This is a genomic window from Geomonas sp. Red32, assembly GCF_023652955.1.
Taxonomy (GTDB): Bacteria; Desulfobacterota; Desulfuromonadia; order Geobacterales; family Geobacteraceae; genus Geomonas.
On sequence record NZ_JAKLOY010000005.1, the window covers coordinates 170,695 to 401,380 of the forward strand.

General features: G+C 63.0%; 171 protein-coding genes, 1 tRNA gene and 2 pseudogenes (2 of these 174 running past the window's edge). 67 read left to right on the forward strand and 107 right to left on the reverse strand.

Features of this window, described 5'->3' with window-relative positions; all coding sequences use genetic code 11:
• From bioC to L4X63_RS14655, 5 genes are all read right to left on the reverse strand, one after another.
• Window positions 1–122, reverse strand: the start of a protein-coding gene (gene bioC / locus L4X63_RS14635; protein WP_250679387.1) for a malonyl-ACP O-methyltransferase BioC. It extends 688 nt beyond the left edge of the window; the window shows 122 of its 810 coding nt (coding positions 1–122); the start codon lies at window positions 120–122; the stop codon falls past the left edge of the window.
• Window positions 123–941 carry an alpha/beta fold hydrolase gene (locus L4X63_RS14640; RefSeq protein WP_250679388.1) on the reverse strand — a complete coding sequence of 273 codons (819 nt, stop codon included), beginning with the start codon at window positions 939–941 and terminating at the stop codon, window positions 123–125. It lies immediately after the preceding gene.
• 49 nt (window positions 942–990) lie between these two features.
• On the reverse strand, window positions 991–2,163 hold the full coding sequence (bioF, locus tag L4X63_RS14645; RefSeq protein WP_250679389.1) for an 8-amino-7-oxononanoate synthase: 1,173 nt from the start codon (window positions 2,161–2,163) through the stop codon (window positions 991–993).
• A gap of 89 nt (window positions 2,164–2,252) precedes the next feature.
• On the reverse strand, window positions 2,253–3,377 hold the full coding sequence (locus tag L4X63_RS14650; RefSeq protein ID WP_250679390.1) for a metallophosphoesterase: 1,125 nt from the start codon (window positions 3,375–3,377) through the stop codon (window positions 2,253–2,255).
• 139 nt (window positions 3,378–3,516) lie between these two features.
• Complete coding sequence (locus L4X63_RS14655) at window positions 3,517–4,386, reverse strand: sterol desaturase family protein (RefSeq protein WP_250679391.1); 870 nt, start codon at window positions 4,384–4,386, stop codon at window positions 3,517–3,519.
• A gap of 302 nt (window positions 4,387–4,688) precedes the next feature.
• Here L4X63_RS14655 and L4X63_RS14660 point away from each other — a divergent pair, with 302 nt between their 5' ends.
• Together L4X63_RS14660 and L4X63_RS14665 are read left to right on the forward strand one after the other, a co-directional pair.
• Complete coding sequence (locus L4X63_RS14660; protein WP_250679392.1) at window positions 4,689–5,144, forward strand: SRPBCC family protein; 456 nt, start codon at window positions 4,689–4,691, stop codon at window positions 5,142–5,144.
• A 23-nt stretch (window positions 5,145–5,167) separates the two neighbouring features.
• Window positions 5,168–5,602 (forward strand): surface-adhesin E family protein, encoded by a 435-nt coding sequence (locus L4X63_RS14665; protein WP_250679393.1) that lies wholly within the window; start codon window positions 5,168–5,170, stop codon window positions 5,600–5,602.
• A 6-nt stretch (window positions 5,603–5,608) separates the two neighbouring features.
• Here L4X63_RS14665 and aroC read toward each other — a convergent pair whose 3' ends face one another.
• From aroC to pal, 7 genes are all read right to left on the reverse strand, one after another.
• On the reverse strand, window positions 5,609–6,694 hold the full coding sequence (aroC, locus tag L4X63_RS14670; RefSeq protein ID WP_250679394.1) for a chorismate synthase: 1,086 nt from the start codon (window positions 6,692–6,694) through the stop codon (window positions 5,609–5,611).
• Between the two features lie 30 nt (window positions 6,695–6,724).
• A complete protein-coding gene (gene glgX, locus L4X63_RS14675) occupies window positions 6,725–8,818 on the reverse strand; it encodes a glycogen debranching protein GlgX (RefSeq protein WP_250679395.1) in 2,094 nt (697 codons plus the stop codon).
• A 195-nt stretch (window positions 8,819–9,013) separates the two neighbouring features.
• The gene (gene lnt, locus L4X63_RS14680) at window positions 9,014–10,573 is read right to left on the reverse strand and encodes an apolipoprotein N-acyltransferase (protein ID WP_250679396.1); all 1,560 of its coding nucleotides are present in this window, start codon (window positions 10,571–10,573) and stop codon (window positions 9,014–9,016) included.
• Between the two features lie 137 nt (window positions 10,574–10,710).
• A complete protein-coding gene (locus L4X63_RS14685) occupies window positions 10,711–11,214 on the reverse strand; it encodes a glycine zipper family protein (RefSeq protein ID WP_250679397.1) in 504 nt (167 codons plus the stop codon).
• A gap of 13 nt (window positions 11,215–11,227) precedes the next feature.
• A complete protein-coding gene (locus L4X63_RS14690) occupies window positions 11,228–11,698 on the reverse strand; it encodes a hypothetical protein (RefSeq protein WP_250679398.1) in 471 nt (156 codons plus the stop codon).
• 128 nt (window positions 11,699–11,826) lie between these two features.
• Window positions 11,827–13,095 (reverse strand): chloride channel protein, encoded by a 1,269-nt coding sequence (locus L4X63_RS14695; protein ID WP_250679399.1) that lies wholly within the window; start codon window positions 13,093–13,095, stop codon window positions 11,827–11,829.
• A gap of 73 nt (window positions 13,096–13,168) precedes the next feature.
• On the reverse strand, window positions 13,169–13,789 hold the full coding sequence (pal, locus tag L4X63_RS14700) for a peptidoglycan-associated lipoprotein Pal (RefSeq protein ID WP_250679400.1): 621 nt from the start codon (window positions 13,787–13,789) through the stop codon (window positions 13,169–13,171).
• A gap of 139 nt (window positions 13,790–13,928) precedes the next feature.
• On the opposite strand from pal, the gene L4X63_RS14705 reads away from it, so the two are divergent.
• On the forward strand, window positions 13,929–14,399 hold the full coding sequence (locus L4X63_RS14705) for a MarR family winged helix-turn-helix transcriptional regulator (protein ID WP_250679401.1): 471 nt from the start codon (window positions 13,929–13,931) through the stop codon (window positions 14,397–14,399).
• Window positions 14,400–14,680: 281 nt separating this feature from the next.
• Window positions 14,681–14,776: pseudogene (locus L4X63_RS24025) on the forward strand (4-alpha-glucanotransferase); the annotation flags it as partial.
• Window positions 14,777–14,928: 152 nt separating this feature from the next.
• Here the strand turns inward: L4X63_RS24025 and L4X63_RS14710 are convergent.
• The gene (locus L4X63_RS14710) at window positions 14,929–15,453 is read right to left on the reverse strand and encodes a DUF4142 domain-containing protein (RefSeq protein WP_250679402.1); all 525 of its coding nucleotides are present in this window, start codon (window positions 15,451–15,453) and stop codon (window positions 14,929–14,931) included.
• A gap of 222 nt (window positions 15,454–15,675) precedes the next feature.
• Window positions 15,676–16,458, reverse strand: coding sequence for a DNA-formamidopyrimidine glycosylase family protein (locus L4X63_RS14715; protein WP_250679403.1), 783 nt, complete (start codon window positions 16,456–16,458; stop codon window positions 15,676–15,678).
• A gap of 209 nt (window positions 16,459–16,667) precedes the next feature.
• Here L4X63_RS14715 and L4X63_RS23680 point away from each other — a divergent pair, with 209 nt between their 5' ends.
• Both L4X63_RS23680 and L4X63_RS23920 read left to right on the forward strand, forming a co-directional pair.
• Window positions 16,668–16,799 (forward strand): hypothetical protein, encoded by a 132-nt coding sequence (locus tag L4X63_RS23680; RefSeq protein WP_502799918.1) that lies wholly within the window; start codon window positions 16,668–16,670, stop codon window positions 16,797–16,799.
• Window positions 16,781–16,972, forward strand: a pseudogene (locus L4X63_RS23920) (PDZ domain-containing protein); the annotation flags it as partial. The gene L4X63_RS23680 and the pseudogene L4X63_RS23920, both read left to right, overlap by 19 nt.
• Before the next feature lie 42 nt (window positions 16,973–17,014).
• Here L4X63_RS23920 and L4X63_RS14725 read toward each other — a convergent pair.
• On the reverse strand, window positions 17,015–20,038 hold the full coding sequence (locus tag L4X63_RS14725; protein ID WP_250679404.1) for a hybrid sensor histidine kinase/response regulator: 3,024 nt from the start codon (window positions 20,036–20,038) through the stop codon (window positions 17,015–17,017).
• Between the two features lie 305 nt (window positions 20,039–20,343).
• On the opposite strand from L4X63_RS14725, the gene L4X63_RS14730 reads away from it, so the two are divergent.
• Complete coding sequence (locus L4X63_RS14730; RefSeq protein ID WP_250679405.1) at window positions 20,344–21,414, forward strand: pyridoxal-phosphate-dependent aminotransferase family protein; 1,071 nt, start codon at window positions 20,344–20,346, stop codon at window positions 21,412–21,414.
• Between the two features lie 32 nt (window positions 21,415–21,446).
• On the opposite strand, the gene rd is transcribed toward L4X63_RS14730, so the two are convergent.
• Entirely contained in the window at window positions 21,447–21,605 is a 159-nt protein-coding gene (gene rd / locus L4X63_RS14735; RefSeq protein WP_250679406.1) for a rubredoxin, read from the reverse strand.
• A gap of 688 nt (window positions 21,606–22,293) precedes the next feature.
• On the opposite strand from rd, the gene L4X63_RS14740 reads away from it, so the two are divergent.
• The 8 genes from L4X63_RS14740 (at window position 22,294) to L4X63_RS14775 (ending at window position 31,018) form a co-directional block, all read left to right on the forward strand.
• Window positions 22,294–24,156, forward strand: a complete 1,863-nt coding sequence (locus L4X63_RS14740) for a phosphoenolpyruvate carboxykinase (GTP) (RefSeq protein WP_350339193.1) — start codon at window positions 22,294–22,296, stop codon at window positions 24,154–24,156.
• 234 nt (window positions 24,157–24,390) lie between these two features.
• Window positions 24,391–24,582, forward strand: a complete 192-nt coding sequence (locus L4X63_RS14745; RefSeq protein WP_250679408.1) for a hypothetical protein — start codon at window positions 24,391–24,393, stop codon at window positions 24,580–24,582.
• A gap of 237 nt (window positions 24,583–24,819) precedes the next feature.
• On the forward strand, window positions 24,820–25,038 hold the full coding sequence (locus L4X63_RS14750) for a hypothetical protein (protein WP_250679409.1): 219 nt from the start codon (window positions 24,820–24,822) through the stop codon (window positions 25,036–25,038).
• A 116-nt stretch (window positions 25,039–25,154) separates the two neighbouring features.
• Window positions 25,155–27,137, forward strand: coding sequence for an APC family permease (locus L4X63_RS14755; RefSeq protein ID WP_250679410.1), 1,983 nt, complete (start codon window positions 25,155–25,157; stop codon window positions 27,135–27,137).
• Between the two features lie 231 nt (window positions 27,138–27,368).
• On the forward strand, window positions 27,369–28,904 hold the full coding sequence (locus L4X63_RS14760) for a DUF4118 domain-containing protein (RefSeq protein WP_250679411.1): 1,536 nt from the start codon (window positions 27,369–27,371) through the stop codon (window positions 28,902–28,904).
• Window positions 28,901–29,608 (forward strand): response regulator, encoded by a 708-nt coding sequence (locus tag L4X63_RS14765; RefSeq protein WP_250679412.1) that lies wholly within the window; start codon window positions 28,901–28,903, stop codon window positions 29,606–29,608. Before L4X63_RS14760 ends, L4X63_RS14765 begins: the two co-directional genes overlap by 4 nt.
• Window positions 29,609–29,752: 144 nt before the next feature.
• A complete protein-coding gene (locus L4X63_RS14770; RefSeq protein WP_250679413.1) occupies window positions 29,753–30,178 on the forward strand; it encodes an acyl-CoA thioesterase in 426 nt (141 codons plus the stop codon).
• Window positions 30,179–30,346: 168 nt separating this feature from the next.
• Entirely contained in the window at window positions 30,347–31,018 is a 672-nt protein-coding gene (locus L4X63_RS14775) for a hypothetical protein (RefSeq protein WP_250679414.1), read from the forward strand.
• Between the two features lie 682 nt (window positions 31,019–31,700).
• On the opposite strand, the gene hisG is transcribed toward L4X63_RS14775, so the two are convergent.
• From hisG to L4X63_RS14870, 19 genes are all read right to left on the reverse strand, one after another.
• Window positions 31,701–32,576 (reverse strand): ATP phosphoribosyltransferase, encoded by an 876-nt coding sequence (gene hisG, locus L4X63_RS14780; protein WP_250679415.1) that lies wholly within the window; start codon window positions 32,574–32,576, stop codon window positions 31,701–31,703.
• Window positions 32,577–32,716: 140 nt separating this feature from the next.
• On the reverse strand, window positions 32,717–33,094 hold the full coding sequence (gene hisI / locus L4X63_RS14785) for a phosphoribosyl-AMP cyclohydrolase (RefSeq protein WP_250679416.1): 378 nt from the start codon (window positions 33,092–33,094) through the stop codon (window positions 32,717–32,719).
• A 262-nt stretch (window positions 33,095–33,356) separates the two neighbouring features.
• Window positions 33,357–34,865 (reverse strand): O-antigen translocase, encoded by a 1,509-nt coding sequence (locus L4X63_RS14790; protein ID WP_250679417.1) that lies wholly within the window; start codon window positions 34,863–34,865, stop codon window positions 33,357–33,359.
• 55 nt (window positions 34,866–34,920) lie between these two features.
• On the reverse strand, window positions 34,921–36,330 hold the full coding sequence (locus L4X63_RS14795) for an O-antigen ligase family protein (protein WP_250679418.1): 1,410 nt from the start codon (window positions 36,328–36,330) through the stop codon (window positions 34,921–34,923).
• A 121-nt stretch (window positions 36,331–36,451) separates the two neighbouring features.
• A complete protein-coding gene (locus tag L4X63_RS14800; RefSeq protein ID WP_250679419.1) occupies window positions 36,452–37,357 on the reverse strand; it encodes a glycosyltransferase family 2 protein in 906 nt (301 codons plus the stop codon).
• Window positions 37,358–37,365: 8 nt separating this feature from the next.
• Complete coding sequence (locus L4X63_RS14805; protein ID WP_250679420.1) at window positions 37,366–38,298, reverse strand: GNAT family N-acetyltransferase; 933 nt, start codon at window positions 38,296–38,298, stop codon at window positions 37,366–37,368.
• A 51-nt stretch (window positions 38,299–38,349) separates the two neighbouring features.
• Entirely contained in the window at window positions 38,350–39,378 is a 1,029-nt protein-coding gene (locus L4X63_RS14810) for a glycosyltransferase family A protein (RefSeq protein WP_250679421.1), read from the reverse strand.
• 34 nt (window positions 39,379–39,412) lie between these two features.
• Complete coding sequence (gene asnB, locus L4X63_RS14815; protein ID WP_250679422.1) at window positions 39,413–41,278, reverse strand: asparagine synthase (glutamine-hydrolyzing); 1,866 nt, start codon at window positions 41,276–41,278, stop codon at window positions 39,413–39,415.
• Between the two features lie 10 nt (window positions 41,279–41,288).
• Window positions 41,289–42,164, reverse strand: a complete 876-nt coding sequence (locus tag L4X63_RS14820; protein WP_250679423.1) for a glycosyltransferase family 2 protein — start codon at window positions 42,162–42,164, stop codon at window positions 41,289–41,291.
• Window positions 42,165–42,181: 17 nt separating this feature from the next.
• Window positions 42,182–43,342 (reverse strand): glycosyltransferase family 4 protein, encoded by a 1,161-nt coding sequence (locus L4X63_RS14825; protein ID WP_250679424.1) that lies wholly within the window; start codon window positions 43,340–43,342, stop codon window positions 42,182–42,184.
• 14 nt (window positions 43,343–43,356) lie between these two features.
• On the reverse strand, window positions 43,357–44,085 hold the full coding sequence (locus L4X63_RS14830; RefSeq protein ID WP_250679425.1) for a cellulose synthase operon protein YhjQ/BcsQ: 729 nt from the start codon (window positions 44,083–44,085) through the stop codon (window positions 43,357–43,359).
• A 45-nt stretch (window positions 44,086–44,130) separates the two neighbouring features.
• On the reverse strand, window positions 44,131–45,330 hold the full coding sequence (locus L4X63_RS14835; RefSeq protein ID WP_250679426.1) for an AAA family ATPase: 1,200 nt from the start codon (window positions 45,328–45,330) through the stop codon (window positions 44,131–44,133).
• 4 nt (window positions 45,331–45,334) lie between these two features.
• Complete coding sequence (locus L4X63_RS14840; protein WP_250679427.1) at window positions 45,335–46,762, reverse strand: GumC family protein; 1,428 nt, start codon at window positions 46,760–46,762, stop codon at window positions 45,335–45,337.
• A gap of 24 nt (window positions 46,763–46,786) precedes the next feature.
• Complete coding sequence (locus L4X63_RS14845; RefSeq protein WP_250679428.1) at window positions 46,787–47,473, reverse strand: polysaccharide biosynthesis/export family protein; 687 nt, start codon at window positions 47,471–47,473, stop codon at window positions 46,787–46,789.
• Between the two features lie 54 nt (window positions 47,474–47,527).
• Window positions 47,528–48,634, reverse strand: coding sequence for a DegT/DnrJ/EryC1/StrS family aminotransferase (locus L4X63_RS14850; protein ID WP_250679429.1), 1,107 nt, complete (start codon window positions 48,632–48,634; stop codon window positions 47,528–47,530).
• A complete protein-coding gene (locus L4X63_RS14855) occupies window positions 48,597–49,121 on the reverse strand; it encodes an acyltransferase (RefSeq protein WP_250679430.1) in 525 nt (174 codons plus the stop codon). Before L4X63_RS14855 ends, L4X63_RS14850 begins: the two co-directional genes overlap by 38 nt.
• Before the next feature lie 23 nt (window positions 49,122–49,144).
• Window positions 49,145–50,167, reverse strand: a complete 1,023-nt coding sequence (locus L4X63_RS14860; RefSeq protein WP_250679431.1) for a Gfo/Idh/MocA family protein — start codon at window positions 50,165–50,167, stop codon at window positions 49,145–49,147.
• A 26-nt stretch (window positions 50,168–50,193) separates the two neighbouring features.
• Window positions 50,194–51,243, reverse strand: a complete 1,050-nt coding sequence (locus L4X63_RS14865) for a sugar transferase (protein ID WP_250679432.1) — start codon at window positions 51,241–51,243, stop codon at window positions 50,194–50,196.
• Between the two features lie 356 nt (window positions 51,244–51,599).
• A complete protein-coding gene (locus tag L4X63_RS14870; RefSeq protein WP_250679433.1) occupies window positions 51,600–52,322 on the reverse strand; it encodes a Crp/Fnr family transcriptional regulator in 723 nt (240 codons plus the stop codon).
• Window positions 52,323–52,549: 227 nt separating this feature from the next.
• On the opposite strand from L4X63_RS14870, the gene L4X63_RS14875 reads away from it, so the two are divergent.
• The 3 genes from L4X63_RS14875 (at window position 52,550) to L4X63_RS14885 (ending at window position 56,959) form a co-directional block, all read left to right on the forward strand.
• Window positions 52,550–54,778, forward strand: a complete 2,229-nt coding sequence (locus tag L4X63_RS14875) for a thioredoxin domain-containing protein (protein WP_250679434.1) — start codon at window positions 52,550–52,552, stop codon at window positions 54,776–54,778.
• A 124-nt stretch (window positions 54,779–54,902) separates the two neighbouring features.
• A complete protein-coding gene (locus tag L4X63_RS14880; RefSeq protein ID WP_250679435.1) occupies window positions 54,903–55,730 on the forward strand; it encodes a putative glycosyltransferase family protein in 828 nt (275 codons plus the stop codon).
• On the forward strand, window positions 55,727–56,959 hold the full coding sequence (locus L4X63_RS14885) for a hypothetical protein (RefSeq protein ID WP_250679436.1): 1,233 nt from the start codon (window positions 55,727–55,729) through the stop codon (window positions 56,957–56,959). The genes L4X63_RS14880 and L4X63_RS14885 overlap by 4 nt, the downstream gene beginning before the upstream one ends.
• On the opposite strand, the gene L4X63_RS14890 is transcribed toward L4X63_RS14885, so the two are convergent.
• The 3 genes from L4X63_RS14890 to L4X63_RS14900 are packed head-to-tail and all read right to left on the reverse strand — an operon-like array spanning window position 56,859 to window position 59,681.
• Entirely contained in the window at window positions 56,859–57,959 is a 1,101-nt protein-coding gene (locus L4X63_RS14890; protein WP_250679437.1) for a Tad domain-containing protein, read from the reverse strand. The genes L4X63_RS14885 and L4X63_RS14890 overlap by 101 nt on opposite strands.
• Window positions 57,960–57,985: 26 nt before the next feature.
• A complete protein-coding gene (locus L4X63_RS14895) occupies window positions 57,986–58,408 on the reverse strand; it encodes a TadE family protein (protein WP_250679438.1) in 423 nt (140 codons plus the stop codon).
• 25 nt (window positions 58,409–58,433) lie between these two features.
• Entirely contained in the window at window positions 58,434–59,681 is a 1,248-nt protein-coding gene (locus tag L4X63_RS14900; protein WP_250679439.1) for a DUF8689 domain-containing protein, read from the reverse strand.
• 631 nt (window positions 59,682–60,312) lie between these two features.
• On the opposite strand from L4X63_RS14900, the gene L4X63_RS14905 reads away from it, so the two are divergent.
• The 22 genes from L4X63_RS14905 (at window position 60,313) to L4X63_RS15010 (ending at window position 84,679) form a co-directional block, all read left to right on the forward strand.
• Window positions 60,313–60,489: a Flp family type IVb pilin gene (locus tag L4X63_RS14905; protein ID WP_250679440.1), complete on the forward strand. Its 177-nt coding sequence runs from the start codon at window positions 60,313–60,315 to the stop codon at window positions 60,487–60,489.
• Window positions 60,490–60,804: 315 nt separating this feature from the next.
• Window positions 60,805–61,680, forward strand: a complete 876-nt coding sequence (gene cpaB / locus L4X63_RS14910; protein WP_250679441.1) for a Flp pilus assembly protein CpaB — start codon at window positions 60,805–60,807, stop codon at window positions 61,678–61,680.
• Between the two features lie 33 nt (window positions 61,681–61,713).
• Window positions 61,714–63,078 carry a type II and III secretion system protein family protein gene (locus L4X63_RS14915; RefSeq protein WP_250679442.1) on the forward strand — a complete coding sequence of 455 codons (1,365 nt, stop codon included), beginning with the start codon at window positions 61,714–61,716 and terminating at the stop codon, window positions 63,076–63,078.
• Between the two features lie 124 nt (window positions 63,079–63,202).
• On the forward strand, window positions 63,203–64,327 hold the full coding sequence (locus L4X63_RS14920) for a CpaE/TadZ family protein (protein ID WP_250679443.1): 1,125 nt from the start codon (window positions 63,203–63,205) through the stop codon (window positions 64,325–64,327).
• Between the two features lie 74 nt (window positions 64,328–64,401).
• Window positions 64,402–65,715 carry a TadA family conjugal transfer-associated ATPase gene (locus L4X63_RS14925; RefSeq protein WP_250679444.1) on the forward strand — a complete coding sequence of 438 codons (1,314 nt, stop codon included), beginning with the start codon at window positions 64,402–64,404 and terminating at the stop codon, window positions 65,713–65,715.
• 9 nt (window positions 65,716–65,724) lie between these two features.
• A complete protein-coding gene (locus L4X63_RS23925; RefSeq protein ID WP_250679445.1) occupies window positions 65,725–66,687 on the forward strand; it encodes a type II secretion system F family protein in 963 nt (320 codons plus the stop codon).
• A gap of 10 nt (window positions 66,688–66,697) precedes the next feature.
• On the forward strand, window positions 66,698–67,600 hold the full coding sequence (locus L4X63_RS14935; protein WP_250679446.1) for a type II secretion system F family protein: 903 nt from the start codon (window positions 66,698–66,700) through the stop codon (window positions 67,598–67,600).
• Window positions 67,601–67,863: 263 nt separating this feature from the next.
• Window positions 67,864–68,481: an outer membrane beta-barrel protein gene (locus tag L4X63_RS14940; RefSeq protein ID WP_250679447.1), complete on the forward strand. Its 618-nt coding sequence runs from the start codon at window positions 67,864–67,866 to the stop codon at window positions 68,479–68,481.
• Window positions 68,482–68,823 carry a DUF192 domain-containing protein gene (locus tag L4X63_RS14945; RefSeq protein ID WP_250679448.1) on the forward strand — a complete coding sequence of 114 codons (342 nt, stop codon included), beginning with the start codon at window positions 68,482–68,484 and terminating at the stop codon, window positions 68,821–68,823.
• A 76-nt stretch (window positions 68,824–68,899) separates the two neighbouring features.
• Window positions 68,900–70,471: a hypothetical protein gene (locus L4X63_RS14950; RefSeq protein WP_250679449.1), complete on the forward strand. Its 1,572-nt coding sequence runs from the start codon at window positions 68,900–68,902 to the stop codon at window positions 70,469–70,471.
• Window positions 70,472–70,485: 14 nt separating this feature from the next.
• Window positions 70,486–71,970, forward strand: coding sequence for a hypothetical protein (locus L4X63_RS23690; RefSeq protein WP_284694644.1), 1,485 nt, complete (start codon window positions 70,486–70,488; stop codon window positions 71,968–71,970).
• Between the two features lie 27 nt (window positions 71,971–71,997).
• Complete coding sequence (locus L4X63_RS14960) at window positions 71,998–72,765, forward strand: dolichyl-phosphate beta-glucosyltransferase (protein WP_250679450.1); 768 nt, start codon at window positions 71,998–72,000, stop codon at window positions 72,763–72,765.
• Between the two features lie 248 nt (window positions 72,766–73,013).
• The gene (locus tag L4X63_RS14965; RefSeq protein ID WP_250679451.1) at window positions 73,014–73,340 is read left to right on the forward strand and encodes an STAS domain-containing protein; all 327 of its coding nucleotides are present in this window, start codon (window positions 73,014–73,016) and stop codon (window positions 73,338–73,340) included.
• Complete coding sequence (locus tag L4X63_RS14970) at window positions 73,337–75,388, forward strand: chemotaxis protein CheW (protein WP_250679452.1); 2,052 nt, start codon at window positions 73,337–73,339, stop codon at window positions 75,386–75,388. The genes L4X63_RS14965 and L4X63_RS14970 overlap by 4 nt, the downstream gene beginning before the upstream one ends.
• Window positions 75,389–75,401: 13 nt before the next feature.
• Window positions 75,402–75,893, forward strand: a complete 492-nt coding sequence (locus L4X63_RS14975) for a chemotaxis protein CheW (RefSeq protein ID WP_250679453.1) — start codon at window positions 75,402–75,404, stop codon at window positions 75,891–75,893.
• Window positions 75,894–75,912: 19 nt separating this feature from the next.
• Window positions 75,913–77,637: a methyl-accepting chemotaxis protein gene (locus L4X63_RS14980; RefSeq protein ID WP_250679454.1), complete on the forward strand. Its 1,725-nt coding sequence runs from the start codon at window positions 75,913–75,915 to the stop codon at window positions 77,635–77,637.
• A 46-nt stretch (window positions 77,638–77,683) separates the two neighbouring features.
• Window positions 77,684–79,036, forward strand: coding sequence for a cache domain-containing protein (locus L4X63_RS14985; protein ID WP_250679455.1), 1,353 nt, complete (start codon window positions 77,684–77,686; stop codon window positions 79,034–79,036).
• Window positions 79,033–82,071 (forward strand): ATP-binding protein, encoded by a 3,039-nt coding sequence (locus L4X63_RS14990; RefSeq protein WP_250679456.1) that lies wholly within the window; start codon window positions 79,033–79,035, stop codon window positions 82,069–82,071. The genes L4X63_RS14985 and L4X63_RS14990 overlap by 4 nt, the downstream gene beginning before the upstream one ends.
• On the forward strand, window positions 82,068–83,270 hold the full coding sequence (locus L4X63_RS14995) for an Hpt domain-containing protein (RefSeq protein ID WP_250679457.1): 1,203 nt from the start codon (window positions 82,068–82,070) through the stop codon (window positions 83,268–83,270). The genes L4X63_RS14990 and L4X63_RS14995 overlap by 4 nt, the downstream gene beginning before the upstream one ends.
• Window positions 83,267–83,692: a response regulator gene (locus L4X63_RS15000; RefSeq protein WP_250679458.1), complete on the forward strand. Its 426-nt coding sequence runs from the start codon at window positions 83,267–83,269 to the stop codon at window positions 83,690–83,692. Before L4X63_RS14995 ends, L4X63_RS15000 begins: the two co-directional genes overlap by 4 nt.
• Window positions 83,693–83,722: 30 nt before the next feature.
• Window positions 83,723–84,106: a response regulator gene (locus L4X63_RS15005; protein WP_250679459.1), complete on the forward strand. Its 384-nt coding sequence runs from the start codon at window positions 83,723–83,725 to the stop codon at window positions 84,104–84,106.
• Window positions 84,107–84,679 (forward strand): CheB methylesterase domain-containing protein, encoded by a 573-nt coding sequence (locus L4X63_RS15010; protein ID WP_250679460.1) that lies wholly within the window; start codon window positions 84,107–84,109, stop codon window positions 84,677–84,679.
• Between the two features lie 126 nt (window positions 84,680–84,805).
• Here the strand turns inward: L4X63_RS15010 and L4X63_RS15015 are convergent, their stop codons facing one another.
• Window positions 84,806–85,711 carry a LysR family transcriptional regulator gene (locus tag L4X63_RS15015; protein WP_250679461.1) on the reverse strand — a complete coding sequence of 302 codons (906 nt, stop codon included), beginning with the start codon at window positions 85,709–85,711 and terminating at the stop codon, window positions 84,806–84,808.
• Between the two features lie 143 nt (window positions 85,712–85,854).
• On the opposite strand from L4X63_RS15015, the gene L4X63_RS15020 reads away from it, so the two are divergent.
• On the forward strand, window positions 85,855–87,084 hold the full coding sequence (locus L4X63_RS15020; RefSeq protein ID WP_250679462.1) for an MFS transporter: 1,230 nt from the start codon (window positions 85,855–85,857) through the stop codon (window positions 87,082–87,084).
• Between the two features lie 73 nt (window positions 87,085–87,157).
• Window positions 87,158–87,430, forward strand: coding sequence for a hypothetical protein (locus tag L4X63_RS15025; protein ID WP_250679463.1), 273 nt, complete (start codon window positions 87,158–87,160; stop codon window positions 87,428–87,430).
• 10 nt (window positions 87,431–87,440) lie between these two features.
• Here L4X63_RS15025 and L4X63_RS15030 read toward each other — a convergent pair whose 3' ends face one another.
• On the reverse strand, window positions 87,441–88,808 hold the full coding sequence (locus L4X63_RS15030) for a TAXI family TRAP transporter solute-binding subunit (RefSeq protein WP_250679464.1): 1,368 nt from the start codon (window positions 88,806–88,808) through the stop codon (window positions 87,441–87,443).
• 435 nt (window positions 88,809–89,243) lie between these two features.
• Between L4X63_RS15030 and hcp the strand changes: the two genes are divergently transcribed.
• Complete coding sequence (hcp, locus tag L4X63_RS15035) at window positions 89,244–90,947, forward strand: hydroxylamine reductase (protein WP_284694645.1); 1,704 nt, start codon at window positions 89,244–89,246, stop codon at window positions 90,945–90,947.
• 322 nt (window positions 90,948–91,269) lie between these two features.
• On the opposite strand, the gene L4X63_RS15040 is transcribed toward hcp, so the two are convergent.
• Window positions 91,270–91,956 (reverse strand): hypothetical protein, encoded by a 687-nt coding sequence (locus L4X63_RS15040; protein WP_250679465.1) that lies wholly within the window; start codon window positions 91,954–91,956, stop codon window positions 91,270–91,272.
• A gap of 840 nt (window positions 91,957–92,796) precedes the next feature.
• Here L4X63_RS15040 and L4X63_RS15045 point away from each other — a divergent pair.
• Window positions 92,797–94,266, forward strand: a complete 1,470-nt coding sequence (locus tag L4X63_RS15045; protein ID WP_250679466.1) for a hypothetical protein — start codon at window positions 92,797–92,799, stop codon at window positions 94,264–94,266.
• Window positions 94,267–94,303: 37 nt separating this feature from the next.
• On the opposite strand, the gene L4X63_RS15050 is transcribed toward L4X63_RS15045, so the two are convergent.
• From L4X63_RS15050 to L4X63_RS15190, 29 genes are all read right to left on the reverse strand, one after another.
• Entirely contained in the window at window positions 94,304–95,629 is a 1,326-nt protein-coding gene (locus tag L4X63_RS15050; RefSeq protein ID WP_250679467.1) for an anaerobic C4-dicarboxylate transporter, read from the reverse strand.
• Window positions 95,630–95,909: 280 nt separating this feature from the next.
• Window positions 95,910–97,337, reverse strand: a complete 1,428-nt coding sequence (locus L4X63_RS15055) for a sigma-54-dependent transcriptional regulator (RefSeq protein WP_250679468.1) — start codon at window positions 97,335–97,337, stop codon at window positions 95,910–95,912.
• Window positions 97,334–99,130: a transporter substrate-binding domain-containing protein gene (locus tag L4X63_RS15060; RefSeq protein WP_502799916.1), complete on the reverse strand. Its 1,797-nt coding sequence runs from the start codon at window positions 99,128–99,130 to the stop codon at window positions 97,334–97,336. Before L4X63_RS15060 ends, L4X63_RS15055 begins: the two co-directional genes overlap by 4 nt.
• 83 nt (window positions 99,131–99,213) lie before the next feature.
• Window positions 99,214–99,486, reverse strand: coding sequence for a hypothetical protein (locus tag L4X63_RS15065; protein WP_250679469.1), 273 nt, complete (start codon window positions 99,484–99,486; stop codon window positions 99,214–99,216).
• Between the two features lie 250 nt (window positions 99,487–99,736).
• Window positions 99,737–102,022 (reverse strand): polyphosphate kinase 1, encoded by a 2,286-nt coding sequence (gene ppk1 / locus L4X63_RS15070; RefSeq protein WP_250679582.1) that lies wholly within the window; start codon window positions 102,020–102,022, stop codon window positions 99,737–99,739.
• 537 nt (window positions 102,023–102,559) lie between these two features.
• Entirely contained in the window at window positions 102,560–102,721 is a 162-nt protein-coding gene (locus tag L4X63_RS15075) for a hypothetical protein (protein ID WP_250679470.1), read from the reverse strand.
• A 108-nt stretch (window positions 102,722–102,829) separates the two neighbouring features.
• Window positions 102,830–104,242, reverse strand: coding sequence for an efflux transporter outer membrane subunit (locus L4X63_RS15080; protein ID WP_250679471.1), 1,413 nt, complete (start codon window positions 104,240–104,242; stop codon window positions 102,830–102,832).
• A 1-nt stretch (window position 104,243) separates the two neighbouring features.
• The gene (locus tag L4X63_RS15085; protein WP_250679472.1) at window positions 104,244–107,438 is read right to left on the reverse strand and encodes an efflux RND transporter permease subunit; all 3,195 of its coding nucleotides are present in this window, start codon (window positions 107,436–107,438) and stop codon (window positions 104,244–104,246) included.
• Window positions 107,439–107,458: 20 nt separating this feature from the next.
• The gene (locus tag L4X63_RS15090; RefSeq protein ID WP_250679473.1) at window positions 107,459–108,694 is read right to left on the reverse strand and encodes an efflux RND transporter periplasmic adaptor subunit; all 1,236 of its coding nucleotides are present in this window, start codon (window positions 108,692–108,694) and stop codon (window positions 107,459–107,461) included.
• 169 nt (window positions 108,695–108,863) lie between these two features.
• Window positions 108,864–109,433 (reverse strand): TetR/AcrR family transcriptional regulator, encoded by a 570-nt coding sequence (locus L4X63_RS15095; protein ID WP_250679474.1) that lies wholly within the window; start codon window positions 109,431–109,433, stop codon window positions 108,864–108,866.
• Window positions 109,434–109,670: 237 nt separating this feature from the next.
• The gene (locus L4X63_RS15100) at window positions 109,671–111,773 is read right to left on the reverse strand and encodes a hybrid sensor histidine kinase/response regulator (RefSeq protein ID WP_250679475.1); all 2,103 of its coding nucleotides are present in this window, start codon (window positions 111,771–111,773) and stop codon (window positions 109,671–109,673) included.
• Between the two features lie 244 nt (window positions 111,774–112,017).
• Entirely contained in the window at window positions 112,018–112,626 is a 609-nt protein-coding gene (locus L4X63_RS15105; RefSeq protein ID WP_250679476.1) for a nucleotidyltransferase family protein, read from the reverse strand.
• On the reverse strand, window positions 112,623–113,387 hold the full coding sequence (locus L4X63_RS15110; RefSeq protein ID WP_250679477.1) for an XdhC family protein: 765 nt from the start codon (window positions 113,385–113,387) through the stop codon (window positions 112,623–112,625). Before L4X63_RS15110 ends, L4X63_RS15105 begins: the two co-directional genes overlap by 4 nt.
• Window positions 113,388–113,557: 170 nt before the next feature.
• Window positions 113,558–116,848, reverse strand: coding sequence for an MASE3 domain-containing protein (locus L4X63_RS15115; RefSeq protein WP_250679478.1), 3,291 nt, complete (start codon window positions 116,846–116,848; stop codon window positions 113,558–113,560).
• Window positions 116,849–117,122: 274 nt separating this feature from the next.
• Complete coding sequence (locus tag L4X63_RS15120) at window positions 117,123–118,265, reverse strand: ABC transporter permease (RefSeq protein WP_250679479.1); 1,143 nt, start codon at window positions 118,263–118,265, stop codon at window positions 117,123–117,125.
• Window positions 118,266–119,399 carry an ABC transporter permease gene (locus tag L4X63_RS15125; RefSeq protein ID WP_250679480.1) on the reverse strand — a complete coding sequence of 378 codons (1,134 nt, stop codon included), beginning with the start codon at window positions 119,397–119,399 and terminating at the stop codon, window positions 118,266–118,268. It lies immediately after the preceding gene.
• Window positions 119,396–120,322, reverse strand: coding sequence for an ABC transporter ATP-binding protein (locus L4X63_RS15130; RefSeq protein WP_250679481.1), 927 nt, complete (start codon window positions 120,320–120,322; stop codon window positions 119,396–119,398). Before L4X63_RS15130 ends, L4X63_RS15125 begins: the two co-directional genes overlap by 4 nt.
• 83 nt (window positions 120,323–120,405) lie before the next feature.
• On the reverse strand, window positions 120,406–121,335 hold the full coding sequence (locus L4X63_RS15135; RefSeq protein ID WP_250679482.1) for an ABC transporter ATP-binding protein: 930 nt from the start codon (window positions 121,333–121,335) through the stop codon (window positions 120,406–120,408).
• Window positions 121,332–122,327 carry an HlyD family secretion protein gene (locus tag L4X63_RS15140; RefSeq protein ID WP_250679483.1) on the reverse strand — a complete coding sequence of 332 codons (996 nt, stop codon included), beginning with the start codon at window positions 122,325–122,327 and terminating at the stop codon, window positions 121,332–121,334. The genes L4X63_RS15135 and L4X63_RS15140 overlap by 4 nt, the downstream gene beginning before the upstream one ends.
• Entirely contained in the window at window positions 122,324–123,670 is a 1,347-nt protein-coding gene (locus L4X63_RS15145; RefSeq protein ID WP_250679484.1) for a TolC family protein, read from the reverse strand. Before L4X63_RS15145 ends, L4X63_RS15140 begins: the two co-directional genes overlap by 4 nt.
• Window positions 123,667–124,314: a TetR/AcrR family transcriptional regulator gene (locus L4X63_RS23930; RefSeq protein ID WP_250679485.1), complete on the reverse strand. Its 648-nt coding sequence runs from the start codon at window positions 124,312–124,314 to the stop codon at window positions 123,667–123,669. Before L4X63_RS23930 ends, L4X63_RS15145 begins: the two co-directional genes overlap by 4 nt.
• Window positions 124,315–124,978: 664 nt before the next feature.
• The gene (locus L4X63_RS15155; RefSeq protein ID WP_250679486.1) at window positions 124,979–127,966 is read right to left on the reverse strand and encodes a hybrid sensor histidine kinase/response regulator; all 2,988 of its coding nucleotides are present in this window, start codon (window positions 127,964–127,966) and stop codon (window positions 124,979–124,981) included.
• A gap of 252 nt (window positions 127,967–128,218) precedes the next feature.
• Complete coding sequence (locus L4X63_RS15160; protein ID WP_250679487.1) at window positions 128,219–128,854, reverse strand: response regulator transcription factor; 636 nt, start codon at window positions 128,852–128,854, stop codon at window positions 128,219–128,221.
• A gap of 12 nt (window positions 128,855–128,866) precedes the next feature.
• On the reverse strand, window positions 128,867–130,957 hold the full coding sequence (locus L4X63_RS15165; protein WP_250679488.1) for a sensor histidine kinase: 2,091 nt from the start codon (window positions 130,955–130,957) through the stop codon (window positions 128,867–128,869).
• Between the two features lie 301 nt (window positions 130,958–131,258).
• Window positions 131,259–133,454 carry an ATP-binding protein gene (locus tag L4X63_RS23935; protein ID WP_250679489.1) on the reverse strand — a complete coding sequence of 732 codons (2,196 nt, stop codon included), beginning with the start codon at window positions 133,452–133,454 and terminating at the stop codon, window positions 131,259–131,261.
• Window positions 133,455–133,545: 91 nt separating this feature from the next.
• Window positions 133,546–134,409 carry a polyphosphate kinase 2 family protein gene (locus tag L4X63_RS15175; protein ID WP_250679490.1) on the reverse strand — a complete coding sequence of 288 codons (864 nt, stop codon included), beginning with the start codon at window positions 134,407–134,409 and terminating at the stop codon, window positions 133,546–133,548.
• A gap of 313 nt (window positions 134,410–134,722) precedes the next feature.
• Window positions 134,723–136,378 carry a tetratricopeptide repeat protein gene (locus L4X63_RS15180; protein ID WP_250679491.1) on the reverse strand — a complete coding sequence of 552 codons (1,656 nt, stop codon included), beginning with the start codon at window positions 136,376–136,378 and terminating at the stop codon, window positions 134,723–134,725.
• On the reverse strand, window positions 136,378–137,484 hold the full coding sequence (locus tag L4X63_RS15185; protein WP_250679492.1) for a DUF3617 domain-containing protein: 1,107 nt from the start codon (window positions 137,482–137,484) through the stop codon (window positions 136,378–136,380). The genes L4X63_RS15180 and L4X63_RS15185 overlap by 1 nt, the downstream gene beginning before the upstream one ends.
• 51 nt (window positions 137,485–137,535) lie before the next feature.
• Window positions 137,536–141,567, reverse strand: coding sequence for a PAS domain S-box protein (locus L4X63_RS15190; protein ID WP_250679493.1), 4,032 nt, complete (start codon window positions 141,565–141,567; stop codon window positions 137,536–137,538).
• Between the two features lie 347 nt (window positions 141,568–141,914).
• Here L4X63_RS15190 and L4X63_RS15195 point away from each other — a divergent pair, with 347 nt between their 5' ends.
• From L4X63_RS15195 to L4X63_RS15210, 4 genes are all read left to right on the forward strand, one after another.
• Window positions 141,915–142,100, forward strand: coding sequence for a MerR family transcriptional regulator (locus tag L4X63_RS15195; RefSeq protein ID WP_250679494.1), 186 nt, complete (start codon window positions 141,915–141,917; stop codon window positions 142,098–142,100).
• Window positions 142,101–142,157: 57 nt separating this feature from the next.
• Entirely contained in the window at window positions 142,158–142,691 is a 534-nt protein-coding gene (locus L4X63_RS15200) for a MerR family transcriptional regulator (protein ID WP_250679495.1), read from the forward strand.
• A gap of 107 nt (window positions 142,692–142,798) precedes the next feature.
• Entirely contained in the window at window positions 142,799–143,116 is a 318-nt protein-coding gene (locus tag L4X63_RS15205; RefSeq protein WP_250679496.1) for a hypothetical protein, read from the forward strand.
• A gap of 79 nt (window positions 143,117–143,195) precedes the next feature.
• On the forward strand, window positions 143,196–144,041 hold the full coding sequence (locus tag L4X63_RS15210) for a ChaN family lipoprotein (protein WP_250679497.1): 846 nt from the start codon (window positions 143,196–143,198) through the stop codon (window positions 144,039–144,041).
• Between the two features lie 26 nt (window positions 144,042–144,067).
• Here L4X63_RS15210 and L4X63_RS15215 read toward each other — a convergent pair whose 3' ends face one another.
• From L4X63_RS15215 to L4X63_RS15230, 4 genes are all read right to left on the reverse strand, one after another.
• Window positions 144,068–146,551, reverse strand: coding sequence for an ATP-binding protein (locus L4X63_RS15215; RefSeq protein WP_250679498.1), 2,484 nt, complete (start codon window positions 146,549–146,551; stop codon window positions 144,068–144,070).
• Between the two features lie 225 nt (window positions 146,552–146,776).
• Window positions 146,777–147,778 (reverse strand): zinc-dependent alcohol dehydrogenase family protein, encoded by a 1,002-nt coding sequence (locus L4X63_RS15220; protein WP_250679499.1) that lies wholly within the window; start codon window positions 147,776–147,778, stop codon window positions 146,777–146,779.
• A gap of 62 nt (window positions 147,779–147,840) precedes the next feature.
• Entirely contained in the window at window positions 147,841–150,294 is a 2,454-nt protein-coding gene (locus L4X63_RS15225; protein WP_250679500.1) for a bifunctional diguanylate cyclase/phosphodiesterase, read from the reverse strand.
• A gap of 243 nt (window positions 150,295–150,537) precedes the next feature.
• Window positions 150,538–152,655, reverse strand: coding sequence for a PAS domain-containing hybrid sensor histidine kinase/response regulator (locus L4X63_RS15230; RefSeq protein ID WP_250679501.1), 2,118 nt, complete (start codon window positions 152,653–152,655; stop codon window positions 150,538–150,540).
• Window positions 152,656–152,899: 244 nt separating this feature from the next.
• Between L4X63_RS15230 and L4X63_RS15235 the strand changes: the two genes are divergently transcribed.
• Window positions 152,900–153,355 (forward strand): hypothetical protein, encoded by a 456-nt coding sequence (locus tag L4X63_RS15235; protein ID WP_250679502.1) that lies wholly within the window; start codon window positions 152,900–152,902, stop codon window positions 153,353–153,355.
• Between the two features lie 33 nt (window positions 153,356–153,388).
• Window positions 153,389–153,637 (forward strand): YMGG-like glycine zipper-containing protein, encoded by a 249-nt coding sequence (locus L4X63_RS15240; RefSeq protein ID WP_250679503.1) that lies wholly within the window; start codon window positions 153,389–153,391, stop codon window positions 153,635–153,637.
• Window positions 153,638–153,685: 48 nt separating this feature from the next.
• On the opposite strand, the gene L4X63_RS15245 is transcribed toward L4X63_RS15240, so the two are convergent.
• The 4 genes from L4X63_RS15245 to L4X63_RS15260 form a co-directional block, all read right to left on the reverse strand.
• Complete coding sequence (locus L4X63_RS15245) at window positions 153,686–155,908, reverse strand: ATP-binding protein (protein WP_250679504.1); 2,223 nt, start codon at window positions 155,906–155,908, stop codon at window positions 153,686–153,688.
• A gap of 293 nt (window positions 155,909–156,201) precedes the next feature.
• Window positions 156,202–160,554: a S8 family serine peptidase gene (locus L4X63_RS15250; RefSeq protein WP_250679505.1), complete on the reverse strand. Its 4,353-nt coding sequence runs from the start codon at window positions 160,552–160,554 to the stop codon at window positions 156,202–156,204.
• Between the two features lie 472 nt (window positions 160,555–161,026).
• Window positions 161,027–161,656 (reverse strand): helix-turn-helix transcriptional regulator, encoded by a 630-nt coding sequence (locus L4X63_RS15255; RefSeq protein ID WP_250679506.1) that lies wholly within the window; start codon window positions 161,654–161,656, stop codon window positions 161,027–161,029.
• A gap of 514 nt (window positions 161,657–162,170) precedes the next feature.
• Window positions 162,171–162,848 (reverse strand): PEP-CTERM sorting domain-containing protein, encoded by a 678-nt coding sequence (locus L4X63_RS15260; protein WP_250679507.1) that lies wholly within the window; start codon window positions 162,846–162,848, stop codon window positions 162,171–162,173.
• A gap of 627 nt (window positions 162,849–163,475) precedes the next feature.
• On the opposite strand from L4X63_RS15260, the gene L4X63_RS15265 reads away from it, so the two are divergent.
• From L4X63_RS15265 to L4X63_RS15290, 6 genes are all read left to right on the forward strand, one after another.
• Window positions 163,476–164,294, forward strand: coding sequence for a c-type cytochrome (locus L4X63_RS15265; RefSeq protein WP_250679508.1), 819 nt, complete (start codon window positions 163,476–163,478; stop codon window positions 164,292–164,294).
• On the forward strand, window positions 164,294–167,875 hold the full coding sequence (locus L4X63_RS15270) for a nitrate reductase subunit alpha (RefSeq protein ID WP_250679509.1): 3,582 nt from the start codon (window positions 164,294–164,296) through the stop codon (window positions 167,873–167,875). The genes L4X63_RS15265 and L4X63_RS15270 overlap by 1 nt, the downstream gene beginning before the upstream one ends.
• A 34-nt stretch (window positions 167,876–167,909) precedes the next feature.
• The gene (gene narH, locus L4X63_RS15275) at window positions 167,910–169,361 is read left to right on the forward strand and encodes a nitrate reductase subunit beta (RefSeq protein ID WP_284694646.1); all 1,452 of its coding nucleotides are present in this window, start codon (window positions 167,910–167,912) and stop codon (window positions 169,359–169,361) included.
• A complete protein-coding gene (gene narJ, locus L4X63_RS15280; RefSeq protein ID WP_250679510.1) occupies window positions 169,358–169,903 on the forward strand; it encodes a nitrate reductase molybdenum cofactor assembly chaperone in 546 nt (181 codons plus the stop codon). Before narH ends, narJ begins: the two co-directional genes overlap by 4 nt.
• Entirely contained in the window at window positions 169,897–170,562 is a 666-nt protein-coding gene (locus L4X63_RS15285; RefSeq protein WP_250679511.1) for a respiratory nitrate reductase subunit gamma, read from the forward strand. Before narJ ends, L4X63_RS15285 begins: the two co-directional genes overlap by 7 nt.
• Before the next feature lie 189 nt (window positions 170,563–170,751).
• Window positions 170,752–172,137 (forward strand): NarK family nitrate/nitrite MFS transporter, encoded by a 1,386-nt coding sequence (locus tag L4X63_RS15290; protein WP_250679512.1) that lies wholly within the window; start codon window positions 170,752–170,754, stop codon window positions 172,135–172,137.
• Between the two features lie 171 nt (window positions 172,138–172,308).
• On the opposite strand, the gene L4X63_RS15295 is transcribed toward L4X63_RS15290, so the two are convergent.
• The 4 genes from L4X63_RS15295 to L4X63_RS15310 all read right to left on the reverse strand — a co-directional run bounded on the left by L4X63_RS15295 (window position 172,309) and on the right by L4X63_RS15310 (window position 184,772).
• Window positions 172,309–173,775 (reverse strand): DUF438 domain-containing protein, encoded by a 1,467-nt coding sequence (locus L4X63_RS15295; RefSeq protein WP_250679513.1) that lies wholly within the window; start codon window positions 173,773–173,775, stop codon window positions 172,309–172,311.
• 251 nt (window positions 173,776–174,026) lie between these two features.
• Window positions 174,027–174,830 carry a DJ-1/PfpI family protein gene (locus L4X63_RS15300; RefSeq protein WP_250679514.1) on the reverse strand — a complete coding sequence of 268 codons (804 nt, stop codon included), beginning with the start codon at window positions 174,828–174,830 and terminating at the stop codon, window positions 174,027–174,029.
• A 20-nt stretch (window positions 174,831–174,850) separates the two neighbouring features.
• Window positions 174,851–175,861, reverse strand: coding sequence for a GlxA family transcriptional regulator (locus tag L4X63_RS15305; protein ID WP_250679515.1), 1,011 nt, complete (start codon window positions 175,859–175,861; stop codon window positions 174,851–174,853).
• A gap of 229 nt (window positions 175,862–176,090) precedes the next feature.
• Window positions 176,091–184,772 carry a 6-bladed beta-propeller gene (locus tag L4X63_RS15310; protein WP_250679516.1) on the reverse strand — a complete coding sequence of 2,894 codons (8,682 nt, stop codon included), beginning with the start codon at window positions 184,770–184,772 and terminating at the stop codon, window positions 176,091–176,093.
• A 596-nt stretch (window positions 184,773–185,368) separates the two neighbouring features.
• On the opposite strand from L4X63_RS15310, the gene L4X63_RS15315 reads away from it, so the two are divergent.
• Window positions 185,369–187,489, forward strand: coding sequence for a PAS domain S-box protein (locus L4X63_RS15315; protein ID WP_250679517.1), 2,121 nt, complete (start codon window positions 185,369–185,371; stop codon window positions 187,487–187,489).
• Between the two features lie 80 nt (window positions 187,490–187,569).
• Here L4X63_RS15315 and L4X63_RS15320 read toward each other — a convergent pair whose 3' ends face one another.
• The 9 genes from L4X63_RS15320 to L4X63_RS15355 form a co-directional block, all read right to left on the reverse strand.
• A complete protein-coding gene (locus L4X63_RS15320) occupies window positions 187,570–187,974 on the reverse strand; it encodes a hypothetical protein (RefSeq protein ID WP_250679518.1) in 405 nt (134 codons plus the stop codon).
• 303 nt (window positions 187,975–188,277) lie between these two features.
• A complete protein-coding gene (locus L4X63_RS15325) occupies window positions 188,278–188,565 on the reverse strand; it encodes a putative quinol monooxygenase (protein ID WP_250679519.1) in 288 nt (95 codons plus the stop codon).
• Window positions 188,566–188,895: 330 nt separating this feature from the next.
• Window positions 188,896–192,759 carry a DUF3427 domain-containing protein gene (locus L4X63_RS15330; RefSeq protein ID WP_250679520.1) on the reverse strand — a complete coding sequence of 1,288 codons (3,864 nt, stop codon included), beginning with the start codon at window positions 192,757–192,759 and terminating at the stop codon, window positions 188,896–188,898.
• A gap of 272 nt (window positions 192,760–193,031) precedes the next feature.
• Window positions 193,032–193,163: a DUF2442 domain-containing protein gene (locus L4X63_RS23710; protein ID WP_284694647.1), complete on the reverse strand. Its 132-nt coding sequence runs from the start codon at window positions 193,161–193,163 to the stop codon at window positions 193,032–193,034.
• A 194-nt stretch (window positions 193,164–193,357) separates the two neighbouring features.
• Complete coding sequence (locus L4X63_RS15335) at window positions 193,358–194,443, reverse strand: restriction endonuclease (protein ID WP_250679521.1); 1,086 nt, start codon at window positions 194,441–194,443, stop codon at window positions 193,358–193,360.
• 417 nt (window positions 194,444–194,860) lie between these two features.
• Window positions 194,861–195,115, reverse strand: coding sequence for an Abi family protein (locus tag L4X63_RS15340; RefSeq protein ID WP_250679522.1), 255 nt, complete (start codon window positions 195,113–195,115; stop codon window positions 194,861–194,863).
• Window positions 195,116–195,979: 864 nt separating this feature from the next.
• Window positions 195,980–196,633 (reverse strand): fibronectin type III domain-containing protein, encoded by a 654-nt coding sequence (locus L4X63_RS15345; RefSeq protein ID WP_250679523.1) that lies wholly within the window; start codon window positions 196,631–196,633, stop codon window positions 195,980–195,982.
• Window positions 196,634–196,850: 217 nt separating this feature from the next.
• Window positions 196,851–198,104, reverse strand: coding sequence for a diguanylate cyclase (locus L4X63_RS15350; RefSeq protein WP_250679524.1), 1,254 nt, complete (start codon window positions 198,102–198,104; stop codon window positions 196,851–196,853).
• Between the two features lie 678 nt (window positions 198,105–198,782).
• Window positions 198,783–201,635 carry a metallophosphoesterase family protein gene (locus L4X63_RS15355; RefSeq protein WP_250679525.1) on the reverse strand — a complete coding sequence of 951 codons (2,853 nt, stop codon included), beginning with the start codon at window positions 201,633–201,635 and terminating at the stop codon, window positions 198,783–198,785.
• A 2,788-nt stretch (window positions 201,636–204,423) separates the two neighbouring features.
• Between L4X63_RS15355 and L4X63_RS15360 the strand changes: the two genes are divergently transcribed.
• The 5 genes from L4X63_RS15360 (at window position 204,424) to L4X63_RS15380 (ending at window position 208,011) form a co-directional block, all read left to right on the forward strand.
• On the forward strand, window positions 204,424–204,648 hold the full coding sequence (locus tag L4X63_RS15360; protein ID WP_250679526.1) for a hypothetical protein: 225 nt from the start codon (window positions 204,424–204,426) through the stop codon (window positions 204,646–204,648).
• The gene (locus tag L4X63_RS15365; RefSeq protein ID WP_250679527.1) at window positions 204,648–205,715 is read left to right on the forward strand and encodes a hypothetical protein; all 1,068 of its coding nucleotides are present in this window, start codon (window positions 204,648–204,650) and stop codon (window positions 205,713–205,715) included. Before L4X63_RS15360 ends, L4X63_RS15365 begins: the two co-directional genes overlap by 1 nt.
• A 2-nt stretch (window positions 205,716–205,717) precedes the next feature.
• Window positions 205,718–206,173: a hypothetical protein gene (locus L4X63_RS15370; protein WP_250679528.1), complete on the forward strand. Its 456-nt coding sequence runs from the start codon at window positions 205,718–205,720 to the stop codon at window positions 206,171–206,173.
• 8 nt (window positions 206,174–206,181) lie between these two features.
• Window positions 206,182–206,553 (forward strand): MerR family transcriptional regulator, encoded by a 372-nt coding sequence (locus L4X63_RS15375; protein ID WP_250679529.1) that lies wholly within the window; start codon window positions 206,182–206,184, stop codon window positions 206,551–206,553.
• Between the two features lie 126 nt (window positions 206,554–206,679).
• Window positions 206,680–208,011, forward strand: a complete 1,332-nt coding sequence (locus L4X63_RS15380; protein WP_250679530.1) for a tyrosine-type recombinase/integrase — start codon at window positions 206,680–206,682, stop codon at window positions 208,009–208,011.
• Here the strand turns inward: L4X63_RS15380 and L4X63_RS15385 are convergent.
• The 8 genes from L4X63_RS15385 to miaB all read right to left on the reverse strand — a co-directional run bounded on the left by L4X63_RS15385 (window position 208,012) and on the right by miaB (window position 216,271).
• A tRNA-Gly gene (locus L4X63_RS15385) sits at window positions 208,012–208,086 on the reverse strand.
• Window positions 208,087–208,173: 87 nt separating this feature from the next.
• A complete protein-coding gene (gene flgM / locus L4X63_RS15390; protein ID WP_250679531.1) occupies window positions 208,174–208,476 on the reverse strand; it encodes a flagellar biosynthesis anti-sigma factor FlgM in 303 nt (100 codons plus the stop codon).
• A 100-nt stretch (window positions 208,477–208,576) separates the two neighbouring features.
• Window positions 208,577–209,227: an HAD family hydrolase gene (locus tag L4X63_RS15395; RefSeq protein ID WP_250679532.1), complete on the reverse strand. Its 651-nt coding sequence runs from the start codon at window positions 209,225–209,227 to the stop codon at window positions 208,577–208,579.
• Between the two features lie 199 nt (window positions 209,228–209,426).
• Complete coding sequence (gene guaA / locus L4X63_RS15400; protein WP_250679533.1) at window positions 209,427–210,977, reverse strand: glutamine-hydrolyzing GMP synthase; 1,551 nt, start codon at window positions 210,975–210,977, stop codon at window positions 209,427–209,429.
• A gap of 284 nt (window positions 210,978–211,261) precedes the next feature.
• The gene (guaB, locus tag L4X63_RS15405; protein ID WP_250679534.1) at window positions 211,262–212,731 is read right to left on the reverse strand and encodes an IMP dehydrogenase; all 1,470 of its coding nucleotides are present in this window, start codon (window positions 212,729–212,731) and stop codon (window positions 211,262–211,264) included.
• Between the two features lie 190 nt (window positions 212,732–212,921).
• Complete coding sequence (locus tag L4X63_RS15410; RefSeq protein ID WP_250679535.1) at window positions 212,922–213,992, reverse strand: M42 family metallopeptidase; 1,071 nt, start codon at window positions 213,990–213,992, stop codon at window positions 212,922–212,924.
• A 434-nt stretch (window positions 213,993–214,426) separates the two neighbouring features.
• A complete protein-coding gene (locus tag L4X63_RS15415; RefSeq protein ID WP_250679536.1) occupies window positions 214,427–214,930 on the reverse strand; it encodes a bifunctional nuclease domain-containing protein in 504 nt (167 codons plus the stop codon).
• A 3-nt stretch (window positions 214,931–214,933) separates the two neighbouring features.
• Complete coding sequence (gene miaB / locus L4X63_RS15420) at window positions 214,934–216,271, reverse strand: tRNA (N6-isopentenyl adenosine(37)-C2)-methylthiotransferase MiaB (RefSeq protein WP_250679537.1); 1,338 nt, start codon at window positions 216,269–216,271, stop codon at window positions 214,934–214,936.
• A gap of 234 nt (window positions 216,272–216,505) precedes the next feature.
• Between miaB and tatA the strand changes: the two genes are divergently transcribed.
• Window positions 216,506–216,685, forward strand: coding sequence for a twin-arginine translocase TatA/TatE family subunit (tatA, locus tag L4X63_RS15425; RefSeq protein ID WP_250679538.1), 180 nt, complete (start codon window positions 216,506–216,508; stop codon window positions 216,683–216,685).
• A 136-nt stretch (window positions 216,686–216,821) separates the two neighbouring features.
• On the opposite strand, the gene L4X63_RS15430 is transcribed toward tatA, so the two are convergent.
• From L4X63_RS15430 to fdnG, 5 genes are all read right to left on the reverse strand, one after another.
• The gene (locus L4X63_RS15430; protein ID WP_250679539.1) at window positions 216,822–217,454 is read right to left on the reverse strand and encodes a class I SAM-dependent DNA methyltransferase; all 633 of its coding nucleotides are present in this window, start codon (window positions 217,452–217,454) and stop codon (window positions 216,822–216,824) included.
• Between the two features lie 521 nt (window positions 217,455–217,975).
• On the reverse strand, window positions 217,976–218,638 hold the full coding sequence (gene mobA / locus L4X63_RS15435; RefSeq protein WP_250679540.1) for a molybdenum cofactor guanylyltransferase: 663 nt from the start codon (window positions 218,636–218,638) through the stop codon (window positions 217,976–217,978).
• Between the two features lie 188 nt (window positions 218,639–218,826).
• Complete coding sequence (gene nrfD / locus L4X63_RS15440; RefSeq protein WP_250679541.1) at window positions 218,827–220,041, reverse strand: NrfD/PsrC family molybdoenzyme membrane anchor subunit; 1,215 nt, start codon at window positions 220,039–220,041, stop codon at window positions 218,827–218,829.
• Entirely contained in the window at window positions 220,038–220,898 is an 861-nt protein-coding gene (locus L4X63_RS15445; RefSeq protein WP_250679542.1) for a 4Fe-4S dicluster domain-containing protein, read from the reverse strand. The genes nrfD and L4X63_RS15445 overlap by 4 nt, the downstream gene beginning before the upstream one ends.
• Window positions 220,895–223,927, reverse strand: coding sequence for a formate dehydrogenase-N subunit alpha (gene fdnG, locus L4X63_RS15450; RefSeq protein WP_250679543.1), 3,033 nt, complete (start codon window positions 223,925–223,927; stop codon window positions 220,895–220,897). The genes L4X63_RS15445 and fdnG overlap by 4 nt, the downstream gene beginning before the upstream one ends.
• A gap of 234 nt (window positions 223,928–224,161) precedes the next feature.
• Between fdnG and L4X63_RS15455 the strand changes: the two genes are divergently transcribed.
• The 4 genes from L4X63_RS15455 (at window position 224,162) to rpsT (ending at window position 228,445) form a co-directional block, all read left to right on the forward strand.
• Window positions 224,162–224,317, forward strand: coding sequence for a hypothetical protein (locus L4X63_RS15455; protein WP_250679544.1), 156 nt, complete (start codon window positions 224,162–224,164; stop codon window positions 224,315–224,317).
• Window positions 224,318–224,500: 183 nt separating this feature from the next.
• Window positions 224,501–225,880: a sigma-54-dependent transcriptional regulator gene (locus L4X63_RS15460; protein ID WP_250679545.1), complete on the forward strand. Its 1,380-nt coding sequence runs from the start codon at window positions 224,501–224,503 to the stop codon at window positions 225,878–225,880.
• A 4-nt stretch (window positions 225,881–225,884) separates the two neighbouring features.
• The gene (locus tag L4X63_RS15465; protein ID WP_250679546.1) at window positions 225,885–227,882 is read left to right on the forward strand and encodes a cache domain-containing protein; all 1,998 of its coding nucleotides are present in this window, start codon (window positions 225,885–225,887) and stop codon (window positions 227,880–227,882) included.
• Between the two features lie 299 nt (window positions 227,883–228,181).
• Window positions 228,182–228,445 (forward strand): 30S ribosomal protein S20, encoded by a 264-nt coding sequence (rpsT, locus tag L4X63_RS15470; protein ID WP_250679547.1) that lies wholly within the window; start codon window positions 228,182–228,184, stop codon window positions 228,443–228,445.
• A 310-nt stretch (window positions 228,446–228,755) separates the two neighbouring features.
• Here rpsT and holA read toward each other — a convergent pair whose 3' ends face one another.
• The 3 genes from holA to lptE form a co-directional block, all read right to left on the reverse strand.
• Entirely contained in the window at window positions 228,756–229,745 is a 990-nt protein-coding gene (gene holA, locus L4X63_RS15475) for a DNA polymerase III subunit delta (RefSeq protein ID WP_250679548.1), read from the reverse strand.
• On the reverse strand, window positions 229,742–230,164 hold the full coding sequence (locus L4X63_RS15480) for a nucleotidyltransferase substrate binding protein (protein WP_250679549.1): 423 nt from the start codon (window positions 230,162–230,164) through the stop codon (window positions 229,742–229,744). The genes holA and L4X63_RS15480 overlap by 4 nt, the downstream gene beginning before the upstream one ends.
• 116 nt (window positions 230,165–230,280) lie before the next feature.
• On the reverse strand, window positions 230,281–230,686 hold the 3' portion of the coding sequence (lptE, locus tag L4X63_RS15485) for an LPS assembly lipoprotein LptE (RefSeq protein WP_250679550.1). Its footprint extends 101 nt past the window's final position; 406 of the gene's 507 nt are visible here — the last part of the coding sequence; its start codon lies beyond the right edge, outside the window; it ends in the stop codon at window positions 230,281–230,283.

Below are 230,686 nucleotides of genomic sequence, written 5' to 3' on the forward strand. Positions count from 1 at the left end.
GCCTCGACCATGGCGGCAATCCGGTCCACCACCCGCGGCTGTACCTGCGCGTGGCGGTCGTATTCGGCCGCATGCCGGTGAAAGGAACCGCGCACCTTATCCCTGTCGATAGTGGCGACCATCTAGCTCCCTTGCTCCCCGGACGCCCGCAGGAAGGTCCGGACGATCTCGTTGAAGCGCTCCGGCTGCGTCATGAAGGGCGCGTGCCCGCACCCCGGCATGATCTCCAAGGGCGCATGCGGCATCCTTTGGGCCATGAAGGTTGAGGCCGACGCGGGACAGATGGCGTCCTGCTCTCCGTGTACGAGCAGTACCGGCCGGTCCACTTCCGACAGGCCCATCCTCAGGTCCGCAGTGGAAAGGATCTTGAGCGCCTCGGTGGCGGCCCCCTGGTCCGGGGATTTTCCGTTCATGACGATCTCGTGCACGATCCGCTGGTACCGTGCATTGTCCATCTCCCCTTCCACGAACATCCCCTTGAAAAAATCCCCCATGGTCTTCGCGTAATCCCGGCGCAACCTGAGCCCCAGCCCCTTCACCTCGTTCGGTGCCTGCCCGTAGGGATACCCCTCGTCGGTGGTGAAACGCGGGGTGCCGCCGATCAGCACCATCGACGACAGGCGATCGCGCAGCTTCGGGAACGCCTGCAGAGCGACCTGCACGCCGAGCGACCAGCCGACCAGCACCGCATCGGTCAGCTGGAGGGCGTCGAAGAAGCCGGCCAAGTCGCCCGCGAAATCCTCGAGCGCATAGCCGTTGGCGGTGGCGGAGTGGCCGTGTCCACGCTGGTCCAGGAAGACCAGCCGGCCGCAGTCCACGAGCTCCCGCTGGAAATGCCATACCCTGCCCGACATCGCCCAGCCGTGCACAAAGACGATGGGCCGCCCGCTGCCGATCTCCTCGTAATTTAGGGTTGCCTGTGAAAGTTCTATTAAAGGCATGATGCTCCTGTCCCTCCCCTTCAACGGGAGGGCGGGGGTGAGGATGGGGTTATTCTGTTACCCCGAGTTCCCTACCAACCTTGCCGATGGCCTCGGCGGCCTCCTCCAGTTCGGCGGTCTCGTGGGTGGCCATGATGGTGCAGCGCAGCCGGCAGCTCCCCTGGGGAACGGTTGGTGGGCGGATCCCCTGGACGAAGATCCCCTGCTCCAGGAGGCGCCGAGTAAATTCCATGGTGGCCTCGGCCGGTCCAACCCGGATCGGGATGATCTGCGTCTCGCTCCCCATGGTATCGAAGCCCGCCGCGGCGATTCGTTGCTTGAAGAGAGAAACATTCTCCCGCAGCCGGCTCCTCAGCCGCGCCCCCTCCGGTGAGTCCACCAGCTCGATTGCGGCCAGCGAAGCGGCCAGCACCGCGGGGGGAAGCGAGGTGGAGAAGATGAAGCTGCGGGATTTGTTGACGAGGTACTCCCGGATTTCCCGCGAGACAGCGGCATAGGCCCCGAAGCTGCCGAAGGCCTTTCCAAGCGTTCCCATCTGGATGTCGACGCCGTCCATGACGCCCAAAAGTTCCGCGCTGCCGCGCCCGGTCTCTCCGAGCACGCCGCAGCCGTGGGCGTCGTCCACCATCAGCAGCGCATCGTAGCGCCTGGCCAGTTCGACCAGTTTCCTCAACGGTGCAATGTCCCCGTCCATGCTGAAGACACCGTCGGTGACGATCAGCCTCCTCCCCTTCCCTCCCCTTTCCTCCAGAAGACGCTCCAGCGCTGCCATGTCGCAGTGGGGATAACGGTAAAAGGAGGCGCGGGAAAGGAGGGCTCCGTCCACGATGCTTGCGTGGTTCAGCCGGTCGGAGAAGATGGCGTCCCCGCGGCCGACCAGGGCGGAGACAATCCCGGTGTTGGCGGCATAGCCGGAGTTGAAGAGGAGGGCGGTCTCGCTCCGCTTGAAGGCGGCTATGCGCGCCTCGAGGATCTCGTGGAGTTCCATGGTCCCCGAGACCAGCCGCGATGCACCGCTTCCCGCCCCGAGACTGGCCCCCTCGGCGGCGGCCCTTTTCAGCAGCGGATGATCGGCAAGCCCGAGGTAGTTGTTGGAGCAGAGAAGGAGAACCTCCTTTCCCTCCAGTTCCACCCGGCTCCCCTGGGCACCCCGGATGATCCGCAAATCGCGGTAAAGCCCCTCGGCCCGCAACGATTCAAGCTCTTCTGCGTATCTCCCCATGATCCCTCCTCGGCCTGATGAAGGCCGGACCTCTGTTTTTAACACAGGCGGGGCCACCCGTCAACCGGTCGAGCCAAAGCGGTTAACGACTAGAGGGAAGAGGAAACTAGGTCGATCACGGTGATTTCAGGGGGAGCGAGGACGCGGACCGGAGGCCCCCAGGTGCCGGTGCCGCGGCTTACATAGAGAAACGAGCCGCCGCCGACCTCGGAAAGCCCCATCTTTGCCGGATATGCCAGGTGGGTGAGCAGGTTGAAGGGGAAGATTTGCCCCTTGTGCACGTGGCCGGAGAGCTGCAGATCGAAGAGCCCCACCGCCTCCCTCTCCACCGCCGGGCGGTGCTTGAGGAGGATCGTGTAGCGTTGGGGAGCATGGCCGCGAAGAAGGAGGTGATCGGTGGCCCCTTTGCCTCCACGGGAAAGGGCAGGATCGTCGACCCCGGCGATGGTCAGGCAGTCCCCTGCCTCGACCGACTCCTCGCGCAGCAAACGGAAACCGCCGTGCTCGGTGAAGGAGGAGGAGGGAGCGGCCCCGGCAAAGGCCTCGTGGTTACCGAGCACGGCATACTTCCCGAGGGGCGGCTGGAGCCGCGCGAGCTCATGGTCCAGGAAGCGGAGGCCGTCCTTCTGTCCGTCCACGAGGTCGCCGGTGCTGACCACCAGGTCGGGCTGCAACCGTTCGATCTCCGCGAGGATCCGCTCGAGCCTCTCCCGGCCGACCATCAGCCCCAGGTGAACGTCCGAGACCTGAACGATCCGGATTTTCTCCCCCGCGGGGATCTTGCCGCTGGCCAGGGTCACCCTCTCGATTTTCAGGGAGCGGGCCTCGAAATAACCGTACACGGTGGAGGCCAGGGCGACGCCCGCCGAAACCGCGATTACCACCGGTCCAGAAATGCCAACCGGCTGCCCCCAAAGCCGGCCCGCCAGGGCCAGCACTCCGCGCAGCAGGTCCATAACCATCGAGGCGCTCAGGAAAAGGAAGAAAAAGCCCATCCAGAGATAGCCGAGATAGCCGGTCACCTTGGCCGCCGTCTCGCAGCCGAAACGCTCCAGCGTCCTCACCAGGATGGGGGCCAGCACCATGACCAGGGCAAAGAGCGCGGCCAGGGCAGGAAACGGGGGGGAGAGATGGAAGGTGTGTACCGTACGGGAGAGCAGGTAAAGGTGGGCACCGCCATAGATGCAGAAGTAAAATACAAGAAACAGGAGCATTAACCGTCACCTCGCAAGAGATGCGGCCACTTTACCACACACACGCCCGGCAGGCGATGTAAACAAGTTGACCTGGCACCATGCCACGGCCTGCTGCCGGATAAGCCCCATCCCGGTCCCATGGGGGCTTCCGTGAGCCTCACCCCGCCAGGGTGGTGGCCGGGATCGAGGCGGGGGCGCGGACGGTCTCCACGTAGGGGGGAGCGGGACGGAAAGGCAAGGCCAGCATCTCTCCCAGCGTCACCTGCCGGGGATCCTGGCAATCCGGCACCCCGAGGGTCAGGCCGTCCTGCGGCACGTTGAGCCGGATGGTACCATGGAGATAGTCCGGCCAGCTGAAGATGGTCGACCAGTTGGAATCGGTCTCGGCACGGACGATGGAGTGATGGATGCCGTGCATGCGCGGCGTGACGATCAACCGGCAGAGCAGCCGCTCGACCGGGAGGGGGAGCCGCAGGTTGGAGTGGTGGAACATGATGGCCAGGAGGGTGAGGGTCTGCCAGAGAGCCAGGGAAAAGGGGGAGATGCCGAGGAGGGCGATTTGGGCGGCCCGCCAGGGTACCGACAGGATCAACTCGCCGGAGTGGAAGCGGAGCGCAGTGCTGGCGTCAAGGTCCAGGTCGGCGTGGTGGGCCTTGTGGAAGCGCCAAAGGAACGGGACCTTGTGGGTCAGGTAGTGCCAGATGAAAAGGGTGTAGTCGAGCAGGAGCACGGAGAGAATAACCTCCGCCGCCACCGGAAGCCTCACCAGCTTCAACAGTCCCAACTGCTTCCCTTCCACCGCCAGGGTCAGCCGGGTCACCACCGGCTTCTCGGCCAGCGAAACGGTCGTCCCCGCCAGCAGGGCGATGGCGCCGTTTCTGACATCCCGGGCCAGCTTCTCCTGTCGGGTCCTTCTCAGGGGGCGAGCCAGTTCAAGGCAAGTGACGGCGGCGAAGGTTCCGAAAATCAGGGTGGCGTTGAGCCAGCCGGGAAGTTGTCCGGTCATGGTGCGCGATCTGCGGGACACGTTGAACTCCTTTCGCTATTGATCTTGCGGGCGGCGGTGGCGGATCCCGGTCACTCCTGCAGGGAGTCAGCTGGTACCGCGTGTCAGGCCAGGGGGAAGCCGTGCCGCCAAGGGAATGGATGCCCCCCATTGTAGCTTCCCGCCCCCCGCTGTCAATTCGGGGCCCTTCGGCGAAGACCTCCCGCATGCTCCCCTTCTTGACCACGCAAACCGCCGCCTTACAATTAGAATGTTCTCAACAGCACCCGCATTACACCGTCAGCGACCGCAGCTTTCGTTCCTGATGAAGCAAGGAGGGCCCCATGCCGATGATCGTCAAGACCGTGCAGATCCTGGTACATGCCGAATACGAGACGCTCTGGAAGTTACTTATGGACCGGCTGGAGAATCCCGGGCGGTACCTGCCGGGGGTCACCGAGGCGCGGATAACCGAGAGGACGGATGAATGGGTTGTCAGGGATATGAAACTGCACGGCGAGGATGTGAAAGAGAGGATCCTGGTGCGCCCCTACGACGGCGAGTTGCGGCACGAACTGGTCGAGCACCCTCAGTTCACCGGCTTCATCGTGACGAAGATCGTGCGGACCGCACGGCAGAGCCCGGTGGCGCCCCTTTACCTGGAATACGACCTCGACCTGCAGACCCGCTCGTTCAAGGTGCAGGGGGCGGTGCCGGGAGAGGCGGAGATCATGTCCGGGATCAACACGGAGATGCAACGGCTCAAGTCGCGGGCCGAAGAAATGGACGGCCGGGGGTGATCCACGGCAAGCCGGAGGTGACGATGAGATCGACCACGTTCGCCTGTCTCGCTTTCCTGCTCGTGGCCCCGGGATGGGCACCGGCAGCCTGGGGCGAGGACCCCAAATGGGTCCTGATCGACGAGAACCAGGGTTCTAGCTACTTCTATGACGCGGGGGAGGCCAAGCCGCCCAAGGCCGGCCTCGTCAAGGTAACGACCCGGGTGGTCTACACCGACGAGGGGAAGCGGGAGGCGCTGAAGATCCTGGCGACCGACGGCAAGCTCGCCAACCTGTACGAGACGCGCTACCACCACGAGATCGACTGCGACGAGATGGAGAGCCGCCTGCTCGATGTGACCCACCTGGACCGTCAGGGGGGGACTCTCCGTTACACCGGCGTGTCGCAGCTGACCGACTGGGAACCGGTCGACCCCCAGGCACGTATGAGCCTGGTGGCGGCCCTCGCCTGCCGCTAGCAGCCGCTACCTCTCGCGGCGGTACTCCTGCCTGAGCAGAAGATCCATGATGACCAAGGCCGCCATGCTCTCCACGATGGGGACCGCCCGGGGGACCACGCAGGGATCGTGGCGCCCCTGGGCCTCCAGCACGGTGTCGCTCCCGTCGAAGCCCGCCGTCTGCTGGCTCAGCCCGATGGTGGCGGGAGGCTTGAAGGCGACCCTGAAGTAGATGGCTTCCCCGTTGGAGATCCCCCCCTGAACCCCGCCGCTGTAGTTGGTCGACGTCCCGAGGCGCTCCCCTTTCCGGACGAAGGGGTCGTTGTGGCGGCTCCCCCTCATGGTGCTCCCGGCAAACCCGGAGCCGATCTCGAACCCCTTGGTGGCGGGGATGGAAAGCATGGCGTGGGCCAGGAGGGCCTCCAGCTTGTCGAAGACCGGCTCCCCCAGCCCGGCCGGGACATTGCGGCAGACACACCCCACCACCCCTCCCACCGAGTCCTTGTTGTCTCTCACCTGCGAGATCAGCTCGATCATCGACTGGGCCGCCTGCGGATCCGGACAACGGACCGGTGAGGCATCCACCAGTTCCCGTTCGATCCTCGCCAGGTCGACCGCCCCCCCGGCAATCCCGCCGACGGAGTCCACCCAGGCAACGATCTCCACGCCGTGCCGTTGGCGGAGGAACTTTTCCGCGATGGCCCCGGCCGCCACCCGTCCGATGGTCTCCCGCGCGCTCGACCTCCCCCCGCCGCTGGCGGCGCGCCGGCCGTACTTCTCCTGGTAGGTGAAGTCCGCATGGGACGGCCTGGGGACGGTGGACATCTCCTGGTAGTCCCCGGGGCGCTGGTCGAGGTTGCGGACCATGAGGGCGATGGGGGTCCCCAGGGTGAAGCCGTTTTCCACCCCGGAGAGGATGGTCACCGCGTCCACCTCGTTTCTTGGGGTGGTCAGGGTGCTCTGGCCGGGGCGGCGCCGGTTGAGTTGTGGCTGGATGTCCTCCTCGCTCAGCTCGAGCCCGGCGGGACAGCCGTCGACGACCGAGCCGACCGCCTGGCAGTGGCTTTCTCCGAAGGTGGATACCCGGTAGAGGGTGCCGAAAACCGATGACATGATGGGTTCCTTTGTGGGGTGCGGAAGGGGTTAGAAACGCCGGGCAACCAGGACCACCAGCGAACGGGCGGTCAGCAGGTAGCGATCCTCCTGGACGGCGGGGGCATGATCCCAATGAACGATGTCCTCCGGGGAGGGGAGCGCCGTGTCGATCCAGCGGTACCATTCCCGGCCGGGGAGCCGGTCCGGGGAAGGGAGGTGGAACCAGAGCGGCCGCCAGTAGGCGTTGAGCATGAAGTGGAAGACCACCCGGCGGCTCATGCTCCAGGCGGTGAGGGCGAGGCTGTGCGATTCGTGGCTCCAGTCGGGGGAGCCGAGCCTGACGCCATGCCACTCGAGGCGGGCCTGGCCGAGCAGCCGGTTGAGGGCCTTGTCGGCCATGGCCGGGTCGCTGTGCCGAATCTTGGTGGTGATCAGTTCCCGGGTGAAGCGGAGGACGTCGGCGTGGCGCTCCAGGTCGTTCCAGTCGAACCAGCCGATCTCGTTGTCCTGGCAGTAGGCGTTGTTGTTGCCGAGCTGGGTGCGCCGGACCTCGTCCCCCATCAGGATCATGGGGGTCCCCAGGGCCAGCAGGGTGACCGCCAGGAAGTTCTTCACCTGCCGGTTCCTCAGGGATTCGAGGGCGGGGTCCTTGCTGGGCCCCTCGTAGCCGCAGTTCCAGCTCAGGTTGAGATCCGAGCCGTCCCGGTTGTCCTCGCCGTTGGCCTCGTTGTGCTTGCGGGTATAGGAGACCAGGTCGTTGAGGGTGAAGCCGTCGTGGCAGGTGACGAAGTTGATGCTCTGCTCGGGCTCGCGCTCCTGGTGGCCGTAGATATCCGGGCTGGCCAAAAGCCGCGCCGCGAAGCGGGAGACCACCCCGTTGTCCCCCTTCAAAAAGCGCCGGACGTCGTCCCGGAACTCCCCGTTCCATTCCTTCCAGCTGTCGCCGATAAAGCTCCCCACCTGGTAGAGCCCCCCGGCATCCCATGCCTCCGCGATCAGCTTGATCCCGGCGAGGGCGGGATCGGATTCGATGTCCCAGAGGATGGGGGGATTCTTGAGCGGCCTTCCCTCGCCGTCGCGGGAAAGGATGGAGGCCAGGTCGAAACGGAAGCCGTCGACGTGCATCTCCTTGACCCAGAAATGGAGGCTGTCGATGATGAGCCGGCGCACCACGTGGTGGTTGGCGTTCATGGTGTTGCCGCAGCCGGTGTAGTTCAGGTAGTTGCCGTCGGGGTCGAGGGAATAGTAGACGTCGTTGGCGAAGCCGCGGAAGCAGACGGTGGGGCCGTTGTGATCCCCCTCGGTGGTGTGGTTGAAAACGACGTCGAGGATCACCTCGATGCCGGCCTTGTGCAGCGCCTTCACCATGTCGCGGAACTCGTCCAGGGGGCCCAGGGGATCCTGCCGGGAACTGTAGGCGGCATGGGGGGAGAAGAAGGAGACCGGGCTGTAGCCCCAGAAGTTATGCAGTCCGTTGGGGGCGTCGTCGCGGTCGAACTGGAAGACCGGCAACAGTTCCACCGCGGTGACACCGAGCTCCACGAGGTAGGGGATCTTTTCGATCAGACCGGCGTAGGTTCCCCGTTTCTCCTCGCTCACTCCTGAGGAGGGGTGCTTGGTGAAGCCTGCCACATGCATCTCGTAAATGACGGTGGCTGCGTAGGCGCGCTTGAGGGGAACGTCCCCCTCCCAGTCGTATCCCCTCGGGTCGGCGACCACGCTCTTCAGCGCCCAGGCCGTGTTGTCGCCCGGTACGCAGGCGAGGCTCCGGTCGTACCCTTTGGGTACCGCGACCGCGCGGCCGTAGGGGTCGATCAGCAGCTTGCCGGGATCGAAGCGAAGCCCCCGCTGGGGAACGAAGGGGCCGGCCACCCGGTAGCCGTAAAGCTGGCCGGGGCCCACGTCGGGGACGAAGATGTGCCAGTAGTGGTAGGTGCGGTTGCGCCGGGGATCGAGGGTGATGATCCGGGAGGGGACCCCGTCGTCGGGGTCGTCGAAAAGGAGCAGCTCTACCGCCGTGCAGTCCCGGGCGAAAACACTGAAGTTAACGCCGCCGGGAAAGACGGTGGCGCCTAACGGGGAGCTGTTTCCACGGTGCAGCTCACAGTACTTGTGGCCGGATCTGTCAGTAACTATAGCCATAGACCCGCTTTCCGGTTACCACTGAGTGAGAGATGGGGAGAAGGAATCGATCCACTGAGAACTATAGACCATCCGGCACCCTAGTCAAATTGAGAAAGCCCCTGATGGAACCGTCGCGTGAGAGTAGAGTGCCGCCGTAGGTTGGTCACCCGTGCCCACGCGAGTGCCAACGCTCCCTTCCCCCTAGCGGGAGGGTCAGGATGCCGTTTCGTTGTTCCGCGCCTTTTTCCACGAAAGGGCGAGGCCGGCGGCCGCGAGGAGGGTGCAAAGCCACCCCAGCCAGTCGCCGAACCGGAGATAGATCGTCCGCCCGTTCATGAGAGGGACGCGGTCCTCGATGGCCTCCCGGGTCCAGACCCCGGTACGGCTGACGATCCGGCCGACCGGGTCGACGAAGGCCGAGATCCCGGTGTTGGTCACCCGCACCAGTGCCCGCCGGTGCTCGATGGAGCGGAAGCTCGCCAGCGCCAGGTGCTCCATCGGTTCGGTGGAGTTCCCGTACCAGGAGTCGTTGGTGAGGTTGAACATCACCTGGGGGACGTTACGCTCCCCTCCCCCCCTCATGAGACGGCGGATGCGGGCCGGGAAGATGTCCTCGTAGCAGATGCTGACCGAGAGGGGATGGTTGCCGAGCATGAGAGGGGCATTGCTGGTGCCGGCCGTGAATTTCGCGGTGTAGGGGAGCCATGAGTAGAGGACGGGGAAGAGGTCCCCGAGCGGTATGTACTCGCCGAAGGGAACCAGAATGCTCTTGTCGTAGGTGCCGAGGATCTTTCCCGCCGGGTCGGTGAGCAGGGCCGAGTTGGAGACCTGCATCGTCTTGCCGGCCTGCTGCTGCACGATGCAGGCCCCCACCAGCATGGGGGTGCCGGTGGCGCCCAAAAGGGCCGGGGGAATGCTCCCCTCCCGGCTCGACATCCTCAGCCCGCAGATCCCTTCCGGCCAGACGATCAGGTCGACGGGGCCTGACGCCGCCAGCGAGCGGGACATCTGCTGGTGTTCCCGTACCCGGGCGTCGGGGTCGGAAAGGTTCTCCGCCCCGCCCCGGTTGGTCTGCACCAGGCCGACCTTCAGCTTGGCCGCAGCGGCGGTCTCGCGGCCGACGGTGCCGATACGCCAGCTCCCGTAGGTTACCACCAGCACCAGCACGGCCACCAAAGTGGCGGCGCTCTTGACGGGGAAGGCGCGCCGTTCGGCAAAAGAAACCAGGAGGTGGTAGACGGTCGCGTTGATGTAGACCAGCAGGAAACTGACCCCGAGGATGCCGGTGAGATCGGCGATCTGGGTCAGGCGGGGAAGGAGGTACTGGCTGGCGCCCAGATAGTTGGGGAAGATCTCGGGCCAGACGAACTCCGCCACGGTCCAGCAGACCGGGGCGACCCAGACCACGCTCCAGCCGGTCCGGCCGGTGATGAGCCGGGTACTCCACGCCCAGGCCGCGAAGACGATCCCGTTGGCCATGGCCAGGAGCACGAGTCCCAGCACCCCGACCGGCAAAGGCGCCCCGGCGAACTGCCGGAACATCCCGACGATCCAGTAGAAGCCGCCGAGGTGGGCCACCGTCCCCGCTACCCACCCAATGAGAAAGGCCCGCTTCGGCCGCTGCCCGCGGATCGCCCAGAGGACCGGGACCAGCGCGATCCACTCGAGATAGAACTGGTCGAATCCGACGTAGCCAAGGAAGAAGAGGACACCGCCCACCAGGGCGGCCAGCCAGGGGAGGAGAGGGGAGTTCAGTCTGGGATCAGCGTTCACGGCGATTCCTTTGGGTGGCGTTAGCGGCAGGTTGGAGAATTGGGAAGATATCACAGGCGGCCCACAAACTCAATTCACCAGGGGGGTACGAAAAGGGCGCCCCGAAGAGCGCCCCTGGGGGAGTCCGGCCTACCCTCTTACTTGGGCGGAGGGGGCTGGTAGTCGGGAGGAACCGGGTAGGAGGGCGAACGCGTACGCGCCCGCACGCCGGGGACCTGGTTTCCCTTCGCGTACATGCACTGGACGTAACCGATGTCGTAGCGGCGCTGGGCCTCGTTGCCGGAGTAGCGGCCCGAGCCGGACCCCGCCGCGGTCCCCAGGAGAAGCCCGCTCCCACCTCCGATGGCGGCGCCGGCACCCGGGTTCCCCGCCGCGGCGCCCAAGGCGGCACCCGCACCGGCTCCGACCAGCGTCCCCACCGCCGCCCCTTTGACGGTGGTGTTACTAGCGGTCTCACCGGGTGACATCCCGATCCGCTCGCCTGCCCACTGACGGCAGAGAGCGTCGTCGGTCATGAACTGGTCGAACGCCTTGCCCGGAGCCGGCAGGACCATCACGCTCGGCCCGGTAGGCATCGTTTCACACCCCGCCGCCAGCAGGAGGGCGAGCAGGGTCAGCACCTTGAGGGTCATCTTTTCCATGGGATGCCTCCTTCTACTCGGGTGGCGTCTCGGGTGGCGTGGCCGGGGTGGGAGCCACCCTCATCCAGCCGCCGGGACAGCGCTTGACGTACGGGTAGTAGCCGTTGGACTCCTTGCAGTAGTACCAGTATCCCTGCGGTTGCTCCGGAGCGCTCGGCTGCATGATGTACTCCTGGGGTTGCTGCTGCTGGATGATCACCGAAGGCGACGAGTAGTAGGGATAGGCATAGTACGGGTAGAACGGATAGAAGAAGGGGTCCCAGAACCAGGGGCCGCCGATGAATACGCCCCCGCCGAAGTGGCCGCCGTGATGATAGCCGCCACCGCGGAACCCGCCACCGCGCGCGATATGGCCTCCCCCACCCCGTCCGACGAAAGCTCCGCGCCCGCCACGCTGCGCATAGGCCGAGTCGTCGAGTGAAGCCGACAGGCAGCAGGCGAGAACCATGAGCGGCAACAAGACGATGAAGAGCTTGTGTTTCATGGCGACCCCCCTTTTAGACGGAAGTTTTATTCTTACCGTTAGTATACGCCGTTAGGGGGGGAACGGGAATGGATGGCCCCGGTCGCAGGCGGCGCGGCAACCGTGACGGGAGGCCTCAGCCACCGCGATCAACCGGTACGGCTGCGGTCGGCCAGGTAACGGTAGAGAGGGGTCGGCATGATGGTGCGGGCCACGATGCGGGAGAGGTAGGCGGCCACCAGGAATGGGATGATGAGGCTGTGCTCGTCGGTCATCTCCATCACGATGATGACGGCGGTGAGGGGGGCCTGGACGACGCCGGAGAAAAAACCGACCATGCCGAGCAGCGCGCACGCCTTGAAGTTGGCCAGGTGGCAGATCTTGGCGAACGACAGCCCGATGGCGGCGCCGATGGAAAGGCAGGGGGAGAAAATCCCGCCCGCCATGCCGGAAAGGTAGGAGAGCACGGTAGAGAAGAATTTCTCGGGAGCGAAGAGAAGCGGCCAGCTGCCGGTGGTCTCGCTCTCCAGGTAGTGCTTGGTTATCTCGTAGCCGGAGCCCCCCGTGGTCCCGTGGCTGAAGAAGTTGAGGGCCGAGCAGAGGATGCCGCAGTAAAGGGCCTTGCGCCACGGCTCTTTCGGAAGGGCGAAGATTTCCGGGTGGGCCAGGAGGCGGGCGAAGGCTCCGCCGGCCACCCCGCCGGCCACGGCGAGCGCCAGCGTCTCGGGGAAAAGGATCGGGGTCTGCGGGTGGAGGCTCGGGTGCCCGAAGTAGAGGTAGTTGCCTGCCAAGGCCATGGCGGCGATACCGGAGACGATCACCGCCAGCATGATCATCTCCCGGAATTCCCCGAGGATCCCCTCGGTCACCTCCTCGATGGCGAAGGCGATACCGGCCAGGGGGGCGTTGAAGGCGGCGGCCACCCCGGCGGCAGCGCCCGCGGTCAGGAAGGTGCGGAAGTCGACCTCGGGGGCCCTTTTGCGGAGGAACCTCCCGAAGGCGGCGAAGAGCGAGGCGGAGATCTGCACCGTCGGCCCCTCGCGGCCGATGGAGGCCCCGGCCAGGGTACCGGTGGCGCTGGAGAGGACCTTCACCAGCGCGGTTCGCACCGACACGAGCGAGCTGACCCAGGGGGGCGGATCGTCTTTCCCCGCCTCCTGGGCCCGGTCGATGGCCTCCAGGACCTGCGGTATGCCGCTTCCGCGGGCGTCGGGGCCGAAGCGCTGTACCAGCAGGGTGGCGAGCACGAACAGCAGCGGGGTCCCCGCCGCCATCAGGTAGGGGTGGCCGGTAAAAAGCGCGAAGTACCCCTTCTGCATGAGGCCGACCAGGCGCGCAAAAAGAACCGCGGCCCCTCCCACCAAGGCGGCCGCGGTCCAGATCGTCACCTGCACGTATGTCTTACGTCTCAGTCCCATGGTTCGCTAGCCTCCCGGAAAGGAAGGCTCCGGGAGAGCCCGTCCCCCTGCGGAACCGGCCCGCCGGATGACCCTACCGTACCACCAGCTCGTCGCGGCGGTTCTTGGCCCATGCGGCCTCGTCGTGACCGGCATCGGCCGGTTTTTCCTTCCCGTAGCTGATCACCGAGAGACGATCGGCCGGGACCCCGAGGGAGGTCAGGTACTTCTTGGCAGCCTGGGCACGCTTTTCGCCGAGCGCCAGGTTGTAGTCGTCAGAGCCGCGCTCGTCGCAGTTCCCCTGGATCTGGACCTTCGCCCCCGAGTCCTTCCTGATCAGCTCGGCGTCCTTGCCAAGGCGCACGCGGGCCTCCTTGGAAAGGGAGGCGGAGTCGAAGTCGAAGTACACTTTTTCCAGCCCGGCCTTCAGTTCGGCCGCCTGGGCAGCGTCGCCAGCGGCAGCCTTTGCCGCCTGGTCAGCTTTGGCGGCCTGTCCTGCCGCGGCAGCGTCCGGCTGGACGGTCTCCGGCTTCACTCGCGAATTGTCCTGGCCAGCGTTGGCGCTCGGGGCCGGTGCCTGCGGGGCGGGCGCCTTGGCGGCCGTGGCGGACGGAGCGATCGGCTCCTCCTTCTTTACCGTTTCCTGCTTGGCACAGCCACCTGCGAAGGTGAGAAAACCTGCCAACGCCACCAGAGCTACCACCTGCTTCTTCATCACTGCCTCCTTAGACTTCCAGCACGTTTGGATGGTTCGTCCCAGTCTCTGCTTGACGCGATAGTTTGGGACGGATATAATTTGCGTCACTAATTATCTGGCACGCTAATGAGTTTGTCAAGCGGCTTCGGGAGGTCGGGTGCGAAAAAAAAAGCGGCAGGAGATAGAGGAAGCCATCAACGACCTCCGGCGAATCTACCACGCCATCAACCAGTACTCCCGCACCGCCGAGAGAGAGACCGGTCTTACCGGGCCGCAGCTTTGGGCCCTGCAGCTGTTATTCACCGCGGCCCCGATGCGGCTCTCGACGCTGGCCGCCGGAATGTACCTGCGCCCCGCCACCGTGGTAGGTATCGTCGACCGGCTGGAGGCCAAGGGGCTGGTGACGCGGACCCGCTCGCAGGACGACCGGCGCGCGGTCGACCTGGCGCTTACCCCCAAAGGTGAGGAGGTGGTGGCCAACGCCCCGCAGGCTGCGCAGACCATGCTCCTCAAGGGGCTCGAGGCCCTCGGCGAACAGGAGCTGGACCTGGTGGTGGAAGGGATGAAGCTCATGGTCCGGATACTGGGGGCCGAGAAGATCACCCCGCAGCCACTCAGCCTCGGGTGACACTCCTCCGTTGATTCAGGGCAGGCCATGGCAAAATCGGAAGATTTATTTTTGCCAACCAAGCGCCTTGGGCGCAACCCTGGAGGCAGCATGATACGACGCGGTAGCGGAATCCTCTGTCACGTTACCTCCCTCCCCTCCCCCTACCGGTTACGACCCACGACTTCCCCAACGCGCTTATGAGCGCACTACCCCACCCTGCCGTTCATCGGCAAGGATCTCCGGCAAGGGACGCCTGAAGACCGCGACGTGGTGGCACGCTACCTCGTGACGACGTCAACGGGGACTTCATCAGGGCCGCCATGATGTCGGTAGCCAACACCGCCATCGTGCAGATGCAGGACGTGGTCGGGGCGGAGCCGCGGATGAACTACCCGGAAAGGCGGAAGGGAACTGGCTCTGGAGGTTCAAGGAAGGAGAGTATAGCCGGCACGCGGAGCGGCTTGCCGATCTGGCGAGGAGGTACGGCCGGGCCCGTCGATTTCCAGAGGGAGTCCCTCCCCCCGGCCGGGGGGAGGGAGACGAAAGGCTACTTCGCGCCAACCTTCGCCGCGGTGCTCTTGGCGAGGTCAAAGTGCTCTTCCAGGGTAGGGAGGGTCTTGTCGATCCACTGCTTCAGGGCAGGATCTTTGGCCTTCTTGGAAGCGGACTTGAACTTGGCGATGTCCTTTTTGTGGTCCATCACCATGGCATGCATGTACTTCTTGTCGAACTCCGCCCCCGTGTATTTGGAGAGCTTGTCGAGCATGGCCTTGTCCTTGCGCTCCATCTGGGCCGGAAGCTGCAGGTTGTTCTGGGCCGCCAGCGCCTTGAGCTCGTCACCGGCCTTGGTGTGGTCGGTTTCCATCCGCTTCCCGAAATCCTTGACCTCCTGCGCGGAACCGTTGGCCTGGGCCACCTTGCCGAGCTGGGCCTCCATGTCGCCGCCGCTGGCCGCATCCTTCATGAAAGCCTTTTCCGGCGCCGTCAACTTGTCTGCGCCCTGAGCGGTAAGAACCATGCCGCCGAACACCAACAGGGATATCACGGCCATCAATCCGACTACCTTTCTCATCGCAACCTCCTTGATGATCTCTTTTTATTGGAAAAATTTAACTTTCTAAAGTTACCCACGGCCGTGCGAATGTCAACGGTCCCCTTGATTTTAATCCCTGTCGATGACTAACGGCAACGCCCGTCCTTCGTCCCGTCCCGGCGCGGTCACCATCGGCAGAAGGGGACCGCGCCATATCGAGTAAAGCCTGCTATGAGCTGGGCTGTCCCGCCGAGGCTGCCGTCACCGGTAGAGCCGCTGCTCCTCGGTGTAGTAGGTGATCTTGGAATTGATCTCCTCCTTGATGATGGGGTGGCCGGTGGGCGAGAGCTTGCGCCCGGAGACGTGGACGTTGAGGAAGTCCCGCATCTCCCCCGAGATCGCGTCCGGCGTCCTGCGTTTGAGCTCGTCGATGGCGTGGCGCAGGACTGCCGGAATCGCCTCCACCAGCGCATCCACCCCTTCGGAAGGGACCTTGCCCGCGAGCGACTTCGGCGAAATCCTCGCCTTCCAGAGGATCTCGTCGGAGTAGGCGTTGCCGATCCCCTTGACGACCTTCTGGTCGATCAGCAGTGTCTTGACCGGCACCCGCGGCCGCTGCCGGAAGACGTTTTCCAGGTACTCCCGGGTGACCGCCAGGGCGTCCGGCACCCGTTCGTCGACCCGCGGATTCAGATTTACCGCCGCCAGGCGTTTGGGATCGGTCACGGCCAGGGCGGTGTCATCCGAGAAGCAAAGGGCCAGGATGAGGGAGGGGAGCTGGAGGACGTGCTCACTGTCTGAAAACTGGAAGACCCCCTTCAGCATGAGGTGGACGAAGAGGGCGGCGCCGTTGTCCATGCGGAAGGAGATCTCCTTCCCGGCCCGCTCAACCGCGGCGACGCGTCTGGAGACCAGGGAGCGGGAGAGTTCGCCGGGAGCGGCGTTGAGCCGCTTGCCTCGGAATTCGACTGCGGCGATCGCCTTGCCGGTGACCGCCTTGGCAAGATTGGCGGCAAAAACGGTGAGATCGGGAAGTTCCGGCATGGCATCCTCCTTGACAGCGTGGCAATCACTCCCCCGTGAGGGCGGAAGCGGTACGTCTCATAAAGGAACTATACCGGCAGCGGGCGCTTCTGCCAGCGGGGGACGGCGGCTAGGCGATAACGGCGGGGGGTAGCGAGGGCATCGCCGGGTAACGCCCCCCCTCGTGAACTGCGCGGGCTGCCAATCCCGGGAACAGCGGCGGCCCGCTGATCAACCTCAGGGGAGAGGTGATCGGCATCAACACCGCCATCGTGTCAGGGGGGCAGGGGAGAAGGAGAAGAGCCAGGCCCGCGGCAAGCAGGCGCCGGAGCAGAGCCAGGGGATGGAGCTTGAGGAACTGACCCCGGAGCTTAGGAGTCACCTGGAAATCGGGGAAAAGCGGGGACTGGTGGTGACCGGCGTCGACGATGGAAGCCAGGCGGAGGAGGCGGGAATTCAGGAGGGGGATGTGATCGTGGAGGCGAACCGGCGGCCGGTAGGGACGGTGGCCGAACTCAACGGCGCCCTGGCCAAAGCCAAAGGGGGCCCTTTTTTCACCGGATTTCAGCCCGCCTATTTACTTACTCTCCGTCTCCGCTACGAACTCAGCGAAACTCGTCTCCAGCTCGGCCAGCAACTCCGGGACTCCGCTCAACTCCCCATCCTTCCCTTTGGCCTCGATGGAAGCGGCCAGCGAGCGTATCTTCGCTGCCGAGATGTTGGCCGCGGCGCCCTTGATGGCATGCGCCTGGCCGCGAACCTTGACGGGATCCCCCTCCCCTACCGCCTCTCGCAGGGCCTCCAGGTGAGAGGATGCCGATCCCTTGAACATCCCGAGGAAGGTTTCCACCATCTCCTCGGCGCCACCCAGCCGCTCGACGAGCTCGGCGCGGTCGAAGACCGCAAGGGGCTGGGGAGCGGCTTCGCCTTCGGCGGCCTCCACCGCCGAAACGCTCTCGAGAGCGGTCACTTCCTGAGTCACCGAGGTCCTCCCAGCAGCGGGGGCAGCGCTTGCCGCCCCATCGCCGGGATCGGGAACCATCTTCTTGAGGACGCTCAGCAACTCGGCAGGGCGGGCCGGTTTGGAGAGATAATCGTCGGCCCCCGCCAGCAGACATTTCTCCCGGTCCCCTTTCAAGGCATAAGCGGTCATGGCTACCACCGGGGTCTTCACCCCCAGGCTCCGTAGCGCCCGGATCGCGCCGTACCCGTCCAGGACCGGCATCTGCATATCCATGAAGACGATGTCGAAGGACCTGGCCCGGCAGGCGTCCACCGCCTGCTGGCCGTCGCAGACCTCGGTCACCCGGTGTCCCTGCCGCTCCACGATGACCCGCACGATCTCGCGGTTGATGTCCACGTCGTCGGCCACCAGGACACGGAGCCCTGTTCGCCCTTCCTGGCTGGCGGGATCCGCCGCCGACGCCGCACCGGAGGCCGCGGCTCCCATCAACACCGAGACGATCGCCTCCCGAAGCTCCTCGTGAATGACCGGTTTGGGGAGGTATCCCTGGATCTTCAGCTCGCGGCAGCGCCGGGCGTCGCCCCGGGTACCGGCACTCGGCATGATGACGATGGAAATTCCGTCGTAGGCCTTATCCTCCCGCACCTTCTGCGCGAGCTCCCATCCATCCGCATTTGGCATCCGGAGGTCGGTCAGCAAAAGACGGGGCAGGGCGGACTCCTCACGCATCCGTTGCAAGGCGGCGAGCGCCGCCTCGGTACCCTCCGCCGCCGTCACCGTCATCCCCCACCGGGTGAGGAAGGCAGTGAGCAGGTCCCGGTTGATGGAGAGATCGTCCACCACCAGCACAGGAACCCCCTGGAGGAGGTCCCGGCCGGGGGGCTCGAGAAGGGGCTCCCCGTGGAGCTTGACAAGGGTGGTGAAGGTAAAGCAGCTTCCCGTTCCCGGCTCGCTGGTAACGGAGATCTCTCCCCCCATCAGGTTCACGAGCCGGCGGCAGATCGCGAGCCCGAGGCCGGTTCCGCCGAAGCGCTTGGTGGTCGAGGCGTCCCCCTGCTCGAAGGCATCGAAGATTTTGTTCTGCAGGTCCGGGGCGATCCCCACCCCCTGGTCGACGACCTGGAAGCGGAGCAGCACGGCGTCCGCGCGGTTCTCCTCCACGTCGACCAGGATCTTGACGATCCCCCGCTCGGCGAACTTGACTGCGTTCCCCACCAGGTTGATCAGCACCTGGCGAAGCCTGAGCGAGTCCCCCACCAGCGCGTCCGGCACGTCGGGGTCCGCGTAGAAGACCACCTCGAGCCCCTTCTGGGAGGCCCGCGCCGATACGCTTCTCAGCGTCTGCCCGAGCATGCTCCTGAGCATGAAGGGAGCCTCGTCCAGGTCGATCCTTCCCGCCTCGATCTTTGAGAAGTCGAGGATGTCGTTGATGATCTCCATCAGGTTTTCGGCGGAAATCTTCATGGAGCGGAGGTAGGTCTGCTGCTCGGAGCTCAGCTCGGTCTCCTGGAGGAGATCGGTCATGCCGACGATGCCGTTCATCGGGGTGCGGATCTCGTGGCTCATGTTGGCGACGAACTCGCTCTTGGCGCGGTTGGCCGCCTCCGCCCGGTGCTTCAGTTCGATGCTGAGAGCGAGATCCGCCTCGCGCTGGCGGATCCCCTTGATGATGACCGCGAGGCCGGTCAAGAGCGCGCCGATGCAGACGAAGGCGATGACCGCGATCCCCTTGATGGTCCGGTACCAATTGGCGAGGAAGAGGTCCTCGGTAACTGTCATCCCCACGATCAGCGGGTAGCGCGGGACTACCCGGGCGGCGCCCAGCCTGGCGACGTTGCGCCCCCCCTCCGAGAAGCGGGGGCCCGCCGTGTACATGACGTCGCTGTCCTTCTTCTCCTTATGGACGATGGCGTAGGTGGTGCCGGTGGTGTTGACCTTGCCGATCAGCGCGTCCTTGCGCGGCCAGCGGGTCAGCACCGAAAAATCGTTGCGGTAGAGCGTGATCGCCGCGTCGGAGCCGAGGTTCGCCCCCAGCCGCTCGTAGAACTTGGTGAAGACGTCCACCGAGATCCCGACCAGGACCAGCCCGAGCATGTCGCCGCGGGAGTTGTCGATCCGGCGGCTGATGTAGAAGACCCACTTGCCGTTCCCCTTGTTGCGGACCGCGATGCTGATGAAGTCGTCCGCCTGTCCCCCGGCCTGGGCCTTGAAGTAATCGCGGTCGGAGAGGTTTATGGGGGGCGGGGGGAAGGAGCGGGTGAAGTTGAGGACGTCGCCGTTGTCGGCCACGATGGTGGCCACGTCGACCTGCGGGAGGTTCTCGGTCTTGTCCTTCAAGAGGGTGAAGAATTCCTGGGTGGCCATCCGCTTGCGGAAGGTCGCCTCGTCGTCAGCCCCCGCCAGCCGCACCCTTTCCGCGATGACATCGAGGGCGATGTAGGAGGAGGCCATGGTCTGGTAGACATGCTCGGAGAGAAACAGCGAGTTGTTGCTCATCTGCTTCCGCCAGACCTTGATCTCCTGCTCGCGAAGGACCAGGCCGGCGATCGCCGCGAGGACCACGATGGCCACGACGGAAAGCGCCCCGAAGGCTATGGTGATCTGGCTCCCCTGGAACCGCCGCACGTGTGTTTGCATGCTCCCCCCGATGATCATGAGACCGCTCCCGTAGCCGGCCGGCGGGGACGCCTGCGCGGCACGTTAATGAGGAGGTCGCTTCATCTTATCGTCCGCCACGCGGCAATCTTGAGAAGAATGCTCGTGGTAGCACCACGGCGGCCGGTTAAAGGGCCGCCCCTCCCGGGAAAGCCGCAATTGACATGCGGCCTCTCATCTGTTAGGTTCTTGGACCGCCCGCAGCACGGAAACGGCGCCACGCGCGCGCCTGCCAGCTCTTCCCACCGTCCCGGCTGCCCGCAGATAACACATCCCTGGAGCCTACCATGCACAAGAAACTGTTCATCCCCGGCCCTATCGAAGTTGCCCCCGAAATTCTCCAAGCCATGGCCACCCCCATGATCGGTCACCGGATGCCCGAGTACGCCCGCCTGCACCAGGGGGTGACCACCAAGCTCAAGCGCCTCATGTTCACCGAGGACCGGGTCTTCCTCTCGACCTCGAGCGCCTTCGGCGCCATGGAAGGGGCGGTCCGCAACCTGGTGGGGAAACGCTGCGCCAACTTCTGCAACGGCGCCTTCTCCGACAAGTGGCACAACGTCACCCTCGCCTGCGGCAAGGAGGCCGACGCCTTCAAGGTACCCTGGGGGGAGCCGATCACCCCGGAGCTCGTGGAGAGCGCCCTCTCCACCGGCAAGTACGACGCCATCACCCTGATCCACAACGAGACCTCCACCGGCGTGATGTCGCCGCTTCCCGAGATCGCCCAGGTGCTCAAGAAGTACCCGGACGTGGTCTCCATCGTCGACACCGTCTCCTCGATGAGCGCGCTCAAGATCCCGGTCGCCGAACTGGGGATCGACTGCTGCGTCTTCGGGGTCCAGAAAGCCTTCGCCCTTCCGCCGGGACTGGCCGTCTTCACCGCGAGCCAGAAGGCCCTCGACCGCGCCAAGACGGTGCCGGGGCGCGGCTACTACTTCGACTTCCTCGAGTTCGCCGCCGCCGACGAGAAGGACAACACCCCCTCCACGCCGTCGATCTCGCTCATCTACGCGCTCGACTGCCAGCTGGACCGGATGTTCGCCGAAGGGCTCGAGAGGCGCTGGAGCCGTCACCGGGAACTGGCGGCCTTCGTACGGGGGTGGGTGGCCGAGCACGGCTTCGGCTTCCTTCCCGCCGAGCCGTACCGCTCGCTGACCCTCACCTGCGCGACCAACACGCGCGAGGTCGACCTGGCACTGCTCAAAAAGCGGCTGGGCGAGCGCGGGTACGCCTTCGACGACGGCTATGGGAAACTCAAGGGGAAAACCTTCCGGGTGGCCCACATGGGTGACATGCAGCTGGAAGATCTGAAGGGAATCACCTCCGAGATGGAGGCGATCCTCAAGGAGATGTAGGACGGGGGGGAGGAAGCCCTCCCCCTCATCGCCTACCCTTTGTGGAAGACCTGCTTGCCGGCACCGCACAGCGGGCAGAGCCAGTCGTCGGGGAGATCGGTGAAGGGGGTACCGGCCGGGATGCCGTGCTCGGGGTCGCCGCGTTCGGGATCGTAGACGTACTGGCAGACGGTGCAGATGTAGAGTTCCATGGCGGCTCCTTTCTCATCGTGAAGTGGCGATTGCTGGTCCACCAAAAACCGTTTTGATGCCGTTGATCTTCGCAGCAGCGGAACTCTCAAAACGGCGGCCGCCCACTGTCAGAGCCACCGTAACTCGGCTCATAGCCTGACTTAGCGGCGGGAGACAGTGTATCGGCATCAACGTGAACGTCAATTTAAGACTTGATTTTGACGGCCGTTGTGTTACTTTGTCATAATTAAAAATTGAGGGTCCAAGGAGATACATCGATGCTCAATGACGTCATCAGGTGCAAAAGTCTCAGCAAGCACGGCCGAGACTGCGATCAAGTCCCGCCCGACGGCACCTTCAAGTCATTGAGCATTTCGTCACTCAGGACGAGGGGCTCACGAAGTATCTCCCCGCACCATACGTTCAACACATCCCGCATACCGTATCACAAAGATCCCCTGTAGCAAGTAACCAGCCCAGAGAATCATCCAGCACCGGAAGTGGTACACCCCTCGATCCGGACGGCTTCCCTTCGCTTTTGCGACCGCCAAGAAACGACTCTTCCGCGGAGGCCGACAGCTGGTAGGGGGTACCTACCCCCCAAAATCGGCGACTGCAGGGAATCGGAATTCAACCGCGCGAGGCTAACGGCTGTTTCCTCAAACGTTCACATAAACTGAGTTCGAAATCCTACATCAAAAGGAGGGAGTGGACATGAGTTACGAGGTAAAGAACAAGCAGTTACTGAAATGGGTGGAAGAAGTGGCGGCCATGTGCCAGCCCGACAACATCTACTGGTGCGACGGTACCGACGAGGAATACGACCGCCTGTGCAACGAACTGATCCAGGCCGGCACCTTTCGTAAACTGAACCCCGAGAAGCGCCCGAACAGCTACCTCGCCTGGTCCGACCCCGGTGACGTGGCCCGCGTCGAGGACCGCACTTTCATCTGCAGCCTCTCCAAAGCCGACGCCGGCCCGACCAACAACTGGATGAACCCCAAGGATATGAAGAAGACCCTGACCGGCCTGTTCACCGGCTGCATGAAGGGGCGCACCATGTACGTCATCCCCTTCAGCATGGGTCCGCTGGGCTCCAACATCGCCAAGATCGGCGTGGAGATCTCCGACTCCGCCTACGTCGCCGTCAACATGAAGATCATGACCCGCATGGGTAAGAAGGTCGTCGACATCCTCGGCGAAAACGGCGAGTTCGTCCCCTGCCTGCACTCGGTCGGCGCCCCGCTCGCCCCGGGCCAGAAAGACGTCCCCTGGCCGTGCAACAAGGAGAAGTACATCGTCCACTTCCCGGAGGAGCGCTCCATCTGGTCCTTCGGCTCCGGCTACGGCGGGAACGCGCTGCTCGGCAAGAAGTGCCTCGCGCTGAGGATCGCCTCCAAGATCGCCAAGGACGAGGGGTGGCTGGCCGAGCACATGCTGATCCTCGGCATCGAGTCCCCGAGCGGCGAGAAGACCTACCTCGGCGCCGCCTTCCCGAGCGCCTGCGGCAAGACCAACCTCGCCATGCTGGTTCCGCCCAAAGAGCTCCAGAAAGAGGGTTGGAAGGTTTCCACCGTCGGCGACGACATCGCCTGGATCAAGCCGGGCGCCGATGGCCAGCTCTACGCGATCAACCCGGAAGCGGGCTTCTTCGGCGTGGCCCCCGGCACCTCCTTCAAATCCAACCCCAACGCCATGCACTCCTGCTCCAAGGACTCCATCTTCACCAACGTGGCGCTCACCCCGGACGGCGACGTCTGGTGGGAGGGGATGACCGACGAGCCCCCCGCAAAGCTGACCGACTGGCAGGGTAAGGAGTGGACCGCCGGTTGCGGCCGCAACGCCGCCCACCCGAACTCCCGCTTCACCTCCCCGGCCGCCAACTGCCCCTCCATCGACCCGGAGTGGGAGAACCCGAAAGGGGTGCCGATGCGTGCCTTCGTGTTCGGTGGCCGCCGCAACAACGTGATCCCGCTTGTTTACCAGGCCTTCAACTGGAGCTACGGCGTCTACCTGGCCGCCACCATGGGTTCCGAGACCACCGCAGCCGCGGTCGGCGCCATCGGCAACGTCCGTCGCGACCCGTTCGCCATGCTCCCGTTCACCGGCTACCACATGGCCGACTACTTCAACCACTGGCTCCAGATCGGCCGCACCACTCCGAACCCGCCGCGCATCTTCTCCGTCAACTGGTTCCGCAAGGACGCCAACGGCAAGTTCCTCTGGCCGGGCTTCGGCGAGAACATGCGCATCCTGAAGTGGATCGTCGAGCGTTCGCAGGGTAAGAGCGCCGGCGCCGCGGTGGAGAGCCCGCTGGGCTGGATGCCGCGCTACGAGGCCCTCGACTGGACCGGTCTGGACAGCGTCAGCCGCGATCAGTTCAGGGAGCTCATGTCGATCGACCGCGACGTGTGGAAGGAAGAGATCCTCTCCCACGAAGAGCTCTTCGTGAAGATGTACGACCGTCTCCCGAAAGAGTTCCTCCACATCCGCGAGCTGATCCTTTCCGGCCTCTGGCGCTCGCCGGAGCACTGGGAGCAGTACGAAGAGGTGGAAGGGTACAACGACTAGTCGTTGACCATATCCGTCATGAGAAAGGCCCCGGTTTACCGCCGGGGCCTTTTTTTATGGGGGAATCCGGCGAAACTGCGGCGGCGCCAGGGTTCCCCCCTTTGCGAAGGGGGGACAGGGGGGATTTCAGCCGTCGTCAGTCCCTCGGAAGGTCCAGGCCATCACCGCTTCCCCGGTTGCACCCCCGCCACTTACTGATATCATTAAAGCAAAAGCAACTTCAGGAGGGAAACCATGAAAGGGCCATACTCCGAGATTTGCGACAGGACCCAGAGAAGGGACGAGCGGCTCAAAGTGAAAAACCGGGCTACTGGCGAAGTCGGCCTGACCTACGGCTGCACGCTGGAGGGCGACACCGTCCAGGTGGAACTCACGGACGGCACTCTGGACAGCTGGCGGGAGGATGACTGCGAAGTCGTCTCCTGACCGATTCACGATTCCCACCCGGCGCCATACCGAAAGGGAGAGCCCCGCGAACAACGGGGCTCTTTTTTTGCCCACCTCCCCGGGGACTGGCCCCGCAGGTGCCTGTCCTCTTCCCCTTGCGATCAGCCTCCCCTTGACAACTTCTTTACCTCCTATGCCCCCATTTTGACACCCTCTTTAGCTCCCTCGCGCTACCCTGAAGATAACGAGAAGGACGGACCGAAAGGGGGTGGCACCATGAAAATTTTCCTGTACTCGCCGGACAGCGGGTTCTACCAGGGCGAAGACTTCGCCGACGCCGGAGCCGTCGCCGGCGGTCCGCCAGCCCTCCCAGAGGGAGCCACCCACATAGCCCCTCCTGCGGTCGGGCCGGACCAGGTGCCGGTCTTTAGTGTGACCGAACAGTGCTGGAAAGTGCTTCCGCATCCCGCCCGGGTCAGACGGTCCGCCATCTGAACGGCCATCGAGATTGCGACTGCATCTTGTATCTGCCTGGGGCTCCGGACGCTAGTATAATAGTGCTGTTAGCATTGAACGCCCACCGCCGCCAGTAGATCGAGAAAGGGGCCCTCATGGCACAGCAAGGACCTGCCGCGCCGGGCGGATTTTTGAGCCGTATCATGACGGCCGTCTTCGGTTCGCCTAAATACCTCAAGGATCCCCACCTCTTCCACAAGATGTCGTTGATCCCGATCCTCGCCTGGGTAGGCCTGGGCGCCGATGGTCTCTCCTCCTCGTCCTATGGACCCGAGGAAGCCTTCCGTGCCCTCGGCAACCACACCTACCTGGCAATCCTGCTTGGGTGCTTCACGGCGCTCACCGTCTTCATCATCTCCTACGCCTACTCGCGCATCATCGAACACTTCCCGCACGGGGGGGGCGGCTACATCGTGGCCACCCACATGCTCGGCGAGAAGGCAGGGGTCATCTCCGGGAGCGCCCTCCTCGTCGACTACGTCCTGACCATCACCGTCTCGATCGCCTCCTGCGTCGACGCGCTCTTCAGCTACATTCCGCAGCAGTTCCATCCCTACAAGGTGCAGGTTGCCTGCGCACTGGCCGTTCTCCTGATCGTCCTCAATATCCGCGGCGTCAAGGAATCCATCGCCGTCATGGCCCCCATCTTCATGGTTTTCGTGGCCACCCATATCTTCATGCTGGTCGACGGGATCTTAACCCATACCGATCGATTCGGGCCGCTGACCAGCGATTTCCACGCCGGGCTCTCCCATGACCTCTCGACCATCGGGGCCTTCGGGATCATGCTGCTCTTTCTCCGGGCCTACTCCCTGGGGGGCGGTACCTACACCGGCATCGAGGCGGTCTCCAATGGACTCCAGATCATGCGGGAGCCGCGGGTCCAGACCGGAAAGCGGACCATGGTCTACATGGCGGTCTCCCTCGCCTTCACCGCGGGAGTGCTCTTTCTCTGCTATTCGCTGATCGGGATCAGGCCGGTGGAGGGGAGAACCCTCAACGCAGTGCTGGCCGATTCCCTCTTCGGGCACTGGCGCTTCGGAAACGCCCTCGCCTTCGTGACGATTTTCTCCGAGGGAGCGCTGCTCCTGGTGGCCGCGCAAACCGGCTTCGTGGACGGCCCGCGGGTCATGTCCAACATGGCGGTGGACTCCTGGTTCCCCCACAGTTTCGCCGCGCTGTCGGTCCGGCTCACCATGCGTAACGGCATCGTCCTTATGGGAGCCGCCTCCATCGCCCTCTTGATCTACACCCGGGGGAGCGTGTCGCACCTGGTGGTCATGTACTCCATCAACGTCTTCCTGACCTTTTCGCTGTCTCAGTTGGGGATGTCGAGGTTCTACATCCAAAGGAGGCGCGAAGACCCGCAATGGATCCGCCACCTTTCCGTGCATCTAGTCGGCCTCGTCCTCTGCGCCACCATCCTCGTTATCACCATCCTGGAGAAATTCATGGAGGGGGGGTGGCTCACCCTGCTCATCACCGCGGCGGTCATCGGCTGCTGCTACCTCATCAGGAGCCACTACTTCAAGGTGCGTGCGGGCATGATGCAACTGGACGAAACCCTGCTCGATTTCCCCACCACCGGACCGGTCAACATGGATCCACCCTCGCCGAAAGATTCCACCGCGATCCAGCTCGTCTCCGCGTATAGCGGCTTCGGAGTCCACACCCTCCTCTCGATCGTCACCTCCTTCCCGAAGGCGTACCAGAACGTCATCTTCGTCTCCGTGGCGGTCATCGACTCCGGCTCGTTCAAGGGGGCGGAGGAGCTTGCGGCACTGGAGGAAAACGCCCGGAAATCGCTGGAGAAGTACGTCGACCTGGCCCGGCGGCTGGGGTTCGCGTCCGATTACCGGCTCGAGGTGGGGACCGACGTGGTGGAAAGCGCGGTGCGGGCCTGCCGGCAACTCGGGGAGGAATTCCCGCGCTCCACCGTCTTCACCGGGCAACTCACCTTCCGGCTGGAGAAGTTCTACCACCGGATGCTGCACAACGAGACCTCCTTCTCGATCCAGCGCCGGCTCCAGTGGGACGGCCTGACCACCGTGATTCTCCCGATCCGGGTCACGATTTAGCCTACCCGGCGACCTGGCCGTTTCCCGCAGGGAGAATCCGCCGGAGAATCTCTTGAGAACTCGAAGGAGCCCCCGAAAAGGGCTTAACGTCCCCCCCCTTTGCGAAGGGGGGACAGGGGGGATTTTCGCCGTCGGTGGCCCCGCCCCCTCCCGTCGGCCAATAACACTTGTAAAATGAATCTCATTTGATACATTCAGATATCGTTTTTAACCAGAAAGGTAGCTCCCGCTTTGAAACGAGGCAGCCCATTCATCAATCCCCCCTACGTGGGACCCTTCACCCGGTATCTTTTCGCCATCGCCATGGTCGCGGGTACGACCGTTCTCTGCGAGCAGGCCCGTCCGTACCTTTCGCCGGTCAACATGGTGATGCCCTACCTGCTGGCGGTCGTCCTGGCCGCCGTCTTCCTCGGCCGTCTGCCCGCCATCATCACCGCGCTGCTCGGGGTGGTCGCCTTCGACTTCTTCTTCGTCCCCCCTCGCTTTTCGCTCACCATCCACGACAAGGAATACCTGGTCACCTTCGTCACCCTCTTCACGGTCGGGGTCGTCATCAGCACACTGGTGGCCAAGGTGAGGGAGAGCCTGGAGACCCTCCGGGTCCGGGAACAGCAGACCTCGAGCCTCTACAACCTGAGCAGGGATCTCGCCGCAGCCGTGGACACCACCGCCGTTTTGTCGGCCGTCCTCAGGCATATAGAACAGAGCCTGGATGCCCAGGTAGTGATCCTGACCCCTGCCGACGGAGAGCTCTTCGCGGCCGCCGCCACCGACGCGGTGGAGCTAAACTCCGACGAAAAGGAGATCGCGACCTGGAGTTTCCGCAGCCGGCGCCTGGCCGGCCGGGGGACCGGATCCTATCCCGAGAGCCCGTGGAGGTTTCTCCCGCTGAAAGCGCTGGCGGATGTCCTGGGGGTGCTCTGCATCAGTATCGACGAAAGCCGCCATCCCGAGGGGAGGCAGTTGCACCGCTTCGTCAACTCCTTCGCGACCCAGACCTCGATGGCGCTGGAGCGCATCCGTCTGATTGGCGAGGCACAGCAGGCCCAGCTTCTCATGGCCAGGGAAAACCTCGAACGGGCGCTCCTCAACTCCATCTCCCACGATCTCCGCACCCCGCTCGCCGCTATCACCGGTGTCCTCAGCACCCTGGTCGAGGAAGAAGACAAGCTCAGCGCGCCGAACCGCGCCGATCTGCTGGAGACCGCACGCGACCAGGCGGAAAGGCTCAACCGTTTCGTCGCTAACCTCCTCGACATGACCCGCCTGGAAGCCGGCGCACTCCAGCCCCGGCCGGAGCCGTGCGACATCCAGGACCTGATAGGGTGCGCGCTGGCCGCCGCCGAGCCACGGCTGAGCGGGAGGGAAGTGTCGGTGAGCCTGGAGCCGGACCTTCCCCTGGTCTCGCTGGACCTGGTGCTGATGATCCAGGTGATGGTCAACCTTCTGGAAAATGCGGGCAAGCACACCCCCGAAGGGAGCCCGATCGAGCTAGCGGCGCGCACCGAAGGAGACCGCCTGGTCATCGAGGTGAGCGACCGGGGGCCAGGCGTCCCCGAGCACGACCTCGGGAAGATCTTCGACAAGTTCTATCGCACCCCGGTCCCGGAAGGTGCCGGTGGGACGGGCCTCGGGCTCTCGATCTGTAAGGGGATCGTCGAGGCGCATGGCGGATCAATCGCGGCAGAAAACCGGAAGGAGGGGGGGCTCAAGGTAATCGTCACCCTCCACCGGGACTGGCCGGCAGGAGGTAGGGAACCATCATGAACACGGAACAGGGCAGCACGAACCTTCCCCGCATACTGGTGATCGACGACGAAGCAGCCATCCAGCGCTTCCTGAAGACCGCACTCGACACCGCCGACTTCTCGGTCCACCAGGCCGCCGACGCACACTCCGGCCTCGCCGCCGCAGTGGCGGTCCGCCCGGACCTGATCCTCCTCGACCTGGGCCTGCCGGATCTCGACGGGATCGAGGTGATCAGGCGGATCAGGGAATGGTCGCAGGTACCGATCATCGTGCTTTCGGTGAGGGAGCGGGAAGACGACAAAGTGAAGGCGCTGGACACGGGGGCCGACGATTATCTCACCAAGCCGTTCGGGGTGGCCGAGCTTTTGGCGCGGGTGAAGGTGGCCCTGAGAAGGTCGCTCCAGCAGGCGCCGGAGCCGGTTTTCCAGGTAGGGGAGCTGGTGGTGGACCTTCCCCACCGGGTGGTGACCGTCCGGGGAGAACAGGTGGCGCTGACGCCGACCGAGTACGACCTGTTGCGGATGCTCGTGGTCCATGCCGGGAAGGTGCTGACCCATAGCCAGATCCTGAAGCAGATCTGGGGGACCGCCTACCTTGAGCAGCCGCACGTCCTGAGGGTGAACATCAGCAATCTGAGGAGAAAGATCGAGCTCGATCCCTCCCGCCCCCGTTTCATTATCACCGAACCCGGCGTCGGCTACCGCCTCAAAAGCCCTGACTAACGCCCTCCGCTTGTGCCAGGTCCCCCCCCTTTCAAACGTTTTACCGCGAAACAGGTCCCCCCCTTTGCGAAGGGGGGACAGGGGGGATTTTTGAACTGCCTGCACCGGCGGATAATCTATTTTATCGAAAAGGAAAATCCTGCAATGTCAACTACCTTCACCACCACTATCTTTGAGCAACCGATCACCGTCTCTCCCGATGACATTGACTTTTTCGAGCACGTGAATAACGTCGTCTACCTGCGGTGGGTCCAGGAGATCTCGACCTCCCACTGGTGTGAATTGGCGAGTGAGGAACAGAGAGAGGCGATCGGATGGGTGGTAGTTCGCCACGAGATAGACTACCTTGCGTCGGCGAAACTGGATGATGAGCTGATCGGCCGGACCTGGGTCGGGACGGCCCGGAAAAACCTCTTCGAGCGGCACGTGGAAATCCTGAGGGCACGTGACCAGAAAGTCCTCGCCCGCGCCCGCTCCCTCTGGTGCCCGATCGACCTTCGCACCCACCGCCCTACCCGCGTGGGCCCCGACGTCTACGCCCTCTTCTCCGCCGCCGACCAGCCAGCATAAGCCAGCCTGTGGTCCCCCCCTTTGCGAAGGGGGGACAGGGGGGATTTTAGCCGCTGTGTCCCCCTCCCCCGCCGCAAGGAAACCAGGATACCGCCCCCAGTTGCAATCCTCCCTTTATGCAGTACACTGCCTGAAACAGTTAAAAATCTTTAACCATCGGAGGTGCCCATGTCCGACAAGATCAAGGATTACCTGCGGATCGACGCGAGGACCAGTCACCTGACCATCCCTGAGATGGTCACTACCCTCATCTCTACCGGCACCGCCCTTAAAGGCCACAAATTCTTCGGCGCCCAAGGGGGGTGGCCGGACTGGCTGGAAGGCGCCGACCACTACTTAGGCTATGCCGACAATCTGCGCGTGCTTGACGGCGAGTACCGGGCGGGGAACAAGACGAAGAAGGACGAGTTGGACTCCATGAGGGAGCGTGGGGCGTTCAGCTATCAGTTGGGCTCTCAATACGTCACCATGAGGGCCTACGAATTGAAGAATCCCGACCTTCTCTTGAACACTTTTCCGTTAAAAGGAGTGGGTAGCAAGGCCTCCGCCTCCAGCCCGATGGCGGTTTCCATGATATTGACCGCGAAGAACGGATCCAGAGGACAGGCGATTCTGAGGGGGCATCACATGGCAAACGGCGGCCCCTACCAGCTACAGTACTGCAAAGGCAACCCAACGGGCGAGGAGTCGTGGACAACCATGATCGAGCATTACCGGACCTGCGGCAAAATGGTCGTCTCTAACCTTGATCCCGTGAGCCTGTACTTCTTCAGGAGCAGGCATAACGGACCCAACGGTCCCGGCCCTTGGTCCCCGCCCGTCAGCCTCATCATCCACTGAACGCAAAGGGGGGCTGCCCGCACTCGGCAGCCCCCTCTTTTGTACCCTACCTCCACCTAACGCCTCCGCATCGGCGCCCACTTCTTCCGATACCAAATCCACAGCGGCACCGTAGTAGTCCCTTTAGAAATCGCGATTTCTTTTCCGGCACCGGCGGCGTTCGTTCAGAAATCGTGATTTCTTTTCCGGCACCGACGACATTCGTTTAGAAATCGCGATTTCTTTTCCGGCACCGGCGACGTTCGTTTAGAAATCGTGATTTCTTTTCCGGTACCGGCGGTGTTCGTTTAGAAATCGTGATTTCTTTTCCGGCATCGACGACGTTCGTTTAGAAATCGCGATTTCTTTTCCGGCATCGGCAGCGTTCGTTTAGAAATCGCGATTTCTTTTCCGGCATCGGCGGCGTTCGTTCAGAAATCGCGATTTCTTTTCCGGCACCGTCGACGTTCGTTCAGAAATCGCGATTTCTTTTCCGGCACCGGCGACGTTCGTTCAGAAATCGAGATTTCTTTTCCGGCACCGACGACGTTCGTTCAGAAATCGCGATTTCTTTTACACCCCCCATGATCATCGTCTGGCAACTGAGCTTTCTGTTCCAAAACCACTGAACCCTTTGAAACAAGAACGGCCGCCTTCAGTGGGGCGGCCGTTCTTGTTGGTTGCATGGCATCGATCGGAGCCACTAAATGATCTTGTTGAGTGAGTATTCGACGATTCCCTCGGCGCCGAGCTTGATGAGCTCGGGGACGATGCGGCGGACTTCCTTCTCGGGCATGATGCTTTCGATGGAGACCCAGTCGGAATTGTAGAGGTTGGAGATGGTGGGACGGTTGAGGCTCGGGATGATCTCGGTAATGGCGGCCACCTTGTTGCCGGGGGCGTTCATCTTGAGGCCGACCATCCCTTCGGCACGCAGCGCCGACTGGAGCAGGGTCGCGATCTGCTGGATTTTCTCGCGCTTCCACGGATTGTCCCAGGCGGCCTTGTTGGCGACCATCACCGGAACGGACTCCATCAGCTCGCAGACGATCCTGAGGCCATTGGCCTTGATCGTGGAACCGGTCTCCGTCACCTCCACGATGGCGTCGCACAGCCCCTCGACGACCTTGGCCTCAGTGGCTCCCCAGGAGAACTCGACGTTGACCGGGATGTTACGCTCGGCGAAGTAGCGCTTGGTGAAGCCGACCAGCTCGGTGGAGATGGTGGCGCCGTGCAGATCCTCGGGACCCTTCACCTTGGAGTCGCCGTTCACCACCAGCACCCAGCGGGCGGGACGGCGGGAAACCTTTGAGTAGACCATGTCGCAGACTTCGACGACGTCGGAGTCGTTCTCGCGAATCCAGTCGCGGCCGGCGATGCCAACGTCGATGGTCCCGCGCTCGACGTATTTCCCCATCTCCTGCGGACGGATCAGGGAGCACTTCATTTCGTCGTCATCCACCCCCGGAAAATAGCTGCGGGAGGAGATCGATATCTTCCAGCCGGCCTTCTTGAAAAGCTCGACCGTGGCGTCTTCCAGGCTTCCCTTCGGTATCCCCAGTTTCAGTAACTTTTCCATTGCATGTCCCCATTTGAAAGTGATCGGAGCCGCCCTTCGACTCCCGTAGGATTCACCGGTAACCGGACCATGCATGGACGCAGCCTCCCTGCCGCGATGGGCCGGAGGGCTGCGTCATCGGGCATGGGCGGCGGTTTACGTTATTTCTTGTAGACCTGCGCGGGATCGAAGAGGGGATTGGAGTGCTCCACCCATTCGCCGTCCTCGTATTTCACGTAGAAGCAGCTGCGGTTTCCGGTGTGGCAGGCGGCGGGGCCGTTTTGCTTGACCTTGATGACCACGGTGTCGGCGTCGCAGTCGGTCAGCACCTCGATGACGTCCTGGGTATTGCCGGACTCCTCGCCCTTCATCCAGTACTTGTTGCGGGTGCGGCTGAAGAACCAGGTCTTCTTGTCTTTCAGCGTCAGGTTAAGCGTTTTCTCGTCCATGAAAGCGACCATCAGCACATCGCCGCTCTCATAATCCTGGATGACCGCCGGGATCAGACCACCCATCTTCTCGAAATCGATTTTGATCATTTTCTCAATCCTTGCGCCTGCCGAATTCGGAACAAAAGTAGCTTTTAATACACTGTAGGGCGGGGCGGTGTCAATTGAATCCTCAACTGCGGTCACTCCAGCCTCCCCGCTCCCTCCCCTTGAAAGAGGAGGCCCCGTTGCCACTTTTCGTGAAATATTACAGTCCCGCGCCCTTCAGGAGAGAGGGTGCCGAAGGCCCCTCAAGTTATACCCTCGCCCGTTTGACGGGTGAGGGAGGTTTTTAGGGGCTAGCAAGTCGGGTTCAGTTCGCGTTGGCGCCCAGAGCGCGGCGGATTTTGTGGAAGATGGCGGGGACCATCTCGGCCTTCGCTTTGTCGCAGAGCGCCCAGAAGGAGAAGGCCCCAACGGCGAGGGTGATGAGGGAATTGATTGCCAGGTGGAACGGGCCGGATAAAAGGTAGGGAGTGAGGAAGACCGTGCAGGTTGAGATGCTGAAGATCGCCGCGATGCGAAGGTTGGCTGTAGTGAATAGGAAACCGTAGTTGAAGTGGTCGACCAGGAAGATCAGCAGCCAATAGGCGAGGTTCATGGCGAAGAAGGCCATGCCGATGCCCGGGACGCCGAAGCGCTTCATCGCCAGCCAGGCGAGGGTCAGCAGGGTCAGGTTCGCGAAGAGCTCGGTCAGAAAGAAGAGTTTGCCGTTTCCCTTCGCCCGCAGCATGAATCCCATCGGCCAGGAAACCACTTGGAGCAGAACTCCCAGCACCTGCCACTTGAGGACCTCCGCCGCCAGGGTGAACTTGCTCGAATAGAAGATCACGATCACCAGCGGGGCGAAGGTCATGATGGCCAAGATTCCCGGCACCGCCAGCAGCAGCCCGATTTCGATCTGCTTGTTGATAAGGGTCGTGCAGGCGTCGTGATCGTGGGAAACGGCGGAGAGCCGCGGGTAGAAGTCGGTGAGCATGGCGTTGAGGATCACCCCCACGTAGACGAGGGAGAGGGTGGTCGAAGCGTGGTAGGCCCCCGCAGCCGGAAGGCCCATCTCGCGGACGATCAGCACCCGCAAGAGGTACTGGGTCCCGGCGGACATCAGCGCCCCCGACATCAGGGCGAGCCCCAGCTTGAGAAGCGGCCGGGCGTCTTGCAGGATGCTCCGCCAGTTCGTCGCCACCGCCGGGATCGGGATGCGCGAGCTGTACCACCAGGATGCGAGAAAGGCGGTTGCCGAGACGATGACCAGGTAGAGTACGATGCCGCGCTCGCCCAGGAAGTAGATGGCGGGGACGCTCAGGACGGTGCCAAGCAAGGCGCCGCAGATGCTGACTTTGGCCAGATCGGCGATCCGCCGCATCCCCTGGATGAGAGCGGTCTGGCCGGCGGAGACCGCTCCGAAGAAGACGGTCAACGATAAAAGGGCGACGTCGACCGCATGTCCCGCGTGCCCGAAGGTGAGGCTGCTGATCCCCGAGCGGAAGATGAGCGTGACGGCGAGCCCGGCGAGGCCGAAAAGGAGCGCCATCCTTTGGACCGCCTTCACCGTCCGCGCGACCGCCACCGGATCCCCCGCCCCGAAGGCGCCCGCAATCTGCCGTACTCCGCTGTCCCCAACGCCCATCCCCGAAAGGGTGCCGACCACGTTGGTTATGGTGATGTAGATGCCGGTGAGCCCCATTCCCGCCGGACCGAGAAGGATGGCGATGGCCTTGGTACGGACGATCCCCAGCAACGAGTTCACGATAGAAGAGGCCCCCATCACGAAGGTCGATTTCAGGATCTGCCGGTCGGTCTTTCCGGAGGTCTCTTCCATGAAGTTACCTTTGTTCTGCCCGTGCCCGGCGGGGGAACGCCCCTCGCCGCTGCCCTTATTCCCTGATCGGGCGGGGAGACGTCGATTTGCAAGGGAGGGTACCGGCCGCCCGCCTGGCCGCGAGGGACCAGCCGGCCGAGGTAGGGAGCTCTTCGCTTGTCCGGTAGTCACAGGAGAAATCGACTGCTGCCAGGAGGAACATGAACCAGACCAGGTTCAGCCGGTTGAACATGGTCTCGCTCAGGTTGTAGAAAAGCGAGATGACGAAGGCGGAGAAGAGCAGCAGCGCGAAGTTGCTGCCGTCGAGCACCTGGCGGCGGACCTTCCCTGCGGTGGCGGCAATGACACAGAGCAGGAGGGCAAGACCGATGAGTCCGCCGTTGAGATAGGTGTCGAGGTACCCGTTGTGGGCCTGGATGATGTTGTGAAACTGTCCCATCATGGAGGGCTTCAGCCAAAAACTGCTGTAGCCGGTGCCGATCAGCGGATCGACCTGCTCGCTCAATAGTCCGGCCCAGATGTCGGTCCTGCCGGTGAAGGTGATGTCCTTGTCCACCGACTTGACCAGCATATCGGTGAAATCGGTGAAGACGAAAAGGGTGGCCAGCGTGCACCCTCCGAGCAGGCTGTAGAGTCCCAGGTGCCTGATCTGGCTGCGGAAACCGGCAAAGCGCATTAGGATCAGAATGGTGCTCCCGCCGGCCAGACAGAGGAGAGCGGTGGCACTGCGGGCGATCACGATCAGGTAACCGATCAGGATCAGGAGCGTCCCTCTCACCAGCAGATCGGCGAACTTCCCCTTCCGGAATTCGTGAAGCATCAACTCCACGAATTCCCACACCAGGAAGAGCCCGGAGACCGCCAGCACCACGCCAAGCTCATTCTTGTCGGTGGTGATGGCTACGTAGAGGATGTCCCCGGTCTGGGGATTGTAGGAGAGGCCGTACTCGGGGAAGTACAGGATCAGCAGCACGGAGAGCGGGACAGCACAGCAGACGTAACGGGAGAGGACCGCCCGGAAGGCCCCCACCGGATCGGCCTCGGTGAACAGAACGAGGATCATGATCAGGTTGCCGAGATCCTTCACCAGGCGCTTGAAGCTGACGAAGGGAAAGTCGGACCAGACGATGCTGACTCCGCAGTAGCAGAAGAAAAGAGCCAGCCACGGGTTTGCCGAGATCACCTTCCACCAGTTGATGGAACGGCGGTAAAGGGCGAAGGCTCCGAGGCAGATCAGGGAAAGGTAGATGTTGCGGTCGAGGGGGCTCCCCTCGATGTAGTTGTCGAGGCTGTCCATGTTGGCTTCGGCCCCGAACCAGTAGCCGGCTGACTTCGACCCGATCACCACCACCCAGATAAAAACCACCCACGTCCCCCACGAAGGCACGGGGCGAAGCTTCCGATCCCTCCAAAAGACGATCAGGATAAAGACGAGGCAGGCTGCCAGGGCGGCGTATCTCTCCATAAAATATGCACCTCCTACTCACCCCGCCTTTCAACTCGGGACGGAATGAGCCGGACAAAGGGACCGGCACCTGACGGAGGCGGTCCCCTTACTCCCCCCCCTGCAACGGCGAGAGAGTTTACTACTTGTAAACACGGAACGGGGTCAGCCGGAAAAAGGCCAGCAAGAGACCGGCGTGATCGCAGCATTTCACCAGGTAGCGCATGAAGTGGTGGTCACCGGCCAATCGCAGGAAGGGAAGGGAGCAAAGATAGACGGGGAGCGCGACCAGGGCCTTCATCACCCCGCTCCGTCTGAGTTCCGGGAACTTGTAGGAGATGTTGCCCCGATGGAGCGCCCTCCTGCAGATGTAGCTCCGCTTCAGCCGCCATTCCGGAACCATTTCGTAGACCTCGGCCTCGTTGCACCAGACGAAGTGCGCCCCCTTGTCGGTTTTCCTGCGGAAGAAGTCCACGTCCTCTCCCCCGGAGCCGAATTCGGCGCGGAAGGGAAGCTCCGGCCCCTGCAAGAGCTCGGCCCGCAGCATGACGTTGGAGGTCCTCATGTCCAAAAGGGTGATCCAGAACCCGGTGGCATGGGTGGGGCGCTCGAAGAACTTCCCCTTCCTAAGCCACCCGGGGGGATCGCTTTCGAAGTAGGGGATCACAGGACCCAGGACGCCGTCGGCACCGGTGACGGTGCAGAGGTGCAACAGTTCCTTGAGCCAGGTCGGGGAGGGATATTCGTCATCGTCGATGAAGGCGATGAAATCGCCCCGGGCATTGGCGACAGCGCGGTTACGGGCCAGGGCGATGTTCCGTTCCGGCTCCACGCAGTAAAGGATGGGGATTTCCGGTCCGAGGGCGGCGGCGAAGTTGAGGACAATGTCGCGGGCGGACTGGGCGGCGTCGTTGTCAGAGATCACGATCGAGTAGGTAAACTCGCCTCCCGTCTCCTGGCGCGCCAGCTCCTCCAGCAGCCGAAGCAGGAGATCCGGCCGCTTAAAGGTGCAGACACAGACGCTTATGTGTTCCACTCCGCCTTTCATGGCACTCCTCAGCCGATCGGGTATTCATCGACTCCGCACAGGTTGGCGGCCACCCCCACCAGGAGGCTCACCCGCTTCGGCTCCATCCGGACCGCATTCCACCGGTTGCGGATCTCGACCGCCGCGTCGACCACCCGTTGCGGCAGCAGGTCCCTCATCTCCCGGTGCAATTTAAGGTTCAGGGCCAGCCGGCCCCGCAGATTTAGGGGGATGAAATATCTCGGCACCTCGACCGCCTTAAAGGCGTTGTGCTTTTTGAACTCCCCCAGGCCACGCCGGCTCCAGGTGCTGTAGTGCAGGTGCCGAACCCCTTTCTCGGCGCAAAGCTCGACAGCTTTGGCCATCAGCGCGTTGGTCGGCGCCTTGTCGCGGTGCGCGATCTTGGAGATGATCTGCATCAGGTGGGAGACCCCTTGGTCGTGCACGAGCTTTATGAAACCGATCAGCTCCTCGTCGAGATAGGCGCCGATGAACTGGCTGCGGTCAAGGAAGCTGCTGTGCTCATCCCTGAGGGTCTCGATGCTCTTGAGGTAGTGACGAAACCGTTTCCCCTGCCGCACAGGAGACTCGTCGTAGATCTCCTTGATGCCGCGGATGAGGTCGTCGTCGAAGGGGATTAGCCGCACCTCGACCCTGGCCTTTTGTGCACGGCGGATCATGTTCCTGGTCTTGTCGTTGATCTGTTTCTTCCACCACTCCTCGTAGCTGGCGATCTCGAGGACGGCGACCTCGTCGTACTCGACGTGGAAGTCGTAGCGCGGGACGTTGTCGGGGAATCTCTGGACGAAGGTGAAAAGGTCGGCTCCCCCCGGCAGCGATCTCACCGCCTCGACGAACGGGTAGGGATCGTCCACCCATTCATAGTATTCGGCCTCCAGCCGCGCAATGCGCGGAAACCGGCCGCTCACCGTGATCCCTATGCCATGGACCACCTTACCCATTATGTCTCTCCTTGACGCCGGCATCCTTCAAGGCTGCCGCCTTCGCCGTGGTCATGCCGCGGGAAACGAAGGCAATGGGCGGTCGCCTACCACCTGCCTCATGTAACGGTCGTACAGGATGAGGGCCGACTGCTTCGTCCCCCTGACCGCGCTGGCGATTCCCTTGGCTGCCTTGAATCCGAGAATGTCGATGAGAAATGAGAACTTCGGCCCCAACTGGGGTGGACTCAGCGTGCCACCGAGTTGCTCCGCCAGCACGGAGAGCTCCTCAAACATTAATCTTTCTTCAGGATAGAAGTATATCAGATTGGTCTGCAGGTACCTCAAAGCCGCCGAACGTGCCCGCACACTGTCCTCCAGCCGGAGCAGGTAATCGATGAGCAGCCGGTAAGAGAGCTGCAGCGACCGGCAGGCCCGGTGGTTGATGACCTTGCTGAGACTCCCCGCGTTGGCCTGGCGATACAAGGAATAGGCGCCGGAGACGAACTTGACCCCATGGGAAGCGGCCACCAGCCGGCCGAAGTACTCGCCGTCGTCGTTCAGGGTGAGCCTCACATCCCACGGCCCTACCGCGTCGGTGAGCCGGCGGCTCACCAGCCAGACGGCGGGAAACAGGGAGTCGTCGTGATTGAATTTCCGCAGGTACCAGTCGACTGGCCTGAGGTCGTGCCAGAGCGAGTTGGTCTGCAGCCGGGCCTTGGAGGTCCGGTAAAAGAAGGTTCCGAAGCCGGAGCAGTAGAGAAGGGAGTCATCCCCCTGGAGGTGAAACTCGCGCAGCTGCCGCTCGATCTTGTCGGGGACCAGCAGGTCGTCGGCATCGAGCCATTGGACGAAGTCTCCCTGGGCGATGCTCAAGGCGCGGTTGCGGGCCGCGCAGGCGCCGGCGTTCTCCTGGGTCACGATCTTCACGTTGGTGGACTGGAAGTGGCTGGCGATCTCGCGGGTAGCGTCGGTTGAGCCGTCGTCGACGACGATGACCTCTTTCTTGGGCCAGCTCTGGTTCACCGCCGAAGTGAGCGTCTCTTCGATCCACTTTTCCGCGTTGAAGGCAGGTATTAGAATCGACACCAGAGGTTCCATGGCGCCCCCGCAGGTGGCCGGAATCGGCGACCGGTCAACTTTTCATGAAAGTCCGGTGCCACATCTCGAAGGAGATGAGCAAGTAAAGGTGCCGGATGAACTCCTCCCTCCTCTCGGTGTGCATCTTGATCAGCCACCTCACGTATTCGGGGTCGAAGAAGCGGTGGATGGAGGAATCGGGGGCGAGCAGGCAGTCGTTCACGTAGTCGTTCAGGCCGCTTCGCAGCCACTCGTTGATCGGGTTGGCAAATCCCTTTTTCTTCCGGTAGACGATCTCCTTCGGGAGCCATTTCTCCACCGCCTTCTTGTGCAGGTACTTCCCTTGCACTCCGTGGAGCTTCCACTGCGGCGGAAGGGATTCGACGAACTCCACCACCCGGTAATCGAGGAAGGGTACCCGGGTCTCCAGGGAGTTGGCCATGGCGGTCTTGTCGTTCACCATCAGCAGATCGTCGGGGAGATTGGCGCGGGTATCGATGTAGAGCATCTGGCTCAGCGGGTCGAGATCGCTCACCTGGCGCTGGAGGTGCCCAAGCGGCGAGTTGTCCTCACCGCCCTCGGCCCGCACCTCCTCCTTCACCCACTGCCGGAAGAGCTGCTCCCTCATCTCCTTACTGAAGAACGAGTAGACCTTGGTGAAGCGCCCCATGACCTCGGGCTCGTCGAGGGAGACCACTCCCCGTTTCATCCACTCGCTCCGCGGCATGGCGAGGACCACTCTTTTGAGGAGCGCCCGGACCGCTGCCGGAAGGCGGCGATAGGAGGTGGAGAGCTTGACACCGAGGTAGCGGCGGTATCCCGCCCACGGCTCGTCGGCCCCCTGCCCGGTCAGCGCTACCTTCACTTTTTGGCTGGTCAGGTAGCTTACGAAGTAAAAGGCGGCGGCGGTTTCGTTACCCACCGGTTCCTCGAGGTCCCAGAGGTAGTTGCGGTAGTAGTTGCGGTAGTCGGAGGGGGAAATGATCAGCTCCTCGTGACAGGTCCCGAACCGTTCAGCGGTCCGGTGGGCATCGTCGGTTTCGTTGGTCTCCGCGCCCCCCTCGAACCCGAGGGTAAAGGTGCGGATGGCGGAAGGGATGTGCCTGGCCATCACGGCGAGGATCGCACCGGAGTCGATCCCGGAGCTGAGGAAAAGGCCGACCGGGACGTCACTTCTCAGCTGGATGCGGATGGCATCCTCGAGAAGCTGCTGGTACTGCTCGATGGCGTCGGGCTCGCGTAGCCGCGTGATGATCCGGGGCCGCCAGGTCCAGAACCGCCGCACGGCGATACCTTCTTTCCCTGCGATCAAGAGGTGCCCCGGGGGTAGCTTGAGGATACCCTTGAAGAGGGTCTTGGGTGAGGGGACGTACCGGTAGGTGAAGAGATCGCCGAGGCTCGCCAGGTCCACCTCGCGCGGGCACTCCGGGCTACGGAGCAGAGCCTTGATCTCAGAGGCGAAGAAGAGGGTGGTACCGGCGGTGAAGTAATAGAGCGGCTTGATCCCGAGGTGGTCGCGGGCGAGCAGGATACGCTGCGATGAGGCGTCCCAGAGGGCGAAGGCAAACATGCCGTTGAAGCGGTCGAGACACCCCTCCCCCCACTCCTCATAGCCATGGAGGATGACCTCGGTATCGGAGGCGGTCTTGAAGTGATGTCCCTTCTTTTCCAGCGCCGCCTTCAGCTCGATGTAGTTGTATATCTCCCCGTTGAACACCACCTGGAGACGGTCGTCCTCATTGGACATCGGCTGGCAGCCGGAATCGAGATCGATGATGCTCAGCCTGCGGTGGCCGAGACCAATGCCGGGAGCGACGAATGCCCCTGCGCCGTCCGGCCCGCGATGGGTCATGCTGGCCATCATGCTCTCCAGCAGGCTCCGCTCCACCACGCCGCCGTATATCCCGCAGATACCGCACATGGTTACCTCGTCAGCCCCAGAAGGCGCCCCGTTTGAGTCTGCTGGCCAGCAGTGCGTTGTAGCGGGCAGCCTCCTCCCGGGTCACCAGACGCTTCCCGGTGCCGGCCGCCGTCAGGTATCCCCACATCATCAGGACCCCGTGAAGGATCGGCGGCCTCCCCACCAGCATCCTCTTCAGCGCCTTGACGAGGAAAAGGTCGGCCCGCCCCCCGGTCAAATAGAAGATCCGGCCGTGCAGCATGCTGGTCTTGAGCTTCCCGATGCCGCTCCCCTCGCTCTTCAGGTGCTGGAACGGGAGATCGTCAAAGTGGGCGGTCTTCCATCCCCTCGCCTGTGCCTTGATCTCGTCGAGGGTGTCCCAGCCGAGGGTGGGGGAGAAACCGCCGATCTCCTCGAAGCAGCAGCGGCGTACCATCTTGCTCGCCCCTGCCGCGTGGTAGGCCGGCATCCGGATCACCGACCACCCGCCCCCCTCCCTTTCCAGGTAGACTCCGGAGGCGATGCCGAGGGTGGGGTCGTCGAGGAAGCGGCCGGCCAGCCTTTCGAAGTAGTCCGCCGAAAGCCTCAGGTCGCCGTCCAGCTTTACGATGAAGTCGTAATCGAGAGAGGCGAGCCGCTGGGCGCCGCAGTTGAAGGCGGTCACGACCGGCGGCCCGGGAAAGCGCGTTGCGTTCTTTTTCATCTGCACCAGCTCGATCCAGTCGTGGCGGGCGGCATAGCGCCGGACCAGGGTGGCGGTCTCGTCGCGTGACCCGTCATCGACGACGACCCAGCGGGCCGGTTTCAGGGTCTGCCGGCAGACCGACTCCAGGGTCTCCACGATGTAGCTCGCCTCATCCTTCACCGGGGTTACCACCACGTAGCGGGGAGATTGCTCGCGTTCCATCGTTGCCTCGTTGAAGGTCAGGCGATCAGGCGTTCCACCAGGTCAAGGTAGAGGTGCTCGTTCTTGCTCCAGTCGAACTCCTGGACGAAACGTGCCGCGTTGGACACGTAGCTCTCTCGGAGCCCACGGTCCGAAACGAGCTCCAGGATGCCGGCGGCCAGCGCCTCGGCGTCATCGCAGTCGAAAAAGCGGAGGACGGAGTCGTTGAAGTAATAGGCGTGGACCCGGGTGCGCGAGGCGATCACCGGGATCCCCACCGCCATGAATTCGAGGATCTTGGTGCTGAAGGCGTCCCCGCTGAAGCCGTCGTTTCTCTTGGGCTCGACCCCTACGTCGGCGCTCGCCATTATGCGGGTCATTTCTTCGCTGGAGACCAAGCCGTGGATCACAACCCGCTCGGCGACTCCCAGTTCGGCCACGAGCCTCACCAGCGCCTCCCGCTCGGTTCCGTCGCCATAAATATGGAGGCGTGCCATGGGGAGCCGGTCGGCCAAGAGGCCCATGGCACGGATGGCCACGTCGACCCCCTGGTGCCAGCTCAGGGTGCCTGGGTACAAGAGGGTGATCTCTTTGCCGTCGCCCGGGATCCGCCTGGTATGGAACCACCGGGTGTTGGGATAATTCATGATCACCGAGCACTTCTCCTTGGTGAGCGAGCGGGAGAGCAGGGTCTGGTGCCAGATGTGGTTGGCGACGATGACGTGGTCGGCGAAAGCGCCCGAAGCCCTCTCTACCTTGACCAGCATCTTGAAGACCAGGGATTCCTGGCTCACCCTGAACTTGGTTGCGTAGAGCTCCGGCACGATGTCGTGGATGTCGAGGATCAGCTTTGCCCCCGCCAGCTTCGGCACCACGGCGGCAAAGACCTCGAAGTCCGGAATCGAATGAACGTGTATAAGATCGAAGGGATCGGCAAGCTGTTCCTTGGCCAAAAACACTGCGGAGCGGACCAGGAAGAGGAGCAGCTTATAGAGGTAGCTGAGGCTCGCCCGCTCGTTGATCACCCGCTGCTGGATCCGGTGGACGGTCACCCCGTCAATGACCTCCCGCTCGGGCTGCCCCTTCCTCCTCAGGGCGACCACGTCGACCCGGTCCCCCCGTTTGGCCAGGGTGTGAGCGTACCTCTTCACCCGGTTGTCCAGCTCGTAATAGGTGTAGGCCACCATGCAGGCGCGCATCCGGGGCTCCGGGTTCAGAAGAGTTTGAAGAGAAACCGGGGGATGTGGTACTTGCGCTTGTTGAGCACCACGCCGAGCACAGTCCCGCCGTTGTCGTTGATCCGCTTGATGATATTCTTCACCCTCTGCCGCCTGCTCTTCTCCGCCTCCAGGACCAGCACCACCCCATCCGTGTTGCGGGAAAGGGCAATGCTCTCGTTGGGGCTCAGGTCCGACGATGCGTCGATGAGGATCAGGTCGAAACGCTCCTTGAGCTTCTTCCAAAGCCGTGCGGTCGCCTCCAGGTCCCGAAACGGGGTCACCAGCGAGGCCTGGAACGAGATGGGGGCGAAGAAGAGGTTGGAATCGCCGAAACGGAACAGCGCCTTGTCGAGTTGCTCCCCCTTCTCGAGAAGGTCGATCCAGCCGTATTCGCAGGTGATATTGAAGTTAATCTTCTTGGCCCGGTCCTGGCACGCCGAGTCGAGAACCAGCACCGACTTGCCGTGCTGCTCCACCGCGGTCTTGGCGAACTCCCGGACGATGGTGGACACCCCCTCGCCCCGGTGGGCCCCCATGAACTGGATCAGCTTATGGCCGTTGCCAGGAAGGAGGAAGTCGACCTGGTGGTGCAGCCAGGCCATCTCGTCGTGCAGAGCCAGAGCCCTGGTCCCCAGGGGAGGGATGGTGGCCAGCTGTTTGGTGGCCGCCGTGCTGCTTTTTTCGCGGCAGGCCTGTTCCAGTGCCTCGTAGATATTGCCCATGAGCCGCTCTCCCTTGTTAGCGTCCGAGGACCGGGCTTTCGGAGCTCACTTCTTCTTCGCCACGGGGAAAACGATCCTTCTCCCCTCGATGATCAGGTTCTCGTTGTCTATGTGCGGATTAGCGTTCTTTACCAACTTGATCAGCCTCCCGTTGACGCGGCCGTACACCTCCGCGATCAGCTTGGCCAGCGTATCCCCCCGCTCGACCACCCTCTCCACGTAGCCGGTCTCCTGGGCTGGGACTCCCGGTTCCGGTGCGGTCGCCGGAGGAGGCGGAGCCGAGGGAACAATTGTTTTGACAACTCGTTGGATGGCGAGCGCTTCGCCGTGCCCCTTGAGTTTCAGGATGACTCCCCTTTCCCGGTAGGCGAAGAAGCCCCCTACGATAAGGACGATGAGGAGCAGGGCCACGGTCCAGCGCTGGTAGAAGGGGTGCTGAAGCCCGAAGTCCCGGGTGATCTCCTTGACCACCCGGAGCCCAACCTTGCGGTCGCCGTACCCGAAGGCGGTGATCAGGCTGTTGTCGCACAGAACGTTGATCACCCGGGGAATACCCTTGGCGCAGCGGACGATTTCACTCAGGGCGTAGTTGGTGAAGATGGGGGCGGCGTCCTTCTCAGCCGCCCTCTCCAGCCGGTGCTGAATGTAGGTGAGCCCCTCCTCCCGGGTCAGCGGAGAGATGATAGCCTTCACCGCGATCCGCTGCTTGAGCTGCTTGAGTTCCTCTAAGTTGAGGGTCTTCTCGAACTCCGGCTGGGCGGAAAAAACGATCTGGATAAGCTTCTCCGTAGAGGTCTCCAGATTGGAGAGCATGCGCAGGTTCTCCAGAGTGTCGACCGGCATGTTCTGGGCCTCGTCGATCAGGAGCAGGACGTTTCTCCCCTTGCGATACTCCATGATCAGCGACTGGTGGAGCTGGTTCACCATCTCGTAGATGTCGTCGGACTCCGGGATGATCCCCAACTCCTTGAACATGAATTTGAGCAGGTTTTCGTAGCTTATGTTGGCGTTGAAGAGGTAGACGGTGACGAGCTTCTCCTTCTCCGCCTTTTCCAGGTAGGCCCTGAGGATGGTGGTCTTGCCGACCCCCACTGCACCCACAATGAGGACGAACCCCTTTTTTTTCTCTACTCCGTAGATGATGGAGGCGAGCGCCTCCTTGTGTCCCGGGCTCAGGAACAGGAAGGACGGATCGGGGGTGATCTGGAACGGCTCTTTGTTCAGGTTGAAGAAGTTGAGATACATGGCGCTACCCCTCTTTGCTGGACACCGTGAGCAGGACTGGCAACTCCAGATACTTCTCCACCGACTCCGGATCGGAGAAGGTCTGGCGGATGTTCTCCAACAGGAAGGCGCTTCCCAGTCCGAACCCCATGCCGAGCAGCATGCCAAGCAGGATGTTGAGCTTCTTCTTAGGCTTGATCGGCTTCACCGGTAGGGTGGCCGATTCGATGACGCTGATGTTGGAAAGCCGGTGCCGGTTCATGGCGTCCGCGATCCGCGCCTCCTCGTGCCGGTCGGTGTAGGTCCTGTAGTTCTTTTCGTTGATCGCGACGTCTCGCTTCAGGTTCTGGATGGTGGCCTCGCTGGCATCCAGCGCCGCCACGTCCTTCTCGATCTGGCCAAGCTGCGCCTTGAGCGCCTCGGCCTTGGCCATCTGCGAGTTGTAGTCCGCCTCCGCCCGGAAGAGGTCCATCTCCATGTTTTGGTAGACGGGGTTGGCGGTCTTCACCTTCCCGACAATCCCCTCCTCCTGCTCCCGGAGGAACTGGTGGACCATCTCCACCTCCCTCCTCGCATCGACCACCAGGCGGTTGGAATCCGTGTACTTGCGACGCAGCTCCTGCTCTTTGAGCTGAAGTTCCAGGAGGCGCGCTTTTGCGTCCACGATGATCTTATCCCGGTCGGTCTGGGTGTAGCGGGAGTTGTTGGCCGCAATGTACTTCATCTGCGACTTGAGCGAGGCAATCTTCTTCTCGATCTCCTTCACGTTGTCGATGGCGATCTTGTAGGCGGAGTCAAAGTCGCTGCGCTGTCTCAGCAGGAGGCTTCGCTGCTCATCCAGAGAAAAGGCGTTGTACTTTTGCTGATGGCTCTGGAGGTTGTTCTCCGACTGTTTCAGCTTGGCCTCGAAGGAGGCGAGCTGGGAGCTTATGAAGGAGGACTGCGGGTCCGAATGAAGCGAGAGGTGCTTGTCTTTGAAGGCCTCCACCAGGAGGTTCACCACCCGGGCGGCGATCTCGGGGTTTTGATGCTGGAAGGAGACGGTGATGACGTTGGATTTCCTCACCCCAATCACCTTAAGGGCCTTGCCGAACCGCTGGACGGCCTGCTCCCAGGCCAGCCGCTTGTTGGGCTCCACATCAAGATCAGGATATACGCTGGCTAGCCTGACGGCGCTGATCACCTTCTGGGCCAGCTCCGAGCCGGTCAGGATCTGGATCTCGGTGTTGATCAACTCGTCCTGGCTCAGGTTCAGCGACAAGGCAGTGTCAGCTGCCATCCCCGGCCGCGAACTATCGTCTTTGGCCAGTTTCACCAGCATGCTCGCCTTCGCCTCGTAGACCGGCTTTTGCAGCAGCGTGCAACTCGTCACCGTGGCGACCATGGCGAAGAAGATGGCAAGGATCTTCCTCTTGTGCTTAAAGATGACCGTCAGCGCTTGCAGAAGAGTCATGGCATGCTCACCGGGCGACGGTTGTCAGTTGACCGTGTAGCCCAGGCCGATCGGTACCGGAACGTTCTTCCTGATGTACTGGTCCACCCAGACGTTGATGTTGGAGATGGCGGAACGGGGGACGTAGACGATGTCGTTGGGCCTGAGGAGCATGTCTTGGCCGACGTCATGGCCGTTCAGGGCATCGTCCATGTTCAGGGCGATCACGCTGATCTTGCTGTCATCACCCCGCCGCAGAACGATCACCTCGCCGCTACGTGCGGACTCCTTCATCCCCCCCGCCTGTGCGATCGACTGCAGCACGGTGGTTGGCCCCACCAGTTGGACAAGCCCAGCCCGGTTGACCTCCCCATCGACATAGACGCGGTCGCCGACCGAGACCCGCACGATGACTGCGACCTTCGGGTTGGAGAGCTCTCCTGAGTAGGCGCGGGTCAGCGAGGCGGTGAGCTCGGAAGGGGTGAGCCCCGCCGCCACGATGTCGTTGATGAGCTGCAGGGTGATCCGCCCGTCCGAGCGGACCACCAGTTGCTCGTTCAACTCCGGGTTGTAGAAAAACTTGACATCGAGCTGGTCCCCGGGCTGGATCCGGTACTCCCTGGCCGGGTATGAGGGGGCCTTCCAGGTGCCCGCTTTACCGGTTACCGTGGTCGAGCAAGCCGCGGTTATCAGCACGGCACATACCACCAAGAGGATCTGCAGGACTCTCATCGCCACCTCCCGCACTGTTGAACGTTGCCGCCGGAGCGGCTCTCGCCACCCCGGCTATCCTTCCGCCGTCAACTCCTTCAACTGCTCCGCTACGTAGCCGATCTGCTCCCCGGTCAACTCCGGGAACATCGGCAGGGAGAGGAGCTCCTCCGCGCAGCGCTCGGTCACCGGGTAGCGCCCCTTCTCCCCGCGGGACAGGTAGGCATCCTGGAGATGGATCGGGACCGGATAGTGGACCCCGCAGGAGATCCCCTTGGCCGCCAGCGCGCTCATGACAAGCACCCTTTTGGGCACCCTCACCGCGTAGATATGGTAGACATGACGGCCGTAGGACATCTCGACCGGGGTGGTGAGCGGGGAAATCCCCGCCAGCAGCCGGTCGTATTCAGCGGCGTGCGTTCTCCTTGCCTCGTTCCAGGCATCGAGGTACTTGAGCTTTGTGCTGAGCACCGCTCCCTGCATGCCATCCATCCTGCCGTTAATGCCTATCATCCGGTGGTAGTACTTCCTGGCCTGACCGTGGTCGCGTCGCATCCTGATCTGTTCCGCCAACTCTGGGCTGGATGTTACCACGCAGCCGGCCTCGCCATACGCACCGAGGTTCTTCCCGGGGTAGAAGCTGAAGCACCCTGCCACCCCCAGGGAACCGGCCCGCCTCCCCTTGTAGGTGGCGCCATGGGCCTGGCAGGCGTCCTCCACCACTGCGATGCCGTGCCGATTCGCGATGTCCAGGATTGGGTCCATGTCGGCCATCTGCCCGAACAGGTGCACCGGAATGATCGCTTTGGTGCGGGAGGTGATGGCGGCCTCCACCGAGGTGGGATCCATGGTGTAGCTGTCCTCGTCCACGTCGACGAAGACCGGCGCGGCGCCGCACAGTGAAATGGCCTCGGCAGTGGCGATGAAGCTGTTGGGAGCCGTGATGACCTCGTCCCCCGCTGTTACCCCCAGGCCGAGGAGGGCGAGCCAGAGCGCCTCGGTCCCGCTCCCCACTCCCACAGCACAGCAGCAGCCGCAGTAATGGGCGAACTCCGCCTCGAATCTTTCGACGAAAGGCCCCCCCGAGAAGGAGCAGCTGGAAAGGACCTCCCTGATCGACTGGTCGACCTCGCGGCCGATGGTGTCATATTGTGCTTTGAGGTTGAGAAATGGCACGTTCATCACGGCTCTCCTTATCGATGGTCCTCAGGATGCGGGCCGGGTTCCCCGCGACCACACAGTACGGTGGTACGTCCTTCGTTACCACGCTCCCGGCCCCGACGATAGCCCCCTCGCCGACGGTGATGCCGCAGAGGAGGGTGGCGCTGGAGCCGATGGAAGCGCCTGTCTTCACCCGCGTCTTCCCGACCTGCCAGTCGCTCTCCGTCTGGAGGGTGCCGTCGGCAGTGGTGGCCCTCGGGTAGACGTCGTTTATGAAGGTGACGTTATGGCCGATGAAGACGTTGTCCTCGATGTTGACCCCTTCGCAGATGAAGGTGTGGCTGGAGACCTTGCAGTTGCGCCCTATGCGGGCGTTTTTCTGCACCTCCACAAAGGCCCCGATCTTGGTGTTGTCCCCGATGGTGCAACCGTAGAGGTTGATGAAGGTCGCCAGCCGGACGTTTTCTCCGAGCCTGACGTCGTCGGTGATGGAAAGGTAGCGATCCATGAAAAGATCCTCCGGCAGGGTGCCTAGATCCGCACCAGTGCGCCTCCCTGTTTGAGGGAATGCACGATGGCCTCCAGCATGCGGACCACCCGCAGCCCCGCTCTCCCGTCGTTTTCCGGGGTGAGGTTTTTCTCGAGGCAATCAACGAAGTAGGCCGCCTCCCCCTTGAGCGCTTCCACCTGGTTCACCTTGGGAGCCCACATGTCCCCGGAGCGGTAGCTCACCCGCCGGCCGTGGGCCGCCTCCAGGCTCTCCTGCTGAACTCCCTCCAGCCCTTCCACCCCCTTGTCGTAGACCCGGATCTTTTCGTCGCTCACCAAGTCGTTCCAGACCAGCATCTTCTTTTGGCCACCGATGAGGGTGGTGCGGATCTTGACCGGCGAGAGCCAATTGACGTTCAGGTGGGCGATGACGTTGTCCGGGAAGTAGACGGTGATGTAGGCGACATCCTCCAGGTCGTTGTGGAAGTGCGCCACCCCTGTAGCCATCACCGCGACCGGGTCCTTGGCGATCAGGTGATCCATGATCGAGAGATCGTGGGGTGCGAGGTCCCAGACGACGTTGACATCTTTCTGGATCAGTCCGAGGTTGACCCGGATGGAGTCGAAGTAGTAGAGATCCCCCAGCACCCCCTCGCCGATCAGTTCCTTCATCTTCTGCACGGCGCCGGTGAAGAGGAAGGTGTGGTCGACCATGATCTTCAGTCCCCTGCGATCGGCGAGCTCGATCAGGGCCTGGGCCTGGGGTGAAGACGCGGTGAACGGCTTTTCGATGAAGATGTGTTTGCCGTTGTCTAGGGCCTCCATGGCCATCTCGAAGTGGGTGGAGACCGGGGTGACGATGGCCACCGCGTCGATGTCCGGTGCCTTGAGAACCTCCCGGTAGTTCTTCACCATCCTGCTATCCGGGTGCCTTTGGGAGGCGCGCTTGAGTGCGCCGTCGTCGCTGTCACCGATGGCCACCACCCGTGCCCCCGCAGTCTCTTGAAAGTTCCTCGCCACATTGGGTCCCCAGTAGCCGTATCCGATCACCCCGATGTTGATCATCGTCGTGCCCCTTTTTGAGCGGGAGCCTAATAGGCCCCCTTTGCCTTCAGCATGGCGGCTGGTGTCCGCAGGATGATCTTGAGATCCAGCCGGATGCTCCAACCGTGCAGATACCTCAAATCCAGTCTCACCATCTCCTCAAAACTCGTGCTGCTTCTCCCGGTGATCTGCCAAAGTCCGGTGATACCCGGCTTCTTCCCCATAAGACGGTTACGCTGCCACCCCTGATAGTGCTCGACCTCGTAGCGGATGGGGGGGCGAGGCCCAACCAGCGACATGTCCCCCTTGAGTACGTTGAAGAACTGTGGCAGCTCGTCCAGGCTGTACTTCCTGAGATACCTCCCTACCGGGGTAACCCGCGGGTCAGAGCGGATCTTGAAGATTCCGTCGGCTCCGCAGTTTTCACCCTTGATGAGCTGCTTCACGTACTCGCGGTGGATGACGTCGTCGTTGTCCAAGTACATGGAACGAAACTTCAGCATCTTGAACTTCCGGCCATTACGCCCGATCCGCTCCTGGGTGAAGAATACCGGCCCCTTGGAGCCGATCTTGATGAGCACCGGCAGGAGGGTCATCAGCGGAGAAAAGAGAATGAGGCCGACGATGCTTCCCAGGATGTCGATGGAACGCTTGACCAGTTCGCCGCCGCTCCAGCGCCGATCGATCAGCTCGGGGTAAAAAGTCATGTCGATGTCCCCGCCGCCCGGTCCCGGATAGACGCGGAAGCTGATGACGACCCGGTTGGCGAGGTCCGCCGAGAGGAGGGAGGCGAGACTCTCCCGGGTCTTGTGGGTGACGATCCTTTTGGCGGCTTCCACCTTTTCCGGCTCTATCTCGGTGAGGATCACCCCGACCAGGGCTCCCTCCTTGAGAACACCACAGATGTCGGTCCCCCGAAGCACGGTGTGTACGCCGTCTCCGAGAGTATCGGTGACGTGCTCCTCCCCTTCCACGAGGGCCAGACGCTCCGCATCCAGCACCATGACCAGGAGGGGGCGCTGTGACCTCTCAGCCCTCCTCCTTTCCTGGATCAACCGCTCCCGGAAGAACTGGATCGGATAGAGCCCGTGCTCCATCGATACCGGCCCCGCCGATAGGTGTCGTCTGTGCCGGGCCAGCTTCCGTAACCACGAATTATTTTTCCAAACGCTACGCGTCATCACGTGCCTCATCGAATCCGGCTTAAAAAAAACGGCACCCCTCCCCCGCTCGTATGGGCGGGCTCGCCGACGGCTCCTCGGGGGAGCAAATGTTGGTCTTGCTGACGGAAGGAGAGATAGATCGAACCTAACTGTTGGTCGGATGGTGGAATCTGGGTGAGGATTGGAACACCGACAACATTAATACGATCTAATTTATGAACAAAGTATAACTTTCGCCCCGGGAGTGTCAAGGCGATGCCAGCGGGGGAGGCGAGCAAAAACCACGTTTTTCAAAGCAGTTGGAGCTTCTCCTGGAAGGCGGGCTTCAAAAGAATGGTGCGGTTCTCGAGCATCTCCAGGTCCCCCTCCTCCGACATCCGGTGGAGCAGCCGCGTGACGGTCTCGCGCGACACCGAGGTGTAGCCGGCGAGTTCCTTGTGAGTGAGCCGCAGGGCGATGACAATGCCGCGGTCGTCGCGCACACCGTGCAGCAGGCTCAGATGATTGAGAATCGAGCGAAGACGCATCTCGGCATCCGGGAGGGCGATGGCCCTGAGCACCAGCTGGGCCTCACGCAACCTGCGGCAGAGGATGGCGACCAGTTGGAAGAGCACCTTGTCGTTATTGAGGAGAAAGCTGTCGAAATTGTCCTTGGAAAGTAGGCCGATCTCGGCATCCTCCATGGCGATTACGGTGGCGGGAGCGGTCTTGGCATCGAGCAGGGCCATCTCACCGAAGATGTCCCCCCGCTTGTGGACGGCGAGGATCCGCTCGCTGCCATCGCTACCGACATGCACCACGCGAACCTTCCCCCCGAAAACGATGTACATGTAGTGAGCGGTATCCTCCTCCATCAAGACCACCTGGTTCTTGTGGAAGCGCTTCTCCACGATCCTCCGCTGCACCTCGTGGAACTCCTCCTGATCGAGACTGGAGAAGATGGGGATGGCGCGCAGCAGCCGGGCGTGGCCGTGCCCTTCCCTAAGGTGATGACCTCTCGCTGATAAAGGCACGAACGCTCCTCCCGATTCTCGGCTACACAAAGATTGGAATTTTCAAATTATTATACCCGCTGGCTTCCAATGACAACACCACTTGCGGCGCAGAATCTTAGCCTCCCAGCCCCTCGGGGCGACATCGACGGCCCTGACGGAGCCTCTCGTTGGCTGCTATAATAATGCATCCGGCAAGCAAGCAACCGGTTCGGATACCTCCACCACCAGCCTCGTCAGGAGGACATATGGCAAGCCCCCTCGCGGAACGTTATCCCGACCTCCCCGGTACTTCGCGGTTTCCGCAGCCACCGCGTTCCGCCTTCGAAGAGATCCGCCTCCAACGCGGAGAGCGCTATCTGCCGCGCACCCGGCACCTTGCCGACGACGGATGGGCGAGGTATACCAACCGGCTGTTCCTGGAGAGCAGCCCCTATCTGCTTCAGCACGCCCACAACCCGGTCAACTGGTTCCCGTGGGGAGACGAGGCTTTCGAACTGGCCCGGGCCTTGAGGAGACCGGCCCTGGTCAGCATCGGCTACGCCACCTGCCACTGGTGTCACGTCATGGAGGAGGAATCCTTCGAGAACGAGGAGATCGCCCGCCTCCTCAACGAGAACTACATCGCCATCAAGGTCGACCGGGAGGAGCGACCGGACATCGACTCCGTCTACATGAGTGCAGTCCACGCCATGGGGGCGCAAGGGGGGTGGCCCCTGAACGTTTTCCTCACCCCGGACCGCCGCCCCTTCTACGGCGGCACCTACTTCCCTCCCTTCGACCACAGCCGCGGAATTGGGTTCCAGTCGCTTTTGATGCGTCTGCGGGAAGCCTACGACACTGATCCCGGCCGCATCACCCAGGCAGCCTTCCAGGTCAGCGCCGCGGTGCGCAGCATGCTTACCCCCGCCACCAGTGGAGGAAGCGGCACCGTTACTCTTGACCGCGCGGTGGCGCCTTTGCGCGAACGGTTCGACGCGGTCAACGGCGGCATCGCCGGGGCGCCGAAGTTTCCCAGTTCCCTCCCGCTCCGGCTCCTGATGAGGGCCTACCGCGACCAAGGGGACACCGAGCTGTTGCAGATGATCTGGCTGACCCTGCAGCGGATGGCGGCGGGTGGTATTCACGATCAGGTGGGTGGCGGGTTCCATCGCTACGCGACCGACGAACGGTGGCTGATCCCCCACTTCGAGAAGATGCTGTACGACAACTCCCTGTTGGCCGTCACGTACCTGGAGGGGTACCAGTTGCTGGGCGACCCGGAACTGGCCGAGGTGGCACGGGATATCCTTCGCTACCTCCGGCGTGACCTGGCAGCCCCGGGAGGCGGATTTTTCGCCGCCACCGACGCCGACAGCCTCGCGGAGAACGGGCGGAGGGAGGAGGGTTTATTCTTCACCTGGACGCCAGAGGAACTCGCCGCCGCCTTGGGAGAGGAGAGGAGCAGGGTCGTCGGGCTCTACTACGGCGTGGAAGAAGGGGGGAACTTCGAGGGGCGCAGCATTCTCCACCGCGCGAGAATGGCTGCCGAGGTCGCCGACGAGAGCGGGCTGCCGGAGGAACAGACCCGGAAGATACTTGAGGAGTCGAGGGAGCTTCTGTACCAGGCGAGGAACCGCCGCCCGCAGCCTTTGATGGATGAGAAAATCCTCTGTTCATGGAACGGCCTTGCCATCTCCGCCTTCGCCAAGGGAGGGCTCGTTCTCGACGACCCGGAGGCGGTGGAACAGGCGCGGCAGACGGCCCACTTCATCCTGACTGAGATGATGCCGGAGGGAAGGCTGGCCCACAGCCACCAGGGTGGGGCCTCCAGGGGTGAGGCTTTTCTCGACGACTATGCCTTCCTAATCGCAGGACTCATCGATCTCTTCGAGGTCTGCGGCGAGGAACGTTGGCTGAGGCGGGCGCTGGAATTGACCGCCGAGGTGCGCAGCGAATTGGAAGACCGCGACCAGGGAGGCTTCTTCCTGACGGGGTCCCGCCATGAGACTCTCATCGCCAGCGAGAAACCCGCCTACGACGGCGTCATCCCGTCAGGCAACTCGGTGATGATCACGAACCTCCTGAGACTTGGCGAACTGACCGGCGACCGTGCATTCACCGTGGTGGCGGAGCAGGCGGCACAATGTTTCGCATCCCAGCTTTCCGCCGCACCGGCTGCCCTCTCCGAGATGTTGATCGGCCTGTACCTGATGGCTGGTCAGCCAACCGAAGTGGTGATCGTAACGCCAGCCGGCCGTCCCGAGGCCGCCAAGCCGCTCCTCGACAAGCTGAGAGCGGTGTTCCTCCCCAACCGGACGCTGGTGGTCGTCGAAGAGGGAGCAGCCCTCGTCGGGGCAGCACGTTTGGTACCGCTGTTACAGGACAAATCCGCCGGCGACCGCGGAATGGCGTACGTCTGCGAGGATCGAAGCTGCCGGCTCCCCACCAGCGACCCGGAAACGTTCGCCGCCGAGTTGACCCGGGTGCCCGGATGACTCTTCCCCTTGCCAGGGGGTGGAAAATTATTAATATCTATTAAATTTTGCCACAATTCCCAAAAGGGCGCGCCGAGCGGCCCTCTCTACGCTAGGCCCTTTCTTGGCCTGGCAAGGAGTAACCATGGTGAGGTCCCCCGAGGCAATCGTCCCCAAACGGAACTGGCAGGTAGCCGGGCCTTTTCTCCAACTAGTTCTCATCGTGCTGACTGCATTGCTGCTGACGTTTCCCTGTCTTAAGCATGGCATCCCCCGCGGTCACGATTCAACCGTTCACGCCAGTTACCAGCACCACTTCAGCGGGCAGTTCTGGAACGGAGACCCGTATCCTCGCTGGCTCTGCGGAGAAAACAAGGGAGGGGGGAGCCCCATCTTCCTGATCCAGTATCCCCTCCCCTATTTCGTGACGGCGTTCATCCGCCCGCTCCTCGCTCTGCCGGAAGGGCCCAGGCGGGAGGTGGTGGAGCTTGGAGTCTATCTCTTTCTGGCCATGGCCGGAGCGGGGATGACCGCGCGCTGCTGGTTTCGCAGCTTCGCCGCGCCCCTTTCCGCTACTCTTGCCGCGGTCGCCTACCTCGCGCTCCCCTACTTCACCATCCTCGTCTACGTCCGCACCTCAATTGGAGAGCTCACCGCGGTCGTGTGGATGCCGCTGCTCCTTTACGGGATGGAGAGGGCTGCATCCTGCGGCCGGGGCTATCTCACGATTTCTCTCGCGACGGCCCTGCTGATAGCCAGCAACGTTCTGATCACCCTCCTTTTCTTACCGGTTGTGGCGGCCTACGCCGCCATGCTGAGGACGCAGCCGGAAGGAAGCCCTCCCTGCAAAGGCTTCTCCTTTCCCTTTTTATCGGTGGAGCCATCGCCGGATGGTACCTGGTTCCGGCAGTCGTTTTCAGGGGGTTATTCGATCTTGCCGCCCAAGCGGCCACCGCACCCTTCCTCGACATGACCCGCAGCTTTCTTTACCTCGCCCCGGAGGTGGCAGGATTCCCGCCAACGGCAGGGGGGATCGGGGCCTGCCTGGTCATGGCCGTGGCCGCTCTTACGACCGCGGCTAAAAGGCGGCCCGACCGACTCTCCCGGGTGGTTGTGGTGGCAACCGTCTCTCTTGCCTTACTCGGTTGGGTGCCGGGATTGGAGACCATTTCGCCTCTTTTCCGGGTGAATTCTCCGGTTTCCCAACTCCACGCATTGTTCCTCGGGGAACTGTTGCTCATCTCCTCCTTCACGCTGCTGCTCGCCCTCACCCTGTACTGGCGTCTTCCTCTGCCAGGGCGCCGTCAGCGTCTGTTGCTCATTCTGTCCGCCAGCTGTTATCTGTCGATGCTGAGGATCGCCGCCCCCCTCTGGAAATCCCTGCCGCTGGTCACGGTGGTGCAGTTCCCTTTCCGCCTTAATGCCGTCGTCACCCTTTTGGCCGGCGGCCTTATGGCGAGTTATCTCCATGCCGTCCTTGGCAACCGGGCGGTGGCCTGCAAGCAGATGGCGGTCTGGGGGGGGATGGTACTTACTGCGGCCATAGCCGCTATCGCCTTGCTGAGCCCCCACGATACCACCGACATCGCGCGCCCGGCGGTGCCGGTTGCGACATCTCCGGAAACGTTCGACGGCATGCTTGGAAGTTACGCTGCCGGTGACCAGCGGCGGTTGGAGCGGGCCTTGTCGACGTCACCCCCGGAGAAGCGCTCCACTTCTTCGCCCGGCGCCTGCGATGCGTGGCTGGCGCAAGGTTCCGGAGCGGTCAAGGTGATCAGAGAAGCCCCCGGTGAACTTCGGGTGGCCACAGAATGCCCGACGTCAGGAAGCATTACCGTGAGGCAGGTTTATTTTCCCCTCTGGAAAAGGGAACCTGCCGATCCGGTCTATGGGAAGACGCTCTCCGCTTCGCCCGACGGGCTGCTGCAGGTTCCCATCAGCAAAGGGAAGCAAACCTTTAAGGTCGTGATGGACGGCAGAGCCGCCATGAAAGGGGGGGGGCATCTGCTCCATGGTAGGGATCAGCTTGCTGGCAATGCTGTCCTGGCAGGGGAAACGGGAGAGGAAAAGGGGGACCAAGGAGGACGGCCGGCCTACCTTTTCAGCGCACTAGCTTGGTCGGTAGGATTAACCGCCCTTTCAGCACCAAAGGGGGGCTGGACACCTCGGTCAATTCCACGGTCACGAAGCCTCGCACAATGAGGTCGGTGCCGGGAGCGGGGTCGGTCGCCACTACCGGCATCACTACCCGCGGCTTGCCGGCGGCGATAAGGTCGAGGATCGGGTTTTCCAAGGCAGTCATGGTGCCATTTTCGAGGTGGATGGTGTCGTTATAGGAGAGATAGGCCGGATTGTCGTAGCCGGCCACTCTCACGGCAGGAGAGGGAGTTCCGGAGGCGGGATCTTTTAGGTAGCTGATGTAGTCGGCAAGCAGGTTGGCACTCCCGGTACCGCTGATGGCCAATCGGGTCCACTGTCCGGCCGGGCCGCCGCCATACGCATCGGTAAGGGTTATCACTCCCACGGAACTGGGATTCCCGGCGAACAGATCGTCTCTCACCTTCTGGCTCACGGCAAAGGGGAAGACCGTTCCGGCGGAGACGGCGCGCGGATAGTCCGCGATGGCCACCGACTGGGCCTGAAGAGAGTCGAACTGTTGCCACCCGAAAACCTTCGCGAAAGAGGCGACGATAGCTCCGCCGTTAACCCCGGTCTCCTTCCTCACCGTCGCCCCCACCGCGGGAGCCTGCTTGATGAAGCAGAACTCGGTTCCCGCTGCACAACCGCTGTCGGAGGTACAGGGTGCTTTGCTGGCTGAGCAGATTCCCTGCTGGACCGTCACCGGAATGGCCCCCGGGGCCGCGGGATACCCGGGTTCCCAGTCGTTGGTCAGCACGTTCCACCAGCCGAATACGAGATTTACCTGGCTGACGTCCTCCCCGTCTATGGAGACCCCTTGCAACACCTTCGCTGCGGCGGTGGAGGCCGCGCTCCAGTTGGGAGTAGGCGATGCGCTGCTGGGGAAGATCGCTCCCACCGCGGCCAAAGAGGACGCATCTCCCGCGTTTCGCATCTTGGTTTTCGCGACATACACCCTACTGAGGTCGATGGCAAACGCAGCCAGCACGCAGATCAGCACCATGAGGCCGGCTACCAGCACTAAGATGAAGCCGCCGTCACGCGTTGTTGCCGAAACAGCCATCGTGTCCCCCCTCCCTGCGCGATCCTTCACTCGTACCTCATCGACGACTGACTGGATATGCTGTCACCAATCAGGCCAGTGAACGTCTTGAAGTTTTTGTAGGTGAGCACCACCTGCACGGTGTAGCCGGACTGGGCCTGGGCCGCGGCATTCCCGTTTTGGTCGAACACCTTCAACTCGTAGCGGACGTTGCTTTGATCGATGCCGTTAAAGAGATTGCGGCTGGCGGCTCCGGCGATGCCCCCCCCGGCGGTGACGGAGGCGGCGGCCGCCGGAACCGGTGGCGGAGACTGTACCGCCGCCTGCCGTGCCGCGGCTTGGGCAGCATGGTTGAGGGTGTTCAACGCGTAAAGAGTGTACGAGACGTCGTAAATCCCGAGCAGGATCACGACCAGTACCGGGAGGATCAATGCCGTTTCTACCAGAACCTGCCCCTTTTCCTGTCTCATGGCGGTACCTTCCATCGTCAAGACCTTAAGCGAAGTAATCACGGCAGGCCTCGGTGACGCTTTCCAGGGTTAGCTGCGGCGGCCGGTCATAGAAGGATGAATCGGTGAGGATGAGACTTATGAGATCGCGGGGATGGCAGGCACTTCGTTCGACCTTCTGGTTGCTGTACCAATGTTCGTTCAGGTAGCGGTAAACCTCCTCCCTGAACTCGATCCCATGCTTCTGGCAGGCCGCCTTGAAGATCGCCAGGTACTCGTCCTCGGTTGGGCGATCGATCCGGATCTTGTAGTGAAGCCTCCTCAGGAAGGCCTCGTGAACAAGATCCTTCGGCTCCAGGTCCGTCGAGATGATCACCAGTACGTCGAACGGGATGAGCACCTTCATGCCGGTCTGCAGAGTGATGTGGTCGACCTGACGCTCCAGGGGGACCAGCCAGCGGTTGAGGATGCTGAGGGGATCGATCTGCTGACGTCCGAAGTCGTCGAGGATGAAGACGCCATTGTTGGCCTTCATCTGCAGAGATCCCTCGTAGTACTTGGAGGCCGGGTCGAAGCTCAGTTCCAGCATCCTCAGAGTCAGCTCGCCGCCGACGTTGATGACCGGCCTCTTGATGAGAACCCACCGGCTATCCGTGACGCCCCCCTCGCCCGGCGCCACCACCTCGTGGCAGGCGGGGTCGAAGACGCTTATCACCTGCCCCCCCACCTGAACGGCGTACGGGATATATACCTCCTCAGGGAGCGCCCGGCCGATGGCTTCGGCGATCGAGGTCTTCCCGTTGCCCGACGGACCGTAGATGAAGACCGCCTGCCCGGAGATGATGGCGGGTCCCAGACGCCTCAGCACGCTGTCGTTGAGGACCAGGTGGGACAGCGCGCTCTTCAGGGTATCTTCCCCGCCAAGGGCCCCCTTCACGGTTTGATCCTGCACCACGCGGCGGTACTCCTTGATGGAAACCGGTGCCGGGCCGGTGTAACGGCAGAGATCGAGCAGATCCTGCCCCTTCCTGCGTCCCGCCTCGGTCAGCCGAAAGAGGTAAGAGGTCTTCGTGTAACTTGCCGCCCCCCGGATCTCAAGCAGCTTCTCCTTGTGGAGATCTTCCAGCATCAGCTCAACCAGAGATACCGGCAGTTTCACCCGCTCGGCAACGTCGGTCATCTTGAACTCGCCGAGAAAGAAGAGGTGCTTAAGGACCAGTTCCTCGGCGAAGGAACGCTCGAGCCCTGCCTCTGCAAGGGTGGTCGGTCCCCGGGGGGGAGAAAACGTCCGCATAGCCTTTCCTCCTTTCGATGGCCAGGTATGTCCGCTGCGAGAGGGAAAAACCTCGTCATTCCGTCCCGTTCCGATTAGCGAACTCATAAAATTGGCACATTTTAATTCAAAATTATACTTATTTATCGGCGATTTGAATGCGGAGGCGAAAAAAATTTCCGCTTGCAGATTTGCGAGGGCGCCGTACTATTTGCATTAATCTTTTCTAATTACATAAACTTTCACGGACACCGCCTGGACTTGCAGCAGCACCGAGGCCATCCGACAGCCCCCTACCCAGTACTGTGCCGAACCGGGGAGGCATGAGACATCGGTTGCACGCCTGCTGTCATGGTGGGAAACGTCCATGGGTGAGCTAACAATCCCGATCCAGTTGGCAAGGGAGCTGCCTCGAGAAAATCCGCGATCGCAGGGCGAGCTATGTCTTGGACGCTACTCAAAGCCCCAGGGGAGGGACTGGTCGAACACGCACTGATACTCGTGCTGGCAGCGGTGGTGACAATTGCCGCCGTCACCGGGACCGCCAGCTAGGCATTGAGCACCTTCAATACCACCAACAACATGGGCCAATGAGCTGTTGTCACGAGTGGTGTCGCCACCACTTCCATCAATCAAAAAAAGGAGAAACTCTATGTTAGCTCACCTGAGAAACGCGTATCAGAAGGCACTACGCAACGAGAAAGGACAAGGCCTGGTGGAATACGCACTGATACTCGTGCTGATAGCGGTGGTGGTAATCGCCGCCGTCAGGGGGATCGGCACCCAAGCCAACGCCACCTTCAGCACCATCAACAACAACCTGAAATGACGTAGGCAGAGACCACCTCTGCAGGAGGAGCAGGCTCCCCTGCAGAGGGCCATCTGCTTTCGATGCCGAACGGGCCACCATTCATCTCTGCCGGAACGCTGCAACTCCCCTGGTCTGGATCGGCCGGCGCCGGGAGCATCCCTCCGGCAGCCGCGCCAGGTCCCTCGAGAAAGAACACGTGGTACCAGCGGAACCCTCACCTGGAAAATACCGTCCGGGAACATCCCGGATTGCCCATACCAGCGCACCAGTTGCCGCCCGCTATCCAACCGTTGCAGCGGGCCAGCGGCGGAAAGCCGGCAAAAGGAGTGACCGATGACACGCCCGAACTCCGTCGTGATAATCGTCTCCGCTTCAGCGGTCGTCTTCGCGGGGGCCGCAGCCTGGCTCACCTACAACTACCTGCAGCAGGAGGTGAGCAGCGTGAAGGCGGTACAGCCCCAGAAGATCGTGGTGGCAAAGAGCGACATCCCGATCGGGACACCTCTTAAACAGGCACAGCTCAAGGTGACCTCCTGGCCCAAGGACAGCATTCCTCCGGGGAGCGCCCAGACTCCGGAGCCCCTGGTCGGACGGGTAGCCATCCGCCCTATCGCCGGGGGAGACGCCGTCACCGAACAGAAGCTAAAGCCCAAGGCCGGGGCACAAGGAAGCGGCTTCATGACCTATGTGGTACCTCCCGGACACCGGGCGGTGACCGTGGCGGTCAACGAGGTCGCGGGTGTCGCCGGGTTCCTCACCCCCAACGACCGGGTGGACATCGTGGTGACCGCCCCCCTCCCCGACAACGACAAGGAAAGCGTCAGCAAGATCATCCTGGAGAACGTCCCCATCCTCGCCACGGGGCAGATCACCGATCAGAGGGAGGGGAAACCCGTGGTGGTACCGACGGTTACCATGGATCTGATCCCGGCGGATGCGGAAAAACTGGTGCTCTCCGCGAGCAAGGGATCGTTGCAACTGCTGCTGCGAAACATCGCCGACAGCGGAACGGTGGATTCCAAGGGTGCGACCATCGCCAAGGTACTGGGAGGAGCGGAGCGCGCGCTGGTTGCGTCCCCCCCCGCCACAGCGTCCAAGCCGGGGGCCAAGCCGGGCAAGCAGGTGAGGGTAGTGAAGAGCACCTCCCCCGGCTACACGCTGGAGGTGGTCAAGGGGACCGAAAAGACGTCATGGCACTACACGGAATGAGCACACCCAGACCTTCATGAATCGAGGTAGACCATGAATCTCATCCGCTGCAGATTGTTGCTGGTACTGGTCTTCGCCGCCTGGCTCCTTGCCGGTCTCGCCCCCTTCCCTGCCGAGGCCGGCGTCGTCATCACGGTGAAGCAGGGGAAAACCGCCATCCTCCGCCCGGCCGACAGGAAGGCGAAGTACAAGTACGTGACCATCAGCGATCCGGACGTCATCGACGTTCCCAAGTCCTTCCAGCCCAACTACCTGCAGATAAACGGCAAGAAAATCGGGTCCACCAACCTCCTGGTCTGGGAAGACACCGGCAGCGAACCGGTCTTTTACACGGTCAACGTCGTGGGCGACGACGAGACGATCCAGTCGCGGATCGACGAAATCGCCCCCGAAGACGACATCATTGCCCGGTATGCCAAGGACACCTTGATCCTTTCCGGCACGGTCGCCAATGAGCTGACCGCCAAGAGGGCCGAAGAGGTGGCGAAAATCTACAGCGGCAAAGTCATCAACCAGATCGCCCTCGACACTCCGCCCCAGGTGCTCCTCCAGGTGAAGGTGGCCCAGGTAGACAAGACCTCCCTGAGGAAACTGGGGCTGAGCGTTTTGGTCAAAGGGAACCACGGCGAAGGGTTCCTTAACCTCATCGGGGCCCCCACCAGCGCCACCACCACCAATTCCCGCTCCTCATCCACGGAGACCTCGGCCAGCGGCATCAATGCGATTGGCCCGTCCGGCCTCGGGGGGTTCGATCCGCTGAGCGTCTTCCAGGTAGGTGTCTCCTACTTCCCCGGCGGAGTGGGCGCGGTTCTGCAGGCGCTATCGACCAAGGGGCTCGCGAAGATCCTGGCCGAGCCGAACCTCATGGTGAAGAGCGGGCAGGAGGGGGACTTCCTGGCCGGGAGCAAGATCCCCTACAACGTGCTGGTCAGTACCGGCGGAGCCGCGACCTCCTCCATTGTCTTCGAGACCGTGGGGGTCAAACTGAGGTTCAAACCCGAGGTACTGGAAAACGGCGCCATCAACCTGAAGATCGACCCGGCCGAGGTGAGCAGCATCTCCGGGACCCTGTCGGTTAACGGCTACCCCATCATCGATACCCGCGACGTCAGGACCAGCGTACAGCTTAAGGATGGCGAGAGCCTGGTGCTGGCGGGGCTGCTCCAGGAGGAGCAGATCAAGACCATGTCGAAGATCCCGATCCTGGGGGACATCCCCATCCTCGGGGCCCTGTTCCGCTCCACCGACAGCGAGCGCAGGGAGAAAGAGCTGGTGTTCTTTATCACTCCCAAGCTGGTCGATCCCAATCCGCCGGACGCGGAGCCGGAACTCCCCACCGACCGGGAGCCGGACCCCGAAGACGTCAAGGAACTGAACTGGATGCCGGCCGGGAGCTGATCCCGGCCCTAGCCACCGACCACCTCTGCCGCGAGGGGGAAAACGGAGGCGGAACGAGGGGGCCAGGCACATCCGGAGCCACCCCCTTCCAGCGGGAAGTGCCGATTAAGGAGGCTTGGCTGCCATGGCTTCGCAATTCTCCATCGTGATCATCGACAAGGACGAGCAGTCGAGGGAGTCCATCGCCAGCACCCTGAGGCCCTACTCCGAAACGGTGACCCTCGCCGGTTCGGTGGACAACTTCGCCGACGGAGCGCTCACCATTCAAAAGGCCTCGCCTAACGTGGTAATCCTGGGGGTGGACAGTATCGAGCAGGGTATCAAGGACGTCCAGTTCATCACCCTCAAGTACCCGCGGGTCTCGGTGATCGCCTGCTCGTCGGAGAAGAACGTGGAGTGGTTCCTCTCCATCATGAGGGCGGGTGCGGTGGAGTACCTGCTGCGGCCGATCGGGCAGGAGGAGCTGAAGCAGTCCCTCCAGAAGGTCGGACGGTTCCTCCTCCCTACTCCCGGAGAGGAGATGGCGGCGGGGGAGATCATCGCGGTCTACAACCCGATAGGAGGCATGGGAACCACCACGGTGGCGGTCAACCTGGCGGCGGCGCTGGCCGAGGAGGGGACCAAGGTAGCACTGGTCGATCTGAACCTGGAAGCCGGCGACGTCAACACCTTCCTCAACGTCAACCCGACCTACACGCTGAGTTCGGTCACCACCAACGTCCAGCGGCTGGACGCGAACTTCCTGATGAGCGTGATGACCCGCCACGTCTCCGGCCCCTTCGTGCTCACCGAGCCGGTCGAGGTGGACGAGGCGGCCTCCATCACCCCGGAGCAGGTACAGCGGGTGCTGGAGCTTTTGCGCGGCATCTTCAGCTACGTGGTGGTCGACTGCGTCGGCCAGCTGGCCGGCTGCAACCTGGCGATCTTCTCGAGCGCCCACCGGATCCTCTTCACCACCACCTTGAGCCTGCCAGCCCTCAAGAATACCAAGCGCTACCTTTCCGCCATGGAGCGCAAAGGGTTCAGCCCCGATCTCGTCAAGCTGGTCATCAACCGCTACCAGCCGAAATCCGACATCCAGCTTAAAGACGCCGAAAAGGTGCTCGGCCGGAACGTCTACCAGTCGATCCCCAACGAGTACCTGGACGTGGTCAACTCGATCAACAAGGGGATCCCGGTGGTCAAGCTGGCCCCCCGCTCGCCGGTCAGCAAGGCAATCCAGGGGCTCGCCAACCGGATCAAGGAGTAGCCGTGACGGGGACTCCCCCTCATTGCAGGAGGCCGCGGGGCGGGCGGAAGAGAAAACCGGCAAAGGAGAAAGCGATGCTGACCAACGACCCCTTCAAGATACCGAGCGTGCAGGCTACCAGCACGGAAGCAGAGTACTTCCAGGACATGAAGATCCGGATCCATCGCCGCCTGATCGACCGCATCGACCTCAGCAAGATGGACCTCATGGGAGGGAGCGAAGTCCTCAAGGAGATCGGGAGCATCATCGAGAACCTGATCATCGGGGAGGGGATCCCCCTCAACCAGATGGAGAGGGACCGGCTCATCGTGGAGATCCAGCACGAGACCTTCGGGCTTGGCCCTCTGGAACCGCTCCTGGCCGATTACCAGATCTCCGACATCCTGGTGAACAACTGCTCCAAGGTCTATATCGAGAAGGGAGGGAAGCTGCAAAAGACCGACGTCTGCTTCCGGGACAACAGCCACCTCATGCAGATCATCGAGCGGATCGTCTCCAAGGTGGGACGCCGGATCGACGAGTCATCTCCCTACGTGGACGCCCGGCTCCCGGACGGCTCCCGCGTCAACGTGATCATCCCTCCGCTGGCCCTGGACGGGCCGGTCCTCTCCATCCGGCGCTTCGGCCGCGACCCGCTCGGCATGCCCGACCTGATCAGGGTGGGGGCGCTCGACCAGCGGATGGCCGAGCTCTTGGAGGGAGCGGTCAAGACGAGGCTCAACATCCTGGTCTCGGGGGGGACCGGGACCGGTAAGACCACCCTATTAAACGCCCTCTCGGGCTCCATTCCGCACAGCGAAAGGGTGGTTACCATCGAAGACTCGGCCGAACTCCACCTGAAGCAGGAACACGTCGTCCGCCTGGAGACCCGCCCCCCCAACATCGAGGGGAGGGGGGAGGTGACCCAGCGCGACCTCCTCAAAAACGCCCTCAGGATGCGGCCAGACCGGATCGTCATCGGAGAGGTGCGCGGCGGCGAGGCGCTCGATCTTCTCCAGGCCATGAACACCGGCCACGACGGGTCGCTCTCCACCGTGCATGCAAATACTACCCGCGATGCGCTCTCCAGGCTGGAGACCATGGTGCTCATGGCCGGCCTCGACCTCCCGGAGAAGGCCATCAAGGAGCAGATCGCCTCGGCGCTCAACCTGGTGGTGCAGCTCGTGCGGTTTTCCGACGGGACCAGGAAGATAGTGAAGATCTCGGAGATCACCGGCATGGAGGGGAGCACCATCGTCATGCACGACGTCATGGTCTTCGACCAGAAAGGGATCGACAAGGACGGCAAGGTGATCGGGGAGTTCAAGGCAACCGGGGTCCGTCCCCATTTCGTGCAGCGCTTCAAGGTATTCGGCTACCAGCTTCCCCCGGGTATCTTCGACAACTAGGAGGCGGCCGTGCTTCTCCACGTCGCGGTACTCATCTTCCTCACCGCTTTCTGCGTCTTCGTGGCCGTCTGGCTCGCCTGGTCGCAGCGAAGCTCCTCGCCGAGGGCAGAGCTCAAAAGACGTCTCCAGCAGCTCTCCCGCGTCTCCCCCAAGGCGGTGCCGGAGGATCTCAAGGCTGAGGTTGCCAAGGAGGCAAGGCCTGCCGACCTCTTCTTGGCCCGTTTCTGGCTCACCCGCAATCTGCCCGTCAAGCTCGACCGTGCCGGGCTCCCGATCACGGTCTCGGTCTTCGTCGCCGGCATCTTCGCCGCGGCCCTTGTCGTCCTGCTGCTGGTCCTGGTGCTGGTGAAATCCCTCCTCCTGAGCCTGGCGGCGGCGGTGGCGACGGTACTGGGGGGAGACCTCTTCCTCAAGATACGGGCCCAGATCCGCCAGGAGAAGTTCACCGAGCAGTTTCCGGACGCCTTGACCATGATCGCCCGCTCCCTGCGCGCCGGGCACTCCTTCACCACCGCCATTCAGCTGGTCGGCCAGGAGGTCGCCTCTCCGGCGGGGGACCTCTTCAAGCTCGCCTACGATCAGCAGCAACTGGGGCTTAGGCTCGCCGACGCCCTGGCCGAACTCAACGGCCGGATCGACAGCCTCGACCTCAGGTTCTTCACCACCGTGGTCGCCATCAACACCGAGATCGGCGGCAACCTTTCCGAGGTGCTTGACAAGCTCGCCCTTACCATCCGGGAGCGGCTGAGAATCAGGAGACAGGTACGGGTCTTCACCGCCCAGGGGAGGATGTCGGGATACGTGCTCGGGGCGCTCCCGGTCGTCTCCTTCCTCATCATAAGTTTCGTCTATCCCGATTACGAGAGGGCCCTCTTCAGGGAACCGACGGGGATCTACATCGTGGTCTTCGCGGCGGTGCTGCAGCTGTTCGGCCTGATGGTGATCAGAAGGATCATCCGGATCCAGATCTAGGGGAAAGGCCATGGTGTATTTCATCACGTTGCTGGTATTTTCGGCGGTGATTCTCCTCGTTTGGGCGGCGGCCTACCAGTTGCTGCTGCGAAGGAGCCTGCTGATCGAGCGGCTCAAGGGGCTTGTCCCGGAGAAGCGGGAAAAGCCCGAGCAGAAGGAGTCCGGCACCTGGGCCTACAAGTTGAGCAAGATCGGCGAGAAGGTGAAGCTTCCCGAGAAGGATCACTCCAAGTACGCAGCCCTCTTGGTGGCGGCCGGCTACCGGAAGGAGTCGGTAGCGCTCCTTTTGGGGAGCAAGATCCTGCTGGCCTGCGTGCTCCCCGTGGGGTACCTGGCCTACGCCATCCCCCGAGGAATCGGCTTAACCGGCGAGGCGATCCTGGCCACCGCCGGGGGGCTGGCCGCCGGATACCTGCTCCCGACCTACTGGCTCTACATGAAGAAGAACAAGCGTCAGGTCGAGATCTTCCACACCCTTCCCGACATCCTGGACCTGGTCACTGTCTGCGTGGAGGCCGGCCTCAGCATGGACGCCGCGCTGATGCGGGCGACCGGGACCCCGCAGTTCGACAACAATGCCCTGGCCCGCGAGATACGGCTCGCCACCATGGAGACCCGGGCGGGAAAACCGCGCATCGAAGCGCTCAGGCACATGGCCGAGCGGACCCAGGTGGAGGACGTGAAATCCTTTGCATCCACCCTGACCCAGACCGAGCGCTTCGGGACCAGCCTGAGCCAGGCCCTGCGTACCCACGCCGACAGCCTGAGAACAAAGCGGCGGCAGATCGCCGAAGAGGCTGCGGCCAAGACCACCATCAAGATGATCTTCCCGCTCATCCTCTTCATATTCCCGGCCCTTTTGGTGGTCATCCTCGGGCCGGCGATCATCCAGGTCCAGAAGATCTTCAGGTAACCCCGCAAGGGGCGGTCGACACCCAACACAAGGAGGTGATCCCATGAATTACGACCTCAACACTTTCATCCTGCTGATCATTTCGGTGCAACTGGCACTGAGCTACGTGCGAGAGGGGAAGAGCAAATAACCTGCCGCCCTTGCCGGCGTCGGGTTGATGCCGGCAAGGGATTCGCCCACACCACCGCCACCGCGTTCGGCCTCAAGTTCGTGCAGCCATGATGGCAGGGACTAGTTCGAGAGTGCGGCTGCAGGAGACCATCATGCGAAAAGTCACCATCATCGTTTTACTCATCCTGGCAGCGATGGCTTCCAGCGCGGCGGCCGCCTCGCTCGACGGCAGGCTCGGAGTCACCGCCAAGGCCGGGGCGCTGGTTCCGGTGCAAGACGACTTCATCAGCTCGACCACCATGGCGAGGACCGGTCTCGCGGCCGGTGGGGGGCTGATCTTCGGGATCGGCAGGGGGGTCGCCGCCGAAGTCGATGTTACCCGGGCGCCGGGGTTCGATGTCGAAATCGGCGGGAGCAAGGCCTACGAGGCGGCGCTCACCGACGTAGCGATCGGCGTGCAATACCGTCTGCTTCCGGATCGGCGCCTGGTCCCCTTCTTCGGTCTCGGGGCCGATTTCATCAAGGGGGACCTCCGGCAGGCGGTGACTGGCACCAGCTACGACCTCGACTGGACCGAGGGAGGTCACGTCAACGCCGGCATCGACATCTTCATCACCGACAGCATCGCCTTCACCGCCGAGGGCAGGTTCCTGTTCGCGGTCGACGGGGACGTGAAAACCGCAGGGGCCAAAAGCGGCAGTTACGACCCGACGAGCTTCATCGCTACCGTCGGTTTCCGGCTGATCCTCCCCAAGGATGCGTTCCGCTAGATGAGGGCCGTCAACGGCAGTTCCGGCGCGGCACTGGCGGCCGATCTGCGCGTCGCCTGCACCCTCCTCGCCAGGGCCCGCGGGCTCCTCGGCAAAAGCCACCTCCCCCACGGGGAGGGGCTGCTCATCTCCCCCTGCAAGGGGGTGCATACCTTCTTCATGAGATTCCCCATCGATGTCATCTTCCTGGACAATGACGACCGCGTGATCCAGATCAGAGAATATCTCCAGCCGTACCGGGTGACCGGCATGCATCTTGGCTGCCGCCGGGTGATGGAGCTTCCCGCCGGCACCGTATCGGCCTCCGGTACCGCGGCCGGCGATTTGGTCCTGATCGGGTGACGCGTCCGCCATCCCGTCTACGTTTGGACATGCAGGCTTAAACTTGCCGGCTCCGGCCGATGCCATGCGGTGTGATATGGAAACCAAGACCTCCCTCCCTGTGCCCCTGCTCCCCCCCATCGGCGAACTGCTCTTCGCGGTGACGCTCCCCATCGTCTTCTTCGCGGGGAAGGCCCGGCTCTTGGCCGACGGCGACACCGGCTACCACATCCGGGCCGGAGAGTATATCCTCCGGACTTACTCGGTACCCCGTTTCGACATTTTCTCCCTGCACACCCCTCCCCTCCCCTGGACCGCCCACGAGTGGCTCTCGGAGGTGATAATGGCCCTTCTTCACGGCGCCGGGGGGCTCGCCGCGGTAGACGCCTTTTTCGCCATCGTCATCTCCGCCTGTCCGGCGCTTCTGTACGCGGTGCTGAAAAGCTACGGCGCCCAAACCGCAACCGCTGGGGCTCTTACCCTCGGCGCCCTGAGCACCTTCGAAGTCCACTGGCTTTCCCGCCCCCACGTCTTCTCTTTCGTCTTCATACTCCTCTTCCACTACCTGCTGGAGTCGTGGCGGCGCGGAAAGTTCGACCGCCTCTACCTGCTCCCCCCGCTCATGCTCCTGTGGGTCAACCTGCATGGCGGCTACCTTGGAGGGTTCATCCTGATCGCAGTCTACCTTGCCGGATGCGCCGCCAGCACCGCCACCCAAGCGGCCGGCCGGCGCGAGGAGGGGGGGCGCAACTGCCGCCGGGTGGGCGTCGTGGGGCTTTTCTGTCTCGGTGCCTCCCTCGTCAACCCGGCCGGCTATCGGATCCTCCTGTTCCCCTTCAAGCTGGTCGGCGACACCTACATCATGGACCACGTCTCCGAGTTCTTATCCCCGAACTTCCACTTCATGACCGCGTTCCGGCTCTTCCTCCTCCTGGTCGTGGTGCTTTTAGCCCTGTCCCGGAAGAGGCTCCCGGCCACCGACCTTTTGCTTTTGGCCGCCTTTACCAACATGTCGCTGTACTCGGCCCGCTACATCTCGCTGTTTGCCCTGGTGGTACCGCCGGTGCTCTCCCGGCAATTGCAGGGGATCAAGCTTCCCCGCTCGCCGGTGACGCTCTTTTTTGCCGAGCGATCCCGCAGGCTCGCCGCCCTCGATGCAAGGGGGCGCCGGGGGATTTGGAGTGCGCTCGCCCTGACCGCGGTCATCGCCGCCGTCGTCTCCGGTAAGGTCGAGCACCGCTTCGATCCGAAGGTCAAGGCGGTCGAGACGGCAGAGTTCCTGATGCGGGAGAACGTCCCCGGCAACATGTTCAACAACGACGAGATCGGCGATTACCTGATCTACCGCACCTTCCCGCGCTACCGGGTCTTCTTCGACGGGAGAAGCGACATGTACGGATCCGCCCTGATGAAGGAGTACTACCGGGTGACCAAGTTTGAGCCGGGGTGGGAGGAGGTCCTGACCAAGCACCGGATCGGGTGGGTGGTCTACGACACCAATTCCGAGTTCTCCCGCTTCCTCGCCCTGCGCCGGGAGTGGGCCCTCATCCACTCCGACCGGGTCGCCTCGGTCTTCGTGAGAAGGACGCCGCTTTACCTGGGGCTGATCGACCGCCACCCCGGGGTTACCCTGTGGCGTGACCCGGCCCCCCCGCGGGATCCCGCCTGACCCGGAGGAGAGCCATGCAACGTATCTGGTCGCGCGGGGAGAGCGATTCCGACAAGGCCGGGGCGGTCGGCGCCTCGCTGGCGCTGCACGGGCTCCTCATCCTGCTCCTTACCAGCAGCACCACCTTCAACCTCCTGCTCGGCCACGACCACCCCTTCGAGCTCTACTGGTTCGCTCCGGCCGCACCCTCCCTGCGTGGGGAACGGGGCGCGCCTTCACCGGCCACCATTGCGGCTGCGGCCATCGGCGGCCAAGAGGATCAGAGCGAGGAGGGGGAAAGCGGCGAGGAGGAGACCATCCTCCCGCCCCCCGCTCCGGAGACCGCCACCGCGCCCCCTCTCTCCCCCCCAGTCCCGCTCCCCGCGGCGGCAGCGGCCCGGCCGCCTGCGCCGCCGGTTCCGGTTCCCGGGCCTCTTGCGGCGGCCTACCCCGGGGCGGGTCCGGCGAGAACGGCGCTCGATGGGGGAATGGATGCCGCCGGGCTGGGGGGCGGGATGGAAAGCCGGAGGGGGACGGGGGAGATCCTCCCCCAGCCTTTGGCGGCCGCCACCGCAGCGGCAGGATCCTCCAAGGGAGCCTTTCCCGCCGCGGCTCCGGCAGCATCGCATCCGGCAGTGGGAGTGGTGCCGGGATCTGCAGCAGCGGTGGCCCCGCGACCTTCAGCGGCGGCGGTCCCGCGACCGGCAACGGTGGCGCCGGCCTCGCAACGGGCGGCGGCGGAGCCCTCGCGTCCGGCATCAGCCCCCGTCCTCCGGATTGCCTCACCACCGGTCGCGGCGGCCGGCCGTAAGCCCGCCGCTCCCCTCCCGAAGGGGGCCGGGGCGCAACCAAAGACCGCGCCGCCAGCAAAGAGCGCTCCCCGGCACGCCTCCGTTTCGAGGGAGCCGTCCGGCCGGCCGGTACGGGAAGCTCCCGCCGGCCGCCGGGAAGAGGGGAGCAGCCGATCCGTCCGCGAGGATCCGGCCCTCCCGGCGGCGGAGGCGCCCCCCCGGCTCCCGGGAACCACCCGCCCCCCGGGGATGGCCCCCACCCCGCTCCGCGGCGACCTCAAACTGGTGGTCCGGGGAGGAGCCGGGCTGAAGGTGACCGTCGCCTTCCGGGAGTATTCCCTCTCCCGCCGCACAAGGCCCCCGGGGAAGGCCGAGTCCCGCAGGCTCCAGAAAGTCGCCGTCGTCGAGGCGGTCACCGGCGAAGAGACCAGGGAGGTCGTGGTCGAAAAAAGCGGCGAAGGGATCTACCTCTTCACCGCCGAGCCCTCCGGGTACCTCGAGGAGGGGGGGAACTTCACCGTCAGGATCTACCAGCGGGAGAACGGGACCAGGGTCGTCCAGCTCGGGAGCCGGAGAGTCAAAGGGAAAACCGTTCTGGTCCGGGTCCTGATGCCAGAGGGGATCCTCTGGGAGGACGACGCCGCCTTCACCGGGACCCTGGAGGATGCCGACAGCGTCACCAAATTCAACGCCCGCACCGGGCTCTACTGGAAGGAGTACAACGACTGAAGCGCCGCCGGCGCGAAGGGGGGTCTCATGCTTCCGGAAACAAGCATCGTCATCGCCGCTTTTAACGAGCAAGAGCGTCTGCCGCAAACACTGCGGATCATCGCGGGCTACCTGGAGCGGCGCGGGGGGTCTGCCGAGATCGTGGTGGTCGACGACGGCAGTACCGACGCCACCGCGCAGTGCGTGCGGGAGATGGCGCGGAGCGTGCCGGGTCTCAGGCTGATCGGCTCCCCCACCAACCGGGGCAAAGGGTACGCGCTGCGGACCGGGGTCCTGTCGGCCCGCGGCGGGGAGGTGCTGGTGACCGACGCCGACCTCTCGACCCCCATCGAGGAGCTCGACATCCTCCGCAACGAGATGGCCAGGACCGGAAGCGACATCGCCATCGGCTCCCGCGCCCTCCCCGAAAGCCGCATCCTGAAGGCCCAGCCCCCCTGGCGCCGCCTGATGAGCCGGCTCCTCGGCCGGGTGGTGAGATCGCTGGTCATCCAGGAGTTCCGCGACACCCAGTGCGGCTTCAAGCTCTTCAGCGCCCTGGCGGCGGCCGAGCTCTTCGCCAGGGCCCGCATCGACCGCTTCGCCTACGACGTGGAGATCCTCGCCCTGGCCGGCCGCCACGGTTTCAAGGTCTGCGAGGTCCCGGTCAGCTGGACCAACTCCCCCGCCTCCCGGGTTCGTCCGCTGCGCGACTCCCTGCAGATGCTTGCCGACCTCGCGCGCATACGATTTTTCCTTGCCTCACCCAAGAGAAAGGCCGCCATAGCCGCCGTGGAAACCCTCGATCCCGAAGGCTGACCGGGGTCTCCCCCCGGAAAGCGTGCCGCGATTTTCCCAGCCTTTAAAAAATAAAGGGGCGCCGCTCAAGCCGCGCCCCTCTTCGCTCTACCGGTCCCCCCTCCTTCCAGCCGCAAAACTAAGAGATTCTCCTACCGATCAATCATTAAAGTTCCGCCCTCCCCTGCCGAAAAATCCCCATGTATACAGTTACCGTTTCGTTACCGTCGTGTAACAGCCGGCATAGATGACCGGCGGAAAGGATCCCGATGTCACCTGAAAAGGAGCACCTCTTCACCCTCCACCTCGAGGGAGAGTGGCGCATCGAACAGGCCCCGGACCTGCTCCAGCAGGTGGCAGGGGGGTGGTCGGCGCTCCTGAAAGCGGCACCGCCTCCCGCTTGCGTGGAGATCGACCTCGCCAAGGTCCGGGAGATCGACGCCTGCGGCGGCCAGCTGCTGGCCCTGCTGCAGGAGCAGGTACGCCTGCGGGGGATGACGCCGCGCCTTTCGGCGGTCCCTCCCACGGTCAGGGAGCGGCTGGCACTGCTCGGCTATCTTGACGGGGAAACCGGCGGGGAAGGTGGGGAGCCATGAGCGCCAAAGAGCCAGACAGTAACGATCTCAGCAGGTTCAACCAGGCCTTCTTCGAGGAGTGCGCCGAGCACCTGGCCGAGATGGAGCGGATCCTCGTCTCCCTCGGGGACCGGGAGCCCGACCGCGACCAGTGGGATGCCGTCTTCCGTGCCGCCCACTCCATCAAGGGGGGAGCCGGCATCTTCGGTTTCGACGACATGACGGTGGTGACCCACGCGCTGGAGTCGCTGCTCGACCTGCTCCGCAACCGGGAGATCCCCTACCGCACCAGCATGGTCGACCTCTTCCTGGAGGCGGGGGACGCCATCTCCATGCAGCTCGCCGGGCACCGGGATGGGAAGGCGGTGGACCGGCAGGCGGTGGAGGCGGTGACCGCCAAGCTCGAACAGGCGCTCTTACGGGAATCCTCCCCGCGTGAGCTCCCGGCAGCGGGAGTAACGGCGCCGGCGCCTCCTCCCTCCCTCCAACCCATCCCCTACCGGGTGATCTTCTCTCCCCCGGCAGACCTCTTCGCCCGCGGAGTCCGTATCGAGGGGCTGATCGAGGAACTGAGCGAACTGGCCGAGCCGGGAAGCTTCCGCTGCCGCGCCGAGCTCACCGGGATTCCCCCCTTCGACGGTCTCGACCCGGAACGCTGCCTGACCCGCTGGCACTTCACCCTGACCACCCCGGCCGGTGAGGACGCCATCCACGATGTCTTCATGTTCGCCGCCGAGGAGCACGAACTGGAGGTGATCCGGCTGGCGGGAGAAGAAGTCTCCCCCTCCCCCGCAATCGCGGCGGCCTTAGCCGCGCCACCTCCAGTCACCACGGCAGCGCGGGAGCGGGGCGACGGCCCGGGGGCACGCCCCGCGGCCGAGCCGGACAACTCCATCCGGGTGAAGACCGGGAAGGTCGACCAGTTGATCAACCAGGTGGGGGAGCTCCTCATCACCCAGTCCATGCTCTCCCAGATGTCGGCCACCCTCGACCCGGTGCTCCACGAGCGGCTCCTCGCCTGCGTCTTGCAGCTCGAGCGCAACGCCCGCGACCTGCAGGGGAGCGTGATCTCCATGCGGCTCGTCCCGATCAGCACCGTCTTCAACCGCTTCCCGCGCATGGTGCGCGAGATCGCCGCCAAGCTCGGCAAGAACGTGGAGCTGAAGCTGGTGGGGGAAGGGACCGAGCTCGACCGCGGCCTCATCGAGAAGATCGCCGATCCCCTCTCGCATCTGGTGAGAAACGCCCTCGACCACGGGATGGAGAGTCCCGAGGAGCGGGCCGCGGCCGGCAAGCCGGCCACCGGGACCCTGACCCTGGCCGCCTCCCAGGTGGGAGGGAGGATCCTCATCCAAGTCTCCGAGGACGGACGGGGGCTCGACCGGGAGAGGATCCTGGCCAAGGCAGCCCAAAGCGGCATCCCGGTGAGCGAGACGCTGACCGACGAGGAGGTCTGCCAGCTCATCTTCCTCCCCGGCTTCTCCACCGCCGCCCAAGTGACCGACCTCTCCGGCCGCGGCGTCGGGATGGACGTGGTGCAGCGGAACGTCCTGGCGCTGGGGGGAAGGATCCAGCTCTCCTCGGAGCCGGGAAAGGGGACCAGCGTCACCATCAGCCTCCCGCTCACCCTGGCCATCGTGGACGGGCTCTCGGTCTCGGTGGGGGAGGAGCGTTTCATCGTCCCGGTCAGCGTCATGATCGAGTCGCTGCAGCCATCCCCCGACCAGCTGAAGATGGTCAACGGGCGCGAGGTGGTGCGGGTCAGGGGGGACTACCTCCCCATCCTGAGGCTCCACCAGCTCTTCGCCATCGACGGCGCCGTCGAGCGCCCCGAGCGGGGGATCCTCATGCTGGTGGCGGTGGAGACCGAACGGGTGGCGCTTTTGGTGGACGCCCTGGTGGACGAACTGCAGGTGGTGGTCAAGAGCGTGGAGGCCAACTTCCGCCACGTCGAGGGGAGCGCGGGGGCGACCATCCTCGGCGACGGCAAGGTGGCGCTCATCCTGGACTTAAGCGAACTGGTCCTCATGCAAAGACGTTCGATTGCGGAAGCGGCCCAGGCCGCTTGAAGGAGAGTGACGGATGGAAATCGGCAACACGGCAACCACCCTTACCGGTGGGCAGCACCTCTCGGAGTACCTGACCTTCCGGCTGGGCAACGAGAACTACGGCATCGACATCCTCAAGGTGCAGGAGATCCGCGGCTACGACAGCGTGACCCGGATCGCCAACACCCCCGACTTCATCAAGGGGGTCATCAACCTCAGGGGGGTGATCGTCCCGATCGTCGACCTGAGGATCAAGTTCGCCACCGGCGAGGCGACCTACCACCAGTTCACCGTGGTGATCATCATGAACGTGCTCTCCCGGGTGGTGGGGATCGTGGTGGACGGCGTCTCCGACGTGGTGGCGCTGCCGCCGGAGAGCGTGAAACCAGCGCCGGAGCTCGGCTCCACCCTGGACACCCGCTACCTCTCGGGGCTTGCTGACCACCACGGGGAGATGCTGGTCCTGGTCGACATCGAGAAGCTGATCGGAAGCGACGAGCTGCAGGTCGTCAAGACTTCCCACTGACGGATAGGAGAGAGTGCTTATGAAATTCACCAAGTTCAAAGACTGGAAGATCCTGACCAAGATCCTGAGCATCTCGCTCGCCACCGTGGCGCTGATCGTGCTGGGGGTCCTCTGCTACCTGCTCCCGTACATCGAGAAGCACCTGATGGACGAGAAGATCCAGGCCACCAAGGGTGTGGTCGAGGTGGCCTACGGCATCATGGCAGAGCGGTACAACGAGGCCAAGGCCGGGAAGATCACCATGGCCGAGGCACAGAAGGAGGCGATGGACCAGATCCGCGGCCTCCGCTACCAGGGCTCCGAGTACTTCTTCGTGCTCGACCTCGACACCAGGATCATCATGCACCCGGTCAAGCCCGAGATGGTCGGCCAGCTGCAGACCGACACCAAGGATCCCACCGGCAAGCGCCAGTTCGTCGAGTTCGTCAACGTCTGCAAGGAAAAGGGTGAGGGGACGGTCTCCTACATGTTCGAGAAACCCGGCGCTCCCAAGCCGGTCCCCAAGATCTCCTACGTGAAGCTCATGAAGGAATGGGGATGGATCGTGGGGAGCGGCATCTACGTGGACGACGTCACCGTGGAGATGAACAAGATGAAGTGGCAGGTGGTGGGCGCTACCCTCGTTTTGGCCGCCGTCATCGCGCTCTTCGCCTGGTTCGTGGCGGGGAGGATCAAGCGGGCGCTCGACCAGGCCATCGAGGCCTCCCAGTCCATCGCCGCCGGCGACCTGACCACCGCGGTCAGCGCGACGAGCAGCGACGAGACCGGCGAGCTCTTGACCTCGCTCAAGCAGATGAACGACGGCCTCGCCAAGATCGTGGGAGAGGTGCGGCACGGCGCCGACTCCATCGCCCACGCAGCCCAGGAGATCGCCACCGGCAACGCCGACCTCTCGCAGCGGACCGAGGAGCAGGCGAGCGCCCTGGAGGAGACCGCATCCAGCATGGAGGAGCTCACCTCCACCGTCCGCCAGAACGCCGACAACGCCCAGGCGGCCAACCAGCTCGCCATCAACGCGAGCAGCGTGGCGGTCAAGGGGGGCGACGTGATCTCCCGGGTGGTCACCACCATGGAGTCGATCACCGACAGCTCCCGCAAGATCTCCGACATCACCAGCGTGATCGACGGCATCGCCTTCCAGACCAACATCCTGGCCTTGAACGCCGCGGTGGAGGCGGCCCGGGCAGGCGAGCAGGGGAGAGGATTCGCGGTGGTGGCCGCCGAGGTGAGGAGCCTCGCCCAGCGGAGCGCCGCAGCCGCCAAGGAGATCAAGGCCCTCATCGAGGACTCCTCCGACAAGGTGCGCGACGGCAGCCGGCTCGTTGAGGAGGCGGGACAAACCACCCAGGAGATCGTGACCAGCATCCGCCAGGTGGCCGAAATCATGGCGGAGATCTCCGCGGCCTCCCAGGAGCAGTCGACCGGGATCGAGCAGGTCAACAACGCCATCATCCAGATGGACCAGGTGACCCAGCAGAACGCGGCACTGGTGGAGGAGGCCTCGGCCGCCGCCGCCTCCCTCGAGGAGCAGGCCCAGCAGCTGGTGGAGGTGGTGGCCCGCTTCCGTCTGGAGGAGGAGAAGGAGCAGGCGGCCGCCCCGAGGGCGCAGCGCGAAAGGCGCCCGCCGACCAGGAGCGCCGCGCCGCGCGAGCGGGTGGCCGTGGCGCCCCCGCGGGTGGCCCGGGCAAACGACAAGCAGGCCGCCGCCAACCTGACCCTGGACGACGAATGGAAGGAGTTCTAGCCCCGGCACCGGCCACCGCCCGGCCACACCGTCTCCAGGGGGTGCGATGAAGGGTATCGTGCGGAGCATACTGCTCCCGCTGCTAGTGACTGCCACCCTCGCCGCCCTCGCCCTGCACGCCGTCAACCACCTGGTGCTCGAGAGGGTACTCAGCCAGGAACTGGCCGAGGTGGCCGAGCTGCAAAACAAAAACCTCCGGGTCTTCTGGGAGCTCTGCGGCACCAAGGGGAGCGTCTTCCGGCTGGAGGGGGGAGCGCTTTGGTGCGGGAACTACCGGATCAACGGCAACAACGAGATCCCGGACAAGGTGCTCTCCCTGACCGGGAGCCGGGCCACCGTCTTCATGGGGGACGTCAGGGTGGCCACCAACGTCCCCCTGGCGGACGGGAGGCGGGCGCTGGGGACCGTGCTCGCCAACCCGGCCCGGCGGGCGGTGCTGGTGGAGGGGAGAAGCTACCGGGGACAGGCCTCCATCCTCGGGGTCCCCTACTACACCGCCTACGACCCGATCAGAAACGTCCGCGGCGAGGTGATCGGCGCCCTCTTCGTCGGGATGGACATCGACCACAGCCTGGCGGCCTACCGGAGGATGAGCTTCAGCATCAGGGCCATCAACGCGAGCTTCGGGGTCGGGATCGTGCTCTGCGCCTTCCTGTTGCTGGTGCAGAAACGGCGCGCGGAGGAGGTGCTCCGGGAGCGCGGGAGGCTGGAGGCCAAGGCACAGCACTCGGCGATGATGGAGGCCCTCATGGTCCATCTGAGCCACGACCTGAAGACCCCGCTCACCCCGCTGTGCGCCCTTTTGCCGCTGCTGATCCGCGAGACGGGCGACCCGAGGCTCGCCAGAATGCTGGAGATCTGCCGGGACAACGTGGACCAGATCCGGGGGATGGCCGAGAAGTCCCTCCAGATGGTGAAACTCTCCTCCCGGGAGACCGACCTCTGGCCGCTGGAGCTCGCACCGCTGGCCGAGCAGGCCATCCTCGATACGGCAGACGAGCTCTCCCGGCGGCAGGTGAGCTGCCGCAACCTGATCCCCGCCGGCATCCGCATCATGGGGTCGATGGAGCAGATCGACCTTCTCTTCACCAATCTCCTCTCCAACACCGCCCGCTACGCCGCCAGCACCGTCGAGATCGGCGCCCGGGTGGAGGGAAACCAGGTCGTGGTGGAGGTGCGCGACGACGGCACCGGCCTCGATCCCGAGCACACCGCCTTGATCTTCACCGAGTTTTTCAAGACCGACGGCGCCCGCCAGGATACCGGGAGGCAGGGATTGGGGCTGGCCATCTGCCAGCGAATACTATATAACCACGGAGGCAGGATCTGGGCCGAGAGCCCCGGTCCCGGGCTGGGGACCAGCGTTTTTTTCACCCTTAAAGGGGCACCGCCTCCATGAAGCAACTCTCCATAGACCAACTCAAGGGGCGGATCAGGCTCTTCGTCGGGCTCACGGTGGCCTCGGTGATCCTGATCACCGTCCACGGCGCCGTCACCGAACGCCGCGACGTGGTCAACAGCGCCCGCAGGCTTGCCGCCGGCTACGTCCACGCCCTCGCCGAGCACAGCGAAAGCGCCCTCTCCGAAGGGGACGGCATCCTCCGGGAGCTCCTCGGCGACCTGCGGCGCGAGGGGGGGCTCGAGCGGGTCGATGCCGCCTCCTTCCACGAAAAGATGCGCCTCGCCATGCGGGACTCCCCCCAGGTGGGAACCCTGTTCGTCACCGACCGGCAGGGGGCGATGCGGATCAACTCCGACACCTATCCGGCCAAGCCGGTGCAGGTCGGCGACCGCCCCTACTTCCGGCACTACGTCGAAACCCCGGGGCTCGGGCTCTCGATCGGGGAGCCGATCACCAGCCGGCTGGTAAACCGCCGCCGCTTCAACCTGATGCGACCGCTGAACGCGCCGGGAGACCCCTTCTCGGGACTCCTTGCCCTCGGCTTCGAGACGACCTACTTCAGCACCCATTTCGATCCCTCCAAGCTCGGCTTCCGCGGCGAGGTGCTCCTGGTGAGAGACGACGGCACCCCGCTGGTCTGGGACCCGCACCCCGCCGCCGAACAGGAACCGAAACTGAACGCCACCCCTCTCTTCACCCGCGAGCTTCCCCGCGCCCGCAGCGGGGTATTCCGCGAGCGGACGAGCTTTCTCGACGGCGTCCCCGCCATCGTCGCCTACCAGCACCTCTCCCGCTTTCCGGTGGTGGCCGTGGTGAGCCTCAACGAGGACGAGCTGCTCGCCCCCTGGTACGGCCGCACCCTCCGCCAATCCGCGCTGGCCGTCGGCCTGAGCCTCGTGCTGATCGCCCTGACCCGCATCCTCTTTCGCCACCTCGACCGCCTGAAGGTGGCCGACCAGCTGGTGGGCGGGCAGCGTTCGCAGCTCGCCATCAAGGCCGCCCAGCTCGACTGGATGCTCGACGTGATCCTCCAGGTCGACCGGGAAGGGAGGATCCTCCATTTCAACCAGGCCCTCTGCCGGCTGACCGGCTATACGCAGCAGGAGCTCTCGGGCGCACGCCTGCAGGACATCGAGCCGCCGGAGTTCGCCGAACGGGTCGCCCCCAACGTCGCCCGCCTCATGCAGGGGACCCAGGAAGAAACCTTCGAGAGCGCCTTTCTCTCCCGCAGCGGCGCCCTGATCCCGGTCGAGGTCCACACCCGGATGATCGAGAGCGACGGCCAGCCGCTCCTTCTCAGCGTGGTCCGGGACATCACCCACCGCAAACGGGGAGAGGAGCGGGAAAGGAACCGGCTGAGGGTCCTCGAGCGGATCGCCGGCGACGCCCCGCTGGAGGAGCTGCTGACCGCCGTCGCAACCTTCGTCGAGGAAGAGAGCCCCGGGGCGCTCTGTTCGCTCCTTTTGGCCGACCCCACCGGAACCACGCTCCGCCACGGCGCGGCCCCGACCCTGCCGGACGACTACAACCGGGCGGTGGACGGGCTCCGGATCGGCTCCGGCAAGGGGTCCTGCGGGAGCGCCGCCTTCCTGCGCCAGCGCGTCGTGGTGGAGGATATCGAGCCGCACCCCTGGTGGAAGGGATTCGAACCCGCCCGCACCGCCGGCCTCAGGGCCTGCTGGTCGGAACCGATCCTCTCCCCCCATCGCGAGCTTCTGGGCACCATCGCCATCTACCACCGGACCCCCGCCGCACCGGGACCGGAGGACCTCCTGCTGCTCGAGTCGGCGGCCCACCTGGCGGGCATCGCCATCTCCCGCGTCCGCAGCGAGGAGAGCCGCCGCTCCCTGGAGGAGCAGCTCCGCCACAGCCAGAAGATCGAGGCGCTCGGGAGGCTGGCCGCCGAGGTGGCCCACGACTTCAACAACCTGTTGACCCCCATCATGGTCTACGCCGACCTCCTGAGACGGGGCCTGCCGCCGGAAGCGCCCCAGATGAAGATGGTAGAGGCGATGGCGGAGACCGCCCAGAAGGCGAGCGAGCTGACCCAGAAACTCCTCTCCTTCGGCCGCAAGCAGCTCCCGGACATGGCCCCGGTGGACCTCAACGAAGTGGTCCGCGCCTTCGGCGGCATCATGCGCACCACGGTCCGGGCCAGTATCGGCGTCGAATACCTCCTCTCCCCCACCCCCGCGGGGGTGCTGGCCGACCGGGGAGAGCTGGAGCAGGCGCTTTTGAACCTGGTGGTTAACGCCCAGGACGCCATCGCGGAGCGCGGGACCATCGCGGTGGAAACCGGGCACCTAGTGCTGGACGACGAGTTCCTCGGGCGCCATCCCGGGCTCGACCCGGGGGCCTACGTGCTCCTGGCGGTCACCGACGACGGCTGCGGCATGGACGAGACGACCCTCCACCGCGTCTTCGAGCCGTTCTTCACCACCAAGGAGGCGGGGCGCGGGACCGGGCTGGGGCTGCCGGCCGTGTACGCCATCGTCAAGCACCACGGGGGGTGCCTGGAGATCAGGACCCGCCCGGGGGAAGGGACCCGGGTGGAGATCTACCTCCCGTCCCGCAGCGGCCTGCTGGCGGCGGCGATGCAGCCGGCACCGCCGGCCGAGGAGCCGGCCCAGGTCGAGGAAGGGGGGACGGTGCTCCTGGTAGAGGATAACGCCATCATCAGGGAGACCGTCGCCGAACTGCTGCACTCTTTCGGGTACCAGGTGCTGAGCGCGGCGCTCCCGGCCGAGGCGCTGGAGATAGCGGCGGGCGTCGAGATAGACCTTTTGGCCACCGACGTGGTGATGCCCCAGATGAGCGGGCCGGAGCTGTACGAGCGGCTGCTGGAAGGGCACCCCTCGCTGCCGGTGCTCTACGTCTCCGGCTACAGCATCAACCCGGTGGCGGGCGATACACCGGCCGGGGCAGACTTTTTGGCCAAGCCGTTCACCGTCGAGCAGTTCCTAGACCGGGTGCGTCGGATCATGGCCGGTAAGGGAGGCCGAAGCGGGGCCGCATCCGGTGAGCGGTCATGACCGCCCCGGGACCGCTGCTGGTGCTCGCCGATACCCCGGACACCGCCGGGGACTTCCGTGAGGTCCTCGGGCTCAGCGGCGAGCCGCAGGGCTCCCTCGATGGGTGGCGGGTCGAGTGGGCCGTCGGCTGCGAGCAGGCGATCGGCCTGGTGACCCGCGGGATCGAGCGGCAAAGCCCCTACCCGGTGGCCTTGGTCGATCTCTCTCCGGCGCTGGGGGAAAGCGGCATCGAGACCGTGGCGCGCCTCTGGGAGGCAGACCCCCGGCTGCAGGTGGTTTTCTGCGGCGTCGAAGCCTCCCAGGCGGCGGAGCAGTTCCGGGGCGAGCCGCGGCTTCTGCTGCTGAAAAAGCCGCTCTCCCCGCTGGAGATCGTTCAGGCGGTGGGGATCCTGGCCGCCAAGTGGGAGCTGGAGCGCCGCAGCGAACGGATGGGGGATCTCGAGGCACTGGCCCGGCGGCGAGGGGACGAGATCGACTCCCTCTCCGCGGATCTGGAACGGGCCCGGCGGGAGACCGATGCCGCGATGCAGGCCTTGGGAGAGAAAGTGGGCGCCATCCTCGGCTCGAACGGTACGGCGGGCGAGGCAGATACGCTCCCCGGGATCTCCATCGCGCTCGGGCTCGAGTACTGCGGCGACGACCGGGAGCTCCTCCGCTCGCTGATGGAGAAGTTTCTTAAGCGGCGGGAGGCGGCCACCGAGATCGCCGCGGCCCTGGCCAGGGGCGGCCGCGAGGAGGCCCAGCGGGGGGCGCACACGCTGATCTCGCCGGCGGCCACCATCGGCGCCGACCTCCTGGCCCGGGCGGCCCGGGCGATGGAGGAAGGGATCAGGGACCGCGACGGGGAGCGGCTCCCCCCTCTCCTGGAGCGGCTGGGGCGGGAGCTCAACCGGGTGATGGGTTCGATCGACCGCTACCTCGCCCAGCAGCCCAACCAGGCGGGGCCCGGGGGGCCCGACCGGGCGAAGGTCAAGGGCCTTTTGGAGCAGATGACCTCCCTCTTTGAGAGCGACCTGGGAGCCGCTCTCTCTGTCAAGGACGAACTCCGGCGCGAACTGCGGGGCACCCACCTCTTCGAGCAGTTCTCCCGGCTGGAACATTTGGTGGATTCCTTCGATTTCGACGGGGCGGCCAAGGCCCGGGAACGGTTGGAAGAGATGCTGGAATCGGCACCGGCAGTGCCCGAGGAGAAGCCATGAACGAAACGGTCGGCGCGGCAGCCCGCAAGAAGCTCTTGATCATCGACGACACGCCCGAAAACATCCAACTGCTGATGGCCATCCTGGGACGGGATTACCAGATCGTCGCCGCGCGGGAGGGGGAGCGGGCCCTGGCGCTGGCTGCCAGCGATCCCCAGCCGGACCTGATCCTGCTCGACATCCGCATGCCGGGGATGGACGGGTTCGAAGTCTGCGAGGAGCTCAAGAGCGACCCCAAGACCCGCGACATCCCGGTGATTTTCGTCACCACCATGAACGCCGACGAGGACGTGCGCCGCGGACTGGAGCTGGGAGCGGTGGATTACATAACGAAGCCCTACAGCCCGACCCTGGTGAAGGCCCGCATACATGCGCATCTGTCGCTTGAGAGGGGCCGCGCCGGGGAAGGGAGCGGGGAGTGAACAGCATGAAAGTACGGAGGGAAGGGTGAGATGGCCAAGCAAGTGATGATCGTCGACGACAACCGGTACGTCCGCGATTCTGTGGAAATCATCTGCCAGGGGGAGAATCTGGGGGTGGTCACCGCCACCTCGGGGGCGGAGTGCCTGCAAGAGCTGGAGGCGGGGTTTCGGGGCGTGATCCTGATGGACGTCATGATGCCGGAGATGGACGGCTGGGACACCATCCGGGCCATGATCGAGAGGAAACTCTACCCGGGCAACGTGATCGTCATGCTGACCGGGATGGGAGAGCCGGACACCAAGATGGACGGGGTTCAGGAATACGTCACCGACTACATGACCAAGCCGTTCAACCCGGAGGAGCTGGTCGAATCGCTGCGCTACTACCTGGCCCTGGTGGACGAGCTCCAGTAGATGCCCTGCCGAAACCTCGTTGTCATAGGGGTCTCCACCGGAGGTCCGCTCACCCTGCGTGAGATCTTTCTCCGGCTCACCCCACTGAATGCCGCAATCCTGGTGGTGCTCCACATCGCCCCGCCGATGGATGCCCGGATCGCCAAAGGGCTCGACGCGGTCTCCGCGATGCCGGTGGCGCTGGCCCAGCACGGGGAGTACCTCGCGTCCGGCCAGGTCTACCTGGCCCCGGGCGGGTTCCATCTCAGGCTGGACCCGCAGTACCGGGTCGAACTGGTCCGCGGCGAGCGGGTCAACTACGTGCAGCCCTCGGTCGACGTCACCATGTCCTCACTGCACCGTCAGCTGCACGGGATCCTCGTGGGGGCGGTGCTGACCGGGATGGGAAAGGACGGCGCGGAGGGGATCCGCCACGTGAAGCGGGTGGGCGGCATCACCATCGCCCAGGACCAGAAAACCTCCACCATCTACGGCATGCCCAAGGCCGCCGCCCAGACCGGCGCGGTCGACTTCGTCCTCTCCCCTGCACAGATCGCCGACAAGCTCACCCAACTGATCCCACCCCTCGCCTGATCGCTTGATCTGTCCGACCTGTCCGACCTGTCCGACCTGTCCGACCTGTCCGACCTGTCCGACCTGTCCGACCTGTCCGACCTGCCTAGCCTGCCTAGCCTGCCTGACCTCTCCCCCCTCTCTGGCCTAACCTCCCGGCAGCAGCTGCGCCGGTGTTGCTCCGCCACCGCGCGCCAGGAGAAACTCCGCGAAAGCCCTGTTGGCCCGGGAGAGGTAGCTCTGTCTTTTCCACGCGATCAGCAGGTCCAGGTAGAGCGGTGGGTCGAAGGAGACAGCCACCAGCTCGCTGTCGTCGGCCACCACCATCCTCAAGAGGATGGAGATACCGGTGCCGTTTCTCACCAGCGCCCTCACCAGCGAGAAGAGGTTGGTCTCGAAGACGATCTCCGGCTGGGCCTCGCTGTCCTTGAGCGCCTCCAGAAAGAACTCCCGGATGAAGTACCCCTCCTTGTAGAAGATCAGCGGCTCGCTGATGAAGTCGGCCAGTGTCACGCTTTGGGCGGTGGCGAAGCGGTGACCGGGGGGGACGCAGACCACCACCTCCTCCCTCAGGAAATGGCGGGTCTCCAGGGTCTCCGGAAAGCTCTCCCCGGCCACCACCCCCATGTCCAGCTCCCCCTGGGCGATCATCCGCTGGATGCGGGCCGCCCCCTCCCCGTGCACGGCCAGCTTCAGCTTGGGAAAGGCCCGGTGGAAGTCCCTGATGATGTCGGGGAAGAAGTAGGCGGAGATCATGGGGGGGATGCCGATGCGGACTTCCCCCTTGGAAAGCCCCTTGAGCTCGGCCATCTCCAGCTCGGCCGCCTTCAGGTCGTCGAGCACCCGGCGGGCGTGGAGGAGGAAGATCTCCCCTTCCGCGGTGAGGGAGACCTTGCGGTCCTGGCGGTTGAAGAGGGTGAGCTCCAGCTCCTCCTCGAGCTTCTTGATCGACATGCTGAGGGCCGGCTGGGCAATCCTCAGCCCCTCGGCTGCGCGGGTGAAGCTGGCGGTGGTGGCCACTTCCACGAAGTACCTGAGCTGCCTGGCGTCCATTCCTGCTCCTTGCGATCGGACCGATCAGTCGGATCTGGCGGACCGGCCCGATCAATAAAGTTGATGGAGAAGATAAGGATTATATAGTTTTCTTATCGGCAGGCAACCGCTATTATCAGTTCCAAGCCTGGGAGGGGCGGACGATGGGATCGATTACCAGGGGAAGCGACAGTTACCGCAGGATCAACCTGGCCTTTTTCGTGGCCGGGTTCGTGATCTTCATAACGCTCTACGACATGCAGCCGCTTTTACCGATCTTCACCCGGGAGTTCGGGCTGCACGCCGCCACCGGGAGCCTCCCCCTTTCCGCGGCCACCTGCTCGCTCGCCATCGCCATGCTCTTCGCCGGGAGCCTCTCCGAGAGCCTGGGAAGAAAACGGATCATGGTCGCCTCCCTCTTCGCCACCGCCACCCTCGCCCTCTTCACCTCGTTCACCCACAGCTTCGCACTGCTGGTCGCCTTGAGGCTTTTGCAGGGGGTGGCCCTGGCCGGGCTTCCGGCGGTGGCGATGGCCTATCTCAGCGAGGAGATGGCCCCTAGCGCGCTCACCTCGGCCATGGGCCTCTACATCGCCGGCAACGCCATCGGCGGGATGACCGGCCGCATCTTCACCGCCACCGTCGCCGAACAGTGGTCCTGGCGCCTCGCCCTCACCATTATCGGCGTTGCCACCCTCCTCCTCTCCGCCGCCTTCGCCCGGCTCCTCCCCCCTTCGAGTGACTTCCGCCCCCGCCCCTTCGAGGTCGGCTACCTCTTCACCTCGCTCTTCCGGCAGCTTCGGGATCCCGGCCTCCTCTGCCTATATGGGATCTCCTTCCTGGTGATGGGGAGCTTCGTGACCCTCTACAACTACATCACCTTCCGGCTCCTGGCTCCCCCCTACTCCCTCGGGCACGGCCGGGTCAGCTGGATCTTCCTCGTCTACCTCGCCGGCTCCTTCAGCTCCTCGCTGGTGGGGCGGCTGGTGGAGCGCTTCGGCCGCAGCCGGATGCTCGCCTGCTGCCTGGCGGCCATGGCGGCCGGGGGAGCGGTCACCCTGGCCCAGCCGGTGGCGGTCGTCGTCACCGGTATCGGGATCTTCACCTGCGGGTTCTTCGGCGCCCACACCATCGCCTCCAGCTGGGTGGGGGCGAGGGCCAAGAGCGCCCGGGCCCAGGCGGCTTCCCTCTACCTCTTCAGCTACTATCTCGGGTCGAGCGTCTCGGGTACGGCGGGAGGGTTTCTCTGGAGCAGCAGGGGATGGGAAGGGGTCATCGTGCTCATCCTGGCGCTTTTGGCCTGCGCGGCGCTCTTAGCGAGGCGGCTCACGGTGCTCGCGGCGCCGGCCGGCGAGGAAGTACCGGCCGCGGCACCCACCGCGGTGGAAGGATAATCTAATCCAATCACGCTTAAGTTTACGGGGGTGGGGTCGATATATCTGGTGTAGGCAGCAAAGGAGCAAAGCCATGCCAGATCTTATATATCTCGCAAACGGGATCTCGATACCGGTCGAGATGCTCTCCACCTGGGAGCGCCTGGCCGAGTTCGCCACCATCCACGGAAGGGTCTTCGAAGCCGACCTCATGCAGCTGGGCGTCAACCTGCGCCCGATCTTCAGGTTGAACTCCTCCATCGGGGGAGAGCAGGCCATCGCCTTCGGTACCGCCACCTCCTCCACCCTGCAGTTCGTGCTCCGCCCGGACATCTACCGGGCCATGATCGGCACCACCAGCAACTGATCCCTCCCCATCAAACCCGCCCGTCGTTCATGGTTGCCCGGTAGCGCTGGGCGACGAACTGGATGTGGTCCCTCAGCACGTAGAACTGCTCGGCGAAGGCCAGCGGCACCTTCATCCTGTTCACCTGCACCTCGATCTCGTCGAGTTTACTCAAAAGCTGGATCCGCTCCTCCGGGGTGGGGTTGTCGAGGATGGTCCTCTCCAGGGCGATCAGGGCACCGTACCAGCGGTAGATGCGCGACCTGATCCGCCAGTTGTAGATGGCCGGGAGGAGCTTGAAGCCGGGGATCAACAAGACCACCACCGGGACGACGACCACCGCCAGCCGGTCCATCAGGCTCGCCAGCCAGAAGGGGAGCCACTTATAGAAGAACCCTTTGCCCGAACTGTAGTAGCGCTTGGCGTCGGAGCTGACCGGGAACTCGTGCTCCAGGGGGGCCGGGAATTCTCCCGCCTTCTGGAAGAGGGTGGAGCGGCCGTGGATCTCGCGGGCGGCCTCGATCAAGAGGTCGGAAAGCGCCGGGTGGAGCCTCTTTCTCGCCACCAGCTCGACGGTCGGGCCGACCAGCTGCACGTCCCGCTCCGGGATATTCTTCCCGAAATCGATCCCCCCCATCGGAAGCGTCATCTTCATCAGGTAGGGCATTTTTCTCGAGTAGGCATCGGCCTGGCTCACATCGAAGAGCCGCACCCCGGGCGCGCGGAGCAGCTTGCGCAAGACCGGCGGAGTGGCCGAGTCCCCCATCAGGAAGATGGCATCGGCCTGGCCGGAGAGAAGCGCGTCCGAGGCATCGCTTCCGGCGAGGGGAACCAGCTGGGTCGTGCCGCCGGGCTCGATGCCGTTGGCCTTCAAGAGGGTCATCGCCAGGGTGTTGGTCCCGCTCCCGTCCGGGCCGACCGCCACCCGCTTCCCTTCGAACTGGGAGAGGATGGAGAGGGGCTTGTCCCCGCGGTAGAAGAGGAGCAGCGGCTGGTGAAAGATGCTCCCGAGCGAGACCAGGTTGCCGATATCGGTGCCGTTCGCCACCCCCCCTTGCACGAAGCCGATATCGACCTTGGAATTGGGATCGGTCAGCCGCCGGAGGTTCTCCAGCGAGCCCGCCGACGGGAGGATCTTCAACTTGATGCCGTTTCTGGCCAGGATCTTCCGGTACTTCTCCGCGTTAAGCATATAGATGCTCCCCGGAGCCCCGGCAGTCATGGTGATGGTGTCCGGCGGCGCGGGGCGGACGTACCAGTAGGCGAGCAGGATGACCAGCACCGTCAAAAGCACCATGGGAAGGGCGGAGACCAGCAGGTCGCGCACCGAGACCCCTACGAAACGAGCGAGCGGCCTTACCTGGAAGAGGTTGCCGCCGGATTTTTCCTGTTTGGTCATGTCAGCCCTTTCCTTTTGAAACTCCGGAGTAATCTACCCTCACCCGGCTCCAGCCACCCTCTCCACCTTAGGGGGATAGGGTATCAACGTTAGCCTCGCGCCGCCCTCTCCCTAAAAAAGGAGGGGTATCGATGATGGCCGCCCAATTGTACGCAATCACGGAAGAATTTCCAGTCCGATCTGCTTGGGCAGCCAAATCCCTTCCCAGCCTCCCCCAACCGGCATCCTCCACCCGCTAAAAGACCAAAGAGACCCGAAATTGTACTTACTGCGATTTTATGACTTTAGTCAAGGTCGCCAAAGCCAACCGGGGGTAAGGTCGCATCATCGAAACGCGGTACGGAGCACCAATTACCTGAGTCTCCGCCACGGTAACCGGCAAGGAAGCCGATAAAAAAACAGATGGCGCTCCAGGCGGAGCCCCGGGAGAAATCAATGATCGACAAAGTCAAAAGCTTCTTCGGATTTAACAACTCAACCAACAACGCAGCAATCAAGGAGGAGAAGATGGACATGTTTTGCTTTCAGTGCGAGCAGGCCGCCAACGGCGGGTGCTCCAAGGTAGGTGTGTGCGGTAAGCAGCCGGAAGTGGCAGCCCTCCAGGATCTCCTGGTCTACGCCATGAAAGGGATCGCCTTCTGGGCCGACAAGGCCCGCCAGAAAGGCGCCAAGGACGCCGAGATCGACCGCTTCATGCTGGACGGTCTCTTCACCACCGTCACCAACGTCGACTTCGACGCCGAAGAGATCGCCAAACTGGTCCGCGACGCCGCCCACCAGCGTAACCGCGCCCAGGCCCTCTTCGAGAAGGTCAACGGCGCTCCCTACACCGGTCAGGTCCCCGAAGCCGCCCAGCCGTTCGCAGCCGGCACCACCGCCGAACTGGTCGCCCTCGGCGCCCGCCACGGCGTGAAGGATTCCTCCATCGACCCGGACGTGAAATCGGTCCAGGAGATCATCATCTACGGCATCAAGGGCTACGCCGCCTACGCCCACCACGCCCTGGTGCTCGGCCAGGAGAACGACGAAATCTACGCCTACACCCACAAGGCGCTGGCCGCCACCCTCGACAAGAGCCTCGGCCTGATGGACTTCGTCGGCCTCGCCATGGAGTGCGGCAAGACCAACCTGACCACCATGGCGCTCTTGGATAAAGCCAACACCGACGCCTTCGGCCACCCGGTCCCGACCCCGGTCCAGCTCGGCACCAAGGCAGGCAAGGCGATCCTGGTCTCCGGCCATGACCTCCGCATGCTCGAGGAGCTCCTCAAGCAGACCGAAGGCAAAGGGATCAACATCTACACCCACGGCGAGATGCTCCCGGCCCACGGCTACCCCGGCCTCAAGAAGTACAGCCACCTGGCCGGCAACTTCGGCGGCGCATGGCAGGATCAGGCGAAGGAATTCGTCAACTTCCCCGGCGCCATCATCTTCAACACCAACTGCATCCAGCGCCCGGCCGAAAACTACAAAGACCGTCTCTTCACCTGGGGCCTCGTGCAGTGGCCGGACGTCAAGAACATCAACGGCATGGACTTCACCCCGGTCATCGAGAAGGCCCTCGCCCTCCCCGGCTTCGAAGAGGCTCCGGGCAAAGAGATCCTCACCGGCTTCGGCCACAACGCCGTGATGGGCGTGGCAGGCCAGGTCATCGACGGCGTCAAGTCCGGCGCCATCCGCCACTTCTTCCTGATCGGCGGCTGCGACGGCGCGAAGAGCGGCCGTAACTACTACACCGAGTTCGCCGAGAATGTGCCGAACGACTGCGTGATCCTGACCCTGGCCTGCGGCAAGTTCCGCTTCAACAAGCTCGACTTCGGCGACATCGGCGGCATTCCGCGCCTGCTCGACATCGGGCAGTGCAACGACGCCTACTCCGCGATCCAGATCGCCGTGGCCCTGGCCGGCGCCTTCAACTGCGGCGTCAACGACCTCCCGCTCTCCTTCATCCTCTCCTGGTACGAGCAGAAGGCGGTGGCGATCCTCTTGACCCTGCTCCACCTCGGCGTGAAGAACATCAAGCTGGGACCGACCCTGCCGGCCTTCATCACCCCGAACGTGCTGAACTTCCTGGTCGAGAACTTCAACATCGGTCCGATCGGCACCGCCGAAGGCGACCTCAAGCAGATCCTCGGCTAAACCGGTTCCCGTAAGGGACCAACGCACAAAAAGGAAACCGCGGTCCCATTCATCAGGGGCCGCGGTTTTCTTTTTTACCCTACGAGATCCCCGGCGTCACCGTCCGAGGCGCTCTTGCACAGGCCCCGTTACACGCCGCCGACTGGGCATTTCCACATAATCCTTTACACGCCCAGCAGGACTGTTGCAGGTGTTGTCGGTCGCAGGTGACTAGTTGCCGGCTGCAGGTGACTAGTTGTGTGCCACTCGCGGTAAGTTGTGGCGTCAGCGACTCAACGAACTGACCAGCGTCCCCCTCCCCTACCCTGGCTCAACCTAACGGCTACGCTTCCGGCATCTCGATAAGAACCTGGTCGTCGGCCACCACGCGGGCCACTACCTTCCGCGCTTCGAAGGTGCAGGTTGCCTCTTCGATTTTCAACCCGAGATTCTCCAGCCCCAGATTCAGTTCCGCCACGACCGGTTTCAGATAGTCCCTGAGGTCCTGGTCCCTTTCAGGCGGCGACAGCCAGACCATCCGGGCAGCGCTTTCAACCAGCTGCCGCCTCACTGCTAACGGCAACTGGTCCTGGTAACTGATGAAATGTTCATAGAGCCGCTGCCACCCGGCAAGTTCCATGACGTAGCCCAAGGCGAGCGTTAGCCGGCAGACCCCCACCCCGTTTTCACCATCGGGGAAAAATGCTTCTACCCGGAAGGGGCGGTCGAAAAGGGCCCAACTCGGCAACTCCACGATTTTCTGCCCCCGCGAAACGAAATCAAACCGGTCCCGCGCCGTCTTCTCGGGGATGAAAAAAACCACCTTGTCGTCGCGCACCACCACCGAATTGGCCGGTATTCTGACCCGAATCAGTCCGTAGTATAAAACGAGCACCATCAGGACCAGGAAAATGACCGCGGCCGTCCATTGATCGTGGGCAAGGGTATAGACCACTCCGACCAGCAGCGGTAACAGCAGCATGTAAAAAATCATCCGTCCGAAGAACCAGATCAGTTTCTGAATGAACATCGAAGGACCTCCTTGTACTGAACCTGGCCCCTTCTCACCTGCGCTGAAACAAGTCTATTCAACCTTGTTCAGTTTCTCAAGCCCCCTGTCACCGGTTTGGCCGGGTCCTGCCTCCTTGGAAAATCCTCGGGCCTCACAGGGTATCAACTTCTCAACACCCGGTCCCACTCGGCCTCCGTGTCCCTAAGTTGTCAATATATCACGGCCTGTCCCCATCGCCTCCCTATGGTGACACGTCTGGGTTCCGTCCTTACCTCTCTAGTTCAAAAACAGACCCACCGCAAAAACTATTATACAAAGCACTAACATTAATCCCCAATCACGTCCTTGTAACTTGAATATCGCCACGGGGGTTAACATGTACTTGTATGACAGCCCCTGTCGCTTGAGAGAAAGTGCCAGAATTAGGTTCGCTCCACTCAGCCATAATGCAGCAGGAACAAAAAAATCGTTGCCCATCTCTTTTTTCCTCATCCAACAATATGTTGATCGGTATCAGGTGTAGGTGATTTGTCACCTCGTATTGGTGACTCTGTCGCTTGGGGAGGCGCTCGGTGAAGCAGGGCTCCCTCAAATTGGGGGGAAATGTATAGAGTTTCTTCACGGTTGTCAAAGGGGATGTTGGGGGCTGGTGGGAGTGCAGGGAGGGCGATGGGAGTTTTTGCAAGACGTACCCGGTCGGCTATACTTGCTGCGGATTCGCCAGAAAGGCGAATACTTTGAGCGCGGGAGGGGGCAGTGGGAGAACCGGAGCCGAATCTTCTCGTGCAAGCCCCCCTACCATCGGAGAAGGGTTCCCCCGAGTCCGCCCCTTCCAACCTTCCTCAGCGCCGAGAACGGATGGCCTTCCTGGCCGCCGTGATCTTTTTCACCGCATTCTCCCTCTGGCCGATCTGGACCATCCGCTTTCTTCCGATGCAGGACTACCCGCAGCATCTGTTTCTCTCGCACCTCGCCGCCACCTATCACGATCCCGCCTTCAATTGGCCGGCCAATTACACCGTCGATTTCGGTTTCCGCCCCTACCACCTCTGGTACCTCGCGATGGCGGTCCTCACCCTGGCCGTGAAGGCCGAGGTAGCGGGAAAAATCCTCGTTTCGCTCTACATCCTGCTGGTGTCCCGGCTGGCACTCAAGCTACGCCAACTCTCCCCCGGCACCGGAGAGCCGTGGGGCGCCCTCCTCCTCTTTCCGTTTGCCTTCAACCAGATGTATTACCTGGGGTTCCCCAACTTCATCCTCACCCTGCCGCTCGTGTTCCTGGCGCTCCTGGACCTCGATTCCTTCTCCCTCTCGGACGGACGGCTCATACGTCACGGGGCATTATGCCTGGTCATTTTCCTGGCCCATCCTTACGCGGCCCTGGTCTACATGGTACTCGCCACGGTCTGGGTGTGCCCCTTCCCCCCTCTTCGCCGGGATAACGTCGCAAGGCTTCTTCCCGCCCTTGTCATGGCGATCGTCTTCGCGGCGTGGTACCTGACCTCCAATGAGGCGAGCTCGGCCCCCACGAAGGTGCCGTGGGGAATCTCCTGGTGGCCCCTACGGAGGACGGTGGCCTTCTACCTGCTCCCGTTTACCGGGATGCGCATCTCGCACGGCTGCGACTGGATGACCATCGCGGTCTGGAGCGTTCTGGCGGTTACCCTTGGCAGGCTCCTGTGGCTTAGCAGGGTGGGCACTCCGCGCCGGCTCCTGGCCGTCTATATCGCCACCACGGCGGGCTTCCTGGTCCTCCCTTTCTACGCCGGATTCTACACCTACTTCAACCTCCGCCTGGCCCCCTTCTCTTACTTCGCGATGGTCCTCGCGATGACATCCGTACCGGTTCCTCCCCGATCGCGGGTAGGGCTGATCGGCGCCGTTGCCCTGCTTCTCTTTTCCTCCAGCGAGATCCACCGGGCGGTCGCGGCCGAGACGGAGAGCATCCTCCCGGTGCTGTCGGCGATGAAGAAGAACGCTGCCGTTTTGCCGCTCATCGCCGACGGGAGCTCTCGACGGCTCGACGCCACCTTCTTCTCCCAGGCGCATGACCATGACACCGACTACTATCACCTCCTGGTGGGAGGCGGCGTCTCCCCCACCCTCTTTCCCAACGCCATGATGCCGGTGCAGTTGCGTGACGGTTCCTCCCTCCCCCTTCCCGATCCCGTCGCGACCTTTTCCTGGGAGAGACACGGCGCCTGCTACGACTACCTGCTGGCCCGCAACCCGATGCCCGGCCTCCGGGCGATCCTTGCCGAACATTGCACGCTCAAAGCGGTGTCGGGTCCTTGGGAGCTCTACAAAACAAAGGGCCGCATCCCGTAAGAGATGCGGCCCTTTTCGTTGCGGCGGTAGGCAGAGGCTAGAACATGAACCTCGTGATGGTGTAGGCGACCACGGTGGAAACCCCGACCCCGATGAAGCCGGGAATCATGAAGCTGTGGTTCAACAGGTACTTCCCGATCCTGGTGGTGCCGGTCCGGTCCATGTTGATGGCGGCCAGGTCGCTCGGGTAGAAGGCGAAGAAGAAGTAGGCGTAGCTGCACGGCATGAGCCCTAAGAGCAGCGGAGCGGGAAGCCCCAGTGCCAGGCCGAAGGGGAGCATGATGATCAGGGTGGCCGCCTGGCTCTTCACGAAGGCGGAGACGCAGAACATGGCGATCCCGAAGGTCCAGGGGGCGATCTTCACCATCATGCCGATCTTGTCGACGAGGAAGCTCTTGTTGGCGGTCACGAAGGTATCGGACATCCAGGCGATACCGAAGATGGAGACGACGGCTATCATGCCGGCGGTGAAGACGCTGGAGTGGGCGATGTCTTTGGCCTTAACACCCGAGAAGAACATGATGAAGGCGCCGAAGCCGAGCATGATGAACTGGACCACGGTGGTCATCGGGACCGGCTTGCCGGCTGCCAGCGGGAGAAGCTCGGGGTACACCGCGAAGCCGATGATGCTCAGCACGCCGGCGAAGAAGAGGAGCACGGAAACCTTGGCGGTGGTGGTGACTTTCTTGTCCAGGGTGGTGACCGAGCCGTTCAGGGCGGCGGCGAATTCGGGGTCCTTCAGCCTTTCCAGGAACTCGGGATCCTCGTACAGTTCTTTGCCGCGGTTGAAGCTCCATGCTGCGGCAGCCAGCACGCCGATCACGCCCGCCGGCAGGGTAACCATGAGGATGTTGAAGAGGGTGATGGGATGGCCGGTCTTAATGGTGAAGGCCAGGAAGGTGGTGACCGCGGCTGCCACCGGGCTCGCCGTGATCCCCATCTGGGAGGCGACCGAGGAGATCGCCATCGGACGCTCCGGACGGATCTTGGTCTTCAGCGCCACGTCGGCGATGACCGGAAGGAGCGCGTACACCGCATGGCCGGTACCGACGCAGACGGTCAGGAAGAAGGTGGAGAGCGGCGCCAGGATCGTCACGTACTTCGGATGCGCCCGCAGCATCTTTTCGGTCAGCTGCACCAGGTACTCGAGCCCCCCCGCCACTTGCAGGGTCGCCGAGGCGGTCACCACCGCCAGGATGATCAGCATGACCGCGATCGGGGGCTCGGATGGAGCCACCCTGAAAAAGAGCACCAGGACCGAGACGCCCAAGCCGCCGATCAGACCAAGGGCCACGCCCCCTTTGCGCACGCCGAGTAGGATCGCTCCCAGCACCAGCACGAATTGGATCCAGAACATTGCCATTGTCTTCACCTCTCGTTTTAGGCCAGGTCCGTCACCGTCCGGGCCGATTTGGCTCACCGCCACACCCTCATGAGAGCATCAACGGTGCCAAAACCAAGGAAAGAAGCTAAGACGCGGTTATGACGTGGAAAAGAGGAAGAAGCGGCAACAGGCCGGGCGGGGAAGTGGAATAACGAGAGGTTATAGCCGGGCGGGGGCGGAGAAGGTTAACAGGAGCTAAGTGGCGGCAGCAAGCGGAGTTACCGGCGGAGATAACCTGCGGCTATGTTATAACCGCAGGTTATCCCGGTTGGGAACGCATCATCTTGAGCCGCTTGTTGAGGGCAGGCTGGGAGATACCGAGCAGGCGGGCGGCCAGGGTCTGGTTGCCGTTCGCGCGCGCCATCGCCTCCATGACGAGGAAGCAGGCGGCGTCGGCGAAGGTGGGGAGATCGGCGAAGCCTGCAAACGGGTTATCCCGTGGAGCCGGTGCCGGGGCGGGGAGCGACTCGCGGGCCCCTTCCACCGCCTGCACGAAGGCCTCCATGGAGAGCATCCGGTCCCGGTGCAGGCTGACCGCATCGTAGACCATGGCGCGGAGCTCGCGGACGTTGCCGGGAAAGCTGTAGGTGGCAAGGAACTGGGCGAGCCCCTTGGGGGGAGTCGGCTTCTTCTTCCCGAGCGCCTCGGCGGCCTCGGCCAGGAAGTGGTCCAAAAGGAGCGGGATGTCCCCCTTGCGCTCCCTGAGCGGTGGGACCTTGACCTGGTGGGTGCGCAGGCGGAAGTAGAGGTCGCGCCGGAAGGTACCGGCCCCCTCCTTGGCGGCGATGTTCTGGTGGGTGGCCACGATCACCCGCGCCTTGATCCGCTTGGGCTGATCGCTTCCCAGCGGGAAGTATTCCCCCTCCTGCAAGAGCCGCAGAAGCTTGACCTGGGAGGGGATGCTCAGGTCGCCGATCTCGTCCAGGAAGAGGGTGCCGTCGGCCGCCTCCTCGACCATCCCCTTGCGGGGAGCCTCGGCGCCGGTGAAGGCGCCGCGCAGGTGGCCGAAGAGGGTATCGGCGAAGACCGAGTCGTCGAGGCCGGCCACGTTGACGGTGACCAGTTTGCCACGGCAGCCGGAAAGCCGGTGGGCGGCCCGGGCCAAAAGCTCCTTCCCCACCCCGCTCTCACCGGTGATCAGAAGCGGCTGGGGGCTTTTGGCCACCGCCTCCAGGTAGGCGAAGATCCCGAGCATGCCGCGGTCGGCGGTGACGATGTCGGCGAAGACCTCGGGGTGGCGAAGCTCCCCGGAGACCAGGCGGTTCGACATCTCCCGGTAATCCCGCTGCATCTCCAGCACGCGGACCGCCCTCAGCACGCCCCCCACGATCCGGTCCTCTTCGTCGGTCTTGATGAAGTAGTCGAAGGCGCCGAGCTTCATGCAGCGGACCGCGGTCTCCAGCTGGTTCAACCCGCTCACCACGATGGTCGTGATCTCCGGATGGCGCTCGGCGATCGCCTTCAGGAGCTCCTCGCCCGAGAGGTGCGGCATGGTGAGGTCGAGGAGCACCATGCCGATCCCTCCGCCGTCCAGCATCTCCATCACCCGGCGGGAATCGTCGCAGGTGACCAGGTTGGTGAGCCCGGCCACGCTTTTCAGGGTGAGCGAGAGGGAGCGGAGCCAGGTCGGCTCGTCGTCGACCAGGAGGATGCGGAAATTGGGATAGAGGGTAGTTTCGCCGGTCATGCCGATGCCTCCTTGGCGGCGGGGAAGGTCAGGGTGACGCAGGTACCTTCTCCCGGGGTCGATGCGAAGCTCATGCTCCCGCCGTGCTCCTTGACGATCCCGGCGGAGACCGAGAGACCGAGGCCGGTCCCGCCGGAGTCCCGCTTGGTGGTGAAGAAGGGATCGGTCAGCCGGGAGAGATTCTCGGGGGCGATGCCGCTTCCCTGGTCCTCGACCCGCAAATCGATCCGCTCGCCATCGGAGGAGACCCCGGTGCTGACCGTGATCCCCCGCTGGGGGGCGGGGAGGGCCTGGCAGGCGTTGAGGATGAGGTTGACCACCACCTGCTCGATCCTTTGCGCGTTCCCCACCATGGAGGGGAGCGGATCGGTGAGCCGGACGGTGAGGTTGCCGGTGGCCTTGCGGATGGTGGGATCCACCAGCCTGAGCGCGGTCCGCACCACCTCGTTGAGATCCATACCGGCCCGGTCCCCGGCGTCGTCGCGGCGGGCGAAATCCTTCAGATCGTGCACAATCCGCTTGATCCTCTTGGCCCCCTCCTGCATGCCGTCCAGGATGCGGGGGATCTCCTCACGCATCTCCGAGTAGGGGATCCCTCCCAGCGGGAAGTCTCCGTGCTCGTGGTAGTACTCCTCGAGGATCGGGGTGGTGTCCTGGTGCGCCCTTTTGAGGACCGGGATGTCGAGCAGGATGAGACCGGTCGGGTTGTTGATCTCGTGGGCGACGCCGGAAACCAGCACCCCGAGAGCGGCCATCTTGTCCGCCTGCACGAGCTGCTGCTGGTTCAACAGGAGCTCTTCCTGGGCGCGCTGCTTCTCGGCGATCTCGCGGGTGAGGTCGGCGGTCCTCAGCGCCACCTCGTGGTGCAGCGTGCGCGACCAGAGGGCGAAGGCGCCCAAAAGGAGCATGAGGGGGACCACCACGATGGCGGCGTACTTCACCACCATCTTCCAGTCCACCGGGGCGGGCTCCAGCACCCCCAGCCATTTCTCGTAGATCGCCTGCTGCTGCCCGGTTTTCTTCAGGATCGCCAGCCCCTCGTTGAAGCGTGAGATAAGCTCCTGGTTCCCCTTGTCCACGGCGTAGCAGTAGCGCTGGCTGGCAACGTTGCGGATCACCGGCACCAGGTTGGAGAGCTTCAGCTCCCGGATGATGTACATTCCCGGCACGATGGCCACGATGGCATAGTCGGCGCTCCCGGCCGCCACCCGGCGCAGCGCGTCGGCCGGGGTGTCGGTCAGCACCAGTTTGGCGGGAAAACGGATCCCCGCCAGGTAGTCGTGCATGATGCCGCCGCGGTGGACGGCCACCGTTTTCCCCTCCAGGTCGTGAAGAGTGTTGACGTTATGGGAGTCCCGGCGGGCGAAGACCGCGTGGTTGACGATGGTGTGGGGGATGGAGAAATCGACCTCGGCGGCGCGTTCGTCCGAATACGACATCCCCTCCAGGACGTCGACGGTGCCGTTTTGGAGCGCCTCCCGCATCTCCGACCAGGTCCCCAGCCGGAACCGCACCTTCATCCCCATGACTTCGGCGATGGCCTTGGTCAGCTCGACGTTGTAACCGGCGGGACGTCCGTCCTTGTCCAGATATTCGTAAGGGGGATAGTCGCGGTCGCCGCCGACGACGATCACCGAACCGGGAGGATGGTGGTAGACGTCGGGGTGGGCGGTGGCCAGGGTGGGGAAGAGAACGGCCAAAAGCGCCAGCGCCAAGGCAAACAGAAGCCAGGGGGAGGGGATTGCTGCTCCCGGGGAAGTGCGTCGATGGCGGGACGGCGAGGGCAACGGCATGGGTTCTTTCTTCCGCGACGGCGCGGATCTTTCCCTCTGTTTCAAAGGGAGGGCGGTGTGATGATGGGATTAAACGGACCGGGCTACTTATCCTCGTCGGACAGTTCCTGGGTAACGATGCTGTCGCAGATGATTTTCTTGCTGTCACGCATGTCCGAATACTTGAAGCCGCCGCCCAGGGTGGAGGGTGAACAGACGTTGTCGGGAGAGTTGGCGTTGACCAGACAGATTGCGCAAGTGACGGTGGGATTATCAGTCAGTTTCTCTACTTCTTCAATATATCCTTTGCTGTGCAAGTAGCAGATGTGCTGTTCGTGCTTGCCCGCACAGACGCAGGTTATTTTTTTCTCATCCATTTCATGCCTCCGGTACAACCAGTTAAGCGGTCCGTCATCCTTGGAAGCCAAGGTATATAGTAGTCTTTTCCGCCGCCTCTGTCATGCGCGGGCTCTTCGGCGGAGCCCAATTCAGCACCCGCGGGCTCTTCGGAGGAGTCCCCCCTTCAGTCTCCCCTTTGGAAAATGTCTCTCCAAGGACTACGTGGGAAGCCGGGTCCCCCCCTTGTCAAAGGGGGGACTTATAGATGAATCGGCCTCCAGCGGGGCGTCACGGCCTGCGGACGTCGATGGTGACTTTCTGCTTCTTGAGCTCCTCTTTGAGCCGCTTATGCGCCTGCTCGATAAGCATCTGGTGGGTTCCCTCGGTGGGTGCTCCCTCGGCGGGGTGCCGCTGCAGATAAGTTCCGTCGGGCTGCATGTCCCAGGCGGAGCGGTGGTCGGCCTCGTAGCACTCGAGGATGGAGCGGAGCTCGGCGGTCAGCTCGGGCTCGGTGACCGGGCAGAGCACCTCCACCCGCGCCTCGAGGTTGCGCTTCATGGCGTCGGCCGAGGTGATGAAGTACTCCTCCTGCCCGCCGTTTCGGAAGTAGTACAGGCGCGCGTGCTCGAGGAAGCGCCCGACGATACTGACCACCCGGATGTTGTCGGAAAGCCCGGGGATCCCCGGCCGCAGGCGGCAGGTGTCCCGGACGTAGAGATCCACCTTCACCCCCGCCATCGATGCGCGATAGAGCGCCTTGACCGTCTCCCCGTCCTCCAGGGCGTTCATCTTGAGCTGGATGAGCCCGCCCCCGCGCTCGCGGTGCAGCGCGATCTCCCGCTCGATCTTCGACAAGAGCGACTTCTTCAGGAACCTGGGAGCAGGCACCAGCGCGCGGTAGTGACGGTTGGCCGAGAAACCGGTGGTGAGATAGTTGAAGAGCTCGGTGACGTCCTGGGCGATGGTCTCGTCGCAGGTCAAAAGCCCGAGGTCGCTGTAGATGCGGGCGGTCTCGGCGTGGTAGTTGCCGGTCCCGATGTGCACGTAGCGCCTCAAGCCCTGGTAGTCCTGGCGGACCACCAGGATCACCTTGCAGTGGGTCTTCAGCCCCACCACCCCGTAGGTGACGTGGATCCCCGCCTCCTCCATCATCTCCGCAAACCGGATGTTGGCCGCCTCGTCGAAGCGCGCCTTGAGCTCCACCACCACCGCCACCTGCTTGCCGTTTTGGGCGGCCTGGAGCAGGGAATCGACGATGCGGCTTTGGGCCGAGGTCCGGTAGAGGGTCATCTTGATGGCGCGCACCTTGGGATCGTCGGCCGCCTCGCGCAGGAAGCGCTCTACCGAGGTGGAGAAGGAGATGTACGGGTGCTGCAGCACGACGGCGCCGGCGTCCCGGATGGTGTGGAAGATGTTCCGCTTGGTGAGGAGCAGCGGGTGGTCGATCGGGTGATGGGGCGGGTCGTGCAGCCGCGGGTAGTCGAGCTTGGCCAGCTCGAAAAGGTCGCGCATCGCCAGCATGCCCGAGACCTCGAAGACGTCGTTCTCCTCGTCGAGCTCCAGTTCGGCGGCCAGCCTGCCGCGGTGGACCGGGTCCATCCCGGCCTCGATCTCCAGGCGGACGATGGGGGCGAAACGCCGCTCCTTGAGCTCGGACTCGATCATCGCCATCAGGTCGTCCGCCTCCTCCTCGTCCTTCTCCGTGTTGGCGTTGCGGGTGACCCGGAAGATCTCGCAGGCGGCCACGTGCATGCCCGGGAAAAGGGTGTCGAGGTTGTTCCGCATCACCTCTTCCAGGAGGATGAAATGGTCCGCCTTGCCGATCCGGATGAAACGCGGGGAGCCTAAGCCTATCGGGACCTTGACCCGGGCCAGCGTCAGCTCCCGGGACTTCGGGTAGCGTAGGGTCACCAGGAGGTTCAGGGAGAGGTTGGAGATGAACGGGAACGGGTGCGCCGGGTCGATCGACTGGGGAGTCAGCAGGGGATAGATGTTGGTGTAGAAGTGCTCCCGGACGTGCTTCTTCTGTTTGGGGGAGAGAGAGTCGTAGCTTTCGATGACGATCCCCTTCTGCTCGAGGAGGGAGCGCACCGCCTTGAAGGCCTCTTTGGTGCGGCCGTGGATGTCGCGGATGAGGGCCTGGGACTCGAGGACCTGCTGGCGCGGCGTGCGGCCGTCCAAGGTGGGCTCGTGCATCCCGGCGCCGATCTGCTGCTTGAGGCCGCCGATCCTCTTCATCACGAACTCGTCGAGGTTAGAGCTCACGATGGCGATGAATTTGAGCCGCTCCAAGAGCGGCGTGCGGTCGTCGATGGCCTCGTGGAGCACCCGGCGGTTGAACTCCAGCCAGGTCAGCTCGCGGTTGAGATACCACTGGCTGTCGGAGAGGTCGAAGGGAGACTCCGGTGCGGTGGCGGGGCCGGCCTTCTTCGCCCGCGCCCCCTTCTCCTTGGCAGCCTTGGGAGGGGCAGCTTTCGGCTTTCCCACTTTGGCCGGTTTGACGGCCTTCTTCTTGGGAGTCTTGCCGGCGGGAGGTTTCCCCGCCGCCGGAGATGGCTCGGGCTGCGGTGGCATCGGGGCGGCGTCCCCTACCCTCTCGGGCGCCTCCCCTGACGGAATTTCCTTGGAAGCTGAGTTTCCCTCATCGCTGTTCTTGACTAGTTTCAGGATCTTGGTCTCAATCACACATCACTCCATGACACCGTTGATACTTGTAATTCTTACACTATCCCGGTGCAAAGGCAAGGAAACCGGCAACTTTGCTCTCAAGGAAAGGTAAAGAGAACGGCATCGGCGGGCTCATTCATGGAGGGGCAGGATGATCTTCTATAGACGGTGGTGAGATTCAGCCAATCATGGCGGCAGTGAGTCCGGTGCCCTCACCGAAGTCAAAGTCCCCCTTTAACAAGTGAGATTCGAAAGTCCCCCTTGTTAAAGGGGGATTTAGGGGGATTTGCCTCTCGATCACGTCAGTCCGAGGCAAATCCCCCCTGTCCCCCCTTTGACAAGGGGGGGACACGGGTTCACAGTTAATCGGCAAAAAAAAAGCCCCTGCGAACGCGCCGGGGGGGCTTGTTCGACAGGGGCTGTCTTCGGGGAAGAGATGGGGGATCAACGCTGGCGCCTTCCGCCGTCGTGGCCGCCGGGGAGCTTCTTGGCGCGTTTCCTCAGGATCCGCATCACCTCGGTGGCGCTCCACTCCTTCTCTTCCCGTCTCCTCTCCATGATTTCTATGATCGGGTCGGTCCTTCTTTTGAGCTCGTCTTCGTCCATGGCTGCCTCCCGCGGCCGGAAGCTCCGGCCGTGTCAGGATACGGTGCGCTTACGGGGGGTACTCACCACTTCATTATACCGGGCTCACCCGAGGAGACAACGATCAGGCTAGGCGCCACCTCCCAGTACCTTGTAGAGGGTGACCAGGTTGGAGAGCCGGGAGAGCCTCAGACTGACCAGCCCCTGCTCGGCCGAGTACATGGAACGTTCGGCGTCGAGTACCGAGAGGTAGTTGTCGACGCCCCCCTGGTAGCGGGTCTCGGAGAGTTGGTAGCTGACGGTGCTGGAGTTGACCAGCGCCTGCTGGGCGGTCAGCTGGTCGCCGATGGTCCCGTACTGGGCCAGGGCGTCGGAGACTTCCCGGAAGGCGACCTGGATGGTGCGCTCGTACTGGTTGACGGAGATGTCGCGGTCCACCTCGGCGATCTTCAGGTTGGCCTTGTTAAGCCCGGCGTTGAAGATCGGGACGCTGATCTGCGGCAGGAACTGCCAGGCACCGGCGCCGCCGGTGAAGAGGCCGCTCAGCGAGTCGCTGGCGAGCCCCCCCGTGCCGGTGAGGGTGATGCGCGGGAAGAAGGCGGCACGGGCCGCCCCGATGTTGGCGTTGGCACCTTTGAGCACATTCTCGGCGGCCAGGATGTCCGGGCGCCGGGTGAGCACCTCGGAGGGAACTCCCGCGGAGATCTCCTTCAGGACGGTCACCTCGTTGAGCCCCGGCGGCAACAGCTCCGGAGCGACCGGGGCCCCCACTACCAGCTGGAGGGCGTTGAGGTCGGTGGCGATCTGCCCGGTGTAGCGGGCGACGTCCACCCGGGCCGACTCGACCGTGGTGGCGGCGCGGGCCAGGTCGAGCCCGGTGGCCACGCCGAGGTCGAAGCGGCTCTTGGTGATCTTGTAGGAATCCACCTGGGCAACCAGGGTCTCCTGGGCGATCTTCAGCCGCTCTTTATCGGCGGCATAGTTCAGGTAGTCGTTGGCCACCTCCGCCACCAGGCTGATCTGCACGGCCCGGCGGGCCTGCTCGGTGGAGAGGTACTGGTCGAGCGCCTGGTCCTTGAGGCTCTGGATGCGCCCGAAGAAGTCGAGCTCGTAGGAGCTCACCCCGAGGCCGAGGGTCCAGACCTGGCTGGTGACCGCGTTCCCGGAGTTGGTCAGGCTGCCCGGGGTGCGCTGGGCCTGGTAGGAGGCGACACCGTTCACGGCGGGGAACTGCCCGGAGCGCTGGACCTGGTAGAGCGCCTGGGCCCGCTCGATATTGAGCGCCGCCGTCCTCAGGTCGCGGTTGTTCGCGAGCGCGAGGTCGATGATCTTGCGGAGGTTGCCGTCGACGAAGAAATCCTTCCAGGCGAGATCCGAGAGGACCACCCCGTTCGGCGAGGTTCCCTTGTAGGCCGGGCCCGCCGGCCAGGTCGTGGGGACCGGCGCCTCGGGTTTGCTGTATTTGGGTGCCATGCTGGCGCACCCGGAGAAGGAGAGGACGGCGGCCAAAAGCAGGCCGCCTCTCAGGAACTTACGTGTCATATCAGACCACCTCCGTAGCAGCGCCGCTCTCTTTACCCTCGCCGGGGGCCGGGCCATCACCCGACCCCTCCGAGGCAGGGTGAGGCTTCCTGGCGAAGACCCGGGAGACCAGCACGAAGAAGAACGGGATGAAGATCAGGTCGATGAAGGTCGCCGACAACAGACCGCCGGTCACCGCGGTACCGATGGCGTTCTGGGCCCCGGCGCCGGCCCCCTTGGTGAGGGCGAGCGGCAGGGTACCGAAGAAGAAGGCCAGCGAGGTCATGATGACCGGGCGGAGCCTGATCTTGACCGCGGTGAGGGTCGCCTCCACGAGACCGAGTCCATGATGCATCTGGTCCTTGATGAACTGGATGATCAGGATGGCGTTCTTGGTGGAGAGGCCGACCGTGGTCAGAAGACCGATCTGCAGGTAGACGTCGTTCGGAAGCATGCGGAGCTTGACGGCGGTAACCGCGCCGACCAGGCCCAGCGGAAGCATCAACAGGTTGACGAACGGGATGGTCCAGCTCTCGTAGAGGGCCGCCACGCTCAGGAAGACGACGATGAGCGAGATGGCGTAAAGGGCAGGAGCCTGAGCGCCCGCGTTCTTCTCCTCGTAGGAGAGGTTGGTCCACTCGTAGCCGATCCCCGGCGGAAGCTGGGCGGCCATCTTCTCCATCTCGGTCATCGCCTCGCCGGTACTCACCCCGGGAGCCGCCTGACCCATGACCTCGACCGACGGGATGCCGTTGTAGCGCTCGAGGCGCGGCGAGCCATACTGCCACTTCGCGTTGGCGAAGGCGGAGAAGGGGACCATGTCGCCGGTCTTGTTGCGGACGTACCAGCGGTTGATGTCGTCGGGCACCATCCTGAAGCGGGCGTCGGACTGCAGGTAGACCTTCTTCACGCGCCCGTTCTGGATGAAGTCGTTCACGTAGGAGCTACCCCAGGCGGTGGAGAGGAGGCTGTTGGCGTCGTCCAGGGAGACCCCGAGGGCTCCGGCGCGGGCGTCGTCGATGTCCAGCTTGAACTGGGGGGAATCGTCCTGCCCGTTGGGGCGCACCGCCACCAGTTTCTTGTTCTTCATCGCCATGCCGAGGAGCTGGTTGCGCGCCTCCATGAGCTTCGCGTGGCCCAAGCCCCCGCGGTCCTGCAGCTGGAAGTCGAAACCGTTGGCCTGGCCGAGCTCGACCACCGCAGGGGGCGGGAAGGCGAAGGCGAGGCCGTCTTTGAACTTCCCGAAGGCCCCCATGGCGCGGCCGACGATGGCCTTCACCCTCTTGTCGGGGGTCTTGCGGTCCTTCCAGTCCTTGAGCTTGACGAAGGCAAGCCCCATGTTCTGGCCGCGGCCGGCGAAGCTGATGCCGGCGACGGTGAGCACCGAGTCGACGGTGTCCTTCTCCTTGGTCTCGAAGTAGTGCTGGAGATCGGTCAGCGTGTTCATGGTGCGCTCCATGGTAGCGCCCGGAGGGAGCTGCACCATGCAGTAGAAGAAGCCCTGGTCCTCATCCGGAAGGAAGGAGGAGGGGAGGTGCAGGAAGAGGAAAACCATGCAGGCCACTACCGCGCCGTAGGAGACCAGGTAGCGGATGGGCTTGGCGAAGGAGCGGCCGACGATCCCCTCGTACTTGCCGCGGCAGAAGTCGAAGAGGCCGTTGAACCGGCGGAAGAAGCCGGCGAACCAGCCGTTCTCGCCTGGCAGGTGCCCCTTGGCTACCGGCTTCAAGAGGGTGGCGCAGAGGGCCGGTGTGAGTGTCATGGCCACCGTAACCGACAGGATCATCGCCGAGATGATGGTGATGGAGAACTGGCGGTAGATGACGCCGGTGGAGCCGCCGAAGAAGGCCATCGGGAGGAAGACGGCGGTGAGGACGGTCACGATCCCCCAGAGGGCGGAGGTGATCTGCCCCATCGACTTGATGGTCGCCTCCTTTGGTGGAAGCCCCTCCTCGGTCATGATCCTTTCCACGTTCTCGACGACGACGATGGCGTCGTCGACCAATAGGCCGATGACGATGACCAGGGCGAACATGGTCAGGGTGTTGATCGAGAAGCCGCCCGCCTTGAGGACGCCGAAGGTACCCAAAAGCACGACCGGGACCGCGATGGTCGGGATGAGGGTGGCGCGGATGTTCTGGAGGAAGAGGAACATGATCAGGAAGACCAGGACGACCGCCTCGACCAGGGTGTGGACCACCTCCTCAAGAGAGATCTTCACGAACGGGGTGGTGTCGTACGGGTAGACCACCTTGACGTTCTGCGGGAAGTACTTGGAGAGCTCGTCCATCTTGGCCTTGATCCGGTTGGCGGTATCGAGCGCGTTGGCACCGGCCGCCAGACGGATCGCCATGGCGCCGACCGGTTTCCCCTTGTAGAAGGACTGGATGTCGTAGTTCTCGGTGCCGATCTTGCACTCGGCGACGTCCTTCAGCCTGACGACGGAGCCGTCCGGGTTGGTGCGGACCACGATCTCCCCGAACTGCTCGGGGGTCTGCAGCAGCGTCCGCGCGGTGATGGTGGCGTTCAGCTGCTGCCCCTGCATGGCCGGGATGCCGCCGAACTGGCCGGCGGAGACCTGGGCGTTCTGGGCGGTGACCGCGGCGGCGACGTCGGCGTTGGTCAGGTGGTAGCTGTTGAGCTTGTCCGGGTTCATCCAGATGCGCATGGCGTTCTGTGCGCCGAAGATCTGCAGCTCGCCAACCCCTTCCAGACGGCTCACGATGTCCTGGACGTTGGAAACCAGGTAGTCGGTGAGGACGTTACGGTCGAGCGCCCCGTCCTCGGAGACGAGGCCGACGATGATCAGGTAGTTCCTGGTCGACTTGACCACCTGGATCCCCTGCTTCTGCACGATCTGCGGCAGGAGGGGGGTGGCCAGCTGGAGCTTGTTCTGGACCTGGACCTGCGCGATGTTCGGGTCGGTGCCGGCCTTGAAGGTAAGGTTGATGGACACCGCACCGGACGAGTCGGAGGTGGAGGACATGTAGATCAGGTTGTCGATGCCGTTTAACTTCTGCTCGACGACCTGGGTCACGGTGTCCTGCACCGTCTGGGCCGAGGCGCCGGGGTAGACGGCGTTGATGGTGATCTGGGGAGGCGCGATCGGAGGATACTGGGAGACCGGCAGGGTTTTCACTGCCAAAAGGCCCACCAGCATGATCATGATCGCGATAACCCAAGCGAAGATCGGGCGGTTGATAAAGAAACGAGGCATCTGCAAGCTCCTTGTTCGATTTACTTCTTAGCCTGGGCCGCGGGCTGGGCAGCGCCTTGCGGAGCGGCACCCGGCTGGCCCAGAGCGCCCATGGCGGCAGCGCTCTTCGGCACGAAGGGGACCGCCTTGACGGTGGTGCCGGGGCGGCCTTTCTGCTGCCCTTCCACGATGACCTTGTCGCCCGGCTTGAGGCCGTCGTCCACCAGCCACTTGTCACCCACCGCGCGGGAGACCTTCAGCGGACGGGGCGCCACTTTGCTGTCGGCGCCGACCACGAGGGCTACCGCATTCCCCATCTGGTCGCGGGAGACCGCCTGCTGCGGCAGCAGGATGGCGTTGGAGACCACCCCTTCCTCGACCTGCGCCCTCACGTACATCCCGGGGAGGAGCTGGTTTTTCGGGTTGGGGAAGACGGTGCGCAGGATGACCGAGCCGGTCCCCTGGTCGACGGTCACGTCGGAGAACTTGAGCGCGCCATCCAGCGGATAGCGGCTGCCATCCTCGAGGAGGAGTTTGACCTTGGCCTGGCCCGCGCCGCCCTTCTGAAGCCTGCCGGCCGCCACCGCCTGCCGCATCCGCAACAGGTCGGAGGTCGACTGGGTCACGTCCACGTAGACCGGGTCGAGCTTCTGGATGGTCGCGAGCGCGGTGGCCTGGCTGGCGGTCACCAGGGAGCCGGTGGTCACCGAGGAGCGGCCGATGCGCCCTGCGATCGGGGCGGTCACCTTGGTGTAGTTAAGGTTGATGCTGGCGGTCTGCAGGTTGGCCTTGGCGGCCTCGACCTCGGCCTCGGCGGTCTTCACCGCGGCGGCCGCGTCGTCGTAATCCTGCTTGCTGACCGCATTGGTGGCGACCAGCTGGCGGTAACGGTCGGCCTTCAGCTTGAGCGGAATGAGGTTGGCCTCGGCCTTGCCGACCGCCGCCTTGGCGCTCGCGTAGGCCGCCTGGTAAGGGGCGGCATCGATCTGGTAGAGGACCTCGCCGGCCCTGACGTCCGCACCCTCGGTGAAGAGGCGTTTCTGGATGATGCCGTTAACCTGGGGACGCACCTCGGCCACCAGGTAGGCGGAGGTCCGCCCGGGGAGCTCGGTGGTGAGGGATACGGTCTGCGGCTGGACCTCCACCACGGAGACCTCGGGGGGGCCGCTCGGCGGGGGAGCCCCGGCGGTCGCGCTCTGCTTGCCGCAGCCGCTGGTCAATAGGGCCAAGGTCGCAACCACCGCCCCAAGATAGCCGAATCTGTTCAACTTTTGCATGCTACACCTCATCCTTTGATGAAAATGGTAATGCCCGGCCGTAGAGGGCCGGGCGTACAGGGTTACGAGATCATTTCTTCCGCGGGTAGAAGCAGACCGCGATGATCAGAATCCAGGTGATCGCCACCGCTACCGGCAGCAGTTTAACCAGCATCGACAGGTTCCTTTCTTATATGGCTACCGCCTTCCAGCAGCCGTCGATGGCCTGCTCCAGCATGTCGTCATCGAGGGCGATGAAGCCGAGGTTGTGGTCCCGGGAGATGTAGATGAGCGGCCCGAGAGCCAGGGCTATCAGCACCGGGGTCGGGAGGTCCCGGACCGCCTTGTGCTCCTGTGCCTCGCTGAAGATATCCCGGCAGAGGTTGCTTTGCTTGCCGAGCAGCATCTCCTTGCGGAAAGCGACGCCGTAGGGGGAGTTGTGGAACTGCTCCACGAAACGGAATTCCATGGGGGACGAGGTCCACCAGTCGACCAGCACCCGCGCCAGGTGGAAGAACTTCTCCCTGGGGGTCCCCTGCTCCGGGTACCCGTCCAGAGCCCTCGCGCGGAGACGGTCGTCAAGCTCGCTGTAGGTCGCCCCGATCAGGGCGTCCTTGTTCTCGAAGTAGCGGTAGATGGTCCCCGCCGCCACTCCGGCCCGTTCGGCGACCATGGCCATCGGAGCGCCGTGGAAGCCGTTCTCGCTGACCAGCTGCACGGTGGCCCTGATGATGGCCGCCCTTTTTTCGCTGCAATCCATACTGCACCCAACCATCGGCGTCTACCCCACTGAATGAACGTTCATTCTTGGATATACTTTTGTGCCGTGCATGTCAATCATTAAAATGTGAACGTTGACTAAAACGATGCGGGGCAAGAGTATCGCGGAGTTGCGGAGGACTATCCCTTTGCTCCCGTGGGGGAGAGGGTGGCCGAAGGCCGGGTGAGGGAAAATTTTAAAGGGGCGGGGGAGTTGCGACGCAGGGTGGTGGGGGTGTCACCCGCCGGTGACCCGCTCGACGATCCGGAGGATGTCGGAGGCGAGGTACGGCTTTTTGAGGCAGCCGGCGAAACCGAAATTCTTCCACTCGGCGAGGGCCAGGTCGTTCGAATACCCGGTCGAGACGATCAGGCGGGCGTTGGCATCCAGCTCGAGGAGCCTCGCCGCCGCCTCCTTCCCTCCCATCCCGCCGGGAATGGTGAGGTCGAGGATCACCGCCGAATACCCCTCCCCCTTCTCCAGGGCCTGGCGGTACATGGCGATGGCCTGCTCCCCGTTGAAGCAGGTCTCCACCGCATACCCGAAGCGGCCCAAGAGATCGGCCGCGAAACGGCAGATCATCTCCTCGTCGTCCATCACCAGGACCTTCCCGGTCCCGGTGCGCTCCGCGAGGGGCTCCGGAGGGAGAGCGGGGCCTTCCAGGAGGGGCTCCCCGGAAGCCGGCAGGACCACCGTGAAGGTGGTGCCACTGCCGGGGGTGGAGGCGACCAGGATGGCCCCGCCGTGCCGGGAGACGATGGAGTGGGTCGAGGCAAGCCCGAGCCCGGAGCCCCCCGGCTTGGTGGTGAAATAGGGATCGAAGATCTTGTTGAGGTCGGCCGGGGAGATCCCCTCCCCCTGGTCGATGAAACGAAGCTTGACGTAGTCGCCCCCGGGAAGGTTGTAACCGTTCCCCTCCTCCAGGCTGAGGAGATCTCCCTGGATGGTCAGGATCCCGCTCACCGGCATGGAGTGCAGCGCGTTGAGGATGATGTTGTTGAAGGCCTGGCTCAACTGCCCCGGATCGGCCTCGATGGTGGGGAGGGAGGGGGGGAACTGCAGCTCCGCCTGGACGTGGCTCCCCCGTAGCGCAAGGGAGAGCGACTCGTCGATGATGTCGCCGACCCGCAGCGGCTGCTTCATCGGCTCCCCCTTCTTGGCGAAGGTCAGGAGCTGCTTGGCCAGCTCGGCAGCCCGCATCGAGGCCTTTTCCGACTGCTCCAGACACTCCTGCACCTTGGTCCCCGGCTCCACCAGGGCACGGGCGAAGGAGACGTTCCCCATGATGGAGGTGAGGATGTTGTTGAAGTCGTGGGCAATCCCTCCCGCCAGCACCCCCAGGGACTCCAGCTTCTGCACCTTGAGCAGCTGGTCCTGGAGCATCTCCCGCTCGGTGATGTCGGTGAAGAGCTCAATGGTGCGGCCGAGGACCCTCTGGGTGTTGACCAGCACATGCTTGCACGAGCCGTCCCGGCAGGTGATCTTCAGCTCGCGGGTCCGCGCCCGGCGGTGGGAGCCGTTCTCCCCGCGCCCGTCGTGGTTGCCGTTGGACGCCCCGGCGCCGTCGCCGGCACCTCCCAGGTATCCGACCGGGTACCAGTCCTTCAGGCGGGGGTGGTCTTCGGGCCCGTAGCCGAACATCTTGCGGAAGGAGTGGTTCACGTACTCGATCCTCCCGTCCTCGCCGTGCCACCAGACCCCGGCCGGCATGAAGTCGAGCAGCGACTTGAGGGTCCGCTCGTTCTCGGCCAGCGAATCCTCGGCCCTTTTACGGTCCTCGAGCTCGCGGGTGAGGGAGGTGATGATCACCCAGAAAATGAGGGAGAAGGCGAGGAGGCTGAAACCGAAGCCGGAGGTGAGGTCGATGATGCGGTCCTGCGGGGTCTGGAAAGGGACCACCAACTGCGGGTAGTTATACTGCAGAAGGACCAGCGCGCAGTAGTCGGCCACCATCAAAAGGAGCAGGGCGTGGCGGCGCCCTCCCTTGAAAAAGGTCAACGGGTAGAGGGCGGCGGCGAAGAAATAGAAGGCGATGCTCCCCGCGTCCCCCGCGTTGAACATCCAGCAGCCGTTGAGGACCGCCAGCGTCAGCCAGTAATAGCTGGTGATGAAATGGCGCCCGCGCAGCGAAAGCTCGTACAGCCCGAAGGTGATCACGGAATAGACCGCGATGATTTCGTTGAGCTCAACGGGAAGGTCGAGAATGATATTGATGGGGAGAATGACGAAGAGGCAGAGGTTGGCGGCGGTCAAAGTGACCAGGCGGAATAGACGAACCTCGAGTGGGATCTCCTGTCCCTTGACAACGAAGTCCCACAGGTTTTGAAAGAGTCTATCCATTCCGCACCCGAGCCGGGAAAGCCGGCGCATAACAGTGTCCGCGGAGGCGGTGAGAGCGGGATGAGCGTGCGGTGAGGTAGGCTCAGCCAGCCGGGAACACGATTAAGTCAATGATTTCCCGCGGAACATAGCATAACGGCCAATGGCTTGTCATCCCGAATTCATCGAACCGAACGATACCGGCCATCAACCCTTTCGATAACTTGCTGATCTCACTTACAATATTAGAAAACGATAATTTCAATCAAAAGGCACGGTCGCGGCAAAGGCGGGAGAGCATCCGGAGGTAATCTTGCGGAAGGTCCATATCGGCGAGGATGCCGGGGTCGTCGACCTCCACCTCCCTCACCAGGCGACGGTGCCGCCCGATCACCTCCCTCAACGTTTCTCCCTCCCCCAGATCGGCCAGCACGGGGAGCGGAACCAGCAGGGGGTGCCCTTTCCTCCCCCCGCAAGTCGGCATCAGGATCCGCTCCGGGGCGGTCCGGTGCAGATGAACCAGGGTGGCCACCGTCTCCGGCCGGACCAGGGGGAGGTCGCAGAGGGCGACCAGGACCGCCTCGGCTCCGGCCGGGAGCCGGTCGCGCCCGGCCCGGATGGAGGAGGCCATGTCCCCCTCCGCCTCCCGGTTGACCACCACCCGGACCGGAAATCGGGCCGCCGCCAAGGCCACCCGTTCCCCATCGGCGCCGGGGGAGACCACCACCACGACACCGGCGGCCCCGGCGGCGAAGAGGGTGCCCAGGCAGCGCTCCAGGGCACTTTCGGCACCCAGCGGGAGGAGCTGCTTGCAGCTTCCCATCCGCCGCGAGCGCCCGGCGGCCAGCAGGATGGCGGTCACCGCGGGAGTCATCTTCCCCTCAGGGCGATCAGCTGGGCCACCACGCTCACCGCAATCTCCTCCGGCGTATGCGCGCCGATATCGATCCCTACCGGGGTCACCACCCGCTCCCGCTCCTCGGGGGCGATCCCCTCGTCGGCCAGGGTCTTGAAAAGGAGCTCGCGCTTGCGGCGGCTCCCCAAAAGACCGATGAAACCGGCCCCGGTCCCCAGGCAGAGCCGGACCGCTTCGAAATCCTGGGCATGGCTGGGGGTGGCGATGAGCAGGAAGCTTCCCTTGCCGACAGGGAGCGAGGCAAGGGCATCACCGGCCGCAGCGCAGATCACCCGCTCCGCTCCCGGAAGGAGCGCGGCCGAGGCGCACTCGGGACGCTCGTCCACCACCAGCACCCGGAAGCCGCAGCGGGAGGCCAGCTCGGTCACCGCCTTCCCCACATGCCCCGCGCCGAAGACGACGAGCTCCCCCCTCTTCCCCTGGGGCTCGACAAAGACCGTCATCCCCCCGCCGCAGGCATAGCCGTTTTCTTCGCTCAGGTCGAACTCGAGGAGCGTGGGGGTACCGGCGGCCAGGGAGGAGAGCGCCGCCGCCACCGACTCCTTCTCCACCCATCCTCCCCCCACCGAGCCGAGCAGGGTTCCGTCCCCGCGCACCAGCATCTTGGCGCCCGCCTTGCGCGGGGAAGAGCCCCGGTGGGAAACGACCGTGGCGACGGAAAAGGGCTCCCCCCTGCGGGTGAGCGCCACCACCTCCTCGTACAGCTCCAGATCGGTCATCGCCCCCTCCCCTTGCGGCAGTAGGCCCTCCCCGCCACCCAACCTTTCATAGCACAGCGGCACCGGAAAACAACCGGGGACCCTTCCGGCTTCCTCTCCGCGTCTCCCCGCTTTTTCCCCTCAAGGGTGGCGGACGGGAAGTCACCGGGGACGGGATCGCCTCCGGATAGTCACGCGAGCGCCTCGCGCAGCTTCTTGGCCAGCGATCCCATATTGAACGGTTTCTGGATGAACTGCTCGCCCACGGCCCCCTCGGGGGAAGCGAAATCGGCGGCGTAGCCGGACATGAAGAGGATCCGGACTCCGGGGCGGCAGGCTTGGACCGCCTCGGCAAGCGCCCGGCCGTTCATCCCCGGCATGATCACGTCGGTCATCAGCAGGTCGATGGTCCCCTCGTATCCGGCCGCCACCTGCAGGGCCTCCTCGGGCGAGGAGGCGGCCAGCACCCGGTACCCCAGCATATTCAGGAGCACGGTAGCCATCTGCAGGATCCCCGCCTCGTCCTCCACCACGAGGACCGTCTCGCTCCCCCCCGTGATGGCGGCCGACGGCGCACTCTCCTTGGCAACCGCCGGTTCCGGGTGGCGCGGGAGATAGATCCTGAAGACCGCCCCCTCTCCCGGCGCGCTCTCCACCTCCAGAAAGCCGCCGTTTTGCTTGACCGCCCCGAAGACGGTGGCCAGCCCGAGGCCGGTCCCCTTGCCGACCCCCTTGGTGGTGAAGAACGGCTCGAAGACCTGGGAAAGGGTCTCCGGATCCATCCCGTGCCCGTTGTCGGCCACCGACAGCCGCACGTACTCTCCGGGGCGGGAGTCGAGATGGTCCGCGCAGTAGGCCTCGTCGAGGGTGCAGTTGGCGGTCTCGATGGTGATGGTCCCTCCGCTCCCCAGGGCGTCCCGGGCGTTCACGCAGAGGTTGGCCACGATCTGGTCCAGCTGGGAGCAGTCGGCCTTGACCGCCCAGACCCCCTCTCCCGGGTGCCACATCAGGGTGACGTCCTCCCCGATCAGCCGCTTGAGCATCTTCAGCATCCCGTTGACGGTCTCGTTGAGATCGACCACCTTGGGGGCGATCGGCTGCCGGCGGGCGAAGGCCAAAAGCTGGCGGGTCAGCTCGGCCGAACGCTGGGCGGCCTGGACGATCTCCTGGAGGGCCCCGACGACCGGATGATCGGACTCCAGCTGCAAAAGGCTGAGCTCCGCGTAGCCGAGGATCACCCCGAGCATGTTGTTGAAGTCGTGGGCCACCCCACCGGCAAGCCTTCCCACCGATTCCATCTTGCGGGCCTGCTGCAGCTGGGTCTCCAGGGCGAGCCGCTCCTCCTCGGCCCTTTTCCGGTCGGTGATGTCGGTGGAGATCCCGCAGACCGCGTAGATCTCGCCGGAGATCTTCTTGAGCGGGAACTTGACCGAGATGTAGAGCCTGCGTCCCCCGCCCGACGGGAGCCACTCCTCGAAACTGGCAGGGACCCCGTCGTGCAGGACCCGCCGGTCGTTGTCGGCCAAGAGGGAGGCGACCTCGGGCGGGAACATATCGAAGTCGCTTCTCCCGATGGGATCGGCAGTCCCCGGAGGCATCAGCTCGCGGCAGAGCCGGTTGGCCAAAAGATAGCGGCCGGCGGAGTCTTTCATGTAGATGATGGCGGCGGCGTTGTCGGTGATGGCACGCAGGGTCTCCTCGCTGTCCAAGAGAGCCTGCTCCGCCTGCTTTCTCAACAGCGCCTCCCCCACGTGCTCGGCCACGTCCTCGAGGAGGGAGATCTCCTCCCGGATGAAGCACCCCTTCCGCTTGGCCCCCATCTGGAGGACGCCGACGATCTCCCCCTTGGCCCGGATGGGAACCAGCGCCATGGAGACGTACCCGTGCCGCCGGCATTCGTTGCGGGGGCAGTAGCGGCGGTCATCCGCGGGGGAGAGGTCGAGCTCGGAGAAGGAGTCGTTGGACCAGGCGCTTCCGCGCGGGGTGAAGACCCCCTGGCCCGGGCCGGTGGCTCCGGAAGCCACCACCCCGCAGGTGCATTCCAGCCTGAGCGAGCCGGAGAGATCGGCCACCGAAGAGCGCCCGGCGAGCGAGCGTTCGCGCTCCAGGAATTCGGCGCTGTAGCCGTCGGAGCGGATGATGGGGAAATCCTCCCCCTCCTTGAGGCGTACCGCCACCGCGTCCACCCCGGTCATCGATTTCACCAGCGAGACGGTCTCGGCCAGGATGTCCTCGAGGAGGGCGGGCGTATTGAGGGCGAGCATGATCCGGTGGCTCATGACCCGGTACGACTCCACGAGCTTCTTCGTGGTGACATTGCGCACGAAGGTGACGATCACCCCGCCCCCCTCGGTAAGGTAACGGGCCGAGACCTCGACGTCGAAGGGGGTGCCGTCCTTGCGGCGGTGGCGCCCCTCCAGCTCCGCCTGGCCGGCGGCGACCACCTGCCGGGAGAGCCGCTCGAGCTCCTCCGGGGAGCGCTCGGAGAGGTCGTGGACCCTCATGGTCAAAAGTTCGGTGCAGGAGAAGCCGCTCATCCGACAGTAGGCGTCGTTGACGGCCAGGATCCTTCCGGCGCGGTCGCAGCGGAGGATGCCGTCGCGGGCCGACTGGAGGACGGCGCTCAGCAGCTCCTCCTGCTCCCGCAACTGGGCGGTCCGCTCCTCGACCTTGCGCTCCACCGACTGGTTCGCCTCGACGAGGGAGAGCTGGGACTGGCGGAGCTCCCGGAACAACGTGTGGAAGGGGCGCCGGACCCCGCAGACGAAGATGGCGCGGTAGACGAGGTAATAGGCGGCCAGCTTCAGGTAGTGCCCGGCCATGTTGGCGAAGTCGGAGACTGCGACGTAGCGGGTGAAGGCGATCTCGGAAAGGATGGTGCAGATGGCGGAGGCCATGATGAACCGGAAGGTGGTCCGGCTGAGGCGGGAACGGATCCTCCAAAGGAGCGGGAGCGAGAACACGAGCAGCAGGGAGATCGCGTACTCGGAGACGATCTTGAAGCGGGTAAGCCCAGTCCCTTCCCGGTAGCAGTCGGGGAAGTCCCCGTGGAAGACCGCCCAGAGCAGGGCCAGGGCCAAAAGCGCGTAGCCCCCCATGAGAAGCGGCAACCGCGGCTTTTTCCCGATCAGCAGGGGGGCCGCCAGGAAGGAGGTGGTCTGGAGGGCGCGGGCGGCGACCCAGAGCTGGGTCGGGAGGTTCGCGTCGTAGCCGGGAAAGACGTTCATCCCCCGGTAGGCCAGGGTGTGGTGGAGATCGATGGCCCCGGCGGCGGCGAAGCCGGTGCAGATCACCATCAGGAAACCGTTTTCCAGCCGTTCGCGGGTGTTCCAGACCAGGATGGCGGTGGTGAGGGCGAGCGATATGCTGGCGAATTCGACCAGGGAGTGGAAGAGGAGATAGGAGTAGCGGGCGGAGAGGAAGAGCCCGGCGGCCACGGCAACGGCCGCCGCCAGGAAGCGGCCGGTACCGACCCGTCCCATGACCTCATCCTCGGCAGAAAGCGCGGGATGACCTCCCTCGGGAGGATCTATGTCAGATCCGCTTCGGCTCATGGCAACTCCGGCGGGAGGGGCAGGATCTATGGCCGCGATCGGCAAAGAGCGCGGGAATAATTACTGTATCGGCACGTCCAGAGTTTTTCTTTTAGCATAAATATCACTAAAGAAAACTAAGTTTTTCCCGCAGTGTCGAATTCATTCATCCCGTGACGGCAAGGATTTGAGAGTACCGGGAACAGGAGGCGGGAGACCAAATTCATTCCAGAGACTTGTGGAAACGGAGCACGCTCACCGAGAGCATGAAGATCCCGATGGCGGCCATCCCCGCCATCTGCGGCCAGAGCACGTCGATCCCCACCCCCTTCAGGTAGACGCTGCGGAGCACGGTCTGGAAGTAGCGCATCGGGTTCAGCAGGGTTAGGTACTGCAAGAAGGTGGGCATGCTGCTGATGGGGGAGCCGAAACCGGAGAAGATGATGGCGGGCATGATGAAGAAGAAGCTGGTCACCATCGCCTGCTGCTGGGTGGCGGAGACCGTGGAGATGAAGAGGCCGATCCCGAGCGCCCCCAGGAGAAAGAGGACGGTGCCGAGGGCAAGCACCCAGACGCTCCCCCGAAGCGGCACCTTGAACCAGAAGGTCCCCACCGCCGAGATCAGGGTGGCGTCCAGGCCGCCAATCAGGAAGAAGGGGATGGTCTTGCCGAGGATGAACTCGCTCCGGCGGATGGGGGTCACCATGATCTGCTCCAGGGTCCCGATCTCCCGCTCCCGGACCACCGAGACGGCGGTGAGGGTCATCACGATGACCAGCATGAGGTTGCCGATCACCCCCGGGACGAAGAACCACTGGCTCGACATATCGGTGTTGTACCAGGGGCGCTTGTCGAGGACGATGGTGGGGAGGCCGCCGGCGGCAAGGGGTGCCGTCCGGGAGAGCGAGGCGAGCTGGTACTCGCGGGCGTAGGAGCCCGCCACCTCGTTCAGATAGCCAAGCCCCACGAGCGCCGTGTTGGAGTTGCTGGCGTCCACGATCACCTGGGCATGGGCGGTCTCCCCCTTCCCCAGCAGGCGCGCGAAGCCGGCGTCGATCTCGACCGCCATGGTCACCTCCCCGCGGTCGATGAGGTCGGCGACCTGGCGGCGGTCGGTGAGCCGGTAACGGACGTCGAAGTAGCGGCTCCCCTCGAAGCGGGAGACGAGCTCGCGGGAGGCCTGGCTCTGGTCGTAGTCGAGCACCGCCATCGGGACGTGCTTGATCTCCAGGGTGGCGGCATAGCCGAAGACCACCATCTGGATCACCGGGGGGCCCAGGAGCAGGAAGCGGGTCCGCTTGTCCCGCAGGACCTGGATGAATTCCTTGACCAGCATGTGGCGCAGGCGGCTCAGCATGGCGCGCATCTAATCGATCCTCTTCTTGAAGGCCCGGGTGGCCAGGATGGTCAACACCACGGCGAACAGGGCGAGCCCGGCCACGTCCTGCCACATGAGCGAAAGCGGCGTCCCCTTGAGAAAGACGTTACGCAGGATGAACATGAAGTAGCGGGCCGGGACGAGATGGGTGACCACCTGCACGGCGGCCGGCATCTGGTCGATGGGATAGATGAATCCGGAGAGGAGAAAGGCCGGGAGGAAGGTGGCCACCAGGGCGAGCTGGCTCGCGGCCATCTGGTTCTTGCCGACCACGGAGAGGAAGTACCCCATGGAGAGGACCACCAGGATGAAGAGGACGGTGGACAACAGGAAGATCCAGAGCTGGCTCCGGAAGGGAACCCCGAACCACCAGACCCCGAGGGCCGCGCAGAGGCAGGTGTCGAAAAGGCCGATGACGAGGTAGGGGGCGAGCTTGCCGAGCATGATCTCCATCCTGGTCACCGGGGTGGAGACGAGCTGCTCCATGGTCCCCCGCTCCCACTCGCGGGCAATGGTGAGCGAGGTGAGGAAGGTCCCCACCACCGCCATCACCATGGCCACCACGCCGGGGACGATGGTCGCCATGCTCTCCAGGTTCTCGTTGTACCAGGTGCGGGCGTCGAGGCTCAAGGGGGGGGCCACCCGGATCTGTCCCCGCCGCTGGAGCCAGGCGACCTGGAGCCCCTGGGCGTAGGAAGAGACCACCGCCTCGCCGTAGCTCATCCCGAGGTTGGCCGAGTTGCTGTCGGTGCCGTTCACGATGGCCTGGATGCCGACCGGCTGGCCCGCCGCGAGCTTCAAGGAGAAGTCGAAGGGGACCACCACCGCCATCTGGCAGTCGCCGCGGTCGATAGCCTCCACCACCTCCCGGTAGCTATCCACCGTCTTCACCACGTTGAAGTACTCCGAGGCCTGGAAATGCTTGAGGAAATCCTGGCTCTGCTGGCTTTTCTCCTGGTCGAGGAGGTAGAGCGGGATGTGCTTGGTATCGAAGCTTACCCCGTAGCCGAAGGCGAGCATCATGATGACCGGCATGGCGATCACGATGGCGATCGAGCGGGCATCGCGCTTGATCTGGATGATCTCCTTGATCGCCATGGCCAGGAAGCGGTCGAAGTTCATGGCGTCCTCCCGGGGCGGGGGGTGGTGAGCGAGACGAAGACATCCTCGAGGCTCGGGCGGATCCGTTCCACCTTGCCGGCGGCGATACCCTCGCGGGCGAGAAGCGTCTTCACCCCGGGCGCCGCCTGCTCCGCGTTTTCCACCACCAGGTGGAGGGCGTTACCGAAGATGGCCGCGTCCTGGATGAAGGGGGCGGCGCCCAGGAGTTCCAGGGCCTGGCCGACCTTTTCGCACTCGACCAGCAAAAGCTCACCCGACATGGAGCCTTCCTTCAGTTCCAGCGGGCTTCCCGAGGCGACGATCTTCCCCCGGTAGATGAGCACCAGCCGGTTGCAGTATTCCGCCTCGTCCATGTAGTGGGTGGTCACGAAGACCGTCACCCCGTCCGCGGCCATCTGGTGGATGAGCTCCCAGAACTGGCGCCGGGACATGGGGTCAACCCCGGAAGTCGGCTCGTCGAGGAAGACCACCGGTGGGCGGTGGAGGACGGCGCAGCCGAGGGCGAGGCGTTGTTTCCATCCGGTGGCGAGCGTACCGGCCATGGACTTTTCCCGGCCGTTGAGGCCCGCCATCTCCACGGCCCAGGAGATGCGGGAGGGAAGTTGTGAGCGGGGGACCGAGTACATGCCGGCGAAGAAGTGGAGGTTTTCGAGTACCGTGAGGTCGTTGTAGAGGGAGAATTTTTGGGACATATAGCCGATGTTCTGGCGGACGATTTCCGGGTGGGTGGCGACGTCGATGCCCGAGACCGTAGCGGAGCCCGAGGTAGGGGAGAGGAGGCCGCAGAGCATGCGGATGGTAGTGGACTTACCGGCGCCGTTGGGGCCGAGGAAGCCGAAGATTTCCCCCTTGTTGGCGGTGAGGGAGATATCGTCCACCGCCGCGAAGTCGCCGAATCTCTTGACCAGGCCGGTCACGACCACCGCCGCTCCCTCCGGTCCCTTCCTTAGGTCCCTTAAGTCCCTGGTGTCCCTTGGGTCCTTCCTTAAGTCCCTTGAGTCCCTAATCACCCCTTCCCCCTCCTGACCGCCTCCACGAAGAGGTCCTCCACCGTAGGGGCGACCGCCTCGATAGAGGCCGTCACCCCGGCCGCCGCCAGCTCGTTTTTGAGTTGAGCGACCCGGGCCGGGTCGTCGACCACCACATGGAGGCCGTCCCCGACCACCATCACGCTCCCGACCCCGGGGCGCCCCTCCAGGAGGGAAGCCACCGGGCGTGGATCGCCGGTGACTATGGAGAGCACCTGCCCCGCGAAGTTCGCCTTCAAGGCCGCCGGGGTATCGCAGAAGAGGAGCCTCCCCTCGTGCAGGAGGGCGATGCGGTGGCAGCGCTCCGCCTCGTCGAGGTAGCTCGTGGTGGTGAGGATGCTCACCCCCTCCCCCAAAAGAGAGTAGAGGATGGCCCAGAACTCCCGCCGGGAGACCGGGTCCACCCCGTTGGTCGGCTCGTCGAGGAGGATCACCTCCGGGGTGTGGATGAGCGCGCAGACGAGCCCGAGCTTCTGCTTCATCCCTCCCGAGAGCTTCCCGGCGAGCCTCCCCCGGAACTCGCTCATCCCCGCCCCGGCCAATAGCCTCGCCGCCCGCTCCTCGCACGCCTTCCCCTTCACCTGGAAGAGCCGTGCATAGAAGCGGATGTTCTCGTCCACGGTCAGCTCCTCGTAGAGCCCGAAGCGCTGCGGCATGTAGCTCACCCGCTGCTTGGCCCCCTCGGGGTCCTTGACCAGGTCGCACCCCGCCACCCGGACCTCGCCCGCCTCCGGCGTCAGCACCCCGGCCAGCATCCGCATGGTGGTGGTCTTCCCGGCCCCGTCGGGACCGACCAGCCCGAAGATCTCCCCCCGCTCGACCGAAAAGGTCAGCCCGTCCACGGCGCGCACGCCGGGAAAGGACTTGGTGAGGCCCCGGACCGCTATCGGGCTCTCCCCTTCCTTCACCGCGCCTCCCCGGTGTCGATCACCGCATCGGCCGGCATCCCCGGCTTCAGCTCGTGGGCCGGGTTGTCGAGGTCGATCTTGATCCTATAGACCAGGGTCACCCGCTCCTTGTGGGTCTCCACGCTCTTCGGGGTAAACTCCGCCTGCGAGGAGATGAAGGAGACCCGTCCCCGGTAGCTCTTACCGGGATAGGTGTCGCTCTTCACGGTGGCCGCCGCCCCGAGCTTCACCCGTCCGAGGTCGGTCTCCGCCACGTACCCCCTGAGCCAGAGGTGGTCGAGGTCGGCGATGGTCACCACCGGGGCTCCCGCCCCCAGCACCTCGCCGAGCTCGGCCTGGCGGACCAGCACCACCCCGGAGAGCGGTGCGGTCAGCGTAGTGTAGCCGAGCTTGATGCGGGAAAGCTCCAGCGCCTGGCGCGCCTGCTCCACCCCGGCGCGGCTGACCGCCACCTGCTCCTTCCTCGCCCCTTCCAGGACCTGGCTCAGGTTCTGCCGGGCCCGCTCGTAGGCCGCCTGCGCCCGCTCGTAGCCGGTCCGGTAACCGTCCCGGATCTGGGCCGATACCTCGTCCTTCTCGTAGAGCGCCTGGTAGCGCTGGAAGTCGGCCCGGTTCAGGTCGAGGGTCGCCTTGGCATCCACCACCGCCTGCTCGGCCGATCGTTTCTCCTGCACCCGGCTCCCCGAGAGGGTGAGCCCCAGGTCGGCCTGCCGCGTTTTCACCCCGGACTCCTCGATGCCCACCTGCTGGCGGTAGTCGGCCTGGTCCAGCCGGGCGATCAGGTCCCCGGCCTTCACCCATTGCCCCTCCTCCACGGCGAGCTCGGCAAGCCGCCCCTGCACCTTGAAGCCGACCACGCTCTCATGGGCCTCGATGTTGCCGGAAACCGGGAGCCCCGCGGCCTTCTCCTTCCCCTTGCGGGTGGCAACCAGGTAGGCGATGGCGAAGATCAGGAGGAGCACCAGGACGACGGGGACGATTCTCTTTCTCATTGACGAGGTACCTCCTCACCGATGCCGAGGAACTGGCGGTAGACCTTTTCGGTCTCCCCCAGCGCCGCGGCGAGGGCGATCTTCGATTCGACGTGGCGGACCAGGGCGTCGAGGTTGTTGTCGAGGGCGCGGGCCAGGGCATCCTGGGCGTTGACCACTTCCACGTTGTTGGCGACCCCGTTCTTGAAGCGGTCGCTCGCGTAGGCGAGCTCCTTTTGGGCGAGCGCCAGGCCGTCGGCAGCCACCGCCACCTCCTGGTCGGCCGCCTCCAGGTTCAAGAGCGCCTCGCGGATATCCTGCTCCACCCCGAGCTTCTGGTCGGCGATCTGGTCCTCGATCCGCCTCATCCGGCTCTCCAGCTCCACCCGCTCTCCGGTCCGGTCGGCGTCGAAGATGGTCATCAGGAGGTTTAACTGGATGATCCCGGAGGGCTCGATGTCGCCTATGTTCTGGCCGCTCCCCCCGTAGTTGCCGCTCACCACGAGCTTCGGATAGTAGCGGGCCCGCGACGCCTTCGCCTGCTCCTCCAGCGACTGCCGCTGGGTGAGAAGCGAACGGTAGTCGGGGCGCTCGGTGAGGGCGAGCCCGACCGCCTCCTCGATCTGTGGGCGGGGGAGAGGGCGGTAGCGGAGCGTCTCGGTGAGCGAGAGCTCGGTGGAGAGATCGATGCCGATGCTTCTGGCCAGCACGAGCAGCGACTGCTTGAGGCCGTTTTGGGCGACCACCAGGTTCTGGCGGTCGTTGGCAAGCTGCACCTGGGCGCGCAGGACGTCGAGTCCGTCCGCCACCCCGGCGGCGCGCTGGTCGAGCGCCAGCCGCTCCAGGGTCTGCGAGCTTCTCACCCGCGAGCGGGCGGTCTCCACCCGGGCGGCGGCGTACTGGGCCGCGAGGTAGTTCCCCGCCACCAGCCGGATGGCGCGGCTGCGGGCGTCCCGGTAGTCGTCGCCGCGGGCCGCCACCTCCTTCTCCCCGGCCCGGATGCCGTAGTAGCTCTGGAGATCGAAGAGGGTCTGATCGCCGTAGAGGCGGAAGTCGTAGGTAGTGAAGGGACCGACCACCGCCGGGACGCCGGGGAAGCTGATCCCCATGGCGCGGAGGTTTCTGGTCTGGTAGGCGAAGGGGGTCTCGATATGCAGGTGGGGGAGGTAAAGGGCGTTACGCCGCTGCTTGCTCCCGGCCGCCTCCTCCACCCGCGTCGCGGCCTGCAAGACGGCGGCATTGCCGGAGAGTCCCCGCTGGATGGCGTCCTCGAGCGACAGCGGCAGGGTCCGTCCCCCCTGGGCGATGGCCGGGGAAGACGGTAGCAGCAGGAGGGCCGCCAGCGCAAAAAGGAGAGGTCTCATGACGCCCCCCCGCCGGACGGCCGGGAAGCGATCCCTCCCACGAAGGCCTGCACCGCCCGGGTCAGTTTCTCCTCCAGGGGGCGCGCCGGAGCGAGCGACCAGACCAGGGTGGTCCCGAGCACCATCCCCTGGAAGGAGGAGGCCACCTCGGTGGGGACCAGTTCCCCGCGGATCTTGCCCTTTTGCTGCCGGTCGGCCAAAAGCCGCGCCAGCACCTGGCGGGCGGTCTCCAGCCCTACCACCATGCGCCCCTGTACCCCTTGGTTGGAGAGGATGGCGGTGAAGAGGCACTGGAAGATGGCAGGCGAGGCCTGGAACTCCTCGGTGATGGTCAGGGCGAAGAGGAGGAGCAGGCGCTCCAGGGGAACATCGGAGGCGAGGTGGGTGGCGACGAACTCCTTCACCCGCCCCATCTGCATCTCGCGGTACTCCACCAGAATGCTCTCCTTGTTCTCGAAGTAATTGAAGAAGGTCCCCTTGCCGACGTCCGCCGCCTCGGTGATCTGCCCGATGGTGGTGGCGGCGAACCCCTTCTCGGCGAAGATCTCCAGCGCACTGCGGAAGATCCTCTCCCGGGTCTCCCGACTGCGCCGCTCCCTCCTGCCGTCCGGGAGCGTTTCCTCCCTCCTTGCCTTGTCAGCCACGCCGTCCTCCTTTAAAAATGACCCACGGTCAGTTTTGACTTTAGGTCACGGACTACCCTTTGTCAAGCGGCGCCGGGAAAAATTCTTTGCTAATAAAAAACGGTGGGGCTGCTGCACAAACGGCAGGCCTCCTGCACAAACGGTGGGCCTCCTGTACAAACGGCGAGTCTCCCGTACAAACGGCGAGTCTCCTGTACAAACGGCGAGTCTCCTGTACAAACGGCGAGTCTCCCGTACAAACGGCGAGTCTCCCGTACAAACGGCGAGTCTCCCGTACAAACGGCGAGTCTCCCGTACAAACGGCGAGTCTCCCGTACAAACGGCGAGTCTCCCGTACAAACGGCGCGTCTCCCGTACAAACGGCGCGTCTCCCGTACAAACGGCGCGTCTCCTGTACAAACGGTGGGCCTCCTGTACAAACGGTGCGTCTCCTGTGCAAACGGCGCGTCTCCTGTACAAACGGCGCGTCTCCTGCACAAATGGCGAGGACGGCGGGGCCTTTCTTTGTTACCTATCGGAACCTCTGGCGACTAATCGCAGTGGTCGATATCCGCATCCCGTTCTTGAGCTTCACGATGCCGTTCTTCACACGGTTGAGGGTGCATCTCGAAGGCGCGATCCGGGTGGGGACGGTTGCGGAGAAGGGGGAGAAAAAGGGGGGGCCTTACGGCTCGGCGGGGGAGGCGGCGGTCACGCTCTTCACCACCTTGGCGAGCGCCGACATGTTGTACGGTTTCTGGATGAAGCCGGAGAACTCGTGGATGTGGAAGCGTTCGGTGACGTCCTGCTCGGAGTAACCGCTGGAGAGGATGACCTTCAGCTCCGGGTTCAGGCGGCGGAGCTCCTGCAGGCAGCGCTCGCCGCTCATGCGCGGCATGGTCAGGTCGAGGATCACCAGGTCGATTTCCGGGTGCTCGCCGAACCGCGCGACCGCCTCGGTGCCGTCCACCGCGGTGATGGTGAAGAAGCCGAGGGCGCCCAGCATCTGGACCGCCACGTTGCGGACCGCCTCCTCGTCATCCACCAGGAGCACTGTGCCGCCGGAGCGGAACTGCTCGGGCCCCTCCTGGATCACCGGGACCGCCACCCGCTCGCCCGGCGGGAGCAGTACCTTGATCACCGTCCCCATCCCCGGTTCGCTCCAGACCTTGATCGCCCCCTTGTGGCCGCGCACGATCCCCTGGACCGCGGCCAGCCCGAGCCCCCTGCCGAGGAACTTGGTGCTGAAGAAGGGATCGTAGATGCGGGCCTGGGTGTCGGGCGTCATCCCGCAGCCGTTGTCGGCCACCTCCAGGAAGAGGTAGTGCCCGCCGGCGAGGCCTTCTCCCAGCGAGGCCCCCTGGAGGTACTGGAGATCGCAATCCACCATGCCGGTCGAAATGGTGACCATCCCCCGCTGTTCACCGAGCGCCTCGCAGGCGTTGACCACCAGGTTGGAGAGGATCTGGCTCAGCTGGCTCGCGTCGCCGTGGACCGGAGGGAGCGAGTGGTCGAGGTTCAACTTCACCTGGGCGCTCTCCGTGAGGGAATCGTGCAGCATGGGGACCATCTTTTCCACCAGGAGGGAGAGGTCGATGCTCTCCAGCACGAACTTCCCTTTCCCGGAGTAGGCCAGCATCTGCCGGGTCAGGTTGGCAGCCCGGCTCCCCGCCTCGGTGATCCTCATGAGATTGGAGGAGACCAGCTTCGGGTCGCCCAGGGACATGAGGGCCAGGTCGGCGCTCCCGAGGACCGCCATCAGGATGTTGTTGAAGTCGTGGGCGATCCCCCCCGCCATCAGCCCCAGGCTTTCCAGCTTCTGGGCCCGCATCAGGCTCGCCTCCTGTACCAGGCGGGCCTCCTCGGCAAGTTTGCGGCCGGTGATGTCGTGGCAGATGCTCATGACGGCGGGGCGGCCGTTCCAGGTGATCCGGCGGGCAGTGACCTGGGCGGTCAGCACGCTTCCCCCCTTCGCGAGCAGTTCGGCCTCGAAGTCGAGCGATCCCCGCTCCAGGACCGCCTCCACCCGGTCGAGCATCAGGGGGCCCCGCTCGTCAGGAAGGAGCTGGGTGACCTTCATGAGGGCGAGGTCCTCCTGCCGGTAACCGAGCCAGCTGGCGGCCTGCGGGTTAGCGGCCAAGACGGTCGTGTCGCGGTCGTAGATCAGGATGGCGTCCCCGGCGCAGTCGAAGAGGGCGCGGTACTTCTCCTCGCTCTCCTGTAGGAGGCGGTCGGCAAGCTTACGGGAGGTGATGTCGGTGAAGATGGCGGTGAACTCGCCGGGGAGCGGACTGTAGGCGTACACGGAGAGGAACTGGCTGGTCGGCTCGAAGAAGGCCTCGAAGGCGGTCTCCCCGCCGGTGATGGCCACCTCCCCCAAGACACCCAGGTAATCGAAGGCGAACCCTTCGATGCCGGGGAAGGTATGGGTCGCGCGGCGCCCCTCGACCTGGCTCCGGTGTATCCCGAGGATCCTCTCGAAGGCGCCGTTAACCTCCATGATGACGAGGTCGGCCGGCCGCCCCTCCTCATTGGTAATCACCCGGCAGTGGGCCATGGCGCTGTTTTCGTTCTGGAAGAGGGTCTTGTAACGGCGCTCGCTCACCCGCAGCTCTTCGGTCCGGGTGAAAAGGAGCTCCGAGGCCTGGGAGAGGGCGGCGGCAACCTCGCCGGTCTCCTTGATGCCGGTGTCGTCAGGCACCGAGACCGGTTCCCCGCGCCCCATGGCCAGCGCCGGGGCTACCAGCGCGCGGATACCCTGGGAGATCCGCCGTGCGTACCCCGCCGCCAGCACCACGCCGGCGACGGAGAGGAGGGTGGCGAGCGCCACCAGCCCGAGGGTCCGGAGGTAGACCTCCCCCATCAGGGTCGACTTGGAAACCCCGACGGTGACCGTCCACCCGGAGGAGGCGGAGCGGCAGTAGGCCACCAGCACCCGCTTCTGCTCCAGGTTGGTCGCCTCCAGGCACCCTTCCGGTGCGCCCAGGAGGGCCTTCCTCAAGACCGGGTTGGCCTGCTTTCCGAGATAGAGGTTGAGGTTGCGGCTGCGGGCGGCCACCCGGCCGGTCCCGTCCAGGATACTGGCGTATTCGGCGGGGGCGAGGTTGCGGCTTTTCAGCAACGAGGAGAGGGAGTCGGCCGGCAGGGTCATCGCCAGGTCGTAGGCGACCTTCCCGGCGACCATCACCGGGATGTCGACACTGACTATGGGACGCCCGGTGACCGCCCCGTAGAACATGTCGCTCACCGCAGGTGTCCCGCTCCCGAAGACGTGGAGCACGGCGTGACGGGGATTGCGGACCGGGAGCGGCGAGCCGAAAGGCTCATAGGAATTGACCAGTTGCTGGCCGTTGCGGTCGGCCAGGATGATATCGGCTCCGGGGTAATTCTTGAGCAGTTGCCGGGCCTCCCGGTGAATGCTTTCCAGATCGCCGGTGGCAAAGGTGGGTGAGGCGGCGAAGGCCTGCAGAGCGGCCTGCACGTTGGTGAGGTTCTGGTCGACCGCCAGGGTGAGGGAGCGGGCCGAGTTGAGGAGGGCGGTCCTGGTGACCTCGCGTTTTTCTACGTAGCCGACGTACAAAAGCGCGGCGGCCACCAGCCAGATCGGGAGGACCGAGATGGCAACCAGGGAGATCAGCTGGGATTTAATTGTCGGTGGAGACCTGAAGGACATCACCGCTCCAAGCAAGAGGTCGTCACGGCGCAGAGTGCCGGCCGGGATCCTCTACAAGGGGACCGGAGCGGGGCCGGGAATCCTCCGAGTACGCGCGCGAGGGTGCCGCAATACTAGTACAATTATTCCGTACATACTATTGGGAGAAACCCGTAAATTTTCTAATGTTTCCGTTACCTTTCCTCCCCCTCGCCGCCGTTTCCTCATGTGAGCCACCGGCCGCGCCCTCACACAGCCGCCAGCCCCGCCGCTTTACCGGGCCACCCGTCCGGCCACCATGGCCCAGCGGGCGAGCCCCACCGCGTTGCCGGCCCCGAGCTTGCGCATCAGGTTGGCGCGGTGAACCTCCACCGTCTTGTGGGAGATGCCGAGCCTCTCGGAGATGGCCCGCGAGGAGCATCCCTCCCCCACCAGAGCGAGCACCTCCCGCTCCCGGGGAGTGACCCGCTCCAGGAGCCGGGCATTCTCCTTCTCCGGCAACGGCACGCTGACGCCGGTGATCCCCTTCAGATGACGGCGGAGCCTCCCGGTAACCGCGGCCACCAGCTCGTCGGCGGAAAACGGCTTGGGGAGGTAGTCGTCGGCGCCGGCCGCCATCCCCGACCGGATCTCCCCCCGCTCGCCCATGGCGGTCACGAAGATGAAGGGGAGCTCGGCGAGTTGCGGGTCGTTCCTCACCGTTTCCAGCACGCGGTGGCCATCCATGCCCGGCATCATGATGTCGCACAGCACCAGGTGGGGACGGTGCTGACGCACCAGTTCGAGCCCCTGCTCCCCGTCCACGGCGCTCAGCACCCGGAATCCTTCCAGCCCCAGGATCAGTTCGACCATGTCCCGGTAGGACGGGTCGTCTTCGATCAACACGATGGTATATCCGTTTTCTTCCATTTTATTCCTCCCTTACCGCACGAGCGGTATTTCAACTAGCATGACGGTCCCCTCTCCCGGCGAGCTCGCCACCCGGATCTCCCCTCCCAGGGTGTCCAGGGCGTCCCGCACGATGGAGAGCCCGAGTCCCAGGCCGCGCCTGGTCTCGACATTGCTGCTACGGTAAAAGGCCTCGAAGATATGCGGCTGCTCCTCCTCGGGGATGCCGATGCCGTCGTCGGCCACCTCCAAAAGGAGCCTATCCCCCTCCCGGGAGAGCTTGAGCTCCACCTTTCCCCCGGCGGGGGTGTAACGGAAGGCGTTGGTCAGCAGGTTCTGCACGATTCTGCGGAAAAGCACCTCGTCGAGGGGGAGCTCCCCGATCCCGTCGCCGACGCTCATGGCGAACCGGTGCCCTCCCCCCCAGACGGTCTCCACCTCCTGGGCGATGGCCCGGCAGCTCTCGGCGACCTCCAGCGCGAGCGGGGCTTTCGCCTCTCCCCGCACCCGTCCCGAGATTTCGTAGGAGGTGACCGAGTCGACCAGGAGGGCGATCTGGCGGGCGGCGTTGCGGATGCGGGCATTCTGCTCCCCCCGCTTCTCGGGCGTCAGCCGGTCCCAGTAGTGGTCGAGGACGTCGACGCTTCCGGTCAACAGCCCCAGCGGGGTCCGGAACTCGTGGGCCACCGTGTTGACCAGGCGCTTCATCGCCACGTTGGCCTCCTGGGCCTGTTCCAGCGCTTGGACCAGCTCGTTCTCCAGCTCCTTGCGGAAGGTGATGTCCCGGATGGTGCAGAGGACGCCGACCACTTCGCCGCGGGTGTTGACCAGCGGCGAGGGGAGCAGGGAAGCCCACCCATGCCGCCCGGCTTCGGGGACACGGTAGCTGAGATCGAGTCCCGCGCTTCCCTCCCCCCGTAGTGCGTTTTCCAGGGCGCTGCGGACCTGGGCCGCGTCCTCGAAGGGAAGCGAGCTCTCCGGAAGGCTCCCGAGCACGTCAGCCGCCTTCATGCCGCACAGGGTCTCCATGAACGGGTTCCAGACCCGCAGGCGGAGGTCGAGATCGTAGACCACGATCCCCTCTCCGGCGGATCTGATCACCTGCTCGCTGAACTGCATCGCCTCCCGGAGCCGCTCCTTGGCCTGCTTGCGTTCGGTGATGTCGCGCCCGACGCTCTGGGTCTCCACCAGGCTGCCGCCGGCGTCGAAGAAGCCGCGGTTGACGAACTGCATCCACCGGATCTCCCCCGCCCCGTTGGCGATCCGGTTCTCGATCACCACCACCGGGTTCTCCGGGGTCATGGTGGAGAGTCCCTTCTCGATGGCGGGAACGTCGGCTGGATAGGCGGCAGGATGCCAGCTGTGTCCGAGCAGCTCCTCGCGGGTTTTACCGAAGATCCGGCAGAAGACCTCGTTGACGAAGGTGAGCTCGCCGTTGGCGTTGAAACGGCTGATGGTCTCGGTCTGATCCTCCACCACCTTCCGGTAGCGCTCCTCGCTCTGGCGGAGCAGCTCCTCGGCCCGCTGGCGTTCGGCCACCTCGGCGGAGAGCGCCTCCAGCGCCGCGCAGAGCCCTTCGGTCCGTTCCCGGATGGTCAGGTCGATGCTGTCGTTGAGCTGCTTCAGCTCCTCCTCGATGCGGCGGTGGTCGGTGATGTCCCGCAGGTAGCTCAAGGCGCCCTCGCCCTCCCCGAGGGTGACGAGGGTGGCGTCGATGGCCACCAGCAGGCGCTCCCCGGTTCGAGTGGCGACGGTCTGCTCGAAACTCGCGAGGCTCGCTCCCTCCTTCCGGGCAAGCGTTGAGAGCCCCGCCGGCGGCTCCGGATCGAGGGCGAACTCCGGCCAGCTCCTGCCGATCGCCTCCTCGCGCCGGTAGCCGAACAGGCGGCACCAGGCCTCGTTCACCTCGCTGATGGCGTGGCCGGGAAGGGTGGTGACCATCGCGGGCAGGGGGGCGTCGAGGAAGAGAGGGGCGGCCTTCTCTTCGGCGCAGCGCCGCGCCTCCTCGCTCGCGGTCAGCGCCGCCTCAAGCTCGGCCACCCGGCGGACGAGCTCCTCCCGGGAAGGGTGCCCTCCCCCGTCCCGGCGTTTTGCCGGCGGCTGATGTTTCCGGTCGTTATCCATAGGCTCCGTTATCGGATGTCTCTTCTTACCGTTTTTCCCGCACGTATCGGCAGGCAAGGCCACTCTATATACGACGGGTCAAAATTAATTTTCAACTAAAAACGGGAACTAACACGGAGAAGGCCCGCGGCCACGCCAAGGTCCGAGTTTCAGATAGTTGTAATCATTCAAATTTTTCAGAAGTGTCCCAAATAGGGACAACTAAGCACCGGGCCAATCAGGGGCCGGAAATGTGCGAAAGAGGTCGTGAAGGAGACCCAGGAAGCGGTGGTGGAAGCGGTGGGGAGCGGGATCATCTCCCTCACGCTGCGGGGGCGGGGGAGTCGGCCCGGCTGGCGAGGACCTCGTGGATCTTGCGGTGGAGCTGATGGACGTTGAACGGCTTCTGGATGAAGAAGGTCCCCTCCTCCACGATGCCGCGCTGGGCCACCAGGTTGGCGGTGTAGCCGGACATGAAGAGAACCTTGAGCTCCGGACGGATGCCCCGGATCCGCTCCGCCATCTCCTTGCCGTTCATCCCGGGCATGACCACGTCGGAGAGGATCAGGTCGAGGTCTTCGCTCTCCTGGCAGATCCCCACCGCCTCCAGCCCCGATCCGCACGGGATCACCCGGTACCCGCACTCCTCGAGAAGCTGGGTGGTCACCACCCGCATCGTTTCCTCGTCCTCCACGAGGAGGATGGTCCCGGTCCCGGCCGCGATCTCCACGCTCCCGCGCTCCCGCTCGGCCACCTCGACGGCCAGCCTCGGGATATGGATGGTGAAGGCGGTTCCCTGCCCCGGCTCGGAGTAGACGTTGATGAAGCCGCGGTTCTGGGTGACGATGCCGTACACGGTGGAAAGCCCGAGGCCGGTCCCCTGCCCCACCGCCTTGGTGGTGAAGAACGGCTCGAAGATGTGCTCCATGACCTCGCGGTCGATGCCGGTGCCGGTGTCGCTCACGGTGAGGCGAACGTACCCCCCCGGTGCCGCGTCGGCGTGGCGCTGGGCGTACTCGTTCTCGATGTCGGCGTTGGCGGTCTCGATGATCAGGGAGCCGCCGTCCGGCATGGCGTCGCGGGCGTTGACGGCGAGGTTGATGAGGATCTGGTAGGCCTGGGAGGGGTCGAGGTTGACCTTGCAGAGATAGGGATCGAGCTTGAGCGAAACGGTGATGTCCTCCCCGATCAGGCGGGTGAGGCTCTTGGCCGACTCGGTGATCAGGAGGTTCAGGTTGACCGGCCGGGGCTCGATGATCTCGTTGCGGGAGAAGGCCAGCAGCTGCCGGGTGATCTCGCTGGAGCGCTCGGCGGCATGGCGGATGGAGGCGATGTACTGGTGCAGCGGTTCCTCGTCGGGGACCCGCGCCCCCAAAAGGTGCGCGCAGCCGAGGATGACGGTCAGCATGTTGTTGAAGTCGTGGGCCACCCCTCCCGCCAGTCTGCCGACCGACTCCATCTTCTGGGAATGGGCGAGCTGGTGCTCGAGCCTCTTTCTTTCGCTCAAGTCGGAGGCAACGAAGAGGAGGTGCCGTTCGCCGTCCAGGCTCAGGGAGAGGATGAAGTACTCGATGGTCAGGCGGGCCCCCAGCGGCCCGGCCAGGGTGACCTGCTGGTGGCGGGTCTTACCGTCGACCAGGGTCTCCTCGGCCACCCGGTCGAGCCCAGCGCCCCTCCAGGATTCCAGTTCCCGGAAGTCCTTGCCGAGCATCTCCCCGACACCCGCCCCCATGATCTCCCCCAGCGACCGGTTGGCGATCTCGCAGGCCCCGCTCTCCCCCTTGAAGAGGGCGATGGCGGTGGGGGAGTTGGCGGTGATCGCCTCCAGCATGGCCAGCGACTTCCGGTGAGCCGCCTCGGCCAGCTTGCGCCCCTCGATCTCGGCCACCAGGATCAGCTGTTCGTCCAAAAGGGTGCTGATGATGAATCCCATCCCGACGGCGGAGGCCAGGAGAGAGAAGAGCGCGAAGCCGTAGGGGGCGTACCAGGTGGTCCTGGTGAAGGGGTAGGAGGCGGTGCTCAGCCCCTGGACGACCATCATCACGGTCAGGATCAGATGCCCGGCGTTGTGCTTCACCCGGTACAGCGACCAGAGCAAGGCGCCCGAGAAGACGAAGACCGCGGTCCCCACCAGGTGCAGGGGGAGCACCGTCCACGGCATCTCCATCCCTGAGGTGCGGGCCGCGAAGCTCCAGAGGGCGAGGAGCAAGGGGACGGCGTAAAGGCGGCGGTCGATGGGGGCGGGATCGGTATAGGTGCGCACCCCCAGCCAGAAGGAGCAGATGAAGGCGATGTAGAAGAGGTCGCCGGGGATGGTGAAGAGGGGATGCCCCCCCATCGCCAGCAACTGGCAGCCGAGCCTCAGCCCATTCAGGCCGTAGGAGCACGATAAAAGGGCGAAGGAAGAGGAAGGTCCCTGCAGACGCTGACTTCTGGAGAGAGCGAACAGGAAGGCCGATATCATCAAGGACATCAGCCCGGTGATCCCCATGGCGGTTGGAAGCGAGAAACTGCCCACGCGAAACTGCTCCAAAATTGCTGCTGCTACGGTAAAGAGACTCCTGAGACGAGGTACCTATCGGATTTTCATTATGAAACTTGAGGTTAGGTCATTTCCGCTTGGCGGCGCCGTTTTCCCGCTCCTCCGCCTCTAGCTCGCGGTGGAACCGCCGGGAGATCTCGGCAAGGTCGACCGCGGGCTCGGGAAAGCTCATCTTGAGCGATTCCAGGGTGCGGACCACGATCTGCGAGACCGCGAGGTTCCTGAACCACTTGTGGTCGGCCGGGATCACGAACCAGGGAGCGTGCGGGGTGCTGCAAAGGGAGAGGGCATCCTCGTAGGCGTCCTGGTACTCCTCCCAGTGCTCCCGTTCCCGGTAATCCGCCTCGCTGATCTTCCAGTGCCTGGCGGGATCCTCGAGCCGCTGCCGGAAACGGCGCAGCTGCTCCTCCTTGCCGATGTGGAGGTAGAACTTGAGGATGCGGGTGCCGTTCTCCGCCAGCAGCTGTTCGAAGTCGTTGATCTGCCGGTAGCGTTCCTGCCAGATTTTCTTCGGCACCAGCTGGTGTACGCGGGCGGCCAGCACGTCCTCATACTGCGAGCGGTTGAAGACCACCACCTCCCCGGCCTTCGGGACCTCCTGGTGAATCCTCCAGAGGAAGTCGTGGGCGAGCTCCTTCGGCGTGGGGGCCTTGAAGCTGCAGACCCGGGACCCCTGCGGGTTCATGTTGCCGAGCACGTGGTTGATGGTGCCGTCCTTGCCGCCGGCGTCCAGGGCCTGGAGGATGATCAGCAGCGAGTGGCGCCCCTCCGCATAGAGGAGGTACTGCAGCTCGCGAAGGCGGCTCGTGTAGCCGTCGATCTCGCCCTGGGCGGAGGCGTGATCCTGGTGCCGGTCCTTGAAGGAGGGGTCGATCTTGTCGAGCTTGACCTTTTTCCCCGGCTCCACCATGAAACGCTTCAGGTAGTCCATAGCCCCCTCCGTTCCTGCGGATCTTTGGCAACTAGCGGATATCATACACGGATCTGCTGATATCGTCTACACTACTCTCATCCGCCGATCCAGGGATGGCAGAGGGCCGGCGGAAGCAGACAGACGCCCCTGGATGACTGGCATAACGGGAAGCCCTCCTATCTCAGGAGGGGTAACTAACTGAATGGGCGGGGATGTTGACTTGGACGGATTGCGAAACGCCAAATGTTAGCTATAGTGTAATCATCCATAAGCTACAGAGCCCCTGCAATACGGCCTGGCTTTCCTTCCCGGGAAGCCGGGCTTTTTTTGTTTATGGCCCGCGTCCGGCGACCGGCAGCGGCGTCCCCCGCACCAAAAGCCGCAGGGCCCGTTTCACCATGGCCTCCTCGGTGGCCGCCAGGTTGTTGCGCGCCAGCCGGTAGCCGGGGTCGAGCGAGAGCGCGGTCGCCAGCTCGCGCCGCGCCTCGGTGAGACGGCCGGCGAGGAGATAGGCGTAGCCGAGGTTGTTGTGGGGGCGCGCCTTGGCCGGGGACTTGTGGACGGCGTCCTCCCAGAGGGCAACCTGGCTCCGGAAGTCGCGGTTCCGGGAGACGGTGGCCACGAAGAGGGGAGCGAGGAGGAGGGAGGCCAGCAGCGCGAAAGCGAGGCCGGAGCGCCGCCGCGGCCAGAGTAGGGCGCCCCCGGTCCCGAGGGAGATGGCGGCCCCGGCCAGCGGGAGGTAGGCCTGGCGGTCGTTCACCAGGTCGAGCCGGGGAACCAGCGAGTTGGTGGGGAGTAGCAGCAGGAAGAACCAGAGGATTCCGAAGGAAAGCCACGGGAGCCGCCGGAACGCCAGCGCCGCACCGCCCGCCGCCGCCAGCAGGAGCCCCCCCTTGAGGAGCAGCCAGCCGTCCGGGTGGAGCACCGGGCGAAGGTCGGGATCGATGTTCATCCCGTCGAGCAGAAAGAGCCGGGAGAGGAGATAGCAGACGGCATCGGCCTGGCTCGCCAGGTTCAGGGGCCAGGAGCGGATGTCGAAGCTGTACTCGAGGAGGGCGCCGTAGCGGGGATGGGCCAGGAGGGCGACGGCGGCGGCCGCCAGCAGGAGCCAGCTCCGCCATTCCCGGGCAAGGAGCGTCCGCCACGGCGTTTCCGTCTCCATGGCGCGGTCCCACAGGAAGAGGGCGGCCGGCAGCACGATGGCGGTCTCCTTGCAGAGAAGCGCGGCGAGGAAACCAAGCGGAGTAACGAGGTACCAGCGGGAGCCGCCGCCTGTGGGAAACCAGGTTCCACCCTTTGTCAAAGGTTCATCGGGAAATACCGGGGATAGCAGGTCCCCCCCTTTGGAAAAGGGGGGACAGGGGGGATTTGTGACGTTGACAGCAGGGGAAATCCCCCTAAATCCCCCTTTTCCAAAGGGGGACTTTGAGCTTTCCCGAAATTTCCCGCTACCATTTTGGCGGGCGGCCTCGTGGATGAGGAGCGTCAGGAGGACGAAGAAGGCGGCCAGCGACGAGGAGCGCCCGGAGAGGTAGGTGACCGCCTCGGTCTGCAGCGGGTGGAGGGCGAAGATCCCGGCGGCCAAGGCAGCGGCCCGGCAGGCGGAAAGCCGGTGGGGAAGCGCCAGGGCGGGCTCCGGTCCGGGAAGCCGGTGGTGAAGGGCCAGGGCGCGGGCCAGCCAGTAGACGAGCGCCACGTTTCCCAGGTGGATCAGGAGGTTCGCCAGGTGAAACCCGAAGCCCCCCAGGCCGCTCAGGTTGTTGGCGAGGTAGCTCAGGGTCAGAAGCGGGCGGATGCCATGGGAGAGGCCGGAGAGCCAGGCAACCGGGGAGAGTGCCTTGGCGCTTCCCAGGATGACGTCGAAGTCGTCGTACTGGAAGGTGCCGGAGAAGGAATTGAGGTAGGCGGCGGCGGTGGCCGCCAGCACCAGGAAGAGCCCCGGCTCGCCCACCACGAGCCGGGACCGGTGGCCATTGCCGGGCTCCATCAGAACCCGAAGATGGAGCGGAGCTTCTTGACCGGGTTCTTGATGGTCTCCATGGCGCCCCCCGAGCCGCTTTCGCTGGCGGAGGGGATCTTCCGCGAACTGGTGTCGGTCCCGATCCGGCGGGAGGAGCGTTCCATGGCGATGCAATCCCCGTCGCCAATCCGCCTCCCGGTCACCTTCGTGTAGTTCTCACCCATCTCCCCCTTGGTGAACGAGCCCCCCTCGAAGGAGTCGCCGCGGTACTCCACCCCGCCGGAGATCGCCCCGTACAGGGTCTTGCCGTTCCAGGTCACCGTGTTGCCGCTTCTCCGGGAGGCGGCCCTGGGGAGGTTGTTGTCGAGCACCGGCTCGCTTACCGGGGAGAGACAGCTTTTCACCGTCGACTTGGCGGGGGTGTTGTAGATCTCGGCGTTACCGCCGTAGAGCTGACGCGAGGTGGTCTCGGTGGTCACCTCCCAAAGCCCCGCCTTGATGGCCAGCGGCGGGAACGATTCGTCGCACGCGTTTTTGCCATTCTCCCCGATGCCCCGCTCGCAGCCCCCCGCTTTCTCCTTGGGGATCCTCACCTGCTTGGAGATCCTCACGAACTCCTTCCGGTTGGCCTCGTTCTGCATCTCATGTTCTTTGATCGTCTGCTTGGCCTGGTTTGCCCGCGCCTCGATGTCGCGCATGTCCTGACCGTTGACGGTCATGCTCGCCGCCTCGCCGGTGCAGGCCCCCACCCGTTTTCCCTTCATCTTGGTCCGGGCCGTGAGATCGCCATCCTTGGAGGAGATGGAGACCGTCATCGTCCCGGAGCTCGCCGTCGAGCTGTAGGTGATCTCCCCTCTCCCCGTGGAGGTGGCCCCGTCCTGGTTGCAGGTGAACTCCCAGCTGACCTTCCCCCCCTTGCGCTTGACGTTGGTGAAGGTGCAGTTTTGCCCCTGGGGAGGCTTGGGGACCAGATCCGACTGGGTCACGCACTGCCTGGTAGTGACCACCGTGGGGGGGACGGCCATCGGTAGCCCCTCCATGGTGGTTTCCATGGTGGTCTCCCACATCCCCTCCTGGAACGGGGTCGCGCCGCTGCAGAGGGGGGCGACCCCGAGAAGGATACAACCTGCCAAACCTAACACCGGACGACGTCTCATGGGTCACCTCGCTTTGATGGTAAACGATCAGATTTCGATCCTGAACTCCGCGCCGCGGTCACGGTTGCTGACCGAGAGGATGCCGTGCATGCTCTTCTCCACGATGTTCTTGGCCATGTAGAGGCCGATCCCGGTCCCCTGGATCCCCTTGGTGGAGAAGTACGGCTCGAAGATGCGGTTGATGATATCGTCCGGGACCCCGCCTGCGTTGTCGGCGACGGTGATGACGCAGCGCTCCCCCTCCAGGAAGGTGCGGACGGTCACCCTCCCCTCGTCGATCTCCTGCTGTTCGATCTGGTCGCGGGCGTTCAGGAGGATGATCACCAGCACCTGGGCGAACTCGTTGGGGTACCCTACGATGGTCCGCCGGGCGGAGAGCTCCAGGTCGACCCGGATCGCCTGCTGGACGAAGCTCTCCTTGACCAGCAGGTGCGCCTTGCTGACGGCGGCGTCCAGGTCGAACTCCACCAGCTCCTTGTCGGGCTTGAAGAAGTTCCTGAAGTCGTCGATGGTCTGCGACATGTGCTGGATGTGGATCATCGCCTGCGCCACGGTTTTGTCCAAAAGCTCGCCGCTGAACTCCCCGACCTCGTAGTAGAGCGGGAGCCCCTGGATCAACAGCCCCAGGGTGTTGAGCGGCTGGCGCCACTGGTGGGCGATGTTGCTGATCATCTCCCCCATGGCGGCCAGCCGGCTCTGCTGGAGCATGACCCGGTCCTTCTCCCTGAGCTCCTCCATCGCCTTGAGCTTCTCCTCGGTCTCGGCGATAAGCCTCCCCTCAGCCTGCTGGCGCTTCTCCTCGCGCTCGAGGTTCTCCAGGGCGAAGGTGATGTCGGCCTGCATCTGGAGCAACAGCTCCACCATGTCCTGGTCGAAGTAGTCGATCCCGGCGGCGTAGAAGGTGAGCGCCCCGAGCGACTGGCCGTGCAGGTTGATCGAGATGGAGGCCACCGAGGTGAAGCCCCACCGCTCCGCCAGCGGCCTCCAGGGGGCCATGTCGGGGTCGCTCATGAAGTCGCTGCAGATGTAGTAACTCCCGCTGCGGATGCACTTTCCCGCCGGTCCCATCCCCTCCGGGACCGGCAGCGCCGAGACCCGGACCTGCGCGAGGTAGTCGGTGTAGGGGCCGAAGGAGGCGACCGGCCGGATCCAGCCGCTCTCCTCGTCGGCAAGGCCGACCCAGGCGAGGAGGAAACCGCCGTACTCAACCGCCAGCCGGCAGAGGGCCGCATAGAGCTCCTCCCGGGAGGGAAGCCGCGAGATGACCTTGCCGGTCTCGCTCAAAAGGAGGTAGAGCTGGTTGATCCGGCGAAGCCGCTCCTCGGCCTGGATGAGCTCGGTGATGTCGTGGACCGAGGTGCGGTTGGTGACGTACTTGCCGTTTTCGTCGAGGACGGCGATGGAGTTGATCAGCACCGGGAGCACGGTCCCGTCCTTCTTGCGCAGCTCGAGCCGCAGGTCGGTGACTGCCCCCCCCTCGCTGACGAAGCGGCCGAAGGCCCGCTCGAAATCGGGGAGCGAGGCGAGGGTGACGAGCTCGCACATCTTCATCCTGCCGATCACCTCGTCGCGCCGGTACCCCAGCCACTTGAGCTCGGTGTCGTTGATCCGGACGATGAGGGAATCGCGGTCGAGCGAATGGTAGCCGCAGGGGGCGAGGTTATAGAGATCCTCCACCTCGCGGGCGGTGCGCTCCAGCGCCTCCTCGGCCCGCTCCCGCTCGTCGATCTCGGCCAAAAGGGCGTTGACGGTCTCGGCAAGCTCCGAGGTCCGCTCCCGGACCCGGTGATCCAGCTCGTCGTGGGAGCGGCGGAGCTCCGTCTCCATCCTCTTGCGGTCGGTGATGTCGGTGCCGATCCCGATGACGGCGAAGGGAAGCCCGTTCTCGTCCAGCATCGGCGAGTTGGTGGTCAGCATCGGGACCACCCTGCCGTCCCGGGCCCGGACCGCCATCTCCACCGTGCATGGCTTCCCTGCCGAAAGGGCCAGCGTCACCTCTTCCTCCACGCCCGGATCGGCCACCGGGGGGAGCACGGTGGCAAGCTCGCCTCCGAGCGCCTCCTCGCGGCGCCAGCCGAAGAGCGCCTCGGCGGCCTTGTTCCAGTAGATCAGGGTCTGGCTCATGTCGGTAGCGATCACCGCCTGCCCCACCGAGTCGAGGAGGCTCGCCTGGAAGAGGAGATGCTTCTCCGCCTCCTTCCGTCCGGTGATGTCGCGGACGATGCTGACGAGCATCCTGGTATCGCCGATGGTGGCCCCCCGGGAGCTGACCTCCACCGGGAAGAGGCTCCCGTCCCGGCGGCGGTGGACGGTCTCGAAGAGAATCCCCTGCCGGTCCGCCTCGTCCATCTGGGAAGCGGTCTCCGAATCGGCCCCCGGCACCCGCAGGTCCATGAGCGACCTTTCCAGGAGCTCCTCGCGGCTCCAGCCGTAGGCCAGGGTGGCGGCGGCGTTGGCTTCCAGGATCCGGCCGTCGCCGCGGCGGATGAAGAGGATGATGTCCCGGCTGTTGGCGGCCAAAAGCTCGTAGCGTCTGAGGACCTCCTCGGAGTGCTTGCGGCCGGTGACGTCCTGGATGATCCCGGCCAGCCGCTCGCGGTCTCCCTCCCGGCAGGTGCGCCCGGCCGCCCAGATCCAGCGGAGCTCCCCGTCGCGGCGCCGGATCCGGCACTCGAAACTGAAGCTCTCCCGGCCGGCCAGCTCCGTGCGCAGGGTCCGCTCCACCGCCTCCCGCTCCTCCTCGACGACATGGGCGAGGAACATGGCGAAGTCCCAGCGGGGGAGGAGCTCGGGATAGCCGAAGATCCGGTCGTGCTCGGGGGAGCGGGCGACGGAGAGATCGCCCAGGTCGAGCTCCCAGGCCCCGATGCTGCTCGCCTCCAGGGCGAAGCGGAGCCTGCTCTCGCTCTCGTGCCGCTTGCGCTCGGCATCCTTGATCTCGCTGATGTCGTCGAAGACCACCACCGCGCTGGCCACCCCGCCGGCCGCATCCATCAGGGGGGCGGAACTGACCAGCACCGGGATCCGGCTCCCGTCGCCCCTCTCCAGGAGCATCTCCCGGTTGCGGACGAAGGTACCGTTGGCGAAGGTCTGGGAGCTCGGGAGCTCGTCGCCGGAAAGGGGGGTGCCGTCCGGCCTCAGGGCCCGGGCAAGCTCGCTCTCCGGCTGGGGTCCGGGGAACGGGCAGCCGTAGAGGTCGCAGGCCCGCCGGTTGAGGTAGGAGAAGTGGCGGTCGGAGGCATTCACCAAGGCTACCGCGCTCGGGATGGTCTCCAGGATGGCCACCAGCCGCCGCCGCTCGTTTTCCGCCTGGTCCTTGGCCTCCCGCAGGGCCTCCTCGGCCGCCTTCCTGGCGGTGATGTCCCGGACCGCGGTGTGGCGCTGGTGACCGCCCGAGATGGTGCAGCCATGGGCCTCGACGGTGATGCGGGTGCCGTCCTGGCGGATCAGGTCGTGCTCGAAGATGCACTCGCGGGAAGCCCGCACGATGGTCTCCACCCGCTCCCGGTCCTCCGGGGCGATGAAGGGAGCCATCTCGTTTCCCTTGAGCTCCTCAGGCGGGTAACCGAGCATCCCGGCGAACTGGTCGTTGCAGTCGACGATGATCCCCCCCCGGGTCTCGACGATCCCCTCGAAGGTGGCTTCCGCGAAGGTGGCGAGACGGGAACGGCTCTCGTAGAGTGCGGCTTCGCGCTCCAGGCGGGAGACCCGCTCCTTGGTCCGGCGGTAGGCGGTCACGAGGAGGCCGGTGGCGGCCCCGATGATGCAGAAGACCACGAGCCCCACCCGGTCGATGGGGGCGCCGACCCCGAACCCTTCGGGGGGAAGGAGGTAGTAGGCGACGAAGAGGGCAGAGAGGAAGGTGGCGAGGCCGGCGGAGGTGAAGCCCCCGACCATGGCGGTGATGAGCACCACCGGGTAGAAGAGGCTGTAGGGGGAAAGGCCGGGGCCGAACCAGTGCTCCAGAAGGTCGCGCACGACGATGCCGGCGACGACCGCCAGGCATGCGACCGTCAGGTGCCACCAGCGGCGGACCGCGGGGCTGCTTCCCTTGTCCATGCAGAAACCCCTGAATTACAGTAAACGGTGAGCGGACTGGATGGAGGAAATTCCTCCCCTGTCACAGCACGCTTTTAGCACACTTTCATGCAAGCTGCAAAAGTATAGCATGAGTCTCAGAGCTTTCATCTCCTACAGATTACGCACCCTTACATACTCTCAAACCGGACCGTTAATGCTCACCCATGAGGATCTGAGCCATACCGCGCCGTTGACCTAGCCGGGATAAAGCAGTAACCGAGGCCGGGGGCAAAAAACTTTGCTTGACCCGTCTACCGCTTCACACTTTACCCTTGAAATCGTCACGGCCATGACAGATATTCCACACGAAAAAAAAGGAGAACGAGATGAAGAACAAGGTAACCGTAGAGGAGTGGGTAGCCCGTTTCGAGGCGGCCGGGCTGGACGGCGAGGGAAGGGAGAAATGGCACCGGCTGTTCGAGCGGGAGAATCCGGAAGGTCACCAGAGCTTTCTCGAGTGGCTCGGCCTCCCCCCCGGCGAGATCGCGGCCATCCGCTCCCGCTTCGCCTGACCCTTGCGTTACATCCCCTCTCCCCCGCTGGGGGGGGAGGGGTTAGAGGAGCCGACCATGTACCGCATCACCGAGCTCGCCCGCCACTTCGGCCTTTCCCGCAGCACCCTTTTGTACTACGACCGGATCGGCCTTCTCTCTCCCTCGGGGCGGAGCGGCGCCAACTACCGCCGCTACTCCGAGGCCGAGCGCGAAAAGCTCGCCACCATCTGTTCCCTTAGGCAGGCCGGGGTGGACATCGAGGGGATCCGCGCCATCCTCGCCACCGCCGGGGACGACACCACGGCCGTGCTGAAGCGGCGGCTCGAGGAGATCGGCCGGGAGATCGCCGCCCTTTCCGCCAAGCAGCACCTGCTGGCGGGGATGCTGAAGCTGTACGGCGAGGGGGGGCCCAGCGGAAGCGTCGACAAGGAGATGTTCGTCTCCCTTTTACGCGCGGCAGGTATGGACGACCAGGCGATGAAGACGCTGCACGTGGAATTCGAGCGGCGGGAACCGGCCGCCCACCACGCCTTTCTCCGTTCGCTGGGGATCCCGGAGGAGGAGGCCCTCAGGATCCGGGCCTGGTCGCAGGAGGCGGGTGGGGAATGACGGCCTTGCCGCCCGATTTCCTCTCTTTTTCCATATTCCGTGCATGATTGCCCGCTATACCTCTAAGCATCGCAAAGCCGCGGGAAGGGGTGCGCATGGGAAAACCGATGTCACGACAAACGGGATACGAGCTGGCGGGGTCGCTCACCATGCTGGTGGGGATGGGGGCTTCCCTCTACATCTACTTCACCTCGCAGGATTTCGCCGATTCGCTGAACGATCAGCTCCTCGCCCAGTCGAAGCCGTACGACCGGGCGCTGGAAGTCATGGGGGGGAAAGCCAACCTGATGGCGGAGCTTTTCAAGCGGTGGTTCTTCGACCTGTGGCAGGGGACCCACCTGGCCTACACGGTGGCGGCCATCACCGTGCTCGTTTCCTTCTGCCTCTTCGTGGCCGCCCACTACCTGGACAGCGATCCCGAATGAAGCGGTTAAAGGCGGTGGATGGGCGAGGGATGTTGTGCTATAGTCCCCGGGCTCTGAAATCAAGTCGCGGGAGGCGCTGGTGAGAAACGTCGTAACGGTGGCAGTCGCTCTTTATCTTCTTCTTTGTGCCGCGGTGGCGGGAGCCGCCACCAGCCTGGTCCGGATGGGCGACCGCACCCCGGTCCCGCTTGACCGGGTGGTGGAGGAGATCGCCCCCGCCGACGCCGTCTTCCTCGGCGACACCCACGACGACCGCTCGCTGCACGCAAAGCAGCTGGAGATAATCAAGGCGCTCTACGCCAAGAACCCGCGGCTCGCCATCGGGCTGGAGATGTTCACCATCGACAGCCAGTCCGCCCTCGACGGCTGGACAAGCGGCAAGCTCTCCGAGAGCGAGTTCCTCCCCATCTACGCCAAGAACTGGAGCTACCCGTGGGAGCTCTACCGGGATATCTTCCTCTTCGCCCGCGACAACAAGATCCCCATCATCGCCCTCAACGTCCCCAAGGCGGCGATCGGCAAGGTGGTCCGGGCGGGGGCCGGCGCCCTGACCGGCAGCGACCTGGCCGGGCTCCCTCCCGGCCCCTGGAGCCTCAGTCCCCGCCAGGCGGAGTACCTGAGGCTGATCCGCCAGCAGGCCTTCGCGAACCTTCCCCCCCGCTTCCCGTCCGCCAACTTCGACCAGGCACAGGCGCTGCGCAACCACACCATGGCCTCGTTCGTCATGCGGTACCTGGAAAGAACCCCGGGGAGCCAGGTGGTGGTCATCGCCGGGACCTGGCATTCCATCAGAAACGGGGTCCCCGACAGCATGAAGCGGTACGGCAAGGTCGACGCCCGGGTCATCTTGCAGGACCTGGTGGAGTTCACCTGGCTGAAGCCGACCGCCGAGGACGCCGACTTCCTGATCCTGCGCGACCGCTAGCCGCGGCCGCGCTGCTCCACCCGTTCCTACCCGATTAGCGCCGACACCGCGTCGTTGAGCTGTTTGATGTCGAACGGCTTGGCGATGAAGTTCACCCCCGCCATCTCGCCCCGGTGCTCCCGCTCCAGGAAGCTCCTCGTGTAGCCGGACATGAAAAGCACCGGGCACTCCGGCCACACCCTCCTGATGCGGGCGACCATCTCCTCGCCGTTCATGCCCGGCATCACCACGTCGGTCAGCACCAGGTCGACCCGGGTCCCCCGCTCGCAGAGGGCGATCGCCTGCTGGGGCGAGGCCGCCTGCAGCACCGTGTATCCCATCTCCTCCAGCATCCCGGTGGTGGTTATCAGGAGCATCTCCTCGTCCTCGACCAGCAGGATGGTGCCGCTGCCGTGCGCCTGGCCGGCGGCCGAGGCATCCTCTCCCCCGCTCTCCCCCTTCAGACGCGGAAGGTACACGGTAAAGACCGTTCCGGCGCCCGGCGTGCTCTCGCACTGGATAACGCCGTCGTTTTGGGCGACGATCCCGTACACGGTGGAGAGCCCGAGCCCGGTCCCCTTGCCGATCTCCTTGGTGGTGAAGAACGGCTCGAAGATACGGTCGCGGGTCTCGCTGTCCATCCCCACCCCGGTGTCCGCTACCGTCAGCCGGACGTAATCGCCGGGACCGGGCGCGCCCCCCTCCTGGCGGTCGCCCATGATGGTGACGTTGGCGGTCTCTATGGCCAGCGTCCCTCCCTGCGGCATGGCGTCGCGGGCGTTCACCGACAGGTTCATGAGGATCTGGTCGATCTGGACCGGGTCGATCAGCACGTTCCAAAGCCCTTCCCCCGCCTGCAAGACGAAGCGGATATCCTCCCCGATCAACCGGCCGAGGTTCTTCCTGTGTTCCACGATCAGGGCGTTGAGATTGACCGGCTTGGGAGCGATCGGCTGCTTGCGCGAGAAGGCCAGGAGCTGGCGGGTGACCTGGCTTGAGCGCTCGGCCGCCTTCACGATCTGGTCGAAGGCCCCCCAGAGGGGATCCTCCGGGGAAAGCCGCAGCTTGGAGAGCTCGGCCCTGCCGAGGATGACGCAGAGCATGTTGTTGAAGTCGTGGGCCACGCCACCGGCCAGACGGCCGATCGATTCCATCTTCAGCGACTGCTGCAGCTGCTCTTCGAGGGACTTGCGGTGGGTCACGTCGGTAACCGTCGCCAGCACGCAGCGGTCGTTCCCCAGCTGGACCCTCCGCATCCGGACCTCCACCCAGAACAGCCGGCCATCGGCCGCCCGGGCGTGCCAGGGGAACTCCGGCTGCTCCCCGAGGGCGGCCCGCTTGATGAAGGCTATGGCCTCGTCCTCCGAGTAGGGAGAGGTTCCGGCGCTGAGGGCGCCGGCGGTCAGGGTGAGGACCTCGTCGTGGGAGTAGCCGTACATCTCGCACATGGTCCGGTTCACGTCGACGATGGCTCCGCTGTCGGCCCCGTGAATGATGATGGCGTCGCTCGACGCGTCGAACATGGTCCGGAAACGGCTCTCGCTCTCCCTGAGCACCGCCGCCTGGTCCGTGAGGAGCTCTTCGGCCCGCTGGCGCTCGGCCAGCTCGTCCTCGAGCTGCCGGGCGGTCAGGTGGAGCTCCTCGCCGTAGTGGACGATCTCCGCCGTCTTGCGGCGTACCTGGCGGCGCAAAAGGGCGGCGAAGGCCACCGACAGGGCCAGCAGGGCCGCCACCGCGACGAAAGCCTCCCTGAGCCACCCCGGCATCACCCGGATGGTGGAGGCGCTGCCATGCGACCACCGCTCCAGCGCTTGGTGGTACGGCGACCCCTCGGTCCTTCGCCAGGAGTCGAGGTAGTGGTCAAGGGTGGCCAGCACCTCCCGGTTGCGCCCCTTGGCGACCGCGAAATAGATGTCGAACGGGTTGAAGATCACCCCCGAGGAGTGCAGCCCGTAATCGTGCTGCTTGGCCGACCCGAAGGTGTTGTTGGCCACCCCTCCGTCGACCTCTCCGGCGGCCACCGCCTTGAAGAGGTCCTCGAAGTCGCCGTACTCCACCAGCCGGCAGGGAATCTCGAACTTGTCGACCATGTTCTTGAAGCTGGCTCCGTTGAAGTCCCCCTTTTCCACCCCGATCCGCTTGTTCCTCACGTCCCGGATGTTTTCGATGGAGGAGCCGGCCGGCACGTAGAGCTCCGCCCAGACGGTCAACACCGGCGTCTTGCCGTAGTCGAGGAACTTGGCGCGCTCGGCGGTATAGGCCACGTTGGTTACCACGTCGACCTCCCCGCTCTGGACCCGGGCGAGGCCGTCCGCCCAATTACCGTAGACGTAGGTGACCGTCCACCCCTCGCGGCGGGCGATCTCGTTCAGGAGGTCGACGTAGGCACCCTTGACGGTCTGGTCGGGGGCCTGAAACAGGGTGGGATAGAAGTTGAAGGCCGCCACCCGCACCTCACGGGGAGCGGCATGGGCGGCAGAGACGGAGAGCACCGTCGCGATGGCGAGTATCAGCAGTAGAACTTTTCTCATGGTACCGTCTCCTGCGGCGGAGTGGACTGGTGAGGTCAGGGATCGTTCGGTGCCACTCCGGCAGGGGGAGGAGCATACATCATGCCATCGGCATTTGTCGCTAAAAATTAAGGATAAAAGGAGGTTAGGAGAAAATAAGGAGCGAGGGCGGGGAGAGGGGAAGCTGCCGCCGCCGCGGGGCGCCAACGGCGGGGAGAGCGGGTAACAGGGCGGAGAAACAACGGATTAATGGTGACCAGAGGAGTCAAGGACCTTGACCACCACCGCCCCCTTCACCCCGGCACGCAGGGCCGCCAGCGCCTCGTTGGCCTCTTCGAGGGGAAATACCGTCACCTCGGTCCGGACCGGGACCTGGGGTGCCAGGGCGAGGAAACCGGTGGCATCCCGGCGGGTGAGGTTGGCAACCGAACGGAGGACCCGTTCACCCCAGATGATGTGGTAAGGAAAAGAAGGGATATCGCTCATGTGAATCCCTCCGAGCACCACCACGCCCCCCTTCGCCACCGCCTCCAAGGCCAGGGGGACCAGCTCCCCTGCCGGGGCGAAGATGATGGCGGCATCGAGCCCGCCGGGGGGAATCTCCCCGGTCCCACCGGCCCAGGAAGCTCCCATCTCGAGGGCAAAGCGCTGCCCCTCGCGGTCGCCCGGGCGGGTGAAGGCGAAGACCTCCCGCCCCTGCCAGCGCGCCACCTGGGTGACGATATGGGCAGCGGCGCCGAAACCGTAGATCCCGAGCCGCTTGCCGGGGCCCGCCATCGCCAGCGAGCGGTAGCCGATGAGCCCCGCGCAGAGAAGGGGAGCGGCCTGGAGGTCGGGGTACCCGTCCGGAATCGGGAAGCAGAAGCGATGGTCGGCGACCGTGAAATCGGCCAGCCCTCCGTCGATGTGGTAGCCGGTGAAGCGGCCGTGGTCGCAGAGGTTTTCGCGGCCGTCCCGGCAGTAGCCGCAGCTGCCGCAGGTCGACCCGAGCCACGGGACACCGACCCGGCCGCCGGTCCGGAAGCCGGAGACACCGGCTCCCACGGCGCAGACGCTGGCGACCACCTGGTGGCCAAGCACCAGGGGGAGCTTCGGGTCGTCGAGCTCCCCGTCGAGGATGTGCAGGTCGGTCCGGCAGATCCCACAGGCGTGGACTTTCAAAAGGAGCTGGCCCGGCCCCGGCGACGGGAGATCCCTCTCCACCAGCCGAAGCGGCTGCCCCGTCTCTTCGAAGATCATGGCGCGCATCGGTCCCACCTCCTGAAACTCCCGCGTGTTAATCTCCCCTCGCCCCGATTAATCTTCCCCTTTCACCCCCGGGCGGCCGCCTGCCCCTTTTCGTTTTCCTCCCGGGCGTGCTCCCCCGCACTGGCCACCACCGCCAGCACATCCTCCGGCGCCATCGGCCGCGAATGGAGGAATCCCTGGAAGTAGCGGCACCCCATCTCCTTCAGGATATCCCGCTGGGCCTCGTCCTCCACCCCTTCGGCAACGGTCAGCATGTTGAGGTTTCTGGCCAGGTTGACCACCGACTGGGCGATAGCCTGATTGTTGCGGTTGCGGGTGATGTCCTTGACGAAGGAGCGGTCGATCTTCAGCACGGTGACCGGGAAGTTCTTGAGATAGCTCAGCGAAGAGTAACCGGTGCCGAAGTCGTCGATGGCGATCTTGCACTTCAGGTCGCGGATCTTGTTGAGGATCCTGGTCGCCTCCTCCGGCCGCTCGATGAGGCAGCTTTCGGTGAGCTCCAGCTCCAGCCGCTCCGGGTCGATCCCCGTCTCCTCAAGGATACCCTTGACGGTCTCGATGAGAGTGGGGGATTTGAACTGGGCCGCGGAGATGTTGACCGCTATGGCGAGGTCGGTCCCCAGCGCCCTCCAGGCCACCTGCTGAAGGCAGGCGGTCTTCAGCACCCACTCCCCGATCGGGACGATCTGCCTGGTCTCCTCGGCGATCGGGATGAAGCGGGTGGGCTCCACCTCCCCCAGCACCGCGCTGTGCCACCGCAAGAGGGCCTCCACCCCGATCACCTCCCCGCAGCGGAGGCAGACCTTCGGCTGGTAGACGAGGGAGAGCTCGTCGAACTCCAGGGCGTGCTGCAGGGCATGGATCAGGCTCAGCCGCTCGTGGAAGGCGTGGTCGAGCTGCTCGGAGAACATCCGGAAGGTATTGCGGCCGGCGTCCTTGGCGTGGTAGAGGGCGAGGTCCGCGTTCTTGCCGAGCGTCATGGGGTCCTCGGCGTCCTTGGGATAGAGCGCCACCCCGATGCTGGCGGTCACCAAGAGCTCCTGCCCCTCCAGTTGCACCGGCTCCCCGGTCGCCATCAGAAGCTTCTCCACCACGAACATCACCGTGCTCTCCCGCTGGACGTCGTGCAGGATGATGGCGAACTCGTCCCCTCCCAGCCGGCAGACCACGTCGTCGTCCCTGAGGATGTTGAGGTAGCGGACCGCCATCACCTTGAGGAGCTGGTCCCCGGCGGCATGCCCGAGGCTGTCGTTGACGTGCTTGAAGTTGTCGAGATCGAGGTAGATGAGGGCGAAGCCTATGTCGTGGCGCTTGCTGCGCGAGAGCGCCAGGTCGAGCCGGTTCTGCAGCAGGCGCCGGTTGGGAAGCCCGGTCAGCCCGTCGTAGTAGGCGAGCCGGTGCTTCTCGTTCTCGGCATAGCTGATCTCCCGGATCCGCTCGTCGAGGGCCAGGGTCATCTCGTCGAAGGAGCGCGCGAGCTGTCCGAGCTCGTCCTTGGTGTAGAGGAGCCCGCTTCGGGCCGAGAGGTCCCCTCCCTCCACGAGCTTGGCGGCATGGACGATCCGCTCCAAGGGCCTGATGATGAAGCGGCTGGCGAAGAGCCTGGTGAGCAGGGTGGTCAAGACGGCGGCCAGCGAGAAAACCAGCACCGAGATCCAGAGCGAGCGGCGGGCGGAGGCGGTGGCGATCTTTTCGGGGGTGGAGACCCGGATGTAGAGGTAGGGGGGGGAATCGGGGGAGAGGCGGAGCCTCTTGAAGGCTAGGTGCCTGCGGGCGCCGTCCAGGCCGACGCCGGTGAAGATCCCCTCGTCGTCGGGCCCGGTCATGTGACGCCTGAGGTCGGGGTGGTCCGGCTTGCCGTCCTGGTTGTCGAGTCCCAGGTGGGAGTAGCGCAACAGCACGGTCCCGCGGTGGTCGGTCAGGTTGACGATGGAGCCGGAGGGAAAGTTCTGGGCGTCGAAGCTCTTGGCGAAACCGTCGAGGTCCTGGGCGGCGTACAGCACCAGGATCGGCTGCTGCTTCTCGTTCAAGACCGGAAGCGCGAAATGGAGGGTGGGCTTGTGGACGGCGCGGGAGACGGCGTACTCGCCCGCCACGAACCTCTTCGTCCTCATCGCCTCCTTGAAGTAGCGCCGGTCCGCGACCGAGTACTGGATGGGGAGCGGCTGGATCACCCCGGTGGCGATCACCCGGCCGTCGACGTCGGCCACCCCGACGTTAAGCCCGGAGGGGCTCTTGGTCAGGATGAGGTTCAGAAGCTTCATGCACCCTTCGGGATCCTTGAGACGGATCTCGGGGTACTGGGAGAGGGCCACCATCAGGCTGCGCATCCCCTCCACCTCGGCGATGTGCTCGGCGGCGATGGCCCGCACCCCGGCGATGACCTTCTGTTCCGCTTCGTGGCGCTTGTCGAGATACTGGTTGAAGACGAACACGCAGAAGACCACGAAGATCGGGATACCCGAACCGAGCATGATCGCGACAATCATCGACCTGATGGAGCTGGCTTTAGACAACGTCTTTCCACCTCACGCCCGGCACTCTTCTCTCAAATCCGACAGCTTTCATTCGGTAATGCGGCACTGACATTGGATGAGGCGGGGACAAGCTTACTCAAAGAGGCAAAATATCACAAGCATAAATCAATTAAATCGATCCAATTACTTTCCGTAATAGCATGGGCCGGCGCCGGGTTCGCCGGTAAAGGAAGGGCGGTGAGCGCAACGCGCCGGCTTTCGAAAGACGCGCCGCTCCCGGGGTCAGGAGAAGACCTTCCGGATGGTCTCCCGAAGCTCCGGCAGGCGGTACGGTTTCTGGACGAACCCGGCGAGCCCCTGCCCGGCGAACTTCCTGGTCACCTCGGTCTGGGAGAAGCCGCTCGACAGGATCACCCTGGCCGCGGGGTCGAGGCGGCGCAGTTCGCGGAAGCACTCCTCGCCGTCCATGCGCGGCATGGTGAGATCCAGGATGACCAGCGAGATATCGCCGGCGGCGCGGTAGATCTCCAGCGCCTCCCGCCCGTCCGCCGCGGTCAGCGGGGTAAACCCGAGCGCCTCCACCATCTCGGTGCAGATCGCCCGCACGACCTCTTCGTCATCCACCACCAGGACCTTCCCCTCCCCCCTCCATGCCTCCGGGAGGCGCCCCTCGCCGGTTTCCGGCGGCCGCCGCTCGCCTGCCGGGAAGAGGACGGTGAAGGTGCTCCCCCCCCCCGGTTTGCTTTCCACCTTGATGGTCCCCCGGTGCCCCCTGACGATCCCGAGCACCGCCGACATCCCGAGGCCGCGGCCGGTGAACTTGGTGGTGAAGAAGGGATCGAAGACCTTGGCCAGCACCTCCGGCGGCATCCCGCACCCGCTGTCGGCCACCTCCAAAAAGACGTACTCCCCTTCCGGTATCCGCTCCGACAGCCAGGGCCCCTGCAGGTACCGCTCGTCGCAGCTGCGCGAACCGGTCCGGATCTCGATCCGTCCCCCCTCCTCCCCGAGCGCCTCGGAGGCGTTGATGACCAGGTTCATGACCACCTGGCGGATCTGGGTGGCGTCGGCATCGATGGGGGGGAGGGGGCGGCCCAGGCGGTAGACGAACTCGGCCTTCTTCGACAGGGAGACCTGGATCATGGGGCCGAGCTCCTCCACCAAAGCGCCGAGATCCACCGCCTCCACCACGAACCTCCCCTTGCCCGAGTAGGCGAGCATCTGGTTGGCAAGCTCCGCAGCCCGGCCGGCCGCCTTCTCGATCCGCTCCAGGTTCTCGCGGACCGCCGAGCCGTCCGGAAGGCGCATGAGGGCAAGGTCGGCGTTGCCGATGATGCCGGTGAGGATGTTGTTGAAGTCGTGGGCGATCCCCCCCGCCAGCACCCCGAGGCTTTCGAGCTTCTGGGTGTGGAGAAGCTGCCGCTCGAGGAGCCGGCGCTCCTCCTCCCCCTCCTTGCGGTCGGTGATGTCGCGGGCGGTGGCGTAGGTGATCCCGTCCGATGGGTCATGGACGGCACTCCAGGAGAGCCAGCGGAGCGAGCCGTCCTTGCAGACGTAGCGGTTCTCGAACCTCAGGGAATGGCCGATCTTCATCTGGCGGTGCATCTCCTCGACGGTCGCCTCCCGGTCGTCGGGATGGACGAACTCGAGGAAGGGGCGGGAGACGAGCTCTGCGGGGGAGTACCCGAGGATCTCGCTGCAGACCGGATTGACCTTCAGGAAGGCCCCCAAGGGATCCGCCATGCACATGAGGTCCTCGGAGGTCATGAACAGGGTGTAGTACTGCCCGAGCTCATGCTCGGCCCGCCGGGAGCCGGTGACGTCGTGGGCCGAGCCGTAGAAATGCTCGAGCCGGCCGGCGGCGTCGAAGCAGGCGGTGCTCGAATCGTGCAGCCAGCAGTAGCTCCCGTCCCGTTTCTTCAGGCGGTATTCGAGATCGAGGGTCACCGTCGGCCCGCTTCTTTTCGCGAACTCCCCGGCGAGGAAGGCGAAGACCCGCTCGCGGTCCTCGGGATGGAAGTACTCGTCCCGCAGCCGGTCGAGGGTCACCTTCCTGAACTCCTCCACCGGGTGGCCGGTGATCTGCTCGAAGCAGGGACTCAGGTAGTCGTACCCTCCCTTGAGCACGTTGAGGCGGTAGAGGACATGATGGCGGCTGTTGAGGGCCTGCGAGAAACAGCTGGTGGCGTTTTTCAGCCGGCGCATCTGGACGATCAGGACCGTGGCCAAGAGGAGGAGGAGCAGGATGAGCAGCAGGGAGGAGGCGATGAGAACGCCGGGGGCGCAGATGGAATCGGTGAAGGAGGCGGCCGCGGCGAGCGGCGCGTTTGCGGGGCCGCCGCCCACTGCGGACAGCGGGACGAGCGATAGAGACCGGTATGTTCGTTGTCGAACTGTCATGGAGATTCCCGGATGGAGCTTTGGATTACGGAATTATACCTCCCGGAGCATCGGGGACAACCCCATCTATCTCTTAACCGCTCAGAGTTTCTCTGGTAAACGTCCGCTCCAGGCAATTAATTGGATCAGGCGAAAAGGCTGTGAGCGGCCTCCCCGGCGGCTTGTCATATTGTTCATCCCTATGCCTACTGCTGTACTATAATGATCGGTGTAGATCAAGCGCTTCTTCAGTGGAGGTGAGTACATGATGACCAAGCGAAGCGTTTTTCCCGGACTGATACTGGTACTATCCCTCTCCTTGATCCCGGCGGCAGTAACGGCGCCGCTCGCCGCCGATGGGGGCATTCCCGCCTCCACCGGCAAGCCTCTCGACGAGATGCCGGTACTGACCGGGCACGACTGGGGTGTCCTGACACCGGAGACCAAGCTGGCCTTCATCCTGGGGGTGGGGCACGTGGTGACCATCGAGGAGAACATCATCGAGCGGCATCCGGATCTGCGGCGGAAGGGGTTCGTCGCCAAGCTGGCCGAGGGGCTGGCCGGGGTGCCGATGGACAGCATCGTCCGGACCATAGACACCTACTACACCGAGCACCCGGACGACCTGGGACTGCCGGTAATGGCGGTGATGTGGCAGCAATTGGTGCGGCCCAGACTCAAAACGGGGATCGCAGACCGTCCGTTTAGCGGCCAGGACTGACCGCAAAGCGGGGACGGTCTCAGGAGGCCAGGTATGAGACCAGTGAGATATCTGACGGTCGTCCTGGTGGCGGCCTTAACCTTTGGTTGTGTTGGTATGAACAGACAACAGCAGAGCACCCTCTCCGGCGGGGCCATCGGGGCCGCCGGAGGCGCCTTCCTCGGTGCCGTCAGCGGCGGAAGCCCGGCGGTCGGGGCTGTGGTCGGCGGTGCCGCCGGTGCTTTGACCGGCTTCATTCTCGGCGACCCGAGAAACGACCGGCATTACTACCGCCGTAGATAACGCCAGGGGACCGGCTCCTCCCGGGGCCGGTCCCGCCCGCCGTAGGCGTCACGGCCGGCCGTCTCCGGTCATGATTTGAGCCGCGGCGGGTAAGAGCACGCGGAAAACGCTCCCCTTCCCCGGCTCGCTCTCGATCTGCACCACCCCGCCGTGCCCGCGGACGATCCCCTGCACCGCGGACATCCCGAGCCCCCGGCCGGTGAACTTGGTCGTGAAGAAGGGGTCGAAGATCCTGGCCTGCGTCTCCTCGTCCATCCCGCAGCCGGTGTCGGCCACCTCCAGCACGACGTAGCACCCCGCCGCAGGCTCATCCCCCACCCAGGCGCCTTTCAGTTCCTCCCGCTCCCACCGCCGCGACCAGGTCCGGATGGCGACGGTCCCCGCCGTATCGCCCAAGGCCTCGCAGCCGTTGACCACCAGGTTCACGATCAGCTGGCGGATCTGGGTGACGTCCCCCTTCACCTCGGGAAGCGGCCGGGTCAGCTCCAGCCGGAGATCCACCGTGGCCGGGAGCGCGGAGAGCGTCGTCCGGCTCTGCTCCTCCACCACCGAATTGAGATCGATCGGCTCGACCACGAACATCCCCTTCCCGGAGTAGGCGAGCATCTGCCTGGCGAGGCCGGCCGCCTTGAGCGCCGACTGGCTCACCCGCTCGAGGTACTCCCGCAACGGCGAATCGGGCTTGAGCCGCATGAGGACGAGCTCGGTATTCCCCACGATGGAGGTCAGGATGTTGTTGAAGTCGTGGGCGATCCCCCCCGCCAGGACCCCGAGGCTCTCCATCTTCTGGGCATGCATGAGCCGGCGCTCGAGCTCCAGCCGCTCCTCCACGGCCCGCTTCTGGCCGGTGACGTCCCGGTTGAGGCCGATCATCCTGACCGGGGAGCCGTCGCCGTCCCGGATCACGATCCCGTCGGCTTTGATGTGTCTCACCGTGCCGTCCGGGGCGACCACCCGGAACTCGACGTCGAAGTCGCGCTCTCCCTCCAGGGCGGCGGCGCAGGCGGCCATCGCCCGCTCCTTGTCGTCGGGGTGCAGCTCGAGTAGCCACGTGTACACCGATCCGGTGAACTCCTCCCGGGGAATGCCGTAGAGCTCCAGCATCCGGTCGTCCCAGACCAGGGTTTCGTCCCGGATGTTCCAGTCCCAGACCCCGAGGTGCCCGGAGGTGGTGGCGAGCTGGAGCCGCTGCAGGGTCACCTGCAGCCGCCCCGCCATCTCGTCGAAGACCCGGCCGAGGGCGCCGAACTCCCCGCCGCCGGCGAGCGGTCCCACCCGGGCGCCGAGATCTCCCCCCGCAAGCTGCTGGGTGGCCCCGCGCAGCCTCGCCACCGGCTCGGCGATCGACCGTTTCCCGACGAAGACCGCCAAGAGGAATGCGCAGCCGGCGAACGGCAGGAGCATGGCGATGCTGTACACGAGCTTGCGGTTTTCGTTTTCCACCGCCGCCTTGAGCGACATCCCCGCGATCAGGTAGAGGTAGGGGGCCGGTTCTCCCGCAAGGCTCAGTGACCGCCAGCTGCTGATCCGCAGCTGCCCGTCGCTGCGAAGCAGCACCCCGGTCCCCCGGGCGCCCCCCTGCGACAGCGCCTTCCAAGCCTGCGGAGAGACCGGGGTCCCGAGCGGCTGCATGGTGTCGATCCCCCGGCTGAGCGTCAGCCCCCGGTGATCGACCAGCACGTAGTTGGTGTCCTTGGGGAGCCGGGAACGCTGCAGGACGGTGCGCATGATGGCGAGGTCGTAACTGAGGATCACCGTGCCGTGGAAACCGTTGCCGTTACGGGTGAGGGGGTAGGCGAACGACACGGTGGGGGAGTTGAGGACCCGGTGGAGTGCGTACTCGCCCGAGGAGAACCGCATGGTGGCCCGGGCGCTCTTGAAATAGCGGCGGTCGGCGATGGAGACCTCGTCCATGCCGTCGATGGAGGAGGCCCAGATCCGCCCGGTCTCGTCGGCGATCAGGATGCTCGTGTACTGGGGGTTCTTCTTGTGGATGCGGACGATGAGGGGCTCGACCTTCTCCTTGTTCCTGCTGTTCACCTCGGGGAGGTCGGCCAAGAGGCTCCCCAGAAGCTGCGCTTCGGTGACGAGCCCCTCCTGCCGGGCGGCGAGGTTGTCGGCAAGCTTCTGGGTTTCGATCTCCGCGTTGCGGTAGCTTTCGTGGCGGGCTCTGAGCCCGGAATAGAGGATGATCCCCAGCGCGGGAAGTGTCAGCAGGATGGCGATGGCGAGGAGCTGAATGCGAATCGGCAGTTGGGTGAATCTCGACATACGGAGACTCCTGCACTGTTTCATCACCCATGCATCAACGGGGAAAGGGCTTCGACTGAACGTGGCCTAATTCAATGACTATACCGTAAATGGTTTCCTTGGCAAACAGTTCCAGGGATTTGTCATAGCCCAGGGTACGGCGGTCTCCTATGTCAGGGGGCGGCAATCCTGATTCAATGCGGCACGGTAAAGTCCCCTTTTTCAAAGGGGGGAAGACAGGCGAATTAGGCCGGGGCGGAAAATCGCCGCCGATGAAGAAAGAAAAAGCCCCCGGTTCTCGCCGGGGGCTTTCATCACGGCTTGGTTACCGCAACAGCGGTGGATACGTTCCATGCGCTGTCGGCGTACCCGCTCTTCACCGCCTTGACCCGGAAGGTGTAGGTCCCGCTGGAGGGAACGGTGACGATGGAGACGGTGGCGGTTCCGCTATAGGCCGCCGTGTAAGTGCCGCCGGCCTTGCTGTACTGCAGCTGGTAGGTGACCCCGCTCACGTTGCTCGTGCCCCAGGCCACCTTGACGGTCCCGGTGCTGCTCGTGGCCGGGACCACGATCGGGGCGGGCATCCCGCAGACGAGGGTGACCGTGCAGCTGCTGGCCGCCGAGTACGGGCTGTCGGCATACCCGCCCTTCATCGCCTTGACCCGGAAGCTGTAGGTCCCGTTGGCGGTCACGGTGACCATCGCCACCGTGGTGGTGAGCGTGGCGGCTATCGTGTAGAGGCCGCCGTTTCTGCTGTACTCGAGCTGGTAGGTCGTCCCGCTCACGCTCCCGGCGGCCCAGGCCGCCTTGATGGTCCCGGTGCTGCTGGTGGCAGGCACGGTGAGCGAGGTGGGGGGACCGCAGGTGAGGGTGACCAGGCAGGTCGCGGCCGTCGAGTACGCGCTGTCGGCATACCCGCTCTTCATCGCCTTGACCCGGAAGGTGTAGCTCCCGCCGGAGGGGACGGTGACCATGGCCACCGTGGCGGTTCCGCTGTAGGCCACCGTGTAGGGGCCGCCCTCCTTGCTGTATTCGAGCCGGTAGGTCGTCCCGCTGACGCTCCCGGCCACCCAGGCGGCCTTGATGGTCCCGGTGCTGCTGGTGGCCGGGACGGTGAGGCCGGTGGGGGCGCCGCAGGTGAGGGTGACCAGGCAGGTGGCGGTCGCCGAGTACGGGCTGTCGGTGTACCCGGCCGCCTTGGCCTTGACCCGGAAGGTATAGCTGCCGTTGGCGGTGACGCCGACCGTCGCCACCGTCGCGGTCAGGGATGCCGCTACCGTGTAGGGAGCGCCGTCCTTACTGTACTCGAGCTGGTAGGTCACTCCCCCCACGCCCCCGGCGGCCCAGGCCGCCTTGATGCTCCCGGTGCCGTTGGTGGCCGGGACGGTGAGAGAGGTCGGGGCGCCCAGCTGGGGAGCGGTCAGGGAGATCGTGTTTCCGGCCGCGGTGTTGTTACCCCGGTTGTTATCCGTCTGCCGGTTGGTGTAATCCGCATAGGCCAGCAGGTAGTAGCTCCCCCCGCGGGTCAGGGCGGGGACGGTGACCGTTGCCGAGCCGCTGCTGCAGGCGCCGGGGGCGATGCCCGCCACGCTTCTGCTTCCGAGGAAGACGTCGTCGCTGGAGATCGCCAGGTCGGTCGAGAGGTAGAAGGCGACCAGGAACGCGGTGGCGGAGCCGGGACCGGCGTTGCAGACCGTGTCGGTGACGGTGATGGCGGCGTTCTGGGTGGCGGACGCAGGGCCGGCGACCGACTGCATCGCGAGGTCGACCGGCGGAAGACGCGTGATATCGATGGTGACGGTGGCCCGGTTGCCCAGGGTGTCGGTCGCGGTTACCACCACCGGGTTGTCACCGATGTCGAGGTTGACGGAGAGGCTGAAGTAACCGTCGGCGGCCCGCGTTTCCACCACGGCCCCGTCGATCGTCACCTGGCTCACTCCCGAGGGGTCGGTCGCCGTCCCGGAGATGAGCGTGGCGGGGAGCGTGGTGCTGTTCCCTTCCGAGGAGGTCGCCGTCAGTTCGGGGGGCAGGCTCCGGGTAGTGAGGGTCAGCGGGATGGAGGTGGCGTTCCCCGCTTCGTCGCTGCTGGCCGCGGCGAGGTAGTAGGCGGTCGCCTCCTTCAGGTTGGAGAGGACCACCCGGTGCTGCGTCACCAGCGTCCGGTCGGTCACGTTTGCCCCCAGTGCCTGGGTATCGCCGTACTCAACGACCGAGTTCGCGGGCTCGTCGCTGTTCCAGCTGACCGCGCCACCGGTGTCGGTGACTGCGGTGACGGTGGCGGCGGAGAGTACCGGCGGCGTGTCGTCCACCGTGGCGGTGGCGGTTGCCGTGGCCGGGTTCCCGGTCCCGTCGTTGCCGTCGTAGTAGATGGCCGTGATGGCGTCGCCCCCGGATACCTGCAAACGCCCGTCGTTAGGGACCGCCGTCCCCGGGGCGAGCGGGAGCCGTCCGGTGAAGATCGCGCTGGCGGGCCCGCTCTCGGTGAGAAGCACCCGCTCTCCGGCCTGCTCGCTGCCGCTCACAACCAGTACCGATACCTGCTCGGCCCGGGCGGGATCGGTGTCCAGGTCACGGTCCACCACCCTGATGTCGAGCACGCCACTGGACGAATAGAATTTGCGGTCGAGGACGATGACCCCTCTCGGGGTGGGCCCGATCACGCCGGTGACCGCCAGGGCGAACGGTTGGGGCCCCATCGGGACGTTGTAGGCGGTGACGGCCGCCCGGTAGACACCCGCCGCTGGGGCCTTGATCAGCACCTGCTCCTCGACGTTGAGGCGGTCCGGCGCGCCCCCGGCCACCGACGCCCCGTTGAAGAAGGCGTTGCCGGGATAGACGCTCCCGTCCGGCCCGGTCACCGTCAGGTCGAGGTCGTTGACCAGGGCCCGGGAGGCGCCGGTCGCGCCGGGATAGTCGGTCCAGGTAAGGGTAACCTTGAGCGGCTGGCTCGCGTCGGCCACCGGGATCTCCTTGATCCAGCTGCCGCCGGTTTGGAGCCCCGCCGTCTCGTCGGCCACCTGCAGGCTCTTCCCGTCTCCCGCGAAGAAAAGGGCGTCGTCCAGCGTGATCCGTCCCCACCCCTGCCCGGTGGAGGGGATGGTCCCGCCGGTGGAGGTCCCGGTCATCTCGCGGGCGCTGTTGATGAGGACCGCGCGGATGAGGGCCGCCGACGGGACGAAGGCGGCGGAGGGGGAGGCAAACCCGTCCGGATAGTACCCTTCGGTGAAGTACTGGCGGATCAGGGCGGCGGCTCCGGCCACCGCCGGGGTGGCCATCGACGTCCCGCTCATGGTGAGGGTCCCGCTGTTGTAGCTCCCTTTGACGCCGTCGGAGTCGGCGGAGACGATCTGGTAGCCGGGGGCGGTGACCGTCGGCTTGATCCGGCCGTCGGCGGTGGGGCCGTTGCTGCTGAAGGTGGCGAGGTTGTCGGCGCCGCTGCCGTTGTAGGTGGCGCCGACGCTGACCACGTTCTTGGCCGTGGCAGGCTCCCCTACCGTCCCGCTGGACGGCCCGGAGTTGCCGTTGGCGAAGAGGGCGAGAAACTCCCGGTGTTCCCAAAGGAAGCGGTCGGCGCTCGCTGCGAAGGGACCGTAACTATTGGTGCTGCTCCCCCAGCTGTTGGTATGGAGGCGGGCACCGGCGTCGTAGGCGGCGGAGAACAGGAGGCCGAGGTCGCTGGGGGGATAGACGTAGGAGCTGGCCCCCGCGGTGAGATCCTGCAGGAAGATCCGGGCCTTGGGAGCCATCCCGTTGGCGGTGGCGGATCCGTCGACCGGGGTACGGTCGCCGCTGAGCGTTCCGCAGACGTGGGTGCCGTGCCCGGGGGTGTCGGCATCGTAATCGTCGCCGTAGGTGCTGCTGTAGCCTGCCAGCTTCCGGTGAGTGGGGCCGATGGGCGCTCCCGCCGGGTCCCGAAACCAGGGCATGTCATAGTCGAGGCCGCTGTCCCCCACCCCGATGATCTGCCCCTCCCCGTGCAGGTTCCGGTCCCAGATCGCCATCCGTTGCGGGAGGTTCCCCTGGATGACCCAGGCCGTCGTGTCGTTGAGAAGCTCCATCTCCGTGTGTTCGTCGATCCAGCTCACCTCTTCCATAAGGGCAAGCTCGGAGAGCATGGCGGGGGGCACCGCCACCCGCAGGCCGTCTGGCCCCACGTCGAGGACCTCGCCTCCCTTGCGCTGCACCGTGGTAAGCACTTTTTTCAGCTGGGCGGGTTCGTCGAGCTTCAGATGCACGGTGACCCGTTCCCCGGCAGGAGCGGCGAGGTGGCGGCCCCGGAGCCGTTCGTGGAGCTTCAGCTCCGGCTGGAAGCGGGCAACCCCCTCGATGTAGGGGAGCCTGACGACCGCTTTCCGTGCGCCGTCGTCCATCACGGCACGGAAGGCGAACTCCGGAAGGTAGTCGGTAAGGCGGCAACCGAGCTTTTCCACCTCCTCCTTCTGCCCGGCACCGATGGGGCCCGAGAACTTGACGATCCAGGCGCGGGGACCCTGCTCCTCCCGCACCTTAGGCAGGGCCGGCACCGCCTGCTCCTCCCCTCGCAGCTCGATCACCGTCCCGTTGACTCTCACCTCGTGCCCAGCGGGCACGGCGGCCCAACTCCCCCTACCGGCCGGCAAAAGGAGGAGAAGGGAGATGAAGGTAAATATCCAACGAATGTTAGCCATGGCTCCCTCCTTTACTAGGTGGTTCGCTTCCCGTCGCTGTCACTGGCGAAAACGTGACGGCACGGTCAGTTGCGCGGATTGACCCGGCACCACGAGTACGGAAGAAGACACGCTCTATTACATTTGATTGTTCAGTTGCAGGCGCTGGAAAAAACGCTCTGCCAGTATGCTTAAGGTCCGGCATTCACCAGGTACACTCCTGCGCAAAGCCTCTGTCGATCGCCTCTTTGAGAATCTTCGAGAATCGATGCAGGAAGTATATTCCTTTGCCAACGCCGCTGAAATCGGCCAAAAGGTTATTTAATTTGCAGCTAAGACGGGTAATTCAATGGACGGTCCCGGCGATAGCCGAAGCGGTACGCCGGGTAGCGACAGCCGGATTACCACCGGGGGCCCTTCGGAGTAGTACCGGGCGAGGGAGCGGCCTAGGCCGGGTGGAGAGGCGAAGGGGGAATAATGGGCGGAACGTGCTTCAGGCGGTGGGGAAGAGCGGGGTGGCCGATTTCAGCTTGAGGGCGAGGGGGACGAGCTGGGCGCGGGTGGAGACGTTGGCGGTCTTGAAGATGCGGCCGAGGTGGGTCTTGACGGTATGCTCGCTCATGTTGAGGCGGGAGGCGATCTCGCGGTTCTTCAGCCCCTCCGCCACCAAAAGGAGGATCTCCCTCTCCTTTTTGCTGAAGCTTTCCAGCGGCGCCGGGGTTTGCATGGGGAAGGAGTTGTGGAGGTAGGCCTTGAGTTTGAGGTGGTCGATCCAGAGCTCCCCTTCGAGAACGGTCTGCAACGCCTTGAGGAAGAGGTCCGAGCCGGTGTCGGTCGAGATCACGCCGTCGAGCTTGTGGGTGAAGAGGAGCCGGACGATCTCCTCCTCGGCCAGCCCGGTGTCGACCAGGAGGACCTTCGTGTTGTCCCACCTGGCCGGCCGCGGCTCCTCGAGGGCGGCCACATCGACGAGGATGAGGTCGAAACTGGCAGCGAGGTCGGTGCCGCCATCGTAGCCGATGTGCGCCACGTAGCAACCGGAGCTCCGCATGATTCCCTGCAACCCCTCGCAGAGAAGGCGGCTGCTCAGATTGATGAGAATGTTTGCTGGCGTGGTTCCCATGTCCCCTCACAGGTGGGCAGGCAAAGGCACCGGATCCTTCTTCAAGGTCGGTCAGCATATTCTCATAGCTAAAGCGGACTTCGATCCTGGCCACGGTCATGGCGCTCTTAAAATCCCGACCGCCAAGACAGACCGGAGTCCGTCAATCACTCAAGCCGCAAAATTGCTTTTATTATACAGCAACTTCTCCGGGTGCATCCAGCACCGGTCAAAAACTGATACACCACCCCTGCCCCTTCGTCAAGGACGCACCTCCACAAATTCAGAGGCCGGGCTCCCTTACTATTACGTCCACCATTCTCCCACCATTCTTTCTCGCCTGCCAGCCGATGGACCTCCCCGCCTTACGAACCGGTGGCAGGGGCGGCGTTCCCAGACGACAAAAAAGGGCACGGGATCGATCCCGTGCCCTTTCTGCATGGCTTCCGGTTACTCCGGCACCGGTGGCGAATCCGTTGTCGGCTTCCCTTACACGCTGTCGGAAACCTTTACAACGTCTGCACCCGCTGCCGGATCAGACGTTCCGGCGCCGTTTCCCGTAGATGGCCAGGCTCAGGACCCCTGCCCCCAGCATCATCATGGTCCCCGGCTCCGGTACGGGCGCCGGGTCGTCGCCGCCGTTCCCTGCAAACCCGGAGACAACGCCATCCTTGGTGAAGATGTGGGCACCTGCCTCGTAGCCGTCGGCGTTGGCCACCAGCACGTCGTCGACGCTGTTCCAGAGCGTGCTCGACGTATCGGTCAAGGTGAAGGTGAGGCTGTCCACCGCGCAGGAGTAAGCGCCGTTGCCGCTGATCTTCAGGTTGAAGTGGCCGAAATCGCTCACCACCCCTCCGCCGCTTTGGGGAGAGGCATAGCCGGTGTGGATGCCGCCGCCGCTGTTCTTCCCGCCGGTCCAGCTGAAATTGGTCGCCGTGGCCGATCCGCCGCCGGTGTTGAGGGCAACCGAACCGCCGCCCCCGAGCATGTAGCTGTCGAGCCCGGTCATGGTCACCATAGCGGTCTTCGGAGTGAGCAGATCGATCTGAAGCGTCGCGTAAGGGCCGAGATACCCGGCATTCACCAGCTCGGCGTTCCCCACACCGATAGTCAGCGTCTCGCTGCCAAGGATCGGGGTGGCCGATGCGCCCATCGGCAGGGCAAGAGAAGCCAGCAGACCAAGTCCCGCAATCACACTCAACTTGCATTTCATAACACGTTCCTCCAGACATTTACTGTTGATCTACGAATAGCCGCTTGGTTTACCACGATGGCCTGATCCCGAATCATCCTTGCCTGATTCTGACTGCCTCTTTCTGCACCTTACGAATCGCACGCCGCCGGTTTGCTGCGCCTTCCGTGATGCGGGAAACGATAAATTGACCGGTGTGGCGACAGGTTCAGCAACCTGCATGCCAAATTTGGAAGACATTAATTTATAAACTCTTTCAATACCCGGAACCGGTTGCCGCGCACGCCTCTGTAAATTTTTCCGACGCCGTGTAGGAAATTGTCGAATCCCTCTACTACTGCGAAGACCCGCCGGGTTACTATCCGAGCGTTCCGCAGTGCCCGGAAGGATGGGAGGTAATTCCGCGCGGAAGTGCCCGCGGCCACAGATCGCTCGCTCGAGAGGTTACCGCGGGCTAACCGATCGATTTTCTATCACTTTCACTGATTTCACTTTTTTGACCTAGATCAAGCGAACCAATAGAATCCTGTTCTAAGCTTGCGCTGTATTATCGGAGAAAAGCGGCAGGGGCAGGTGCGGCTAGCGGCTTACCGGGAGCATTGGCGGCCTGGAGGCCACAAATATAGAGGGACGGAAGGGAGATTTCCTATGGCAGGTTGGTTCGCAAAACTAGGCAATGGGCTCGTGGTGCTGGCACTTTTGGCGGTCGCCGGTACCGCTCGGGCCGAGGGCGGCAAGGAACTCTTCGAGAAGCAGTGCGCAGGCTGCCACAGCATCGGCGGCGGAGACGGCGGAGGGCCGGACCTGAAAGGGGTGGGGGCCAGGAGACCGGCGGCGTGGATCGTGCGGATCATCACCGAGCCCGAGAAGCTGACCGCGGAGAAGGACGCCACCCAGGCCGAGCTGGTGAAGAAATTCGGCATGGAGATGCCCAACCTCGGGGTCTCCCGCGACGATGCCCAAAAGATCGCCTCCTTTTTAGGAGCGGGCTCCGGCGGCGGCGCTCCGGCGGCAGGCGCTCCGGCGGCTGCTCCCGCAGCGGGCGACGCCAAGGGCGCGGAACCCCCCAAAGAGGTGGTGGTGACCAAGGAGCTCCTCGCTACCGGCGTCCAGCTCTTCACCGGCAAGCAGCCCTTCGCCAAGGGGGGCGCCCCCTGCGTCTCCTGCCACCGTCTGGGCTACCCCGGGATCGACGGCGGGGTGCTGGCCGCCGACCTTACCAGCAGCTACGAGAAGATGGGTGAGAACGGGATACACGGCGTCCTCAAGGGGCTGAGCTTCCCGGTCATGAAGAAGATCTACGCCGACCGCCCGTTGACCGATGACGAGATCGCCGCCCTCACCGCACTCTTCAAGGACGCGTCCGCGAAGAAAGCACCTACCCGGGATCCCTACCCGGCCGCCGGGCTCGGCTTCTTCGCCCTCCTATTCGTCGCCGCCATCATCTTCAAGAGGAGAATCAGATAATGTCGTCCAACAGGATCAAAGACGATCTTCGTCCCGAATCCCGTAACTGGGAGGAGTTTTACCGCAACCGCTGGCAGTACGACAAGGTGGTCAGGAGCACCCACGGCGTCAACTGCACCGGCGGCTGCAGCTGGATGGTTCACGTGAAGGACGGCATCGTCGGGTGGGAGCTGCAGGCCAACGACTATCCCCAGTTCGACGGTTCGGTCCCCAACCACGAGCCGCGCGGCTGCGCCCGCGGCATCAGCTTCTCCTGGTACCTCTACAGCCCGATGCGGGTCAAGTATCCCTACCTGCGGGGAGCGCTCCTCGACCGCTGGACCGAGGCGAGAAAGCGCTTCGACGATCCGGTCGAGGCCTGGGCCAGCATCGTGGAGAACCCCGAGACCCGCGCCTCCTACACCTCCAAGCGCGGCATGGGGGGGATGCGGCGCGGCGACTGGGACACGGCGATCGAGATCATCGCCGCCTCCAACATCTACACCGCCAAGAAGCACGGACCGGACCGGGTGATCGGCTTCTCCCCGATTCCCGCCATGTCCATGATCAGCTACGCGGCGGGGACCCGCTTCCTCCAGCTCTTCGGCGGGGTCGCCATGAGCTTCTACGACTGGTACTGCGACCTCCCCCCCGCCTCCCCGCAGGTCTGGGGCGAGCAGACCGACGTGAACGAGTCCGCCGACTGGTACAACGCCTCCTACGTGGTCCTCTGCGGCTCCAACGTCCCGATGACCCGCACCCCCGACGCCCACTACCTCGCCGAGGCCCGCTACCGCGGCACCAAGGTGGTGGTCATGTCGCCCGACTACTCGATGGCCAGCAAGTTCGCCGACGCCTGGCTCCCGGTGGAGCAGGGGCACGACGGCGCCTTCTGGATGGCGCTCAATCACGTCCTCCTCAAGGAGTTCTACGCCGACCGCGAGGTCCCCTTCTTCATGGATTACGCGAAGAAGTACACCGACCTCCCCTTCCTGGTGAAGCTGGAGCAAAAAGACGGCACTTGGCGCCAGGGAGACCTTCTGCGCGCCGACGAATTCGAGCGCTCCGCTTCCCTGGAACACGCCGACTGGACCCTGTGCGTCGCCACCAAGGACGGCGAGGTGCGGGTTCCCCACGGAAGCCTCGGCTCCCGCTGGAGCAAGGAAGAGGGTAAGTGGAACCTCGACATGAAGGACATGATCGACGGAAGCGAGATCGACCTGGCCCTTACCCTGTTGGGTAGCGACGCCGCCCAGGTCCGTTTCGTCGTCGAGGGTGAGAAGGATCAGCTTCGCGAGGTACCGGTCAGGCGGGTGGCGACCAAGTCCGGCGAGGTGATGGTGACCACCGTCTTCGACCTGGTGATGGCCCAGTTCGGCGTCTCGCGGGGACTCAAGGGGGACTACCCGGCCGACTACGAATCCGAGCTCCCCTTCACCCCGAAGTGGCAGGAGAAGCATACCGGCATCGACGCGGCGACCCTCATCCAGATCGCCCGCGAATGGGGGACCAACGGGGAGCAGAGCGGCGGCCGCAACATGGTGATCATCGGCGCCGGCGTGAACCACTGGTACCACAACGACCTGATCTACCGCGCCGCCATCACCGCGCTCCTCCTCACCGGGAGCGTCGGCCGTAACGGGGCGGGGCTTGCCCACTACGTCGGCCAGGAGAAGGTGGCGCCGCTCTCCCCCTGGACCTCGATCGCCATGGCCCACGACTGGGTGAAACCGTCCCGGCTGCAGAATACGCCGAGCTTCTGGTACCTCCACTCGGACCAGTGGCGCTACGACCGGAGCTTCGTCGACTACTTCAAGCCGGAGACCGGGGAAAAGATGCCGGTCCACGCCGCCGACTTCAACGCCAAGGCGGTCCGGATGGGGTGGCTCCCCTTCGCCCCGCACTTCGACGCCAACCCGCTGAAGCTCGTCGAGCAGGCCAAGTGCGAAGGGTGCCAAAGCGACGCCGAGATCAGGGATTGGCTGGTCGCGCGGCTCAAAAGCGGGAAGACCCGCTTCGCGGTCGAGGACCCCGACGGCGCCGGCAACTCCCCCAAGGTCTGGTTCATCTGGCGCGGCAACGCCATTTCCTCCTCGGCCAAGGGGCACGAGTTCTTCCTGAAGCACGTGATCGGCTCACCCAACAGCAACGTGAGCGCCAAAGAGGTCGCCAAGGGGGCGGTGAAGGATGTCGTCTGGCACGACAAGGCACCCGAGGCGAAGGTCGACCTGGTGGTCGATCTCAACTTCCGGATGGACACCTCCACCCTCTACTCCGACATCGTGCTCCCGGCCGCCACCTGGTACGAGAAGAGCGACCTTAACACCACCGACATGCACTCCTTCGTGAACTGCATGGACGCCGCGGTTCCCCCTTCCTGGGAATCGAAGAGCGACTGGAAGATCTTCAGCCAGATCGCCAAGAAGGTAAGCGAGCTTGCCGAGCGCCACCTCCCGAACCCGGTCAAGGACGTGATCGCCGCGCCGCTTCTGCACGACACCCCGGGCGAGATCGCCCAGCGGACCGTCAAGGACTGGAAGCTCGGCGAATGCGAGCCGATCCCCGGCAAGACCATGCCGAACCTGGCGGTGGTGGAGCGCGACTACCCGAACATCTACAACCGCTTCATGTCGCTTGGTCCCGAGATCGGGCACCTCGGCTCGCACGGCAACTACTACGACGCCGACGACGAGGCGGACAAGCTCAAGGAGACCCTCCCGACCCGGACCTTCCAGGGCGAGCGCCGGGTAAACCTGGAGGACGAGCGGACGGTGGCGGACGTCATCCTCTCGCTCGCCTCCGAGACCAACGGCGAGCTCGCCCACCGCGCCTTCCAGAAGCTGGAGAAGCGGGTCGGCAAGCCGCTCTCCCAGATCTCCGAGGGTAACCGCGACTTCAGGATGAAGTGGGAAGACGTGACCCAGAAGCCGCGCCGCGCCATCACCTCCCCGATCTGGAGCGGGCTCATGAACGACGGGCGCCCCTACGCCCCCTTCACCCTCAACGTGGAGCACGACGTTCCCTGGCGCACCCTCTCCGGGCGGCAGACCTTTTACCTCGATCACCCGTACTACCGGGAGTTCCACGAGGCGCTCCCCACCTTCAAGGGGAGACTCGACCCGTCGCTTCTGGACGAGACCGAGGGGGAAACGGGGCTGGTCTTGAACTTCCTGACCCCGCACGGCAAGTGGGGGATCCACTCCACCTACAGCGACAACCTGAGGATGCTCACCCTGTCGCGCGGCGGCCAGGCCGTCTGGTTGAACGACGAGGACGCGGCCGGGGCCGGGATCGAGGACAACGAGACGGTGGAGATGTACAACGCCAACGGCGTCGTGGTCTGCCGCACCATCGTCTCCTCCCGGATCCCGAAGGGTGCCGCCATCATGTACCACGCGCCGGAGAGGACCCTCAACATCAAGAAGTCCAAGAAGACCGGCAAGCGCGGAGGCGTCCACAACAGCCTCTCGCGGATCCGCCTCAAGCCTACCCTCATGCTGGGAGGCTACGCCCAGGCGAGCTACTACTTCAACTACTGGGGCCCCACCGGGGTGAACCGCGACAGCTACGTGGTGGTGAGAAAACTCAACCAGGCGGGCTAACGATACGCACTACGGTGACCAAGGAGCCGCATATATGGACGTACGAGCACAGATAGTAATGGTTTTCAACCTGGACAAATGCATCGGGTGCCACACCTGCAGCATTTCCTGCAAGAACATATGGACCGACCGCAAGGGTGCCGAATACATGTGGTGGAACAACGTGGAGACCAAGCCCGGCATCGGCTACCCGAAGAACTGGGAGAACCAGGAGCGCTTCAAGGGGGGATGGGTCAAGGACGGCAACCAGTTAAAGCTCCGCGCGCTCGGCAAGGGGCCGACCCTGGCCAACATGTTCTTCCAGCCCAACATGCCGAAGATCGACGATTACTACGAGCCGTTCGACTTCGACTACGGTAACCTGGCCGGCGCCAAGGAGGGGAACGACCAGCCGGTGGCCGAGGCCTTCTCCCAGGTCTCCGGCAAGAAGATCGACGAGATCCAGGGGGGCCCCAACTGGGACGACGACCTCTCCGGCTCCCGGATCTACGCCGCCAACGACCCGAACCTCAAGGACAAGAAGGTCATCGAATCCTACTCCTCGATGTTCATGCAGTACCTGCCGCGCATCTGCAACCACTGCCTGAACCCGGCCTGCGCCGCCTCCTGCCCCTCCCGCGCCATCTACAAGCGGGGCGAGGACGGCGTCGTGCTGGTGGACCAGGAGGTCTGCAAGGGGTGGCGCTTCTGCACCTCGGCCTGCCCCTACAAGAAGGTCTACTTCAACTGGAACAGCGGCAAGGCGGAGAAGTGCATCTTCTGCTATCCGCGGGTGGAGAGCGGGCAGTGCAACGCCTGCGCCCACTCCTGCGTGGGGCGCATCCGCTACGTGGGCGTGCTCCTCTACGACGCCGAGGCGGTGGAAGCGGCGGCGCTTAACGAGGACCGCGATCTGGTCGACGCCCACCGCGCCCTCATCCTCGACCCGCAGGATCCCGCGGTGCAGGAGGGTGCCAGGAAGAACGGGGTCCCCGAGCAGTGGCTCGAGTCGGCCGTCAAGTCGCCGGTCTACGCCCTCGTGAAGGAGTTCGCCGTGGCGCTCCCGCTCCACCCGGAGTTCAGGACCGTCCCGATGACCTACTACATCCCCTCCCTCTCCCCGGTCCTCTCCACCTGGGGCGACACCCACAAGCTCCTCGAGCACGGGATGATCCCGGCCCTGGAGACCCTGAGGGTGCCGGTCGGCTACCTGGCGAGCCTTCTCTCCGGCGGCAACGAGGGGATCATCGAGGAGGTGCTCAAGAAGCTCATTGCGCTCAGGGTCTTCATGCGGAGCGAGAACCTGAAGCTTCCGGCCGATCCCGCGGTGCTCGCGGAGGCGGGGCTCGATCTCGAGGGGACCAAACGGCTGTACCGGCTCTGCACCACGGCAAGCTACCAGGAGCGCTTCATCATCCCGCCGCAGCAGCGCGAGGAGCAGGATCCGGAACTGCGCAAACAGCAGGCGGGCTTCGGCATCCTGAAGAAGACGAGGGGGGGCAAATGAACCTGACCGATTCCTATCACGGGCTGGCCCAGCTCCTCGATTATCCCCGTGAGCGGGAGGAGCTTCTTCGCTCGCTGGACACCGTGGCCGGCTACCTGGAGGAAAAGGAGCTCGCCGCCCCGGTCCTCCCCTTCGAGGAGCTGCTGCAAAGCTCGACCCTGGCCGAGCTTCAGGAGGATTACGTCACCCGCTTCGACTTCAACCCGGCGGCCGCCCCGTACCTGGGGCACCACCTCTACGGCGACAACCAGAAGAAGGGGGCCTACCTCATCCAGGTCAAGCAGGAGTTCCTGCGCCACGACTTCGCCCCCGAGGGCTGCGAGCTCCCGGACCACCTCCCGGTGCTGCTGGGCTTTCTCGCCCACCTGGCCGGCCGCGGGGAAGACGCGGTACGGCGCCGCTTCATCGAGGAACTGGTCCTCCCGGGGCTGAACCGCCTCATCGAGACCGAGAGGCAGCGCGACGCGTCCCCCTGGTCGCCGCTCATCGAGGCGGCCGGAATACTTTGCAACGCCGACTGCCAGGAGGTGGCAACATGCTGAACTCTCTTATATTCATAGCGCTTCCCTACATGGCACTCGCCCTGGTGCTCCTGGTCACCCCATACCGGTTCCTCTCCAACCGGCTCACCTGGTCCGCCTACTCCACCCAGTTCCTGGAGCGGAAGATGCTCTTCTGGGGGATCAATCCCTGGCACTACGGGATCATCCCGGTGCTGGCCGCCCACATCGTCGGCTTCGCCTTCCCGAACCAGGTCAAGGCGTTCCTCGGCAACCAGGAGACCCTCCTTATTGTGGAGAGCTTCGGGCTGGGGCTCGGGCTCTTCGCGGTGATCGGGTCGCTCGTCCTCCTTCTGCGGCGCGCGAACTCCGGGATGCTGAAGAGGGTCACCTTTACGGGAGACTGGCTGGTCCTCTACCTGCTGCTGTTCCAGGCGGCGACCGGCATCTATATAAGCTACTTCCTGCGCTGGGGCTCCGCCTGGTACCTGCACACCGCCGTCCCCTACCTCTGGTCGGTAGTCTCCTTCGATCCCCAGCTGGCCTACGTGACCGATCTTCCGCTGGTGGTGAAGCTCCACGCGGCGGGTGCCTTCCTGATCGTGGCGGTGCTCCCCTTCACCAAGCTCGTGCACATGCTCTACCTCCCGGTCGACTTCCTGAAGGATCCCCCCCTGCTGTACCGCTGGCGTTCGAAGTAGGCGCAACGCGACCCCCAACATCTCCCCGAAAGCCCCCTTCGAGAAGGTGGATCAAAATCCCCCCTCCCCTTGAGGGAGGGGGTCAGGGGGTGGGGGAAGCCTCCAACGAAGTACCCAATGGTAGCCCCTCCCCCTTAGGGACGGTGGGCAAGCCTGTTAATCTCACTTTTTCTATCCCAAGGAGGGATCATGTCGTCTCGTGTATTAACCGTTTGGAATCCCGAAGATCGGACCTTCTGGGAGCAGCAGGGGGCAGGCGTCGCCTCCCGCAACCTCTGGATCTCCATCCCCGCGCTCTTTCTCTCCTTCGCGGTCTGGATGGTCTGGAGCGTGGTGGTGGTCAACCTGCAGACCATCGGCTTCGGCTTCGATGCCGGCAAGCTCTTCTGGCTGGCGGCCCTTCCCGGTCTCTCCGGGGCCACCCTGAGGATCTTCTACTCCTTCATGGTCCCCATCTTCGGGGGGCGGAAGTGGACCACCATCAGCACCGCCTCGCTGCTGTTACCGGCCATCGGGATCGGGTTCGCCGTGCGCGATACCCACACGAGCTACACGACCATGCTGGTGCTGGCCCTTCTCTGCGGCCTCGGCGGCGGGAACTTCGCCTCCAGCATGTCCAACATCAGCTTCTTCTATCCCAAGGCGCAGAAGGGGACCGCTCTCGGGCTCAACGCGGGCCTGGGGAACCTCGGGGTGAGTGCCATGCAGTTCCTGGTGCCGCTGGTCATCACCACCGGGATGTTCGGCGCGCTCTGCGGCGGCCCGCAGATGTGCGTCATCAAGGGGGTCACCAAGTCCGTCTGGATGCAGAACGCCGGCTTCATCTGGGTCCCCTTCATCGTCCTCGCCACGCTCGCCGCCTGGTTCGGCATGAACGACATCGCCAGCGCCAAGGCCTCCTTCAAGGAGCAGTCCGTCATTTTCGGGCGCAAGCACAACTGGATCATGTGCTGGCTCTACCTCGGCACCTTCGGCTCCTTCATTGGCTACTCCGCCGGCCTTCCGCTCCTCATCAAGTCCCAGTTCCCGACCATGAACCCGACCCAGTACGCCTTCCTCGGCCCGCTGGTGGGTGCCCTCTGCCGCCCGGTGGGGGGATGGATGGCCGACAAGCTCGGGGGAGCGCGGGTGACCTTCTGGAACTTCATCGCCATGGCGGCCTCCACGCTCGGCGTACTCCATTTCCTGCCGCACGGCGGCACCGGGGGGAACTTCTGGGGCTTTCTCGCCATGTTCATCCTGATCTTCGTCACCACCGGCATCGGCAACGGTTCCACTTTCCGGATGATCCCGGTCATCTTCCTGACCGAGCGGCAGCGGGCCGCGGCGGGCAAGGGGAGCCAGGCCGAGGGCCAGGCGGTCGCCGAAGCCGCCAAGGAAGCCGCCGCAGTGCTCGGCTTCAGCTCCGCCTTCGCGGCCTACGGTGCCTTCTTCATCCCCAAGGCGTTCGGAACCTCGATAGCTGCCACCGGCGGTCCCGAAGCCGCCCTCTACGGCTTCCTCGGCTTCTACCTCTCCTGCCTGGCGCTCACCTGGTTCTGCTACTCCCGCAAGAACTCCGGCATGCCCTGCTGAGCAAACTCGCCCCTCGCCCCGGGTAAATCAGGTCCCCCCCTTGTCAAAGGGGGGACAGGGGGGATTTCAGCCCACGCCGAGCCCCGCCACCGCGCCCAAAGAGAAAGGCACCCGGTTAAACCAGGTGCCTTTCTCTTTCCACGTAAGTCCGCCCGGCCGAGCCCGGCTCCTCTACTCCCAATCAAGCAGGCGCTGCTCCCCTTCGAGCTTGCGGATGCCGGTGACGTCCTGGCTCACCTCGAGGGTCCCCTTGTACTCGCCGTTAGCGTCCCGCACGGCGAAGTACCTGATGTGGATGAACTTGCCCGCCATCTGGATCCAGAACTCCGCCTCATCCTTCGTTCCGGCGCGGAAGTCGCTCAGGATGCGCTGCACCATGTGGAGGCTCTTCGGCGGGTGGCACTTCTCGACGTTACGGCCGATGACGCCCGGACTGCGGGGGAAGATCCTATCCTTGGTCTGCGAGTAGTAGAGCACCTCGTCCCTCTCGTTGACGAAGGAGATGTCGACCGGGAGATGGGTCAGCACCAGGTTGACGAGCTCCGGCGTCATCCGGCCGGTATCGAGGTCGATCTCGCCGCCCTTCTTCGCGCTTTCCACTCCGGTCCCTGCCGCTTCCGCGTTCCCGCCGGCCGGGGCTTCGATCCAGGCATAGCCGATCTCCTCCTCCCCCAGCCTCACCTTCGCCCAATCCTCCTCCGGCAAAATCTCCAGCGCCATCGGGAAGAGGATATGCTCCTCCTTGAAGATCATGTCGTTGACGCTCTGCACCAGGGTCTGGACCGTCCGGTACAGCTGCGGCAGCTGCGCCCCGGCGATCTCCGCCCGCGCCTGCTTGATCGTCTGCCTGATGTCGTCGTGGATGGCCCACATCACCTCGGTCGGCCCGTTGATGTCGTGCTGTTCCAGCACCGGGAAGAGCTGGTTCTCCTTGCGCAGGTAGTGAAGGTTTATGCTCGAAAGATTATCGAGGAGGGCGGTCAAGCCGGGCTGCACTCCGGCGAAGCGCTCCCCGTCCTGCGTCCCGTCCAGCCGGGCCAGCAGGAGGTCGAGATCGCCGGTTATCCTTTGGGCGGCGGCATTCTCCGCCATGAAGGTATGGACCGGATGCCCCTCGGGCGTAGCCGGCCTTTCCTGCGTCACCAGCGAATCCTTGAAGAGCTCGACATGGACGTCGCAAAGACGTTTGATCTCGGTCTCCGGCATCCCTTCGGCGATCAGCCGCTGCTCCATGCGGGCGATCTCGGTCGGCTCCACGTCCCGGATGAGCGCATGGAAGCGGTGCTTCAGCGCCGCCATCTCCACCCCGGCGTGCAGGTCGCGGATGATCCCCTTCAGCACCTCGTGCCGCGCCTGGTCGTCCAGCACCGGCGCCTCCGCGCCCCCCTCCCCCGCGGCGATGACGAGGACGTCGCCGCTCTTCGCGCGTACCTCCGCGGCGATCTCGGAGAGAAGCTGCCCGACCGGGATCTCTCCCCGTTCCGCCACGTACGAGAGCGGGGCCACCTTCCCGACCGTCCGTCTCATCACGGCGCTTTTGAGCATCTTGAATTTTGGCGAGCGGTTTATGAAGAAGTCCAGCAAGAACGGGTATGCCTGAAAGAGATCGTCGAGTTTGGTCTTGGCGCTGATTTCCATGTCATCCTCCCCTTGAGCCTCGGATTGCGAGATCCTGATGTCTTGACGATATCAGCAGAGCCTCGCCCGCATCCTTGACGAAGGTCATCAAGTGGAAGATTGGTGCCGGCAGCTATCGAAGCAGGGCCACCATCTGGTTCCGGGAAACCGCCCCGTTTTGCCCATGATGCTTTTCAGGTGATTCTGGCCGGGATTATCCGCTTTTGGCATGTTGCAAAAAAGCCCCGGCAAATGCCAGGGCTTTTCGTCGATCACTCCACCAAGCCTGCTTTAACTGCGAACGGATCCCATGCCGGGTCGCGATGCGCGTCGTATTCGGTCAAACGCTCCAGCCAGGCCGCAACCTCGTCGCCATAGAGCCGCCTGATCACCGCCAGGCTCATATCCATCCCTGCCGAGACGCCGGATGAGGTGACCACCGCGCCATCGTCCACCCACCGTGCCTTTTTCACCCACTTCACCTTCGGCCCCGGCATGGTGGAGTTAGTCCAGAACATCTTGTTCGTGGTGGCGGGGCGATTGTCGAGAATACCGGAAGCGGCCAGCAGCGAGGCACCGTTGCAGACCGACATGACGATGGTAGCCTTCCCCGCCTGCCCCCGGAGCCAGTTCAGGGTGTCGCGGTCTTGCAACAGCGCGATGACGCCCAACCCGCCGGGCACCAGCAGGTAGTCCAACTGCGGAGCATCGCCATAGCCGAAGTCAGCCATGGTCTTCGGTCCCTGATTGGAGGCGACTTCTCCCCGCTTGGCGGCAATGGTAACGACGCGGACACCGACTCTCTTCTCCTCCCCTCCCCAAACCGCGGCCGGTATGTATTTGAGATTTCCCCACATCTCCATCGGGCCGTAGGCATCCAGCATTTCAAAGCCGGGGAAAATCAGCACCCCGATGGTTTTCTGTGTGGGAGCCTGCGTGGGATGCAACTCTATCAACGGCTCTCGCGTGCCCGGCGGCATGTTTTGCTCGCGAGCGTGGGCGGATAGCACGGAAGCCAGCAACAGCGGCACGAAAAGGAAGCGCAGCAACATAATTCGCATAGTAATGGGTTTCATTCCGTTCTCCATGGTGATGTTTATCCGGTCTGCGACCGGAACCGTTCCCGGTATTGACCGGGGGTGATCCCGAAACGGCGGGCAAACGTCAGCCTGAGGTGTTCACCGGACTGGAAGCCGCACTCCCGGGCGACGGCTTCCATCGGCTTGCTTGATTCCTCGAGGAGCTTGACTGCCGCTTCAAGTCGGATTTGTTCGATGAAACGGGCTGGCGTGGTACCCGCCTCCCGTTTGAAGATGCGGGCGAAATTACGAAGGCTCATGGCCGCGTGGCTGGCCAAGGTTTCGTTATCCAGATTGTGCCGGTAATTTTCCTGTATCCACTGGAGGGTAGGTGCCAGAGCCCCCCCTTCGCGAAACTGGGTCAAAAGCGGCGTGCTGAATTGCGACTGTCCTCCTGGCCGCTTGAAATACAGCACCATGGTCCGCGCCACGTTCAGGGCCAGCTTTCTGCCGTGATCCTCCTCGACGAGCGCCAGCGCCAAATCGATCCCCGCCGTTATCCCGGCAGAAGTGTAGATCGAACCATCCCTGGTGTGGATGGCGTCCTCATCGACCTCGATGCGCTTAAAGGAACGGCGCAGCTCTCCGGCTCTGGACCAATGCGTCGTCGCCCGCCTGCCATCCAGAAGTCCCGCCCGCGCCAGGACGAAGGCCCCCGTGCAGATCGACCCGACCCGCCGGACGTGAGGCGCGGTGAGGCGGAGCCAGTCGACCAGCTCTTCCGGAGCCCGTTCCGGCGCCGGACCTCCCGGCACGAGAAGGGTATCGATCTGCGAGCATTCCCCCCAGGCCTTGTCGGCAAGAAGCCGTATCCCCGATGACGTGACGATGACCTCATCCCTGGCCCCGGCGGCAATTTCGACCCGGTACAGCGGCTGGGTGACGCCATTCTCCCCTTGGATGCCGTTGGCAATAGCGAAGACATCCAACGGTCCGGTTATATCGAGGACCTCTACCCCCTCGTAGGCGGCCATGGTAACGAGCCGTGGGGGAGCGCCGCTGCCGGTTTTGTACGTCGAAGGTTTCATGCCGCCAAGCCTAACTCAATGCCGCCGTTCGGCACAATGACAAACAACACGACATTTCGGCCACGGCGCCCCCTCGCGCAGTTGGACGAAACCGCCGGTCTCGATCGAGTGCCGCCCCCCCGAAACAAAAAGCCCCGCTTCCGGAGAAGCGGGGCTTTTGTGTGGCTTGATACCGGGAAGCTTCGGCAACGGGCGATCCTGCTACCGCCACGCCGTCACCCTGCGGCGATCACTTGAGCGTGAAGTTGATCCATTTCGCCGCCTCGTAGGGAGCCGAGGATCCCACATTCCTCGCGAAGACCGAGAGGGTGTAGGTGCCGGGGGTGAGGCCGGCGGTATCCCAGGCATAGGACGAGGAGGCGCCGTAAGGACCGACTGCCACCGCATTGGTGCTCCCCACCGCGCTGATACCGAACTTGTACTCGTAGTTTCCGGAGCCGCCGGTGGCCGTCCCCTTCAGCGTCACCGGGCTCCCCACCACCTGCGGACTCGCCGGGGTGGTCGCGAAGCTCACCGCGGAAGCCGGCGGATAGGCCGACACGGTGAAAGAAATCCATTTGGCCGCTTCGTAGGTTGCAGTCGACCCGACGTTCCTCGCGTAGACCGAGAGGGTGTAGGAGCCCGGGGTCAGGCTGGTGGTGTCCCAGGCATAGGTGGAGGAAGTAGAGTAGGGACCGGCCGCCACGGCTACGGTGCTCCCCACCGCGCTGATGCCGAACTTGTACTCGTAGTTACCGGAACCGCCGGAGGCCGCCCCCTTCAGCGTCACCGAGGTCCCCTTCACCTGCGGACTCGTCTGAGTCGTGGTGAAGGTCACCGAGGAAGCCGGCCCATAGGCCGCTACGGTGAAGGAAATCCATTTGGCCGCCTCGTAGGTTGCCGACGACCCCACGTTCCTCGCGTAGACCGAGAGGGTGTAGGTGCCCGGGGTCAGGCCGGTGGTGTCCCAGACATAGGAGGAGGAAGAGGAGTAGGGACCAACCGCCACGGCAACGCTGCTCCCCGCCGCGCTGATACCGAACTTGTACTCGTAGTTACCGGAACCGCCGGAGGCGGAAGCCTTCAGCGTCACCAAGGTCCCCCTCACCTGCGGACTCGCCGGAGTCGTCGTGAAGGTCACCGAGGAGGCCGGCCCATAGGCCGCTACGGTGAAGGATAGCCATTTCGCCGCTTCGTAGGTGGCCGTCGACCCCACATTCCTGGCGTAGACCGAGAGGGTGTAGGTGCCCGGGGTGAGGTTGGCGGTATTCCAGACATAGGAAGAGGAAGAAGAGTAAGGACCCACCGCCACCGCATTGGTGTTCCCCACCGCGCTGATGCCGAACTTGTACTCGTAGTTGCCGGAACCGCCGGACGCTACCCCCTTCAGCGTCACCGAGGTCCCCCTCACCTGCGGACTCGCCGGAGTCGTGGTGAAGGTCACCGAGGAGACCGGCGGATAGGCAGCCAGGGTGAAGGAGATCCATTTGGCCGCCTCGTAGGTAGCGGTCGACCCCACATTCCTGGCGTAGACCGAGAGGGTGTAGGTGCCGGGGGTGAGGCCGGCGGTATTCCAGACATGGGAGGAGGAAGCGCCATACGGGCCGACGGCCACGGCTACCGTGCTCCCCACCGCGCTGACGCCGAACCTGTACTCGTAGTTTCCGCTTCCGCCCGCTGCGGCGGCGTTGAGGACGATCGATGCCCCGGCCACCTGCGGGCTCACCGGGACGCTGGTCAGAGTGACCGACGAGGCAGGAACCAACGAGAACCGGGCCGCTATCGTATGGTTCGCCGTGACTGCCGCGAAGGTGTAGCTGGCAACCGCCCCGGCATCGGCGCCATCGACGGTGACGTCGAGGATCCGGTAGTTGGTGGCGGGGGTGATGGTAAAGGCCGCGTTCTCACCGTAGTTGACGGTGGCGGGACCGGTAACGCTGCCGTTGCCGTCCGATGAGGCTGCGATGCTGTAGGTGGTGACCCCGAAGGTGGCGGCGATCGTGTGATTGGCGGCCACCTTGGAGAAGGTGTAGCTGGTCACGGCACCGGCGCTGACGCCGTCGACGGTGACGTCGGCCACATAGGAACCTGCCGCCGGTGTGATCGTGTAGACCGCATTCGCTCCGTACTTGACAGAGGATGGACCGGAGATTGAGCCGTTGGCACCGGCGGTAGCGGTGATCGCATAGGTAACGCAAGGGGCTCCGCTCCCCAAGCGGTAGATGGATTGCCCGGTGCTGCCGAACGTCGTGTAGACGACGTCCCCGCAGTTGTTGAGGTCCGTTCCGTTGATGTTGGTGATGGCGGGGATCAGTATCCCGCGCACGGAGGAGACCAGCTGGCTGCTGTAAGGATTGGCTTGATCCTGTTGTGACCAGACCACCTCACCGCTGTCGTTGATGGCGGGGCCGTAGTGATAGCTCGCATCGGTGGTTATCGCCACCGGTGTCGTGGTTCCCGCCGCCAGCTTGTAGATCTGGACCGGTCCCGGCATCGACTGGTCGTACTGCTGGAATACCACGTCTCCCTGGTTGTTGATGGAGGGGAGATCGTGGCTGGTGGCGTCGCTGGTGAGCTGGCCCCGCAGGTTCGAGTAGATCTGGGTGTTGAAGGCGCCATCCGGCTGGCTCCAGACGACCTCACCGCTGTCGTTGATATCGACCTTGGACATGCCGTAACTGCCGCGGGCTATGGTGACCGGCTGGCCGCCAATCACCCCGCGCAGCACCACACCGGGGAGGGTCGGATCGAACTCCGTCCAGACCATGTCCCCCACATTGTTGATGGCCGGCGTGTAGTGCTGGTTCTGCTCACTGGTGAGCTGTCCGCGGGTGGAGGAGAACAGCTGCGAGAAGAGGTTCTGGTCGTTCTGCCCCCAGACGATCTCCCCGAGTGAATTGATGGAAACGCCGCCGCTGAGCTGGCCGGAGACCACCACCTCAGGGCAGGGTCCTGCCCCGCAGTTGTTGGTGTACTTGCTGAGCGAGACACGGTAACCGGGCCGGCCGCCGGTCGCCACCAGCTTGAGGAAGTAGGTGCCGTCCGAGCTTGCCTTGGCGTCGATGGCGAGAGGATTGGCGCCCGCCGGACCGCTCACCAGGTTCCCCTGGCCGTCGTAGAGACCGATGGTGAGGGCGTTGGGAGGTGTCGCGTCGTAGTTGACGATGATGTGGATGTTGTCGCCGGAGGCCGCGTCGAACCGGTACCAGTCGGTGCTGCTGGAGGCTGCGTCGACCAGGCCGCTGAAGAAGCCGCCGAAGCCCACCGGCGAGGCCAGATCCTGGGTGCCGTGGGGGGAGCCGTAGCTCACACAGGCCGAGCTTGCGCCGAGGCGGAAGACCGTCATGTCCTTACCCGATATGGCGCCGTAAGCGATGGTTCCGCAGCTGTTGATGTCCAGGGCATTGACGGCAGAGACCGCCGGGAGGATGACGCCGCGCACCGACGAGACGAGCCTGAAGCCCGGGCTGTTGGGCTCCTGATCGAACCAGACGATCTCCCCGCTGCCGTTGATGGCGGGAGTGAAATGCGCGCGGTCGTCGTTGACCATCTTGACCGCGGGGGAACCGTCGGCGGGAAGCTTGTAGATCTGCCCCACCCACGGATCGTCGAACTGCAGGTATACGACCTCCCCCTGGTCGTTGATGGAAGGGGAGTCATGGGCGACGCCGCTGGTCAGCTGCCCCCTGGTGCTGGAGAAGACCTGGTTGGCGCCCGACCAGTCCCGCTGGCTCCAGACCACTTCTCTGCGGTCGTTGATGACCGCCTTGGAAATCCAGTTCTGGTTGCGGACGATTTCGACCGCCTGGCCGCCGATGACGCCGCGCAACACGTAGCTCCCCGTAGCGTTGTCGTATTCCGTCCAGACCATGTCCCCCATGCTGTTGATGGCAACGTTGGAATGTTCGAGACCGTCTTTGGTGAGCTGGCCGCGGGTGGAGGAAAAAATCTGGTGCGACATGCTGTTGTTGTCCCACTGGCTCCAGACGATCTCGCCCAGGGCGTTGATGGAGACGGAGGAGCCCAGGTTGCCGGAGGCCACCGTCTCCGGACAGGGACCGGCGCCGCAGTTGTTGGTGTACCTGCTGAGCGAGACACGGTAACCGGCCCGGCCGCCGGTCGCCACCAGCTTGAGATAGTAGGTCCCTCCCACCCTGGCGAGGGTGTCGATGGTGAGGGGATTGGAGCCGGCCGGTCCGCTCACCAGGTTACCCTGGCCGTCGTAGAGGCCGATGGCGAGCGCATTCGGGGGCGTCGCGTCGTAGTTGACGATGATGTGGATGGTGTCGCCCGCGGCGGCATCGAACCGGTACCAGTCGGTGCTGCTGGAGGCGGCGTCCACCAGGCCGCTGAAGAAGCTACCGAAGCCCGTCGGCGAGGCCAGCTCCTGGGTGCCGTGGGGGGAGCCGTAGCTCACACAGGCCGAGCTTGCGCCGAAGCGGAAGACCGCCATGTCCTTACCCGAAATGGCGCCGTAAGCGATGGTTCCGCAGCTGTTGATGTCCAGGGCATTGACGGCAGAGACCAACGGGAGGATGACGCCGCGCACCGACGAGACGAGCCTGAAGCTCGGGCTGTTGGGCTCCTGATCAAACCAGACGATCTCCCCGCTGTCGTTGATGGCGGGAGTGAAATGTGCGCGGTCGTCGTTGACCACCTTGACCGCGGGGGAACCGTCGGCGGGAAGCTTGTAGATCTGCCCCACCCACGGATCGTCGAACTGCAGGTATACGACCTCTCCCTGGTTGTTGATGGAAGGGGAGTCATGAGCGGCGCCGCTCGTCAGCTGCCCCCGGGTGCTGGAGAAGATCTGGATGGCGCCCGACCAGTCCCGCTGGCTCCAGACCACTTCTCGGCGGTCGTTGATGACTACCTTGGAAATCCAGTTCTGGCTGCGGACGATTTCGGCCGCCTGGCCGCCGATGACGCCCCGCAACACGTGGCTCCCCGTGGCGTTGTCCCATTCCGTCCAGACCATGTCCCCCATGCTGTTGATGGCAACGTTGGAATGTTCGAGACCGTCGTTGGTGAGCTGGCCGCGGGTGGAGGAAAAAATCTGGTGCGACATGCTGTTGTTGTCCCACTGGCTCCAGACGATCTCGCCCAGGGCGTTGATGGAGACGGAGGGGCCCAGGTTGCCGGAGGCCACCGTCTCCGGGCAGGGACCGGCGCCACAGTTGTTGGTGTACCTGCTGAGCGAGACGCGGAAACCGGCCCTGCCGCCCGTCGCCACCAGCTTGAGATAGTAGGTCCCTCCCACCCTGGCGAGGGTGTCGATGGTAAGAGGATTGGAGCCGGCCGGTCCGCTCACCAGGTTCCCCTGCCCGTCGTAGAGGCCGATGGTGAGCGCGTTGGGAGGTGTCGCATCGTAGTTGACGATGATGTGGATGTTGTCGCCGGCTGCTGCGTCGAACCGGTACCAGTCGGTGCTGCCGGTGGCTGCGTCGACCAGGCCGCTGAAAATGCCCCCGAAGGCGACCGGGGCCGCCACGTCCTGCATCCCGTGGGGAGCGCCATAACTCATGCAGGGAGCGTTGTTGCCGCTACGGTAGATGGCGCTTCCGTTCGGAGTAGTCGCCGAATACGCCACGTCGCCACAGCTGTTGATGGAGACCGTCCTGATCCCGGGAGCGGCAGGGACCATGACGCCACGAACCGACGAGACGAGCCTGGTGGTCGAGGTCTGGTCGTTGGGATCCTGGTCGGACCAGACGATTTCCCCGCTGTCGTTGATGGCGGTGCTGAAATGCGCGCGGCCGTCGTTGGTCACCTGCACCGGGGCCGAACCGTCGGCGGTGAGCTTATATACCTGTCCCACCCACTGCTGATCGTACTGCAGATAGACGACGTCTCCCTGGTTGTTGATGGAGGGGGAATCATGCCCGACGCCGCTGGTCAGCTGCCCCCTGGTGCTGGAGAAGATCTGGGGGGCGCCCGACCAGTCCTGCTGGCTCCACACGACCTCCCTGCGGTCGTTGAGGGCGAGACTCGAAATCCAATTCTGGTTGCTGGCGACGAGGACCGCTTGGCCGCCGATGATGGCACGCACCACGTTGCCCCCCGACACGCTGTCGTACTCGGTCCAGGCCATGTCCCCGAGACTGTTGACCGCTACCGCGTTGTGCATCGCGCCGTCGCTGGTGAGCTGGCCGCGGGTGGAGGAGAAGATTTCATAGGTGGAGGTGTTGGGGTCCTGCTGGGTCCAGACCACCTCGCCAAAGGAGTTGATGGAGACCGAGGGTCCCAGGTAGCCGGAGGCGACCGTCGGCACATCCTGGACATAGTTCACCGTCTGCACCGCTTCCACGTTGCCGGCGACATCCCGGGAATAGAACCTGAGATCGGTCGTTTCGCCGATCGCGATGGCTCCCTTGTATAACGTGCCGGGCGTACAGCTGCTCCCCAGGCAGTACCAGGTGGAAGCGCAGCCGCTGCCGTTTCCGTCGTTGCAGGAGAGGGTGACGTTCTGCCCGGGAGACAGGCTGCCGCCGGGAGGATCGGCGTTGGTGACGGGAGGAACGTCCTCCGGGACTACCGGAGCCGAGGAAAGAGACGGGTCCCCGGTGCCGATGGCGTTGGTGGCCGTCACCGTAAAAGAGTAGCTTTGGCCGTTGGCGAGACCGGGGAAGACGAGGGGGGCGGCCGCGCCGGTGACCGTCGCGCCTCCGGGATTGACGGTCACCGTGTAGAAGGTGATGGGGCTGCCGCCATCGGATTTAGGTTTGGTGAAGGTAATCGTCGCCTGGCCGTTTCCGGGAATGGCGGCGACATTGGCCGGTGCCCCGGGAGGGGTCAGGGGCGCGGTCACCGCATTCGACGGCACGGACGGCGCTCCCGCGCCGGCCGCATTGCTGGCAGTCACCGTGAAGGTGACCGGGATGCCGTTGGTGATGCCGGTTACCGTGACCGGGCTGCCGGTACCGGTGGCCGTGACGTTTCCGGGGTTCGAAGTGACGGTATAGAAGAGAATCGGGCTGCCGCCGTCATCGGTGGCCGGGGTGAAACTGACCACCGCCTGGCCGCCGGTATCGGCGGTGGCGGTCACGCCGGTGGGGGCTCCCGGAGCTGCGGCGGCCAGATTGAACTTCTGGATGCGGTTAAAGTATGTATCCGCCAGGTAGACGTTCCTGTTGGGATCAACGGCAATACCATAGGGGACATCGAATTCCCCGTTGCCAGTCCCCTTCCCCTTTAACTCCGTCAGGTAATTCCCGTCCTTGTCGAACTTCAGCACCCGATGGTTTAACCCTTGGTCTCCCACGTACAGGTTATCGTCGGAGTCGGTCGCGAGCTCGTAAGGAATCCCTTTGAAATCGCCCCAGCTACCAATGGTGGCGGCAAAGGCCCCAGTAGTGTCGAATTTTTGGACGCGGAAATTACTGTCTGTGGTGAAGAGGTTGCCGTTCGAGTCCACCGCGAGACTTATTATGTTGTTGAACTGCCCGGGGTCCGAACCTGGCCCGCCGGCCTGCAGAAGGAAATTGCCATCCTTGTCGAACTTCTGCACCACATTGTTGCTGTTCCCCAGGAATATATTGCCCGCATGGTCCACCGCGATGCCCGGCCCCCAGCTGCCCGTGCTTGGTGGTAGTCCCAACGAATAGAAGAGGTTTCCCTCGCTGTTGTATTTGGACAAGAGGCCGTCACCGGTAACAAGGTAGAGGTTGTCGTTCGCATCCGTGGCCATCGCAGAGAAACCGTTGGGTTGCCACTCTCTGAGAAGGTTGCCGGTGCCGTCGAACTTCTGGATGCGGTTCTTGCGTGCCTGAAGTACGTAGACGTTCCCCTTGGAGTCCGAGGCCATCCGCGTGGGGAAATCGAATTGCCCCTCGCGCCAGCCGGATGACTGCCACTCCGCAATCCCGTTGCTGGACCATTTCTTTAACCCATCCCCATTCTGGTTGAGGATGAAGGTATTGCCGTTGGCGTCGACGGCCAACGAGGATCCCTGGTAGCTTCCCAGCGCATTGCCGTTACCGTCGAACTTCTCGGTGGTGAATGTGTAAGCGTTGGCCGCGTAGAGGTAGCCTTGGCTGTCAACGAAGAGATGGTGGCAAAACGGGGTGCTCCATGTGCTCACAAAAGTGCCATCGGCGGTGAACTTCTGGATGCGCTGGTTTCCAGTGTCTCCGACGTAGACGTTACCTTGGGCGTCGATGGCGACTCCCGAGGGATTGGTGAACTGCCCATTCCCACTCCCGGCTCCCCCCAAGTCTGAGATCAGCGTTCCCTCGTTGGAGTAGATATGCACCACGTTGTTGCCCACGTCGGTCACGTAGATTTTGCCGTTCAGGTCCGCAGCGACAGAGTTCGGAAGGTTGAGCCTCCAGTAGTCCGGGCTTAAGCTCCCCCAGCTCTTCACATAAGCGCCGTTGCTGTCGAACTTGGCGATGCTGGTTCCATTTATGGCGTAGAGATTCCCGGAAGAATCGGTGGCCAGGGAGGAGGGGCCGAAGCCGGAGGGAGAAGCGTCACTGGGGATCGTTATCTTGGTAACGAATTCGCCATTGCCGGTAAGCTTCACCGCCCGGCCATTTTGGGGGTCTGCCACGTAGACATTACCTGCGAGGTCCACGGTCACGGCGCTGGGGAGTTTGAAATACCACGGCTGGTCAAGGTGGGGCCAGAGCCGCTCGAAGCGGTAGGCCTGAGTCGAGTCGATGGCGTAGTCGTAGCTCTTCACCTCCTCGCTCTTGCCAGTAGTGTCCTTGGAGTAAAAGCGGAGCGTGGTGGAGGCGGTGATGGGGATCGGGCCGCTGTAGGGAGTGCTGGGGGAGCAGCCGGTGCCGAGACAGTAGAAGGTACTGTCGCAACCGGGTCCGGCCGGGTCGCTGCAGGAGAGGGTGACCGCCTGGGGATCGCGGTAGGTCCCCATGATCGGCGACGGGGTGGTCAGGGGCGGCAGGGTATCCGCCGCAAGGACCGGCGACACCAAACCGAAAAGCAGCGAGCACAAGATCGCCAGCGAAAGAAACGGTCTCCTCGTCAATAAACTCACAATCCCTCCAAAGCACCAAATAGAATAAAAGAAGGTCGGCGACTGTCTTATCAGCCGCTTGATCTCAAATTGAGCCTTTTACAACATGACAATTCAATGAACAACAAGCTACATCCCCATTTATTGTGTGTCATTCATGGGTTTGAACATATTTACAGCACCAAAAGAGAATTGTAAACAATAATACCTACCCCCCTCACCCAAGCCTGCCTCGCCCGCGAGCTCGTCGATCAGGCGAAAACCGGAGGGTGAGCTTCCGTCAACGAGCCAGGGAAACGCATAACGGCATGAGCACGTCAGGCAAGGATGGGGCAAACGTGCCACCGAGGGAGAATGCACGTAATATCGCCATTATCCGTTATCCTCACCTTCTGGTTGAAAAAGAGTCTCACCTGTGAAACGATGCCGCTTGCGTCCCACTGAAGCCGGTCCGGGGCAAAACTTCCCTGGCGATAAGCTTTGGTTACGCCGAACCACCAGCCAGCGGCCCAGGAGTCATGACTCCGCTACCGGGAAGAAAGGAATCGCCGATGGACCCCAAAGTTCAGCAGGAACTGCGGCAGCTTCTTGACGACTACCTCCGGATGTATGCCACCCGTGACGACCGGCTCACCGCATCTTTCAGCGAGGACTTCTCCGGATTTACCGGCGGCGGGGACTTCCTGGTCAAGGAGCGCGCGGCATGGGTGGAGATCACCCGCCAGGACTTCGCTCAGGTCAAAGATCCCCTTCGCCTCGAGCTCAAAGACGTCGCCCTCCAGTCGCTTTCCGATACCATCGCCGTCGCGACCAGCTTCTTCGTCATTCACCTCCCCCTGGAGGACCAGGTGCTGTCCCGGACGGTAGCGCGCCTGGTGCTGATCTTCCGCAGGGAGTCCGAGGGATGGAAGATCGCCCACAGCAGCATATCGCTCCCCGACGGCATGGTCCGCGAGAGCGAGGTCTTTCCGCTGCAGGAACTGGCGCTGCGCAACCGCTTCCTGGAAAAGCTCGTCGAGGAGCGGACCTGCCAGCTTTCCGCGGCTATGGCGAACCTCAAGCTGACCAACGAAAAACTGGCGCAAGAAATCGCCATGCACGAAAGGGCCGAGGCAGCGCTCAGTCAGAGCGAGTCCCATTACCGCCTGCTGACTGAGAACGCCTCGGATGTGGTATGGAGAGCTGACCGCGACTATTGCATCACCTACATAAGTCCGGCCGATGAGCGTCTTCGCGGCTATGCGGCACACGAGGTTGTCGGGCTCCACGTCTTTGATCTGCTCGCCGAGGAAGGAATCGCCAAGGTCAGGGATGCGGTCGTGCTGAGGCAGGAGGCGGAGCGGCAAGGGGTGCGGACCGGCACCCACACTTTCGAGGCGCTGCACCGTTGCAAGGATGGCAGGTCGCTGTGGGGCGAGGTGAGCTCCACGCCGGAACGGGACCCGCACGGCGCGATAATCGGCTACCACGGCATATCAAGGGATATCACCCAGCGCAAGGAGTACGAGAGGGAGCGGCTCAAAATGGAGAAGCTGGAGTCCCTGGGCGCGCTCGCCGGCGGCATAGCGCACGACTTCAACAACATCCTGACCGCCATCATGGGGAACATCACCTTTGCACGGATGTTCCTCCCCGCCGAACACGATGCGCTGAAACCGCTGGATCAAGCCGAGAAGGCCTCGCTACGGGCCGCGGAACTCGCCCGCCAGCTCCTGACGTTCGCCCGCGGCGGAAAACCGGTCAAAAAGGCGATATCCCTTCAGCAGTTGGTCCACGAGACGGCGTCCCTGGTTTTGGGCGGCTCCAACGTCAAGGGGCACCTCGACATCCCGGATTCGGTCCACGCCGTCGAGGCCGATGAAGGGCAGATGATCCAGGTGCTTCACAACGTCATCCTCAACGCTACCCAGGCCATGCCGGGGGGCGGCGATCTCTTGATCGGCGCCCAGAACGTGAACCTTGAGCGTGAGAACGCCCTGGAGCTCCCTGCCGGGGGCTATGTCAGGCTTGACTTCACGGACCGGGGGTGCGGGATCTCCTGCGCTGACCTGACGCGGATCTTCGACCCTTACTTCACCACCAAAGCCTCCGGGAACGGGCTGGGGCTCACCTCGGCGCACTCGATAATCACCAGGCATGGTGGGCACATCGGCGTCCGTTCGACCCAGGGCATCGGCAGCACCTTTACCATCCACCTCCCCTCCCTGGGAAGGACCTTGGAAAAAGAGCCGGCAGACGCCGCTGCCCCGGTTCCCGGCCGGCTGCCGGGCGACAGGATCCTGGTCATGGATGACGAGCAGATGATCCGGGACATGACGGTGGAGATGCTGGGTGGATTGGGGTACCAGGTGGAGACCTGCGAGAGCGGGGAGGAGGCAACGGCACGTTATGAGGAGGCAAGGCTATCGGGAGCACCTTTTTCTGCGGTCATCCTGGACCTGACCATACCGGGCGGCATGGGAGGAAAGGAAGCTGCCGAACGGATCCTTGCCGTTGATCCGCAGGCCTGTCTGATAGTGTCGAGCGGCTACTTTCATGATCCGATCATGGCCGATTACAGCCGCTATGGTTTTCGGGGAGCCATCGAGAAGCCCTATACGCTGGATCGGTTCCTGCGCCTGCTCGGTTCGGTCCTGGCGTCAAAAGCCGTGGCTCCGCCCCCCAAGGGATGATTGATACCTGCATATAAAAAGGGGACTGACCCTGGAGCCAGTCCCCTTTCTTGTTGTCTGCACCGACGAGGCGCCAGATGTTATGCCTCAGGTTCCTTCACCAGGTAGACTCCGTGATGTGCCTCGGTGTCGGCGCGATGAGCGGCCACGTCAGCAGCAACGGCATCTACCTTCTTATTCATGACATCCACCTGAAACTGCACGTGGCCGATCTTTCCGGCCAGGTCAGCGGCAACGCCATCAACCTTCTTATCCAGGACATCCACCTGAAACTGCACGTGGTCGATCTTTTCGGCCAGGTCGGCGGCAACGTCATCAACCTTCTTATTCAGGACATCCACCTGAAACTGCACATGGTCGATCTTTCCGGCCAGGTCCTTCCGCATCGACTGCATCTCGGCGTGAAGAGAGGCATGGCCCTCTACAACCAGTTGGAACTTGCCACTTATATCCTCGAGGATGATTTCCAGATGGTCACGTTCCATGATGCCCCCTCCAACTCGTTTTACCGACACCCGAAATCTAGCACCGCTCCCGGGCGTTGTCAAAACAGGAGCGGAAGTCAAGGCATGCGAACACGGAAAAGGCGGATTGAGCGGATTTACACGGATAAAGCCTTTTAGGGTTTAACCCAAAGAATATGTTTTTGACCTTGCCGTATCCGCGCAAATCCGCGGCATCCGCGTTCCATTGCCTTTCGGTTTTAAGGTTGATCCGCCTTTATCCGTCTCATCCGTCTCATCCGTGTTCCATTGCCTTGGTTATCATCCGCGTTCCATCGCCTTTGCCTAGACTTCAGTCAACTTGTGGACCACCTTGTCTTCAAGGAGATCCGCCACCGCAGCGACGTAGTTTTTGAAGTGTGGCGAATTCATATGGCTCTCCAGGCAGCCCATGTTCTCCCAGCTCTCATAGAACATAAACACCCGCGGGTTGTCGTTGTCCTGGTGCAGGCGGTACTCGATGCACCCCTTTTCCGCCCGTGTCGGCGCGAGCATCTTTACCAACTCCTCACGAACCCTCTCAAGCCCCTCCGCCTTGACCGTCACCTTGGCGACTACGGTAACCTTACCCATCACATTTCTCCTCATAGATCGAATCGCTGCCGGTCCCATTGCACATCCAACGGCGGGGACCGCAGGCACCTTTGCTGTCAATGCCTCGGCAATTTACCCCCGACCGATGTCGAAGTCAACCTCGCGCCCCAGCCGCCGCCCTCACGTCCCCCCCTTTGCGAAGGGGGGGACAGGGGGATTTTACCCGCTACCAAACCCTGTCAAAGTTCACGGGTTCCGCGTCATCCGTATTCCACGCCTTGCTTTCCGACCTCGACCAACTCACCTAACCTGCCATCTCGATTGTCCTGAGGTTTTCGGCCAGTCTTCGGTTGTGAGGAAAAGACGCCCTCACCCAACCCGCCATTCAACACTCATCGGCTGGCTCCCCTTATGCCTTAGATAGATGACCTCACCATAGTAAGTAAATGGGGCAGATTTACTTCCGGCCAGTTTCCCTTCACGGATAAACAGGTGGATTGCAATCCCCATCTTCTCATGATCAATCAACTCCCGTCCCCGCTTGCTTTCCGGACTCGTTTTATTCTGGCTTTGCCAATGGAAATGATGCTCATCCATCCAGTAATCGTGATAGCGATGCTGCTGGGCTTTCCCCTGCTTATTAATAGTCACCAGCAGCACATGAATAGGCCGATCCTTTAGCACGACGTGACCGACATTCCAGTTGCCGGGGTTGAACGCTTCCCCAAAGAGCGCGGGAATGTCTTCCCGAATGAAAGGTCGCCCAATGGCAAGATCAAGTGGATTGAGGATCTCTTTGAGGCGGGCAAACGTCCGCATCTCCTCATTGGCTTCAATTTCTTCGTACTCTGGATTTGTTGCCTTCAGCACATAGCGCCCCGCACTCGGCTCGGACACTTTACGTAGCAGATACTGGTTGTCGCCCCCGACATCCTGTCTCTCGATTGCCACAATCTGGCCGATTATTGAGTCGGCACTTTCAGGGGTGATCCGTTCCAACAACAGATAATCTCCATCATGAATGGGATTCTTGCCGCCGTTCATCGAACTGCCCGAGGCCCGAGCGATAAAATGTCTTGCTGAGTCCAGCTTCCCATGACGAGGCCCGAGGCTGCGATATTCCTCGGCATCGGCGCTGCCTGATTTGAAATGCCCGCAGGCAATTTTAATGTTCGGGAAATATGGCACCTCGACTCTCTCACCCGGTCGTTTCAGCGGCACGACATTATCCGGCAGGACCTGAGAGCTTCTTGCCTCATAAGAGGCAAACCGGAAATCCACCAATTCCTGCAGCAGCGCCGTCAACGGTTCCAGTTCATTGGCACTCACTTTGAACCGCGGCAAGAATTTACCGTCAACGATGTGGAAGAAAGAATCGGTACTTCCCGACCGATTGCCGCCGATCCAGGCATTCACAGGATTGCTGTCCCAGTACTGCTGCCAATCGGCAGATTTCACTTGATCGATTTTTTTCAGGTCCTGCCTAATATCCGGAATAAGCGAGCGCCGCCGTTGGAAAATGGCCAAGGATTGGGCGGCCAGAACGGCAAGGGACGGAGGTGACATCAAGCCGCCGTGCTCCAGCAGTGCTTCCAGCAATACCATCTTGAAGGATTTGGTCATGGCAGTAGTTTCTACCTGGCGCAAAAACGCCCCATGCCGGACTGCGCACGCTTTTTCGTCGGGTTCAAGGTCACCCATCGCATCGACAAAGGAAAACCAGTTGCCGTACTGCTGCCGTACGTAGCTGATCGAAGCGCCACTGCGATAGAACTCCGACAGGGTCGGTCTCCGCCCCAGGGATTCGCGTAGCGCCTCGTAGTCCTGTTGTGCACCGTCACTGTCCAGTTGCTTGAGAAAGTCGATCAGCTCCAGGTCGTAGTTTGCGAAACATCCTTCCGGGAGGGTCAAACGCCGCTGCTCCACCTGTCGAGCAAATTGGGCCAATGCTTTGTAATTGGCTGCGACCTTGAACAGCGCCTGCGGTTTGTGGAGAAAACTCTGGTGATTGCCGATAAAGTCAAGGATCACCAGATGATCTTTCCCAGGTGCAGTACGCAAGCCGCGCCCTATCTGCTGCAGAAACAGGATTTTCGACTCGGTCGGCCTCAGCAGCATCACCGTATCGATTTCAGGCAAATCGACCCCTTCGTTGAAGAGGTCGACCGAAAAAATCACCTGCAACCGTCCGTCCGTCAGCTGCTCCTGCGCTTCACTGCGCGCCATGGGTGAACCGGCGTAGACCGCTTCAGCCTTTACCCCCACCTGCCGAAACCGCTCGGCCATGAACTGTGCGTGGCGAATAGAGACACAAAAAGCAAGGGTGCGCTCCTGCGAAAGGTCCTTCCATTTCTTGTAGGCATGCCCGGCACGGGCCAGGGTTGCCAGCTTATTTGAAAGCTGTTCGGGATCGAATTTGCCGTTGCGCCATGGGATCTCGCGGTAATCTACCGACTCGTCGTAAATGCCGTAGTAATGGAACGGCACAAGTAGACCGCTGGTGACGCCGACAAAGAGATCCTTGCTGAAAACCAGGTTGTCGTCACACAGGGAAAGGATATCGGATTGATCGGAACGCTCGGGAGTTGCCGTCAGACCAAGGAGGAAACGGGGCTCGAAATGATTGAGCAGGCGCCGGTAGGTAGCCGCTGCCGCATGATGGAACTCGTCTATTACGACATAATCGAAATGGCGGGGAGAAAAGCGCAGGAGGTGTTCGAGCTTGCCTAGGGTCTGCACCGAGGCACACAGAATGTCGACTTCCGAATCCTTTACCTCTCCCGTATAGAAGCCGACGCGTGCATGGGGCCGAATGCGCAGAAAGGTGTTTTCCGCTTGGAACAGGATCTCTTCGCGGTGGGCGACAAACAGGACCCGCTTCGCCTGACTGAAATGGCAGTCAAATGCAGCCAGCCATGTTTTCCCGAGGCCGGTGGCCATTACCACGAGACCGCGCTTAAAGCCTTCCTGCCGCGTAAGTGTCAATGCCCGCAGGGCTTCCTTCTGAATGCTGGTCGGTAATGGCGGCGGCTCACTCTCGTGACTCCCAGGAGCAACCGGCAAAGCCTGCACGCGTCGCCGTTGCTCGTAGCGGTCAATCCAATCATGCGTAAGCGGCACGGCCAGAGGATCCGCAAACAGATCCTCGAAGCGGCTGCGTATTTCTAGGAAGCCTGCGAAATCGGGAGACTCATTCCAGTTGGGAACATCAATGCGGTAATTCCATTCCAAACCATCCTGCAAGGCCTGCCTGCTAATATTGCTGGAGCCGACAAAGGCCATACCGCTCGTGTTGCGGCCCCTGGCGTGACTCACAAAAATATAGGACTTCATGTGAAAGCTGGTGCCGGCGGATTCGTACACCTTCACCTGCGCCCCCCGCTCCTGTAGCAACATCAGGCCGCGCAAGGCTTCGGGGTCGGTCACATCCAGGTAATCGCTGGTGATGATGCGCAAGCGCACGGGGATTCGGTCACTGTCCGGCATGGGAGCTAGTGCATCTTTGAGGTCGGAAAACAGCAGGCGCAGTCCAGTTGCCTTGATAAAGGCCACCGTCATTTCAATTTCCGTAGCATGACGGATGCCTTGCAGGAGGGAGGGGAGAAAGGGATTCTGATTCCCGCCGGTGATTAGGCGGTTACCATCATGATGCTTGCGGCGAACAAGGGCATTTAGCCAAACATCGGCACGTTCCGGTCTTGCATCGCGTGTCTGCCAGCATTCAATCCTGAACACGTCGTGTAGCCCATTAATGATCCGGCGCAGGTCGATCTCGTTCAAGTCCGTAAAGAGCCGCCCATCTTTATTCCGCTCGCCGGTTCCTTCCTTGAAACTGATATAAAAGATGCCGCCCGGCTTCAGCGCCCGCCATAGTCGACTGATGGCATCCGGCAATTCCGGGAGCGGCAGATGCAGTAGGCTTGCGCATGCCCAGACACCGTCGTAAACCCCGACCTCATCAACGTCGGCAAAAGTGCGAACCGATACCTCCTGCCCAATATGCGATCCAGCCAGCGCTGATAGTTCAAGAGAAGCATCGAATGCGGCTACACGATAGCCGCGGTGCTTGAATTCCCTGGAATCACGGCCGGAACCGCAACCAGCGTCAAGGATCAGACCGCCTTTGGGGACAAACGCAAGGAACCGCTCGTGGAGAGAGGACATGTCCACAGCAACCGTGTCATTAAAAAAAGCCTGTGAATTCCGATTGTAATAGTCCTGGGTACACGACATTTTTGAGATCAACTCCTCAACACCACATTAAAAACAGCGCCCCAGGCAGTAGCAAGTCCTTATGCGAGCACTTTTTCTATTCATCTTCATGCCATTGAGGGCCTATCAGAGCAAGAAGAACCAACTGGCTCCGCCCTGCCTTTCTTATCAGACACTTTACGGCTTATAACATGTCAAATTGCCAAATACAATTGACTACTCGGGACAGAAGGGGCAGGTCTGGAAACCGGAATGGTCGCTACTACGCAGGACGAGATGACTTTGGGGGCCGGCTAGAGGGGGATTGAGTCATCGTAAAGGGTTTCGGGGGCGACGTCGATGTCGCCGGGCCATACGACGGTGCCGTACTCGGCCCTCGCCAGCGTGCAGAGGTCCGAGTCGGCAATCCGGTTCCAAGGCTTCATGGTGTGCAGAGGCCGCAGGTCTCCCCACTTGATGGCAATCCGATTCGCGCGGACAGTCAGCTGAGCGTAGGAAGCGCTCAGGATGACGACAGTTTTTTGCCGAAGCGTAGAGAAGGGGCTGAAAGATCGACTTTAGGTCGAAGCGCTTGTTGAATCTATACTGAACTTCCGCCAGATAACGATGCAGGTACTTTTCAAATCTCAGGCACGGGCACTCCGTCCACCGGCCACCCCTTCTTGCAGGTGATGCAGCCCAAAAACTCCTGCCCCTCTTTCGGGCCGCTCAGAAACCTCTTTCGCTCTAATTCTTTTCCGCACTCAGGACAGGTTCGGATGGAAGGGGGAGGTTTCATCCCGTCGCCATTCCTTTCCGGCGCTGCCCCGGAGGGCACAGATTCCTCTAACTGCCGGGTGCCGTTGCATTTTGGGTAGGTGCTGCAGCCCCAAAATTCTTTTCCGGCATTTTGGCCCTGACGGCCGATCCGCTTTTTCATCTCGGCACCGCATTTCTGACAAGCCGGAGTCGATGCCACGGGGATGATCGACGGCGGATTCGGGGATCTCGGTTCCGGATTTTTCGTCAGGCCGTGATTTTCTGGGACCGCCCCTCTCTTCTTTGCCGGACCGATCATCTTCTTGAGCCCGAGACCGTCGATGAGATCCAGGTTGAGTCCGTGGACGAATTCCCTCGCATCGTCGGTAAAGGTTCCGGAGGTGACGAAGTATCCTGCGGCTGCGCCTGCGGCGCACATCACGCCGTAAAACTCCCGCACCGGTTGCACCCCGACCTTGTAGGCCTTCCACTGTTTGCACTGCACGAGGTGCTTTTCCCCTCCCCTTCGCAACACGAGGTCTATGCCGCCGTCGGGACCATTCCCGCCCATCCGCTCGACGGTGAAGCCGTCCCGCCGAAAATGCTCTCCCACCAGGCTCTCGAACTCCTCCCAGGTCAACTCGTTAAGGGCGCCAACCTGTGGCCTTGACTGGACCTTCTCGTACAGCTTTCGCTGTTTCAGGGAGCTGATGGCTGAGACAATTGCCCCCATGACAAAACCCGCCGGAAATATCCATTGCATGAAAATGGACACGGTGGTGATTGACCCATAGGGAACGGCTTCCCCCATATTTCCCGGTGAAGTCATGCGCATGAGAGGACGCGAGGCCAGGGCATGGAACATCAAATAACTGATGGGAGCCAGGAGAAGGGAGACCTTCCATGGTAGCAGGCTGGCAAGGTGTATGAGATCTTCGAAGGGACTATTCTGCCGACGTCGTGCCATTCAGTGGATGAACTCCTTCCATTTTATGTTTCATCTGCAATGACGACAATGAATCGGCAGACACTTACAAGAATCGGACCACAGGTTCTAGTTCAGTAAAGCAGCTACATGTTCCTGCATAGTTAGGATTTATTATTACTACATATTTTTAATTTGTTTATATTTACTGTTCATTTTTTTACAGCGAGCCAAGCACAGCCTCCCCCAAACTATTGATTTTTCGATTTTTCTTGTAATTGTAAAAATTTTCACAGTGATTTTTTTTACACCTCACCCCTGGGACAGAGCAGCGGGGAACTGGATCCGTGAGGAATTGATATCCCGGACCGATGCGTGCTGTTCCAAGAACGCTACACGGTGATGGTAAAAAATGGAGGGAAAGCGGAGGGTCAGGTCTGGAAACCGGAATGGTCGCTTCTATGCAGGACGAGATGACTTCCGGGAAGAGAGGAGCCAGCTAGAGAGGGATTGTGAGTCGTCGTAAAGGGTTTCGGGGGCGAGGTCGCGACCTGCGTGGTCGAGTTCGAATGGGAGCCAGTAGGCAGCAAGGCGGTAGTAGTTGAGATGGGAGAGGAAGTGACGAGCGCGACAGCAGTTATCGATCTGCATGCCCCGTGAAACCAGCAGCTCTATCTGCTGCTGATAGGTCAAAGGGGGCTTGCGGAATTTCATCACCTGCCCCCCTTCAAAAAAATGCCCCCCCATGGTGCGCAGTTCTTGTGGGATGCGTGGGAGGTGCTGTTGGTTGCGATCCTACCGGTTTCCGTTAAAAAAACAACGGGATAACGTGTACACGAAAGTGTCCTTACCAGTCCTCACCGACTAGAGGGGGATTGAGTCGTCACCGGACCGGGCGGCGTTGGCGATCCGCACCGCAATCGGCGAGCAGCGTTGGCGATCCGCACCTCGGAGATCGCAATCGGCGGGCGGCGTTGGCGATCCGCACCTCGGAGATCGCCATCTGCGACTGGCGTTGGCGATCCGCACCTCGGAGATCGCCATCTGCGACTGGCGTTGGCGATCCGCGACTCGGAGATCGCTATCGGCGAGCGGCGTTGGCGATCCGTGCCTCGGAGATCGCAAACGGCGAGCGGCGTTGGCCATCCGTGCCTCGGAGATCGCAAACGGCGAGCGGCGTTGGCCATCCGTGCCTCGGAGATCGCAAACGGCGAGCGGCGTTGGCCATCCGTGCCTCGGAGATCGCAAACGGCGGGCGGCGTTGGCGATCCGCACCTCGGAGATCGCAATCGGCAGGCGGCGTTGGCGATCCGTGCCTCGGAGATCGCAATCGGCAGGCGGCGTTGGCGATCCGTGCCTCGGAGATCGCAATCGGCGAGTGGCGTTGGCGATCCGCACCTCGGAGATCGCAAACGGCGAGTGGCGTTGGCGATCCGCACCTCGGAGATCGCCATCGGGGAGCGGCGCTTGCTATCTGTGCATTGTCTGGATTTAAGGGGGGGGATACGGAGGAGAGTGGAGGCGGGCCCGGCCCCCCAGGGATGGGGGACCGGGCGTTTCATGCTTTGACGGGGAAAGCTAGGTCACGATGATGCCGACCGGCTCGCTCCAGGGACCGACTTCGTTGTGGCCGATGCTCCTGACCCGGAAGTAGTACCAGCTTGCCCGCTCCAGGTTGCTGACGACCACGCGGACTTTCTTGTAGTACCCCTGGTCGGCGTACGATTCGTCGCCCACGGGTATTCCCTTGCAGATCTGCAGAAGATAGGAACCGGCAGCCTCGTCCCTCTCCCACCCTAAAGTCACCTCGCCGATTTCCGGCCCGTTCTTGGCCTTGGGTTGTGTAGCGGTGGAGCTGACCAACTTGTTGTAGTTTCTCTTGAGCTTGTCCTTGGAGATGTAGCCGTTGTTGTGGAACCAGGACTCGTCCTTTTGGTAGCCCCCCTTGAGGACGATGAACTCGGCGTTGACGAGTATGTCGCTCACCGCCGCCGCGTGGGCTTCCTCGAGCTCTTTCGTGGTTGGCACGTTGAGGGAAGCCGCCCTGTCCAGCTCCCTGGTAATGGCTTCCTTGTGATGCCTGAATTGGACCGAACCGGGAACCCAATCGTCCTTTTCCTTGCTGATCGTGCCGTGGTTCTCCTGCAAGGTGGCGGCATCCTCCAGCCACAAGACGAGTTCCGAAGGGTCCATCTCCTTATGGTTCATCAGGAACCTGGTCGCAGCGTTCACGTCATCCTCCCCTGAGTTGATGATGGCCGATGTTATGAAGAATTATTAACCGATATTAATGCCACCTAAAAAGATGTCAAGAGGGGAGGCGAAAAAAGGGCGTAAAGATCGCCCGGAACCTCAATGTGGACGTCAGTTCCGTGATAGCTACCAGCGAGTGAGTTCCCGGGCGGCCGTGCCCCGGCACGGAGCGCCCGGATGGGACCGGGGGCCGGTGCTAGGTACCGAGGACTTCGGCCTGCTCGCCAATGCGGTCGCGGCCGCCGCTTTTCGCTCGGTAGAGACCGTCGTCGGCGCGTTTCATGGCGTCGGTGTAGCTGGTGTCGCCCGCTTGTGAGGTGGCCACTCCTATGCTCACCGTGCCTCGTACCTGGTCCCCCTCCAGAACGAATGGCTCCTCCCTCACCAGCATCCAGATCTTCCGGGCCACCAGGCACGCCTCATCGAGGTTCGTATTGGGGAGGATGATGAGGAATTCGTCGCCACCAAAACGGCCAACGGCGTCGAATCCCCTCAGCGAGGTGGAGATGCGGTCGGAAACCTCCTTCAGGAGGTGGTCGCCGGCCAAGTGCCCGTAGCGGTCGTTCACTTCCTTGAACTGGTCGATATCCACCATGATGAAGGCGACCTCCGCATCGGGCATCCCCTTTTCCCTCCGGCGGCGGGCCCTGGCGAATTCGGTCCCCGCCGTATGGAGGATCTGCCGCTTGTTGAGGAGGCCGGTCAACGGGTCGGTGATGGCCTGTTTGCGGATGGCCTGCTGGATCTCCCTCACGCTCCTGGTGGCCTTGCGGATGACGATGAACGACAGACCGAAGGCGACCATCAAGATCAGGAACAGAATCCCCACCAGCAAGGCGATGGAATTCTTGAAGATGGTCCAGGTCGACGTGACGTCCTGGTAAATCTCGAAACAGCCAATCACCTTGTTCTGCTTGTCCTTCACCGGGATGTACGTCTCGACCACGTCTACCGCCAGCCTCTGCTCCTTGGCCAGATCATGCACGTCCTCTTTTTTCTCGAACTTCGAGTCAGCGACGCCGGTCAAGGCGTGGTTGAGCCTCTTATTGTTCAGGTTGGTCATCCCGATGATGCCGGTTTCCGTGCTGTAGATGATCCGGCAATCGTTCGAGTAGATCTTGATCTTTACAATGCCGAAGGGGGCAAGGAACTGCCGGAGGTGCTGGTCCAACCGGGGAAGATCGGCCGGATCGATATGCATGTACGATCCGCCGTCGGCGTAGGGGGCGATGATCTTGTCTCTTTCCTCGGAAAGCAGAGCGCTGCTGATGCTGGTGGCATCCTCCTCGGCGGCGCTCTCCACGAATCGCTCCAGCCCCTCGCGAAAGCCGAACCCGGCCAGCAAGAGGATGATCACGATGGAGACCATGGCCGTAACCGAGAAAAGGCGCAAAAGCGCATCCGGGTCCTTTTTCACGTCAAGCTTCCCCACCAAACCCGAGATCGCCATAGACCCAATCCTTCGGCAATGCCACTGTGTCAGCCAAAGACGCCCCCCGGAAGCAGTTCGCGAGGGGAACGTCGACTTCTAATGAATGACGGGAATGATAGTACCCTTTGCCAGGTTTCGTCAACAACGGCGAAAGAAAGCTGAGACAAGGGGAGGAAACACGGATCGGACAAGCAGACTTGGTCAATCAGGTGGTTGGTCAGGCCAGACACAACAGCGTGGAACGCGGATGACTCGGATTTTCGCGGATAAGGCGTCAAGGGGAACAGCTGAATGGGAAAAGGGGATAGCTCGAAGGGAAGAATTCAAAACCCCGGGAGCCATTTGGCTACCGGGGTTTTGAATTCTTTTGGAGCGGGAAACGGGATTCGAAGCCATCTCACCCCTTCCTTGAAGGAGTTTTTAGCAGATTCGCGACGGCTTGCCAAGGAAGGTTTTTCACACACAAAACAACAGGTTATCTAACTTTTCTATCCGGCTACCAAGTTTATCTACCGTCATTTAAGATCGCTCAACTTCTTGATTAGGGGCAAACATTAGTGAGACACTTTTTTTAATCCACTATCGGCGTTGACGACGTCGACATTTTTTTCCCGACCGCTATTTAAATTCCCAGCCAAGGCTCCGGCACCTTAGGGCTTGTCCCGTGCAGCACCTTGTTATGCCTCAGAGTCTTACTTAACCCTTTCTCGCAGCTGCGCGACGAATGAAGTTTTCAAAATCTTCAAAAGTCATTTCTGCGGGTGTTGGAAGTCGCTTAAGCAAACTCTCATCCTTCTCCAAATAGCTCCATGCTGTTTGTACACCGTGCACGAAGGCCGCAATAGCTCGCTCAACATCCATATCTGGTGCTCCTTGATCGCGAGTCATATTGAAGTGGCCGTCTAAATAGCGTTTTGCCGTAGGGTCAAGATCGAGTTTCAATCCTAAGACTCCAACAGCTTTTCGTGCGTCACGGAATTCTGGGACATAATGGTCGGCATAGAGCGATTCAAATGCGACGCCAAGACCCGCGAGGCAGAGCTTAGACCGGTTGTTACCTGGCGGAACTGAGAATCTCCAGTCTGAGAGAGCCGCTGCAGCCAACCAGACAGCTAGCGCAGCGTTTCCTGCATTTCCTTCGGCTGTTCCCCATTCGTAGTAGAAGTCACGTCCGCTTGTGGCACCATCGAACTTACGGAATAGATGTGAAGATTTTTCTGGGTCGCCTGTTTCACGGTAGAGACTGGCCAAATTATTTAGAAGAAAGGTGTTTTGAGGCTCTTCACTTAGCTGTGCTTCTCCAATTGCAAGTGCTATCGATTCGCGGTTAGACTTTAAAAAATGCAGTGGCAAGTCATATTCCCATTTCTTAAATTCTGGAATCTTAACTTTGGGGCGTGCTTTTATTGCTGCAACGCCAAGATTAATAAATATCTCTCCAGGGTCCACGCCGAAGTCACTTTCTAGAATCGTAATGGCCGTTTGGGCAATACTAGTATGCCTCGTAAAGACAAATTTACCAGCATGAGTCGCGGCTGCCTCCTTACCCAAAGGGACGAGGATTTTTCCAGATATTCTTTTAGTCGGGTCTCCGTAAATATACTGTGCAATCACAGGTTCTGAGAGAAATGATAGACCTTCTGCATGCATGCACGCGATTACGGCGAAGGCATCCAATAAGGTCCGATTATTTCCATTAACTACTTTGACTTCCATTAAACGCGAAAGCAAAAGTTTGACATGGTCTTTAAGGCCATCTGCCAGGCGTATTTTAAGCATGGCACCTAGAAAGGCACCTTCACCACCACTTTGTTCATCTTCTGAAGCAGCCTGGAGTCTCCGCGCGGCCTCGTCCGGTTCGGTCCCATGCAGCGACTTGAGGCCAGCTTCACCATATGTGCTCCATAGGGAAATAATAGATTGCGCCTCATTCGGATATAGTTTCCCTAGTACAATTTCTCGAAATAGGCAGTGCTGCATCCATCCGACGCGCGTACCACCAGCGGAGAACCAGTCGCTTTTGCGAGCAGCGATGAGAAAATGTATGTCGCTACGGTTTTGCGCTAACCAAGGGAGTATTTGACCCAAATTTTGTACCATTTGATCGCCGTCATCCGATACAACAACCCACGGTTTATCGGCTGGTAATTCACTGAGCGAGTCAATCAACAAGGGTGCCTGTTCCGCTGTGTGCCAAAGCAAGTTACATTGGCTGCCTTCAAAAAGTGCCAGTGCAGACTGAAGAAGCGCGGTGCTTTTCCCTTCACCCCCTCCACCGGTGAGAAGTGTCATTGATGGACGACCTGATTTAAGATTATTTAGGATAATTGCAATTGTGTCGCTAACAACATTTCGCTGAGGGATAGTGTGGAGAAAACCCTGGTGCCACATCGGAATTGCGCCATCGAAAAAGTGAAGAAGCGTTTCTTCTTGAATTTCCCGACGGCTGCGTTCTTCTATAAAAATTTCATCGACGCGCACCCAACCATTTGGTAGGACGAATTGAGCATTTTTTTGAGGTGTACTAACAGTTTTATCAAAATCGGGGGTATTAGGAAGCGGAAAGGACCACCAATTATCATCAATTCTATTGTCTTCATGTAGATCATCAGCAATACCCCATCGCCCCTCTTTGCACTTCCAGTAACGTGGGCGCAATTTAATTTTTGTCAAGCTAAAGTCAACCTCTGCCCAGAGTAATCCGTTCTCCCATTTTGTTTCATCAAGTTCGAGAACATTAAATGCTGCGCCAGCCTGTATTTGCAGAAAACGTCCACCACCGGTTTCCATTGGTTGAGAACGATTTTCGTGAAGGTGTCCATGGAGATAGATTATCTTATGGTCTCCAAGAATATTTTGAACACGATTACGATGTTTTGAAGATAGCCAATCTAGTGGATGATGACCAAGTAGAATACGTAAGTCACAGTCTTTTATTGTAAGGAGGGTTGATTCTAACAAATCTATGCCAGGGCTTAATTGCTCTTTGTCTTTGTCATCCCTGGAAAGCCATGCCGTATTGACTCCAACAATTCCTATTGTTCTGCCTTTGAGTCTGAAAGGCTTTACCAACAGCGAACTTTGTTCGGAATCAAGCCAATTTTCAGGCCAGAGATCGGACAAAATGGTAAAATTCCCAAATTCCTCGAATGCCCTAAGCTCATGGATACGGCGTTCTTCCAAGCCAGACTTATCTGCTCTAAAAAACTTCGAATCGGCTCTCAACCTATCTTCACGAGAAACAGCTTTTACGTATTTTCGTTGAAGATCGTGATTACCAGGAATAGCAAAGATTTGGCCTTCCCAAGTACGACCTCCTAAAGCGACCTTCAAGGGGTTAAGAAATTCGTTAATAAAGTCAGCATACTCATTTTCAAGCCCGTTATTTGCAATATCACCAGTGATAAATATTAAATCAGGAATAAAACCATTGTCACACTGCTCTCGGACATGATCGTGAATGAAATTGTGGATTTTTCTTTCCTCATATCTGTCCTTGCCAACATGAAAATCGGAAAGGTGCAGCCAACGAATGGGGGTAGTAGGCATGATTCATTCCTGAATTCTTCAAGTTATGTTTAATTGTCACAACTCAGATCAGACAGCTTATTACTCCGTGATATATTACAGACAACCACGGGGGGGGTAAATCGTCCGTCTCTCCAGGCTCGGGAAATCCTCTGGATTAATGTAATCCTATAAATCAAACATCGCACTGAATCAAGAAAATTCTATTTATCGTTCGGCCGGTGCTGTGGTGCCAATGGTGGCTCCGCCCCGGAACAATCCTGCTTAATCTGTTGCTTGAGCTCTCTTGCCTTCTTTTCGCTAAATCCGATGCCTGCCCTGGAGACATGATAGTGGTTGACCGGATAGTCGCACCCTGACTGGATGAGCAGTCCTCCGCCAGTCGGTGCCCCCCGTGACGCTACCATTGCCTCGGCGGGTGGTTTGGGTCGTATTCTTTGCGGTGAACTCGATTGAAAAGCAGCGGCGGAGATGCTAAAACCCACATCTCCGCCGCCTTTTTGCCTTGTGTGTGAAAAACGGGTATCTCGTCTTGCATTACGCCGTTCAAGCGACCGTTCCCGCGTTTCAACCGTTACTGCCGGTGGATTGCTCCAACCGTTGGAGAATTCAGACCTACCGATAATGACCGCACAACACCGAACAACAACTTCACCAGAACAGCAGCGTGTGGCTACCGTGCTTCGCCCAGACACCTTTTCAGTGCACGCGCTCTAGACTTCGCTTACCCCTCTCCGTATGCCATCCCTTGCGGGTACGGATCGAGTGCCCCATGCTCTTAACATGTATACTCAGGTCGAAAGAGTCGCATACTGCAAACTTCGCAAATATTGGGTTACTACCACGGCTCCGAGCCCTCCCGACCGTAGTCGAAAGGTTACTTCCCCGATTCGGACCCTCCCGGCACTGTCGTACTGACCAGCCCGCCGAGCATAAGTTTTACCTTAACGAACGCGTTAATACAGCATGGTGACGGTGGCCTCTGTGCTGCTGAAGATGGTGGCTTGCGCCACTGATGAAACCGATATTCCGGTGTCATCAACTTTGGGATACGGAGTGTCACGGCTCTCCTTACTCATCATCTTTTCGTAGTTTTAAAATGAAGCTTCGCTTTCGCTCACCGTTTAACTGCTCTACCATGCCTGCCGGTCGCGGTTGCCCGTTTTTTCGTGCTGCTCTAATGCTGTGAGGCTTCGCAGATAGCCGATTCGCAAGGTGCCACCCTTGCAACTGCTAATCCTCTCAGCACCGCATATACCGGCATAGGTATTTTGCGTTTGGGCATAGCCCCTATCCCCGTCATGGGGTTACGTTCAGGTCCTATCCAGGCGCACCACTCCCGATCCGTCCGTAGACTCAACACATAGTCACATCCTGCGCAGAGGTTGGCGGCCTCCTTTGATGCGCAGGGTAGCTCCCATGAGCTGGTCTCCGAACCGGACATGCCTCTTTCGATAAGCTTCTCCGGCTCTCCCCCACTCCTTATCGCTCGCTTACTAACACAGTGCTGGCGACACTGTTCCCATGGTGGCTAATCATGGTAAACGAACGCTTCGGATTGCTGCTGCGCGGCTGGTGTCCGCTTGCCGACTTTTGACATATACATATTGTCCTTGCGGACAATAAGGGAGGGTGTCAATCGTCTCGGCAACCACTACGGTCTTCTTTCTCCTTCTGGGTCTGTGCCCAAATTCTGTGCGGGTAGGCTCTGGGGCCAAATTCTATCGCGTGTTCATGCGGATGATGGTATCCGCATTCTGGCGAATGCGGAAGCGCAATGTTCGCTTTATACCCCACTCCGGTCATGCTTATGCATGATGCGAACATTGCAAAGAAAAAACCTTTCATCGGGCAACCATCCCGGCACTCACGAAGTACCCGTTTGTCACCCTGTCGGTGCCGTGACCGGTGCCAACGTGGTGACGTTTTGTTGCCCGAACGGGCACCAAAATGGTGCCCGTGTAGGTTGAACCGCTGTTTCAGTCAGAATTGAATGTCCCCATTTGGGTGCCATTCCTCAGCCGAAATGTCGCCGACCGGCGACCTTTCGGCGACCGGGAAGGTGCCGTCTTCAACACCGTCAAGGTGACACGCCTTGATTTCAGTCGGTTACAAACCTTGAAGAAGGCATGAATGAAGGGGAAGCAGGTAAAAAGTTACTTTTAGGAGTCGCCGCAACATGAGTAGGCAACACCCCTTCATTTCGATTCTCCATATAAAGAGGCCCATTCGGTGTACCTTGTGGTATAAATAATAAAAACTGATACTTACAAGACTTTTCCGTTTGACTCGGGCATTTTTTTGTTGTACATAATCATCGTCGGATTTTCCCCGGCACCCCTGCAAGGGGTTTTATTCTCATCTCGTCGTTTTCGACGAGTCTGAACCGATTCGGTTTTTCTTTTGCAGTTTTTTATGGATTCGTCTGTCCGCTATCGGAAGACACTTGCTCTTTCCGGCGGACACATCGTGAAGCATCAAGGGCCGAAGTGCGCCTGAAACACTCCTAATCTGGTCATGCCGCCCGGCGTGGCCTTTTCCATTCCATTATCCTCCGATAGTCACCAATTCCATTAGTCCGCGCTTTGGGCTGGTTTTTATTGCCACCCGTCTTTGCCATTCATATCTTTATGCCGTCCCCATCTTGTCATTTAGCGATCAATCCCCACCATCATCTTTCCGCCAAATTTCCTGTCATCGAGACATCACTAGTCCACCGATAGCCGCATCAATGCGGCGCAAGGGTATCGGTTGTATTGCTGTACCGAAGCCCCTTGCAGGGAACTAATTCCCTTGGGAGGACTACCCCATGTCGAAACTGAAACCGCGCGAGAAGAAGCGCATTCGCATCACCATTGATATCCCGTCCGACGTTGCTGTAAAGCTGGACAGCCTCAAGGCAAGGGCCGCCCGACTTGGGTTTGCCGTTTCCCTTAGCGGCGACCTAGTGAACAGCATCCGACAGCACTTAAAGGGTCTCGATGCTGAGTTGAAGGCACTGGAGAAGAAGACTTGCGAAAAAGGGGGTAACTAATGGGAACGCTGATCCCCCTTAATTGCACCGGTATTGCCGGGAATGCTGCCTATATGCAGGTACGGCACAAGCAGGCGGAGTTGGCCCGAATCAGCACCTTCCGCACCGGCGAATTGATTTGGTTTGCCGACCGCCCACAAACCAAGACGGTCGCCGTCCAGTGTACCGACCCGTTCTTTCACAAAAGCCGCGATATGGAAATCTACGGCGACGCGCTGATAATGAACCAGTGCCGTCTGGCTCTTGCCCCTGTGTTGGAGCGGCAGCACGGCTCCTTGCACCTCTGCGAGGACATCAGCCACGCTCTGTCCTGGTTCCGGGCCAATATCGCCGGACATATCCGCAACTACTATGTCAGGGTTGACGAGTACCCCCGTGAACCGGACGACACCCGCATGCGGGAGAATCTGCGCCACATGGGAGCCAGTGACGAAGCTTTCACGGACAAGCTGGAATTGTACCTGAGAAGCTACTACACCCGCACCTCCGTGACCGGCAAACTTGCCGCCTGCCTGTTCGATCCGGTCATGCTCTTTGGTGAGTACAAGAAGGAGGACTTGCGGGTCGGCAACCGAGTATACCGGCTTTCCCGTACACCCAGGCGGGGGTACAAGGATATCCGCAAGGAATGGATACCGGTCGGGAACTACCTTGTGCACTGCTACGATGGGCCTGAACCCCGGCATCTGCAAATCATGATTGACGAGCCGCACCTTGCCACAATGCGGTTCAGGGTCCGCCGTATCCTTAACAGCTTCCGCAGGGCGGATGAAAAGTTCAACGCCTTGCGGCGGTTGGTGGGGAAGTTTGCCGAAAGCACGAAATACGCCCGCACCGGATTCGACCAGGCCGTTGAGTTTGGCCGCTACCTTCAGGAACTGGCCGGCGAAAAGTTGCCCCAGGTCGAGGGGGGGGAACTGCTGAAAACGAACGTACTCTATCAGTTCGCCCAGAAACAGCAGTACCGTATGGCATTCCGCCACAAGTTCAACTTCTTCTACGATCCCGGCAAATACGACCTGTCACAGTTCAAGGCGTTCTTCTCACCGTACCGCGAGGAGGGGTAGCCATGGGAACCTTGCATAGGAAAGACATAATCAAGGATGACTTGACCCTGCTGGCCCGCTTCTCCCATGCCCTGACGGTGGTTGCCATCTTTGGCCGGACACCGGTTTACGAGGTCGGGGAAATCACGTTGTGGCTGCCGGTCTGGAAACTGGCGGAAGACGGCTCATGGCAGCTTGATAAGTACAAGACCCGTTTAGTGCCCGCCATCGGCATCACCAAGAACGGCATGCGGCTGGTCAGCCGGTATCTGCAGGTGAAAAAGTCGGAGCTAATAAGGGTGTTGTTCAAGTTGTCGGTTATCAGTGTCGCCGCCGGTTGCCACTCGAACCACAAGCCGGAGTTTCGCCAGAACTTCCGGGGAGAGTCCATCGACAGTTACGGTTTCGAGCCCCCCGAACTGATCCGGCACGGTTACCTTTTCGAGAAACGCCGGGCAACGCTCGGCGGGTTCCGGTAGGGGGTGCTATGGGCTCTCACTCCTTTGAAGAGATCGTTCAAGGTCTCGGCGACGAGCGACTGATTCTCAGCCGCTCCACCGTCCACCTTGAGACGGTAACACTTGAGATTATCACGCTTGAGCAATTCGCGGAGCGGATGCAGGTAGGGGAGACCACAGTATGGAAGTGGATCAGGTCGGGCAGGTTGCAGCCCGGCAGGCATTATATCCAGATCGAGCGGGTTATTCGCTTCCATTGGTGCCGCAGGCTCCTTGAAAGGCTCCACGAAGATTGCAGCCCGAATGATAGCGGCGATTCCGCTGCCCCCACCACCTCTGAAGAAGCCCCGCAGGAAAGGCGCAAAAACCGGTACGGCAAGCGCATAAATTTCGACCAGTAAATAAGCCGGATAAAGGCATTGCCGCTGTCGCAATGCCTTTATCCACCTGCAGTTAGCCAATCTATGATATACTGCCGCCCGTCCGTAGCCGGATAGAAAGGGGGTAGCCACATGGAGAGAGCCTAAATGAGAAAGAAGGAATTCAACCTACAGGCAGTGGACGCCAAGCCGACCTATGGCTCCATTGTCAAAATGAAGCGGTCGGAGTTTCTGTATATTGATATGTACTACCATGAGCGGCGGATTCAGATGTCGTCCGGTCTTGCCGACACAGCCGGAAACCGGGACCAGTTGACCACGTTCCTGAACAAGACCGGGGAGAAGATTGCCAACCGCACCTTTTGCTTTGCCACGACGTTTCCCGATGCCGATTTGGAGACAAGGCGCTTTTTCACGGAAAAGGAGCAGCGCCAGTTCCACCCCGACCCGCAGCATGTCCTGTTTGGCGATTACGCCCGAAAATGGATGAAAACCGTGTTGCCCCAGTATTCCAACAGCAAGCAGGTTGATTACCGGCAGATTCTGACGTACTGGCTGATTCCCAAGCTCAGCCGGGTGCCGTTCTCAACGATCACCGGACCGTATTTGCGTGACATGGTGAATTCCCTCAAGCAGAAGGAGGGGAAGAACAAGGGCAAACCTCTTTCAGCGCACCGGAAGCGGAATATCCTTTCTCCGCTGAAAACGATTTGGCGGGACGCACGCGGAGAGCACCAGTGGGTTCAGTTGCTTGAACCGTTTACCATGGCTCAGGAAGCCATTTCGTTGCAGTCGGAACAGGAAGAGAAGGCAGAGCGGGAGATTTTCTTGTTTGGTGAGTGGCAGGCGTTTCTTGCCTGCATGGAGCCGTTCTACCTTCCCTTGACCGAAATTCAGAGCCTCACCGGCCTGATTGCTTCGGAGTTGTTAGGGTTGCGGAAAGCGGACGTTACTGAGAAATTCCTGTATGTCCGCAGCAGCATCTCGCGCGGAGTGGAGAAAATGGGTGGTAAAACCCAATACCGCAAACGGGAAATCCCCATGACCGCCGCTATGAAACGGTGCCTTGATGCCGCCATGGCAGCTTCACCGAATGAGTATGTATTCTCCCTGCCAAGCGGGAAACGGGTTAGCTTCAGTACCTATCGCAACGTATGGGACCGGTCGCTAAAGGCGGCGGGACTGACCAACAAGACGCCGTACAGCACCCGTCACAGTCTTGTGCAGTGGTCATTGGTAGCGGGGATGACGCCGGTACGGCTAGTGGAAATCATGGGGCATCGCGACAAACAGATGATATTTGGGGTGTATGGCCGGTATCGCCATGGTCTGGTGGAAGAGCGCCGGGACATCATCGAATATCTCGGGTGGGACTATCTGGCTCCAGAAAGAGCAGCGGCCCTTGCATTTCACAGTGAGACTCACAGTGAGACACAAGGGCCGATATCAGCTAACTGCCCGCAGGCAGTGTGGTTCTAATGGAGCGGGAAACGGGATTCGAACCCGCGACCTTCAGCTTGGGAAGCTGACACTCTACCACTGAGTTATTCCCGCTTGATGGAGCGAACTTTATACCTCAGCATCGTGCAGCTGTCAATGATTTTGTGTTCACCTCACCGGGGAGGGATGCCGGCTCCCCTCCTACAAGGAGCTCGGCATCACGATCTTGGAAAGCATCTTCTCGGCTACCGCACTGCCCGGTACCTGGTAGGTCCCCGCCCCTATCTGCGCCTTGAGATCTTCAATCTTCTGTACTCTCACGTCCTGGCGCTGACGCGAGCCGGCAACCGGCATGTAGGATGAGAGATCGACTTTGTCAGTTGCCACCTGCTGTTTGGCGGCCCCGTCACTGTGCGCATCGGCAGTTTCCGGCTGCTTGTTGTCGGCCCGCTGGGCTCCAACGTATGCGGCTGCCGCCTGCTGATTCACATCTTCAATTTTCATTTGCAATATCCCCCAGTAATAGCGTGTACCTTCCCCTAGTCGGCTTTTGCAACGATAACTTTAGCCCTTTTTCATGGCTGGGCGCATTTTTTTACTTCAGTCAGTTCAGCACCGGTAGAGCCAGCAGGGAGGGAAGGTCCTCCACCTGGAAATCGGCTCCCGCCAGCTCCGATGCTTCTCCGTAGCCGTAGCGGCATCCGATCGTTATCACTCCGGCACCCTCGCCGGCGGCCATGTCGTTGATGCTGTCCCCGATCATCGCGCATTCGCGGGGATCGAGCTCGAACTTCTTCACCAGGGCAAGCACCGGCTCCGGGGAAGGTTTCCTGAAAGGGAGCGAGTCGGCCCCCAGCACGGTCGGGAAGAACCGGTCGAGACCGAGTTTCTCGAGCACTTCGCGGCAGAGGGCCACGTTCTTGTTGGAAAGAAGGGCCATGGCGAAGCCGCGGTCGTGGAGTGCCTTGAGCGTTTCGGCCACCCCCGGATAGGAACGGGTCTTGTCGGCTATGTGGGCGAGGTTGTAGTCGAGAAAGATCTGCAGCCCTTCCTCGACCTGGCCCTCGGAAGCGCCCGGAAGCGCGCGCTCGACGAGGGAGCGCGCCCCCTGCCCCACCAGCCTGCGGACGTCGGGGATGGCGAAGGGGGAGAGGCCGAAGTGCTCGCGCATGCGGTTGGCGGCGTCGGTCAGATCGGGAAGGGAATCGATCAGGGTGCCGTCGAGGTCGAAGATGAGGAGCTTGATCGCGGGCATCGCGGGTCCTTGTCTGATAGTCGTCGAAAGTTCGGCTGCTGGACGGAGGCCTGCTGGACGGCTTCCCCCACCCCCCTGCCCCCTCCCTCAAGGGGAGGGGGTTATATGGTGCACGAAGGGGGAAAAAGAAATCGCGGCAGCCGATGACCGGTGCCGCGATTCTCACTGCAAGATGGGGTCCAAAGGAGAGGGGTTTAACCTACTCCCACTCGATGGTTGCGGGGGGCTTCTGGCTGATGTCGTAGGCCACCCGGTTGACGCCCTTCACTTCGTTGATGATTCGCGAGGAAATGCTGCCTAATATCTCGTAGGGGAGCTTGACCCAGTCGGCGGTCATGCCGTCGAGGGAGTTCACCGCCCGCAGCACGCAGGTGTATTCGTAGGTCCTGGCATCGCCCATGACCCCCACGGTCTTGACCGGGAGGAGTACGGCAAATGACTGCCAGATCTCGCGATATAACCCTGCCTTGCGGATCTCCTCGATGACGATGGCGTCGGCCTCGCGCAGGATGTCGAGCTTCTCGGCGGAGAGCTCGCCGATGCAGCGGATGGCCAGGCCCGGGCCCGGGAACGGCTGACGGTAGACCATCTCGTCGGGCATGCCGAGTTCCTTGCCCAAAAGCCGTACCTCGTCCTTGAAGAGCTCGCGGACCGGCTCCAGAAGCTTCAGGTTCATCTTCTCCGGGAGGCCGCCCACGTTGTGGTGGCTCTTGATGACGGCGGAGGGGCCCTTGGTGGAGACCGACTCGATGACGTCCGGGTAGAGGGTACCCTGGGCGAGGTAGTCGACCTGGCCAAGCTTCTTGGCCTCTTCCTCGAAGAGGTAGATGAACTCGTTGCCGATGATCTTACGCTTCTGCTCGGGATCGGAGATGCCGGTCAGCTTGTCGAGGAAGCGCTTCTCGGCTTCGACGTAGTCGAGGTTGATCTGGAAGTGCTTGGTGAAGAGGTTGACGACCTTTTCGGCCTCGCCCTTGCGGAGCAGGCCGTTATTGACGAACACGCACTGGAGCTGGTCGCCGATCGCCTTATGGATGAGGACGGCGACCACGGCGGAGTCGACCCCGCCGGAGAGGGCGCAGAGCACCTTGCCGGTGCCGACCTTGGCGCGGATGGAGGCGATCTCGGTCTCGATGAAGTTGGCCATGGTCCAGGTGGGCTTGGAGCCGCAGACGTTGAAGAGGAAGTTCCCGATCATCTCGTCGCCGCGCGGGGTGTGGACCACCTCGGGATGGAACTGGACGCCGAAGAAGCGGCGCTTCTCGTCCTTCATGGCGGCGATGGGGCACCCTTCGGTGTGGGCCATCAGCTGGAAGCCGGCCGGCATCGCCTCGATGCGGTCGCCGTGGGACATCCAGACTTCGGCGCCCCCTTCGAAGCCGGCGAAGACGTCGCTCTTGCCGTCGAGAAGGAGGGTGGCGCGGCCGAACTCGCGCTTGTCGCACTTCTCGACCCGGCCGCCCAGCTGCTGGGTCATGAGCTGCATGCCGTAGCAGATCCCGAGGATGGGGATGCCGAGGTCGTAGATGCCGAGATCGGAGTGCGGGGCGTCCTTGTCGTAGACGGAGGAGGGGCCGCCGGAGAGGATGATCCCCTTGGGGGCGAACTCCTTGATCTTGGCAAGGGTCATGTTGAACGGGTGGATCTCGCAGTAGACGCTCTGCTCCCTTACCCGGCGGGCGATCAGCTGGGTCACCTGGGAGCCGAAGTCAAGGATCAGCACCTTTTCGGAATGGATGTCGATGGTCATCGATTTTTCCTCTATAAAAACGGGTTTGCCACGGTGACACGGAGAAAGGCAGAGAAAGCTTTAAAGTCGTTAGCCACGGAGACACGGAGAAAATCGGAGAAAGGCTTACTTCACAAATCTTGAGAGGAAACCCTTGAACCAGACTCCTTTTTACAGAAGCTTCAGAGCCTGAAAGGTTTTAACTTTAAAAGATTCGTTTCGTTTCTCTCAGATTTTCTCCGTGTCTCCGTGGCCAGGATTCTTCTTTCTCAGATTTTCTCCGTTTCTCCGTGGCTAGTTGAGCCTTACTTCTCGACGCGGTAGTTCGGGGCTTCCTTGGTGATCATGACGTCGTGGACGTGGGATTCCTTGAGGCCTGCGCCGGTGATCCTGACGAAACGGCCGTTTTCCTGCAGATCGGCGATGGTCCGGCTGCCGGTGTACCCCATGCCGGCCCTCAGGCCGCCCATCAGCTGATGGACGTTGGCGGAGAGCGGTCCACGCAGCGGAACCATACCCTCGATACCTTCCGGCACCAGCTTGACGTCGGAATCGACGTCGCTCTGGAAGTAACGGTCCTTGCTCCCCTCCTTCATGGCGCCGATGGAGCCCATGCCGCGGTACCCTTTGTAGGCACGCCCCTGGTACAGGATGGTGTCGCCCGGGGACTCCTCGGTCCCTGCGAAGAGGGAGCCGACCATGATGACGTCGGCACCGGCGGCCACCGCCTTGGTGATGTCGCCGGAGTACTTGATGCCGCCGTCGGCGATCATCGGGATGCCGTACTTCTTGGCGATCTTCGAGCAGTCGGCGATGGCGGTGATCTGCGGAACGCCGATACCGGCCACCACGCGGGTGGTGCAGATGGAACCCGGTCCGATGCCGACCTTGATGGCGCTAACGCCCGCCTTGATGAGGGCTTCGGCGGCGCCGGCGGTGGCAATGTTACCGGCGATCAGTTCGAGATTCGGGAAGCTGCCCTTGATGCGGACGATGGCGTCGAGGACACCCTGCGAGTGGCCGTGGGCGGTGTCGATGACGACGACGTCGACGCCTGCTTTCATGAGGGCATCGATGCGGGCTTCGGCGTCAGGGGTGGGGCCGACAGCGGCGCCGACCCTGAGGCGGCCTAAGGCGTCCTTGCAGGCGTTGGGGTACTTCTTGATCTTCTCGATGTCCTTGATGGTGATGAGGCCCTTGAGGTTCTTCTCCTCGTCGACCACCAGGAGCTTTTCTACGCGGGTATGTTTGAGGTGTTCCTTGGCCTGCTCGAGGGTGGTGCCGACCGGGACGGTGACCAGGTTCTTCTTGGTCATTCTCTCGGAGATCGGGAGGTCGAGGTTGGTCTCGAAACGGAGGTCGCGGTTGGTCAGAATCCCCACCAGCTTCCCGTTGGCCTTGGTGATCGGCACCCCGGAGATCCGGTACTTGGCCATCAGCTCGAGGGCCTCGCGGATCTTCTGGTTCGGGCGCATGGTGATCGGATCGACGATCATGCCCGATTCGCTCTTCTTCACCTTGTCGATTTCCATGGCCTGCTCGGCGATGGTGAAGTTCTTATGGATGAAACCGAGTCCCCCTTCGCGGGCCATGCAGATGGCCGCCCGTGACTCCGTTACCGTGTCCATGGCAGCGCTCACAAGCGGTATGTTCAGTTGGATGTTGCCGGTGAGCCTGGTGGTGAGATCTACGTCGCGGGGGAGGATCAGGGAGTGGGCGGGGAGGAGCAGAACGTCGTCGAACGTGAGCCCTTCGGGGATGCTGCTTTCTAACATAAGGGAGACTCCTTTTGTTTGTGCCGCAAAGGATATTAACCGGAAAACCTAATACAGGGGGATCGTCAAGTCAACTAAAATTAGGCTCATTGGAGAGCGCGCAGGGACGGGAAGTGGCTGATATTTGTATACAAAGGCTGGCTAACAAGGGGGACAGACACCGGAGGTGCCTGTCCCCTTACCGTTTCCCTCAGGCGGGGATGAAGGCCTCTTTGCTGGTGATGCGCGAGAGGGTGAAGACGATCAGCTTGACGGCACTCTCCAGGTCGGAGAGCGACAGGGTCTCGACCGGGGTATGCATGTAGCGAAGCGGGATCTTGACGAGCGCGGTCGCCACCCCTCCCCGCGAGATCTGCATGACGTTGGCGTCGGTGCCGGTGGCCCGGGCGATGCCGGTGTACTGGACCGGGATCTCTTCGCTTTGGGCGGTGTCGGAAAGGAGATCGAAGAGCACCGGGTTGATGTTGGCGCCGCGCGGGAGGATGGGTCCCTTGCCAAGGCCTACCTCGCCGTTATGCTTCTTCTCCACGTCCGGCTGGTCGGTGGCGAAATCCACCTCGACGCAGATGCCGACGTCGGGGTTGACCGAGTAGGCGCTGGTGGTGCCGCCTCGCAGACCGACCTCCTCCTGGACCGACGAGACGCCGTAGAGGTCGATGGGAAGCTTGCCGGGAAGCGCCGCCACGCAGCGGAGCACCTCGGCGACCACGAAGCTCCCCGCCTTGTCGTCGAGGCCGCGGGAAGTGACGCGGTCGCCGGCCAGACGCTCCAGCGACAGGGCGAAGGTGATGGGATCCCCCACCCGTACCATCTCCAGCGCCTCTTTCTTGTCGGCGGCACCGATGTCGATGTACTGCTTGTCGAGCTTGATGACGCTGTCGCGCTCCTTGGGCTCGATCAGGTGGATCGGCCGTTTGCCGATGACGCCGTTGATGCTCCCCTTGGAGGTGTGGACGTGGACCCGGGTGCCGGGGGTGATGTGGGGATCGACCCCGCCGATGGGGGCGAAGTAGATGAAGCCGTTGTCGTCGATGTAACGGACCTGGAGGCCGATCTCGTCCGAATGGCCGACCAGCATGACTCGCGGCCGGTTCTCACCTTCCCCCTGGATCATGCCGAAGACGTTACCCATGACATCGGTGCCGACCTGGGCGAAGGAGGAGATGTAGGAGCGGAAGACCCGCTGGGCCGGCTGTTCGTATCCCGAGGGACTGGGCGCGGCCAGAAGCTGCTGAAGGAATTCGAAGGAAGCTTCGCGCATGATTGTCACTCCGTATTGATTAAATAGAAATAGAGCAGAGTCTATGACTCTACCCTACCCTGTAATGCTAATGAGTTCAATTGAAACGATAACGGCGGATCAAGATCAAAGCAGGGACAATGGAACACGGATGACACGGATGTAACGGATAAAGGCGGATTAATCTAAACTCAGTGTTAAGACTAAGACACAACCGGGAACGCGGATGACGCGGATTGGGCGGATTAACGCGGATCAGTCAAAAACAAAAACTTAATCTTTGGGGTTAAACCTTAAAATCCTTTGGGTTAAACCTTTAAAAGGCTTAATCCGTGTAGATCCGTTCAATCCGCCTTTTCCGTGTTCCAATGTCTTTGACTCTAAGCTTTACCCCAAAAGGTTTTATCCGCGTAGATCCGCTAAATCCGCGTCATCCGCGTTCCAATGCCTTTGATTTACATCGGGTACTTTCCCATGTCGGACGGATCGAGCTGGTCCAGGAAGTCTACGAAACGACGGGCGTTGTTCTCCTGGTTCAACCCTTCCTCGGTCAGGTCCAGACTGGATACCTGGGTCATCAGCTCGCTGTTGACCATGACCGGTATCCGATACTTGAGCGACATGAGCATCGCCTCGCTCACATGGAGATCGACGGTGATGGTGTCGCCGTCGGCGGTGACAAGCGAGACGTACGAGGCGAAGACGCCATCCTTGAGGCTCTCGATCACTACGCTGGTGAGCTTCATCCCGAGCTTGTCGACCAGCAGACTGAAAGCATCCTTGCGGCCGTTCTTGAGGGAGAGCTCCCGGCCGACAAACTCGGCGGCGAAGGAGACCGACTCGTTGGTGCTGATCCAGACGGGCACCGCGTTCTTCTCGTCGGCATCCTTCAGAATGATCACCGGCATCTGGGCGATGCCGTCCAGGGCGAACCCGAATACCTTCATCTCAATGTACATATCTCATTCCCTCCCGTGGGGGTCAACGATCTCGCCCTTTAGAAGCGTCTGCAATCCTTCCACGATTTTCACGGGAACCACCTTGCCAGCCAACGCAAGGTCTCCCTCCAGGATGACACCACGGTTGCCGCCGGTCCTGCCGAAGAGGGAATCTTTGCTGTCGCTTAAGCCCTCTACCAGTACCTCCTGGATCGTCCCTTCCATCGAACGGTTCCGCTCCAGGGTGGTCTTCTTCTGCGCCGTCTGCAGCCGCTCGAGCCGCGCCTGTTTCTCTTCCTTACCGGTCAGGTCGGGGAACTCGGCAGCCTTGGTGCCGGGACGGGCCGAGTAGATGAAGGAGAAGAGATCGGCGTAGCCGACTTCCTCCATGAGCGCCATGGTCTCCTCAAAGTCCCCCGCCTCTTCGCCCGGGAAGCCGACGATCATGTCGCCGGTGATCTGGATCCCGGGACAGGCGGCCTTCAGGGCGGCGACCTTCCCTAGGTATTCGGCACTGGTATAGCCGCGGTTCATCGCCTTGAGCACCCGGTCGCTCCCCGCCTGGGCGGGAAGGTGGATGTGGGGCGCCAGTTTCGGTATCTCGGCGAAGCAGGCGATCAGCCGCTCCGAGATGTCCTTCGGGTGCGACGTGGTGAAGCGGAGCCGCTCAATACCGTCCACCTCGGCCACCAGCCTCAACAGATCGGGAAAATCGGGCTCGCCGGGATTCTTCGAACTGTACGAGTTCACGTTCTGGCCCAAGAGGGTCACCTCGGTGACGCCGGAGGCGGCCAGGGCGGCGACTTCCTCGACGATCTTCCCGGCGCTCCGGCTGATCTCGCGGCCACGAACATGGGGGACGATGCAGTAGGCGCAGAAGTTGTCGCATCCCTGCATGACGGTCACGAAGCGGGTGAAGCCGCTATCGGTGTCGGCCACGCCATAGAGATCGAAACGCTTCTCGTCGTCGAGAAAGTCAGTCTCTATCCGGCGCTTGCCGGTTTCCGCGGCGGCGACCATCTCCTGCAACAGGTGCAGATTGTGAGTGCCAAAGACCAGGTTGACGAAGGGAGCCTTCTCGAGGAGGCGCTCACCTTCCTGCTGCGCGACGCACCCCCCTACCCCGATGATGAGGTGGGGCCTCTTGCGCTTGATCGACTTGAACTTCCCCAGGTGGCCGTAGACTTTCTGCTCGGCCTTCGCCCTGATGCTGCAGGTATTCAACAGTATGAGATCCGCATGGGTTGGGTCCGGCGTCTGCTGGTACCCTATCCCTTTCATCAGTCCTACGATCTTCTCGGAATCGCTCACGTTCATCTGGCAACCGAACGTTTCGAGATAGAGCTTTTTTTCTTGTATCACAACTTTCTTCCCGTTCTTTAAATGGTTGGATAATACGTGACTCGCCCGGCACACGTCAATGCATATTAAATGAATGATTTTTCGGAAAAGCGGGGGGCGGGATGAGAGACAATTTCCATCGGAGGTGACTTCTTCCTCAAAGACCGGCGAGCGCCTTGTCAGTGGGTGGCCGGTCTGGTATAAGAAAACACTTGTTATTGTTCTCTAACAGAGAGTCAAGAGGGAGGGAATGCCATGTTCGGGATCGGGATGCCGGAACTGATTGTGATTCTGGTGGTGATTGTACTGGTGGTGGGGCCGGGGAAACTGCCGCAGCTGGGGGCGTCGCTGGGGGAAACACTGAAAAGCTTCCGCAAAAGCGTCAAGGAAGAACCCCGGGTGATCAACCCCAAGGACGGGGACGGTAATCCCTAAAAGGATGGCGGAGGGTCCCCCCCTTTGCGAAGGGGGGACAGGGGGGATTTTTGAAGTGGCCCGGCAGCTCACTCCGTACCCGGCGCCCCCCACCCCCTCGCCCCCTCCCTCCAGGGGAGGGGGAAAAGGTGTTCGGTTAGCGCTTCCCGACGCAGAGGACGACGGGGTAGTGGCGGACGGGACCGTCGGGGGAGGGCTTTTCGATCACGGCGGCGACGGCGGTGTGGACTTGGCTTAACCCGCTTTTCGCGAATGCGCCGGAAAGGAAGGCGGGCTCGAAACCGTGGTGAAAGACGCCGGTTGAGTCGTCATGGAAACTGCCGTCTTCAGCCTGCAGATCGGCCAACGCGAGCCAGCCGCCGGGCTTCAAGGAGGCGGCCAGCGACTCGATCAGTTTGGCGACGTCTTCCACGTGATGCATGGTCATGCTGCTGACGATCAGGTCGTACTGCTTCTCCAGCTTCACCTCTACTTCCAGGTCGAGCAGGATGCCGTCGACGTTGGTCAGGCCTGCCGCTTTCACCTTCCCATCCAAGATTTCCAGCATTCCCGTCGAGCTGTCCCCGCCGGTGATGTGCTGTACGTACGGCTGAAGCCCAAGGGTGACCAAGCCGCTTCCGCAGCCGTAGTCGAGGGCAACCATCCGGCTGTCGAGAGGGACTTCCTTCCTGATCGCCTCCACGATATCGCTGCCCAGTTTTACCCGCCGCGGCTGTTCGTCCCATTGGGCGGCGGCTGCATCGAAATCTCGCCTTCCTTCTTTGGCCATGCGTTTAACCTCCTTGAATCGATCTATAAGTCAACGGCAATGGAACACGGATGACACGGATGACACGGATGGAACGGATAAAGACGGATAAACCATGATCTGAAACAAAAGCTTCGAACGCGGATGACGCGGATTGGGCGGATTTACGCGGATCAAACAGAGACAAAAACAATTCTGGGGTTAAACCTTAAAACCTCTTGGGGTTAAACCTTTAAAAGCTTTATCCGTGTAAATCCGTTCAATCCGCCTTTTCCGTGTTCCATCGCCTTTGACGTAGGTTTACGGTCCTACCTGGTGTTGTTGCTGCCGAGAATAGTATTCAGGAATATGAATGTCAAGATAACGGAGACTGGTGGGGGGAGAAAAATTCCGCAAGGGGGGCGACGCTGTCCGGGATCATCCTGCTTCGTAAGAGGTCAGGATGATCGGCCAAAAAAGGAGGCTCATTCTTCTTCGGCACAGGGCAGGATGGTTGCGTCGGGAGGGGGATCCCCCTTGCGGCATTGCAACTGGTTTCAAGGTCAGGGCTGCAGGGCCAGGTACTCCTGTACGGTGTTGATGTTTCTAAAGGCGCGCAGGGAAGGATCGTGCTGGACCGTTTGCTCCATCGGGAAGACCTTCACCCGCACCTGGTCGAAGAAGGAGACGACTCTTCGTCTCTCCTGCTTCAGCATCGATTCGATGGCGGGGAGACAGTCTCGGGAGTAGAGCGCGTGCAAAGGCTCCATGCCGTGGTCTCCTTCCGGAATGACGACGTCCCAGCCGCCGGGCTCGGCGGCGAGGGCCCGAAAGAGCGCGGGGCTGATCCAGGGCATGTCGCAGGCGACGGTCAGAATGTACCGGGTACGGCTTTGACTGAGGGCGGCGTGGATGCCGGCCAGCGGCCCCATCCCCGGGTAGACATCCTTCACCTTCGGACAGGGAAGGAAGGGATAGAGTTCGGGGGTGTTGGTCACCACCACGGTCTCGGCGCAAAGCTCGCTCACCTGGCGATAGATCCTCTCGATGAGGGGAACGCCGCCGTAGGGTAGGACCGCCTTGTTGCTCCCCATCCGGCGCGACTGGCCGCCAGCAAGGATGACGGCGGTGACGCCGGGGAGGAGACCGGGATGAACCTCCCGTTCGGGATGCCCGGCCGTCCCTATCAACAGACTTTCAGGTAACTGCTGTGCGATGGCTTCCATCGGCCCTCTCCTAACCCATCCTCACCCTGTCCCTCCCCTTGAAGGGGAGGGAACGGGGGGCGGGAGGCTGGTTACTCTTTCGGCGCCGGGTGGGCACGGGCCCACTCGACAATCTTTGAGGCAAAGGCAAATCCCCCCTGTCCCCCCTTTGACAAGGGGGGGACAGGGAGCAGGGGGATGGTTGATGGTTAGGCGCCTGCCTCGCTGCCGGCGGGGTGCTTGGTGCCGTGGTCGATCCGGCGCATGCGGTCCGGGATGCTGTAGTCGACGGTCTCCGGATGGTGCTCGAAGACCGGGAAGTACTTCGCGATCAGCACGAAGAACAGGATGTGGGCAGCGATGATCCCGATGGTGACCAGCGACTCGATCAGCGACGGTGCATAGATCATGTTCCCCGGCTGCTCCATACCGAACATGGAGACGTTGAAGCGGTTCAGCACCAAGCCGAAGATGACCAGGCTGGCAGCGCGCAGCTGAAGCTTCTTGTCGGTCTTGATCTTCTTGGTGAGGTACATGCAGAACGGGGTCAGCACGCCCAGGCCGATCTCCAGCACGAAGAGGGCCAAGAGCACCGGACGGTCGAAAAGCGGGCCGTGGGTGAGGAAGGCCAGTGCGAAGAACTTCACTAGGAGATAGACCCCCATGATCCAGGGGATGATCCTGGTCAGGGTGGCCAACAGATCCGTCTCGTCCGGCTGCCCCATGTACTTATGCACCAGGCTCGCCTCGAAGATGACGATGGAGAGACCGGTGAAGATCGCGGAGAGCCAGAACTGCAACGGCAGCAGCGGGTTGTACCACAGGCTGTGCAGCTTGTCGACGGCGATCAGAAAGAAGGTCCCCAGGGTCGACTGGTGCAGGGTGGAGATCATGGCGGCCAGGATGGCGAACGGCAACTCCAGGGTGCGCAGAAGCCTAAGCGGGAGATGCCAGCCGAACTTCTCGGCCACCGGGTGGAGGAACTCCAGGGTGAGCACGGTGGTGTAGGCCATGACGCACATGGAGACCTCGAACATCGGCGAATGGATGTTCCAGTACCGGAGCACGTTGATCCCGCGCTGCGGCTGGCCGAGGTCGAGCAGAAGCCCGACGCAGACGAGCGAGTAGCCGAGGAAACCGGTGACGATGGCCGGACGGACCAGCGGCTCCAGCTTCTTGATGTGGAAGACGTGGGCCACGATGCCGATGGTGAAGGCCCCCGCGGCCAGCGGGACGGCGGTGACGACGTCGAAGGAGATCCAGAGCCCCCACGGGTAGGTGTCGTTCAGGTTAGTGGTGACACCCAGGCCGAAGATGAAGCGTACCAGGGAGGCCAGGGCGCCAAGGCCAACCAGCACCATCATGAACTTGATGAAGCGGTGGTACCCCTTGATTTCGTTGATGACGATCTTGGCGGCGGTCATTGGTGGTCCTCCTTCCTCGTTTCTTCCGGGCGCTTACCGGCGCACAGTGCCTGCTCTTGTTCTTCCCGGGCGATCCGGTCCTTTCTCTGCTGGAACCAGGAGACCAGGGAGAGGGTGCCCCCCACCCCGAGGAAGATCCCCGGGACGAAGCGGAGCGCCTGCCAGGTGTAGGAGGGGAGCGGACGCTTGGTGACCGGCTTGAAGCCGAGCTCGTCCAGCGGCTGATGGGTCAGGTAGAGGACGCTGGTGCCCCCCGCCTCTTCCTTGCCGTAGATCGCCTTGTAGTAGCGGTCGGGGCGGTTGGCCAAGCGCTTTTCGGCCTCCTTGAGCATCTCCTCCCGCGGCCCGTAGCTGATGGCGGTCGGGCAGGCGGTGGCGCAGGCGGGCTTCATCCCTTCCTTCACCCGCGAGTAGCAGCCGGTGCATTTGCGGACCAGCGGGAAGGCCTTGCTCCACTCGTACTTGGGGACCCCGAACGGGCAGGCCATCATGCAGAAACGGCAGCCGATGCAGCGCTCGGAGTCGTAGATCACCGGCCCTTCGGCGGTCTTGTGGAAGGCGCCGACCGGGCAGACCGAGGCGCAGGCCGGGTCGTTGCAGTGCATGCACATCTCTTTGTAGAAGGCGAACTCGTTCTGGCCGTGCTTCTGGTAGTCCTTGAACTTGATCCTGGTGAAGGTGTACTCGCTCATGGCGGGCGGGTTCTGGTACCCTTCGCCGCTGAAGAAGTGGGTGGTCTCGCCCTTCAGCTGGTTCCACTGCTTGCACGCCACCTGGCAGCCACGGCATCCGGTGCATTTCGTGGTGTCGATCAGGAAGGTCTTGGTCTTGTTGAAATCGATCTTCTCGCTGCTCATCCCTTACGCCCCCCTTTCTCGATGTTGCACAGGAATGCCTTGAATTCGGGGATGGCGGTGTTGGCGCATCCCACGGTGGGGGTCAGGACGTTCGCGCTGTCCCCGGTGACCATGCCGGCGTAGCCGAAGTGCCACGGCATGCCGACCTGCTCGACCAGTTTTCCTTCCACATGGAGCGGTTTGAGGCGCGCGGTGACCAGGGCCACCGCCTCGATGGTGCCGCGCACGGTGACTACCCGGACCTTGTCCCCTTTCTTGATCCCCTTCTCTTTGGCGAGGGTCTCGCTGATCTCGACGAACATGTCGGGGACCAGTTCGGCGAGCCACGGAAGGCTCCTGGTCATGGCGCCGGCCTGCCAGTGCTCGGTCATCCGGTAGGTGGTGCCGATGTACGGGTACTTGGCCAGGTCGCTCGAGACGTTCTTGGGAACGGCCACCGCCGGGTTGTTCTGGCGGGTGGAGAGCTGGTTCTTGACCGGGCTTTCCATCGGTTCGTAGTGCTCGGGGAAGGGGCCGTCCTTCAGGTCGAGCGCGTAGAGGCGCGCGTGCCCTTCCGGCAGCATGATGAACGGGTACTTCCCTTCCTTGGCGTCGGCCATCGGCGGCCACGGGCCGTCGGGTACGTCCCCCACCCACTTCTTCTCCAGGGCGTTCCAGGCGATGACCGGACGCTTGGGATTGAAGGGGGTGCCGTCCTTCTGCACGGAGGCGCGGTTATAGATGATGCGGCGGTTCACCGGCCAGCACCAGGACCATTTCGGGAACATCCCGAGCCCGGTCGGGTCGCTCGCGTCGCGGCGGGCCATCTGGTTGCCATCCTTGGTGTAGGAGCCGGTGTAGATCCAGCATCCGGCGACGGTCGAGCCGTCGTCGGCCAGGTACTTGAACATCGGCACCTGGTCGCCCGCCTTGAACTCGAGGACCTTGTCCTTGTCCTTGATGGTGGTGTCCTTCACGAAGTAGCCGTTGATCTCCTTGGCCACCAGGTGGACGTCCGGCTCCTCGCCGTTGCCGTAATTCCAGGAAAGCTTGGTGATCGGCTCGGGGAAGGTCCCCTTGTCCTTCTTGTAGAGGGCGGAGACCCGCTTGTAGAACTGGTCGATGATCCAGAGGTCGCTCTTGGAGTCCCCCACCGGCTCAACGGCGCGGTAGCGCCACTGGGCCCAGCGGCCGGAGTTGGAGATGGATCCTTCCTTCTCCACCGACGAGGCGGCCGGCAGCATGAAGACCTCGGTCTGGATGTCCTTCGGGTTCACCCCGGGGCGCTTCCAGAAGATGGAGGTTTCGGTCTCCCAGAGATCGACGGTGACGAGCCACTTGAGCTTGCCGAGGGCGTCGCGCGCGGCGCCCGAGTCGGGGCCGCCCATGGCCGGGTTCATCCCCATGCAGACGAGGCCGTCCAGCCCCCCCTTGCCCATCTTCTCCATGATCTTGCCGTAGGCGTAGCTTCCCATCCTCTTCGGGAGGTACGAGTAGCAGAAGTCGTTCTCCTTGGTGGCGTTGTCGCCGTACCAGGCCTTCAGCAGGCTGGTGATGTACTTCGGGGTGTTCCCCCACCAGTTGGCGCTCTTCGAGTCCTTGGTCTTCGGCGTCCACTTCTCGTTGTAGGCCTTGAGGTCCACGTTGTCGAACTCGGGGGACTTCAGATAGCCCGGCAGGAGGTGGAAGAGCAGGCCGTAGTCGGTGGAACCCTGGACGTTGGACTCGCCCCTGAGGGCGTTGACGCCGCCGCCGGCGATGCCGATGTTGCCCAGAAGCATCTGCAGCATGGCTACGGCGCGGACGTTCTGGGTGCCGTGGGTGGACTGGGTGATCCCCATCGCGTAGAGGATGGTCCCGGCCTTGTCGGCGCGCCCGGTAGCGCAGTAGGCCTGGACGGCCTTGAGGTAGGCGTCCTTGGGAGTACCGGTGATGTCGCAGACCATGTCGATGTCGTAACGGGAGTAATGCTTCTTCAGGAGCTGGTAGACGCAGCGGGGGTCCTTCATGCTCGGGTCCGTCTTGGGGTTTCCGGCCCCGTCGAGCTCGTAGGCCCAGGCCTTCAGGTCGTAGCTCTTCTCCTGGTCGTCGAAGGCGCAGAAGAGGCCGTCCTTGAAGTCGTACTTGGCATTGACGATGAAAGCGGCGTTGGTGTAGTCGCGGACGTACTCCTTGTGGATCAGGTCGTGCTGGAGCGCGTAGTTGATCATGCCGCCCAAAAAGGCGATGTCGGTGCCCGGACGGAGCTGGGCGTAGATGTCCGATTTCGAAGCGGAGCGGGTGTAGCGGGGATCCGCCACGATCACCTTGCCGCCGTTCTCCATGGCTTTCTCGATCCACTTGAAGGAGATCGGGTGGTTCTCGGCCGGATTGCAGCCGATGATGAAGATGCAGTCACTATTTTTAAGGTCAACCCAATGGTTGGTCATGGCACCACGACCGAACGAAGCCGCCAGACCGGCGACTGTGGAGGAGTGTCATAATCGGGCTTGATGTTCGAGCTGACCGATCCCCATGGCCCGGGAGAACTTGGTCCAGAGGTAGCACTCCTCGTTGTCGAGGCCGGCGCCGCCGAAGAAGGCCATCCCTTCGGTGCGGTTCACCACGTACTCCTTGTTGTCTTTCTTGTTCAGCTCGGAGATCTTGAAGCTCTTGTCGCGGGTCTCCTTCATGCGCTGGGAGATGCGGTCGAGCGCCCAGTCCCACGACTTCTCGACGAACTTGTCGGAGCCCGGCGCCCGGTACATCACCTTCTGCAGGCGGCGCTCGTTGTTGGCCACCTGGAAGAGCGAGCTCCCTTTGGAGCAGAGTGCACCTTCGTTGATGGGATGGTTGGGATCACCTTCGATGTTGATGACCTTGCCGTTTTTGGTGTGGACCAGCAGGCCGCATCCAACCGCGCAATAGGGGCAGATGGTGGTGCTCGACTTTACCCCTTTGATCCTGGTTTCCGGCGCGTCAGCACTCGCTTCGGCAGGGGTGTTGTTGAGCGCCACGGCACCTGCCGCAACGGCTCCCCCCTTCAGAAACGCCCTTCTTGAAATTGCCATAAAATCTCCTTTTCCTTCCCTATTACAGGCTAATTGCCGTATGATGGTCCGGGTTTTGCCGGGGTGTATACAGCAACTGGTGTGCCACCGTTTACGGGAAGGTGGAGGAGAAGGTACCGGGGCTGGCGAAACCGGCGCGGTTGCTGGAAATGGCAGGGATAGCGCCGTGTTGGGCGAATTATTAAAGGACGGACGAAATTGCGCATTGCTGACGAGAGGTGCGTCATTTTGGCTATGAAATTAATAAACGCCAAGGCTACCATCATCCGCCTCATCCTCTGCAGCTCCTTCTCCCCCTCCCCCTTCATACCTTCATCCCCCCCTCCCCTGGAGGGAGGGGGTCAGGGGGTGGGGGAAGGTGGCGTTAGGGGCGCGGCCGGCAGCGGCTAAAATCCCCCCTGTCCCCCCTTCGCAAAGGGGGGGACCATTTGCGGGCGATTGGTCGCGGGGCGGAGGTGGGGTCTTCGTGGCGGCTTCCCCCACCCCCCCGGCCCCCTCCCTCAAGGGGAGGGGGGGAATGTTGGTGCCGGCTTCCCTTTTGGAAGGGGGCAATGTTAGTAAGCGAGGAGATGCATGGATACTAAACCGACGGTGCTGGTCTGCGACGACGAGGTCGAGATCCTCCGGTACCTGAAGAAGATTCTCTCGGCGGCCGGGGTGGAGGCGGGGATTTTCAGTTCCGGCCAGTCGCTCCTGGACTACCTGGAGAAGACTCCGCCGGTGAACTGCAACCTCATCCTTCTGGACGTGAAGATGCCCGACCTGGACGGGATCGAGGTCCTGAAGCGGGCGAAGAAGAGTTTCCCGGAGCTGCCGGTGGTGATCATGACCGCCTTCGGGTCGATCGGTGCAGCGGTGGAGGCGATCAAACTCGGGGCCTACGACTATGTCCTGAAGCCGTTCCCGAAGGAAAAGGTGCTGGGGCTCATCGACAAGGTGATGGAGAGGGAGCGGCTTCTCAAGGAGAACACCGCCCTCAAGGAGGCTCTCGGCCAAGGGATGGGGACCATCGTTTATTCTTCCCCGAACTTCGGCAAGGTCCTCGACCTTGCCCACCGGGTGGCGGCCAGCGCGGCCACCTCCCTCATCATCGGGGAGTCCGGGACCGGCAAGGAGCTGGTGGCCCGCCTCATCCATTACGAAAGCCCCAGGAAGGGGAAGCCCTTCGTATCGCTCAACTGCGCAGCCCTTCCCGATTCCCTCCTGGAGAGCCAGCTCTTCGGCCACGTCCGCGGAGCCTTCACGGGCGCCCTCACCAACCACCGCGGCCTCTTGGACGAGGCGGACGGCGGGACGCTCTTTCTGGACGAGATCGGGGACATGAGTCCGGCGACCCAGGCGAAGCTCTTGCGGGTGCTCCAGGAGCGCGACTTCATCCCGGTGGGGGGAACCAAGCCGAAGTCGGTCGATATCCGCATCATCGCCGCCACCAACAAGGACCTGGAGTCGGAGGCCCGGCAGGGGAACTTCCGCGAGGACCTCTACTTCCGCCTCAACGTGATCACCCTCCATCTTCCGCCGCTTCGCGAGCGCCGGGAGGACATCGCCCCCTTGGCCCGCCACTTCCTCAAGAAGTACGCACAAAGGATGGGGCGGGAGCTCACCGACTTCGCCCCCGAGGCGCTGAAGGTGATGGAGTCCTACGACTGGCCGGGGAACGTCAGGGAGCTGCAAAACGCCGTGGAGCGCGCCACCATCCTGGCCCAGGGGCACCTGGTCACCGCCGACGTCCTGCCGGGCTGGAAGCGGGAGGCGAGCGAGGAGCCTACCCCGCTGGGGCGGATGGTGCCCCTGGAGACCGTGGAGAAGGACCATATCCGCTTCGTGCTGAAGCAGACCGGCAACAACAAGAGCCGGGCGGCCCAGGTGCTCGGGATCGCCCGCCGCACCCTGGACCGCAAGATCGAGGAGTACCTTATCGAGACCCCCACCAGCTACCCCCGGGAGATCTGATCCAATGTCCCGCCGCCGTTTTTCCATCCGCGCCAAGATGACCATCGCCTCGCTGATCCCCCTTATCGAGGTGATCATCCTGGTCTCGCTGGCAGGCCTTTGGGCCGGTTACGAAAAGATCGCCACCCAGGCCCAGGAGAAGGTGCGTACCGACCTCAACTCCGCCCGCGAGGTGTATCGCAACCAGTTGAAGCAGATGGCCGACCTGGTGGAGTATGCCGCCAGCACGCCGATCGCCGGCACCGCCATCGCCAACGGCAGTCAGCCGACCATGGCGGCGCTGCTCGATCCGCTCAAGAAGCGCAACCAGCTCGACCTGCTGGCGGCGGTCGACCTCAAGGGGCACCCCCTCTACCAGGCCCACGCCACCCGCTCCCAAAAACCGGCGCATTCGCTTTTGACGGCGGTCCGGATGGCGCTGGCGGGGAAAACGGTTGCCGGGACCGAGGTGGTCCCCGAGGAAGCCCTGATCGCCGAAGGGGGAGATCTCGGCCAGCGGGCGGTGATCGCCATCACCCCTACCCCGCACGCGCATCCCGAGCCAACCCAGGTCGAGCGCTCGGGGATGATGCTGGTGTCGGCCGCGCCGGTCCGAAACGCCGCGGGCAACGTCGTGGGGGCCATCTACGGCGGGATTCTCCTCAACAACAACAACGCCCTCGTGGACCGTATCAAGGAGCTGGTCTACGAGGGGATACGGTACGAGGGACAAGAGCTCGGCAGCGCCACCCTTTTCATCGGGGGGACCCGCATCGCCACCAACGTGCGCGACAGCGAGGGAAAGCGGGCTATCGGAACCCAGATATCGGACGAGGTCTACCAGCGGGTCATCCGCGAGGGGAAGAAATGGGTGGGGAGGGCCTTCGTGGTCAACGACTGGTACCTGACCGCCTACGACCCCATCTTCGACATCAACGGCAAGCCGGTGGGATCCCTCTACGTCGGGATGCTGGAGAGACCGTACACCGCCTTGAAGCAGCAGGCGCTGATGATCTTCGCGGCGGTGCTGGCGCTCGGCACCCTGCTCGGCTTCCTGGTTTCCTCCTTCATCGCGGAGAGGCTGTCGCGCCCGATCAAGCAGCTGGAGAACTTTGCCCGCCGTGTCGCGGTCGGAGAGCGGGACCTGACCGTCCCGGTCCAGACAGCGGACGAGGTCGGGGACCTGGCGGCGGAGTTCAACGCCATGAGTGCGGCGCTCTCCCAGCGGGAGGCGGAGATCCAGACGCTGAACCGCAATCTCGAGCAGAAGGTGAAGGAGCGGACGGCGGAGCTGGAGGAAAAGAGCGGCCAACTCCTGGCCGCCCACGAGGAGCTGGCACGGGCCGAGAAGCTCGCCGACCTCGGCGTGGTGGCGGCCGGTGTCGCTCACGAGATGAACAACCCGCTCGCCATCATCCGCGGCAACACCGAGCTGCTCGATATGTACATCCCGGAGGATGGAGAGGGGCGCGAGGAGGTCGAGGTCATCGTCAGCCAGGTCGACCGGATGGCCAAGATCGTCTCTAACCTCCTCGTCTTCGCACGGCAGCGGCCGATGAGGCTCGAAGAGGTGGCCATCCCGCGGCTATTGGACGACATCGTCGAACAGGCGGCGCACCAGGTGGACCTGGGGCGGATCAGGGTGGAGCGCGCCTACGCAGAGGATCTCCCTGCGCTGGCCGGCGACCCGGACAAGCTCAGGCAGGTCTTCAACAACCTCATCGTGAATGCGGTGCAGGCCATGCCGGAGGGGGGCGTGCTAACCCTGACGGCGATAGCCACCCCCGACGGAGAGAGCTGCGAGGTGATGGTGGGGGACACGGGAAAGGGGATCAAGCCGGAGCACCTGGACAAACTCTTTACACCGTTCTTCACCACCAAGGAGCAGGGGACCGGGCTCGGTCTCTCGGTCTCCTACGGCATCGTCAAGGATCACAAGGGGACCATCAAACCGCAGAGCGTGCTGGGGCAAGGGACGGTGTTCAGGGTGATCCTTCCCGCCCGGGGGGGAACAGGAGAGTAGAGCGCGGCTATCGGTCGGTTTTTTGTCCCCTCGCGCCTTCAAAACCTCCCTCCCCCTGCCCCTCTCCCCTAAAGGGGCGAGGGGATATGAAACGAAACGCGACTATTGTCGCTGACACCCTGGCAAAAAAGGCTGGCATTGGCGCGCTTGGCATGGTAAGGTGGGCGGCTCGCTGGCGGTATCCACTTTTTTTGGTGGCCGGCCGCATTTTGGCTTGACACCCCCGGAATTACGGTGGTATAAGTTCTACTTTCCGAAAAAACTCTCAAAGCTCTATTTAACATACTCGGAGGTGCAGTTTGGCAAATCATAAATCGGCAATTAAAAGGATCAAGCAGACCGTGAAAAGGACCGAGCGCAACAAGCACGACCGCTCGAACCTGCGCACCTTTATCAAGCGCGTCCGCGAAGCCGTGGCTGCTAAGGACCAGGCTGCCGCCCAGGCTGCTCTGGCTTCCGCTATCCCGGTCATCGACGGGGCTGCCACCAAGGGGATCATCCACACCTCCAACGCTTCCAGGAACGTCTCCAGGCTGACCAAGCTGGTCAACACCCTCGCCTAGTTTTCTCTAGAGGGGCGGCTGCAACAATTAAAAAGGGGAACCCGATTTTTTCGGGTTCCCCTTTTTTGCGTTCGGACTATAGGGACCAAAGGGACTAAAGTGGCGAGCGGTCCCCTCCTTTGCGAAGGGTCACCGGAAAATTTCGGGAAGATGTAAAAGTCCCCCTTGATAAAGGGGGATTTAGGGGGATTTGCCTCTCGATTCGTGAACGGCAAATCCCCCCTGTCCCCCCTTTGACAAGGGGGGGACCTGATTTCCCCGGAACTCTTTGAATAATTTTGCGAAGGGGGGAGCGTTAGACGAGGGAAGGTTAGCGGCGGCAGGCGTCGATGACGAAACGCTCGAAGAGGGCGGCTTCCCGGCCGCCGGACTTGAAGGCGAGGTCGAGCTCGACCATCCGCTCGAACACTTTCTTCAGCTCCCACGCCTGGTAGTTCTTCGCCTGGGCGGTCACCTTCTGCAAAAAGTACGGGGCGATCCCGGCACTCTTGGCCAGCTCGGACGACGGTACTTTCTTGTCCAACAAAGCCCGCACCTGCCACAGCTGCCGGTAGTGCCTCGCCACGGCACCCAACACCCGCAGCGGCGCCTCGCCATCCGAGAGGATGGTGGTCAGCATCCTCAGCGCGGTCTTCAGATCCTTCATCCCCAAGGCATCGGTAAACTCGAAGACGCTCTCCACCTTGGTGTCGGAAACGATGGCCTTGACGTCGGCCACTTCCACCACTTCTTTCTTCCCACAATACAGACAGAGCTTCTCGATCTGGGAAACCAGCTCCTGCAGATGGGCACCGACCAGGAAGGCCAAGAGCTCGGCGGCGGCGGGTTCGATCTTCTTCCCGAGGGCCTTAACCTCGTCGCGCACGAACGGCCCCAGCTGGGACTCGTAGGGGCGCTTGAACTCGACGACCTCCCCCTTTTTCTTGAAGTCGGCGTAGAACTTCTTCCGGCCATCGACCTTCTCGGCCTGCAGGATGAGGGTGGTGGAGGGGGAAGGGTCCTGGATGTAGCCGAGCAGGATCTCCATGGCGGCGGCGGAGAGGTCGCCCCCCTTCTTGATGAGGACCACGCGGCGGTCGGCGAACATCGGGAGGGTCTGGGCCACGTTGAAGACCTCGTCGCCTTTCACCTCGTTACCGTAGTAGACGTTCAGGTTGAAGTCGCGGAAGCCGGGGTCGACGGTGCGGTCCATCAGCTTCTTCACGGCGCGCTCGACCAGGTAGGACTCCTCCCCGAATAACAGGTACAGCGAAGCGACCTCTCCCTTTTCGACGGCTCTCGCAAACTCTTCCGGCTTCATTGAAGGACCTCGGCTTTCTCGAACAACTTCTTACTGAATGTACTGTGGAGTTCCTCCAGCAGAGGGAGATAAAGGTCACTGATCTGCCCTTCCACCTCAACGGCAATCTTTTCCTCGTAAACCATTCTCGTCTGGGTCTGCTTTTGCAACGCGATCTCCCATTGTCGAGGGGCGGTCAGAAGGCCTGAGCGGCAGGCCTCTTTAATAGCAACTCTTGGTGACACCACGGTCAATCCTTGAACGCGTGCATGGTCCTTTAGAAGCTCGCAAGCGTGCTCAAACGACCTTTCGTAGAATTGGACCAGGCCTGCACGCTCTATTATGCTGGGGGTTTCGATTTCGATGGCTTGCTGGAGAAGCAGGTAGGCCTTTTCGAACTGGGCGAAGCGCTGTTGCCAACGGATATCCTGATCGGTCATGGTCTTTGTCTCCTGCGAAAGCGCCCATCTTGAATGGCACGTGGGGCTGCTTTGGTGGCGGGGCCGGCGTCCCCCACCCCCCTGCCCCCTCCCTCAAGGGGAGGGGGAGAGTGGGATTAGTAGGCTTCGGTCAGTTTGCGCCAGATGTCTTGGGAGAGGAGACGGCAGATGCGGGCGGCGGCGACTTCCTCGGCGTTTTGCTGCAGGGCGATGTTGGCGTTGACCGGGAAGGTCTGATCCTCGGTCAGGTCACCCTTCCAGAGCACCTTCTTGGTCTGCTGCTCCCTGAGGATCACCTGGGCGGTGATGACGGCCCGGTACTCCTTGATGGTGTCGAGCGCGGTGTAGGAAACCGGAGTGGTGGTGTAGCTGGTGATGGTCCCGGTCAGCTCGAGCTGGGCCTGGTCGGCCGGGAGCACCTGACCGCCGCTTCTCAGCGCCAGCTCGTCGATCAGGTTGCGGGCCAAGACGCCCTCAAGCCCGGCGCGGTAGCTCTTGTTGGCGAAGAGGATGACGTTCACG

Bases quoted from the DNA above. Each gene is read 5' to 3' on its own strand.
- L4X63_RS14640 (WP_250679388.1), bottom strand. From the start codon at position 941: ATGCCTTTAATAGAACTTTCACAGGCAACCCTAAATTACGAGGAGATC.
- bioF (WP_250679389.1), bottom strand. From the start codon at position 2,163: ATGGGGAGATACGCAGAAGAGCTTGAATCGTTGCGGGCCGAGGGGCTT.
- L4X63_RS14650 (WP_250679390.1), bottom strand. From the start codon at position 3,377: ATGCTCCTGTTTCTTGTATTTTACTTCTGCATCTATGGCGGTGCCCAC.
- L4X63_RS14660 (WP_250679392.1), top strand. From the start codon at position 4,689: ATGCCGATGATCGTCAAGACCGTGCAGATCCTGGTACATGCCGAATAC.
- L4X63_RS14665 (WP_250679393.1), top strand. From the start codon at position 5,168: ATGAGATCGACCACGTTCGCCTGTCTCGCTTTCCTGCTCGTGGCCCCG.
- aroC (WP_250679394.1), bottom strand. From the start codon at position 6,694: ATGTCATCGGTTTTCGGCACCCTCTACCGGGTATCCACCTTCGGAGAA.
- glgX (WP_250679395.1), bottom strand. From the start codon at position 8,818: ATGGCTATAGTTACTGACAGATCCGGCCACAAGTACTGTGAGCTGCAC.
- L4X63_RS14685 (WP_250679397.1), bottom strand. From the start codon at position 11,214: ATGGAAAAGATGACCCTCAAGGTGCTGACCCTGCTCGCCCTCCTGCTG.
- L4X63_RS14690 (WP_250679398.1), bottom strand. From the start codon at position 11,698: ATGAAACACAAGCTCTTCATCGTCTTGTTGCCGCTCATGGTTCTCGCC.
- L4X63_RS14695 (WP_250679399.1), bottom strand. From the start codon at position 13,095: ATGGGACTGAGACGTAAGACATACGTGCAGGTGACGATCTGGACCGCG.
- pal (WP_250679400.1), bottom strand. From the start codon at position 13,789: ATGAAGAAGCAGGTGGTAGCTCTGGTGGCGTTGGCAGGTTTTCTCACC.
- L4X63_RS14710 (WP_250679402.1), bottom strand. From the start codon at position 15,453: ATGAGAAAGGTAGTCGGATTGATGGCCGTGATATCCCTGTTGGTGTTC.
- L4X63_RS14715 (WP_250679403.1), bottom strand. From the start codon at position 16,458: ATGCCGGAACTTCCCGATCTCACCGTTTTTGCCGCCAATCTTGCCAAG.
- L4X63_RS14725 (WP_250679404.1), bottom strand. From the start codon at position 20,038: ATGCAAACACACGTGCGGCGGTTCCAGGGGAGCCAGATCACCATAGCC.
- L4X63_RS14730 (WP_250679405.1), top strand. From the start codon at position 20,344: ATGCACAAGAAACTGTTCATCCCCGGCCCTATCGAAGTTGCCCCCGAA.
- rd (WP_250679406.1), bottom strand. From the start codon at position 21,605: ATGGAACTCTACATCTGCACCGTCTGCCAGTACGTCTACGATCCCGAA.
- L4X63_RS14745 (WP_250679408.1), top strand. From the start codon at position 24,391: ATGAAAGGGCCATACTCCGAGATTTGCGACAGGACCCAGAGAAGGGAC.
- L4X63_RS14750 (WP_250679409.1), top strand. From the start codon at position 24,820: ATGAAAATTTTCCTGTACTCGCCGGACAGCGGGTTCTACCAGGGCGAA.
- L4X63_RS14755 (WP_250679410.1), top strand. From the start codon at position 25,155: ATGGCACAGCAAGGACCTGCCGCGCCGGGCGGATTTTTGAGCCGTATC.
- L4X63_RS14765 (WP_250679412.1), top strand. From the start codon at position 28,901: ATGAACACGGAACAGGGCAGCACGAACCTTCCCCGCATACTGGTGATC.
- L4X63_RS14770 (WP_250679413.1), top strand. From the start codon at position 29,753: ATGTCAACTACCTTCACCACCACTATCTTTGAGCAACCGATCACCGTC.
- L4X63_RS14775 (WP_250679414.1), top strand. From the start codon at position 30,347: ATGTCCGACAAGATCAAGGATTACCTGCGGATCGACGCGAGGACCAGT.
- hisG (WP_250679415.1), bottom strand. From the start codon at position 32,576: ATGGAAAAGTTACTGAAACTGGGGATACCGAAGGGAAGCCTGGAAGAC.
- hisI (WP_250679416.1), bottom strand. From the start codon at position 33,094: ATGATCAAAATCGATTTCGAGAAGATGGGTGGTCTGATCCCGGCGGTC.
- L4X63_RS14790 (WP_250679417.1), bottom strand. From the start codon at position 34,865: ATGGAAGAGACCTCCGGAAAGACCGACCGGCAGATCCTGAAATCGACC.
- L4X63_RS14795 (WP_250679418.1), bottom strand. From the start codon at position 36,330: ATGGAGAGATACGCCGCCCTGGCAGCCTGCCTCGTCTTTATCCTGATC.
- L4X63_RS14800 (WP_250679419.1), bottom strand. From the start codon at position 37,357: ATGAAAGGCGGAGTGGAACACATAAGCGTCTGTGTCTGCACCTTTAAG.
- L4X63_RS14805 (WP_250679420.1), bottom strand. From the start codon at position 38,298: ATGGGTAAGGTGGTCCATGGCATAGGGATCACGGTGAGCGGCCGGTTT.
- L4X63_RS14810 (WP_250679421.1), bottom strand. From the start codon at position 39,378: ATGGAACCTCTGGTGTCGATTCTAATACCTGCCTTCAACGCGGAAAAG.
- asnB (WP_250679422.1), bottom strand. From the start codon at position 41,278: ATGTGCGGTATCTGCGGGATATACGGCGGCGTGGTGGAGCGGAGCCTG.
- L4X63_RS14820 (WP_250679423.1), bottom strand. From the start codon at position 42,164: ATGGAACGCGAGCAATCTCCCCGCTACGTGGTGGTAACCCCGGTGAAG.
- L4X63_RS14825 (WP_250679424.1), bottom strand. From the start codon at position 43,342: ATGCGCGCCTGCATGGTGGCCTACACCTATTACGAGCTGGACAACCGG.
- L4X63_RS14830 (WP_250679425.1), bottom strand. From the start codon at position 44,085: ATGGGCAATATCTACGAGGCACTGGAACAGGCCTGCCGCGAAAAAAGC.
- L4X63_RS14835 (WP_250679426.1), bottom strand. From the start codon at position 45,330: ATGTATCTCAACTTCTTCAACCTGAACAAAGAGCCGTTCCAGATCACC.
- L4X63_RS14840 (WP_250679427.1), bottom strand. From the start codon at position 46,762: ATGACTCTTCTGCAAGCGCTGACGGTCATCTTTAAGCACAAGAGGAAG.
- L4X63_RS14845 (WP_250679428.1), bottom strand. From the start codon at position 47,473: ATGAGAGTCCTGCAGATCCTCTTGGTGGTATGTGCCGTGCTGATAACC.
- L4X63_RS14850 (WP_250679429.1), bottom strand. From the start codon at position 48,634: ATGAACGTGCCATTTCTCAACCTCAAAGCACAATATGACACCATCGGC.
- L4X63_RS14855 (WP_250679430.1), bottom strand. From the start codon at position 49,121: ATGGATCGCTACCTTTCCATCACCGACGACGTCAGGCTCGGAGAAAAC.
- L4X63_RS14860 (WP_250679431.1), bottom strand. From the start codon at position 50,167: ATGATCAACATCGGGGTGATCGGATACGGCTACTGGGGACCCAATGTG.
- L4X63_RS14865 (WP_250679432.1), bottom strand. From the start codon at position 51,243: ATGGAGCACGGGCTCTATCCGATCCAGTTCTTCCGGGAGCGGTTGATC.
- L4X63_RS14875 (WP_250679434.1), top strand. From the start codon at position 52,550: ATGGCAAGCCCCCTCGCGGAACGTTATCCCGACCTCCCCGGTACTTCG.
- L4X63_RS14880 (WP_250679435.1), top strand. From the start codon at position 54,903: ATGGTGAGGTCCCCCGAGGCAATCGTCCCCAAACGGAACTGGCAGGTA.
- L4X63_RS14885 (WP_250679436.1), top strand. From the start codon at position 55,727: ATGACCCGCAGCTTTCTTTACCTCGCCCCGGAGGTGGCAGGATTCCCG.
- L4X63_RS14890 (WP_250679437.1), bottom strand. From the start codon at position 57,959: ATGGCTGTTTCGGCAACAACGCGTGACGGCGGCTTCATCTTAGTGCTG.
- L4X63_RS14895 (WP_250679438.1), bottom strand. From the start codon at position 58,408: ATGAGACAGGAAAAGGGGCAGGTTCTGGTAGAAACGGCATTGATCCTC.
- L4X63_RS14900 (WP_250679439.1), bottom strand. From the start codon at position 59,681: ATGCGGACGTTTTCTCCCCCCCGGGGACCGACCACCCTTGCAGAGGCA.
- L4X63_RS14905 (WP_250679440.1), top strand. From the start codon at position 60,313: ATGTTAGCTCACCTGAGAAACGCGTATCAGAAGGCACTACGCAACGAG.
- cpaB (WP_250679441.1), top strand. From the start codon at position 60,805: ATGACACGCCCGAACTCCGTCGTGATAATCGTCTCCGCTTCAGCGGTC.
- L4X63_RS14915 (WP_250679442.1), top strand. From the start codon at position 61,714: ATGAATCTCATCCGCTGCAGATTGTTGCTGGTACTGGTCTTCGCCGCC.
- L4X63_RS14920 (WP_250679443.1), top strand. From the start codon at position 63,203: ATGGCTTCGCAATTCTCCATCGTGATCATCGACAAGGACGAGCAGTCG.
- L4X63_RS14925 (WP_250679444.1), top strand. From the start codon at position 64,402: ATGCTGACCAACGACCCCTTCAAGATACCGAGCGTGCAGGCTACCAGC.
- L4X63_RS14935 (WP_250679446.1), top strand. From the start codon at position 66,698: ATGGTGTATTTCATCACGTTGCTGGTATTTTCGGCGGTGATTCTCCTC.
- L4X63_RS14940 (WP_250679447.1), top strand. From the start codon at position 67,864: ATGCGAAAAGTCACCATCATCGTTTTACTCATCCTGGCAGCGATGGCT.
- L4X63_RS14945 (WP_250679448.1), top strand. From the start codon at position 68,482: ATGAGGGCCGTCAACGGCAGTTCCGGCGCGGCACTGGCGGCCGATCTG.
- L4X63_RS14950 (WP_250679449.1), top strand. From the start codon at position 68,900: ATGGAAACCAAGACCTCCCTCCCTGTGCCCCTGCTCCCCCCCATCGGC.
- L4X63_RS23690 (WP_284694644.1), top strand. From the start codon at position 70,486: ATGCAACGTATCTGGTCGCGCGGGGAGAGCGATTCCGACAAGGCCGGG.
- L4X63_RS14960 (WP_250679450.1), top strand. From the start codon at position 71,998: ATGCTTCCGGAAACAAGCATCGTCATCGCCGCTTTTAACGAGCAAGAG.
- L4X63_RS14965 (WP_250679451.1), top strand. From the start codon at position 73,014: ATGTCACCTGAAAAGGAGCACCTCTTCACCCTCCACCTCGAGGGAGAG.
- L4X63_RS14970 (WP_250679452.1), top strand. From the start codon at position 73,337: ATGAGCGCCAAAGAGCCAGACAGTAACGATCTCAGCAGGTTCAACCAG.
- L4X63_RS14975 (WP_250679453.1), top strand. From the start codon at position 75,402: ATGGAAATCGGCAACACGGCAACCACCCTTACCGGTGGGCAGCACCTC.
- L4X63_RS14980 (WP_250679454.1), top strand. From the start codon at position 75,913: ATGAAATTCACCAAGTTCAAAGACTGGAAGATCCTGACCAAGATCCTG.
- L4X63_RS14985 (WP_250679455.1), top strand. From the start codon at position 77,684: ATGAAGGGTATCGTGCGGAGCATACTGCTCCCGCTGCTAGTGACTGCC.
- L4X63_RS14990 (WP_250679456.1), top strand. From the start codon at position 79,033: ATGAAGCAACTCTCCATAGACCAACTCAAGGGGCGGATCAGGCTCTTC.
- L4X63_RS14995 (WP_250679457.1), top strand. From the start codon at position 82,068: ATGACCGCCCCGGGACCGCTGCTGGTGCTCGCCGATACCCCGGACACC.
- L4X63_RS15000 (WP_250679458.1), top strand. From the start codon at position 83,267: ATGAACGAAACGGTCGGCGCGGCAGCCCGCAAGAAGCTCTTGATCATC.
- L4X63_RS15005 (WP_250679459.1), top strand. From the start codon at position 83,723: ATGGCCAAGCAAGTGATGATCGTCGACGACAACCGGTACGTCCGCGAT.
- L4X63_RS15010 (WP_250679460.1), top strand. From the start codon at position 84,107: ATGCCCTGCCGAAACCTCGTTGTCATAGGGGTCTCCACCGGAGGTCCG.
- L4X63_RS15015 (WP_250679461.1), bottom strand. From the start codon at position 85,711: ATGGACGCCAGGCAGCTCAGGTACTTCGTGGAAGTGGCCACCACCGCC.
- L4X63_RS15020 (WP_250679462.1), top strand. From the start codon at position 85,855: ATGGGATCGATTACCAGGGGAAGCGACAGTTACCGCAGGATCAACCTG.
- L4X63_RS15025 (WP_250679463.1), top strand. From the start codon at position 87,158: ATGCCAGATCTTATATATCTCGCAAACGGGATCTCGATACCGGTCGAG.
- L4X63_RS15030 (WP_250679464.1), bottom strand. From the start codon at position 88,808: ATGACCAAACAGGAAAAATCCGGCGGCAACCTCTTCCAGGTAAGGCCG.
- hcp (WP_284694645.1), top strand. From the start codon at position 89,244: ATGATCGACAAAGTCAAAAGCTTCTTCGGATTTAACAACTCAACCAAC.
- L4X63_RS15040 (WP_250679465.1), bottom strand. From the start codon at position 91,956: ATGTTCATTCAGAAACTGATCTGGTTCTTCGGACGGATGATTTTTTAC.
- L4X63_RS15045 (WP_250679466.1), top strand. From the start codon at position 92,797: ATGGCCTTCCTGGCCGCCGTGATCTTTTTCACCGCATTCTCCCTCTGG.
- L4X63_RS15050 (WP_250679467.1), bottom strand. From the start codon at position 95,629: ATGGCAATGTTCTGGATCCAATTCGTGCTGGTGCTGGGAGCGATCCTA.
- L4X63_RS15055 (WP_250679468.1), bottom strand. From the start codon at position 97,337: ATGACCGGCGAAACTACCCTCTATCCCAATTTCCGCATCCTCCTGGTC.
- L4X63_RS15060 (WP_502799916.1), bottom strand. From the start codon at position 99,130: ATGCCGTTGCCCTCGCCGTCCCGCCATCGACGCACTTCCCCGGGAGCA.
- L4X63_RS15065 (WP_250679469.1), bottom strand. From the start codon at position 99,486: ATGGATGAGAAAAAAATAACCTGCGTCTGTGCGGGCAAGCACGAACAG.
- ppk1 (WP_250679582.1), bottom strand. From the start codon at position 102,022: ATGCCACCGCAGCCCGAGCCATCTCCGGCGGCGGGGAAACCTCCCGCC.
- L4X63_RS15075 (WP_250679470.1), bottom strand. From the start codon at position 102,721: ATGGACGAAGACGAGCTCAAAAGAAGGACCGACCCGATCATAGAAATC.
- L4X63_RS15080 (WP_250679471.1), bottom strand. From the start codon at position 104,242: ATGACACGTAAGTTCCTGAGAGGCGGCCTGCTTTTGGCCGCCGTCCTC.
- L4X63_RS15085 (WP_250679472.1), bottom strand. From the start codon at position 107,438: ATGCCTCGTTTCTTTATCAACCGCCCGATCTTCGCTTGGGTTATCGCG.
- L4X63_RS15090 (WP_250679473.1), bottom strand. From the start codon at position 108,694: ATGCAAAAGTTGAACAGATTCGGCTATCTTGGGGCGGTGGTTGCGACC.
- L4X63_RS15095 (WP_250679474.1), bottom strand. From the start codon at position 109,433: ATGGATTGCAGCGAAAAAAGGGCGGCCATCATCAGGGCCACCGTGCAG.
- L4X63_RS15100 (WP_250679475.1), bottom strand. From the start codon at position 111,773: ATGGATAGACTCTTTCAAAACCTGTGGGACTTCGTTGTCAAGGGACAG.
- L4X63_RS15105 (WP_250679476.1), bottom strand. From the start codon at position 112,626: ATGACTCCCGCGGTGACCGCCATCCTGCTGGCCGCCGGGCGCTCGCGG.
- L4X63_RS15110 (WP_250679477.1), bottom strand. From the start codon at position 113,387: ATGACCGATCTGGAGCTGTACGAGGAGGTGGTGGCGCTCACCCGCAGG.
- L4X63_RS15115 (WP_250679478.1), bottom strand. From the start codon at position 116,848: ATGGGACGGGTCGGTACCGGCCGCTTCCTGGCGGCGGCCGTTGCCGTG.
- L4X63_RS15120 (WP_250679479.1), bottom strand. From the start codon at position 118,265: ATGCGCGCCATGCTGAGCCGCCTGCGCCACATGCTGGTCAAGGAATTC.
- L4X63_RS15125 (WP_250679480.1), bottom strand. From the start codon at position 119,399: ATGAACTTCGACCGCTTCCTGGCCATGGCGATCAAGGAGATCATCCAG.
- L4X63_RS15140 (WP_250679483.1), bottom strand. From the start codon at position 122,327: ATGAGAAAGAGAATCGTCCCCGTCGTCCTGGTGCTCCTCCTGATCTTC.
- L4X63_RS15145 (WP_250679484.1), bottom strand. From the start codon at position 123,670: ATGAGACCTCTCCTTTTTGCGCTGGCGGCCCTCCTGCTGCTACCGTCT.
- L4X63_RS15155 (WP_250679486.1), bottom strand. From the start codon at position 127,966: ATGTCCTTCAGGTCTCCACCGACAATTAAATCCCAGCTGATCTCCCTG.
- L4X63_RS15160 (WP_250679487.1), bottom strand. From the start codon at position 128,854: ATGGAAGAAAACGGATATACCATCGTGTTGATCGAAGACGACCCGTCC.
- L4X63_RS15165 (WP_250679488.1), bottom strand. From the start codon at position 130,957: ATGGATAACGACCGGAAACATCAGCCGCCGGCAAAACGCCGGGACGGG.
- L4X63_RS15175 (WP_250679490.1), bottom strand. From the start codon at position 134,409: ATGGACTACCTGAAGCGTTTCATGGTGGAGCCGGGGAAAAAGGTCAAG.
- L4X63_RS15180 (WP_250679491.1), bottom strand. From the start codon at position 136,378: ATGGAGCCCGGCAATGGCCACCGGTCCCGGCTCGTGGTGGGCGAGCCG.
- L4X63_RS15190 (WP_250679493.1), bottom strand. From the start codon at position 141,567: ATGGACAAGGGAAGCAGCCCCGCGGTCCGCCGCTGGTGGCACCTGACG.
- L4X63_RS15195 (WP_250679494.1), top strand. From the start codon at position 141,915: ATGAAGAACAAGGTAACCGTAGAGGAGTGGGTAGCCCGTTTCGAGGCG.
- L4X63_RS15200 (WP_250679495.1), top strand. From the start codon at position 142,158: ATGTACCGCATCACCGAGCTCGCCCGCCACTTCGGCCTTTCCCGCAGC.
- L4X63_RS15205 (WP_250679496.1), top strand. From the start codon at position 142,799: ATGTCACGACAAACGGGATACGAGCTGGCGGGGTCGCTCACCATGCTG.
- L4X63_RS15215 (WP_250679498.1), bottom strand. From the start codon at position 146,551: ATGAGAAAAGTTCTACTGCTGATACTCGCCATCGCGACGGTGCTCTCC.
- L4X63_RS15220 (WP_250679499.1), bottom strand. From the start codon at position 147,778: ATGCGCGCCATGATCTTCGAAGAGACGGGGCAGCCGCTTCGGCTGGTG.
- L4X63_RS15230 (WP_250679501.1), bottom strand. From the start codon at position 152,655: ATGACAGTTCGACAACGAACATACCGGTCTCTATCGCTCGTCCCGCTG.
- L4X63_RS15235 (WP_250679502.1), top strand. From the start codon at position 152,900: ATGATGACCAAGCGAAGCGTTTTTCCCGGACTGATACTGGTACTATCC.
- L4X63_RS15240 (WP_250679503.1), top strand. From the start codon at position 153,389: ATGAGACCAGTGAGATATCTGACGGTCGTCCTGGTGGCGGCCTTAACC.
- L4X63_RS15245 (WP_250679504.1), bottom strand. From the start codon at position 155,908: ATGTCGAGATTCACCCAACTGCCGATTCGCATTCAGCTCCTCGCCATC.
- L4X63_RS15250 (WP_250679505.1), bottom strand. From the start codon at position 160,554: ATGGCTAACATTCGTTGGATATTTACCTTCATCTCCCTTCTCCTCCTT.
- L4X63_RS15255 (WP_250679506.1), bottom strand. From the start codon at position 161,656: ATGGGAACCACGCCAGCAAACATTCTCATCAATCTGAGCAGCCGCCTT.
- L4X63_RS15260 (WP_250679507.1), bottom strand. From the start codon at position 162,848: ATGAAATGCAAGTTGAGTGTGATTGCGGGACTTGGTCTGCTGGCTTCT.
- L4X63_RS15265 (WP_250679508.1), top strand. From the start codon at position 163,476: ATGGCAGGTTGGTTCGCAAAACTAGGCAATGGGCTCGTGGTGCTGGCA.
- L4X63_RS15270 (WP_250679509.1), top strand. From the start codon at position 164,294: ATGTCGTCCAACAGGATCAAAGACGATCTTCGTCCCGAATCCCGTAAC.
- narH (WP_284694646.1), top strand. From the start codon at position 167,910: ATGGACGTACGAGCACAGATAGTAATGGTTTTCAACCTGGACAAATGC.
- narJ (WP_250679510.1), top strand. From the start codon at position 169,358: ATGAACCTGACCGATTCCTATCACGGGCTGGCCCAGCTCCTCGATTAT.
- L4X63_RS15285 (WP_250679511.1), top strand. From the start codon at position 169,897: ATGCTGAACTCTCTTATATTCATAGCGCTTCCCTACATGGCACTCGCC.
- L4X63_RS15290 (WP_250679512.1), top strand. From the start codon at position 170,752: ATGTCGTCTCGTGTATTAACCGTTTGGAATCCCGAAGATCGGACCTTC.
- L4X63_RS15295 (WP_250679513.1), bottom strand. From the start codon at position 173,775: ATGGAAATCAGCGCCAAGACCAAACTCGACGATCTCTTTCAGGCATAC.
- L4X63_RS15300 (WP_250679514.1), bottom strand. From the start codon at position 174,830: ATGAAACCCATTACTATGCGAATTATGTTGCTGCGCTTCCTTTTCGTG.
- L4X63_RS15305 (WP_250679515.1), bottom strand. From the start codon at position 175,861: ATGAAACCTTCGACGTACAAAACCGGCAGCGGCGCTCCCCCACGGCTC.
- L4X63_RS15315 (WP_250679517.1), top strand. From the start codon at position 185,369: ATGGACCCCAAAGTTCAGCAGGAACTGCGGCAGCTTCTTGACGACTAC.
- L4X63_RS15320 (WP_250679518.1), bottom strand. From the start codon at position 187,974: ATGGAACGTGACCATCTGGAAATCATCCTCGAGGATATAAGTGGCAAG.
- L4X63_RS15325 (WP_250679519.1), bottom strand. From the start codon at position 188,565: ATGGGTAAGGTTACCGTAGTCGCCAAGGTGACGGTCAAGGCGGAGGGG.
- L4X63_RS15330 (WP_250679520.1), bottom strand. From the start codon at position 192,759: ATGTCGTGTACCCAGGACTATTACAATCGGAATTCACAGGCTTTTTTT.
- L4X63_RS23710 (WP_284694647.1), bottom strand. From the start codon at position 193,163: ATGAAGCCTTGGAACCGGATTGCCGACTCGGACCTCTGCACGCTGGCG.
- L4X63_RS15335 (WP_250679521.1), bottom strand. From the start codon at position 194,443: ATGGCACGACGTCGGCAGAATAGTCCCTTCGAAGATCTCATACACCTT.
- L4X63_RS15340 (WP_250679522.1), bottom strand. From the start codon at position 195,115: ATGAAATTCCGCAAGCCCCCTTTGACCTATCAGCAGCAGATAGAGCTG.
- L4X63_RS15350 (WP_250679524.1), bottom strand. From the start codon at position 198,104: ATGGCGATCTCGGGTTTGGTGGGGAAGCTTGACGTGAAAAAGGACCCG.
- L4X63_RS15355 (WP_250679525.1), bottom strand. From the start codon at position 201,635: ATGCCTACTACCCCCATTCGTTGGCTGCACCTTTCCGATTTTCATGTT.
- L4X63_RS15360 (WP_250679526.1), top strand. From the start codon at position 204,424: ATGTCGAAACTGAAACCGCGCGAGAAGAAGCGCATTCGCATCACCATT.
- L4X63_RS15365 (WP_250679527.1), top strand. From the start codon at position 204,648: ATGGGAACGCTGATCCCCCTTAATTGCACCGGTATTGCCGGGAATGCT.
- L4X63_RS15370 (WP_250679528.1), top strand. From the start codon at position 205,718: ATGGGAACCTTGCATAGGAAAGACATAATCAAGGATGACTTGACCCTG.
- L4X63_RS15375 (WP_250679529.1), top strand. From the start codon at position 206,182: ATGGGCTCTCACTCCTTTGAAGAGATCGTTCAAGGTCTCGGCGACGAG.
- L4X63_RS15380 (WP_250679530.1), top strand. From the start codon at position 206,680: ATGAGAAAGAAGGAATTCAACCTACAGGCAGTGGACGCCAAGCCGACC.
- flgM (WP_250679531.1), bottom strand. From the start codon at position 208,476: ATGAAAATTGAAGATGTGAATCAGCAGGCGGCAGCCGCATACGTTGGA.
- L4X63_RS15395 (WP_250679532.1), bottom strand. From the start codon at position 209,227: ATGCCCGCGATCAAGCTCCTCATCTTCGACCTCGACGGCACCCTGATC.
- guaA (WP_250679533.1), bottom strand. From the start codon at position 210,977: ATGACCATCGACATCCATTCCGAAAAGGTGCTGATCCTTGACTTCGGC.
- guaB (WP_250679534.1), bottom strand. From the start codon at position 212,731: ATGTTAGAAAGCAGCATCCCCGAAGGGCTCACGTTCGACGACGTTCTG.
- L4X63_RS15410 (WP_250679535.1), bottom strand. From the start codon at position 213,992: ATGCGCGAAGCTTCCTTCGAATTCCTTCAGCAGCTTCTGGCCGCGCCC.
- L4X63_RS15415 (WP_250679536.1), bottom strand. From the start codon at position 214,930: ATGTACATTGAGATGAAGGTATTCGGGTTCGCCCTGGACGGCATCGCC.
- tatA (WP_250679538.1), top strand. From the start codon at position 216,506: ATGTTCGGGATCGGGATGCCGGAACTGATTGTGATTCTGGTGGTGATT.
- L4X63_RS15430 (WP_250679539.1), bottom strand. From the start codon at position 217,454: ATGGCCAAAGAAGGAAGGCGAGATTTCGATGCAGCCGCCGCCCAATGG.
- mobA (WP_250679540.1), bottom strand. From the start codon at position 218,638: ATGGAAGCCATCGCACAGCAGTTACCTGAAAGTCTGTTGATAGGGACG.
- nrfD (WP_250679541.1), bottom strand. From the start codon at position 220,041: ATGACCGCCGCCAAGATCGTCATCAACGAAATCAAGGGGTACCACCGC.
- L4X63_RS15445 (WP_250679542.1), bottom strand. From the start codon at position 220,898: ATGAGCAGCGAGAAGATCGATTTCAACAAGACCAAGACCTTCCTGATC.
- L4X63_RS15455 (WP_250679544.1), top strand. From the start codon at position 224,162: ATGAAATTAATAAACGCCAAGGCTACCATCATCCGCCTCATCCTCTGC.
- L4X63_RS15460 (WP_250679545.1), top strand. From the start codon at position 224,501: ATGGATACTAAACCGACGGTGCTGGTCTGCGACGACGAGGTCGAGATC.
- L4X63_RS15465 (WP_250679546.1), top strand. From the start codon at position 225,885: ATGTCCCGCCGCCGTTTTTCCATCCGCGCCAAGATGACCATCGCCTCG.
- holA (WP_250679548.1), bottom strand. From the start codon at position 229,745: ATGAAGCCGGAAGAGTTTGCGAGAGCCGTCGAAAAGGGAGAGGTCGCT.
- L4X63_RS15480 (WP_250679549.1), bottom strand. From the start codon at position 230,164: ATGACCGATCAGGATATCCGTTGGCAACAGCGCTTCGCCCAGTTCGAA.